Source organism: Planctomycetia bacterium, from assembly GCA_015200345.1.
In the GTDB taxonomy this organism is placed as follows: domain Bacteria; phylum Planctomycetota; class Phycisphaerae; order UBA1845; family UTPLA1; genus PLA3.
Genome location: CP054187.1, coordinates 1,095,514 through 1,326,199 on the forward strand (window position 1 = coordinate 1,095,514; position 230,686 = coordinate 1,326,199).

At 61.8% G+C, this 230,686-nt stretch carries 181 protein-coding genes, 3 tRNA genes and 5 pseudogenes (2 of these 189 running past the window's edge); 93 read left to right on the forward strand and 96 right to left on the reverse strand.

What is annotated here, in order from left to right:
• From HRU71_04635 to HRU71_04650, 4 genes are all read left to right on the forward strand, one after another.
• Positions 1 to 1,248: the 3' portion of an HAD-IIIC family phosphatase gene (locus tag HRU71_04635; GenBank protein QOJ02818.1), read on the forward strand. The gene continues 660 nt to the left of window position 1, outside the view; 1,248 of the gene's 1,908 nt are visible here — the last part of the coding sequence; the start codon falls outside the window, past its left edge; the stop codon is at positions 1,246 to 1,248.
• Positions 1,245 to 1,490, forward strand: a complete 246-nt coding sequence (locus HRU71_04640) for an acyl carrier protein (GenBank protein ID QOJ02819.1) — start codon at positions 1,245 to 1,247, stop codon at positions 1,488 to 1,490. The genes HRU71_04635 and HRU71_04640 overlap by 4 nt, the downstream gene beginning before the upstream one ends.
• Before the next feature lies 1 nt (position 1,491).
• Positions 1,492 to 3,027, forward strand: coding sequence for a DUF2723 domain-containing protein (locus HRU71_04645; GenBank protein ID QOJ02820.1), 1,536 nt, complete (start codon positions 1,492 to 1,494; stop codon positions 3,025 to 3,027).
• Between the two features lie 154 nt (positions 3,028 to 3,181).
• Complete coding sequence (locus tag HRU71_04650; GenBank protein ID QOJ04919.1) at positions 3,182 to 3,454, forward strand: DUF167 domain-containing protein; 273 nt, start codon at positions 3,182 to 3,184, stop codon at positions 3,452 to 3,454.
• Positions 3,455 to 3,586: 132 nt separating this feature from the next.
• On the opposite strand, the gene HRU71_04655 is transcribed toward HRU71_04650, so the two are convergent.
• Positions 3,587 to 4,105 carry a hypothetical protein gene (locus HRU71_04655; protein ID QOJ02821.1) on the reverse strand — a complete coding sequence of 173 codons (519 nt, stop codon included), beginning with the start codon at positions 4,103 to 4,105 and terminating at the stop codon, positions 3,587 to 3,589.
• A gap of 144 nt (positions 4,106 to 4,249) precedes the next feature.
• Between HRU71_04655 and hslV the strand changes: the two genes are divergently transcribed.
• Both hslV and HRU71_04665 read left to right on the forward strand, forming a co-directional pair.
• Positions 4,250 to 4,780, forward strand: a complete 531-nt coding sequence (hslV, locus tag HRU71_04660; GenBank protein QOJ04920.1) for an ATP-dependent protease subunit HslV — start codon at positions 4,250 to 4,252, stop codon at positions 4,778 to 4,780.
• Positions 4,781 to 4,834: 54 nt separating this feature from the next.
• Positions 4,835 to 5,140 carry a tetratricopeptide repeat protein gene (locus HRU71_04665; GenBank protein ID QOJ02822.1) on the forward strand — a complete coding sequence of 102 codons (306 nt, stop codon included), beginning with the start codon at positions 4,835 to 4,837 and terminating at the stop codon, positions 5,138 to 5,140.
• Positions 5,141 to 5,164: 24 nt separating this feature from the next.
• On the opposite strand, the gene HRU71_04670 is transcribed toward HRU71_04665, so the two are convergent.
• Positions 5,165 to 6,442 (reverse strand): hypothetical protein, encoded by a 1,278-nt coding sequence (locus tag HRU71_04670; protein ID QOJ02823.1) that lies wholly within the window; start codon positions 6,440 to 6,442, stop codon positions 5,165 to 5,167.
• A 140-nt stretch (positions 6,443 to 6,582) separates the two neighbouring features.
• Positions 6,583 to 7,395, reverse strand: coding sequence for a hypothetical protein (locus tag HRU71_04675; GenBank protein ID QOJ02824.1), 813 nt, complete (start codon positions 7,393 to 7,395; stop codon positions 6,583 to 6,585).
• A gap of 92 nt (positions 7,396 to 7,487) precedes the next feature.
• Here HRU71_04675 and HRU71_04680 point away from each other — a divergent pair, with 92 nt between their 5' ends.
• Together HRU71_04680 and HRU71_04685 are read left to right on the forward strand one after the other, a co-directional pair.
• Positions 7,488 to 7,748 (forward strand): hypothetical protein, encoded by a 261-nt coding sequence (locus tag HRU71_04680; GenBank protein ID QOJ02825.1) that lies wholly within the window; start codon positions 7,488 to 7,490, stop codon positions 7,746 to 7,748.
• 201 nt (positions 7,749 to 7,949) lie between these two features.
• On the forward strand, positions 7,950 to 8,561 hold the full coding sequence (locus HRU71_04685) for a superoxide dismutase (GenBank protein ID QOJ02826.1): 612 nt from the start codon (positions 7,950 to 7,952) through the stop codon (positions 8,559 to 8,561).
• 169 nt (positions 8,562 to 8,730) lie between these two features.
• Here HRU71_04685 and HRU71_04690 read toward each other — a convergent pair whose 3' ends face one another.
• Positions 8,731 to 9,516, reverse strand: a complete 786-nt coding sequence (locus HRU71_04690) for an SAM-dependent chlorinase/fluorinase (GenBank protein QOJ02827.1) — start codon at positions 9,514 to 9,516, stop codon at positions 8,731 to 8,733.
• A 125-nt stretch (positions 9,517 to 9,641) separates the two neighbouring features.
• Between HRU71_04690 and HRU71_04695 the strand changes: the two genes are divergently transcribed.
• From HRU71_04695 to HRU71_04710, 4 genes are all read left to right on the forward strand, one after another.
• Positions 9,642 to 10,697 (forward strand): ATP-binding cassette domain-containing protein, encoded by a 1,056-nt coding sequence (locus HRU71_04695; GenBank protein ID QOJ02828.1) that lies wholly within the window; start codon positions 9,642 to 9,644, stop codon positions 10,695 to 10,697.
• Positions 10,694 to 11,503 carry an ABC-2 family transporter protein gene (locus tag HRU71_04700; GenBank protein QOJ02829.1) on the forward strand — a complete coding sequence of 270 codons (810 nt, stop codon included), beginning with the start codon at positions 10,694 to 10,696 and terminating at the stop codon, positions 11,501 to 11,503. The genes HRU71_04695 and HRU71_04700 overlap by 4 nt, the downstream gene beginning before the upstream one ends.
• Positions 11,500 to 12,303 carry an ABC-2 family transporter protein gene (locus tag HRU71_04705; protein ID QOJ02830.1) on the forward strand — a complete coding sequence of 268 codons (804 nt, stop codon included), beginning with the start codon at positions 11,500 to 11,502 and terminating at the stop codon, positions 12,301 to 12,303. The genes HRU71_04700 and HRU71_04705 overlap by 4 nt, the downstream gene beginning before the upstream one ends.
• A 294-nt stretch (positions 12,304 to 12,597) precedes the next feature.
• Positions 12,598 to 14,208, forward strand: coding sequence for a SpoIIE family protein phosphatase (locus HRU71_04710; GenBank protein QOJ02831.1), 1,611 nt, complete (start codon positions 12,598 to 12,600; stop codon positions 14,206 to 14,208).
• Positions 14,209 to 14,291: 83 nt separating this feature from the next.
• On the opposite strand, the gene HRU71_04715 is transcribed toward HRU71_04710, so the two are convergent.
• The gene (locus HRU71_04715; GenBank protein QOJ02832.1) at positions 14,292 to 16,526 is read right to left on the reverse strand and encodes an ABC transporter ATP-binding protein; all 2,235 of its coding nucleotides are present in this window, start codon (positions 16,524 to 16,526) and stop codon (positions 14,292 to 14,294) included.
• A gap of 422 nt (positions 16,527 to 16,948) precedes the next feature.
• Here HRU71_04715 and glmM point away from each other — a divergent pair, with 422 nt between their 5' ends.
• From glmM to HRU71_04760, 9 genes are all read left to right on the forward strand, one after another.
• On the forward strand, positions 16,949 to 18,289 hold the full coding sequence (gene glmM, locus HRU71_04720) for a phosphoglucosamine mutase (GenBank protein ID QOJ02833.1): 1,341 nt from the start codon (positions 16,949 to 16,951) through the stop codon (positions 18,287 to 18,289).
• Positions 18,290 to 18,322: 33 nt separating this feature from the next.
• Positions 18,323 to 20,575 (forward strand): apolipoprotein N-acyltransferase, encoded by a 2,253-nt coding sequence (gene lnt / locus HRU71_04725; protein QOJ02834.1) that lies wholly within the window; start codon positions 18,323 to 18,325, stop codon positions 20,573 to 20,575.
• A gap of 26 nt (positions 20,576 to 20,601) precedes the next feature.
• Positions 20,602 to 21,747, forward strand: a complete 1,146-nt coding sequence (locus HRU71_04730) for a HEAT repeat domain-containing protein (GenBank protein QOJ02835.1) — start codon at positions 20,602 to 20,604, stop codon at positions 21,745 to 21,747.
• A 23-nt stretch (positions 21,748 to 21,770) separates the two neighbouring features.
• Entirely contained in the window at positions 21,771 to 22,298 is a 528-nt protein-coding gene (gene mreD / locus HRU71_04735; GenBank protein ID QOJ02836.1) for a rod shape-determining protein MreD, read from the forward strand.
• A 128-nt stretch (positions 22,299 to 22,426) separates the two neighbouring features.
• Entirely contained in the window at positions 22,427 to 24,661 is a 2,235-nt protein-coding gene (locus HRU71_04740) for a hypothetical protein (GenBank protein QOJ02837.1), read from the forward strand.
• Positions 24,658 to 25,875, forward strand: a complete 1,218-nt coding sequence (locus HRU71_04745) for a rod shape-determining protein RodA (protein ID QOJ02838.1) — start codon at positions 24,658 to 24,660, stop codon at positions 25,873 to 25,875. Before HRU71_04740 ends, HRU71_04745 begins: the two co-directional genes overlap by 4 nt.
• A complete protein-coding gene (gene moaC, locus HRU71_04750) occupies positions 25,872 to 26,420 on the forward strand; it encodes a cyclic pyranopterin monophosphate synthase MoaC (protein ID QOJ02839.1) in 549 nt (182 codons plus the stop codon). The genes HRU71_04745 and moaC overlap by 4 nt, the downstream gene beginning before the upstream one ends.
• Before the next feature lie 28 nt (positions 26,421 to 26,448).
• Complete coding sequence (locus tag HRU71_04755) at positions 26,449 to 28,578, forward strand: tetratricopeptide repeat protein (GenBank protein QOJ02840.1); 2,130 nt, start codon at positions 26,449 to 26,451, stop codon at positions 28,576 to 28,578.
• 109 nt (positions 28,579 to 28,687) lie between these two features.
• Complete coding sequence (locus HRU71_04760; GenBank protein QOJ02841.1) at positions 28,688 to 29,737, forward strand: polyprenyl synthetase family protein; 1,050 nt, start codon at positions 28,688 to 28,690, stop codon at positions 29,735 to 29,737.
• Here HRU71_04760 and recO read toward each other — a convergent pair.
• Positions 29,721 to 30,470: a DNA repair protein RecO gene (recO, locus tag HRU71_04765; protein QOJ02842.1), complete on the reverse strand. Its 750-nt coding sequence runs from the start codon at positions 30,468 to 30,470 to the stop codon at positions 29,721 to 29,723. The two genes, HRU71_04760 and recO, sit on opposite strands and share 17 nt — an antisense overlap.
• Positions 30,471 to 30,663: 193 nt before the next feature.
• Between recO and HRU71_04770 the strand changes: the two genes are divergently transcribed.
• Positions 30,664 to 31,005 (forward strand): hypothetical protein, encoded by a 342-nt coding sequence (locus tag HRU71_04770; GenBank protein ID QOJ01967.1) that lies wholly within the window; start codon positions 30,664 to 30,666, stop codon positions 31,003 to 31,005.
• Between the two features lie 71 nt (positions 31,006 to 31,076).
• On the opposite strand, the gene HRU71_04775 is transcribed toward HRU71_04770, so the two are convergent.
• A complete protein-coding gene (locus tag HRU71_04775) occupies positions 31,077 to 33,281 on the reverse strand; it encodes an HDIG domain-containing protein (protein ID QOJ02843.1) in 2,205 nt (734 codons plus the stop codon).
• 324 nt (positions 33,282 to 33,605) lie between these two features.
• Positions 33,606 to 34,181 (reverse strand): DUF309 domain-containing protein, encoded by a 576-nt coding sequence (locus HRU71_04780; GenBank protein ID QOJ02844.1) that lies wholly within the window; start codon positions 34,179 to 34,181, stop codon positions 33,606 to 33,608.
• A gap of 90 nt (positions 34,182 to 34,271) precedes the next feature.
• Between HRU71_04780 and HRU71_04785 the strand changes: the two genes are divergently transcribed.
• The 7 genes from HRU71_04785 (at position 34,272) to HRU71_04815 (ending at position 42,433) form a co-directional block, all read left to right on the forward strand.
• A complete protein-coding gene (locus tag HRU71_04785) occupies positions 34,272 to 35,120 on the forward strand; it encodes an LpxI family protein (protein QOJ02845.1) in 849 nt (282 codons plus the stop codon).
• A 52-nt stretch (positions 35,121 to 35,172) separates the two neighbouring features.
• Positions 35,173 to 36,108 (forward strand): SDR family oxidoreductase, encoded by a 936-nt coding sequence (locus tag HRU71_04790; GenBank protein ID QOJ02846.1) that lies wholly within the window; start codon positions 35,173 to 35,175, stop codon positions 36,106 to 36,108.
• 375 nt (positions 36,109 to 36,483) lie between these two features.
• The gene (glgP, locus tag HRU71_04795) at positions 36,484 to 39,039 is read left to right on the forward strand and encodes an alpha-glucan family phosphorylase (GenBank protein ID QOJ02847.1); all 2,556 of its coding nucleotides are present in this window, start codon (positions 36,484 to 36,486) and stop codon (positions 39,037 to 39,039) included.
• Positions 39,040 to 39,294: 255 nt separating this feature from the next.
• Positions 39,295 to 39,368 (forward strand) — tRNA-Asp (locus HRU71_04800).
• A 95-nt stretch (positions 39,369 to 39,463) separates the two neighbouring features.
• Positions 39,464 to 40,519 (forward strand): N-acetylneuraminate synthase family protein, encoded by a 1,056-nt coding sequence (locus HRU71_04805; GenBank protein QOJ02848.1) that lies wholly within the window; start codon positions 39,464 to 39,466, stop codon positions 40,517 to 40,519.
• A 129-nt stretch (positions 40,520 to 40,648) separates the two neighbouring features.
• Positions 40,649 to 41,530 (forward strand): HDOD domain-containing protein, encoded by an 882-nt coding sequence (locus HRU71_04810; GenBank protein QOJ02849.1) that lies wholly within the window; start codon positions 40,649 to 40,651, stop codon positions 41,528 to 41,530.
• Positions 41,531 to 41,689: 159 nt separating this feature from the next.
• Complete coding sequence (locus HRU71_04815) at positions 41,690 to 42,433, forward strand: hypothetical protein (GenBank protein ID QOJ02850.1); 744 nt, start codon at positions 41,690 to 41,692, stop codon at positions 42,431 to 42,433.
• Here HRU71_04815 and HRU71_04820 read toward each other — a convergent pair.
• Positions 42,419 to 42,964, reverse strand: a complete 546-nt coding sequence (locus tag HRU71_04820; protein ID QOJ02851.1) for a hypothetical protein — start codon at positions 42,962 to 42,964, stop codon at positions 42,419 to 42,421. The two genes, HRU71_04815 and HRU71_04820, sit on opposite strands and share 15 nt — an antisense overlap.
• Entirely contained in the window at positions 42,961 to 43,137 is a 177-nt protein-coding gene (locus HRU71_04825; protein ID QOJ02852.1) for a hypothetical protein, read from the reverse strand. The genes HRU71_04820 and HRU71_04825 overlap by 4 nt, the downstream gene beginning before the upstream one ends.
• 501 nt (positions 43,138 to 43,638) lie before the next feature.
• Between HRU71_04825 and HRU71_04830 the strand changes: the two genes are divergently transcribed.
• Complete coding sequence (locus HRU71_04830; GenBank protein QOJ02853.1) at positions 43,639 to 44,214, forward strand: PEP-CTERM sorting domain-containing protein; 576 nt, start codon at positions 43,639 to 43,641, stop codon at positions 44,212 to 44,214.
• 437 nt (positions 44,215 to 44,651) lie between these two features.
• Here the strand turns inward: HRU71_04830 and HRU71_04835 are convergent, their stop codons facing one another.
• The 4 genes from HRU71_04835 to HRU71_04850 all read right to left on the reverse strand — a co-directional run bounded on the left by HRU71_04835 (position 44,652) and on the right by HRU71_04850 (position 47,862).
• Positions 44,652 to 45,494, reverse strand: coding sequence for a metal ABC transporter permease (locus tag HRU71_04835; protein ID QOJ02854.1), 843 nt, complete (start codon positions 45,492 to 45,494; stop codon positions 44,652 to 44,654).
• A 21-nt stretch (positions 45,495 to 45,515) separates the two neighbouring features.
• The gene (locus tag HRU71_04840) at positions 45,516 to 46,250 is read right to left on the reverse strand and encodes an ABC transporter ATP-binding protein (protein ID QOJ02855.1); all 735 of its coding nucleotides are present in this window, start codon (positions 46,248 to 46,250) and stop codon (positions 45,516 to 45,518) included.
• A gap of 11 nt (positions 46,251 to 46,261) precedes the next feature.
• The gene (locus HRU71_04845; GenBank protein QOJ02856.1) at positions 46,262 to 47,287 is read right to left on the reverse strand and encodes a zinc ABC transporter substrate-binding protein; all 1,026 of its coding nucleotides are present in this window, start codon (positions 47,285 to 47,287) and stop codon (positions 46,262 to 46,264) included.
• A 296-nt stretch (positions 47,288 to 47,583) separates the two neighbouring features.
• Positions 47,584 to 47,862: a flagellar biosynthesis anti-sigma factor FlgM gene (locus tag HRU71_04850; GenBank protein ID QOJ02857.1), complete on the reverse strand. Its 279-nt coding sequence runs from the start codon at positions 47,860 to 47,862 to the stop codon at positions 47,584 to 47,586.
• Between the two features lie 545 nt (positions 47,863 to 48,407).
• Here HRU71_04850 and HRU71_04855 point away from each other — a divergent pair.
• Together HRU71_04855 and HRU71_04860 are read left to right on the forward strand one after the other, a co-directional pair.
• On the forward strand, positions 48,408 to 49,778 hold the full coding sequence (locus tag HRU71_04855; GenBank protein ID QOJ02858.1) for an NAD(P)-dependent oxidoreductase: 1,371 nt from the start codon (positions 48,408 to 48,410) through the stop codon (positions 49,776 to 49,778).
• Between the two features lie 266 nt (positions 49,779 to 50,044).
• Positions 50,045 to 50,117: transfer RNA gene (locus HRU71_04860), tRNA-Met, on the forward strand.
• Between the two features lie 82 nt (positions 50,118 to 50,199).
• Here HRU71_04860 and HRU71_04865 read toward each other — a convergent pair.
• On the reverse strand, positions 50,200 to 51,633 hold the full coding sequence (locus tag HRU71_04865; protein ID QOJ02859.1) for a heavy metal sensor histidine kinase: 1,434 nt from the start codon (positions 51,631 to 51,633) through the stop codon (positions 50,200 to 50,202).
• A 9-nt stretch (positions 51,634 to 51,642) separates the two neighbouring features.
• A complete protein-coding gene (locus tag HRU71_04870) occupies positions 51,643 to 52,314 on the reverse strand; it encodes a response regulator transcription factor (GenBank protein ID QOJ02860.1) in 672 nt (223 codons plus the stop codon).
• Positions 52,315 to 52,541: 227 nt separating this feature from the next.
• Between HRU71_04870 and HRU71_04875 the strand changes: the two genes are divergently transcribed.
• The 15 genes and pseudogenes from HRU71_04875 to HRU71_04945 all read left to right on the forward strand — a co-directional run bounded on the left by HRU71_04875 (position 52,542) and on the right by HRU71_04945 (position 70,874).
• Positions 52,542 to 53,060, forward strand: coding sequence for a hypothetical protein (locus HRU71_04875; protein QOJ02861.1), 519 nt, complete (start codon positions 52,542 to 52,544; stop codon positions 53,058 to 53,060).
• A 42-nt stretch (positions 53,061 to 53,102) separates the two neighbouring features.
• Positions 53,103 to 54,161 carry a hypothetical protein gene (locus HRU71_04880; GenBank protein QOJ02862.1) on the forward strand — a complete coding sequence of 353 codons (1,059 nt, stop codon included), beginning with the start codon at positions 53,103 to 53,105 and terminating at the stop codon, positions 54,159 to 54,161.
• A 113-nt stretch (positions 54,162 to 54,274) separates the two neighbouring features.
• Positions 54,275 to 55,795, forward strand: a complete 1,521-nt coding sequence (locus tag HRU71_04885) for a TolC family protein (protein QOJ02863.1) — start codon at positions 54,275 to 54,277, stop codon at positions 55,793 to 55,795.
• Positions 55,796 to 55,947: 152 nt separating this feature from the next.
• Positions 55,948 to 57,246: an efflux RND transporter periplasmic adaptor subunit gene (locus HRU71_04890; GenBank protein QOJ02864.1), complete on the forward strand. Its 1,299-nt coding sequence runs from the start codon at positions 55,948 to 55,950 to the stop codon at positions 57,244 to 57,246.
• Between the two features lie 30 nt (positions 57,247 to 57,276).
• Positions 57,277 to 60,372 carry an efflux RND transporter permease subunit gene (locus tag HRU71_04895; GenBank protein QOJ02865.1) on the forward strand — a complete coding sequence of 1,032 codons (3,096 nt, stop codon included), beginning with the start codon at positions 57,277 to 57,279 and terminating at the stop codon, positions 60,370 to 60,372.
• Between the two features lie 719 nt (positions 60,373 to 61,091).
• On the forward strand, positions 61,092 to 61,286 hold the full coding sequence (locus HRU71_04900; protein ID QOJ02866.1) for a hypothetical protein: 195 nt from the start codon (positions 61,092 to 61,094) through the stop codon (positions 61,284 to 61,286).
• 66 nt (positions 61,287 to 61,352) lie between these two features.
• Positions 61,353 to 62,443 (forward strand): annotated as a pseudogene (locus HRU71_04905) (IS3 family transposase).
• A gap of 208 nt (positions 62,444 to 62,651) precedes the next feature.
• Positions 62,652 to 63,182: a hypothetical protein gene (locus HRU71_04910; GenBank protein QOJ02867.1), complete on the forward strand. Its 531-nt coding sequence runs from the start codon at positions 62,652 to 62,654 to the stop codon at positions 63,180 to 63,182.
• Between the two features lie 301 nt (positions 63,183 to 63,483).
• The gene (locus tag HRU71_04915) at positions 63,484 to 64,302 is read left to right on the forward strand and encodes a phage Gp37/Gp68 family protein (GenBank protein QOJ02868.1); all 819 of its coding nucleotides are present in this window, start codon (positions 63,484 to 63,486) and stop codon (positions 64,300 to 64,302) included.
• Between the two features lie 150 nt (positions 64,303 to 64,452).
• Positions 64,453 to 64,692, forward strand: a complete 240-nt coding sequence (locus tag HRU71_04920) for a hypothetical protein (protein ID QOJ02869.1) — start codon at positions 64,453 to 64,455, stop codon at positions 64,690 to 64,692.
• Between the two features lie 412 nt (positions 64,693 to 65,104).
• Positions 65,105 to 66,331, forward strand: coding sequence for an ATP-binding protein (locus HRU71_04925; protein ID QOJ02870.1), 1,227 nt, complete (start codon positions 65,105 to 65,107; stop codon positions 66,329 to 66,331).
• Between the two features lie 114 nt (positions 66,332 to 66,445).
• Positions 66,446 to 66,829 carry a winged helix-turn-helix transcriptional regulator gene (locus HRU71_04930; protein ID QOJ02871.1) on the forward strand — a complete coding sequence of 128 codons (384 nt, stop codon included), beginning with the start codon at positions 66,446 to 66,448 and terminating at the stop codon, positions 66,827 to 66,829.
• Between the two features lie 46 nt (positions 66,830 to 66,875).
• A complete protein-coding gene (gene arsM / locus HRU71_04935) occupies positions 66,876 to 67,748 on the forward strand; it encodes an arsenite methyltransferase (protein ID QOJ02872.1) in 873 nt (290 codons plus the stop codon).
• A 99-nt stretch (positions 67,749 to 67,847) separates the two neighbouring features.
• Positions 67,848 to 68,474 carry a protein-tyrosine-phosphatase gene (locus HRU71_04940; protein ID QOJ04921.1) on the forward strand — a complete coding sequence of 209 codons (627 nt, stop codon included), beginning with the start codon at positions 67,848 to 67,850 and terminating at the stop codon, positions 68,472 to 68,474.
• 486 nt (positions 68,475 to 68,960) lie between these two features.
• Positions 68,961 to 70,874, forward strand: coding sequence for a DUF1929 domain-containing protein (locus HRU71_04945; GenBank protein QOJ02873.1), 1,914 nt, complete (start codon positions 68,961 to 68,963; stop codon positions 70,872 to 70,874).
• Positions 70,875 to 70,933: 59 nt separating this feature from the next.
• On the opposite strand, the gene HRU71_04950 is transcribed toward HRU71_04945, so the two are convergent.
• Together HRU71_04950 and HRU71_04955 are read right to left on the reverse strand one after the other, a co-directional pair.
• Positions 70,934 to 71,800, reverse strand: coding sequence for a zf-HC2 domain-containing protein (locus HRU71_04950; GenBank protein ID QOJ02874.1), 867 nt, complete (start codon positions 71,798 to 71,800; stop codon positions 70,934 to 70,936).
• Positions 71,801 to 71,807: 7 nt separating this feature from the next.
• Positions 71,808 to 72,434 (reverse strand): sigma-70 family RNA polymerase sigma factor, encoded by a 627-nt coding sequence (locus HRU71_04955; GenBank protein QOJ02875.1) that lies wholly within the window; start codon positions 72,432 to 72,434, stop codon positions 71,808 to 71,810.
• 240 nt (positions 72,435 to 72,674) lie between these two features.
• On the opposite strand from HRU71_04955, the gene HRU71_04960 reads away from it, so the two are divergent.
• The 11 genes from HRU71_04960 to HRU71_05010 all read left to right on the forward strand — a co-directional run bounded on the left by HRU71_04960 (position 72,675) and on the right by HRU71_05010 (position 90,077).
• Positions 72,675 to 73,985 (forward strand): efflux RND transporter periplasmic adaptor subunit, encoded by a 1,311-nt coding sequence (locus tag HRU71_04960; protein QOJ02876.1) that lies wholly within the window; start codon positions 72,675 to 72,677, stop codon positions 73,983 to 73,985.
• A gap of 58 nt (positions 73,986 to 74,043) precedes the next feature.
• On the forward strand, positions 74,044 to 74,733 hold the full coding sequence (locus tag HRU71_04965; GenBank protein QOJ02877.1) for a heavy metal translocating P-type ATPase: 690 nt from the start codon (positions 74,044 to 74,046) through the stop codon (positions 74,731 to 74,733).
• A 22-nt stretch (positions 74,734 to 74,755) separates the two neighbouring features.
• Positions 74,756 to 78,088, forward strand: a complete 3,333-nt coding sequence (locus HRU71_04970) for an efflux RND transporter permease subunit (GenBank protein ID QOJ02878.1) — start codon at positions 74,756 to 74,758, stop codon at positions 78,086 to 78,088.
• A 159-nt stretch (positions 78,089 to 78,247) separates the two neighbouring features.
• Entirely contained in the window at positions 78,248 to 79,069 is an 822-nt protein-coding gene (locus HRU71_04975; protein QOJ02879.1) for a hypothetical protein, read from the forward strand.
• Between the two features lie 541 nt (positions 79,070 to 79,610).
• Positions 79,611 to 80,102: a four-helix bundle copper-binding protein gene (locus tag HRU71_04980; GenBank protein QOJ02880.1), complete on the forward strand. Its 492-nt coding sequence runs from the start codon at positions 79,611 to 79,613 to the stop codon at positions 80,100 to 80,102.
• Positions 80,103 to 80,784: 682 nt separating this feature from the next.
• Positions 80,785 to 82,287, forward strand: coding sequence for a TolC family protein (locus tag HRU71_04985; GenBank protein QOJ02881.1), 1,503 nt, complete (start codon positions 80,785 to 80,787; stop codon positions 82,285 to 82,287).
• A gap of 280 nt (positions 82,288 to 82,567) precedes the next feature.
• A complete protein-coding gene (locus tag HRU71_04990) occupies positions 82,568 to 83,713 on the forward strand; it encodes an efflux RND transporter periplasmic adaptor subunit (protein QOJ02882.1) in 1,146 nt (381 codons plus the stop codon).
• A gap of 2 nt (positions 83,714 to 83,715) precedes the next feature.
• The gene (locus HRU71_04995; protein QOJ02883.1) at positions 83,716 to 86,814 is read left to right on the forward strand and encodes an efflux RND transporter permease subunit; all 3,099 of its coding nucleotides are present in this window, start codon (positions 83,716 to 83,718) and stop codon (positions 86,812 to 86,814) included.
• A 4-nt stretch (positions 86,815 to 86,818) separates the two neighbouring features.
• A complete protein-coding gene (locus HRU71_05000) occupies positions 86,819 to 87,631 on the forward strand; it encodes a hypothetical protein (GenBank protein QOJ02884.1) in 813 nt (270 codons plus the stop codon).
• Entirely contained in the window at positions 87,628 to 89,823 is a 2,196-nt protein-coding gene (locus tag HRU71_05005; protein ID QOJ02885.1) for a heavy metal translocating P-type ATPase, read from the forward strand. The genes HRU71_05000 and HRU71_05005 overlap by 4 nt, the downstream gene beginning before the upstream one ends.
• A complete protein-coding gene (locus tag HRU71_05010; protein ID QOJ02886.1) occupies positions 89,820 to 90,077 on the forward strand; it encodes a hypothetical protein in 258 nt (85 codons plus the stop codon). The genes HRU71_05005 and HRU71_05010 overlap by 4 nt, the downstream gene beginning before the upstream one ends.
• Positions 90,078 to 90,101: 24 nt before the next feature.
• Here the strand turns inward: HRU71_05010 and HRU71_05015 are convergent, their stop codons facing one another.
• The 12 genes from HRU71_05015 to HRU71_05070 form a co-directional block, all read right to left on the reverse strand.
• The gene (locus HRU71_05015) at positions 90,102 to 90,947 is read right to left on the reverse strand and encodes an ATP-binding protein (protein ID QOJ02887.1); all 846 of its coding nucleotides are present in this window, start codon (positions 90,945 to 90,947) and stop codon (positions 90,102 to 90,104) included.
• Positions 90,944 to 91,528 (reverse strand): hypothetical protein, encoded by a 585-nt coding sequence (locus HRU71_05020; protein QOJ02888.1) that lies wholly within the window; start codon positions 91,526 to 91,528, stop codon positions 90,944 to 90,946. Before HRU71_05020 ends, HRU71_05015 begins: the two co-directional genes overlap by 4 nt.
• Positions 91,529 to 91,867: 339 nt before the next feature.
• On the reverse strand, positions 91,868 to 92,263 hold the full coding sequence (locus HRU71_05025; protein QOJ02889.1) for a transposase: 396 nt from the start codon (positions 92,261 to 92,263) through the stop codon (positions 91,868 to 91,870).
• A 95-nt stretch (positions 92,264 to 92,358) separates the two neighbouring features.
• Positions 92,359 to 93,216 carry an ImmA/IrrE family metallo-endopeptidase gene (locus HRU71_05030; protein QOJ02890.1) on the reverse strand — a complete coding sequence of 286 codons (858 nt, stop codon included), beginning with the start codon at positions 93,214 to 93,216 and terminating at the stop codon, positions 92,359 to 92,361.
• Positions 93,217 to 93,254: 38 nt separating this feature from the next.
• Positions 93,255 to 93,617 carry a helix-turn-helix transcriptional regulator gene (locus HRU71_05035; GenBank protein QOJ02891.1) on the reverse strand — a complete coding sequence of 121 codons (363 nt, stop codon included), beginning with the start codon at positions 93,615 to 93,617 and terminating at the stop codon, positions 93,255 to 93,257.
• 27 nt (positions 93,618 to 93,644) lie between these two features.
• A complete protein-coding gene (locus tag HRU71_05040; GenBank protein QOJ02892.1) occupies positions 93,645 to 96,749 on the reverse strand; it encodes a type I restriction endonuclease subunit R in 3,105 nt (1,034 codons plus the stop codon).
• 3 nt (positions 96,750 to 96,752) lie between these two features.
• The gene (locus HRU71_05045) at positions 96,753 to 98,234 is read right to left on the reverse strand and encodes a restriction endonuclease subunit S (GenBank protein ID QOJ02893.1); all 1,482 of its coding nucleotides are present in this window, start codon (positions 98,232 to 98,234) and stop codon (positions 96,753 to 96,755) included.
• A gap of 1,364 nt (positions 98,235 to 99,598) precedes the next feature.
• Positions 99,599 to 101,239, reverse strand: coding sequence for an SAM-dependent DNA methyltransferase (locus HRU71_05050; GenBank protein ID QOJ04922.1), 1,641 nt, complete (start codon positions 101,237 to 101,239; stop codon positions 99,599 to 99,601).
• Between the two features lie 343 nt (positions 101,240 to 101,582).
• Positions 101,583 to 101,978 (reverse strand): hypothetical protein, encoded by a 396-nt coding sequence (locus HRU71_05055; GenBank protein ID QOJ02894.1) that lies wholly within the window; start codon positions 101,976 to 101,978, stop codon positions 101,583 to 101,585.
• A complete protein-coding gene (locus HRU71_05060) occupies positions 101,975 to 103,564 on the reverse strand; it encodes a recombinase family protein (GenBank protein QOJ02895.1) in 1,590 nt (529 codons plus the stop codon). The genes HRU71_05055 and HRU71_05060 overlap by 4 nt, the downstream gene beginning before the upstream one ends.
• Positions 103,561 to 104,049 carry a DUF2924 domain-containing protein gene (locus HRU71_05065; GenBank protein QOJ02896.1) on the reverse strand — a complete coding sequence of 163 codons (489 nt, stop codon included), beginning with the start codon at positions 104,047 to 104,049 and terminating at the stop codon, positions 103,561 to 103,563. The genes HRU71_05060 and HRU71_05065 overlap by 4 nt, the downstream gene beginning before the upstream one ends.
• A 26-nt stretch (positions 104,050 to 104,075) precedes the next feature.
• Complete coding sequence (locus HRU71_05070) at positions 104,076 to 104,315, reverse strand: hypothetical protein (GenBank protein QOJ02897.1); 240 nt, start codon at positions 104,313 to 104,315, stop codon at positions 104,076 to 104,078.
• Positions 104,316 to 104,954: 639 nt separating this feature from the next.
• Between HRU71_05070 and HRU71_05075 the strand changes: the two genes are divergently transcribed.
• Positions 104,955 to 105,416, forward strand: coding sequence for a hypothetical protein (locus HRU71_05075; GenBank protein QOJ02898.1), 462 nt, complete (start codon positions 104,955 to 104,957; stop codon positions 105,414 to 105,416).
• Between the two features lie 136 nt (positions 105,417 to 105,552).
• Here the strand turns inward: HRU71_05075 and HRU71_05080 are convergent, their stop codons facing one another.
• On the reverse strand, positions 105,553 to 106,134 hold the full coding sequence (locus tag HRU71_05080) for a hypothetical protein (protein ID QOJ02899.1): 582 nt from the start codon (positions 106,132 to 106,134) through the stop codon (positions 105,553 to 105,555).
• Between the two features lie 93 nt (positions 106,135 to 106,227).
• On the reverse strand, positions 106,228 to 106,569 hold the full coding sequence (locus tag HRU71_05085) for a peroxidase (protein ID QOJ02900.1): 342 nt from the start codon (positions 106,567 to 106,569) through the stop codon (positions 106,228 to 106,230).
• A gap of 131 nt (positions 106,570 to 106,700) precedes the next feature.
• On the opposite strand from HRU71_05085, the gene HRU71_05090 reads away from it, so the two are divergent.
• The 4 genes and pseudogenes from HRU71_05090 to HRU71_05105 all read left to right on the forward strand — a co-directional run bounded on the left by HRU71_05090 (position 106,701) and on the right by HRU71_05105 (position 111,904).
• Positions 106,701 to 108,209, forward strand: coding sequence for an IS21 family transposase (locus tag HRU71_05090; protein ID QOJ02901.1), 1,509 nt, complete (start codon positions 106,701 to 106,703; stop codon positions 108,207 to 108,209).
• Between the two features lie 130 nt (positions 108,210 to 108,339).
• A pseudogene (locus HRU71_05095) lies at positions 108,340 to 109,184 on the forward strand (ATP-binding protein).
• A 287-nt stretch (positions 109,185 to 109,471) separates the two neighbouring features.
• Positions 109,472 to 110,553, forward strand: a pseudogene (locus tag HRU71_05100) (IS3 family transposase).
• Positions 110,554 to 111,442: 889 nt separating this feature from the next.
• Complete coding sequence (locus HRU71_05105; GenBank protein QOJ02902.1) at positions 111,443 to 111,904, forward strand: hypothetical protein; 462 nt, start codon at positions 111,443 to 111,445, stop codon at positions 111,902 to 111,904.
• 226 nt (positions 111,905 to 112,130) lie between these two features.
• Here HRU71_05105 and HRU71_05110 read toward each other — a convergent pair whose 3' ends face one another.
• From HRU71_05110 to HRU71_05120, 3 genes are all read right to left on the reverse strand, one after another.
• Positions 112,131 to 112,799 (reverse strand): transposase, encoded by a 669-nt coding sequence (locus tag HRU71_05110; GenBank protein QOJ02903.1) that lies wholly within the window; start codon positions 112,797 to 112,799, stop codon positions 112,131 to 112,133.
• A 201-nt stretch (positions 112,800 to 113,000) separates the two neighbouring features.
• A complete protein-coding gene (locus tag HRU71_05115; protein QOJ02904.1) occupies positions 113,001 to 115,250 on the reverse strand; it encodes a right-handed parallel beta-helix repeat-containing protein in 2,250 nt (749 codons plus the stop codon).
• A gap of 497 nt (positions 115,251 to 115,747) precedes the next feature.
• Positions 115,748 to 116,122 carry a transposase gene (locus tag HRU71_05120; GenBank protein ID QOJ02905.1) on the reverse strand — a complete coding sequence of 125 codons (375 nt, stop codon included), beginning with the start codon at positions 116,120 to 116,122 and terminating at the stop codon, positions 115,748 to 115,750.
• 22 nt (positions 116,123 to 116,144) lie between these two features.
• On the opposite strand from HRU71_05120, the pseudogene HRU71_05125 reads away from it, so the two are divergent.
• A pseudogene (locus HRU71_05125) lies at positions 116,145 to 116,348 on the forward strand (transposase).
• Between the two features lie 114 nt (positions 116,349 to 116,462).
• On the opposite strand, the gene HRU71_05130 reads toward HRU71_05125, so the two are convergent.
• The 5 genes from HRU71_05130 to HRU71_05150 form a co-directional block, all read right to left on the reverse strand.
• Positions 116,463 to 117,134 carry a hypothetical protein gene (locus HRU71_05130; protein QOJ02906.1) on the reverse strand — a complete coding sequence of 224 codons (672 nt, stop codon included), beginning with the start codon at positions 117,132 to 117,134 and terminating at the stop codon, positions 116,463 to 116,465.
• A 111-nt stretch (positions 117,135 to 117,245) separates the two neighbouring features.
• Positions 117,246 to 117,830 (reverse strand): hypothetical protein, encoded by a 585-nt coding sequence (locus HRU71_05135; GenBank protein QOJ02907.1) that lies wholly within the window; start codon positions 117,828 to 117,830, stop codon positions 117,246 to 117,248.
• A 322-nt stretch (positions 117,831 to 118,152) separates the two neighbouring features.
• A complete protein-coding gene (locus HRU71_05140) occupies positions 118,153 to 121,623 on the reverse strand; it encodes an HYR domain-containing protein (protein QOJ02908.1) in 3,471 nt (1,156 codons plus the stop codon).
• A 159-nt stretch (positions 121,624 to 121,782) separates the two neighbouring features.
• Positions 121,783 to 127,011, reverse strand: coding sequence for an HYR domain-containing protein (locus HRU71_05145; GenBank protein QOJ02909.1), 5,229 nt, complete (start codon positions 127,009 to 127,011; stop codon positions 121,783 to 121,785).
• Between the two features lie 148 nt (positions 127,012 to 127,159).
• Positions 127,160 to 134,089 carry a proprotein convertase P-domain-containing protein gene (locus HRU71_05150; protein ID QOJ02910.1) on the reverse strand — a complete coding sequence of 2,310 codons (6,930 nt, stop codon included), beginning with the start codon at positions 134,087 to 134,089 and terminating at the stop codon, positions 127,160 to 127,162.
• Positions 134,090 to 134,685: 596 nt separating this feature from the next.
• On the opposite strand from HRU71_05150, the gene HRU71_05155 reads away from it, so the two are divergent.
• On the forward strand, positions 134,686 to 134,751 hold the full coding sequence (locus tag HRU71_05155; protein ID QOJ04923.1) for a hypothetical protein: 66 nt from the start codon (positions 134,686 to 134,688) through the stop codon (positions 134,749 to 134,751).
• 229 nt (positions 134,752 to 134,980) lie between these two features.
• On the opposite strand, the gene HRU71_05160 is transcribed toward HRU71_05155, so the two are convergent.
• Together HRU71_05160 and HRU71_05165 are read right to left on the reverse strand one after the other, a co-directional pair.
• The gene (locus HRU71_05160; GenBank protein QOJ02911.1) at positions 134,981 to 135,937 is read right to left on the reverse strand and encodes a hypothetical protein; all 957 of its coding nucleotides are present in this window, start codon (positions 135,935 to 135,937) and stop codon (positions 134,981 to 134,983) included.
• A 359-nt stretch (positions 135,938 to 136,296) separates the two neighbouring features.
• Positions 136,297 to 137,328 (reverse strand): transcriptional regulator, encoded by a 1,032-nt coding sequence (locus tag HRU71_05165; GenBank protein QOJ02912.1) that lies wholly within the window; start codon positions 137,326 to 137,328, stop codon positions 136,297 to 136,299.
• A 302-nt stretch (positions 137,329 to 137,630) separates the two neighbouring features.
• Here HRU71_05165 and HRU71_05170 point away from each other — a divergent pair, with 302 nt between their 5' ends.
• The 4 genes from HRU71_05170 to HRU71_05185 all read left to right on the forward strand — a co-directional run bounded on the left by HRU71_05170 (position 137,631) and on the right by HRU71_05185 (position 139,662).
• The gene (locus tag HRU71_05170) at positions 137,631 to 138,269 is read left to right on the forward strand and encodes a hypothetical protein (protein ID QOJ02913.1); all 639 of its coding nucleotides are present in this window, start codon (positions 137,631 to 137,633) and stop codon (positions 138,267 to 138,269) included.
• On the forward strand, positions 138,259 to 138,717 hold the full coding sequence (locus HRU71_05175; GenBank protein QOJ02914.1) for a prepilin-type N-terminal cleavage/methylation domain-containing protein: 459 nt from the start codon (positions 138,259 to 138,261) through the stop codon (positions 138,715 to 138,717). The genes HRU71_05170 and HRU71_05175 overlap by 11 nt, the downstream gene beginning before the upstream one ends.
• A 347-nt stretch (positions 138,718 to 139,064) precedes the next feature.
• A complete protein-coding gene (locus tag HRU71_05180; protein QOJ02915.1) occupies positions 139,065 to 139,247 on the forward strand; it encodes a hypothetical protein in 183 nt (60 codons plus the stop codon).
• 76 nt (positions 139,248 to 139,323) lie between these two features.
• On the forward strand, positions 139,324 to 139,662 hold the full coding sequence (locus tag HRU71_05185) for a hypothetical protein (protein ID QOJ02916.1): 339 nt from the start codon (positions 139,324 to 139,326) through the stop codon (positions 139,660 to 139,662).
• 19 nt (positions 139,663 to 139,681) lie between these two features.
• Here the strand turns inward: HRU71_05185 and HRU71_05190 are convergent, their stop codons facing one another.
• The 6 genes from HRU71_05190 to HRU71_05215 all read right to left on the reverse strand — a co-directional run bounded on the left by HRU71_05190 (position 139,682) and on the right by HRU71_05215 (position 143,992).
• Positions 139,682 to 140,656: a hypothetical protein gene (locus HRU71_05190; GenBank protein ID QOJ02917.1), complete on the reverse strand. Its 975-nt coding sequence runs from the start codon at positions 140,654 to 140,656 to the stop codon at positions 139,682 to 139,684.
• Positions 140,657 to 140,768: 112 nt separating this feature from the next.
• A complete protein-coding gene (groL, locus tag HRU71_05195; GenBank protein ID QOJ02918.1) occupies positions 140,769 to 142,397 on the reverse strand; it encodes a chaperonin GroEL in 1,629 nt (542 codons plus the stop codon).
• Positions 142,398 to 142,598: 201 nt separating this feature from the next.
• Complete coding sequence (locus HRU71_05200) at positions 142,599 to 142,865, reverse strand: hypothetical protein (GenBank protein QOJ02919.1); 267 nt, start codon at positions 142,863 to 142,865, stop codon at positions 142,599 to 142,601.
• On the reverse strand, positions 142,865 to 143,173 hold the full coding sequence (locus HRU71_05205) for a hypothetical protein (GenBank protein QOJ02920.1): 309 nt from the start codon (positions 143,171 to 143,173) through the stop codon (positions 142,865 to 142,867). Before HRU71_05205 ends, HRU71_05200 begins: the two co-directional genes overlap by 1 nt.
• A 39-nt stretch (positions 143,174 to 143,212) precedes the next feature.
• Positions 143,213 to 143,515, reverse strand: a complete 303-nt coding sequence (gene groES, locus HRU71_05210; GenBank protein QOJ02921.1) for a co-chaperone GroES — start codon at positions 143,513 to 143,515, stop codon at positions 143,213 to 143,215.
• Positions 143,516 to 143,599: 84 nt separating this feature from the next.
• On the reverse strand, positions 143,600 to 143,992 hold the full coding sequence (locus tag HRU71_05215; GenBank protein ID QOJ02922.1) for a response regulator: 393 nt from the start codon (positions 143,990 to 143,992) through the stop codon (positions 143,600 to 143,602).
• A gap of 586 nt (positions 143,993 to 144,578) precedes the next feature.
• On the opposite strand from HRU71_05215, the gene HRU71_05220 reads away from it, so the two are divergent.
• From HRU71_05220 to HRU71_05230, 3 genes are all read left to right on the forward strand, one after another.
• On the forward strand, positions 144,579 to 145,748 hold the full coding sequence (locus HRU71_05220) for an FIST C-terminal domain-containing protein (GenBank protein QOJ02923.1): 1,170 nt from the start codon (positions 144,579 to 144,581) through the stop codon (positions 145,746 to 145,748).
• A gap of 149 nt (positions 145,749 to 145,897) precedes the next feature.
• On the forward strand, positions 145,898 to 146,890 hold the full coding sequence (locus HRU71_05225) for a hypothetical protein (protein QOJ02924.1): 993 nt from the start codon (positions 145,898 to 145,900) through the stop codon (positions 146,888 to 146,890).
• 11 nt (positions 146,891 to 146,901) lie between these two features.
• Positions 146,902 to 147,516, forward strand: coding sequence for a TetR/AcrR family transcriptional regulator (locus tag HRU71_05230; protein ID QOJ02925.1), 615 nt, complete (start codon positions 146,902 to 146,904; stop codon positions 147,514 to 147,516).
• A gap of 72 nt (positions 147,517 to 147,588) precedes the next feature.
• Here HRU71_05230 and cysK read toward each other — a convergent pair whose 3' ends face one another.
• On the reverse strand, positions 147,589 to 148,533 hold the full coding sequence (gene cysK, locus HRU71_05235; GenBank protein ID QOJ02926.1) for a cysteine synthase A: 945 nt from the start codon (positions 148,531 to 148,533) through the stop codon (positions 147,589 to 147,591).
• Positions 148,534 to 148,717: 184 nt separating this feature from the next.
• On the opposite strand from cysK, the gene HRU71_05240 reads away from it, so the two are divergent.
• The 3 genes from HRU71_05240 (at position 148,718) to HRU71_05250 (ending at position 152,191) form a co-directional block, all read left to right on the forward strand.
• Entirely contained in the window at positions 148,718 to 149,368 is a 651-nt protein-coding gene (locus HRU71_05240) for a hypothetical protein (protein ID QOJ02927.1), read from the forward strand.
• 158 nt (positions 149,369 to 149,526) lie between these two features.
• On the forward strand, positions 149,527 to 149,757 hold the full coding sequence (locus HRU71_05245; protein ID QOJ02928.1) for a hypothetical protein: 231 nt from the start codon (positions 149,527 to 149,529) through the stop codon (positions 149,755 to 149,757).
• A gap of 181 nt (positions 149,758 to 149,938) precedes the next feature.
• Complete coding sequence (locus tag HRU71_05250) at positions 149,939 to 152,191, forward strand: DPP IV N-terminal domain-containing protein (protein ID QOJ02929.1); 2,253 nt, start codon at positions 149,939 to 149,941, stop codon at positions 152,189 to 152,191.
• A gap of 152 nt (positions 152,192 to 152,343) precedes the next feature.
• On the opposite strand, the gene HRU71_05255 is transcribed toward HRU71_05250, so the two are convergent.
• Positions 152,344 to 153,687 carry an L-lysine 6-transaminase gene (locus HRU71_05255; protein ID QOJ02930.1) on the reverse strand — a complete coding sequence of 448 codons (1,344 nt, stop codon included), beginning with the start codon at positions 153,685 to 153,687 and terminating at the stop codon, positions 152,344 to 152,346.
• Positions 153,688 to 153,855: 168 nt separating this feature from the next.
• Positions 153,856 to 153,993, reverse strand: coding sequence for a hypothetical protein (locus HRU71_05260; protein ID QOJ02931.1), 138 nt, complete (start codon positions 153,991 to 153,993; stop codon positions 153,856 to 153,858).
• 123 nt (positions 153,994 to 154,116) lie between these two features.
• On the opposite strand from HRU71_05260, the gene acpS reads away from it, so the two are divergent.
• Positions 154,117 to 154,500 (forward strand): holo-ACP synthase, encoded by a 384-nt coding sequence (gene acpS / locus HRU71_05265; protein ID QOJ02932.1) that lies wholly within the window; start codon positions 154,117 to 154,119, stop codon positions 154,498 to 154,500.
• A 100-nt stretch (positions 154,501 to 154,600) separates the two neighbouring features.
• On the opposite strand, the gene HRU71_05270 is transcribed toward acpS, so the two are convergent.
• The 4 genes from HRU71_05270 to pilM form a co-directional block, all read right to left on the reverse strand.
• A complete protein-coding gene (locus HRU71_05270) occupies positions 154,601 to 155,593 on the reverse strand; it encodes a carbamate kinase (protein QOJ02933.1) in 993 nt (330 codons plus the stop codon).
• 157 nt (positions 155,594 to 155,750) lie between these two features.
• Complete coding sequence (locus tag HRU71_05275) at positions 155,751 to 157,436, reverse strand: hypothetical protein (protein ID QOJ02934.1); 1,686 nt, start codon at positions 157,434 to 157,436, stop codon at positions 155,751 to 155,753.
• A gap of 57 nt (positions 157,437 to 157,493) precedes the next feature.
• Positions 157,494 to 158,750, reverse strand: coding sequence for a hypothetical protein (locus HRU71_05280; protein QOJ02935.1), 1,257 nt, complete (start codon positions 158,748 to 158,750; stop codon positions 157,494 to 157,496).
• Positions 158,751 to 158,827: 77 nt separating this feature from the next.
• Positions 158,828 to 161,011, reverse strand: coding sequence for a type IV pilus assembly protein PilM (pilM, locus tag HRU71_05285; protein ID QOJ02936.1), 2,184 nt, complete (start codon positions 161,009 to 161,011; stop codon positions 158,828 to 158,830).
• Positions 161,012 to 161,311: 300 nt separating this feature from the next.
• Between pilM and HRU71_05290 the strand changes: the two genes are divergently transcribed.
• Positions 161,312 to 163,504 carry a sulfatase-like hydrolase/transferase gene (locus HRU71_05290; protein QOJ02937.1) on the forward strand — a complete coding sequence of 731 codons (2,193 nt, stop codon included), beginning with the start codon at positions 161,312 to 161,314 and terminating at the stop codon, positions 163,502 to 163,504.
• Between the two features lie 131 nt (positions 163,505 to 163,635).
• Here the strand turns inward: HRU71_05290 and HRU71_05295 are convergent, their stop codons facing one another.
• Both HRU71_05295 and HRU71_05300 read right to left on the reverse strand, forming a co-directional pair.
• Positions 163,636 to 163,821, reverse strand: a complete 186-nt coding sequence (locus HRU71_05295; protein ID QOJ02938.1) for a hypothetical protein — start codon at positions 163,819 to 163,821, stop codon at positions 163,636 to 163,638.
• 426 nt (positions 163,822 to 164,247) lie between these two features.
• On the reverse strand, positions 164,248 to 164,853 hold the full coding sequence (locus tag HRU71_05300; protein QOJ04924.1) for a DNA-3-methyladenine glycosylase I: 606 nt from the start codon (positions 164,851 to 164,853) through the stop codon (positions 164,248 to 164,250).
• 30 nt (positions 164,854 to 164,883) lie between these two features.
• Here HRU71_05300 and HRU71_05305 point away from each other — a divergent pair, with 30 nt between their 5' ends.
• From HRU71_05305 to HRU71_05315, 3 genes are all read left to right on the forward strand, one after another.
• A complete protein-coding gene (locus HRU71_05305; GenBank protein QOJ02939.1) occupies positions 164,884 to 166,161 on the forward strand; it encodes an aminotransferase class V-fold PLP-dependent enzyme in 1,278 nt (425 codons plus the stop codon).
• 85 nt (positions 166,162 to 166,246) lie between these two features.
• Positions 166,247 to 166,975 carry a hypothetical protein gene (locus HRU71_05310; GenBank protein QOJ02940.1) on the forward strand — a complete coding sequence of 243 codons (729 nt, stop codon included), beginning with the start codon at positions 166,247 to 166,249 and terminating at the stop codon, positions 166,973 to 166,975.
• A 287-nt stretch (positions 166,976 to 167,262) separates the two neighbouring features.
• Positions 167,263 to 168,660: a flagellin gene (locus HRU71_05315; GenBank protein ID QOJ02941.1), complete on the forward strand. Its 1,398-nt coding sequence runs from the start codon at positions 167,263 to 167,265 to the stop codon at positions 168,658 to 168,660.
• Between the two features lie 92 nt (positions 168,661 to 168,752).
• On the opposite strand, the gene HRU71_05320 is transcribed toward HRU71_05315, so the two are convergent.
• The 6 genes and pseudogenes from HRU71_05320 to rpiB form a co-directional block, all read right to left on the reverse strand.
• Positions 168,753 to 169,964 (reverse strand): hypothetical protein, encoded by a 1,212-nt coding sequence (locus tag HRU71_05320; GenBank protein QOJ02942.1) that lies wholly within the window; start codon positions 169,962 to 169,964, stop codon positions 168,753 to 168,755.
• 56 nt (positions 169,965 to 170,020) lie between these two features.
• Positions 170,021 to 170,176, reverse strand: a complete 156-nt coding sequence (locus tag HRU71_05325; protein ID QOJ02943.1) for a hypothetical protein — start codon at positions 170,174 to 170,176, stop codon at positions 170,021 to 170,023.
• Entirely contained in the window at positions 170,173 to 171,804 is a 1,632-nt protein-coding gene (locus HRU71_05330; GenBank protein QOJ02944.1) for a sodium-dependent transporter, read from the reverse strand. The genes HRU71_05325 and HRU71_05330 overlap by 4 nt, the downstream gene beginning before the upstream one ends.
• A 132-nt stretch (positions 171,805 to 171,936) precedes the next feature.
• Positions 171,937 to 173,823, reverse strand: coding sequence for a hypothetical protein (locus tag HRU71_05335; GenBank protein QOJ02945.1), 1,887 nt, complete (start codon positions 173,821 to 173,823; stop codon positions 171,937 to 171,939).
• Positions 173,824 to 173,876: 53 nt separating this feature from the next.
• Entirely contained in the window at positions 173,877 to 174,593 is a 717-nt protein-coding gene (gene deoC, locus HRU71_05340) for a deoxyribose-phosphate aldolase (protein ID QOJ04925.1), read from the reverse strand.
• Positions 174,594 to 174,953: 360 nt separating this feature from the next.
• Positions 174,954 to 175,388: pseudogene (gene rpiB / locus HRU71_05345) on the reverse strand (ribose 5-phosphate isomerase B).
• A 162-nt stretch (positions 175,389 to 175,550) separates the two neighbouring features.
• Between rpiB and HRU71_05350 the strand changes: the two are divergent.
• The 6 genes from HRU71_05350 to gatB all read left to right on the forward strand — a co-directional run bounded on the left by HRU71_05350 (position 175,551) and on the right by gatB (position 182,884).
• Entirely contained in the window at positions 175,551 to 176,681 is a 1,131-nt protein-coding gene (locus HRU71_05350) for a glycosyltransferase family 4 protein (protein ID QOJ02946.1), read from the forward strand.
• 209 nt (positions 176,682 to 176,890) lie between these two features.
• Positions 176,891 to 177,700 carry a hypothetical protein gene (locus HRU71_05355; GenBank protein ID QOJ02947.1) on the forward strand — a complete coding sequence of 270 codons (810 nt, stop codon included), beginning with the start codon at positions 176,891 to 176,893 and terminating at the stop codon, positions 177,698 to 177,700.
• Between the two features lie 58 nt (positions 177,701 to 177,758).
• A complete protein-coding gene (locus tag HRU71_05360; GenBank protein ID QOJ02948.1) occupies positions 177,759 to 179,489 on the forward strand; it encodes a hypothetical protein in 1,731 nt (576 codons plus the stop codon).
• Entirely contained in the window at positions 179,486 to 180,907 is a 1,422-nt protein-coding gene (locus HRU71_05365; protein ID QOJ02949.1) for a competence/damage-inducible protein A, read from the forward strand. The genes HRU71_05360 and HRU71_05365 overlap by 4 nt, the downstream gene beginning before the upstream one ends.
• Positions 180,908 to 181,049: 142 nt before the next feature.
• Entirely contained in the window at positions 181,050 to 181,238 is a 189-nt protein-coding gene (locus tag HRU71_05370; protein QOJ02950.1) for a hypothetical protein, read from the forward strand.
• Between the two features lie 17 nt (positions 181,239 to 181,255).
• Positions 181,256 to 182,884: an Asp-tRNA(Asn)/Glu-tRNA(Gln) amidotransferase subunit GatB gene (gatB, locus tag HRU71_05375; GenBank protein QOJ02951.1), complete on the forward strand. Its 1,629-nt coding sequence runs from the start codon at positions 181,256 to 181,258 to the stop codon at positions 182,882 to 182,884.
• Between the two features lie 167 nt (positions 182,885 to 183,051).
• Here the strand turns inward: gatB and HRU71_05380 are convergent, their stop codons facing one another.
• The 11 genes from HRU71_05380 to HRU71_05430 all read right to left on the reverse strand — a co-directional run bounded on the left by HRU71_05380 (position 183,052) and on the right by HRU71_05430 (position 197,330).
• Positions 183,052 to 184,680, reverse strand: coding sequence for a trypsin-like peptidase domain-containing protein (locus HRU71_05380; GenBank protein QOJ02952.1), 1,629 nt, complete (start codon positions 184,678 to 184,680; stop codon positions 183,052 to 183,054).
• Between the two features lie 411 nt (positions 184,681 to 185,091).
• On the reverse strand, positions 185,092 to 186,513 hold the full coding sequence (dnaA, locus tag HRU71_05385) for a chromosomal replication initiator protein DnaA (protein ID QOJ02953.1): 1,422 nt from the start codon (positions 186,511 to 186,513) through the stop codon (positions 185,092 to 185,094).
• Between the two features lie 314 nt (positions 186,514 to 186,827).
• Complete coding sequence (locus HRU71_05390; protein QOJ02954.1) at positions 186,828 to 187,805, reverse strand: GNAT family N-acetyltransferase; 978 nt, start codon at positions 187,803 to 187,805, stop codon at positions 186,828 to 186,830.
• A 42-nt stretch (positions 187,806 to 187,847) separates the two neighbouring features.
• Positions 187,848 to 189,044 (reverse strand): CofH family radical SAM protein, encoded by a 1,197-nt coding sequence (locus tag HRU71_05395; GenBank protein ID QOJ02955.1) that lies wholly within the window; start codon positions 189,042 to 189,044, stop codon positions 187,848 to 187,850.
• 49 nt (positions 189,045 to 189,093) lie between these two features.
• Positions 189,094 to 189,167, reverse strand: a tRNA-Arg gene (locus tag HRU71_05400).
• 135 nt (positions 189,168 to 189,302) lie between these two features.
• The gene (locus HRU71_05405) at positions 189,303 to 189,554 is read right to left on the reverse strand and encodes a hypothetical protein (GenBank protein QOJ02956.1); all 252 of its coding nucleotides are present in this window, start codon (positions 189,552 to 189,554) and stop codon (positions 189,303 to 189,305) included.
• 321 nt (positions 189,555 to 189,875) lie between these two features.
• Positions 189,876 to 191,672, reverse strand: coding sequence for a hypothetical protein (locus HRU71_05410; GenBank protein QOJ02957.1), 1,797 nt, complete (start codon positions 191,670 to 191,672; stop codon positions 189,876 to 189,878).
• A gap of 206 nt (positions 191,673 to 191,878) precedes the next feature.
• A complete protein-coding gene (locus tag HRU71_05415; GenBank protein ID QOJ02958.1) occupies positions 191,879 to 193,162 on the reverse strand; it encodes a hypothetical protein in 1,284 nt (427 codons plus the stop codon).
• 202 nt (positions 193,163 to 193,364) lie between these two features.
• On the reverse strand, positions 193,365 to 194,036 hold the full coding sequence (locus HRU71_05420) for a PEP-CTERM sorting domain-containing protein (GenBank protein QOJ02959.1): 672 nt from the start codon (positions 194,034 to 194,036) through the stop codon (positions 193,365 to 193,367).
• A 204-nt stretch (positions 194,037 to 194,240) separates the two neighbouring features.
• Positions 194,241 to 195,413 (reverse strand): hypothetical protein, encoded by a 1,173-nt coding sequence (locus HRU71_05425; protein ID QOJ02960.1) that lies wholly within the window; start codon positions 195,411 to 195,413, stop codon positions 194,241 to 194,243.
• An 804-nt stretch (positions 195,414 to 196,217) separates the two neighbouring features.
• Complete coding sequence (locus HRU71_05430) at positions 196,218 to 197,330, reverse strand: 4-phosphoerythronate dehydrogenase (GenBank protein ID QOJ02961.1); 1,113 nt, start codon at positions 197,328 to 197,330, stop codon at positions 196,218 to 196,220.
• A gap of 97 nt (positions 197,331 to 197,427) precedes the next feature.
• On the opposite strand from HRU71_05430, the gene HRU71_05435 reads away from it, so the two are divergent.
• Positions 197,428 to 197,958, forward strand: coding sequence for a DUF1572 family protein (locus HRU71_05435; protein ID QOJ02962.1), 531 nt, complete (start codon positions 197,428 to 197,430; stop codon positions 197,956 to 197,958).
• Between the two features lie 99 nt (positions 197,959 to 198,057).
• On the opposite strand, the gene HRU71_05440 is transcribed toward HRU71_05435, so the two are convergent.
• From HRU71_05440 to HRU71_05470, 7 genes are all read right to left on the reverse strand, one after another.
• Positions 198,058 to 199,641, reverse strand: a complete 1,584-nt coding sequence (locus HRU71_05440; protein ID QOJ02963.1) for a TlpA family protein disulfide reductase — start codon at positions 199,639 to 199,641, stop codon at positions 198,058 to 198,060.
• A gap of 19 nt (positions 199,642 to 199,660) precedes the next feature.
• On the reverse strand, positions 199,661 to 200,005 hold the full coding sequence (locus HRU71_05445) for a hypothetical protein (GenBank protein QOJ02964.1): 345 nt from the start codon (positions 200,003 to 200,005) through the stop codon (positions 199,661 to 199,663).
• 68 nt (positions 200,006 to 200,073) lie between these two features.
• Positions 200,074 to 201,630, reverse strand: coding sequence for a TlpA family protein disulfide reductase (locus HRU71_05450; protein QOJ02965.1), 1,557 nt, complete (start codon positions 201,628 to 201,630; stop codon positions 200,074 to 200,076).
• A gap of 10 nt (positions 201,631 to 201,640) precedes the next feature.
• Complete coding sequence (locus HRU71_05455; protein ID QOJ02966.1) at positions 201,641 to 202,387, reverse strand: hypothetical protein; 747 nt, start codon at positions 202,385 to 202,387, stop codon at positions 201,641 to 201,643.
• A 168-nt stretch (positions 202,388 to 202,555) separates the two neighbouring features.
• On the reverse strand, positions 202,556 to 203,158 hold the full coding sequence (locus tag HRU71_05460) for a dual specificity protein phosphatase family protein (GenBank protein QOJ02967.1): 603 nt from the start codon (positions 203,156 to 203,158) through the stop codon (positions 202,556 to 202,558).
• A gap of 70 nt (positions 203,159 to 203,228) precedes the next feature.
• On the reverse strand, positions 203,229 to 204,941 hold the full coding sequence (locus HRU71_05465; protein QOJ02968.1) for an alkaline phosphatase family protein: 1,713 nt from the start codon (positions 204,939 to 204,941) through the stop codon (positions 203,229 to 203,231).
• 61 nt (positions 204,942 to 205,002) lie between these two features.
• Positions 205,003 to 205,341 carry a hypothetical protein gene (locus HRU71_05470; GenBank protein ID QOJ02969.1) on the reverse strand — a complete coding sequence of 113 codons (339 nt, stop codon included), beginning with the start codon at positions 205,339 to 205,341 and terminating at the stop codon, positions 205,003 to 205,005.
• 186 nt (positions 205,342 to 205,527) lie between these two features.
• On the opposite strand from HRU71_05470, the gene HRU71_05475 reads away from it, so the two are divergent.
• Complete coding sequence (locus HRU71_05475) at positions 205,528 to 206,511, forward strand: type II secretion system protein (protein ID QOJ02970.1); 984 nt, start codon at positions 205,528 to 205,530, stop codon at positions 206,509 to 206,511.
• Positions 206,512 to 206,520: 9 nt separating this feature from the next.
• On the opposite strand, the gene HRU71_05480 is transcribed toward HRU71_05475, so the two are convergent.
• Positions 206,521 to 208,146 (reverse strand): hypothetical protein, encoded by a 1,626-nt coding sequence (locus HRU71_05480; GenBank protein ID QOJ02971.1) that lies wholly within the window; start codon positions 208,144 to 208,146, stop codon positions 206,521 to 206,523.
• Positions 208,147 to 208,898: 752 nt separating this feature from the next.
• Positions 208,899 to 209,150, reverse strand: a complete 252-nt coding sequence (locus HRU71_05485) for a hypothetical protein (GenBank protein ID QOJ02972.1) — start codon at positions 209,148 to 209,150, stop codon at positions 208,899 to 208,901.
• Between the two features lie 75 nt (positions 209,151 to 209,225).
• Here HRU71_05485 and HRU71_05490 point away from each other — a divergent pair, with 75 nt between their 5' ends.
• From HRU71_05490 to HRU71_05505, 4 genes are all read left to right on the forward strand, one after another.
• On the forward strand, positions 209,226 to 210,092 hold the full coding sequence (locus HRU71_05490; GenBank protein QOJ02973.1) for a hypothetical protein: 867 nt from the start codon (positions 209,226 to 209,228) through the stop codon (positions 210,090 to 210,092).
• A gap of 89 nt (positions 210,093 to 210,181) precedes the next feature.
• The gene (locus HRU71_05495) at positions 210,182 to 211,306 is read left to right on the forward strand and encodes a CofH family radical SAM protein (GenBank protein ID QOJ04926.1); all 1,125 of its coding nucleotides are present in this window, start codon (positions 210,182 to 210,184) and stop codon (positions 211,304 to 211,306) included.
• A 581-nt stretch (positions 211,307 to 211,887) separates the two neighbouring features.
• Complete coding sequence (locus tag HRU71_05500) at positions 211,888 to 212,517, forward strand: lamin tail domain-containing protein (protein ID QOJ02974.1); 630 nt, start codon at positions 211,888 to 211,890, stop codon at positions 212,515 to 212,517.
• 198 nt (positions 212,518 to 212,715) lie between these two features.
• On the forward strand, positions 212,716 to 213,213 hold the full coding sequence (locus tag HRU71_05505; GenBank protein QOJ02975.1) for a hypothetical protein: 498 nt from the start codon (positions 212,716 to 212,718) through the stop codon (positions 213,211 to 213,213).
• Here HRU71_05505 and asnB read toward each other — a convergent pair.
• The 10 genes from asnB to speA all read right to left on the reverse strand — a co-directional run bounded on the left by asnB (position 213,210) and on the right by speA (position 226,579).
• Positions 213,210 to 215,144 carry an asparagine synthase (glutamine-hydrolyzing) gene (asnB, locus tag HRU71_05510; protein QOJ02976.1) on the reverse strand — a complete coding sequence of 645 codons (1,935 nt, stop codon included), beginning with the start codon at positions 215,142 to 215,144 and terminating at the stop codon, positions 213,210 to 213,212. The two genes, HRU71_05505 and asnB, sit on opposite strands and share 4 nt — an antisense overlap.
• A 39-nt stretch (positions 215,145 to 215,183) precedes the next feature.
• On the reverse strand, positions 215,184 to 215,831 hold the full coding sequence (gene fsa, locus HRU71_05515) for a fructose-6-phosphate aldolase (protein QOJ02977.1): 648 nt from the start codon (positions 215,829 to 215,831) through the stop codon (positions 215,184 to 215,186).
• Positions 215,832 to 215,995: 164 nt separating this feature from the next.
• A complete protein-coding gene (locus tag HRU71_05520; protein ID QOJ02978.1) occupies positions 215,996 to 217,972 on the reverse strand; it encodes a fibronectin type III domain-containing protein in 1,977 nt (658 codons plus the stop codon).
• Between the two features lie 45 nt (positions 217,973 to 218,017).
• A complete protein-coding gene (locus HRU71_05525) occupies positions 218,018 to 220,918 on the reverse strand; it encodes a fibronectin type III domain-containing protein (protein ID QOJ02979.1) in 2,901 nt (966 codons plus the stop codon).
• 259 nt (positions 220,919 to 221,177) lie between these two features.
• On the reverse strand, positions 221,178 to 221,426 hold the full coding sequence (locus HRU71_05530; GenBank protein QOJ02980.1) for a hypothetical protein: 249 nt from the start codon (positions 221,424 to 221,426) through the stop codon (positions 221,178 to 221,180).
• A gap of 36 nt (positions 221,427 to 221,462) precedes the next feature.
• The gene (locus HRU71_05535; GenBank protein ID QOJ02981.1) at positions 221,463 to 222,050 is read right to left on the reverse strand and encodes a 2-oxoacid:acceptor oxidoreductase family protein; all 588 of its coding nucleotides are present in this window, start codon (positions 222,048 to 222,050) and stop codon (positions 221,463 to 221,465) included.
• Entirely contained in the window at positions 222,047 to 222,889 is an 843-nt protein-coding gene (locus HRU71_05540; protein QOJ04927.1) for a 2-oxoglutarate oxidoreductase, read from the reverse strand. The genes HRU71_05535 and HRU71_05540 overlap by 4 nt, the downstream gene beginning before the upstream one ends.
• Positions 222,890 to 222,914: 25 nt before the next feature.
• A complete protein-coding gene (vorB, locus tag HRU71_05545) occupies positions 222,915 to 224,096 on the reverse strand; it encodes a 3-methyl-2-oxobutanoate dehydrogenase subunit VorB (protein QOJ02982.1) in 1,182 nt (393 codons plus the stop codon).
• 22 nt (positions 224,097 to 224,118) lie between these two features.
• Positions 224,119 to 224,340 (reverse strand): ferredoxin family protein, encoded by a 222-nt coding sequence (locus tag HRU71_05550; GenBank protein QOJ02983.1) that lies wholly within the window; start codon positions 224,338 to 224,340, stop codon positions 224,119 to 224,121.
• Between the two features lie 298 nt (positions 224,341 to 224,638).
• Entirely contained in the window at positions 224,639 to 226,579 is a 1,941-nt protein-coding gene (speA, locus tag HRU71_05555; GenBank protein ID QOJ02984.1) for a biosynthetic arginine decarboxylase, read from the reverse strand.
• A 396-nt stretch (positions 226,580 to 226,975) separates the two neighbouring features.
• Between speA and HRU71_05560 the strand changes: the two genes are divergently transcribed.
• On the forward strand, positions 226,976 to 228,661 hold the full coding sequence (locus HRU71_05560) for an LptF/LptG family permease (protein QOJ02985.1): 1,686 nt from the start codon (positions 226,976 to 226,978) through the stop codon (positions 228,659 to 228,661).
• 40 nt (positions 228,662 to 228,701) lie between these two features.
• Here the strand turns inward: HRU71_05560 and rho are convergent, their stop codons facing one another.
• The 3 genes from rho to HRU71_05575 all read right to left on the reverse strand — a co-directional run.
• A complete protein-coding gene (gene rho / locus HRU71_05565) occupies positions 228,702 to 229,847 on the reverse strand; it encodes a transcription termination factor Rho (protein QOJ02986.1) in 1,146 nt (381 codons plus the stop codon).
• A gap of 159 nt (positions 229,848 to 230,006) precedes the next feature.
• A complete protein-coding gene (locus tag HRU71_05570; protein QOJ02987.1) occupies positions 230,007 to 230,276 on the reverse strand; it encodes an acylphosphatase in 270 nt (89 codons plus the stop codon).
• Between the two features lie 347 nt (positions 230,277 to 230,623).
• Positions 230,624 to 230,686, reverse strand: partial view of an Hsp20/alpha crystallin family protein gene (locus tag HRU71_05575; protein ID QOJ02988.1) — the final stretch only. It continues 429 nt past the right edge of the window; the window shows 63 of its 492 coding nt (coding positions 430-492); the start codon falls outside the window, past its right edge — the gene reads right to left on this strand; it ends in the stop codon at positions 230,624 to 230,626.

The following is a 230,686-nucleotide window of genomic DNA, read 5'->3' on the forward strand; positions in this document are numbered from 1 at the left end:
GTCGGCCGCGACGGATGGACCGACCCGCGCACGGCCTACTTGGCGAGAATTCCCGTGGCGCCGGCGCACTACTGGACCCTGGCGGGGTTTTACATCGCGCAGTTGCGTCCGCTGCTGGGCCTGTCAAAAAAAGTATTATGTCTGGATGCAGACAACACGCTCTGGGGGGGCGTCGTGGGCGACGTCGGACTCGAAGGCATCGCCCTGGGGCCGGATTATCCCGGCAATGCCTACGTCGCGTTTCAGCAGCGCGTGCTCGATCTGCACCGGCGCGGCGTCGTCCTGGCCCTGTGCAGCAAGAACGAGCCGGCGTCCGTGCTGGACGTCCTGGACCGCCACCCGAACATGGTGCTGCGACGCGAGCATTTCGCCGCCCTGCGCATCAACTGGGATCCGAAGCCCGCGAACCTTCAGGCCATCGCCGCCGAGCTGAACCTCGGCCTGGACAGTTTCGTCTTTCTTGACGACAGCCCCGTCGAGTGCGAACTGGTGCGCGCAACGCTCCCGCAGGTGACGGCGATCGCGCTGCCCGCCGAGCCGGCCTCTTACCCCGGCGTGATCGATGCCCTGGACTGCTTCGATCAATGGACGCTTTCGGAGGAAGATCGGCGGCGCGGGGAACTCTATCGCGCCGAATCGCAGCGGCGCGAGCTGCAATTGGTGGCGGTCGATCTGCCGACGTTTTACCGGCAACTTCAGATGACGCTGACCATCGCGGTCGATCAGCCGATGCATGCGGCGCGCGCGGCGCAGCTTGCCGCGCGCACCAACCAGTTCAACATGAACACCATCCGCTGCTCGGAGGACGACGTCCGGCGCTGGATGGCCTCCCCGGATCATCACGTCGTCACGGCGGCATTGGCCGATCGCTTCGGCGACAGCGGCATCATCGGCTTGGCCGTCCTTCGGCGCGCCCCGACCGAATGGACGCTGGACATGCTGCTGATGAGCTGCCGCATCCTGGGTCGAACCGTTGAGCAGTCGTTCGTGCGATGGCTGGCGGCGCAGGCCCGCGAGGCAGGCGCCGCGACGCTCGCGGCGCGATTCGTGCCCACGGCGAAGAACCAGCCGTTCGCCACGTTTTACGAGTCGTGCGGTTTCATCCGCACCGGCGAAGCCGACGGCGCGATCCGCTGGAGCCTTCCGCTGGCATCGGCCGATACAACTACACCCGACTGGATGACGATTGCGCGGGAGCCATGCGGTTCGACCGGCACGCCGACCCCATCCGCGGGAGCAAAGGCATGAGCGAATCGAACCTGACCCGGTTTCAGCGCGTCGTCGCAGCCGTGCTGGGAATTGAGCCGGCCGAAATCACCGATGCCCTGACCAATGACAAGGTCGATACCTGGGATTCGCTCAATCACATCAACATCGTTTCCGCGCTCGAGCAGGAATTCAGCATCATGCTTCCGACCGGCAGCATGGCCAGCCACCAATCGGTCCGCGGCCTGAAGGCGCTGCTGCGCGAACACGGCGTCGAGGTCTGATATGCGGCGCTCCTCCGACGCCCGCCGAGCCTGGTGCGGCGCGTTTGGCGCGGCGATGCTGCTGTTCGCCTTCACCGCTTCGCCCTACCCGCAATGGCAGGACTCCGGCTGGCAGCAGGTACGCATTCTCACGCATCAACTTCATCACCCGCTCGGACTGGCGCTGGTTCATCCGCTGCACCATTTTCTCGGCCGAGCCGCGGTCGCGTTCCTGCCGTTCCTGGAGCCGGCGTACGCCATCACGCTCGTCAGCGCCGTCGCCGCGGCGGTCGCGGTCGCCAATATTGCTACGCTTGTCTTATTACTAACCGGATCGGGCGGCGCCGCGCTGATCTCCGCCGCTTCCCTGGCGGTGGCGCACACGTTCTGGCAGCTTGCCACCCACACCGAGTCGTACACCCTCTTCGCCGCCCTGCTCACCGCCGAATGGCTCTGCCTGGCACGCTATGTGCGCACAAGACGCACCGACTCCCTGATGGCCATGGCTTGTTTCAACGGTTTGGGTTTCGCCAATCACGTCCTGGCGACGCTGGCCCTGCCGATCAACGCCGCGATCCTGTATTTCGCCACCGCCGGCCGACGCGACGCGCGGCGAACCTGGACGGCCGCCGCGTGCTGGTGGACGCTTGGCGCGATGCCCTATCTGGCGATCATCGGCGCGCGGGTGGCGCAAACAGGCGACGTCGCCACCGCGCTGCGGTCCGCGTTCTTCGGAGAGTTCCGCGAGCAGGTTCTCAACACGCGCGTTAGTGTCTCAATGATGACACGAGCCGGCGGGTTCGTCTTATACAACTTTCCGAATCTGACGCTCCCCCTCGCCGCCGCCGTATTCTTCACCGGCCGCGCGACCGCTTCGTCTGCCGATCCGGCCGAACGGCGCGCCCTGGCCTACTTCGTCCGATTCCTCGCCGTGGAGTTACTCGTCTATGGCCTGTTCGTGATTCGATACGCGATTGCCGATCAATATACGTTTTTCATCCCTGTCTATTGCATCGTGGCCGCCCTCGCGGGCCTGGGACTGGCAAACCTCACGCCAAGACTGCGCGCGCGGGCGCCGGCTTTCGGCCTGGTCCTGATTCTGGTCACACCGGCTTGGTATTGGGCAACGGCGAAGGTTCTCTCTTCACGCCACACACTCGACGCGATGCTTCAAGGAAAGCCGTTTCGCGATGGCTATCGCTCGCTGCTCGTGCCCTGGGGCATCGGCGACGATCACACGGTACGCCTGAATCGCGCTGCCCTGGACTTGGCCGGGCAAAACGGCGTTATCCTTTTTGTCGACCCGATGATCGGCTTTAGCCTGCAATACGATCACCTAATCGGAAGATGGCCGAAGCACGTCCGACTGGTGGACATCGCAACGCCCACGCCGGCTCGTCAGACTTTCCTGCGAAACCTGATCCGATCGGCCAAGACCGCCGGTCAAGCCGTTGTACTTGTTCCGGCATACCGCGATCGAGCGGAGACCTTTCTGCACGAAGCGCGTTGGCGGCGCGAGGGCGAATTGTTCATGCTTGAAGCGCTGGACGGACCTTGACCCATCCAGGGTACTCGCATCGGTTCAGGCTCGCACGGATACGATCGCATCGAACGTGTACCGGGCGTCGCCCACGCGGGCACTCCGGCCGGCAAAGGACGGCAAACCAATGGCCTCGACTCATCCTGACCCCATTGCACGCTGCTGCCGGACCATGCCGGGCGGCGTCGAAATATGCGTCAAGGTTGTGCCCGGTGCATCACGCAGCCGCATCGTCGGGCCGCTGGGTGATTGTCTGAAGATCCAGATCGCTGCGCCGCCGGAAAAGGGCAAAGCCAACGAGGCCGTGATCGCGCTGCTCGCCCAAACACTTCAATGCCCGCGATCGGATGTTACGCTCATCGCCGGAGCGGCCTCACCGCGAAAATCATTTCTCGTGCGAGGGATGTCACTTGCAGCAGTCATCGGCGCGCTTGCTTCGCCCTGATCCAGGCTCCGAGCGGGAGTCGAAGAATCGCCTGGACGAACAAGTGGGGAAATACGGCGGCAAACAAGCCGCCGTGGAAATGAGTGCATCGATTGCTTGCGCAATCGGCTTTTTGGTCTGGCGTTTCGGCGTTTACTTCTTATCCACCTTCCACACACCTCCCGTGCTTCGCACCAGGTCCAGCACCTTCCCCCGCGCGCCGGTGATCTGAATCCCCTGCTCATCGATTTGCAGATTCCACGGCCCCTTTTGTGGCGCGCCCTCGGGCAACTTCGTCAGATCCAGCGTCACGCGCGATACGTTATGCGTGAGCACCTCGATGCGATTCGCACCGGTCCACTTTGCCTCGATCGTCGCGTCGGCCGCATCGTCGAACGCCGTGCGGAAGACCACCCACGAATCCTTCGGCCGTTTCGGCGGAGAAGGCGGTTTGGGTGGTTCGACCTTCGTCGCGGGCGGCACCTGCGGTACGGCGGTCCCATCGCCCGATGCAGCTTGCGGCGGTGGAGACGGTTCAACGGACTTCGCCGTGGAGGGCGCGCTGGTCGCGCGACTGCCCTGCTCGCAGCCGACCGGCCCCGTCACCAGCGACGTAAGCAGCATTCCACACGTCAACAGTCCCGAAACGCGGCGGTTTCCGTTGGATGCCATAGCCCTTTCCTCGATCGCGCGGTCACGATGGACCATCCGCGATATGATACCCGCGAACGTTCACAAGGATTCACTATGTCACGCCTCACGCATTTCCGTTCCGAACCACAGAATCAACGCCGACCGGCCGCAGCAGCCGACCCGATGCGCATCCGATCGACGACGATCTTAAGTGTGCGGCGCGACGGCCGCGTCGCGATGGGCGGCGATGGCCAGGTCACGCTGGGCGACAGCATTCTCAAGTCCGACGCGGTGAAAGTCCGGCGGCTGCACAAGGACAGCGTGTTGGCGGGGTTCGCCGGCGCGGCAGCCGATGCCTTCGCGCTAATCGAGCGATTCGAAGGCAAGCTCGAACAGTTCAAAGGCAACACGAAGCGCGCGGCGATTGAGCTGGCCAAGGATTGGCGCACCGATCGCGCCCTGCGCCGGCTGGAGAGCCTGCTCGCCGTGGCGGATCGCGAATGCAGCCTGATCATCGGCGGCAACGGCGATGTCATCGAGCCGTCCGATGGGATCCTCGCAATCGGCAGCGGATCCACCTGCGCGCTGGCGGCGGCCCGGGCGCTCGTGGCGCACACGGCGCTACCGGCCGCGCAGATCGTCGAGGCTGGGCTGACGATTGCCGGCGAGATTAACATTTATTCGAATCAACATATCACGGTGGAGTCGCTGTAAGCGGCGCAGCGCAAAGCCGCAACGAATCGATCCCCAGTGAAGGAGTCGCCCCACGTGTCACGACTGGAAAAGCTGCAAGCCCTCCTGGAAAAAGAACCGAACGATGCGTTCCTGAACTTCGGCCTCGCGATGGAGCTGGCCAAGGCCGGGCGATTCGAGGAGAGCCTCGCCCAGTTCGACCGCACGATCGCCAATGATCCTAATTATATTGCCGCCTATTTCCAAAAGGGCCGCACGTATGTCAATCTGGGCGAAATCGACCGCGCCAAGGAAACGCTGCAAAAGGGCATCGCACAGGCCAACGCATGCGGCGAGACGCACGCGGCCGGCGAAATGTCGGAACTCCTCGCGACGCTGTAGCGTTGATCGCCGCCGGCCGCACCGCTACGGCAGCCAGAAATCGAGAATCGCGTAGGTGATTTCAAACAGCGCCGTCCGCACCGGCAGCGAGACCAGCTCCCACACCGCCTGCGCCGCCGCCAGCGGAACGCCGTAGAAGTTCAGCCCGTACAACGTGAGCGCGGCCAGCGGCGTCGTCGTGCCCCCCTCCTGCGGAATGCCGAAGATCACGCGCAGCACGTTTCGCAGGCACGTGCGATCCACGAGTTTGCGCGGACCATTGGATTGTTCGTTGTTGCCGGCCTGGCTGCCGTCGATCGCCGGCGGAATCGGCAACGGCGGCGCCGGCTCGCATTCGTCGGGTGTACCGTTCGTATTGGCATCGGCGCTCGCGCCACTCATGATGTCGCAATGGTCGGGCACGTTGTTGCCATTGCAGTCGGCGGCCGACCCGCTGGCGATTTCGCAGGCATCAAGCGTGTCATTGGCGTTGCAGTCCAGTATGGGGTTCGCAACGATCTCGCACGAATCGAGGATGCCGTTGCCGTTGCAATCCAAGGCGGCGTTCCCGGTGATCTCGCAGGAATCGAGTACGCCGTTGGTGTTGCAGTCGAATGCCGCGTCGGCGGCGATCTCGTCCTCGTCCGGTGTCTGGTTGTTGTTGCAATCGACCGGCTCGCCGCCTCCGCCCCGCGTGATGACGATGCTGGGCGTGTTCGACTCAATCGGCCAGCCACTGTTGCCCATCAATGGATCGGCATCCGCAAACCGGATAATCGGCGGAAGATCGTCCCACGCCGCCCACTCGGCCGGGCCGATGCCGGAATAGATGAGAATGTCTTCATTAATCGGCGGCGTGATCTCCAGCTCAAACTCAAAGAGCGTCGCCTTGCCGGTCAATTCCCCGCTAAGGGTCATTTCCGTCGCATTCTCAATCAGCTTGCCCGGCCCCGCAGCCAAGGTCGGCGGAAACTCAATATCAAAGGGGGAGAGAAAGGTCAGCGAGTTGGCCGCAACGTTCGCCGCGTCCGGCGCGATCAGGTCCATTGAGTATGCAAAGAATGCGTCCTCAACCGGCACTACCACTTTGAGCTGGACCGTGACCAGAATCGGCTCGGTCGTGTCTTCAACGCGAATCGTCAGCCGCTGGCCCGCGGCGCCCTGCTCCACGCTTGCCACGCCCGTGCCCGCGCCGGTCGCGCTGGTCACCTCGTACCACGCGTCGATTTCGGCCCGCGCCGGCAGCGGCAACCCGCCCGCCATGGATTGACCGATCAAACAAAGCAGCAGTCCCCGCAGAAAACCAACGGGCGCGCAAGGCATGGAACAACCTCTCTTGGGGGGGAGATGCTGATTCTATGCCCGCATTCACCGCCAAGTCGACCGCCGGACCGCATCCAATGCAGGTGCTGTTATGAGGACTTTTGTGCTTATCGGGCGGCCTTGGAATGCATTCGCGTCACTCACGCCGCCGGTAAGTTCAGCATAAACGTCGTGCCCTGGCCCGGGGCGCTGGCGACCTCAATTCTGCCGCCCATGTCTTCCATCAGACGCTTGCAGACGTGCAGCCCGAGGCCCAGGCCGCCCTTGTCGGTGCGGCCGCCGGCGGACGGATCTGAATCGGGGCCGCCCTTCGTCGTAAAGAACGGCTCGAAGATGTGGCTGATGTGTTCGTGCGCGATGCCCGGGCCGGTGTCGGTCACTTCCACGGCCACGCGGTCGCCCTCGCGCCGACCGCGGATCATCAGCCGCCCGCCCGTCTCCAGCATCGCCTGCCGCGCGTTGAGAATGATGTTGAACAACACCTGCTGCAGCGCGCCCGACGCAGCGCGGACGGCCAATCCGGCCGGCGCTTCGATCGACAGCGCGATGCCGTCGCGCGACAGCTCGCGCCCGAGGCACTCCACCGCCTCGCGGGCCGCCTGCTCGACATTGACAGGTGTCAATTCATCCGGTGAGCCGGATGCCATGCCCATGATCCGGCCGCACAACCCGCCCATCCGCTGCGCCGAGCGCAGGGTGCGCTCGACCGCTGCGCGAAGCTCGTCGGGCTTGTTGCGCGACAGGGCATACTGCGAGTAACTCACCAGCGGCGTGAGCAGATTGTTGAACTCGTGCGCCAGCATGGCCGACATTGTGCCGAGCGACGCCAGTCGCTGAAGGCTGCCAACCTGGCGGTCCAGCAGTGCCAGCTTGTGCTCCAGCTCCGCCAGCACACGCGGCAGATCAGCCGGGGACGAGAGCGCCAGAGGCTCGGGGCGTTCGGCGTCACTCATCTGAACAGGATCCTTTCCATGCGTGTCTTATCGACCGGAACGACCGCGTCTCCTTGACCCCTGCGCCATTCCCGCGAGAATCGCCGACCAAGATGGACCTGCACGACCGGCTTGACGCACTGCTGACCTTGGCCGAGCAACTCGGCCTGTCCATCCGGCGCGAATCGCTCGGCGGCGAGGGCGGCGGGTTATGCAGGATCAAGGGGCAGGCCGTGCTGTTTCTCGACACGGCGGCCGATCTGGAAACGCGCTACGAGCGCACGCTTTCGGCGCTCGCCTCGCATCCCGGAATCGACCGGCACTACCTCCCGCCCGAAGTGCGCGAGGACCTCGACCGCCAGCGCGGCGCTTAGCGATTGAAATTCGCTCCATGTCACATCGGCACTTCTGACGGTGAGCCACCGCTTTAAGCCGTGGCACCGGGCAACCAGTCCCGCTGGGTCGCAGACTCAAGAACCTTGACCAGCCACGTCACCGCTGCTAGATTTCCTCGTTGTCACCGTTACTCAATTGAACCCACGAGATCGACCCCCTGATCCGGAAGGAGTTGACCCATGGCATTTTCGCTTGCCCCGCTGCCCTACCCGTTTGACGCACTCGCCCCGCACATCGACGCGAAGACAATGGAGATTCACCACGGCAAGCATCACAACGCCTACGTCACGAACCTGAACAAGGCGCTGGAGGCCCACGCCGACCTCGCCGCCAAGCCGATTGAAGACATTTTGCGAAACATCACCCAGGTGCCCGAGGCCGTGCGACAGGCCGTCATCAACAACGGCGGCGGGCACGCCAATCACACGCTGTTCTGGAACATCATGGGTCCCAACTGCGGCGGCACGCCGTCGGGCGAGATCGGCGCGGCGATCAACAGCACCTTCGGCAGCTTCGACGCCTTCAAGGAAAAAGTCTCCACCGCCGGCGCGACGCGCTTCGGCAGCGGCTGGGCCTGGCTCGCCATCAAGGACGGCAAGCTCGAAGTCTTCAGCACCGCCAATCAGGATTCGCCCTACATGACCGGCCACACGCCGCTGCTGGGCATCGACGTGTGGGAGCACGCGTACTACCTGAACTACCAGAACCGCCGGCCCGATTACATCGCCGCCTGGTGGAACACGGTCAACTGGCGCAAGGTGGACGAACTGTACAAGGCCGCGAAAAAGTAAAGCCTGTTTCAAATCTCCTCTCTCCCTTGGGGGAGAGGTCGGGTGAGGGGGAAAAGCATCTCAAGGAACACGTGCCTCCCTCACCCCAGCCCTCTCCCTGGAGGGAGAGGGGGTTTTGGAACAGCATGTAGTCTGCAGCGTAGGGTGCGTCCTCGACGCACCAATGCATCTATCGCACCACCACCACCGTCCCCGGTCCGGCGCGGAGTTGTTCCGCCGCGTTGCCCTGATTGATGGCCACTTCCAACATGCCCGTCGAGCCGATCAGGGCAACGATCTCACCCGGTGCGACATCGCCATAGGTCCCGCGCAGCGGACCGACGCGCAGCGGTCCCACGTGCACATTCAGCCCGTCGAATGTCGTGAACGCGACACTCAATTCCTCCGCGCTGATGTTGGAAATGAGGTTGCCGAATCGGTCGACGTACAGCACCTGCCCCTCGATCCCCCCGCCGGCCAGCGGCGCCGCCTTCTCCAGATTCAAAATCTCCAACTGGTCAATCGCCGGACCGACGGCATCCAGCGACAGACCGCGCGCCAGGTTCCCCGCCACCGGCGCAAGGATGTCCCGCCCGTGAAAGGTCGTGCTCACTTCGGGTCGAAACAACCGCGTGTTCTCAATCGACCGCAATTCTTCCAACACGAAATCGCGCTGCACCAGCGACACCAGCCCGTTGTCGGGCGCAAGAATCACGTGCCCTTCGTACCGCGCCGCGATCATTCGCCGCGTCGTGCCGACGCCGGGGTCCACCACCGCGACGTGAATCGTGCCGGCCGGGAAATGCTCCACGACCTGCCGCAGCACAAACGCCCCATGCACGACATCGTGCGGCCCGATGGCGTGCGTCACGTCCACGATCTGCGCGCGCGGCTCAATCTGAAACAGGACGCCCTTCATGCAGGCGACGTAGTGGTCGGCCTGTCCAAAGTCCGTCGTCAGCGTGATCAGCGCCATGGCAATTCCGCGAACCGTCGCTTTCAGTCAACAAGCGGGCATCGTGCCACGGCGCGACGGTTTCGTCCACGGCCCGGACGATTGGACGCGGCGGCTCGACGCACGCTACACTTTCCGGCGACACCATGGCGCAAATCGACGTGCGGCAACTCGGCAAGACCTTTCGCGTGCCCGAGCGGGAGGGGGGATTCCAGGCGGCGATGCGAAGCTTCTTCCGCCGCACGTACAAGCAGGTCCGCGCCGTCGATGCCGTCAGCTTCTCGGTGGAACCAGGCGAAATCGTCGGTTTCCTCGGCCCCAACGGCGCGGGCAAGACCACAACGCTCAAGATGCTCTCCGGCCTGCTCCACCCCACTGACGGCGAGGCCCGCGTGCTGGGTTTCACGCCGTGGGAACGCAAGACCGACTACCTCCGTCGAATCAGCATGCTCATGGGCCAGCGCTCCCAGATGCAATGGGATCTCCCCGCGATGGATTCCTTCCTCGTCCATCAGGCGATCTACGGTCTGGACCCGGCTCAATACAAAGCCACGCTCGATGAACTGATCGAGCTGCTGGACCTCACGCCGATCCTCAAGAAGCAGGTGCGCACGCTCTCGCTCGGCGAGCGCATGAAATGCGAAATCTGCGTCTCGCTGCTGCATCGGCCGTCGGTTCTCTTTCTCGACGAGCCGACGATCGGCGTGGACATCACCATGCAGGCGAGGATTCGCGAGTTCATTCGAAATTACAACCGCCGTCACGGCGCGACGATCATCCTCACGAGCCATTACATGGCCGACGTCGCCGCCCTGTGCAAGCGCATCATCGTCATTGACCACGGGCGCATTCTTTTCGACGGCGCGCTGGCGGACCTCTCTCGAAAAATGGCCCCCTACAAAGTCATCAAGATCGACCTCGAGCGCGACGCGAACGGCTACGACTTCGCCGCCGTCGGCGAGGTGCTCTCCCTCGAATCCCGCAAGGCAATCGTGAAAGTGCCCAAGGAGCGCGCCGCCGAACTGACCAGCCGCCTGCTCACCGATCTGCCGGTGCTGGACGTGACGATTGAAGATCCGCCGATTGAGGACGTCATTGCCCGCGCGTTCGGCCAATCCAAAGATTCGCCCGCGCAAGCAGCCGATTCCAAAGAGCCGATTGCGCAAGCAATCGAAAATCCATCGGAACCCTCCCGCCCATGACGCGCATCCTGCAAACCCTCTGGGCCTTTCTCAAAGTACATTGTGCCACGATGCTCCAGTATCGCGGCGAAATCTTCCTCTGGGCCGTCTGGGGACTCGTCAATCCCGCCGTGCTCTACTCCATGTGGTCCGCCGCCGCCGAGAGCCGGCCCGGCGGCGTGGTCGCCGGATTCTCACAGAGCCAACTCGCCGCCTACTACCTCGTCGTCATGATGATCGGTCACTTCGCCACCGCGTGGGACGCATACGACATGGGTTACCAGGTGCGCTCCGGGCGGATGAGCGGGCAGCTCCTTCGGCCGATCCTTCCGATCTGGCAGGCCATCGCCGCGAACCTGTCGTACAAGATCACGACGCTGCCCTTTCTCGTGCCAATGTGGTGCTTCTTCGCATGGTGGGTGAAACCCGGATTTGAGTCACAAACATGGCACCTCGCGCTGGGCGCCGTCGCCGTCGCGCTGGGCTGCGCCATCAACTTCATGCTGGGCTACCTGATCGCCCTGATCGCCTTCTGGTCGCCCAAGCTCGACGCCGCGGGTGAAATCTATTTCGGTCTCGGCATGTTCCTCGGCGGTCGGTTCAGCCCGCTGGCGGCGCTGCCGCCGGTGATCTTCGCCGTCGCGACGTGGCTGCCGTTTCGATGGATGTTCGCCTTTCCCGCCGAACTGCTGATCGGCAAGGTGCCGACGCTCAACGGCGCACTGGCCGGCGTGGCGATTCAGGCAGCATGGCTGACCGGGTTGATTGCGGCGTTCCGAATGGCCTGGGTCGCCGCGGTGAAACGCTATACGGCGGTGAGCGGATGAACCTGCGACGCGCGATCCATCTCGTCCGTCTGTTCATTCAGGTCAGCGTCCAGAACCTGTCCGCCTATCGGTTCGACATGTACGTCCGCATCGGGGTGTCGCTCATGCACCTCGTCTCCGAGCTGCTCGTCGTCTGGACCATCTTCCACAACACGCAATCCATCGGCGGCTGGCGCTGGCAGCACATGCTCGTCCTCATGGGCGTCTATCGCATGATTGCCGGCGGCATCCGCATGTCCATCGTCCCCAACATGCGCCGCGTGCTCGAAGAGATCATGGACGGCACGCTCGATTTCGTGCTCATGCGCCCCGTCAACGCCCAGTTCCTCGTCAGCATCCGGGAGTTCGTCGTCTGGCGCGCGGTGGATGTCTTCCTCGGCTTGAGCATCGCGCTCTTTGGCGCCATCAAGCTCACCGGCGTCATCCCACTGCGCGAAGCGCTCATCTTCTGCGCCATGCTCGCCGCCGGATTCGTCATCGTGTATTCCATCTGGCTCGCACTCGCCACGCTCTGCTTCTGGTTCGTGCGCATTCAGAACATCGAGATGATCTTCTGGAACGTCTTCGAGGCCGGCCGTTTCCCAATCACCATCTACCCCCCCGGCGTGCAGTGGACCCTGACCTACATCCTCCCGATCGCTTTCATCATCATGTTCCCCGCTGCCGCCCTTACCGGCGACGACGACAAGCTCCCGGCTGCCATGCCGATCATCGCCGCCCTCCTCGCCGCCGCCGCCTTCGTCGCGTCGGGATGGTTCTGGCGTTTCGGCCTGCGGCGCTACAGCGGCGCCTCGGCCTAGGGCGGGCACTCAATCGTAGTACCGGTTTCAATACGGTGACACAGGCGTCTCGCCTGTGTTGAATATTGTGGATTCTCACGGTTTGGAGAGACGCCGGCTTGGGTGCCCCATCCTCGCGCAGCGAGGGTGGGATCACGATGATTCGATTCAGTATCTGTAATCGGCTGGTACATGCTATCGACCACTTTGCCCGACGATTGTCGGGGTGATACGATGCCCCGGAACAGACGCGGTTCGTGCAAGGCGAATCGTTCCGGTTAGAATGTCGGTCGCGGCCCGTCGGGAGCGATTCCCATGCGACTGCTGATTCTCGAAAACAGCCAGCTTCGCCGGACGCTCAAAGCCGGCCCCGGCGAGGTTTACATCGGCTCCAGCGCCGACTGCCAGGTGCATCTTCCCGATGCGCGGATCAGCCCGCGGCAGGTGGCGCTGTCGCAGGATGAAGACGGCGCGTGGTGGCTCGACGTGCTGGACAGCGGCGGCTTGCCGACCAGCCTCAACCGGGCGGTGCAGAAGGGCCGCGCCAAGCTGCGCCATGCTGATGAAATTGCCGTGGGGAACTGGTGCATCCGCCTGATGATGGAGTCCGAGGCGTCGCGCGAGGAGATGCTTCGCCAGCGCATGCTGGCCATCACGAAGCAGCACGGCGAAGGACTGCCTTTATCTACAATCGTCTATCGTGGCGAACACCCCCTTACCCTGCCGCGCGAGCAGATCGAGCAGATGGCGATTCTCGCCCTGCGCCTCTCCGGCATGGAAACCGTCAAGGACATGCTCACGCCCATCCTGCGGGCCGTGCTGCGTGATTTCTCCGGTCGCCGCGCTTGGATCGGCGTCCGCGCGCCCGATCAGCGCGAGTTCCAGTGGATGAGCGGCCTCGCCGCCGGTGGGCAAGTCTGTGATCGGCCGGCCTTCTCCGCCGGAATGCAGACTCGTGTCTTGAAAAACGGCCATTCCCTCTGCTGCCCCGACGCCCCGCAGCACGGCATCCGCTCGGCGATGGCCGCGCCGCTCGCATCGGCCTCGGGCACGATCGGCATGCTTTACGTCGAGAACGACGCAGGGGACTTGCCGTTTGGCGAGTCCCACCTGCACGGGCTGATCGCGACGGCGTCGTGCGTGGCCATTCCGCTGGAGAACGCCATTCGCCGTACGATGGCCCGTCGCCAGACCGCTGCCAGCGTGGAAAGCACGCTCACGCGCGTGACGCAGGACCTGCTCACGCCCAAAGCCCTGCCTCGCTGGCCCGAGCTGCACGTTGCGGCCTATCGCCACATGGGCACGGCGCGCTGCTGCGATCTGTGGGACGTCGTGCAACTGCCGGACAAAACCGCCGCGCTTCTGGTGGCGCGCGTCGGAATGAGCGGTTTGAGCGTGCCGCGCTTCCTGACCGAGGTGCGCAGCGCGTTTCGCATCGCCGCCCTGCACAGTGAGCCGCCCAACATCCTCTGCCGCGCTCTGAACTGGCTCGTGCACGATGGGGAAGAGAAGTATTGCATCGACGTGGCCTGTGCGTGGATCGCGCCGGCCACCGGGCTGGTGCAGTTCTGCGCGGCCGGTCCCGGCGCGTTCGTCGGTCGACTCGACGACGACGGCAGCGTGACTTGGATCGGGCTCTCGCATGGCGAACCAATTGGTCGGCAGCGCGGCAGTGCTTACGAGGTGGAGAAGTTCATGCTCGAGCCGCAGCAGTCGCTGCTGCTGGCGACGGACGGCGTAAGCCTGGCAAAGAATCAGGACGGCGCGGCGCTGGGACGGACCGGTTTGCAGGAGATCATTGAGGACTGTGCGGGCAACGCGCCGGGGCAGGTGCTTAGTGAGTTCGCGAGCGAACTGACGGACTACGTGAACGGCGGAAGCTGCCCGGACGACGTGACGGTGCTGCTGGCGAAGCGGCTGGGGTGAAGGACGCGCGCCGTGCTCGCGCACCGGGGTGCCCGCTCGCCGGCGCGTCGAACGGGGATTGATCCCGATGACGGGAACCCTGCTTACGCAGTCGGGGCGGTCGCCGGAACGTCGGTCACCGGGGCATCTTCGATGATCTGCGTGCCGTAGAGCGATTGATACAATCGGCAGCGGCGGATCAGTTCTTCGTGCCGGCCGCTGTCCACGATGCGCCCGCGATCCATGACGACGATCCGATCGGCCTGAAGAATGGTCGAAAAGCGGTGGGCAATGATGAGCGCGGTGCGCCCTTCGAGAAAGCGCTCAACGGCGTCGTGAATCTTCTGCTCGCTTTCGGAATCGACCTGGCTGGTCGCTTCGTCAAAGATGAAGATCGGTGCGTTGCGCAGGATGGCGCGGGCGATGGCGATGCGCTGCTTCTGCCCGCCGGAGAGCGTGACGCCGTGCTCGCCGACGTAGGTATCGTAGCCCTGCGGTTTCTCTCGGATGAACTCGTCGGCGTAGGCCGCTTTGGCCGCGGCGACGATTCGTTCCTCCTGCCCGGCGAGATCGTACCGGCGTTCGGGATGGCGCTGACGCAGGATCAGCTTGCGAAGCAGACGCCCGTCTCCATAGGCGATGTTGTTGCCGATCGTATCGGCGAAAATCACCGTATCCTGCGTCAGCAGGCTCATCTGACGGCGCAAGGACGCGATGGACAAATCGCGCAGATCACGCCCGTCGATCAGAATCACGCCTTCCTGCTGCTCGAAGAACCGCATGAGCAGGCTTAGCAGCGTCGTCTTGCCCGAGCCGTTCGGCCCGACAAACGCCACCCGCTCGCCCCGTCGAATCGTCAGGTTAACGGCGTTCAGCGCGGGCGACGTCGCGCCGGGGTAGGTGTACGTCACGTCGCGAAACTCGATGCGATCGCTGAACGGCGGCGCGGGAATCGGCCGGGCCGGCCCCGGCGTCACCTCGTCGGGCATGTCGATGATCTCGAACACGCGATCCATCGCGGCGTTGGCCGTCTGGAAACGGTTGTAGAATGAAGACATTTTGCGAACAGGATCGAACATGCCCGCCATGCAGGCCGCCAGCGTGGCGAACTTGGAAAACTCCATCAGCCCGTTGAGCATCTGGTTGGCGAAGTAAAGAATCGCCAGCGCCGCCACGATCTGCCCGACGAACTCAAACAGCGGGCTGGAGAGCGCGTCGATCCGCTCGATCTTCATCTGCTGGCGAAGCATCTGCTTGTCGAGCTGGTGAAGCCGCTGCCGCTCGAACGTCTCCATCGTGTAGCCCTTCACGACGCGGATGCCCGTCAGCGTCCCCTGAAGGGCCGACAGCATGCGGCCGTAATTCTCCAGCAGCCGCTTGTTGGCCTTGCGGATCATCTTGCCGAGACGGCGGATGAGGTACCCGCCGACGGGCGCGGCGACCGCGGTGATCAGTGTCAGCCGCCAATCGATGACCAGCGCGACGCAGAACACGAAGATCGCCTTGAGCGGCTCGCGCAGGCTCTTGGCGAAGAGGAAATTCAGCCCGCGATAGATGTCCTGGCTGTCCTGCACGAACCGGCTGACCAGATCGCTCACGCCGTGCGTCGCGAACTTCGATACCGGCAGACGCAGCACGCGATAATACATCCGCTTGCGCAACATCAGCACGACGCAGGCCGCCGTCAGCGCGATGAGATACTCCGCGAAGAAGCGTGACACACCGCCGACCACGGAAATCAGCACGACGATCACGACGATGATCTTCAGCGTGTCAAGACGATCTTCCGCGGACGAGCCTTGCGGCAGCAGCGCCGCCCCCCGCCGCAACCACCAATCCGAAAACTTCAGCGGCTCGGGCGTAACACGAATCGGCACCAGCTGCTGGTCCCGATCGAGAAAGGTCAGGGCGACTTCGTGCCCGTCTTCCAGATACGCCAGCACACGAAACAACTCGCCCGGTTTCAGGGCGGCACCGTCGATCTGCGTGAGCACGAAATTTCGCTTGATCGTTGGCGGCAGCAGCGCGTTGGAGGACCGTTTCGCCACGCGCACCTCGCCGGCGGCGGCGTCAACATCAAACACCGCGTTGAGCCGGCGCTCGGCGATGCCCTGGTGAATCCACGACGGCACGCCCTGCTGACCGGCGATCAGATGAATCGTCGGCAGCAACGCCATTATGTTGATGGAGTAGGTCGCCGCGACGATCACAACGCACAGACACCCCGGAACGAGGTAGCGCTTCTGCGACCAGGCGTATCGCCAGATTCGGAGCAACCGCTGGGCAGTCCCCTGGCCAGCGGTCGCCGCTCTCGTCGCAGAAGGTCCGGCCAGTGCCATCGTGCAGGGGGCTCCGAAGAAGTACGCGGTCAATCGTTCGTGGCCAGTGGTCAGTCGCCTGCGAACATGGGTTGCCGGCCGCGATCGACGTTTCCGTATGCGCCGCAGTTTACTGAACCATCCTCGGGCTTGCAGGTTCGTGCAAACTCGTCAGCAGGACCATTGTAGGTCAGAATCACACCGTGCGGAATGGCATGAGATCGCGTTGAAAAGCGCCTCAAGCCGGGGGACACGGTGGACCAGCGTTGCGTTCGCGCAATGGACGCTGCACGCCAAGAGCCTACAATGCATCCGGCCTACAGGCTGGATACGGTTGTCGGGCGACGAACCTTGGGCAGCCCACTTCTTGCCGACAACCACGGAATCGAGGCGCGCTGAAACCAACCACGAACCACTGACAACCAACCGCTTACCAATCCCCCATGACCCTCATGATGAGCGTTTCAGGTGTACGCGGCATCGTCGGCCGGACGATGACGCCGACGCTGGCGACCGAGTTGGCGTGTGCCTTCGGCGCCGATCTCGGCGGCGGGCGCGTCGTACTGGCGCGCGATTCGCGGCCCAGCGGCGAGATGATCCGCGCGGCCGTCGCAGCTGGCTTGCTCGCGTCGGGCTGCACCGTCATCGATCTCGGCGTCGTCACCACTCCCAGCGCCGCCCTGATGATCGGCGAGCTGGGCGCCGTCGCCGGCGTCGTCATCACCGCCAGCCACAATCCCATTGAATGGAACGGCATCAAGCTCCTCTGCCAGCGCGGCCACGCCCTGCCCGCCGCCGACGCCCAGCGCGTCTATGACCGCTATCACGCAAAGGACTTCGCCCTGCGTGATGCGACCGGCTGCGGCCGAATGGAGCGCGACGGGTCGACGAATGAACGGCACGTGGCAAAAATCCTGACGCTTCTCAACGTCGATGCGATCCGCTCGTGCCAGTATCATGTCGTCCTGGACAGCGTCAACGGCGCCGGCGGCGAAGGCGGTCGTCGACTGCTGGAAGCGCTCGGCTGCAAGGTCACGCACCTGAACGCCGAACCGACTGGCCGCTTTGCCCACACACCCGAGCCGACGGCCGAGAACTTGACCGGCCTGTGCGATGCGGTGAAGCAGGCCGGGGCCGACCTCGGTTTCGCGCAGGATCCGGACGCCGACCGGCTGGCGGTGGTTGACGACAAAAGTCGCTATATCGGCGAGGAATACACCTTCGCGCTCGCGGCGAAGGAAGTCTTCTCAATGCGGCCAGGCCCCGCGGCGGCCAACCTGTCCACCTCGCGCATGATCGACGATCTCGCGGCGCAAGCCGGCGGCGGCGCGATCGTGCATCGCACGGCCGTCGGCGAGGCCAACGTCGCCAGCGCGGTCCTGGACAAACAATGCGTCATCGGCGGGGAAGGCAACGGCGGCGTGATAGACCCGCGCGTCGTCGCCGTGCGTGACAGCTTCACCGGAATGGGGCTGGTGCTGAATCTGCTCGCGCGCACCGGCCAGCGGCTGTCGTCCATTGTTGATGCCATGCCGCGCTATGTGATGGTCAAGAGGAAACTGGAGATGCCCGCCGCGCAGATCGCTCCGTGGCTGGAGCGCGTGCGCAGCGCGGCGGCGAACGACGCCCGGGTCGATACGTGCGACGGCGTGCGCATCGACTGGCCGCAGGGCTGGGTGCATGTTCGACCCAGCAACACCGAACCGATCGCCCGCGTCATCGCCGAAGCGTCCGACGAAGCCACGGCGAACGAACTGGCACGGCGCGTGATGGCGCTCCGGTGAGCCACGCATCGTGTTAGACAGGAAACCGACCCCTTGAAAACAGCCGGCAAGCCAGCTTCGCGTGAGACCAGCCCCTCGAAACGAAACGATGCCGCCGCGCCGCGCGCTCCGGGCGAACGCTTCCGCACCCCGACGCGACTCGTCGGCGCGATCGCCAAGATCGAAAGCCGGACGTCGCTCCTCATCTTGAGCGGCCTGTCTCTGCTGATGTGCTGCCTCATGTTCCCCCGACCGGGCTGGTGGTGGCTTTCGTACATCTGCCTCACGCCGTGGCTCGTGGCCGTGTGCGCCGCCCGGCGGGCGCGGTCCATGTACTTCGCGAGCTGGCTCCTCGGACTGGGCTTCTTCTTCATCAACATCAACTGGATGTACCCGGTGACGCGGGAGGGCTACATCGCCCTGGGCGCGTTCTTCTCGCTGACCTTCCCGCTGGTCGCCTGGCCCGTGCGGCATTTATACATTCGTCACAATGTCTCGCTCGCCTTGAGCGTGCCCGTCGTGTGGACGGCGCTGGAATACGCCCGTTCCCTCGGACCCACCGGTTTTCCCTGGGTGCTCCTGGGCCATACGCATTACGAGCAACTCACCTTCATACAAATCAGCGATCTCGCCGGGGCTTATGCCGTCAGCTTTGTCCTCGCCATGATCAACGGCTGGATCACCGACCTGCTCATTCAGCCCATTCTCATCTGGCGATCCCAGCAGGGCACACGACTGCCCATCGGATCGCTCACCACCCTCCTTGTCGTCGCCGGCACGCTGATCTACGGCAGCACGCAAAAATCAACGCGTCACCTGCAACGCGGACCCCGCGTCGCGGTGGTGCAGCACGACTTTCCCATGTACGTCGACGCACGACGAGCACGATCTTCGGCCGAGACGATCTTTGATTGCCACCTCGAACTCGCCAGGCAGGCCGCACTCGGCGGGCCGGACGGCCGCGACAAACCCGATCTGATTGTCCTGCCCGAAACCGTCATGAGCGGCTGGATCAACGACGAGTTTCTCGATGCACCGCCGACCGCGCTGGAAGAAATCCTTCGCCGCCGCTACCCGAAATCGCAAGTCGCCATGCTGCGCTACTACCAGGATTTCGGAAAGCGCGTCCGCGAAGCCTTTCAAACACTGGCCGATCAGTCCGGCATTCCCATTGTGCTGGGTTCGTCGGCCATGGAATGGAAGCCCACGGCCATTCCCCCGCGCGCGGACTCGTTCAACTCGGCTTACCTCTTGCTTCCCGGGCGAACATCGCCGGCCGCACGCTATGACAAAATTCACCTCGTCTTGTTCGGCGAGTACGTCCCGTTTCGTTTCACTCACCGCTGGCTCTATGACTGGCTCAACGGTATCACACCCTGGGGCCGCGGCGGTGTTGAGTATTCGCTTTCGCCGGGCGAACAATTCAACGCGTTTGAAATTCCCGCGGTTCGCCCCGCCGTGCGCACGCCGGTCAACGGCGCTGACCCCGCACCCGCCTCGGCGCCGATCAGGCCCGAATCGCCGATTCAAACCTATCGCGCCGGCACACCCATCTGCTACGAGGAGATCATGCCCTACGTCCCCCGCGCCTTCGTCCGGGGGAGCGGCGCCGGCGAAAAAAACATTGACATGCTCCTCTCCATCAGCAACGACGGCTGGTTCCTGCACTCGGCCGAACTGGAGCAGCATTTGGCGGCTGCCGTCTTCCGCGCGGTGGAGAACCGCATCGCCGTGGCGCGAAGCGTGAACACCGGCGCCAGCGCGACGATCCACCCGAACGGACGCATTCACCTGCGCGCGCGCATCAGCGATGAAAAGCTTGCTCGATTGGATCAAATCGACCGCGCGCTGATCGCCCTGGGTGAGCAGCTCGACCGCATGGAAGCGCTCTCCAGCGGATCGACCGGCGCAGCCGAACCGAAGGAGTACACCGCCGCGTGGTCCCAGATGAATGCCCTGCTGACCAAAGATCTGCGCGCGGCCTGTTTGAACGTGGGGCCGGAAATGAAATCCTTCCACGCCCGACTGGCGTCGATGCTGCCTGACTTGATCACGCGCGACCCGGCGGCGCGGGCCGAGGCGTATGAAGACTGGCGCGACCAGCTCGCACTCGACCGCGAGACGATCGCGCGGTGGAAACGCCATCCGGACCAGGCCCCGGCCATCGGCGTCGGTGAGCTGAAGCTCGACAACCGCCTTACGCTTTACTCGCAATGGGGCGACTGGCTGGGCCAAGGCGCCTTGGCGCTGTATGGTATGATCGTGCTCGACTGGCTGCTGCGAAGACTGCGGCGGCAGCGCGGCTAGCGTCAAAACGCACGGAGGCGTATGACATGCGTCACAGCTATGAACGAGTCGCCATTCTGATCGGCTGCATTGGCTTCTGCTGCTCCGGCTGCGTTCGACCACCAGAACCCGCTCCGCTTGATGCGCAGGATCAATCGCGCTTCCGAGCGTTAAGCGTCCAAACCCTGCGCGAGGCTGCGTTCGGTGACGACCCTGTCTTGCGGATGCAGGCCATGGAGGCGATTCAGGAAGTCGCGCCGGCCGATGCCGCCTCCTGCATCGCCGAAAACGTCGACAACGGCTACGCCGGCGTAAGCTTCGCGGCCCTGATGGCCCTGGGCGATCTGCGCCGGTCAACCGCAGAAAGTTCGGCACGGCTGGCCGTTGCGAATCAAAATCGCCTTTTGCAGCGCGTGCGGACGCTTGCCGAGGACCGCGATCCCAATGTGCGCATCGCATCGCTGTATGCCCTCCATGCGATGGGTGACGCGACCCGTACCAAAGAGCTGGCCGATTTTCTCCTGCGCAACGCCGACGCACGGGTGCGGGCCAATGCCGCGCTGGCCGTCGGCCGGCTGCGCGATCCATCGTCCGTCCCCCTGCTTCACCAAGCCCTCAAACGGGAAAAAAAAGACGCCGTGAAGATGCAGATTCTTGAGGCGCTCGCCTCGCTCGGTGATTCGCACGGCATCGAACGGCTCAAGTTCTACGGCTTCAGCGCCGTGCCCGATCAGGCCGCACTGGCCCTGATGTGCCTCGCGAATGCGCGCACGATCGAGGCCGAGGAGATGTTCCGCATTCGGCTTCGGGACACCGATTATCCGGAGATTCGCCTGCAAGCGGCACGCGGACTAGGCCGATTGGGATTCGAAGACGGATTGGAAACCGCCGTCCGCGACCTGTTCTTCGATCGGCCCCGCCGAAACATTGCCAACGATCCTCCGCAGCAGCAAATCGCACGCATCCGCGCTTTGGCAGCGCTGGCGCTGGAGGCCATCGGCAACCCCACCGCACTTGGGCCGCTTTGGAATGCCTTCAACGAACCGGGGCAGTCGCCTTATGTCCGGCTGGCAATCGCACGCGCGGCGTTACGGCTGATCGACGCCCGAACGCCGGATGCGGTTCGCCCCGCCGGGTTCGAATCCCACCGCGCGCCGACAAACCGAATCGCCGGCACAAACGTACAGGATTAGACCTTCACGGGCGGAGTCGATTGATGCGCTGGATTCCTTTCGCCATCCTCCTTTACTTCACCGCCGTCCTTCAATCCACGTTGGCCCCATTCCTCGCCGTACACGGCATTCGACCCGATTTTCTCGTCATTATCGCCGTGCACTACGCGCTGGCGGCTCGCGCGGCCGACGCCCTCATCGCCTGCTGGATCATCGGCTTCGTGACCGATCTGACAAGCTTGAGTTTTGGAGATCATGGCAACGTGGGCGTGCACGCGCTTGCGTTCGGGCTGGCCGCGCTCGCCATGGTCGCGCTGCGCGAGATTGCTTTTCGTGAAAGCGTCATCACACAGATCGTGTGCACTTTCCTGGCGCGGGTCATTGTCGCAGGGATTGCGGGCCTGCACCTGCTCTGGGCGGCTGATGCCTGGAGTCGAACAGGCGAAGTCCTTCTCGCCGCAATCTACAGCGCCGTGTACACCGCGGCCATCGCTCCCTACGGCCACTGGTTGCTGCGCCGAGGCCGCAGCCTGCTTGGAATTGGTATCACGCATCGCCTGCGCGTAGGATAACTGATCGTTCGGCTGTCGGCGGGTAACTGCCGCACCATTGGAACGACGTCGTGCTTCCGGTCTGCGTGCGCCAGCCGCGGGCGACCCCGCAGCGCCAGGAATGACAACGGACCACTGAACACCGCCCCATGTTTGAACGCCGCCTGCGAATCATCCTGATCCTGCCGATCCTGATCGGCGTCGTGATCGTCGCCCGGCTGGCGCACCTGCAACTGATTCGAGGTGATTATTACGCGCAACAACAGGAGGCCGCCCTGGTCGCGCCGCGGCAATACCTCCCCGCCTTGCGCGGAAGCATCCTCGATCGCGAAGGACGCCTGCTCGTCTCCGATGAGCCGGCGCACGACGTCACGGTGCACTACGGCGCGCTTTCCATGAGCGACCGTTACCTGGCCTTGCTCGCCGACCGGCTACGCCGAACCCGGCCCGATCTGCGCGGGGCCGACAACGCCACGCTCGCCGAAGAAGCGGCCCGCCAGATCGCGCGAATGTGGGTCCGGCTCGAGGCCATTACCGGTACCCCCATTGCCGAGCTGCGCCGCCGCCGTGACGCCGTCTGTCGATCCGTCGAGGGGCTGCGCCATTATCTCGCCGGTGCGCGTTCGGAGGCCGCGCGCCGCGCCGAGTCCGATGCGGCGACGTCGCGCTCGTTTTCATTCGGGCGATCGCCGCGCGCGGACAAACCGGCGAGCACGATCCACCTTCGCGAAGATGAACTGTTTCATCCCATTCTTCGCGACATTTCACCGCAGGTGCGCACCGCCGTCGAAGTCGAACTGGCCGATCTCCCCTTTGTCCGCGTCGAACCATCCGTCCGGCGCGTCGCCCAGCCGAACACGCAATCGTTCTGCCATCTCCTCGGCCGACTCGGACAGGTTTCGCCCGAATTGCTGCGCGACGATCCGCACGCCGAAGACCCGCTCGCCGCTTACCGCGCCGACGACGAAGCCGGCGTCAGCGGCGTCGAGCGCCTGTGCGAGACCATGCTCCGCGGCAAACGAGGCTACGAGGAACTTTTTCTCGACAAAACACTCAAAGAACGCGTCGCAGCACAAGACGGCCTCGATGTCCAGCTCACGATCGACCTCGACGTGCAGCGGCGCATCGCGGACCTGCTGACGGCCGCCGTCGCCGAGAACCCACCCTCGACCGGTGCCGCCTGCGTCGTCCTCGACGTGCAAACCCGCGAGATCATCGCCCTGGTCAGCGTCCCGACTTACGACCTGGCCGACCTGCGTAAAAACTACGCCGCCCTCCGCGATGACACGTGCACCGTCCCGCTGCGATTCCGTGCCGTCGCCGAAGAATACCAGCCCGGCTCGATTCTCAAACCGGCCTCCCTGCTCGCAGGCCTCGCGCTGGGCGCCGTCAAATCCGACACGCGCATCTTTTGCAGCGGCGCGCTCATCCCCGGTGCCGCACGCTGGCACTGCTGGACCCACTGGCGCGGCATGGCCGGCCACGGGGACGTCGACGCGGTGCAAGCCATCCAGCACAGTTGCAACATCTACTTCTACACACTCGGGCAGAAGCTCGGCGCCGACGCCCTCACGCGATTCTACGAACGGTTCTTCGGACTCACGTTTGCTCCGCGCGGCACCGGTCTCGTTGAAGAGCGCATCGGCATCATTCCCACACGCGACTGGCTCCGCGAACATCGAAAGCGGGACGTGACCCTCGCCGACGGCCGCAACTTCGCCATCGGCCAGGGCGAGCTGCAAATCACGCCGCTTCAGGCCGCCAACCTCTTCGCCACGCTCGCCATGGGCGCCTTCCGCGAACCGACGCTGATCGCCAACGACGCCCGGCCGCGACCGACGTTTCACTTTGACGAAATCTCTCCGCAGGCCTGGGAGACGGTCCGCCGCGGCGTCTACGAATGCGTCAACACCGAAGGCGGCACGGCATACAAGTACGCACGCATGGACGCGGTCGAACTCTGCGGCAAGACCGGCAGCGCCGAATGCGTCGCGCGCGTGACCCTGTGGCGGTTCCACTTTGCCCTGCCCGCTGACGGCCGCACTGCGACCATCGTCGCTCCCACGATTGAATCGGCGCGCGAGCAACTTGGGCTGACGGACGATGTGCCTTGCACGAAGCGCGAAATCGTCGAGCGGTATCCTCCGCCCGTGGTGTCCGGCAACAGCGCAGCGAACGTCAAGAACGCCGCGCCAACCCACGCGTGGTTTGCCGGCTATGCGCCGTACCGCCAGCCGCGCATCGCTTTGGCCGTCATCCTCGAGTACGGCGGCGGCGGAGGCCATGCCGCCGGACCGGTCGCGCGGCAGATCGTCGAAGTGCTCATGAACGCCCCGAAGCCCTACTTGAGCGGCCGATCCGTGGTGATGACCGACCAGCCATGACTACCTCCACCGCGGCGATGCGAAGCACCTTCTCGATCGTGAGCGCGCTGACGCGCGTTCTGCCTCCGCTGGGATGGGTCATTCTCCTGACCTCGCTGGTGCTCACCGGACTGGGCCTGCTCGCCGTCTGGGCCGGCGGATCGGCGCAAGGTGAGGACGCCACCCTCGCGACACGTCAGCTCGGGCATCTGCTCGTCGGGCTGATCGGCCTGGGCGTCGTGCAGGTCGTCGGCTATCGCCGGATCGGCCAGTACGCCTATCTCCTGTTCGGCTTCGTGCTCGTGCTGCTCACGCTGCTGCTCGTCGCGCAGAAAGTCAATCTCGCGCCGATTATCCCGGAGCGGCGCAGCACCTACCGCTGGATCGTCCTCGGTCCGATCAACATCCAGGTGTCCGAATATGCCAAGGTTGTCTATATTCTGGCGCTCGCCTGGTACCTGCGCTTTCGCACGAACTATCGTACGCTCGCCGGCCTGCTTGGTCCTTTCATCCTCACGCTTATCCCCGTCGCGCTGATTCTCAAGGAGCCGGACCTGGGCACGAGCCTGCTGCTGCTGCCCACGCTGCTGGTGATGCTCTTTGTCGCCGGTGCGAAGATTCGCCACCTCGCCCTGGTCGTCCTGCTCGGCGCGATCGCCGCGCCGGCGTTCTATTTCTCCCCCTTTATGAATCCCTACCAGCGCGAGCGGATCAACTCCCTCTTCCAACAGGACGAAACCAACGACCGATGGCGACTCGGCGCGGGCTATCAGCTTCACCAATCCAAAGTCGCATTGGGCAGCGGCCGGCTCGCCGGTCAAGGCCTCTCCGAAGGCGGCTTCTTCCGGCACAACCTTCTGCCCGAGGAGCACAACGATTTCATCTTCGCCGTGCTCGGGCATCAGTGGGGCTTCATCGGCGGGCTGGCGATCCTCTCGCTCTACATGCTCATCATTGCGATGGGTCTCACCGTGGCATCGTCCACTACCGACCCCTTCGGCCGACTGCTCGCCGTCGGCGTCTGCGCGCTCATCTGCGCGCAGACCATCATCAACGTCGGCATGACCATCGGCCTCATGCCCGTCACAGGCATGACACTGCCCTTCGTCAGCATGGGAGGCAGCGGCCTGATCACCAATTACCTCGCCATCGGACTGCTCATCGACGTCGCCCGCCCGCGGCCGGCCGATCTCGCGCCGCGACCGTTCGAGTTTGACCACGAGGCCTACGCATGAAACGTCGATCAAGTTCCCGTCGCCCGGCATCGAAGCGCCCCGCCTCCCCCCGCGCGCCACGAGACGCAGAATTAACACACCTCGACCGCCGCGGTGCGGCCCGCATGGTCGACGTCTCGCGGAAGAAGGTCACGCGCCGCCGCGCCATGGCGTCGGCCTGGGTCCACCTGGCCCCCGCCACGCTGCGACGCATCGTGACTGGCAAGATGCCCAAGGGTGATGTCTTCGCCGTGGCACGGCTCGCCGGCATCGCCGCCGCCAAGCGCACGCCCGACGTCATCCCGCTTTGCCATGTCCTGCCGCTCGATGCCGTCGAGATCACCCTCGAGCCGATCTCCGCCAAGACCGTCTGCATCCGCGCGACGGCCGTCGCCCGCGCCCGCACCGGCGTGGAAATGGAAGCGCTCGTCGCCGTGTCCGCCGCCGCCCTCGCGCTCTACGACATGTGCAAGGCCGTCGACCGCGGCATCGTCATCGGCCCGATCCGCCTCGACGAAAAATCCGGCGGCCAATCCGGCAACTGGAAGAGACCACGAATCACCTGACCACGCAACGACCGAACGCGAGACCGAAATGCCGCAATCGCGACATCCACCCGAATCCGCCTGCGACGCCGCGCCGCGTTGGGTATGGGTTGCAGCGGGTCTGATCGCCATCGCGACGCTCGCCGCCTACCTCCCCGCGATGCACGGCGGCTTCATCTGGGATGATGACGCCCACGTCACCCGTCCCGAACTCCGCTCGGCCGGCGGGCTGCTGCGAATCTGGTTCGACGTCGGCGCGACCCAGCAATACTACCCCCTGCTTCACAGCGCCTTCTGGATTCAACACAAGCTCTGGGGCGACTGGCCAGTCGGCTATCACCTCGTCAACACGCTCCTGCACGCATTCTCCGCGGTGCTCGTGCTGTTCATCGTGCGACGCTTGTTGCGCGCTGCGCAGGCCCCGTGGGCCGACTCGGCCTCCGCGATGGCCGCCGCCGTGTTCGCTCTGCACCCGGTTCACGTCGAATCGGTCGCGTGGATCACCGAACTAAAAAACACCCTCTCCGGCGTCTTCTATCTTTCGGCGATGGCGATCTATCTGCGCTTCGACGATTCGCGCCGGGCAAAATGGTACGCACTCGCATTTCTGCTTTTTGTTTGCGGCCTGCTCACCAAGACCGTCACCGCGACGCTCCCCGCCGCGCTGCTTGTGATCTTCTGGTGGCAGCGCGGACGTCTCACGCTGCGCCGAGACGTCGCGCCGCTTTTACCGTGGTTCGCGATCGGCGCCGCGGCCGGTCTCTTCACCGCCTGGGTCGAACACGACCTGATCGGCGCGAAGGGCGAGGAATTTGAGTTCACCGCATTGCAGCGCGGCCTGCTCGCCGGACGAGTCGTCTGGTTCTACCTCGGCAAGCTGGTCTGGCCCGCGAACCTGATCTTCATCTATCCCCGATGGGACGTGAATCCCTCCGCGCCGGCGCAGTGGTTGTATCCCTTCGCACTGATTGCGCTTCTCGCCGTGTTGTTCGTACTCCGCCGGCGCCACCGCGCCCCGCTGGCCGCAATGCTGTTCTTCATCGGAACGCTTTTTCCCGTCCTCGGCTTCTTCAACGTTTACCCCTTTCTGTTCTCGTTCGTCGCCGATCACTTCCAGTACCTCGCCAGCCTCGGTGTCATCGTCTTCGTCTGCGCGGCGATCCTGCGCGCGATGCCCGCCCGTACCGGCCGCGCCGCGCTCGCTCTGCCAATTGCCATTCCTATGGCACTCGCCGTCCTGACCTTCCGCCAATGCGGCCTCTACGCCGACGTGCAGACCCTCTACCGGACCACGATCGACCGAAACCCCGCTTGCTGGATGGCGCACAACAACCTCGGCGTGGAATACAAGAACGCCGGCCGCATCGACGACGCCCTCGCCTTGCGCCCGGACTATCCCGAAGCCTGGAACAACCTCGGCCTCGCCCTCACGGAGATCGGCAACCTGCGCGGCGCCGCCGATGCGTACCAGCAGGCCCTCAAACTCCGGCCCGCCAACCCCGGCGTCTTGAGCAATCTCGGCACGCTCCTGACCCGCATGGGCCGGCACGCCGATGCCATCGCGCAACACGAAGCCGCGCTGCGGCTCGATCCGAACGACGCGCAATTGCACGGCAACCTCGCCGTTTCGCTTCAGGCCGCCGGTCGCTACGCCGATGCGGTGACGCACTATCGCCGCTCCCTCGAATTGAACCCGGATCAACCGGGCATTCGATTGCAAATCGCGCTGTGCGACGCCGCGATGAAGCCTCCGCCGCAGGCCATCGAAGCCTACACCACGATCATCCGCACCCACCCGAACAACTCGCAAGCCTACTTCGCGCGGGCAGTGCTGCTTGCCCAAATCGGCCAGCCCGACGCCGCCATCAAGGACTATCTCCGCACGCTTGATATCAACCCCGACCACTTCGAAGCACACAACAATCTCGCCACGCTTCACGCGATGGCCGGCCGGCACGTGGAAGCGATCCCCCACTTCGAACAGGCTGTTCGCCTGCGGCCGGACTTTGTCGAGATCCGCATGAACCTCGCCGTGGCCTACGCAGCGGTCCGTCAGGTGGATCGCGCCCGCGAGACGGCGCGAATCGCCCTCGATCAGGCCCGGGCCGGCGGTCGAACCGAACTCGTGCAGAAAATCGAAGACTGGATTCGAGCCAACTCCGGCACCTCGTCGCCGTAAGGCGGAACCGCCTTGGGACCTGCCATGCACGATTCGTCGGGCGACTCAATCGCGGTTACAATCTCGTGCCGCGGCGTGGTCCTGACCGCCGCGCCCGGCGGACGGATACATGGAACACGCCACCGCTTTTCAACCCGCAACCGCTGCGCCGCGTCCGGCGGAAGGCCCGGACGGCACGTCCACGGACGATCTTTTCGCCCCGATCGCGCCGGCGCTCGATCAGGCGCTCGCGATCTTTGACGAAGAATTGCGCAGCGATCTGCCGTTTGTTCGCGAGCTGATCGCCCAGGTTCGTCGTTACCGCGGCAAGCTGCTTCGTCCTCGGCTCGCCCTGTTGGCGGCGCAGGCCTGCGGCGGCATTCGACGTGAGCACCTGACCCTCGCCGCCGTCGTCGAGATGGTCCACCTCGCCACGCTCGTTCACGACGATGTCCTCGATGAGGCCGACGTGCGACGCGACGGGCCGACCGTCAACGCCCTCGCCGGCAACGAAGCCGCCGTCATGCTCGGCGATTGCCTCATCTCGCACGCTTACCACCTCTGTTGCAGCCTCGATTCCACACGCATCGCCCGGCGCATCGCCGCCGTCACCAATACCCTCTGCGAAGGCGAGTTGATGCAGATTCATCATCGCGGAAACTTCGCCCTGACCGAGATCGAGTATTTCGAAATCATCACGCGCAAAACCGCCGCCCTGACCAGCGCGGCCACCGAATTGGCCGCCGAGCTTTGCGCCGCCGATTCGCAGACCGTTCGCTGCCTGGCCGGCTACGGCCGCGAGCTGGGGATCGCGTTTCAGATTGTCGACGACCTGTTGGATTTGACCGGTTCGCAGCGGGACGTGGGAAAGTCCGTCGGGCGCGATGCGCAACTCGGAAAGCTGACGCTCCCCGCGATTCGGTTCCGCGAGCAACATCCCGCGCGCCGGGCCGAACTGGAGGCCGCCTTGACCGACGCGAGCGCCGGCCGAGCCACCCGATTGTTGCAATTGATCGAGGGGACCGACGCCGTCGAGTATTCCCTCGCATCGGCCCGGTCGTGTGTCGAGTCGGCCCACGCCCATCTCGAAAAACTACCGCCCGCAACCACGCCGGAATCGCTCGACGCGCGACGCGCGCTGGACGCCGCAGCCGCCGCCGTCCTCACCCGCCGCCGCTGACCGACTTCACCACCGTTGCGTGCATCGAGCGCGCCGCACGCAGCGGCCGGCCCAGAATCTCCGTGATGTGATAATCCAGCATCGTCAGCGCCGCACGCACCCCGCGCGCGTCCGTTGGCCCCCCCCGGGTGATTTTCGTCGCTCCCACGCTCAACTGAAACTTCTCGATCGAGGCCGGCTCGCAATCCCGGCAGATCGCACCCCCCGATCGCGAACTGAAGTACAGAACCCTATCTTCCGTCACCAATCGCCGGCAGCTTGTGCACACCGACAACTCGGGCTGCAAGCCGATCTCCGTCAGCAGCAGCCACAGGAACCGCGCCAGCAGCAGCCCCGGCTCGTCCGAAGACAGATCCGCCAGATATTTTCGCAGCCCGTCAAACAGCCCCACATGCGGATCGTGCGCCTCGGTGAGCATGGCCACCGCCTCACCCGCGTACAGCCCGGCGTAATACCGCGCGAGGTCCGCGCGCAGATGCGGATAATGATCCAATTGTCGCCATTCTGTCAGCGGCGAAAGCCGCTCCTCCCCCCCCGGTCGCTGCGAGAAAACAATATCCCCCCGCTCAAGCAGATCGATGCCGACGCTGGCGCGCTGCCGCGTCGCGCGCTTCACGCCTTTGGCGATCACGCGCTGCTGGCCGTGCGCGCGGGTGAACACCGCGAGCACCTGCGACGACTCGCTGAAGTCCAGCCTGCGAAGCACGACGGCCTCGTCCTTGATCAGCGCCATGCCCTGCTCCACTCCGAATCGTTCGAGTCGCTTTCCGAATGGTCGCCGGGCGCTGCTTTCCACGCGGTGACGATTCCGCCGCCGCGAAGACGCGACCCCAGCCCAGCCTGGCAAGCAAGTCGTCCTCGCGCCGATGCATCCGCGCGAAATCCCCCGCCCGATGATCATCATACCCGCACAAATGAAGGCATCCATGCACCGCGTACAACACCAGCTCGCCCAGCCAGTCTCCCCCGCGCGACCGAGCCTCGCGACGGGCAACGTCCACACAAACCACCACTTGCCCCTCAACCCGCGCCGCCGTCTCCTTTTCGCGCAGATCAAACGTCAGCACGTCCGTCGCTCCGGACTTGCCCAGCCACCGCTCGTGCAATCGCGCCATCGCTGCCGCGCCGACCACGCTGATCTCCAGACGGCCCGATGCGATCCGCTCGGCGCGCAGCACAAACCGCGCCGCGCGCTGCAACGCACGTCGAACCACCGGCTCCCTCGCATCAACATGAATCTTCAAACGGCTAGATCGCTGGCGATCTAGCGAATCCCCACGACGTCGGACCCGCGGCGAAGCGATTCCTCTCGCTCCCTCGCGCCCGGACCGCCCCCTGCTCATGCGCGGCGAACCTGCGGCTGCGGCGCCGGTCTCGGCTCGAACGACTCGCCCTTGGGATAAGCAATGCGACCATGGTGAATCGCCCGCAGGCTGCGCACGATGCTCTCTTCGATCCGGGCCAGTTCCTTCAACGTGATATCGCAATCGTCAAACTGTCCGTCCATCAGCCGGTCCATGATGATCTCGTGGACCACCGTCTCGATCCGGCCGGCCGTCGGATCTTGCAAGCTGCGCACCGCGCCTTCGACGCCATCACAGATCATCAGAATCGCTGACTCGCGCGACCGCGGCTTGGGGCCGGGGTAGCGGAACTCCGTCTCGTCGGCCTCGCGCTCGTCGCGCCGGCCGCTGCGAGCCTCCTTCGCCGCCATCGCATGAAAATACCTCACGACCGTCGTGCCATGATGCTCGGCGATGAACTGATGCAGCACCGGCGGCAAACCGTGCTCCTTCGCCAGCGCCAGGCCGTCCTTCACGTGCGCCAGGATCACCAGTAGGCTCATCGTCGGCGCGAGGTTGCGATGGGCGTTCTCGCGCGTTTCCTGATTCTCGACATAATACGCCGGCTTGCACATCTTCCCGATATCGTGGTAGTACGCCCCGACGCGCACCAGCAGGCCGTTCGCGTCGATCTCCTCGGCGGCCGACTCGGCAATGCTGCCGATCAGGTGGCTGTGCTGCCACGTCCCCGGCGCGCGCTCGATCAACTGCCGCAACAACGGATTGCTCGTGTCGGCCCATTCCAACAGCGTCAGGTTTGTCGTGATGCGGAATACCTTCTCAATGATCGGCAGCAGCACCAGCACGACGCTCGCGCCGATCAACGCCGCCAGCGCCGCCCGCGCCGCCTCGCTCGCAATCAGCGCCATCGAGTCGCCCATCACCAGACCCAGAAACGTCGTGCTGATCGCGGCAACCAGCGCCGTCACCCCGCCGATCTCGACCATCCGAAGCCGCGTGCGTATCTCGCCCAACAGCAGGATCACCACGGCCGCCACACTCAAGAACACCACCAGCAGCCCGTCGGGCACTTCCTCCGTCACCGCCAGCAGCAACGCCAGACCGGCCGTCATGCCGATCGCATAGATTTGAGAATAGGCAATCGTCAAGATCGCAGCGGTCATCGTCACCGCCGCCACGCTCCAGATCGGACTGGTCCCCAGACTCGTCAGCAGCAGCCGATCGGCGAACAACATCAGCAAGAGCAGGCCCGCCAGCGCCAGCGCGCGCGTCGGCTTCTGCGCGATGCGAGGCTGACAGCGATACGTATAAACCGACAGCCCCGCCGTCAGCAGCGCGATCATCCCGAAGATGCCCGCCTTCTTCTTGCGCCAGCCGGCCAGCAGGCGCGGTTCGACGCTACGCTGCTTCAGGTACTCCTCGTGTTCCGCCTTCAGCAAGGCCAGCGTCTCGCCATCGAGCACGCCCGGTTTCACGAGGCGATCTCCCATCTGGAAACTGTCCTTCACCGGCGGCAGCGCCGCGGCCTCTTCCAGCTTCGCTTTGGTCTGATCCACGTCGTATACGAAGAGCGGTTCGGGCTTGCCTTCCGGCGGATTGATCACGTTCTTGACAATCGCCACCAGCGTCGGACGCACCGCCGGCGGGAACAAATCGCGCACCAAATCCTGCGCCAGTCGATCCACGTGGTCGCTGTTCACCGCGTAGGTCAACCGCTCCTTGGCCACCGGCACGAACACGCCGTCGCCGCGATCCAGTTGCACGACCCCCGCCGTGCTGCGGATCTCTCGCTCGATGTCCACTCGCTCGATCATGTTCCGCTGCGCCAACCGCTGCGACACCTGATCCACATCACGCTGAAACGCCGCGATCCCCGCGTCGTCCCCCATCGCGTTCAGCGCGTCGTAGCCCGCGCGATCCAACGACCAGCGCTTGCCGTGGGATTCCTGAAACTGCTCAAAACTCTCGACCGCCTTAACCGCCGCGAACAAATCCCGGAAGCCCGACGCCACCCCATCCACCACGCGATGGTTCAGCCGAAAGTAATCCGGCACTTCCTGTTGCGCCGTCTTGCGCGCTTCGGCCGTACGGCTTTGGTTGACCCGCTCGAAGTTGATTCGGGAGAGTATCGGCTGCTCGATCTCCTGCCCGAGGTAATAGGGCAGCCGCTCATCCCCGGATAGCACGATCAGCGACGCCCCGCCCCAGAAGCAGACCGCGATCACAATCGGCCAACTCAACAAACGACGAACCCGGTCCCGCAGCGGGATTTCACGTTCGCCCGATCGTCGCCGAGCTTCGTCCTGTCGTAACAATGGAGCGGTTCCTTCGATCCACCGGCTGCTGCCGGCTTCTGGCGGCGATGGACGCCACCCGCCCGACTAGCTTGCGCCGAGCGGCACCACCGTTTTCCCCTTCGAGATTCTAATCACCCGAGGGGCCAATACCCGGTTAAGCCTATCGCCCGACCGGGGTTTCGTCATCACCTAACTGTGGATTCCATGCATAAAACATCTCGCAACGATACAACGTAAGCATATTACCGGACTTATGCCCGCTCCTGCTCAACTTTTCACAGGCAGCTCAATATACGGAAAGCCATGCGGAGAATGGACCGGATCCGCGGAAGAAACCGCTCGCTCGAAATAGCCGGAGACTCCCCGGACCCACGTCGCGAGACCCAACCCCATGTACGGCACCGCACCGGTCGCGTTCAACACAATCGAAAGGTGCGCGGCCCAGGACGTGCGCAAGCGATCGACGCCCGCCAGATGACCCGCCCGGCGCGACGAATCACCGGCTGCCAACTCCGCGAGGCAGAGCTTCAAGTGGCATGCAGACACCTGTATCAATCCCTGAAGAAAATGCCGCTGGACCGATTCGCCGGGTACCACGCGCCACAAATCCTCCCACGCCTCGTGGGCCTCCCACCAATAGCCGTGGTTGTACAGGTCGCATCCATATAGATATTCGTCGCTGGTTTGCCAGGCTTCCGCCGGACGATACACGGCGACCGGTCGCGCATGCCCCGGCGGCTCGTAACTATGCCCGCTCGGATCAGCCGCCGGATGCGGATCCCGTCCCGGCGTGAAGCGGTACGGCGGGAAGGGCCGCTCTGTGTATCGCGGGTGAGCGATCAAGTTACGCGGATCAGGAGGGGGCATCGTGCTGCAACTATACCATGATCACGGGCGAGCCTTTCGCACGCACGCCGCGATTCGGATAAACTATTGATCGCGATGCAACAGACGCTGGGACTGATTGCCGGCGAGGGCGAATTCCCCCTCCTCGTGCTGCGCGGCGCGAAAGCCGCCGGCCTGCGCGTGGCCGTCGTCGGCCTGCGCGAATGTTACCTGCCCGCCGTGCGCGACGAGGCCGATCTCTTCCACGAAGCGGGCATCGCTCGGCTGGGTCGCTGGATTCGTCTGCTTCGCCGAGCCGGCGCCACGCAGGCCGTCATGGCGGGCCGCGTCGCCAAGACGCGCATCGTCGCCCTCCCGTGGTGGCGGCAGTTGCTGGTCTACTGGCCGGACTGGACGAGCCTTCGCGTGTATTATTTCGGCGCGGCGGATCGACGGAATGACTCGCTGCTCGGCGCAGTCGCCGATGAGATGATGCGAAAGGGCGTGACCTTGATCGACTCGACGGCCTATTGTCGCGACGCACTGGCGGGCGAGGGTCTGCTCACGCGCGGCACGCTCACCGAGGCGCAAACCGCCGACGTCGAACTCGGCTGGCGCATGGCGAAGGAGATGGGCCGGCTCGATATCGGCCAGTCGGTCGCTGTCTTCTGCAAGGACATCATCGCGGTGGAGGCGATCGAAGGCACCGACGCGATGATCGCCCGGGCCGGCCAGCTCTGTAAGGCCGGCGGCTGGACCCTGGTGAAGACGGCCAAGCCCAATCAGGACATGCGCTTCGATGTGCCGACGATCGGCGCGACCACGGTGCAGCGCGTCGCCGACGCGCGCGGAAAGGTCATCGTCGTCGAGGCCGATAAGACGCTGATCCTCGAACGCGATAAAACCATCGACTTGGCGAACAAGCTGGGCATCGTGATCGTCGGACACAGGGAATAGCCGAGCCTGCTTCGCACATGGACCGATGAACCGGCCGGAGAGCCAATACGCTATGGATTACCTCGTCACCGGCGGCGCCGGATTCATCGGATCGCATCTTGTCGAACGGCTCATCGGCCTGGGCGCCTCGGTGCGCGTGGCGGACAGCTTCATCACCGGCAAGAAGAAGAACCTCGCGCCGTTTGAAGGCAAATACGAACTCCTCGAGGGTGATCTGGCCGACCCGGCGATCTGCGCCCGCGCCGTCGCCGGTGTGCGCGTCGTGCTGCATCAGGCGGCGCTGGGTTCGGTGCCCAAGAGCGTAGCCGACCCGGCGACGAGCCATCGCAACAACGTGCAGGCGACGTTCAACCTGCTGAACGCGGCGCGCGAGGCCGGCGTCAAGCGATTCATCTACGCCGCCAGCAGCTCGGCCTACGGCGAATCGCCGACGCTGCCCAAGGTTGAATCGATGCCGACCAGTCCGCTGTCGCCCTACGCCGTGCAAAAGCTGATGGGCGAATACTACCTGTCCGTCTTTCATCGCTGCTACGGCATGGAGACGATCTCGCTGCGCTACTTCAACGTCTTCGGCCCGCGGCAGGATCCGCACGGCCAGTACGCCGCCGTCATCCCCGCCTTCGTCAGCGCCATGCTCAAGGGCAAATCGCCGACCATCTACGGCGACGGAGAACAGTCACGCGATTTCACCTACGTCGAGAACGTCGTCAATGCGAACCTGGCGGCCGTCGATGCGAAGGCGCTGCACGGCGAGGTTGTGAACATCGCGTGTCACGATCGAGTCACGCTCAACGAGATGATCCGGCACCTGAACACGCTGCTCGGCACCACCATCACCCCGACCTACGCCCCGCCCCGCCCCGGCGACATCAAGCACTCCTACGCCGACATCCGTCTCGCCGAGCAGGTCATCGGTTACAAGCCGACCGTCACGTTCGCCGACGGCCTCTCAAGGGCGATTGAGTGGTACCGCAGGAATCTGGATTGATTGAATCAACGCCGCGCCGTCCGTTCATACGGGACGCCATGCCGTCATGTCCGAGCCGGGCCGGTCACGGCTCGGTGAACGCGCGCAACCAATCTGCCAGCGCCGCCGTGTTGCGATCGAACATGGTTGCTGTACCACTGCTTCAAGCAGTGGCACCCCTTCGCCCGAACGGCGCACGAACGTTGAGCTTCGTCCGGAGGGCGCGCACGTTGCCAGCGGCTTCCGCCGCCGGACAGAGGCCCCCAAATTAGACCCTCTCGTCCGGAGGACGAACGAGCCTTGATTCGGCGCGTGATTCCAAACCGCATTCCCCGCCCTGTCCAAGCCTGATAAATCGTTATACGATGACCCGTCGGAAAGGAATCCGCATCGGCTATGTTTCGACTTCGCACTTTCAACGTCGTCCCCGCCCTGCCGCAGGCCCTCGCACGCCTCCAGGAGCTTGCCTACAACCTCTGGTGGAGCTGGAACAGCGAGGCCACCGAGCTGTTCCGCCGGCTTGATCCCGACCTGTGGAACGACACCGGCCAGAACCCCGTCGTCTTCCTCTCTCACATCGCCCAGAAGCGCCTCGATCACGCCGCGAATGACAAAGCTTACCTCGGCCACTACGGCCGGGTGATGACCGCGCTCGACGCGTACCTTAGCCGCGAGGGCTGGTTCGCCAAGACGTATCCCGATCTCAAAGACACGACAATTGCCTATTTTTCGATGGAATTCGGCCTGCACGAATCGCTGCCGGTCTACTCCGGAGGCCTGGGCATCCTCGCCGGCGACCACCTCAAGAGCGCCAGCGATCTGGGTCTGCCGCTCGTCGGCGTCGGACTCATGTACCGCCAGGGCTACTTCCAGCAACGCATCACCCACGAGGGCTGGCAGCTCGAGGAATACCCCTCGCTCGATTTTTACCAGTTGCCCGTTACGCTCGTACGCGCACAGGACGGCCAGCCCGTCAAGTTCAAACTCCCGATCGGTGAACACGATGCGACCGTGCAGGCGTGGCGCGTGCAGGTTGGCCGTGTGCGCCTCTTCCTGCTTGACACCGATCTGCCCGAGAACCCGCACGCCGTTCGCGACGTCACGCATCGGCTCTATGGCGGCGACGACACCATGCGCATCCGACAGGAAGTGCTCCTGGGCATCGGCGGACTGCGTCTGCTCGATCTGCTCGGCATCCGGCCCGACGTCTGCCACATGAACGAAGGCCATGCGGCCTTTCTCACCATTGAGCGACTGCGCCAGCATCGAGAGTATCACAAGCTGGACCTGCCCTCGGCGCGCGAGGCCGTCACGGCGGGGCTGATCTTCACGACGCACACGCCGGTGCCCGCGGGCATCGACCGCTTTGATGACAAACTCCTGACGCAATATGTTCAGCCGTATCTCCCGGCGATCGGCTTGAGCTTTGAAGACTTCCTGGCCCTGGGTCGCATCGATGCGAAAAACCCGGACGAACTCTTCTCGATGGCGGTGCTGGCCCTGCGACTGGCCGGCTCGGCCAACGGCGTCTCGGCGCTGCACGGCTACGTCTCACGCGACATGTGGCACACGGTCTGGCCCGGCGCGCCGCGCGACGAAGTGCCGATCACGTCGATCACCAACGGCATTCACGCGCTGACATGGATCGCGCCGGAAATCTCCGACCTGCTCACGCGCTACCTCGGCCCGGACTGGATCGAGAACCCCGTCGATCACGACATCTGGCGAATGGTAGCGGACATCCCCGATCTGGAGCTTTGGCGGGCGCACGAGCGGCGACGCGTTGCATTCGTGGCATTCGCACGCAAGCGCCTCCGCGAGCAGCTCCGTCGCGGCGGCGCCCCGCCCACCGAGGTCAAGAGCGCCGACGAAGTGCTCGACCCGGAGGCTCTCACAATCGGTTTCGCCCGGCGATTCGCACCCTACAAACGCGGATCGCTCATCTTCCGCCAGCCCGAGCGCCTCGCGCGGATTCTCTCCGACGCCGACCGCCCGGTGCAGATCGTCTTCGGCGGCAAGGCCCACCCGCGCGATGACAACGGCAAGGAGATCATCAAGCAGATCATTGCACACCTGCGCAAGCCGGAGTTCGCCCGGCGCGTCGTCTTCCTGGAAAACTATGACATCACGGTCGCACGCATGTTCGTTCAGGGTTGCGACGTCTGGCTGAACAACCCCATCAAACCCCGCGAAGCCTCCGGAACCAGCGGCATGAAGGCCGCCGTCAACGGAAGCCTCAACTTCTCCACCCTCGACGGCTGGTGGCCCGAAGCCTACGACGGCGAGAACGGCTGGGCCATCGACGAGGGCAAAATCTACGACGACCCGGCCTTTCAGGATCAGATTGAGGGCGAAGCCATTTACGAAATCCTGGAAAAAGAGATCGTCCCGCTCTTCTTCGATCGCGGCGCCGACGGCCTGCCGCGCGGTTGGATCGCGCGAATGAAACACTGCATGCGCACCATCTGTCCGATGTTCAACACCAATCGCATGCTGGAAGAGTATTCCAACATGCTCTACGCACCGGCGGCCCGCCGCTATCGCCAACGCGCGGCCAACGATTTCGGCGGGGCAAAGTCCCTTGCCGATTGGAAGGGACGACTGGCCTCTACCTGGCCTAAATTGCGCATCGAGCAGGTCGATTCCAACGGCGCGCCCGAATTGCCCGTCGGGTCAAAGGTGCAGGTTCGCGCTCGCGTTCATCTCGATTCCGTCAAGCCCGACGACGTCGCTGTGGAACTCTACTACGGTCACGTCGATGCGCACGGGCAACTGGTTGAAGGGATCAACCAGCCGATGAAACTGGTCGAGCCAATCGAAAACGGCTCGTTCTGGTTCCACGGTGAGATCCCTTGTCAGCGGAGCGGCCAGCACGGATTTGCGGTGCGCGTCCTGCCCCGACACCCCGATCTGGCCCACCCGCATGACACGGGGTTGATCCTCTGGGCGTGAGTGCCCCAATTGATACGTGCCGTTTATTGCCGGACCTTCCGGAACTGGAAACGTTTGAACCGAGCCGCGCGTCAGCATGCGGGTTCTTCATCATTGACCGTTACCAAACCCGCCCTCATGCTGCCGTTCGGTTCGATATGCGAACGCTGCCCGGACCGACCGACACGCGATTCACCTTGACAGGATCGGCGGCCTAAACTACCGTACGCAGCTTCATGGCCGCCACGATCCGGACGGCAAGATCGGGCTGCACAAGGGGCTGTAGCTCAATTGGTCAGAGCGCCGGCCTGTCACGCCGGAGGTTGCGGGTTCGAGCCCCGTCAGCCTCGTTTGCCCCCCAAACGAGAAGGCCCTTTCCGCCCCGCGGAGAGGGCCTCTTTCTTTGCGCTGAAACCCGCCCCGCCCGCTGACCGATGACCTTCTCATGGACGCAGCCTCCCAGCCCTCGAAACGATCGGCCTGCCTTGGTCGACCCGACGGCGTGTACATCATCGCCGAAGCCGGTGTAAATCACGACGGATGTCTAGAAAAAGCCCGCGCCCTGATCGACGCCGCCCGATCGGCCGGCGCCGACGCCGTGAAGTTTCAGGCCTTCTCCGCCGCGCGGATTGCCGCGGCCGACGCACCCACGTGCGCCTACCAGGCGACGGAGGCCGGCGAATCCCAGGCCCGGATGCTCGCACGGCTGGAGTTGTCGCCCGCGGATTTCGCCGTACTCAAACGCTACGCCGAGCAGCGCGGCATCGCGTTCCTCTGCACGCCCTTTTCAATACCTGATCTGGAAATGCTCGTCGCGCTCGGTGTCTCCGCACTCAAGATCGCCTCGCCGGACATCGTGAATGTCCCCTTGCTTCGCGCAGCGGCTGCCACCGGGCTCCCGCTGATCGCCTCCACCGGCGCGGCCACGCTCGACGAAATCGACGCCGCCGTCGCGCTGCTGACCGTCGCTGGCGCGCGCGATCGCTTGAGCCTGTTGCACTGCGTGTCGGCGTATCCGACCCGACCCGCCGAGGCGCGGCTCGGTTGCATTCGCACGCTCGCCGACCGATTCGGCTGCCCGGTCGGTTTCAGCGATCACACCGACGATGCAGCGTTCGCAGCACTGGCCGTCGCCGCCGGCGCGCGCATCCTCGAAAAGCATCTCACGTTGGATCGCTCGGCGAACGGTCCCGATCATTTCTTTTCGCTGGAGCCGGACGCCATGGCACGATACGTCGCCACGGCGCGCGCCGCGCTGACAGCGCTTGGCGATGGCCGCGTGGCGCCGAGCGAATCCGAACTGGAAGTGCGCCGCCTGGCTCGCGGCAGCCTCGTTACCCAAAGGCCCCTCCGCGCTGGCGAAGCCCTCGCAGCCGAACACCTCCTGGTGCAGCGACCTGCCGGCGGAATTCCACCGGATGCCTTCGACTCGGTTATCGGGCGCGTGATGCGCGTCGATGTCCCTGCTCAAACCCGCATCGAATGGTCGATGCTGGCCTGACAGGCGCCAGCGGAAATCTCCCAATCAATCGTCAACCCCGCGCGCCCGCTAACCGATAGCCCAACTGGGTACGCACCCGGATGGGGCCGCCGAACGCATCATTCGTACTCTTTTGAGAAGGGATCGCACATGACTGCCGCCACCGTCGCATCGCCGGATACATCCAAGCTGGTCGCATACGCCATCGCCAACGTCGGCGATATCGCCACGCTGCCCGAAGTCACGGTGCGCATCATTCAGATCGTCGAGAACCCCAAGTCCACCGCGCGCGACATGCACGACGTCATCAAGAATGACCCCGTCCTCGCTTCGCGCATCCTGAAAGTCGTCAACTCCGCTTTCTACGGCCTGCCCGGACAAATCGGCAGCTTCGAACGCGCCGTCGTCCTGCTAGGCCTTTCGGCGGTCAAAAACATCGCCATCGCCGCGTCGATGACCCACATGTTCAATGGCGGCCAATCCGTCGAAGGCTTCAGCGGCAAGGCCGGATGGGAGCACGCCGTCGCCGTCGCAGTCGGTTGTCGGCTGCTGTCGGCCGCGCAGGGCAAGCCGAACGTCGAGGAAAGCTTCCTCGCCGGACTGCTGCACGATCTCGGCTTGCTCGTCGAACGCCAGCTCTTCGCCGCGAAATTGACGGAAGTCATCAATCGAAGCAAAACCCCGGGCGCCTCGTTCTGCCAGCTGGAAACCGAAATCATTGGTGCCGATCACCAGGCCTTCGGCATGGCCCTGGCCACCAAGTGGCGATTCCCCGCCCACCTTTGCACGGCGATCGGATACCACCACAAACCGCTCGATCTGGCCCCCGCGAACCGCGAGCTGCCCGCCCTCGTGCGAATCGCCGACGTCCTCGCCTGCAACGCCGGAATCGGCTTCTGCGGAACGGCCAGCAACCAGCAGATCGAGCCGGAACTGCTCCAGATCACCGATCTCAACGAGTCGGATCTGGAAGAAGCCGTCGCCAAGCTGCCGGAGCAGGTCGCCCTGACCCAGTCGCTCTTCGGCGAGTGATTCCTCCATTCAGCGGTCAATCCGTTGAGCTGTCCAAGCACCGTTTCCATTCATCCACTATGATCCCTGCGAGTTGCGCGGCCTCGCCGAGTCAGCGCCGGCTAATCGTATGCCGCTGGTTCGTAGTCAACCGGCGGACAGCCAAATCGTACCCCACGCATGTCCGACGGCACGCTTGCCCTTTCCGCTACAGCAGTCTCAATCGCCCTGATCCACACCCTCGCCGGCCCCGACCATTACCTGCCGTTCGTCGCCATGGCCCGCGCCGGCCGCTGGCCGCTTCGCAAGACGCTGCGCGTGACGTTTCTGTGCGGGATCGGGCATGTCGGTAGTTCGGTGGCCCTGGGCCTGATCGGCGTGGCCATGGGGATCGGGGTTGAAAAACTCGAATGGATCGAATCCGCTCGCGGCGATTGGGCCGCGTGGCTGCTCATCGCGTTCGGAATCACTTACCTGACTTGGGGCATCTGGCGCGCCGTCCGCAACAAGCCGCACACGCACCTTCACCTTCACGCGGACGGAACCCTCCATTCCCACCCCCATGTTCATTCAGCCGATCATGCCCATCTACACGAACCGGGATTCAACGAAGCACCTGCGACGCTGGGAACCGCGAAGCCCGCGCGCTGGTCGCCGATGGCCCTGTTTATCGTCTTTGTGTTTGGGCCTTGCGAGCCGCTCATCCCGCTCATCATCTACCCAGCCGCCCGGCACAACCTGGGCGGGTTGATCCTCGTAACGACCCTCTTTTCAATCGTCACGATCGGGACCATGCTCGCCCTGGTCGCGGGCATGACGATGGGAGTCACCCGCCTGCGATGGGCGGGCTTGGAACGGTTCAGCCACGCCATGGCCGGGGGGATCGTGACGGCTTGTGGCGTGGCGATTCTAGCGGGGCTGTGAACGCGTCTGCGCCGGTTCGCCGCGCTGCGATGACTCAACGGGGCCGATGAACTTCCCGGGTGAGGGCGGGCCGTCCAACACAACCCACGACCGCTGGTCACGCTTGGCCACGGCCAAAGGGGAAATCGCCATGACCCAATCAATCCAGATCAAGCTGACATAACGTGCCCACGAAGCCGCGGACGCAAAAAATTCCGCGGGGGCCGCGATCAATTCATTGTAAGTCGATGCGATTCCGCCGACGTCGTGCGGGCGATCCAATTTGACGAATCGACACGCACCCGCCCGGGCCATCGCCCGGATCGGCCGCGACGGCGGCTTGAACCAAAGGATGTCGCCGGAACGCACGGTCTCGTACGGCGCGCGGCGGACCAACGACAGCCGGCATTCGATCTGCTTGCGGCCATCAAGCATTTTGTCAATATATTCATCGTACAGGACGACGAGATGGTGCCGGGGACCTTCGACCGGCAGGGGCGACCTGGCCGTTTCAGAGTCGATCGGTGTAAGCGGGAGCGCACCGGTTTTCATTCTCGTTTCTGATTCACTTCTTCAAGGTACTTCTGAAACTCGCCCATTTTGTAGGAAATGAAACAAAAAGCGTGATGAAGGGCGAGCCATTCAAGGTCCGTCTCATCGCCTTCGGCCTCGTGCCGCAGCTCGTTGAGCTTGGCCAGGAGCGGTTCCGCACGGAGTGGCGTCATTTGTAACCTCGCGAAAAACTGAAGCAACCCAAGTCCCGTACATGCCAAGACCCATGATTCCGAAGCGATGCCCGGAATTCAGGGTGGCGGATTAGACTATCTCCAATCCAAACTGGAATCGACAGGGAAAAGCCACTTGGGATGCGGATATCGCTTCCAGGTCTATGTAATCGTATTGGAACCCGTCCGGGGTTACTTCGAGAAGCTTGCGCAGAATACCCCACGATCCGGGCGGAGACACCCTCGCCGTCAAAGCCGTATCTCATTATTTTATAGTGAGTTACGACGACCAGACGATGCGACCTTGCGTCTGTAGTTCGGTATTCAAACGGTTCGAAAATTCCTCAAAAAACTTATTTTCAAAGCCCAAAAAGTATTGACACGAAGGGTCCGGATGTGTTACGCTACGGACTAGTTGCCCGAAGAAGGGCAGGGTTAGAAGCAGTCGAAAGAACGCACGCCCTGCGTGCGACAAGGTCAACGAGTACGGAGGAGAGGATCATGCGATTTACGAAGTTTGCTCTGGCAGTGGCGCTTCTGGTTGCCGCCCCCGCGTTTGGCGGTTTCTTTGAAGTCGAAGGTAACAACACACCGGCGACCGCCCAGTTCATTCCGTTGCCCTGCAACGCGAGCGCTGATGTCGGCATCGCTTCGCTGGCAGCCGGCGGCGGCGACGTGGACTACTACGCCGTCTTCGTTCCCGAAGGTTGCACCCTGACTGCCATCACCACCCCGATGGCCAGCCTGCCCGGCAGCTTCTCCACTCCGGACACCCTCTTGGGCGTCTTCACTGCTGGCGGAGCGGTGATCGTGGGTAATGATGATGCTGGCGACGATGCCGCGGACGGCAGCGTCGTCGGCCCTGTTCGTGGTTCGGCTGTTCGCTATCATGTTTCGCCCGGCAGCGGACTCGGCGGCATCTATCTGCTCGGCGTTACTGGTTTCCCTGACTTCAACTTCGGTGGTGCTCACCCCGAGGTCGGTCAGTACCTGCTCACGTTGAGCCTCGTTCCCGAGCCGAGCACCCTCGCTCTGCTGGGTCTGGGCGCGTTGAGCCTGATTCGCCGCCGCAAGTAATTCGGCGACTCGTTTGAACCTTAAAGGCGTCGCGAAGCCTGCTTCGCGACGCCTTTTTTTGCGCGCGCCAAACACTTGGATGGTCCTCCGCGCAGTACTGCCTCGAATTGCAGTGTTCACTGGACACGCCGAGCAGGTTCGGCACTTGGCAAGTACCATCCCGGTGTCGTCCCAAGGAGACTACAAGCTGTTTCAAAACCCCTTTCCATTTCAGGGAGTGGGTCGGGGTGAGGGTGAATGATTTCGTTTGAACTACTTTTTTCCCCTCACCGAACCTCTCCCCGAAGGGGGGAGGAGTTTTGAAACCAGTTCTGATCGGGGATTCAAGCCCACTTGGTGCAAATCGTTATGCGAGCGGCTTGAAGCTGTGGGGCCGCAACGAATGGGGGATCGGTCTTCGTTGCTGGCACGAATCGCTTGTCAGCGCGAGCACTCAATCACGCCGAACGGTTCACCAGCGACCGCACCATCATCACTGCCAGGTACAGCCCTCCCGCCAGGACAATTGTCGTCGCTCCAGCCGGCAGGCTCGGCGAATAGCTGATCGCCATACCCGCCAGATTCAGCCCGACGCACAGCAAACTCGCCAGGACCATCATCTGCCACAGGCGGCCGGAGAAGAATCCCGCCACGGCGGCCGGAAGCGTCAGCATGGCGATCACCATGATGATGCCGACGACTTTAAGAAGCACCACCACCGTCAGCGCCGTGAGGCAAAGCAGCGTCAGGTAGTAGAACTCGACCTTCACGCCGCGCAGCCGGGCGAACTCTTCATCAAAACAGACTGCCAGGAACTTGTTGTAGAACACAACGGCCAGCACGAGCACCAGCACATCGAGCAGCAGCATCAGCCGCAAATCCTCCGGCGAGACGAGCAGGATGTTGCCGAAGAGGTAGCTCATCAGCTCTTCGTTGTAGCCCGGTGTGCGAGAAATGAAGAGCACGCCGACGGCCATGCCCACGGCCCAGATCGCGCCGATGACCGTGTCCTCGCGTTGGCGAGCGCGCTGGCTGACCCAGCCGATCAGCAGCGCCGACACGATCGCCGCGACCACGGCGCCGAGCAGAGGGCTGCACCACACCAGGCCGTGGACGACCTGCATGTACTTCGCCGCGCCCATGCCACCCAGCACGGAGTGCGACACGGCACCGGCGATGTAACTGATCCGCCGCGTGACGACATAAGTTCCCACGACGCCGCACGCCACGCCAGCCAGGACCCCCATGGCCAGCGCGCTTTGCAGAAACGGATTGCCCAGGACCGCCTGGAAAAACTCCATGATTCAGCCGCCTGTCGCCGCTTAACTGTGATCGTGGCGGACCATGCAAACGTCCGGCCCGTACAGGTCCAGCAGATCTTTTCCGCGAAGCTCACTCGTTGTATGAACCGTCGCGCCGCGATTCACGCAAATCACGCGATTGACGAGCTTGGACACAAACGCCACATCGTGCGAAACGAGAATGACCGTGTGCCGCGCGCTTAACCGGCGCAGCAGTTCATAAAAATCATCCTGCACGCGCAGGTCCAGATTCGACGTCGGCTCGTCCAGCAACAACAGCTCCGGCTCGCACGCCAGCGCCCGCGCGATCAGCACGCGCTGCCGCTGACCGCCCGACAACGCCGCGAACGGTCGCCTCGCAAGATCGGCCAGCCCCACGTCACCCAGCGACCGAACCGCCGTTTCCCGATCCGACCGGCTGAATCGAAACCCTCCGCCGCTTGTCCCATGCCGCCCCATCAGCACCACATCCAGCACGTTGACGGGAAACTCCAGATCATGCCGCGTGTGCTGCGGCATGTAACCAATGCGCGGGCGGGCCTTCTCGGGCGAAACGCCGAACACGCGTATCTCGCCCCGCGTCGGTCGAAGCAAACCCAGAAACAGCTTCAGCAGCGTCGTCTTCCCGCCGCCGTTCGGACCAACTATCGAGATGAAATCGCGATTACCTATCGTGAGATCGACGCCGTCCAGCACCGCGTGGCGGTCATACGAAAACGACAAACCGCGTGCCTCGATGATCGTCCGGTCATCCATGGTACGCCGCCCTACTCCCGCGCCGCCGCGACGGGTGAATGCCCCTGCGCCGCAAATCCCTCGCCAAGGCGCTCGGCCATCGTCCACAGATCACGCTCGTAATCAATTGTCATCGGGTCCAGCGGGACAACGCGTGCCCCGATCGCATCGGCCACGGCTTTCGCCCCGCCGACGGCGAATTGCGGCTGGACGAACACACGCTTGATTCCCAGCGCTTTCGCGCGCGCCACAAGCTCCACCAGTCGCCGCGCCGAAGGCTCCTTCCCGTCCTCTTCGACCGACACCTGCACCAATCCGTATTCATCGGCGAAATAGCCATACGCCGGATGGAACACGAGAAACGCCCGCCCGGCGTAAGGCTTGAGCCGATCGCGAATGCGCGCGTCCAATTCGTCAAGGTCCTGTTCAAACCGGGCCAGGCCGGCGCCGTAGTTCGCTGTTCCGGCCGGGTCAATCTCCACCAACGCGTCCCGAATGTTGCGCGCCAGGACTTTCACCAGCCGCGGCGAAAGCCAGATATGCGGATCGCGCCCAGCGTGCGAATGGGAAGACTGGGATTCGTCATGCTCGCCGCGGCGCGACGGCTCATCGTGTGCGGCGCAGCAACCGGTCATTTCCCGATACCTCACGCTTCGCGTCGTATCGATCAATCGAACCGACGGCGCGATCTTCGCGATCCGATCACACACCATACGCTCGAAGGGCAGTCCGATCTGGAAATAGGCACATGACTCGGCCAGCCTGCTGATCTGCCGCGGCGTCGGCTCGTAAGTATGGTGAGATTGACCCGGGCCGACCATGACTTCAACCTCGGCGCGGTCCCCGGCGATGCGCTTCACGAAATCTGCCTGTGGAACGATGCTCACGAAGACGCGCAGCGGACCGGCCGATTCGACGCGATCACGGGCATTCACCGCGGCGTTTTCACGCTTTGAATCGCACGCGCCGGTGAACAAGAACAACAGGGCGCAGGCGATCCGGGCGGTGACCTTGCGCGGACACGGCGCGTCGAAACTTCTTTGACCGTGCATCGTCATGGCGTCCGCCGTAGCCCCCGCTCCGCCGCGCGACGCACGGCAAGTCCGCCGCCGCGCGCAGGCGACACAGGAGTATTACATTGTAATACGGCGGCGTCAATGGCCGGCTTCGCGTCGCGGACGCCCCGGAACGTCCGATAAACGTACCGCACCGGCATGGCATGGAGGCTCCCACGACCAAGTGGTGCCTCCGCAACGCAGATTCTGCGGGATGGACTGGATCACTGAATTGGTGTCGAACCGCAATCAATCATCCCAGTGGCCCGATCATGCAACAAGCGAAGAGTTGATCGCTTTTAAAGATCACTAAGCAAGCCGTCGATCGCTCCGTCGAGCTTGTCGGCGGTGAGATAGGTGCCGGACTGAATCTCGCGGCGGATTTCCACAATTCGGCGGGCGTTGGCTTCGGGCAGCTCCGCCAGGCGGCTCAAGATCGTTGCGATCTCGGAAATTTCGACGCGATCGTCTACGACCGCCGAACCAGCGTTGTCACTGCGTGATCGAAACGACTGGTTGAAGTAGTCCCGCACCGTCGCAGGCGAAGCGGTGTTGCCAATTGTCGAGACATCCATCATCTAACACGTACCTCCCGTCTTTCCCGCGAGTCGAGGTCTGTCCCCTCGCCCTTCGCGGGCCGACCGATCCCGGCGATGGTTATGGCCCGGCGTTACGACGATGAAGCAAGACTTGCGCGGTGGGCCACGGCGAACCAGGTCAATCCTTCACTTCCAGTATTATCGTCCAGGCATGGATTCGTTCTCCACAGAATCACTGGCAAAACACAAGATGTTGTTTGCCATAACGCGCTTTGATTGCGGACCTTAACGCGGGTAATACTGCACAGTTATGGGCCTGGCGCCCGTAAAAAAAGACTTTCCAGCACAGCCCTAACGAGGCCCTCACCCTGTGATTTACACAGAATTCACAAACACGAATTATCGAAATCCACAAGATGTTGTGGCTGACAGTACCTCGTAATACCTGCTCCGCCAACGCCTTGCCGACTCACTTGAGATCTGAACCGCGCAAAAACAGCCCGTCCCCCGCGATTGCGGCCTCACTTCATCCTGATCGAGCTGCCCCCGATCGCGTAAATTCCCATCGCGTTATAATCGCCCCAATGAGCCAACCCTTTGCCCAGGACCGTGCGCTGCGACTCGCCAATAACTTCGCCGATCTCGAACCGCGATACTCGCCCTCCGAAGCCCTCGCCGAGGCCGCCCGCTGCCTGTTCTGCTTCGACGCCCCCTGCACCCGGGCCTGTCCCACGCACATTGACGTCCCCAAGTTCATTCGCCAGATCCTTCACAAAAACGAAATCGGAGCGGCCGAAACGATCCTCTCCGCCAACATTTTCGGCGGCTCCTGCGCGCGGGCCTGCCCCACCGAAGTCCTCTGCGAAGGCGCCTGCGTCGACGGCACGATGTTGAAGGAACCAGTCAAGATCGGTCGCCTGCAACGATTCGCCTGCGACGCCGCGGCCGACCAGGGCGTCGAGTTCTTCGAAGCCGCTCCGGACACCGGACGCCGCGTCGCCATCGTCGGCGGCGGACCGGCGGGACTCACCTGCGCCCACGAACTTCGCAAGCACGGCCATGCGGTGACCGTCTTCGAGGCGCGCGAGATGCCCGGCGGCATCAACACCTACGGGATCGCGCGATACAAATACGACACCGCCTTCGCACTCTCCGAGGTGCAGCGCGTCCTGGCCATTGGAGGAATCGACCTTCGTCTGAATAGCCCGATGAACGGGGCCGACGTGGCGCAGCTTCTCGCCGACTACGACGCCGTCTTCCTCGCGATCGGCCTGGGGCGCACGGCGCCGCTGGGCATCCCGGGTGAAGACCTCTCCGGTGTCTGGGAGGCGCTGGATTTTGTCTTTCAAACGCACACCAAGCCGCTGGAACAATGCGAAGTCGGCCAGCGCGTCGTCGTCATCGGCGGCGGAAATACAGCCGTCGATGTCGCGACGGCCGCGGTGCGACTGGGGGCGGAACACGTCACGATCGCCTATCGACGGACGGCCGCGGACATGCCGGCCTTCGCCTACGAGTACGAACTGGCGAAGGCCGACGGAATCGCGTGGGAGTTTTCGGCCGCGCCGGTGCGGGTCGTCGGGCAGGGTGGTAAAGCGACAGCAGTAGAATTCATGCGAACGCGCGCGGCAGGGGGCGGTGGTGCCGCCGCGGGCCCGTCGGGCGGCCGATCCGCGAAGCTGGAGACGATTCCGGGATCAAACTTCACGCTCGAATGCGACATGGTGGTAAAGGCGCTGGGCCAGGAACCACTGATCGATCTGCTGCAAGCGATTCCCGGTTTGAAAACCGACAAGGGTCGCGTACTGATCGACGACGCCGGACGCACCAGCGTGCCGAAGCTGTTCGCCGGCGGCGACTGCACCAGCCGCGGGGCCGAGGTCGTTGACGCCGTGCAGGCGGGCAAGGTGGCTGCGGCGGGGATCGATGCGATGTTCGCGGCGGCCAAGCCTTGATGGCGATTGTTCGCGGCGCAGGTGGTTTCGACGTGCCGTCGCGCGCCGATCCTTATTGGGCATCCTCATCGTACGGTTCGCGGCGCAGGTGGTTTCGACGTGCCGTCGCGCGGCCTGGTTCAAGTGTTACCACCAGTGCCCGTCATTGACAGGCTGCACCGGCCGCTCTATAGTCCGGCCGTTCCAGCCGGATCGGATGGACAGCCGTTCGGGGTCGCCGCTAGCGGCCCGGTCCGGTGTTGTCGGTCAGATGTGTGGAACATGGCTGCGGGGTAGAGCAGTTGGTAGCTCGTCGGGCTCATAACCCGGAGGTCGCTGGTTCGAGTCCAGCCCCCGCTATCGAAAATCGGCCTTGGCGCTATCGCCAGGGCCGATTTCATTGATTGACCCCGCTACGAACCAGCGACTTTACGCTCTCACTTCAATTCTCGCTGCCGTGATTCTCCAAGGGCAGGTGAATTGCCACGACCGTACCTTGGTCAGTTTGACATTCGAGCGAGATTTCACCCCCATGGGCATGGACAATCGACCGACAGATTGCCAAGCCCAGCCCGGCGCTCCGCATGGCCGCGTCTCGACGTGCGGATCGCGCCCGGTCGCTTCGGTAAAAGCGCTCAAACACGTGCGGCAGGTCCTCCGGCGAAATGCCCGGTCCTGTATCGCACACTGTGAGCAAGACCACGCTCTTTTCTTGAACCAGCGCCACTTCCACCGTGCCGGCGCCGCCCATGTACTTGATCGAGTTGTCCAACAGATTGTTCAGTACGCGGCGAATTTTGCCCGAGTCCCCCACTACGAACACTTCGCCGTTCTCGCGGCGGCAATTCAACTGGATACCGTGTTCGTCGGCGAGGGGCCGGTAGAGATCCACCACGTCGTCAACCGCTCTCGACAAGCTGAATTGTTCAAAACGAAGCGGTTCCTTGCCGGCATCGAGCCGCGCAAGCAATAGGAGATCATCCGTCACTCGGCCCAGCAAATGATAGTATTCGAGGCTCTTTTCGATCACTGCCCGCAGCTCGGATTCGGTTCGCGGTTGTGCAAGCACGTGTTCGGCCGAGCCTCTTAAGGCGGTCAAGGGCGTACGCAACTCGTGAGCGGCGTCGGCGGTGAACTGCTGAATCTGGCGGAAACTGCGTTCCACGCGATTGAGCATGTCATTGAGCGTCTGCGCCAGCGCATCCAGCTCGTCATGGGAGCCGGCCAGAGGAACGCGCGTCGACAACCGTTGCGCGCTGATCTGCCGTGCCGCTTTTGTAATTCGAACAACTGGGGCCATGCTGCCTCGGGCGACAGCGCGCCCGCCGATGATCGCCAGCGCCGTCGCGATCACGAGTGCGGCGATGCAAAACACCATGCACATTGCGAGCGAGCGTTGAACGCGGTCCAGCCGATACGCTGCCTGAATGATGACGTCGCCGTGAACGGGCAGTTGCTCAATCTGCGCGGAGATTCGATAGGGTGGGTCTGAGGGCTGCTCGATCGTCTCGAACCAGGCCGCTGAGGCTTTCGGAGTTTTACTCGCCGAATCCTTCCAAGGGTTGGGAAAGCGATCGTTCGGGTCGCTCGTGATAAGCAGGTAGCCATCTGTACGCAAGAGACGAAACACAAGGTCGCTGTTGCTCCGGGAACCGAGTTCGGCACGAATTTCCCGTTCGACTTCTTTCAAGTCATCATCTTGCTCGTGGGTCAAGATGGCTCGGAACTCGTGCACCTCGCCTTCAAGAAAGCTGTCCACCTCGCGATACAGTGCAAAGTGAAGCGCGAGATACACGCCGACGCAGACCAATGTCGAAACACCGAGCGTCACTCCGGTGGCGAGAAGGGTGATTCGCGTTCGTACACTTCTTGCCACCGGAGTTCCTTAATTCTCTCGCAGAACGAATCCGACGCCTCGAATCGTGTGGATGAGCATGGAGCCGAACCCGTGATCGACTTTTTTCCGTAGCCGGGTCATCTGCACGTCAACGGCATTGGTCAGCGGATCCTGGTTCATGTCCCACACTTTTTCGAGGATCATGGATCGAGTCAGCACGTGCCCGGCGTTGCGCGCGAGGTACTCCAACAAAGCAAATTCGCGCGACGAGAGGTCAATACGGCGACCCGCCCGTTCAACATGTCGAGCGACCACGTCGATCATGAGGTCGCCCACGCGTATTGGGTTTGTGGAGACGGTGGAGGTCCGACGGACCAGGGCGCGAATTCGCGCCAGCAGTTCCGACGGGCTGAACGGCTTAACGAGATAATCATCCGCCCCGCAGTCAAGACCCCTGACGCGATCATCAACCGCATCGCGCGCCGTCAGGCAGATGACGGGGGACTTCACACCTTCGGATCGAAGCCCGCGAACGACGCTGAACCCATCCCGGATGGGAAGCATCAGGTCGAGAACGATCACGTCGTACGGATTCTGAATCGCGAGCCTGAAGCCCTCGTCGCCATCGGACGCCACGTCCACGGCCATGGATGCCTCGCGGAGGCAGCCCTCCACGAAAGCAGCAACGACCGGTTCATCCTCCACAACCAATGCGCGCACCTCAGAACTCCTTCTGTTTAGCGACATCATAGCCGCAGCGACACGCCGGGAGAATCGCCAACCAGCCGCGCAACCGCCGCAATCCGGAAATCCTTTCAGTTTTGTAACGATTGCGACACGGCCCGGAAAAGGGCCATCAGTACGATTCTGGCCCATAGGGAGCCTGATTCGGGAGATGGAATCTGGAAGGTTTCAACGTGTCTGAATGACGAATGGAGGATCCACAAATGGCTACAAAATCTGTGATTCGAATCACGGCTGGCGTTTGCGCAGTTTCGATCTGCGCTGGAATCGCCATTGTCTACGCCAAGGGACCGCCGAAGCATGAGGAGCAGGAGCGCCAGGTCAAGGAAGCGGAGGTGCCCAAGGCGGCGCTGGACGCGCTGAAGAAGGTGGCCGGAGGTAAGACGCTGACCGATTTCTCTGAGGAGGTGGAGCATGGCATTACCTATTACGAAGGTTCTTGGAAGGGGCCGAATGGAAACGTCGATGCCCTGGTGACGGCGAGCGGCGACCTCGTCGAGATTGAAGAAGCGATTCCCGAGGCCAGCGCCCCCAAGGCCGTTCTGGACAAGGCGCGTTCCGCGGCAGGCAAGGACGAGAAACTCTTTGTCGAGAAGAAGACAGTCATTCTCTACGAAGTGAAATATCGCAAGGACAACCGTCGGCACGAAGTCGTCTATTCGCCGGACGGTCGTGAACATGAGCACGAGGAGGAACTGGGGACCGCCGCGGATGACGATTGAAGGTCGCTGGTGACAGATGTGGCGATATGAAAGGCATCAGACATGAGAACAAACTTCCCGCTTGTTAGTTCCCTTTGGTTCACGCTCTCATTCGGCATTCAAGTTAGCGTTTGTCATTCGCTGACGGTGCCGACGATCGCAAATGCGAAGCCGACCGACATGCGAGATAACAAGACCGTCAACGGGGCAGCCCCGTCAAACCAGACGCATGGCCTCAGCTTCGCCAGGCCGACTGAGCAGGTCGTCGCTATTGGCCCGTTTTCGAGCGACCAGTCCGAGCAGGAACCGGGAAGCGAGCAGGCTGGCGCGACGAAGAAGGATTCCGAACCGCTTTCGCTCGATACTACGAATACCGCGAATACGCACGACGCTGACTACTTCGCGGAACGGGCCTACGGTATCGGAGGCCCATGGCGGCTTCGCAGCGCCGATGCGCTGAAACCCGGCACGCTTTCCATCCGCAATGAGTTAAATTGGGGCACCGGCTATCGCAGCGGTGACGACGAAGCGGCCTACGCTCTCAGCATCGATTACGGTATCGCTCCGATGCACCATCTGACTCTTGAGACGACCTCCATCGACATTGGAGACGGGCTTGGCACCGGCACAGGTGATGTCCGGCTCGGCTGGCATTGGCAGCTACTGAAGGAAGACGATTGCCTGCCGTCTTTCGCACTTCGTAACTATATCCGCGTGCCCACGGGCTACGAATCCAGCGGCGTTGACTATGAACTTCGTGGTCTGTTCAGCAAGTCCGTCGCGGATCATGTCCGGATTCACTTTGCGCCGTTTTTGAAGTCCGTGAACGGCGACAACATCGAAGACGTTCGCTATTTCCAATGGGGCGCGGCTATCGGATCGGATTGGAAGCTATCAGACAAACTTGATTTGGTAGTCGATTATGTCCACGAAACCTCTCAAACAGAGGGGCTTCGCAACCAGCACAGTCTCGACGCCGGATTCATTTACGAGATCGCCAAGGGTCACAAGATCGGTGTGAATGGCCGTGTCGGCTTGGACGGTGACGGCGTCAATGGCGACTGGGGCGCTGGCGTGTTCTACACCATCGCATTGGATGGTTTGCCGAGCCTGGCCAAGTAGATGGAGCATTTCACACAGCGAGAACTTAACACACCGTTACGTGGAAACGCAATTGCTGACTCACAAGGCAATCCCCGCGCACACTTGTCCTGAAGGTCCCACGGCCCATCACCATGATTCATCGCTCCGTCATTGCTCAGGCCATGCTATTGATTACGCTTTACTGCGCTGGCTGCATACAAGTAGACGCCAATCGTGATTTTGGTGACGCCTCCGCCCGCACGGCGGAACGCAACAGCGCATCCGATTCCTATAACCCTTCGGACGAATTACTTTGCAAGGAAAAGGCTCGCACTCTTCTCGACGGTGGATTGACGATTGATGAGGCTGTCAGTGTCGCGCTGCTCAACAACCCGGCATTCCAGGCAGAGTTCATGACCATCGGCGCCTCGCGCGCGGATGTCGTGCAATCGGGTCTGCTCACGAATCCGTCGCTCTTTTTTAGTGTTCGATTTCCCGATGCAGGCGGCCGGTCGAGCCTCAATTTCAGCTTTGCCCAACAGATCGTGGACCTTTGGCAGATTCCGGTGCGCAAGCAGATTGCGGAAGCCGATCTCGAACGAAGCGTTTCCAATGTCCTCGATCGGGGCGTTCAACTGGCGGCGGAAGTACGTGCGCAGTGCATTCAGGTGCTTGCGCTCGAACGCACCGAGCAGATTGCCGCCGACAATCTAGAGCTGACCCACGAATTGCTGAAGCTCTCGCAGGCACGCCTGGACGCCGGGGAGACCGATCCGACCGACGTGAATCTCGTGAACAGTCACGTCTATTTGGCCGAGCAAGTGCTGATCGCCGTCCGTCGTGACCGCCGGACCGCCGAACTGACGCTCGCATCGCTGCTTGGACTGATACGCTGGCCTGAGCCCTGGGAACTGCATGGGAGTCTGGAGGCGGGTGCTGGGTCCACAACAAACCCCAACGACTTGGTGCTTTGGGCGCGGGATGAACGTTTCGACGTGCGTGTGGTGACCAGCCAGATCGATTCGGCGGAAGCCCAATTGGAACGCGAGTATCTGGAGACCTTTCCCAACCTGACGTTGGGGCTGGAGGCTGAGCGAACGGATCGCCGAGCGTTGCCGGGTCGAAAGATCCTGGCGGACACGGCCCGGGCTTCGATCGCTGCCGGCGCACCGACCGCGCCAACGATCGAATCACGCGGACAGCGCGATCTGATTCGCCGGCAGATTGTCGATTCACTGCTGGGTCCCAGCATTCAACTGACGATCCCGATCTGGGACCAGAATCAGGCGCAGATCGCCAAGACGCGCTTTGTGGTCCTGCAACTCAGGAAGCAGTACGAAAGCCTGCTGGATCGGGTAACACGAGAAGTTCATCAGGCGTGCATCACAGCGTCGGCTGCCCGCGAGCTTGTCGATTTGTTGGGTGCAAAGGCTCTCCCGCGCGCCCGCGACAACGTTGAAATCATTCGCAAGCAATATGAGAACGGTGAACAGGGAATTCTGTTTCTGCTCGAAGCGCAAGAAGCGCTCTTGCAGCAAAGTCGCGCTTACGTGGATGCGCTTCGCGACAACGCCCTGGCATCCGCGGAATTGGTTCGAGCTGTCGGAGGCCGACGACCGACAGGAGGCGTTGACCAGCCAACCACGACTCAACCTGCATCAAGCCAACCCTGAAAGAGATCGGAGTTCAAGCATGCAACCGACTGAAATGAATGACCTCCTAAATTTGATCATGAGCATCCTCCAGTCCCTGTTGGCCATTTTCCTGGACTTCTTTCGGCAGGGACTGGCTGCATTCCTATTTTGACATTTGCAAGGAATTGTCCATGAAAAAAAGTGCATTGAATATGTTGGCGAAGCCTCTCGCTGCAACGACTACGACGATTGCAGTGGTTTGTATCGCTTGCCTGTCGGCCGTAGCGGGCCCGGAAGGCGGTCCATCCAAGCCCGGAGCCGCTGGTCCCGCGACGGTTGAGAACCGAGTGACCGAGGCCGATCTAACGACCATCTCGCTGACGCCCAAAGCCGCCGAACGGTTGGCGATCAAGACGATAGCGTCTCGTGAAGGCAGTCTCGCTAGGCAGCGATTCTACGGCGGCGAAACGATGGTTCCACCAGGTCGGGCCATTCAACTTGCGTCCCCATTTGCTGGCACCATTGCGTCCATTGAAGGAAATCAGATACCAACAGCGGGATCGATGTTGAAAAAGGGCGATGTGATACTCCGCCTGCACCCATCCGTCATGGCCGACCGCGAAATCTTGACGCCATCGGAACGCATTGCATTGGCCCGTGCGGCCGCCGATTTCGAGACGGCGCAGGCACAAGCCGAGGGCGACGTGAACGCGGCAATTGTGCAATTGGAGGCAGCCAAACTGCGGCTGGAGCGTGCTCAGCGATTGCGTGAACAGAATGCCACAAGCGTGAAACTACTGGATGAGGCCAAGTCGGAACACGAACTCGCCCGAACGAGGCTTGACGCGGCCAAGTCCAGAGCCTCGGCTTGGAGAACAGCATCGCAAGGCATACTTGCGGATCCGCAACTCGCGCTCGAACTCGTCGCACCATTCGACGGCGTCTTGATGGACTTGGCTGTCGCCCCAGGCGAAATCATCGCGGCGAATGCTCAGGTCGCCCGCATCGTCAGTGCAAGCCCGCTATGGATTCGCGTACGCGCGTATGTGGGCGAATTAGACGAACTTGACTTGCAAGGCGTGGTGCGGCTTGGCGCGCTTAGCGGCTGGCCTGAACCTGAAATGCAAGTCGTCGATCACATCGCCGGTCCGCCAACGGCCGATCCGGTTTCCTCCAGCGTCGATTTGTATTTCCAGGTGAAAAACGAAAAGGGAACCATTCGACCCGGTCAGCGAGTCGGCGTCTGGATACCGCTTCGCGAATCCACCAGCGGCGTGATCGTCCCCTGGTCTGCCATCCTGTACGACTATCACGGCGGGGCTTGGGTGTATGAGGCGTTACAACCGCGCCAGTTTACTCGGCGCCGGATTCAATTGGAGTCGATTGAAGGCGGCAATGCGCTTCTTTCGCGCGGGCTGCGATCCGGTGCAAGCGTCGTCACGGATGGGGCGGCGGAATTGTTCGGCGTGGAATTCGGTGCGGGGAAATAGGAACGAACCAGTCGGTTTCAATATTGCCACATGCTCACCTGGCTTGTCTCAACATCACTGCGCTTTCGCGTGCCCGTTATCGTGCTGGCGCTTTGCCTAATGGTCGTCGGAGTCCAGACCGCGCGTGTGACACCGATGGACGTCTTCCCGGAGTTTGCTCCACCGCTGGTCGAAATCCAGACCGAGGCGCCGGGGCTTTCGACCGACGAAGTCGAGAGTTTGATAACGGTCCCGCTTGAGAATGCGCTCAATGGCACCGCCTGGCTGCGGACAATCCGGTCCAAGTCCGTTCAGGGTCTGTCGTCGATTGTCCTTTTGTTCGAGGAAGGAACCGACTTACTCAAGGCTCGACAGATCGTCCAGGAACGTCTCGCGGTCGAAGCGGCGCGATTGCCCACACTCGCCCGGCCGCCTGTCCTGCTGTCCCCGCTGTCGTCGCTCAGCCGCATCCTTAAGATCGGCATGTCGTCTCCCACGCTGTCGCAGATGGACCTGACGCTGCTGGCCAAGTGGACCCTACGGCCCAAACTCATGGCCATTCCCGGTGTCGCGAATGTCGCCATATGGGGCCAGCGGGATCGACAGTTCCAGGTCCTGGTCGATCCAGCCATTCTTCGCGCGCACGGCGTAACGCTCGATGAAGTCATCAAAGCCGCCGGTGACGCGACTGTGGTCAGTGCCGGCGGGTTTGTCGACATGCCGAATCAGCGACTGGCCGTACGACATGCATCATGGATCCTCGAACCCGCCGACCTGGCCCGATCCATCGTCGCCTTTCGCAACAATGTGCCGATTCGACTGGGTGACGTGGCCCAGGTCGCCGAAGGGCATCCGCCGCCGATTGGCGATGCCGTCATTAACGACGGCCCCGGATTGTTGCTCATTGTTGAGAAACAACCGTGGGGCAATACGTTGTCGGTGACGAAGCAGGTCGAGGCGGCCATCAAGGCGCTGAAACCCGGATTAAAGGATGTCAGCCTGGACTCGACGATCTTTCGGCCTGCAACGTTCATCGAGAGATCAATCGACAATCTCTCGCACGCGATGCTTGTAGGCTGCATTCTTGTCGCCATTGTGCTGATTGCGTTCCTGTTTGACTGGCGGACTGCCGCCATCAGCTTGACGGCCATTCCACTCTCCGTGCTCGGCGCAGCCGTCGTTCTGTATTTGAAGGGAGGGACGCTGAACGTGATGGTGCTGGCTGGACTGGTCATCGCCGTCGGAGAGGTCGTGGACGACGCAATCATCGATGTCGAGAACATTGCCCGTCGCCTGCGTTTGAATCGCGAGTCGGCCGCCCCGCTATCCGCATTTCAGGTCGTATTGAATGCATCCCTTGAAGTACGAAGTGCGGTCGTCTATGCCAGTATGATCGTCATACTTGTCTTCGTGCCGGTGTTTTTTCTGCCAGGCCTGGCCGGTACCTTCTTCAGGCCATTGGCAGTTTCGTACATCTTCGCCATTCTGGCATCACTCGGTGTTGCACTCACCGTTACGCCCGCGATGTGCCTCATTCTCTTGCCGCACGGGCGAACACACCGTCAAGACGCTCCGCTGGTGCGATTTCTGAAGCAAGCTTACCGACGCATTCTTCCGGGCATTGTGCTCCGCCCGCGCCGGGCCGTGGCGGCTTTACTGTTGATGTTCGCTATCGCCGGGTGCGCCCTGCCGTTTCTGAAAGAGGAGTTTCTCCCATCCTTCAAAGAGACCGACTTTCTCATGCACTGGGTGGAGAAGCCGGGAACATCCCTGGATGCCATGCGACGTATCACCATTCTGGCCAGCAAGGAACTTCGATCCATTCCCGGCGTTCGTAATTTCGGTGCGCACATCGGTCGTGCCGAAGTGGCGGACGAAGTGGTTGGCCCTAATTTCACCGAGTTGTGGATCAGCATTGATCCCGACGTGGACTACGACGCCACTGTTGCTCGCATTCAAGCAGTCGTCGACGGCTACCCCGGCCTCTATCGCGACGTGCTGACATATCTCAAGGAGCGCATCAAGGAAGTTCTCACTGGTGCGAGCGCCAGTATTGTCGTACGCGTCTTCGGTCCGGACCTCGACACGCTGCGTGCCAAGGCACAGGAAATCGGCGCCGCGATCAAGGATGTTGACGGCATCGCTGACTTGAAAGTGGAGCCGCAGGTGCTTGTGCCGCAAATTCAAATCGCCTTGCGGCCGGAAGCGGCGGCACAGTTTGGGCTCACGGCGGGGTCCATTCGGCGAGTCGCTATGACAGTCGTCAAGGGAATGAAGGTGGGAGAAGTGTATGATCGACAGATGGTTTTCGATGTGTCGGTATGGGGCGAATCCAGCGCTCGTTCGGATATTGGCGCGATCCGCGAGTTATTGATTGATACACCCGGCGGTGGGCATGTACCCTTGAAGGATGTCGCCGACGTTTCCATCGTCGCTACCCCAAATGAAATCAAGCGCGAAGGGGCATCGCGACGTATTGACGTGACCTGCAATGTCCGCGGCCGAGATCTTGGCAGCGTTGCCAATGAAATCGAGGATCGTGTTCGCAAACTCAGCTTTGAGCGCGGATACCATCCTGAATTCCTCGGCGAGTACGCCGCGCGCGTCGAATCCCGAAACAAACTGTTGCTGCTTTCCGCATTCGCCTTGGTGGGAATATTCTTGCTCCTGCACATGGATTTTCAATCCGCCCGTCTTGCAGGCCTCGTCTTTGCCACACTCCCATTCGCGCTGATTGGTGGCGTCATTGGCGCGGTGCTCAGCGGAGGCGTACTTTCACTTGGGTCGCTCGTCGGGTTCGTGACTGTGCTGGGAATCGCCGCGCGGAATGGGATCATGCTGGTGAGCCACTATCGACACTTGCAGGAAGAGGGTATGCAGGCTGGGCTGAAGTTGATCATGCAGGGTGCCGAGGAACGCCTTGCACCGATCCTGATGACCGCCCTCTGCGCCGGACTGGGTCTGCTCCCGCTGGTGATGGCCGGTGCGCGCCCCGGACATGAGATCGAACACCCCATGGCCATCGTCATTCTCGGCGGACTGATCACTTCAACCATCTTGAATCTGATTCTTCTGCCTGCGCTTTATTGGCTGACGTTTCGAGACAGCTCAGCGAGGTCGCTGAGCAAGCCCCAAAGTCCGCCGTGATACAGATCAACGTCCGTGGAACCAGCGTTCCACTTTCACCGTGAAAGAGCGCACTAGGCCGCGAACTGCAACCAGAAAAGCGCCCGTATCGATCGAATAATGAAGTTGTTCTCATGGCAAGGACTATGTCGATGGCGGGCATAGCGAGCCCCCGCTAGTTGACGGGTCGTAGCGAAATCGTGCGACCCGTGGGTTAACGGTGAACGCCGAGGATGAGACGCCTCGGCGTTTGGCGTTTTAGCGCCCGGATTCGCAAGCGTTTAGCGATACGGCCCGTCGCGGTCGAGTTCTCCGAGACGCCGCCGCGAACCACCCCTGAGGCCTCCCCGCCCGCGCCGGCGCTTGCGTTCCGCCGAAAGTCTCAAAGTCTCTCGCTCCGACCGACCCGCGGGTTATGAGGGCCTTTCGCGTTCCCCCGACCCTCCGGGTTATGAGCACGACAGGGCGTGTTTACCCGAAGTAGAGTTCCGGCAATAAGTTACTGACAGACAAGAAAGTTACCGCGATTTGGCTCAGCTCTACATGTTCGCCAAATGGCACGATTTTCACGCGCCAACGCCACAATTACGCCACAATTATGGCGTGTGGTCAAGGCCCGGTTGGTAGTCCTCGATTCGATCGCCGTCACCGGCGGTTGTTTGTGCGCCAGCGCGGGTCCAAAATGTTGAGGGCACTTCACTGTTGCGTTTCTGCTGGTCTTCAATCGAGGTTCAATTGCCATGTTTCGCTGGCTCTACATCCTCCCGCATCTCCTGCTTGAAGCCGGTGCCGCTCGCCGCGACGCCCGCATCCGGTTTTTGAAAGCCCAGGTCGAGATCCTCCGCCGCAAGCTCGGCGGCAATCGGGTCATTCCCAGTCCCGACGACCGCGCCCGGCTGTTGGCCCTCGGCGCTGAATTGAACCACAACGTGTGACCTTCCCCCCAGAAACGGATCCAGGTCTTGAGTTAGGATCGGGGTCTGGATCATGGAGGAAAGGTGATGAGCAGGAAGCGGTTCAAGCCGGAGGAGATCGTCAACAAGCTTCGAGAGGCGGATGTGCTGATCGCGCAGGGGCGGACGGTGGCCCAGGCGTGCAAGCAGATCGGCGTGACGGAGCAGACGTACTATCGTTGGCGGAAGGAATACGGCGGACTCAAGACCGATCAGGCCAGGCGGCTGAAGGAGTTGGAGCGTGAGAACGCCCGGCTCAAGCGGTTGGTGGCCGATGCGGAATTAGACAAGGCGATTCTTCGGGAGGCCGCCCGCCCAAACTTCTGAGCCCGCAACGGAGGCGACGAGCGGTCCAGGAAGCCGTGGACCAGCTGGGCGTATCCGAGAGGCGGGCCTGCAAGGCGCTGGGGCAGTCTCGGGCGACGCAGCGTTTTCTTCCATCGGTTCGTGAGGATGAGGACCGGCTGACGCAGCGGATCATCGAACTGGCGGCAGTGTACGGACGCTACGGGACGCCGCGGATCACGGGATTGATTCGCAACGAAGGGATGCTGGTGAATCACAAGCGGGTCGAGCGAATCTGGAAGGCCGAGGGGTTGAAGGTGCCGAAGAAGCAGCCGCGACGCGGTCGATTGTGGCTCAACGACGGCTCGTGCATTCGGCTTCGGCCGGAGCACAAGGATCATGTCTGGGCGTATGACTTTGTGCAGGCGAATACCCACGACGGCCGGCCGTTCCGGATGCTGACGCTGGTGGATGAGTACACTCGGGAGTGTTTGGCGATCGACGTGGCCAGGAATCTGAGATCGGATGATGTGCTGGAGCGGCTGTCGTGGTTGTTTGCGACGCGCGGCGTGCCGGAGCATCTGCGGAGTGATAACGGCCCGGAGTTCACGGCGAAGGTGGTGCGGCAGTGGCTGGCCCGGGTCGGCGTGAAGACGCTGTTCATCGAGCCGGGCAGCCCGTGGGAGAACGGCTACGTGGAGAGTTTTAACGGGAAGCTGGGCGATGAGCTGCTGAGCGGCGAGATCTTCTACACGCTCAACGAGGCGAAGGTGCTGATCGAGCGGTGGCGGATTCATTACAACACGGTGCGGCCGCACAGCGCGTTGGGGTATCGGCCACCGGCGCCGGAGGCGTGGTCGATCAGGCCGGATGCGAGGGAGGGTGAACCGGTCGCGCCGCCGTGGGCAGGCTGCGCTCCGCTCGGTTCCCTCGCTCCGCTCCGCCCGCCCACGGCGTGTGCTTCGAACGGTGTTGGACTAACATAACAGGTGGACTAAAGGCAGGGGGAAGGTCACCATCATCATCGATGACCTGGACCACCTGTACCGCGACCAGGCAAGTGTGCGCCTGCTCAAGAGCCTGTGCAATACAGATCGGGTCAAGCGGCTATGCTGGCCGAGCAGGCATCCTGACATCGTCAGCGGCGAAGTGCCGGCATCTTTCACGACCACCTCACCGGTCTGCCTTATCGCCAATGAGTGGAAGACGGCGAACGCAAACGTCCAGGCCATCGAGGATCGTGCGATCATTGTTCACTTCACGCCCAGCGCCGGCGAGATACATATGAGGGTTCGCGCGTGGTTTGATGACCAGGAGGTCTATGATTTTATCGAAGAGCACCTTCCCTACATCACGCGCCATAGCATGAGGCACTATCTGAGGGGCACACAACTTCGGCAGGCCAGCCCCGACAGATGGAAGGAACAGCTTCTGAAAATCATGGGTCTGGATGAGAAGGTGAAGGCAATTCAACACCTCATTACCGCGCCAGAATATGCGAACGATGCCGAACGCGTCGTGGCATTTGAGGCCGGCGGATTCGGCAGTCGAGCCACTTTTTATCGGTGGAAGAAGAGATTCGGGGTAACGTGATTGGATGCGATCGTTGTAGGGCGTTCGGCGAGTCTGTTTCCGTTGAGACTCTGCGACTCGGGGCCCGATCCACTGCTCAAGCCGTGCCTCAGGCCGAGAGTCAAGGCAAAGCAGTCCTATCCGCCGATCAAAGTGATCACCGGGAGATTTCTTGGTCGGCACCCGCAGAGCCACAGGTAGGCCGATGCCGCCCGCGGCGTTTCCCAGGAAACCTTCTGGACCATCAATCTTGAGATGGGCTCGCGGTCGGGGCTGGTGCCTTAACTCCGTCGTGAAAGAATCATTCGTGGAAGGAATATGAATGGCCCAGAAATCACAGATTGAATGGACGCAGGCCACCTGGAACTGCATCCGTGGCTGCTCGATGTGTTCACCGGGCTGCCTCTTCTGCTACGCAATGATGATCGCGGCGCGGTTCAGCGGCTTGGGTCGCCCTTTTCATGGCTTTGCTGTCATGACGAGGAAGGGGCCAAAATGGACGGGTAAGGTGGCCCTGATCGAGCATCTCCTGAATGAGCCGCTGCGCTGGAAAAAGCCTCGCGTCATTTTCGTCAACTCGATGAGCGACCTCTTCCATGAGGATTTGTCCGCTGCCGACATCCTTCGCGTGTTCGAAGTAATGAACCGGGCGGATTGGCATGTTTATCAGATTCTCACGAAACGCTCGGAACGCCTGCGTGAGATGAGCCCGAGCTTACCTTGGGGGAAGCACATCTGGATGGGCGTAAGCGTTGAAAATGCCGACTATGCGCACCGCATCGACAACCTCCGGTGCTCAGGCGCCCACGTCAAGTTCCTCTCCATCGAGCCGCTGCTGGGCCCCATGCCCAACCTGAATCTTGCCGGAATCGACTGGGTCATTTGCGGCGGCGAGTCGGGACCAAAAGCGCGGCCGATGAATCCGGATTGGGCACGAAGCGTGCGTGACCAATGCCAAAGGGCGGGCGTGGCGTTCTTCTTCAAGCAATGGGGCGGCGTCAACAAGAAGAAATCCGGACGCCTGTTGGATGGGCGGACATGGGACGAGATGCCGACAGGAATCCAGCTTTCAAATCTTCATGCGGACGTTGAAGACGCAAAACCGGCCGGAAGTCTCCTCTCACTTCCTGTTCTCGAGTAATCGCAAACCAGTCGACCACGCAAGCGTCACATCGTCAATGCCGAGAATGCACGGGCGGCAACTTCGGCTGCGTTTCCGCGAAAACATTCCCACCCCTAAATCTTATGAGGAGACCTGATTGGGGACCGCGTGTGATGGCGAGTTCCAGTCATGCCCTCGATCGATGGAGACGTCGTGGCGACAGAAACTGAAACCAAGAATCAAAGCGGTGAGCTGTTTGTGAGCATGAAGTCACTGGCCGCTCAGTGGAACTGCTCCAAGACCACGGTCTCGCGCCTCCTCGATAAGGCCGGCGTCCCGGCGTTCTATTTCGGCCGCGGTCGCAATGGCTTGAAGCGCTACAAGAAGGAGGACATCGATCGCTTTCTGCAGAACCTCGAATCGGCTTAGCTCCTGATCCTGCCCGACTGCCTACCCCGCAGCTCCTAGGTGCAGGTGACCCGAGGCCCTCTCAGTTACATGGGAGGGCCTCACTTTTTCTCCCGCCAAATACCTGGGGTGACCAAAATGAGGCCCACGTGGCGCTAGCGCCAAGGCGGTTTTCGGCGAAGTGGGCGCTTATCGGAGCGAAAGGGCGGAGCATAGTCATGTATACAGGCGCCCGTTCCCAACAACCTGCCCGATCAGCTGTTAGCTAGGTGTGGTCAGAGCCAACGCCGGCGGTCGCAGCCCGATTTCGATGGCGAAGCGGCGGTCCCAGGTCGTCGGGGTCTAACACCGGAGGTAAACGCAGAATCACGGCTGTTGACAAGCATCCCAGTATTCGGCTACTTTGCAGTACTGTTGCAAACTGGTCGGTATCATGTTCTACGCCCGTGCCCTCAGTGACGCCTGTTCTGCTGCCTCCGGGCAGTTCCCTGTTCTCTTGCTCACCGGCCCGCGACAGGTCGGCAAGACAACCCTTCTCCAGCGACTGGCCAAGAAGGACCGTCGCTATGTCACGCTCGATGATCCTGCCGTCCGTGCGCTCGCCCAGAGCGACCCGGCTCTGTTCCTGGAACGATTCGAGCCGCCCGTGCTCATCGACGAAATTCAGTACGCCCCGCAACTTCTTCCTCTTATCAAGATGGCCGTCGACCGCCGCGGACGGAAGAAGGCCTCCTTCTGGCTCACCGGCTCGCAGCAGTTTCATTTGATGAAGGGTATCTCCGAAACGCTCGCCGGCCGCGTGGCGATTCTGAATCTGCTGGGATTCTCGAACCGCGAGCGTCGTCGACAGGAGCTGGACGTCCCCCCGTTCGTGCCAACAACTTCCGTTCTAAAGGAACGCGAGAAAACCGCGTCGCCATTGACGCTCAAGCGACTTTATGCCGACATCTGGCTAGGCTCCTATCCAGCGCTCGCGACCCGGGCAGTGCGCGACCGTGACTTGTTCTACAACTCGTACCTTCAGACCTACCTGCAGCGCGACGTGAGGGATCTTGCCCAGGTGGGCAACGAAGGCGCCTTCATTCGGTTTCTGAAGGCCTGCGCGGCGAGAACCGGTCAATTGCTCAATCTCTCCGACTTGGCCCGGGACGCCGACATCGCCGTGAACACGGCCAAGAACTGGCTGTCGATATTGCAGGCGAGTTTCCAGATCGCGCTGCTGCAGCCCTATCACACCAACCTGACCAAGCGGTTGGTCAAGATGCCCAAGCTGTATTTCCTCGACACCGGCATGTGCGCCTATCTCGCTGAATGGTCCACCGCGGAGACGCTCGAAGCCGGCGCGATGAGCGGTGCGATTCTTGAGACCCACGTGTTCGCCGAGGTGCTCAAGAGTTGGTGGAATCGCGGCAAGCAGCCGCAGCTCTACTACTATCGCGACAAGGATGGCAAAGAGATCGACCTGCTGCTCGTGCAAGATCGGGCGATGTATCCGATCGAGATCAAGAAATCGGCCAGCCCGAAGTCCGATTGGGTGCGACACTTCAGTGTGCTGGACCGGCTCCATCCCGCGTGGACACAGGGCGGAGTCATCTGCCTCTGCCGAGAACTCCTCCCTCTCGACCAGAAGGCGACAGCAATTCCTGTGGGGTTGGTTTAAGCTAGCGCCAGGGGTGTTTTCGCTGACCGCCCCGATACAACCTGCGACATTCGATGATCACGGCATGATTCAACGACAGCTTGACGCGGGTGTGCAAGCGACTATACTTGCATTATGACGCAAACACGCAAAAAGCGACCGGCAACCCCTAAGCAGGCTGCTCAATTCTGTGGACGCATCGATGAGCTTCTGAACCCTGAACTTTTCAAGGCGTTTTCCGATCCAACTCGCGTATCCCTGATTGCGTGCATTGCCAAGTGCGGACGCGATTGTTCCGTCGGCGAAGTCGCAGAGTGCTGTTCTGTTGATTTTTCCGTCGTGTCCAGACACTTGGCGTTGCTGGCTCGGTCAGGCGTTTTGGCCGCAAGCAAACAGGGCAGGACTGTGTTCTACGGCGTCCGCTACGCAGAACTCGCCCGGTCCCTCCGCTCACTCGCAGATGCCTTTGATGAATGTTGTCCGATCAGGGACAGAGTGCGAAATCAGAAATGCTGCTAGGAGTTCGCCTGCAGGCGAATGGGCGCAATACCTCAGGAGATTGACCATGGAAAGCAAATGGTGTGACGACACATGTAGCCCACCCGCAAGCGATGGCGACACGTTGCGGGACAGGGTCCGCGAAGGATACGCCAAAATTGCCCAAGGCGGTTCCGTGAGCTCGGGAGGTGGATGCTGCGGCCCAGGTGCATGCAGCCCCGAGGCGCTTACGCGCGAAATCGGCTACACCAGCGAAGAACTCGCAACAACGCCCGATGGCGCGAACATGGGACTGTCGTGCGGCAACCCAACGGCGCTGGCATCGCTTCGAGCCGGTGAGGTTGTCCTAGACTTGGGTGCCGGAGGCGGATTCGACTGCTTCATCGCCGGCCCGAAAGTTGGCCCTACCGGCCAGGTAATCGGAGTGGACATGACGCCTGAAATGCTCGCGAAGGCTCGGCGCAACGTTGCGTCCTACCGTGATCGCACGGGCCTGAGCAACGTGGAATTTCGCTTGGGCGAAATCGAGAATCTTCCCGTCGCTGATCGCAGCATCGATGTCGTCGTTTCCAATTGCGTCCTCAATCTCTCGCCGGACAAGCCTCGCGTATGGAAGGAGATCGCCCGCGTGCTGAAGCCCGGAGGTCGCGTGGCCGTTTCCGATCTTGCGCTGCTTCGCCCGCTCCCGGAATCTGTCCGTCAAAGCATGGAAGCCCTCATCGGATGCATTGCGGGAGCGGTCCTCGTCGAGGAGACCAGAGGGATGGCCACCGCCGCAGGACTCACCGATATCACCCTGACCGCAAAGAGCAGCTACATCGACAAGATGACTGATTGGCAGGATCCCCTGTACCGAGAGATCATTTCAAGACTTCCATCCGGATCGAAACCCGGCGAATTCATCACGAGCCTTGATATCTCGGCTCGAAAGGCACCTTGAATACAGGAGGGAGAGATGCGCGTCGTGCTCGGGATCGCCTGTTTTGCGGCGCTCTTCTGTGCAACAGTTTTCGCACAGTCGCCGAAAGGCTCCGACAAAATGTTTGAGAAAGTTCACGCCTATCTGGTTGAGAGAGAAAGGGAGTTCAGCCTGATCCCGCCGGAACGGAGAGTCTTGCTGAAATCAATCGCCGATTACGCCATCGAGCGACAGCGAGGCAAGCAGCCCGTCCGCTTGCTGTTCGTCTGCACGCACAACTCACGCCGAAGCCAACTCGGGCAAGTCTGGTCGGCGACCGCAGCCGCCTACTACGGGCTATCGGTGCCCTGGACGTACTCCGGCGGAACCGAATCGACGGCATTCAATCCGCGCGCTGTTGCCGCACTGGAGCGGGCCGGACTTAAGCTGGAAAAAACAACTGAAGACGAAAACCCGATCTATCACGTTCGCTTCGGCGACAAAGGGCCCGTCATTACCGCGTTCTCCAAGACGATAGGCAATGCTCCGAACCCGATAAGGGACTTCTGCGCGATCATGGTGTGCGCAACCGCTGATCGGTCGTGTCCCGTAGTGCCGGGCGCGGCTGTGCGTTTCGCCGTTCCTTACGATGACCCCAAGCAGTCTGACGGTACACCGATTGAGACGAAGACCTATGACGAGCGCTGCCGCCAGATTGCGAGAGAGATGCTGTACGTAATGTCCTTGCTCAAAACTCCGGCTCGCTAGTGCCGAGAAGCGGCAAGCAGGCCGCGTTCTCGAACCCCGACCAGAAAATCGCTCGAATCGATCCCAAAACGAGGTTTTTGATCGTCGGATTTGGCGCGATGGCGGGCCCCCGCTAATGAAAGCAGCGACGTGCCGTTGGGGCGAGCGTCGGCAATTGCAGCCCGATTGCGACGCCCGGGCCGCGGTCCCGGGTCGTCGGGGTCTAACACCGACGGTCGCATTACATCCCGACGCGTCTGCTGTTCTGGTCCCGGACGGATTCTGTGGACATGCCGATTGGGCCGATTACAGCGTCGGATCAGCCTCATTGCCTCACAACCTGGGCGTTTTCAGCATATTGGGGTCAACCAAGCGAGCGCTTGCGGTGTCGCACGACATCGTGTTTTTCCGCGTTCCATGAAAGTCGCCTTATCTTGCATGTTGACCGCGATGAAATCGGCAGCAAATTGAGGTCATGGGCTATAATGGGCCTTCGAGGGGAGCATCATGCCAAGGCGGTTCAGTGTCTCAACAGGCCTCGTTGTCGTTCTGAGTTTGCCTCTCATTCCTTTCGGGAAGGCGAGGGCGGCTGTTGTCTCAGGCATCGTGAATCGTCAAGGCAATCCTCTGATTCCTGTCTCGAACGCTCGGGTCACGCTTTTTAATCTATCCTTGAGCGTCTTTCTGGAAACTCGTACGAATGCGCAGGGTCAATACAGCATCTCCGACGCTCCAGAAGGCACTTGGCGGCTCGGAGCATCGCAACGTGGATTTGCTTATTCGGAGATCACAGCGGTCGTGCCCGCTGCGGGACTTCAGCAGGACTTTCTCCTGACCACGGAGTCCAACCAGGGACAATGGGACATCATCGGTAATACGCTGCCTGAGTTCTTCGATGCGACGGACATCGCGATTCTCCGGCCGGATGGACAGATCATGTTCTGTCACGACACGATGGACCCGGTCGTCTTTAATCCTGGAACGGGCCTGAAGTCGTTTCCTGCCGGTTCGGGCACGCCACAGGGGTGCATGAATTCAACTGTCCTACAAGACGGACGAATCATCATGGTGGGCGGGCAGACACCCGACGATCCGGGAAGCTTTACCAATGCCGTCCCGTGGGTAAAGACATATTCATCTCAATCCAATTCCTGGCAGCAGTTGCCCGACATGCAGTTGTCCGTTGGACGTTGGTATCCTGGCCTGGCTCGTCTCGCAGACAGTTCCTTGTTGATGATGGGCGGTGGCACCTGTTGCTCTGCGGTGCGGACGAATACTTGTGAACGGTTCAATCTGGTGACCCAGACGTGGAGTTTCACCGGATCGATGCTCAATCCCTGCGAATTCTCGCCGAGCGCCCTGCTCTTCAATGGGAAGGTGCTTGCGACTTGGTCACCGCCTCAACTCTACGACGTGAACTCGGGCCAATGGACCGCGACCGGGAATTTCAACCAGCCAAATCGCGGTTGGCCGGACCATTCCGATCACTCCCTCGTGGTCATGGCGGATGGAAGAGCATTGGCGATGGGAACCCGGCGTCCGAACGGCACGACTAATTCGGTCATGGGGGAAATCTATGATCCAAGCACGGGCGCCTGGAGCCTAATCTCCAATCCTGGCCTCGTCCGATTTCAAACAGAGGTAACTCAGCTTCCAGACGGGCGGGTGCTTGCTGCGGGTGGAGAGTCGCAAGTCAATCCGCCGCCGGTTTCAAATGTGCTTGGCATAGTGAAGTGGTCCGACCTATATGATCCCTCGGACAATACTTGGAGACACATGGCGGACATGAACTGGTTTCGCGAGTATCACGCAGTGACCGTTCTTGTCCCAGATGGACGTGTGGTGATGACTGGCGGCACGCGGATCAAGTTTCAGTTTGGCCCCACAAGCGCGGACATTGAAGCATTCTCGCCGCCGTATCTTTTCCGTGGTGTCCGACCACAGATCACGCAGATTTCAACAACACAACCTCGCCGTGGCCAGACCATTTCGTTCACGGTGTTTCCGAGCACGGTGCTGACGAACGTCGTATTGATGGGCTGCGAGACTCACACGCATTGGGTCAACGGAGGAATCCCCCGCCGCCTGGTTCTTGCAGTCGTCCAAACCGGCTCGACGGTCTGCGTCACATTGCCGTCGGACACAAATGTATTACCCCTCGGCCACTACATGCTTTTTGCAATGGTCGATGATATTCCGTCTGTCGCGAGGATTATTCGTGTTAACACTGATGCGGCTTCGACTCCCGGCGATTTTGATGCGAGCGGTCGCGTCGACTCGCCCGATGTTAATCCGTTCGTCAGCGTTCTCTTGGGACTCGACACGGCTTGCGAACGCATCTCAATTGCCGATGTTAACACGGATGGTAGTGCAGACGGCCGTGACGTGAGGCCTTTCGTCGCGGCATTCCTGGCTCCGTGAGTTCAAGCTCTATCTCGGTCTCATTCTAGTCTTTCTCCCAACTCTCACCGCAGCCCCTCTTACGGCTCGTGATCGTGTGGGTGCTCTTCTGATAATGGCTGTGACAAAGAGTCTGGCGCGATCTTCGATAACACCAAAGGCAGTTCGCTTTTTTCATCCAGTTTGCTCAGGACACAATGGCAAGTCGTGGCGTCGGTCAAATGCACGAGCTTCCAATCTCCAACGGCAACCGCGTGACCACGGTGCTGGCCGATGACGCAACCATAGTCTTTGTGCGTGCCAAAATGTTCGCGTTGCACCGGACGATGAAAGATGGCCCCAAGGAATTCTCCGTTTTTCGTATAGCGTGCTGCGGCCCCCGGTTCATCGCCAAAGCGAAGGGTATACGCTTTCTCCAGCCGAAAACCGCCCGGCAGCATTTCGGGAATCTCGAAATTCAGCTGCGATGCCGTCCGCTTTGCCTCAGCGCTCGATACGTGCCGTGCCTGGTATTGATCCAAGAACTTATCAAAGGCGGCTGTTGGATCAACGGAGATCGAATCGAGCAGGGCGCCAAAATCGAGCGTTGAAGCCTTGGCCGTCGAAGCTACCTCCCCGGTCCAAAGGATCCAAACGGCACCAAGTCCCAGCGCCAGAAAAACGCTGGCGGCGATGGCGAATCGTCGTGAGGTCGCAAACGGAATCGAGCGAGCAGGTGACTTCTCGGCCGCATGATCCAACTTACGCTCGATTTCTCCCCAGAGACGCTCCGGAACGGGTACCACCGGCGGGTTGGCCAATGCGGTCGCAACGCCTCGCAACGACTCCAATTCAGCGGTGCATATTGGACATCCAGACAAGTGGGCGCTAACCGCAAGACGGACTGGCGAAGGCAACTCGCCGTCCAGGTACGCACCCAATGATTCTCTGGCCGTTTGGCAGTTCATGACGGCTTCACTCCGATTCTGACCGTGAGGAGACCCTCGACTCCTCCTGCACGGCCCGAACAGAACCATCCTTACAAGTTGGATGCTCGGCATCCGACCTTTCTTCCTGTGCGCAATAACCATTCCCAAGAATCTGCCGCAGCCGGTCGCGAGCGCGGTTCAAGCGTGATGCAACCGTGCCGCCTGCGCAATCGAGCGCTTCGGCAATGGCGTGATAATCCAACCCTTCTTGATAGCGGAGCAGCAGAATCGCCTGGTCCGCCGGGTCGAGGCGGTTCAAGGCATACTCAAGGTCAATTGATGTGATCGTTCGATCGATTTCGTGGTCGTTAGAGGCTAGTTCCTGCACCGAGTCCGAGGAAAGCCGCAATGGCTCTTTCCGCCGCAGAAACTGCAGCGCCTCGTTTACCGCAATGCGGTAGAGCCACGTCTCAATCGAAGAATCTCCCTTAAACTGGGCAATCCGTGTGAAGGCTCGCAGGTATACATCCTGCGCCAGGTCCGTGGCCGTTTCGGCGCGTCGCGTCATGCGGAGCAGGAGACGATAAATCCGATCGCAGGTCAGCGTGTACAGGATACGCTGGGCCTCCCGGTCGCCCTTGCGGCATTGGGCTATCAAATCGGCTTCCGTCACGCTAAACCCTGAAAACCTCGCTTGGAATCATGCTCGACACGGCATTCTGGGACATGGCATGACCGGGGAGTATATCCGGTCATGGACTCGCAGTCCCTTCGGTCCACCCAGCCCAGGGCAATCTGAAAAGCTGCTTGGTCGGGAAGAACTGATCACACCAACGCATCCAATTCATGAACCCGAGGCGGTCGCGCCATGCGCGAGACCTGCCTTTCGGCCGGATGTTGTCTGGAGAAACGCATGAAACGGATCAAGATCTCCCGCCTTATCATGTTGGTACCCGGCATTATCGCGGCACCGTTGCTGCTCTATGCGCATGAAGGTCACGGCGGCAAGGAAATCGGGCCGTACGACTTGGATGCTCCGCGCCAAGTCTCTCCCGAGACAGCGGCACACATCGGGCTGAAAACCGCCGAGATTGATTTCGGTCCTGTGGAGGACACCTTGCCGCTTTCAGGGGTCGTCCGTGCGGTACCGGACCGGCACTGGATCATCTCAACTGTAACGGCCGGTAAGGTGCTCGCAGTGCATGTCCAGGTGGGGAGCGTGGTGCGCCGGGGCGATCTTCTGGTCGAAATAGACTCGCCGGAGCTGGCCAGACTGATGCTCGATGTCGTTCGCGGCGAGGGGCGAGTCCAACAGCTTCGCGTCGAAGCCCAAAACGCCGACGAGACCGCCACCCTGGCCGAAGAGGAATTGCGTCGCGTCGCGTCGTCCGGCGAAGGCGTGATACCGATCAATGAGGTCTCCGAGCGGCGCGTGGTCGCGCTTCGAGCAAGAGGCGAGGCCAAGCTTAAAGCCGTTGATTTAGATGTGACCACTAAGGAAGTCGCGGTCCTCAGGCAGCAGTCCCTACGATGGTCTCGTGACAGTGTTGGTGCACAGGCGGATTCCGGAGCAACGGAGCGGTCCGACGGCCAACCGATCAATCTGCTGCGCCTTGTCGCACCGGCAGACGGCGTTGTCGTGGAGCGTTCGGCGCGGCCCGGTCAATGGGCGACTGCTGGCGGGCCTCTGCTCGCGGTTGCGGACCACTCGGTCATGCAGATCGAGGGCGAGTTGCCGGAATCGCTGATCTCCAGGGTTGTCAACCGGTCCTCCGACATGGTGCGCGTCCGGACGCCGGCGGATCCGAGCTACCTGGGGACAGGAAAGATCAAGTTCATCTCCCCCTCCCTTGATCAAGTGAAGCGAACGGCGCACGTGTTTGTTGAAACACCGAACGAAAAAGGTGTCCTTCGCGATGGCATGTTCGTGGACCTCGCCATCGTACTTCGCGAGGCAAAGACCGCAGTAGTCGTGCCGACGTCCGCCGTGGTTCAGAGCGGCCCAATGCACTTCGTCTTCTTGAAGAGCGGAGATGCTTACAAGAAACAGGACATCACACCTGGACTCTCAAACGATCAGGTCGTGGAAGTGCTTGGCGGGCTCGCGCCTGGCGACATCGTCGTTACCCAGGGTGCGTATTCCCTGACACAGTTAAGACCCAAGACCGGCGCGGCCGTTGCGGCATCGCCGCCAAAGCCAGAATTGCCCAACAAGCATGGATAGTTGCAATGGTTGAAAGCGAAATGACGCAACAATGATGACCTCATACGAAATAGAAGGCATGCACTGTGAAAGCTGCGTTGCGAAGATTACGGCGGCGCTACAACGAGTCGCCGGCGTGGTTTCGGCGAGCGTGTCACTATCGCCGCCACAAGCCCAAGTGGACGCAAACCGGCCGATTTCTTTCTCAGACCTCAATGATGCCGTTCGGACAGTCGGCACATATGCGCTGAAGGAGCCGAGCAACGAAGCTCGTTCATCGGAACGCACTGGTTCAGTTAAACGTCTTTATCCGCTTGGCTTGATTGTGGGCTATCTGGTGGGAATGGTAATTCTCATTGCGGTAGTCACGAATGACTGGTCTCTTCATCGGCTCATGAATGATTTCATGGGCGGATTTTTTCTCGTGTTCTCGTTCTTCAAACTGTTGGATTTGGACGGTTTTGCCGGTGCCTACCGTTCATACGACCTGATCACACAACGTGTGCCGGCATGGGGGTTTATCTACCCTTTTGTGGAGTTAATCCTCGGCGTCGCTTACATCGCAGAATGGAAGCCGCTCTTTGTCAACTCCGCGACACTTATATTGATGATTTCCGGAGCAGTCAGCGTATTGAAGGCGTTGCTGAAAAAGCAAGCCATCCAATGCGCCTGCCTTGGAACGGTGCTGAATCTCCCTATGACCACGGTCACCCTCATCGAAGACTTAGGCATGGCGTTCATGGCCGGGGCCATGCTGTTCACTCTGTAGTTCAGGCAGGAAGGCGAACGATTTGCTTAACGCGATCATCAAATTCTCGCTGCACAATCGCGTGCTCGTCCTCGCCGCCGCGGCGTTGTTGGCCGCATACGGCCTCTTTACTGCCACTCGGCTGCCGACGGACGTGCTCCCCGATTTGAATCGTCCGACCGTCACCGTGTTGACCGAGGCCCCCGGACTTGCACCGGAAGAAGTCGAAACGCAGGTCACGTTCCACCTTGAGACCGCCCTTAATGGCGCCGTCGGCGTCGAACGGGTTCGAAGCGTGTCGGGCTTGGGCCTGTCCGTCGTGTATGTCGAGTTCGCCTGGGGCACGGACATCCGCTACGACCGGCAAGTCGTTCAGGAGCGGTTGAATCAAGTCGCCGAAAAGCTGCCCCCGAGCGTGATTCCCTTGATGGGGCCGATCAGTTCCATCATGGGCGAGATCATGCTCGTGGGCCTGCGAAGCGACTCTCTGCCGCCGATGGAGGTGCGCTCGCTCGCCGATTGGGTCATTCGGCCGTCGCTGCTCTCGGTCGCCGGCGTGGCACAAGTCACGGTCATGGGCGGGCAGGTGAAGCAGTTTCAGGTGCTGGCCGATCCTGAAAAGCTGCGACGATACGACCTGACCTTGACGGACTTGCAGGAGGCCCTGGAGAAGGCTAACGAAAACTCCGGCGGCGGCTTTATCGTTGGCAGCAGCCAGGAATTCGTCGTACGCAATCTGGGCCGGGTCGCCAACGTCTCTGACATCGAGTCCTCGCTGGTTGCATCGCGCACGAGTGAAGGAACGACACGCCCGATCCTTGTCCGCGATGTCGCGATGGTGCGCGAAGGCGGCGCGCCGATCAAGCGCGGCGAAGGATCCATGAATGCCCGGCCCGCGGTAATCATGGCGATCCAGAAGCAGCCGGGGGCCGACACGCGCGAACTTACAACCCGCATCGACAGCGCGCTAAACCAGATTCGGCCAACTTTGCCCAAGGATATGATCATCAACGCCGACCTGTTCCGGCAATCCCACTTCATTCAGACGGCGATTGAAAATGTGATAGAGGCCCTGCGCGATGGTTCGATCCTTGTCGTGATCGTGCTCATTCTGTTTCTGATGAACGTCCGCACGACGCTCATCACGCTCACGGCGTTGCCGCTGTCCCTGCTTGTCACGGCGCTCGTATTCAAATTCTTCGGCGAGACGATCAACACCATGACGCTCGGCGGCATCGCGGTCGCCATCGGTGAACTTGTGGACGACGCCGTTGTCGATGTTGAGAACGTCTTCCGCCGTTTGCGCGAAAACCGGCATCTGCCCCATCCTCGCCCGGCGATGGATGTCGTGTTTGACGCGTCGAGTGAAGTGCGAAACTCCATCGTGTATGGCACGGCAGTTGTGCTGCTCGTCTTCCTGCCTCTCTTTGCAATGTCCGGAGTTGAAGGAAGGTTGTTTCAGCCGCTTGCGGTCGCCTACATCGTCAGCATTCTGGCCTCGCTGGTCGTCTCGCTCACCGTGACGCCAGCGATGGCGTTCTACCTGCTTCCCACCATGAAGCGAATGGCGGATGAGAAGGACGGCCTTGTGCTGCGGGCGTGCAAGCGGTTTGCCCGCATGTTGTACGACCTCACGATGCCGAGGCCGTGGACTGTGATCGGCGTTGCTCTGGGCTTTGTCGCGCTGGGGGCGATTCTTGTTTCACGGCTTGGCAGCGAGTTCCTGCCCGCGTTCAACGAAGGAACGGCGACGATAAACATCGTGGCCGATCCCGGCATATCGTTGGCCGAATCAGATCGACTTGGGAGCAAGGCCGAGGAATTGATCCTCTCCGTACCTGAAGTGAAGTCCACTGGCCGGCGGACCGGCCGAGCCGAGCAGGACGAGCATGCCGAGGGTGTCCACTACTCAGAATTGGACGTAGATTTCTGGACGCGCGACGAGGCCCGCGAGCCGGATAAACACATCACGGTCGATGGCCGAAAGCCGCCTGCAACGGTACGGCCCAAACAGATCGTGCTTGCCGAGATTCGACAGAAACTTGAAACCGTTCCCGGTGTGGCGGTCGGACTCGGGCAACCGATCAGTCACCGGATCGACCATCTCTTATCCGGCGTCCGGGCACAAATTGCAGTCAAGATCACCGGGCAGGATCTCAACACGTTGCGCACGCTGGCAGACCAGGTTCAGGGGGCCATGACTGGAATCCCCGGCGTCGTCGATCTTCAAATCGAAAAACAGGTGCTGATTCCTCAGGTGCGAATTCGTGTGAACCGGGAGGCGGCTGCACGGGTCGGCTTCAAGCCGGCGGAATTGGTGCGCACGCTCGAAACCGCGATGAAGGGAAAGATCGTCTCGCAAGTCCTCGACGGATTGAAATCGTATGACTTGGTTCTAATGCTCGAAGAGTCGGTGCGTAACGATGTGCGGCGGCTCAACGACGTCAGGCTGATCTCGCCGACGGGCGCCGTTGTGTTGCTCTCAGACGTTGCTGGAATCACTGAGACACCGGGGCCGAATCAGATCAGCCGCGAGAACGTCCAGCGCAGAATCGTCGTCTCGTCCAACGTTCAGGGCCGTGATCTGGGCCGCACGGTTGCGGAAATTGAGAAGTCACTGGCGATGGACCTGCCGCCGGAAAAGATACCGGCCGGTTACACCCTCAGCATCGGCGGCCAATTCGAGGCGCAGCAAGCCGCCACACGTCTGCTTCTGCTGCTTGGTACGTTGTCACTCGTAGCGATGTTCGCCGTTCTGTATTCGCATTTCCGATCAGTGGAAATGGTTGTGCAGGTCATGCTGAACATTCCGTTCGCGTTCATCGGCAGCGCCTTCGCGCTGTGGTTGGCGAGTGAAAATTTCAGCGTCGCCAGCCTGGTGGGGTTCATCAGCCTGTGCGGCATCGCCAGCCGCAACGGCATTCTGATGATCACACACTACATCCACCTCATGACGCATGAGGGGATGGAGTTCGGCCGCGAGATGGTTGTGCGCGGCAGCCAGGAGCGCGTTGCGCCCGTATTGATGACGGCGCTGACAGCGGGACTGGCACTCATACCGCTGGTTCTTGCGGCCGGTCAGCCCGGCAAGGAAATACTGTACCCCGTCGCGCTCGTTGTGCTGGGTGGTCTGGCCACGAGCACGTTCCTGGACTTTTGTATCACGCCGACGATCTTCCTGCGATTTGGCCGCAGGGCGTCGCAGCATGTCGTGGCTCAATGGCGAGCGACGCACGTACAACCTGAATTGACGCCTGGTTCCGACCACCGTCCCGTCGGAACTGCGGATCAAGTTCTTGCAAGGGACGCAGTCGTTCAAACCGCCAGTGAAACCGGCGGGGCGAGCGAGCCGCCTGATTCTCGGCTTCCTCGCTAAAACTATGAAGGAGTGTCGAAAATGTCCGGACGAGCAATGATTGTTCTGGCGACCTTGCTATTGGGACCCACGGCGCCGATGGCGCTCGCGCAGCACGAACACGGCGGCGGGCACGGAAAACCTGCCGAATTCAAGACGCCGACGACGTACAAAGCGGCTGTGGAGGAGATTCAGCACCGGCTCCACGAGATCAGCGAACTCATCGAGTCCAAGAAGCTCGATGACGTGCATAGCGAGGCGGAGGTCATCCAGAAAATCGGAAACGTCATCGGCCAACTGGCGCTCAAGGCCGATTCCGGCGTGCCTAAGAGCGCCATCAAGGAGATCAACAAGGCGGGACGCGAATTGGCCGGCAAGTTTGACGCCATTGACAAGGCGGGCGACTCCGGCGACGCGGCGGGAACGCAGAAAGTTTACGACGAAATGGCCAAGCTCGCCGCCACGCTGGAGAAGTATGTGCCCAAGGAATATGCCTGCCCGATGAAATGTGAAGGCGATAAGACCTATTCGCAGCCGGGCAATTGCCCGAAGTGCGGCATGGCATTGGTCGAGATCAAGCCGCACATAGACCATCATCCCAAACATGGCGGCGTCTTTTTCATGGCGCCGGACCAGAAGCATCACCTGGAAGGAGCGATTTCGGATAAGGGCGAGTTTCACATCCACTTCTACGACGAATACACGAAGCCCATATTGGCGGAAAAGTTCACAGCGGAGGGCAAAGTTCGAGCAAAAGGACTCGACAAGGAACTGCCCCTCAAAATGACACTCGAACCGCGCAAGTCATTTCTGAAGGGAAATGTGGACAAATCGATCAAGTTTCCCCTCTCAATAAAGATATTCATTGACTTCAAAGACGGCGAGAAGCCGCAGGTCTTTGACTTCGACTTCGACGGTCCCAGTAAGCCACCCGCCGGCCACGACGACGAAACGAACGGTAAGCACGAAGGCAAAGGACACGGGCACGCCGATGAACCGTGACACCGTTGGAAGTCCGGGGATGGATTCTACGCCCCCAAATGCCAGGGAGATGCTGGTTCAAGACATCACATAACAGTCATGGATTTACGTTACAAACACTACAATCAGGAATTAGGAGATCACATGATACGAAAACTGTTTGCCGCGACCGTCCTAAGTGCTGCAACGATCTTTCTCGTAGCGGCTTGCTCCCAAAATGATGGCAGTTGTTGCGGACACTGCGGAAACAAAGGAAACGCCAGAGCCGACCGGCCGCCATTGAGCACCACGGAAGTCGTGTACGTGTGTTCGATGCACCCGGAGGTGAGACAGGCAGCGCCCGGCAACTGCCCAAAATGCGGAATGGAGCTTAAGCGGCAGTAGTAAATCGCAATCGCAATGCACTTGCTGTCCCGCGTAGAGGCCTGTCGAACGCGCCTTCTGAAGTATGGCTCGGCTTCGTGCTCATCCTTTGTTTTGGCCTGTTTCTGATCACCGACGTCGAGATGGCGATTTCCGTCGCTGGCGTCGAGATGACAGTTTTTTATGAAAGGAGTGTTCTATGAACGCTCGGAAATTCGGTGGAATCGTTGTGGTGGTGTTGGCCCTTGTCGCTGTGGCGGGGTTCGCCCAGCAGGACGAAATGAAGGGCATGAAGATGGGGGGACAGAAGAAGGACATGAAGATGGAGGATCACATGGAACACAATGCGATGATGCAGGAATGCGCCAAAGCCTGCTCGGACTGCCAGCGGGCCTGTGACAGCTGTGCGACCCACTGTGCGCATATGCTGTCCGACGGCATGAAGGAACACCTGACAACCCTGATGACCTGTCGAGACTGTGCGACTATCTGTTCCGCCTGTGCAGAGGTTTGTTCGAGAGGCGGGCCGTTCTCCGTACTCATCGTTGAAGCATGTGCGAAAGCTTGTGCCGACTGTGCGACGGCGTGCGATAAATTCCCCGCCGACACGTACATGAAGGCGTGTGCCGAGGAATGCCGCAGGTGCGAGAAGGCGTGCCGGGCGATGATGAAGCAAATGCCGGGCAAGTAGGTTCCCGGTCCCGACCAAGCGAGATTTTTGTGATCGACACCACGCCTCGTTTCAATGGCGGGGCGTGGTGTTGTGCTCGCGGCAAATTATGGCCAAGGAGCGGTCTCTGGAGTGCCGGTAATCCTCTATCGACGAATACTCGTCGCGCTGCTAGCATCATGAGAATGTACTTGAGGCTGATTCTGGTTTCGTCGCTTTCGTTGGCGGCCATTGCTTGTCCGGTACTATGCGCCGACTCGTCCGCACCGCATGGCTCCCATAACACGCCATGTTCGCCCGACGGTCATAATCGGCCCTGCGATAACTCGTGTTTCTGTTCCTCAGCAGCTACCCAGCAGTCTTCGTGGCGCCTCGTGCTGGAGACCGGGTTTACATTCGCGCCAATCGCCACGAACGTTTGTTCGCCGATTGCCCCGGTCCCCGATGGCGCTTCAATTCTGCCGCTTCTCGTGATCATCCAACTTGGATCTTCGGCCGGACCGTCACTTCCCCTTCTGATCTGATTATCTGCCCTGTTTGCGCCTGAAGACTGCGAGCGTTTCAGTCGACGCCGGCGCGCCGCTAACACACTTGATGTTGCGTTTTTCCCGAATACCCGGAGTTAAATCGAATGACTTCAACCCATCGATGCGGGACCCTTGCCGCTGCCACGTCCGCGCTCCTCGTCATGAGCGGCTGCGCGATGGTCAACCCCAAACCTGATTACGAACGGGCCGGCAAGACCATCTCGGATGCAACCGGTTCCGATTCTTTCTTCCAACCCGGCGAGGATGATGTCGGAACGAAAAGAGTCCGCGGACTGCTACAGGCGGGAATCACATGCGACGAGGCTGTGCAAATCTGCCTGATCAACAACCCAACGCTACAAGCGGCCTTCTTCGAGATCGGTTTCGCCCGGGCCGATGTAGTGCAATCGGGCCTGTTCTCCAATCCGTCGCTTGCCTTGTCGGTTGCCTTTCCGGAGGGCGGTGGTCGATCCAACATTCAGGCGACCTTCGCACAGAATATTGTAGACCTTTGGCAGATTCCAATTCGGAAGCGATCGTCGCAACGGTTGCTGGACGCTGCGATACTCGACGTGGCGCGTCAGGCTTCACAGCTCGCAGTGGACACACGCTCCGCATACTTCACGGCCGTTGCCGCCGACCAAGCACTACTGATTGCAAAAGAAAACGTCGGCATCGCCGAGCAGTTGCTCGAAGCAGCGAAGGCAAGGCAGCAAGCCGGTGCGGTGGGCGAACTCGATGTAAACCTGGCCCGCGGCGCTGTATACAGCGCAGAACTGGAGATGCAGAGGGCGCGGCTTGACGACGGCACCGCTCGACGCCGCCTAGCCATATTGCTTGGACTGACAGAGGCCGCCGAGGAGCTGCAACTCACAACGAATGCTTTGCTTCCACCGATGGTCGACCTGGACGCCGAGCAGATCGTGCAGATTGCATTGGGCAGTCGATTGGACGTTCAGTCCGCGAGGATGGAGTCCGAGGCCAAACGCCAACGCATTAACTTGGAAATCGCCAAGATTCTTCCGGAATTCTCGATTGGTTTTTACGAGGAGCGGAGCGAGCGGCGGGCCTTGCCGGGTCGAAAAATCCCCGCCGACACAGCGAGAGCCTCCATCGCAGCAGGCGCGCTCACGGCCCCCGAAATCCAGTCACGGGGCCAGAGAAATCGAGAGCGTTCGCAAATCATCGACAACATCTTTGGTCCTGCGTTCAATTTGACGCTTCCTATCTTTGACCAAAATCAAGCCCAGATCGCCAAGGCTCGATTTGCTTACGAGCAAAGCGCGTTGCAATTGGACGCGTTGGAAAAAACGGTCATCCAAGCGGTTCGGCAAGGCGTGGACGCGGCCCAGACTTCCCGAAAGGTCGCGGCGTACTTCCATGAAAAAATGCTTCCCCAGGCGCAGGCCAACCTCGACCTCTCGCGGCAGTCTTATCAGGCGGGCCGGGCGTCCCTGATCGTGCTCCTCGATGCACAGCGAATCCTCCTGGCCACTCGTCGTGATGCCGTCATTGCCGATCGCGAGAGCGCCATCACATGGGCCGAGCTTGAGCGCTTGACGGCGCGACCCCTGCCCACATTGCTCGAATCGAGCAGTCCGACCTCCCGGCCGGTCGCTGAGGCGGCGCCGCCCATTTTCGAGCCGCCTACGTTAACGCGACAGGGAGCACAGCCATGAATGTGCGGGGGAAAAAACTGATGGCTCCACTCACCACTGCCTTTGTACTTGCGTTCCTGAGTGTGGGATGTATCCCGGCGGACCAGACATCTAGCACCTCGTCGGGGGACCCGATCTCAACGTTGATCGGGTTTGCGATTGATTTTGGTCGGCAGATTCTTGCCGCGTTTCTGTTTTGAAGGAGTCCTGCGTGTCTAATCTAATCACGGGATTACAGGGTCGCTTAATGGGCCGGCTAGGTGTCGGACTTCTGACAGGTCTTCTGTGCGGTGCATTCGGCATGCGCCTCTGGATGACGCGAGAAACTGCTCATGGCAGGCAATCGACTCAGGGCGACCATTCGCATGAAAAAGGTAAGCCCGGCGAGCGCGAACAGGGCGTTGTCAAGCTGTCTCCGGAGACATTGAAGATAAACGGCATCGAAGTCGCCGAAGCCGGGCCCGGCACTCTGGAGCGGACGATCACGCTGCCGGGCGAAGTGCATCTCGATGCTGACCGAGTCGCACACATCGTGCCCCGTGTGTCTGGAATGGTTCGTGAGGTGCTGAAGAAGCTCGGCGAGCCCGTCAAGCCCGGCGAAGTCATCGCCATCCTCGACAGCAGGGAACTCGCCGACGCGAAGGCGGCGGACCTTGCCGCGGCTTCACGACATGAGTTGGCCAAAGCCAACCTCGAACGAATCCAGAAGTTATTTGAAAAGAAGATCGCCCCTGAGGAGGAGCTGCTAAAGGCTCGACAGGCTCTCGCGGAAACCGACATCGACCATCGAACGGCCGAGGCGAAGCTTCACGCCCTGGGACTCACCGAGCAGCAGGTTGAAAGCTTGCATTCGGAAAAGGATACGGACTATTCGCGCTACGAAATCAAGGCTCCCTTCTCAGGCACGGTGATCGAAAAGCACATCACTCTTGGAGAGGTGGTCAACCCGGACACGACCTGTTTCGTGCTCGCGGATCTGTCGAATGTCTGGATCGATGTCACGGTCTATGGTCAGGACATCATCCATGTACATGTGGGCCAGACCGCGCATGTGAAAGCCGAAGGAATCGACGGCGATACAACCGGCAAGCTGTTCTATGTCAGTTCGGTCATTGATGAGGCCACGCGCACGGCAACGGCCCGGCTTGTGCTGGACAACGTCGAGGGACGTTGGAAGCCCGGCCTCTTTGTGCGGGCAACGGTCAGCGTTGCATCCCAAGCTGTCGCCATTCTTCTACCTCTCGGGGCCGTCCAGACAGTGGAAGGTCAACCCACCGTGTACGTAGAGAAGTCCGGCGCGTTCGAGCCGCGCAAAGTGACAGTCGGCGACAAAAACGCAACGCACATCGAAATCACATCGGGCCTCAAGCCGGGCGAGCGAGTCGTCGTCAAAAACGCATTCATCGTGAAGTCTCAAGGCATGAAGAGTGAACTGGGCGAGGAATAGGCATGATCCAGGCGATTGTCAGATTCTCCATCCAGCAGCGGATCTTCATCCTGATTCTGGCGGCCGTTCTAATCGGCGTAGGGGTTTGGTGCGCCTCGCTCCTTCCCATCGACGCCGTGCCAGACATCACCAATAAGCAGGTCCAGATCAACGTGGCTGTTCCAGCGCTTGGACCGGAGGAGATAGAGCGCCAGATCACATTTCCTCTTGAAGTCGCTTTGGCTGGCGTGCCGCACCTGAAGGAGACCCGCTCGATCTCGCAGTTCGGTCTTTCACAGGTGACGGTGATCTTCGAAGACGACACCGACCTTTATTTCGCGCGCCAGCTCGTCAATCAGCGGATTCAGGAAGCCCAGGAACAGCTCCCGTCCGGCGTCCGCGCGGAAATGTCCCCGGTCAGCACAGGTCTTGGAGAAATCTACTACATCAAGCTGCAAGGTGAAAAGCATTCGCTCATGGAAAGGCGCACGATGATCGACTGGATTGTGCGCCCCCAGCTTCGCACCGTCACCGGCCTCGCTGAGGTGAACACGTGGGGCGGATTGTTGCGTCAGTACCAGGTCCTCATGGACCCGCAGAAGCTCCTGGCTCGCGGCCTGACGATCCGAGACGTTGTCAACGCAGTGGCGGCGAACAATCAGAACGCCGGAGGCGCCTACATCACGCGCGGATCGGAGCAGCAACTTGTTCGCAGCGTCGGCGTTATACAAACGCCGGACGATATCCGAAACATCGTGGTCGGCGCGCGAGGCGGAGTTCCCATCACCATTGGACAGGTCGCTGTCGTGACCGAAGGCGGCGCGGTTCGCCAGGGAGCCATTACAGAAGACGGGCAAGGCGAACAGGTCTATGCGATCACGATGCTCCTGGTCGGCGAGAATGGCCGCATCGTCGTCGAAAGGGTTAAGGACAAGGTCCGCCAGATTCAGAAGATGCTGCCCGAGGGCACGCAGTTGATGGGATTCCTGGATCGGGCCGCCTTGATCAACCGCACGTTGCAGACTGCACTGCGCAACCTCGTTGAGGGCGGCCTCCTAGTCATTGTTGTGCTGTTCCTTTTCCTCCTTCAGCTTCGAGCCGGACTGATCGTCAGCAGCATGATTCCGCTCTCGATGCTTGTGGCCATCATTGGCATGAAATACTACGGCGTGTCCGCCAATCTGATGAGCCTCGGAGCAATCGACTTCGGGATGATCGTGGACGGCGGCGTCATCATCGTGGAAAACACTGTTCGCAGGCTAGTCGAGCGGCGGCAAGAGCACGGCCAGGCGATTTCCGAGCCGGACCGCCTCAAGGTTATCTATGAGAGCGCGGTCGAGGTTTTGAAACCCAGCCTCTACGGCGTCATCATCATCATCGCCGCATACCTGCCCATCCTGACGCTCGTTGGCATCGAAGGCAAGATGTTTCGGCCGATGGGGCTGACTGTCATTTTCGCTCTTCTAGGCGCTTTGGTCCTGTCGTTCACGCTCATTCCAGCCCTGTGCGCCTTCTTCCTGAAAGCAAGTCGGGAACGCGAAAACTTCGTACTCGGTCTGATTGCGCGTCTGTATCGGCCGGCGCTCGAATGGCACTTTCGGCATCGGTTCCTGACGATCGGGATCGCGACTGCCTTGTTTGCCTTTTGTGCATGGCTCTTTCCGCGGTTAGGCAGTGAGTTCATCCCTGAGCTGGACGAAGGATCGCTCGCCGTGGAGGCCATCTACGCGCCCAGTATTTCACTAGAACAGGTCATCGAGCGGGCTGGACTGTTGGAGCGAACCCTTCGAGAGAAGTTCCCCGATGAGGTGAAACAGATAGTCACGCGTATCGGCCGGCCCGAGATCGCCACTGATCCCATGTTGATTTCCCAGACCGACGTGCTCATCGACCTCAATCCCATGACCTCGTGGAAGAGGGCGCATGGCAAAGAGGAATTGGTCGCCCAAATGGCAGAGGCGCTGGACGAGATTCCCGGTTTGGCGACAAGCTTCACCCAGCCCATCAAGATGCGAATGATGGAGTTGATTGAGGGCGTGGGCGTGAGGGCAGATTTGGGAATCAAACTCTTCGGTCCCGACCCCGAAGTCTTGGCCCGCGAGGGCGCTCGAATCGCACAGATTGTCTCGCGCGTCCAGGGCGTGGCGGACGTGAAGGTCGAAACGACGCAGGGTTTGCCGCAGCTTCAAATCAAGATTCGTCGTCCCGACATCGCCCGCTACGGGATAAACGTGGCCGACGTGAATGAGATCATCGAGGCGGCCGTGGGCGGCAAGAATGTGACCGTCGTAACCGATGGAACGCAGCGAATCGACGTGGCGGTGCGACTCATCGAGGATTATCGCAATGACCCCGAGAAGATTGGCCGCATCCTGATCCCCGCGCCCAAAGGAATTCAGATCCCACTCACGCAGCTTGCAGACGTTGAGAGCATCGAGGGTCCCGTGCAGATCAGCCGCGAGAACGGCCAGCGGCGGATTGTGGTCCAGGCGAATGTACGCGGACGCGACTTGGGCAGCTTTACAGAGGAAGTACAGCGGCGGATGGACAACGAGTTCAAGCCACCACCAGGGTATCACGTCGAGTATGGGGGAACCTACGAGCAGTTGCAGTCCGGTCGAGCGCGACTGGCGTTGGTGACGCCGCTTGCTTTTGGACTGGTTTTCCTCCTCCTGTTCACAACCTTTGGAAGCCTCAAACAATCAGCCATTGTCTTCACGGGCATTCCGCTCTCGATCACTGGTGGCGTCCTGTCGCTGTTCTTGCGTGGAATGCCGTTTTCGATCTCCGCCGGGATCGGGTTCATTGCACTGGCCGGCATCGCTGTGTTGAATGGAGTCGTGATGGTCACGTTCATCAATCAGCTGCGTCAACAGGGGCTGCCCGTCAGGGATGCGACGATCCAGGGGGCCTTGGCCCGCCTGCGGCCGGTGTTGATGACCGCATCCGTGGCGAGCATTGGATTCATCCCGATGGCCATGTCGCACGGATCGGGCGCAGAAGTTCAGCGACCGCTTGCAACGGTCGTAATCGGCGGCCTGATCACCGCGACGTTTCTGACGCTGGTCGTACTTCCCACCTTGTACGCGTGGTTTGAAAAAGACAAGCCGATGGCTGAGTGATTACATGGCCGCAACGAATGGGGTTTTCTTCACGGTCGCGGCCACGGGCTTCACCGTCGCATTCTTCCACGCGGCCATTCCCACGCATTGGTTGCCGTTTGTGCTCGCATCGCGCGCCCAGCGGTGGAGCCGGGCCAAAACCTTGGCCATCACGGCAATTGCCGGTGGCGGACACGTGCTGTTCACCACACTGCTAGGCGTCTTCATCGCCTGGCTTGGCATCGCCATCAATGAAAGGATTGGAGACCTGTTCCCTTGGATCGCGGGCGGCGCGTTGATCGTCTTTGGACTGTACTATGTTTTTGGCCAACTGAGTGGAAAAGGACACGGACATAGCCATGCATCTGGCGGACACAGCCATGCCGCCCGCAAGCATTCCCACCATGACCACGGCCATGAGCATAGCGATCATGGTCACGATCATTCTCACCCGCATCCGCACGAGCGACCGGATCACGCCCACGACGGTGAGACGACCGTCGCAGATGAAATGAAAGACTTTCGCGCCCTGGAGCAACCAAAGCCCACCTCCGATTGGGTCGCAATCGGCAGCCTGTTCGCCTTGTTGACCTTCTCCCCTTGTGAAGGGTTTTTGCCAGTTTATCTCTCCGGCATCCGCTACGGATGGATGGGCTTCGCACTCCTCAGCGCCATCCTTGCAGGAGCAACGCTTTCGGGAATGGTGATCTTTACTTGGTTGACGCTCATCGGGCTGGAGAAGCTCAAGCTCCAACTCCTGGAAAAGTACGAGAGCGGAATCTTAGGCGGCGCGCTGTGCCTGCTGGGGGTTCTTGTCATTTTGTTCGAGCACCAATGAAGACTGCTGAGTTCAAAATCGCCGGGATGGACTGCGCCGAGGAAGTGGCGACGCTCAAGAAGGAGCTTGGCCCCATGCCCGGTGTACAGGAACTACGTTTCGATATCCTCAACGCGAAGATGATCGTTGGCTACGCTGAAGACAAGGTCAATCCTGACGACCTCCAAGCCGCGGTAAGGCGTACAGGGATGAGAGCCGAGCCGTGGAGCGAAAAGACTGATAACCATCAGCCGACAACATTCTGGACGCGGCGGAGTCGAACACTTCTTACCACGGCGAGCGGCGTCTTGACGGCGATTGGGTTTGTGATCCACGGACTTACGGCCGGTCTGCGGGCGGCGATAAGCGAAGGCGAAGGACCCATCCCCCTGATAGTCAAAGTGCTGTACGCCGCGGCGGTTGTTGCGGGCGTTTGGTTCGTCTTGCCCAAAGCATGGCTGGCGTTTCGCGGGTTGCGGCCAGACATGAACCTATTGATGGTCGTCGCCGTGGTTGGGGCCATCGTCATCGGCCAGTGGCTTGAAGCGGCGACCGTAGCCTTCCTCTTTGCTCTTTCGATTTTGCTGGAGGCCTGGAGTGTCTCCCGCGCGCGCCGCGCTGTCGCCGCCCTCATGGCCCTAACCCCACCGAAGGCGCGAATGATTCACGACGCCGCAGAGCATGGCGAGCACGAACACATGATGGACGTGGCTGACGTGGTTGTCGGTTCGACGGTTCTGGTAAAACCCGGCGAAAAGTTCCCCCTCGACGGCAAGATCATCAAGGGACAAACGAGCGTCAATCAAGCACCCATCACTGGCGAATCCATGCCGGTGCCGAAGTCTGCAGGCGATGACGTGTTTGCCGGCACGATTAACTGCGACGGAACCGTCGAGTTTGCCACAACAAAAGTTGCCAGCGACACCACAGTCGCCCATATCGTCAAGATGGTCGGTGAGGCTCAGAGCCGTCGCTCGCCCAGCGAGCAGTGGGTCGAAAAGTTCGCTCGCTATTACACGCCGGCTGTAATGGTGTTGGCCATCGCGGTGATTGTCGGCCCACCGTTGCTGTTCGATGAAACCTGGTCGAAATGGTTCTACGAGGGGTTAGTGTTGTTGGTCATCGCCTGCCCGTGCGCACTCGTCATCTCAACGCCGGTCAGCATCGTCGCGGCGCTGGCATCGGCGGCGAAAAACGGAGTGCTCATTAAGGGTGGACTCTTTGTCGAACTCCCGGCTCGACTGCGGGCGGTCGCGATGGATAAGACTGGCACCTTGACGGAGGGCAAGCCTTCCGTGCGCGAGATTGTCCCGCTCTCCGGCCATACCGAAGCGGAACTCATTGCAATTGCCGCAGCCATTGAATCAAGGTCTGAGCACCCGTTGGCACGAGCCGTGATGGCCCACGCTTTGGCGCTTGGCGTGCGACCAACGCATGCGGACGACTTTCAAGTGATCAAGGGGAAGGGTGCGAGTGCCGTGCTTAACGGACAGCCCGTTTGGATCGGGTCGCACCGTTATCTGGAAGAGCGCGGACAGGAAACCCCTGAAATGCACGAGAAATTGGAGGCGCTGTCTTCGGCTGGGTCCAGCGTCGTGGTCATCGGAAACAATGAGCACATATGCGGGTTCATCGCCGTGGCCGATCGAATGCGGAGTGACGCCACGGCGTCTATCGTCGACCTCCGCGCCGCGGGCATCCAACATATCGTCATGCTTACCGGCGACAACAAGGGAACGGCGGAGGCGATCGGTCGCGAAGCTGGAGTGGACGAGGTAAGAGCAGAACTATTACCCGAGGACAAGGTCAAGGCCGTGGAAGAACTCGTCGGCCGCTATCATCAAGTGGCGATGATTGGTGACGGCGTGAACGACGCACCGGCGATGGCCCGCTCTTCCCTGGGCATCGCAATGGGCGTTGTCGGAACGGACGCCGCCATCGAGACTGCGGATATCGCGCTGATGAGCGACGATCTTTCAAAGCTGGCGTGGCTCGTCCGTCATTCGCGCCGTACTCTCAATACCATCCGCGTCAATATCACCGCTTCGTTAGTCGTAAAGGCGATCTTCGTTGTGCTCACGCTGCTGGCCAAGGCCACCTTGTGGGGAGCCATCGCGGCTGACACTGGTGTGTCGCTGCTGGTGGTGCTTAACGCGCTTCGCCTGTTGACGACTGAAGGATCACCTGTTCTTGGAATGGAGAAATTCGAATGAGCTGGGTACGAACAGTCAATGAAAAGGATGCGAACGGCGTGCTGGCCACGATCTATGAGGAGTGCCGTGCAAAGTTCGGCGCTGTAATCAATCTGGTGAGAATTCAGGGGCTACGACCGGAGACGATGGCGATTGGACGCCAGTTTTATCGTCACTTGATGGACGCCCCCGGCGGCCTCTCGAAGCTTCAGTGTCATCTATCACTTGAAAACCGGCCACGGGTTATCGAATCAAAACCGGCCAGTGGTTGCTGATATACCTCACTTCAGGGGCTTTGATCAAGCCGTGTTATTTTCTTCATCCTTCTTTTTCGAACGGTTCAGGCTCCGTCCTCGGTCGCCTTCACTGTCGGCGCCGTCCTTCGGGGCGGGCTCGCCATCGGCCTTTTCATCCTTCACGGCCCGGTCTTTGAGGCGGTAACTGCGGCCGGTGATGGTGATGATCTCGGCGTGGTGCAGGAAGCGGTCGAGGATGGCGGTAGCAGAGGGAACATCCCCGATCAGCTTACCCCAATCCTCCAGCGGCCGGTTGGATGTCATGATGGTGGAGTGGTTTTCGTATCGGCGCATGATGATCTCGAACAGATATTCCCCGCTTCGCTTGGGGAGTTGCTTCATGCCCATGTCGTCGACGATGAGCAGGTCCGGTTTCAAGTATTTCGCCAGGGTCTTGTCCTCGGCGGCGAAGGCCTCGTCGTGGAGGAAGTCACGGACCACGTCGAAGATGGAGTGGTACAGGACGTAGAAGCCGGCCTTGATGGCCTGATAGCCGATGGCCTGCACCAGATGACTTTTTCCCGTACCCGGCGGACCGAGGATGAGGACGTCCTTGGCCTCGCGGATGAACTTGCACGCGGCCAGGTCGAAGATCTGCTTCTTCCTAATGGCGGGATTGAATTGCCAATCAAAGTCTTCCAGGGTCTTGGGCTCGCGGAAGGCGGCGGCCTTGGTGCGGCGCTTGATGAGGCGATCCTGTCGGACAGCCAGTTCATCCTGAAGGACCAGTTCGAGGAATTCGGCGTGAGACAGGTGGTTCGCCATCGCTTCTTGGAGGCGGACGTCCAGGGAGGGCGTCAAGCCCGAGAGGCGTAACTTCTTCAATGCGGTTTGCAACGCTTCATTCATGGGCAAAGTTCCTTGATCAGAGGTTGATGTTGAAGACAGGCGTGCACGATCCGGCCGTATTCGCTGATGCTGCGGATGATCGGGTGACGGTCGATGAACTCGAATTGTTCCTGCTTGGGCGCCGCGCGCTTAATCAACTCGCGCAGGGCTCGCAGGCGATAGGCCCCGTGAGTCTGGGCGATCTCACAAGCTTGTTCGATGGCGTCGTAGGAATGTCGGTTGGCCAGGGCCGTGACGCCGACCAGGACGCGTATACCCTGGATGCCGCGCTCGGCCAGCATGGATTCGGCCCACCGCGCTGCATGCGGGCCGATGCGTCCAATCTTTTTCAGGAGCCACTCCGCGCCGCGTTCTACTCCGGCGATCTTCTCGGTGACGATGTGCTTGGACTGCGTACTGAACCGGCCCGCTTCATGCCGGGCATGAATGGCGATCTGCTGGAGTCGGTCATTGAAGATACGGACCACCCGGCCATCCCAACGCGCCCAGACCGTGCGGCTGACGTACTCCGGCGGCGCCGAGTAGTAGGCCTTGTCGACTTCGACATGGCCGTCGCGGTGAACTTGGGCGCTGGGCCTCATGGAAGAAGGGGAATCTCTCAACAGGCAATGGCAACAGCGCCGATCGTTCGACTTCTTCGAAGAGCCTGCCCACCTGCTTCTTCGTCGTGCCGTGGATGCGGGTGTCGGCGACGCCGGCCTCCCACTCCAACAGGTATTCGTTCTGTTCCTCGGAGGCTGGTGAAGGTGCGCCCTTTGAGGCCGTTGTCCTTCACATAGCCGATTCCCCGCTCGGTCTTGCCCTTGTGCCGCGGGGTGTAGGGGCTTGGTGGGCAGGATCACCGAGCCGTAGTGCCGGCAGAAGGCCTCGATCTTGGGGTTGATCTCCGGTCGAACCAGTCGGTTGGTTTACGGCGGCCTTCAAGTTGTCGATGACCAACGTCTTGGGCGCGCGCCGAAGTGATGAAAGGCGTTCTCGATGCAGCGGATGAACTCTTCGGTGGTCTGTCGATAGACGACCTCGCTGTAGGCCTTTCGGGAGTGGCTCAGCAGGACGCGGAGGACATGGGTCTTGCGACGCCGTGTCTTGCCATTCGGCTGACTCAGATCGACCGGCACGATCACCGCGCCGGTGCCGAAGTCGATCTGGGCCTCGGCGCCCGGCTCGCACTCCATCCGCCGGAACGGCAACGGCCGCGCTGTCCGCAGGCGACGCACAAACCGCTGAACCGACTGGTAGCTCTCGGCGAAGCCATGATCAGTTCGAAGGTCCTGCCAGATCCGCTGCGCCGTCAGGCCCCGCTTCAGGGCCTCCATGATCGCGGCGCGATAGGGTCACAATGACTGCGGCGTCCCCGCCGACCCGGCAATCGAAATGGCCGGTTTTGCCGGATCACACCCGGGGATCGAAATCAGGGAATCCGCCGCGCCCTCCGGCGGCGCCGGTCCCGATGCCGGCCCGCCCCCGCGCCAGGCCCACATACCGGGCGACGGTCTCGCGGTGGACACCCATCTCCCGGGCGATCCGCCGATACGACCAGCCGTGCTCGGCCAGCCTGATGATTGCGTGCTGTTCGGCCATCTTGAGTTGGTTCGCCATCAATGCTCTCCTGCAGCCAGACCCCGGCTGGGAGAACTTCAAGACGAACCGACAACTCCTCAAAGTGGCCGGTTTTCAAGTGATAATCACTGGACGGTTTTGACTGATAGCTGACAGCAGCGTCCTGCTGTGCCTTCACACCTCCGGAGGACGTTGGCGCGTCAAGGTCAAGCACACACACCACGTCATCGGCGCGACGCCACTTGATCCACGCACGGCGAACGAGGTCACGCGGCATGAGCAGGTACGCCGCGAACATGTTCGCCTGCACCTCTTCACGCGCTTGATCGGTCGAGCGGCACACGAAAGCGGGCGCATCCGATGCGGATGTCAGAGACATCTGTGTCTCGTCGCGGAGAAAGACCTTCCGGTGAAGCTGCCAGTGGCCGATCTCATGGGCGAGCGTGAACCGGTAGCGTCCCAGCATGCGCGGATGCTCGACGGGATCAAGGCTCCGGTCAACTCGGATGAGCTGCTCCTTGAACCAGATCGCACCCAGCACATCGCTGTGACCGAATCGCTTCTGCAGGTCATCTAGTTCATACCGCAGGTTGAGCTGCAGCTTGATCATCTCATCGACGGGAACCGGGGGTTCAGAGACCTCGCCGTGGTCCTTCTGCCACAGCGCAAAGAGCGTCTCGGCCTCGGCCTCGATGTTCTCATCGCGCAACCACGGCACGCGTTCGGTCTTGGCAGGCGGTCGCCCCATCATTGCTCCTCTTTCTGCATCCTCTTGGCCTGCGCCGACAGCGCCTTCAACTGGTCTGCCGTCAAACCCTTTGCCGCCCGCAACAACTGAGGCATCTCTTCCGGCTCGCTCTGGATGATTCCGCGAAGATCCTCAGGCATCCGGCCGGCCAATGACATCAGCTCATCTGGGTTCTCTCCGAGGACCTCCGCCATCCGACGCACCCGCTCGGCGGTCGGAGGGCTTTCCACCTTTCCCTGCTCGACGAGCGAGAGATAGGTTGGACTCACGTCGATGAGCTCCGCGAACTTCCGCAGGCTGTGACCCTTCGCGAGCCGCTTCTCGCGGATGAGCTCGCCAAAGGCTGGTTGTTTCTTGCTCATGTCTGGCGTCCGTTCACAAATCACTCCTCAGGCCGCGATCGGCCACTCCGCGTACAACGCCTCCGCCTGTGCCATCAGCACGGGCATCAGCCGATCAAAGTCTTCAGCCTTCACGCCCTGTTTCGTCAGAACACGCCGCACCGCCGCTCTCACTGCGGCCTTCACGTCCTCCCGATGCGGCTCGGTCCAATCCACCTTCAGGTTTCGCTTGATGCTCTGCACAACGTCGTGGATCAGGCCCTTCAGGAAGTCCACGCCGTAGACGTTCTCGTAGTTGATGGCGACCGCGTCATAGAAGGCAAGCTCATCCTCCGCCAAGCCCAACTGCCCGGCCCGCTGATCCGAGGCCTCCATGTCCTTCTTGATCTCGATCATGGCGCGGATGACCGCCGCCGCGTCGATGAGCCGGTTGTGGTACTTCTGGAGCGTCGCTTCGAGTAGTTCACGGAACGTCTTCGCCTTGGCCAAGTTCTTCTTGGCCCGCATGTGGATCTCGTCAGCGAGCAGTTTTTCGAGCAACTTGAGCCGAAGATCCGGCAGCGGCCGGTCCTTAAACGTCTGAAGGAAGTTGTCGTCGAGGATCGAGATGTCGGCCCGCGTGATCCCCGCGGCCTTAAAGATGTCAACCACGTCCTCGCTCTCGACGGTGTCATCCACCAGGTCCCGCACCGCCTTCTCGATGTCTCTGGTAGGGCCACGCCCGCGGATCGTCTTGAGGAGTTGCTTGCGCACCCGCTGATAGAAGATAACCTCGTCGGCACTGGCGCGGCAGTCATCCAGGTGTTTAACGAGCAGGAATGCGCTCGTCAGCCTCAGCTCGGCGTCCAAGAAGTGGTCCCGCAGGTCATCGTCGCTGGTCAGATGCCCGTAGACCGCCGCGTAGCGGTCCTCTAGCGCGATCGGCGAGAGCCGCCGCCAGTCGCCGTAGTTCACGCCTTCGGGGAGGAAAGACCGCACCTCGGCCAGCGACGCCACGAACAGCGGCCGGGCGTCTTCATCCAGCCCGCCTGCGGGCTTCCCGTGATCTTCTCCACCCGCTGAGTACTTCGCGGTCGCCGCCCGCAACTCATCGCCGATGCCGATGTAGTCCACGATCAGCCCGTGCGGCTTGTCGCTGAACACGCGGTTCACACGCGAAATCGCCTGAATCATCGTGTGCCCCTTCATGGGCTTGTCCACGTACAGCGTGTGCAGGCATGGGATATCCGTGCCCGTCAACCACATATCGCAGACGATCACCATTGACAGCGGATCGTCCGCGTCGATCATCCGCTTCTTGATTGCTTCGCGCTGCTGTTTGGTCGTCAGGTGCCCGGCCTTGCTCCACGCCTCCGGGTCCTTGCCCAGGTCGCCGGTCATCACGACCTTGATCTCGGGGCACCCCGGCAGCGCCTTGAGCGCATCGTACAGCCGCACGCAGTTCTCGCGGGTCATGCAGACGACCATCGCCTTGCCCTTGAGCGTGGCCGTCCGGTCCTTGAAGTGTGCGAGCAAATCCGCCGCGAGTTGGTCGATGCGGTCCTTTGCGCCCGCCGCCTTGGCCAGCGCGGCCCATTGGCCCTTCTTTCTCTCCAACTCGTCAATCGCCCCCCCCTCCGCATCTTCGACAATCTCCGCCAGTGCCCCATCCACATCCGTCTTGTTCAAATGAAGCTTGATCTGCCGTGGCTCGTAGAAGATCGGCACCGTCGCCTTGTCATCCTGGCTCTGGCGGATGTCGTAGACGTGGACCAGGTCACCGAAGACCTCAACGGTGTCGGCCCCGCTGAAGGAGACAGGCGTGCCGGTGAACCCCAGCCGCCGCGCATTGGGCAGCGCCGCCCCGAGCCAGCGTGCAAAGCCCTTGGTGAACCCGTACTGGCTCCGGTGCGCCTCATCGGCGATCACGATCACGTTGTCTCGCGTCGAGAGCACCGGATGCTCGGCCTCGCCCTCACGCAGCGCGAACTTCTCGATGGTGGTGAAGATCACCTCGCCGCCCTGTGTCTGGAGCAGCCCGCGAAGATCTTCGACGCTCTTGGCGTGCTTGACGTCGCCCACCAGCGAGCGGGCCGAAACGAACTGGTCGTGCAGTTGCTGGTCCAGGTCCGTCCGATCGACCTGAATCACGAAGGTCGGGTTGTTCAGCACGGCCTCCCGCCGCAGCATCCCCACCAGGAAGCACATCGACAGCGACTTCCCCGAGCCGGTGGTGTGCCAGATGACGCCCAGCCGCTTGTCCGCGCTGCCCGCCGCGACCGACTCCAGGATCTTCCTCGCCCCGATCCGCACCGCGAAGAACTGGTGATACTTGCCGCCCTTCTTGATGATCTTGCCCCCGGCGGCTCCAACAGTTTCGAAGACGATGAAGTCGCGGATGTACGCCAAGAGCCGGTCCTTGGGCAGCAGCCCCTCGACCAGCGTCTTCATGCTCCCGGTGGTGCCGCGCTCGACGCTTGTGCCATCAATGCTCTTCCACGGCGCGTACCACTCTTCGCTGGCGGTCCACATCCCGTGCAGCGTGGTCACGCCGTCAGAGGCGATGCACAGCGCGTTGTGGTCAAAGAGTTGCGGGATCTCGTGGCGGTAGTGTCCGATCTGGTTAATCGCGTCCGCCACCGTGGGCTGGTCGTCGTACGGGTTCTTGAGCTCGAACAGGACCAGCGGCAGCCCGTTCACGTACACGATGACATCGGGCCGACGATCGTTCCCACTTGGCCCGTGGACGGGCAACTGGTTCACGACCAGGAACTCGTTGTTCTCCGGTGTCTCCCAGTCCACCGCGTAGACGTGCGCGATGCGTTTACCCGCGGGCTTCCCGTCTGCCGCCGGTTCTTCGACGGCAATCTCCACGCCACCGCGCAGCATGGCGTGCAGCGCGGCGTTGCGGCGGAGTGTGTCCACACCCTCGGGCCGGGCGAACTTGGCGATGGCCAACTCGATGGCCGCCTCCGGCAGCCCATCGGGGCGGGTGATTGTCCGCCCGTACCGTCGCGTCAGGAACGCGCGCAGATGGTCCTTGAGCACCACCTCGGCCTCATCGCCCCCGCGTGCAGCGAGCAGTTCGGAGCCGTGCACATGGACATAGCCCAGGGCCTTGAGCCGCTCGATGGTGGTGTACTCGAACTCGGATTCGGAGCCGTGCCAGCCCATGCGTCACGCCCTTCCTTTCACGGTGCCCGCGACCTTCCCGCTGCGCGGCGAACCGTTCCCACCCGCGCGGGGCGGCGGACTGGTGGTTTGGAGCGCATCATCCACGGCCCGCTCGGCCTCACGCAAACGAATCTCGCCCGAGAGCAGTTGCGGCAGGAGCGCATCGCGCAGCGCGGCGAGCGCGCGTGACTCGTGCGCCTGGATGCGCAGCATGTCAGCCACCTGCCGCATCCACACCGAGTAAGAAGCCGCGACCGGCTCCGGCGGGATCACGATCTGATAGCGGGCCATGTCGCCCCAACTCGTCCGGGGCATCCGCGTGCCACCCGATGCGCCGTCCACGTAGTCGATGAACTCATCGGAGGAGAGGTGGCCGAGCAGCACGCCGAACCAGCATTCCTTCTTCGGAGCCGCGACGATCACGTCCGTCGAGCACACGCCGTCGATCAGGGCCACGCCGACCTTGTGGAAGTACGGACGCAACTTGCCGAAGAGGATTTCACCGCGCGCGAAGCGGGACTTGCCGCTCGACACGTCCGCCGCCGTTCCCCAATCGTCCAGCGCGATGCTCCGGCGGGGCATGTGTTCCAGCCCGACGTAGGGCGTGGTCGCGGCCACCTCGGAAGGCAACACGCCGCGGCGCGGGTTGGTACCGATCTCGCCCACCGTCCCCACCCTCCACCCCTCCGGGATCGGGCCGAGGGGGGAATCGGTGAGGCGGGTGGGCCAGAGGGCGGGGTGATGGGGGAGGCCGCCGGCGTGGGGCGTCCCGGCGCCCGGCGTGCCCGCCGCCCCGCCCTTGAGGCCCCGCCCGCCCGCGCCGCCCGCCCGCCGCAGGACCGGGTCAAAGTCGATGAACCACGACCGGAAGACCCCGCGCGCCAACTCCTCCAGCGTCCGGTTCATCCGCCGATTCAACTCGATCTTGTCATCCAGCCCCCCCAGCACCCGCGCGATGGCGCGTTGCTCGGGGAGAGGGGGAAGGGTGATCCACATGCGCCGTTGATCGGTCAGACTGACGTAGTCCGCCATGTCGGTCTGGCCCTTGACCGAATCGGCTTGCTCCCAGAACTCCGAGCCGTGCATCCAGTAAAGCAGGAAGCGAGAGTCGATGACGTTCGGGTCGAGCGAACGCCAATAGCAGAGTTGGGGCGCGAACACAAATCGGGGTGTTTCGGGCAGCACATAGGCGAATCTGCCGACCGTGCCTTTCGACGTAAACACCACGTCACCGGGGCGGCTGATCTTGTCTCCAACCTTGTGCAAGTCGGCCTCGGGGAAACGGTCGGCGTCGTTGAACAGGAAACCGCCGTCAATGTTTCCGGCTCTTGCGAACGGGATGCCGTGCGACGCCAACTCGGCGTTCTTTGCGCGGTATCCGTCGCCGACCGCGAGAACGCCCGCGTCGATCAACTGCTGAATCCGGAAGGTCCCGACAAAGGCTTCGCCCGTTGATGCCTTTCCGTTGTTCGTTCGCTCACCCACGCCGCACCTCCGATCCGCAGGTGCGCTGATGCCCGAGGGGCGTGTGTGGGGGCCGCCCCGCCGGCACCTCCCCGGCTCGGAATAGAACATCACCCGCGCGGGCGCGAGCGCCGATCGCGCGGGCCGCAGCAAACACCCGCCGCGCGTCTCCGCGCCTCTCGACCCCGGAGGGGTCAAGGGCTGTCGCCACGGGTGGAGCGACGGTGCTTTGACCGTCGCGCAACCCGTGGAGAGCGTCGTGCGTGGGGCCGCCCCGGCAGGGGCGGAGGAATCGTCCGTTCACAGGATCGCGCCCCTCCCGCGCGGGCGAACATCCCTCTGCCCCTCCGGGGCAGAACCCATCCGCGCGCGTCCCGTCCACGGGTTCCGCATCGCTGCGCGATGCTCCACCCGTGGCTACACCCCATCGTCCCTCCGGGACGAAGACCGCGCGGGCGGTTCCGTCGTCTTCGACCCCGGAGGGGTCAGGGCTGTCGCCACGGGTGGAGCGACGGTGCTTTGACCGTCGCGCAACCCGTGGAGAGCGTCGTGTGTGCGGGGGCCGCCCCGGCAGGGGCGGAGGAATCGTCCGTTCACGGGATCGCGCCCCTCCCGCGCGGGCGAACATCCCTCTGCCCCTCCGGGGCAGGAGATATCTCCGCGCGTCCCGTCCACGGGTTCCGCATCGCTGCGCGATGCTCCACCCGTGGCTACATCCCGTCGTCCCTCCGGGACGAAGACCGCGCGGGCGATGCTCCACCCGTGGCGTGGGGGGGCACCCCGTCGTCCCTCCGGGACGAAGACCGCGCGGGCCAGTGCGCAAAGCCCGTGCTCCCGTGGGCCGTCCAATCCCCTCCGGGGACCGTCCAATCCCTTCCCGCGCGCCGCCCCGGGCCTCCGTGCGCCGTGCATTCCCTCCCGGCGTGCCGCCGTGGGGGGGCGGCGCGCCGCGCCGGGACCGTCCGGCTCACTCGGACGACCGTCCGACTCACCCGGACGACGCGACAGGCGGCCCGGACGACCCGCCAACTCACCCGGCGGCCCCGCCGGATGGCCCGGACGACCCGCCGACTCATCCGTCAGCCCCGCCAGCCCGCCCGGACGACGCGACAACTGACTCGGACGACGCGACAACTGACCCGGCGGACGCGACAACTCGTCCGTCGCGTCCGCCGACTGCCTTGTCGCGTGGCGGGGATGACCCCCACGAGGCAGAACCTGCGCGGCGGGGGCCAGTGGCGGGTATCCGGAGATACCGGAGAACTGCCGGGAGGCCGGCGCGAACCATCCGGTGTTTCCGGAGAGTTCGATTCCGACCCGCGCGAACTGTTCGGAGTTTCCGAAGCGTTGCTCGCCAGCCCAACTTGTAAGTATTCCTTTCACGTTCATTTGGCCGTGGCCCCCATAGCCGCCGCCACCTCGGCCAGGCTCGCCCGGATCTGCTTCTCCAGCGCGGCCGACTGCTTGAACTGCTCATCCAGCGTCGCCGCCAGGTGCGGAAAGCGGTCCTCGAACGGCTCATCCGGATCATCGCTCTCGGCCGCGCCGACGTAGCGCCCCGGCGTCAGCGCGTAGTTGTGCTCGCGGATTTCCTCCAGCGTCGCGGCCTTGCAGAAGCCCGCAACCTCCGCGGGCGTGCCCTTCCGCTTGAACTCGCGGTAGACGGATGCGATCTTCTCGACCTCCTCCGCCGACAGTTGCTTCTGCTTGCGCGAGCCGGGGATGAGCGTGCCGAGTTTGCGGCCGTCGATGAAGAGGACTTCGTTGGTGCGGGCGCGGAAGCCAAGGCCCCCGCCCCGGTTCTTGGACAGGAACCAGAGGCAGCACGGGATCTGCGTGTTGGCGAAGAGTTGGCCTGTGAGCTGCACGATGCAGTCCACGTAGCCGTGCTCGACGAGGGCCTTGCGGACTTCGAGGCGCGCGGTCTCGCTGTTGGAGAGTTCGCCCGTGGCCATCACGAATCCGGCGGTGCCGCCGGCGTGCTTCTTTCCATCAGGGTCGCGGAGGTGATGCAGGAAGTGCATCATCCACATGGTGTTGGCGTTGCGCGGCGAGAGAGGCATGGGCTGGCCCGCCCCTTGGGCGCTGGGGGGGTGGCCGTTCGCGCCGGCACGCTTGGCGAAGTCCAGCCGTGGGTCCTTGCTCGTGATGCGGTGAGCGCCCCAGCCATCCTCGCCCTTCGCGCCGTCGTTGAAGGGGGGATTGGCGATGACGTAGTCGGCCTTCGTATCGGCGTGCAGATCGTTGAAGTACGAACTGCCGAGTTGGATGTTGCCGTCGATGCCGTGGATGAAGAGGTTCATCCGGCACAGCCGGTACGTGAAGTCCTTGCTTTCCTGGCCGATGAACGACAGGCGGCCCGAGTGCTTCGTGAACACGTCCGACTGCACGAACATGCCGCCCGCGCCGCAGCAGGGGTCGTACACGACGCCGTCGGTCGGCTCGAGCATGGCGACGAGCGTGCGGACAATCGAGACGGGCGTGAAGTACTCGCCGCCGCGCTTGCCCTCGCTGTTGGCGAACTCGCCGATGAAGTACTCGTAGACGCGGCCGACCAGGTCTTCGCCGCCGTGGTCCTGCTTGAAGATGTCCTTCGAAAACAGGTTGATCAGGCCGGTGACACCCTCGCGGTCGAGGTTCGAGCCGGCGTAGATGCGGGGTAGCAGGCCGCGGAGTTTGTCGGGGTAGGTCTTCTCCAGAAGTTCGAGGGCGTCGTCGAGGATGCTCTTGATTGTGTCCGCCTGGGCGTGCTGGAGGATGTAAGACCAGCGGGATTTTTCGGGGACGATAAAAGCACCCGCGGCGCGATACTCGTCCGCGTCGGCCAGAATGCGGGCGCGGGCCTTCGCGTCCTTGGTGAAGTAATCGCTCTTCGGGTCCGCGAGCAATCCCTCGAGTTCCTCGCGGCGGCGCTCATAGCGCAGCGAGAGGAACCGGAGAAAGATGATGGGCAAGACGTACCGCTTATAGTCGGCGGGCTCGATCGAGCCGCGCAGGTTGACGGCGGCCTGCCACAGTTCCTTCATGAGCTGTGCCGTCCCGTTCTGCGGGGCTTCGTCCTTCGGCTTCTTCGCGGTCCGCTTGGCCATTGTGTACTCCGTCCATGTTCAGTGAACGTGGACAGAGTATCATAACCGGCGGGTCAATGCCAGCGGATCAGGGTCGATCCGACAGCCCGCGTCGGTCTGGCGTAGACGCCATGTCGAAGTTGGGGGGGCCAAGGGATTCAAGATCGGTCGGGACAACGAGACGGGCCGCCTGAAGTCTGTCGAACAGGCCAAGGCCAACCCCCGAGGGTCGTCAGTCGAGGTCATGCCCAAGAAGGGGAACGGCGACACGGGTCGCTACGACAACAAGAAGAAGTAGTTGTCAGCGGCGCGGCAGCGATCCCCATCGCCGCCGTTGCTCCATCCAGTCCATCACGCAGGCCACGTCGCGCAGCATGTGCTCGTGGATGGGATCGCGCCCACTCATCACCAGCGGCAGGAACAGAATCTCCTCCTGAATGTCCGGCGCGAGGTGGCAGAGATTCATCAACTGCGTGATCCGCGGCTGGGTGACGTGCGTCAGGCGGGCGATCTCGGAGATGTTGGCGACCTTCCCGGCGCGGATCATCTCGTCGAAGTGGATCGCCAGCGCCATCAGGCGCGAGATACGCGGCACGCGGCCGGGGTCCACGGCTACTCGCGCGGCGGGCTTCGTGTCAATCGTCTTGCGCCCGTGGGCGGCGCGGTTGAAGAAGACCTTCGTCTTGACGGTGATCATGCCTGGGCCTCCGGTCCTTCTGCTGCCCCGCCCGCCAGCGCCTTCACGCCCGACGGGTAGAACGACACCTCGATGCTGCTGTCGAGGGCGTCGAAGACGACCTTGTTGATCAGCAACTGGAGCATCCTGACCTGCTCTCGGGGCGCGAGCGCGGTCCAGACGTTGTCGAAGTCGGCAAACGCCGCGTGGAGGTCTTCGGCTGAGAGCACTTCCGCTCGGTGGCGTTCTACGGCGGCCCCAATCTCGCTGGCCCGCCGCTCCGCCTCGCGGATCTGGTCGTTGAGGTCGGTGATGCGGCCCGCGGACGCGGAGGACGCTGGCTCGGTGGTTGCCAGGTGGCGGATCTCGGCGTGATTGCGCCCCAGACCACGGTTGACGATGCGCAGCTCGGCGTCCAACTGCTCGATGGCCGCGTCTGCTTGAGCCCGCGATGCCGAGAGCGTCTCCTCCAGAACGCTCTGGTCCTGGCCGACGCACCGGATCTGTTCGACGACCGCCTTCTCGATCTCAAGGGCGGGCAGCGAACCACTCTGGCAACGAGCGCGGCCCTTCTTGATGGCGTTGCAGCAGACGTAGTACCGATACGCCTTGTTCCCACGCCGGGTAAAGGTGTGGACCATCGCGCTGCCGCACCCCTTGCAGTACAGCAGTTTGCGCAGCAGCGCCCCGAACTGGTTTCTCAGTTCGTTGCCGCGGGTCCGTGAGTTCTTCTGCATCAGCACGTGCGCACGCCGGAACGTCTCCTCCTCAACTATGGCCTCGTGCTGCCCCTGGTACGTCTCGCCCTTGTGGACCACCTTGCCCATGTAGATCGGATTCGTCAGCGTGCAGTACACCGAGTGCCGGTCCCATTCCACGCCGCCACGAATCACCCCAGCCTTCGTTCGCCACGATTTGGTCTTCCAGCCGCGTTTGCAGAGATCTTCACCGACCGACAGCAACGACCCGAGTTCAAGGTACCGCTCAAAGATGTGGCGAACCCGCGACGCCTCAGCCGGGTTGACGACGAGGCGTGGGCTTCCGTTCGAGCGGTCGACGTCGTACCCGAACGGCGGCGGACCGCCGCCCCATTTGCCCCGCTTCTTCGCCGCCGCGATCTTGTCCCGGATGCGCTCGCCGATGATCTCACGCTCGAACTGGGCGAACGACAGGAGGATGTTGAGCGTGAGCCGGCCCATCGAGTGGGTCGTGTTGAAGTGCTGGGTAACCGAGACGAACGAAACCTTGTGGCGATCAAAGACCTCCATGAGGCGCGCGAAGTCCATCAGCGACCGGGACAGACGGTCCACCTTGTAGACCACCACGCAGTCGATCTTGCCCGCCTCGATGTCGGCCATCAGGCTCTTGAGGCCGGGCCGATCGACGTTACCGCCGGAGAATCCGCCGTCGTCGTATCGATCGGGAAGCGCCGACCATCCCTCGTTCCGCTGGCTGGCGATGTACGCCTCCGCCGCCTCACGCTGGGCGTCGAGGGAGTTGAACTCCTGCTTGAGCCCCTCCTCGCTCGACTTTCGGGTGTAGATCGCGCAGCGACATTGCGGAGGCGGAGTGGCGGCGTGCTTTCCGTTCTGGGTGCCTCTGCTCATCGACGGCCCTCCAGGTTGAAGAACCGGAATCCGTTGATGTGCGATCCGGTGACCGCTTTGGCGATCGCCGACAGGGAGCGGTAGAGCTCACCCTCGAACTCGAACCCGTCCGTCAGCACCACGACCCGCACCGTCCGGCCCCGGTAGTCCCGGACGATCGCCGTTCCCGCGGGTGGTAGCCGTGGGTCCGCCGTGGCGGCGAGGGCGACCTTCTTGGCGTCCTTGGGGGCCTCCCCGAGCGTGGCCCACTTGGGTGGCGTACGCCGCACGTCGGTCGGGTTGGCGAGTTGGGCCGCTCGGACACGGGCTCGTTCGGACAAGCCACCTTCGGCGTTGGCCTGGATGCGCCACGCGATGCGGCGGACGAGGTAGATGCGATGGCGGCTCTGAATCCGCTCGCCGAAGAGCTCGGCGTAGCGATCGTGCAGTTCGCCGATCGTCATCTTTTCCAGCGCCGCGAGGTCCTTCGAAACGGTGGTCGTCATGGGCAAGTCTCCAGATGCCCGCACCGCTAACGCGCGGTACGGTCAGACACACTGAGGCCGGCTTCCTCGCCCAGTTCAAGTTCGATGTCCGCTTCTTCTTGATGCTCCGACTTCGGGGTGTCGGGGGTCGCCGCAACCGCGCCAACAACAAGGCCAGTCGCCTTGGCGCGGCGGTGCCATCGCATCGCGCCCGTCGCGAGGATGGAGATCACTTCGCGGCGGCGCTGGTCGGCGGAAAGATTGGCGTCGTCGTCATTGGCAACCATCTGCGGTGCTCCCGGCTCGTCGTCGGACGATTGAGGTGGCGTGGGGGCGAGAAGGCAAGGCATGTCTTCTCCCCGGCTACATACGCCACGCGGAGGCGGGCTGTCCGCACTGGGCATGTGAACGCACAACTGTTTTCGATTCGTGTGGCACCTTCGCCAGCACGCTCGCTGGAACGCCCACGCGAAGCGAGCCGAGGCGTCGGCATCACACCAACCGCGTTTGCGTTCGAAATCGCCGTCGCCCCTGCCGAACTCGCCATGTGTTGCCGACCCACGAGCTGTCGGGTCACGGCTATAACGGCGTGCCGGGTGAGACGCAGAGACTCTGAGAGTTTTTGGGTTTGGACGCGTCCCCGCTGGCCAGATGCCGCGCCCCGTGAGTCTCACGGCGCAAGTCGGTGAGACTTCGCGCGGTGGGGCATGTCGAGAGACTCGGCAAAACGCGGCCCGGAAACGCAAACGCCCCGACCTTGCGGTCGGGGCGTTCACTTCTAACGGGTGGGTCGTCCAGTTTCTAGACGACCCGGGCAATAGCGGGGGCTGGACTCGAACCAGCGACCTCCGGGTTATGAGAGAGATATGCTGCGAAATCGCTAACTCACGAATCCGCCGCAACCTATAGCAAAATCAAGACGTTGCATGGTGTTCTACATTCGATGCATGCACTGCACGCAGCACATGTTTCGCATCGATTTGGGCCTCATTTTGGTCACCCCTGATTACGCCGTCAAGCCCACTGTTGCAGTATCGCCATTGCGCTTCGTGCTCTGCAATCGTATACTTTTCCTATGCTTCAGCCGCGTGCGACGATTCGATTCCTTGGACCGCGGCGTTTTCAACATCCAGGAGCGCGTCATGCCGAACGCACGGGTTCATCAGCAGACTATTAGCACCGATGGCGGCGACGTCAAGTCGAGATTTCAACTGGTGAGCGCAAAGACTCTGGCGAAAGAGTGGGATGCGAGCAGTACGTCTGTTCGTCGTTGGCTTCAGGCAGCGGGGATCGAGCCCGTCGCTGTTGGACGCGGACGCAACGGAGCTGTCAGGTATTTTCGGAGCGATGTTCAGCGATGGATGGACTCGTTGGAACGGTTGGGGTGAGCCGCCCCCCTGATCCATCCATCGGTCCGCCTAGTTGCTCAATGCCTTGCGCGAATCTGATGCAGACCGGGCATCATTTCGAGTTAACCGCGATACCCTTTGGGATACGCCTCGGCCTGAGCACTTCGAGCGCGGTCTAGCGCTGCTGGGCTTCTTTAAGGGTTGGGCAATCCAACGCAGCGCGCATCGCGTCGGTCACGCCCGGCCGATCGATTGGAACCAGATGCATCATCTCGCCGTTAGCGGATTGGAACTGTGTTCCGAATCGCTGATATCGCCCAAGGTCCATCATCAGGCGATCGTAGCTGGCCGCCGCGAGCCACCTTGCTTCCCGGTTGCCTAACACTGCTGCAATGATAGCAAGCTCGTGAGCGAGTTGGATTCCTTCGACGTCATCGGCGTGCTGAAACACCAGCGCCGCATGGTAATAATCCGCACCTGTGCGTACTGCGCCCTCATCCAGCAGTTTACGCACACTCACCCGACGTTGTACGTCGCGCTGGTACATGGTGACCCCGTCGGTCGGGTTTCCCGTTCGATCGGCCTGGTCCTGCTCGTATAGCATCAAGAGATCGGCTGAATCGGGTGATGCCGGGGAGGAGGTTTCGACTTGCGTTTGCTCGGCTTCGCGCGAGGCCGGAGTGTTCCGAGCGACGCCAACGCAACCGACCACTTGGATGTAAAGCAGCAACGCAATGGCGAAGAATGCTGTTCGCATGTGGTTTCTCCGTGGGCGGAAAAAAGTAGAAGCGTTAGCCGTTCAAAACCTCTTCGAAGCTCTGTTCTACAGGGCCAAGCGGGCTGAAGAGTGTTAGCGCTCGCTGGCGCTTTCCCGTCGCGTTCCGGCCTTTGGGAGAAAGCGCATCCCGGGATCCGGCTCGGCGCCAAGACCATCCAGTACACGATTGATGTAGTTGAAATAGGAAGCCATCTGAACGATGTCGACCACATCTTCATCCCGGAATCCAACACGGAGCAACGCTTCAATATCATCTGAACACATGTCGTTGGGCGTCTTCGTCAGCTTCACGGCGTAATCAAGCATTGCACGCGTCGCGGGGGCGAGTTTCGCCTGGCGATAATCCTCTTGAATCGTGCTCACCACTTTGCCATCTTGGACCTCGGCACGGAGGTCCGCCTCGTGGCTCTCCATTCAGTACAAGCAGCCATTCACCTTCGATACAACAGTGGCGATCAGAACTCGCTGAAGTGTCAGCTATCAGTCAAAACCGTCCAGTGATTATCACTTGAAAACCGGCCACTTTGAGGAGTTGTCGGTTCGTCTTGAAGTTCTCCCAGCCAGGGTCTGGCTGCAGGAGAGCATTGATGGCGAACCAACTCAAGATGGCCGAACAGCACGCAATCATCAGGCTGGCCGAGCACGGCTGGTCGTATCGGCGGATCGCCCGGGAGATGGGTGTCCACCGCGAGACCGTCGCCCGGTATGTGGGCCTGGCGCGGGGCGGGCCGGCATCGGGACCGGCGCCGCCGGAGGGCGCGGCGGATTCCCTGATTTCGATCCCCGGGTGTGATCCGGCAAAACCGGCCATTTCGATTGCCGGGTCGGCGGGGCGCCGCAGTCATTGTGACCCCTATCGCGCCGCGATCATGGAGGCCCTGAAGCGGGGCCTGACGGCGCAGCGGATCTGGCAGGACCTTCGAACTGATCATGGCTTCGCCGAGAGCTACCAGTCGGTTCAGCGGTTTGTGCGTCGCCTGCGGACAGCGCGGCCGTTGCCGTTCCGGCGGATGGAGTGCGAGCCGGGCGCCGAGGCCCAGATCGACTTCGGCACCGGCGCGCCGGTGATCGTGCCGGTCGATCTGAGTCAGCCGAATGGCAAGACACGGCGTCGCAAGACCCATGTCCTCCGCGTCCTGCTGAGCCACTCCCGAAAGGCCTACAGCGAGGTCGTCTATCGACAGACCACCGAAGAGTTCATCCGCTGCATCGAGAACGCCTTTCATCACTTCGGCGGCGCGCCCAAGACGTTGGTCATCGACAACTTGAAGGCCGCCGTAAACCAAGCCGACTGGTTCGACCCGGAGATCAACCCCAAGATCGAGGCCTTCTGCCGGCACTACGGCTCGGTGATCCTGCCCACCAAGCCCTACACCCCGCGGCACAAGGGCAAGACCGAGCGGGGAATCGGCTATGTGAAGGACAACGGCCTCAAAGGGCGCACCTTCACCAGCCTCCAGGAACAGAACGAATACCTGTTGGAGTGGGAGGCCGGCGTCGCCGACACCCGCATCCACGGCACGACGAAGAAGCAGGTGGGCAGGCTCTTCGAAGAAGTCGAACGATCGGCGCTGTTGCCATTGCCTGTTGAGAGATTCCCCTTCTTCCATGAGGCCCAGCGCCAAGTTCACCGCGACGGCCATGTCGAAGTCGACAAGGCCTACTACTCGGCGCCGCCGGAGTACGTCGGCCGCACGGTCTGGGCGCGTTGGGATGGCCGGGTGGTCCGTATCTTCAATGACCGACTCCAGCAGATCGCCATTCATGCCCGGCATGAAGCGGGCCGGTTCAGTACGCAGTCCAAGCACATCGTCACCGAGAAGATCGCCGGAGTAGAACGCGGCGCGGAGTGGCTCCTGAAAAAGATTGGACGCATCGGCCCGCATGCAGCGCGGTGGGCCGAATCCATGCTGGCCGAGCGCGGCATCCAGGGTATACGCGTCCTGGTCGGCGTCACGGCCCTGGCCAACCGACATTCCTACGACGCCATCGAACAAGCTTGTGAGATCGCCCAGACTCACGGGGCCTATCGCCCGCGGTTTCGCGCGAGTTGATTAAGCGCGCGCGCCCTGGCAGGAACAATTCGAGTTCATCGACCGTCACCCGATCATCCGCAGCATCAGCGAATACGGCCGGATCGCACGCCTGTCTTCAACATCAACCTCTGATCAAGGAACTTTGCCCATGAATGAAGCGTTGCAAACCGCATTGAAGAAGTTACGCCTCTCGGGCTTGACGCCCTCCCTGGACGTCCGCCTCCAAGAAGCGATGGCGAACCACCTGTCTCACGCCGAATTCCTCGAACTGGTCCTTCAGGATGAACTGGCTGTCCGACAGGATCGCCTCATCAAGCGCCGCACCAAGGCCGCCGCCTTCCGCGAGCCCAAGACCCTGGAAGACTTTGATTGGCAATTCAATCCCGCCATTAGGAAGAAGCAGATCTTCGACCTGGCCGCGTGCAAGTTCATCCGCGAGGCCAAGGACGTCCTCATCCTCGGTCCGCCGGGTACGGGAAAAAGTCATCTGGTGCAGGCCATCGGCTATCAGGCCATCAAGGCCGGCTTCTACGTCCTGTACCACTCCATCTTCGACGTGGTCCGTGACTTCCTCCACGACGAGGCCTTCGCCGCCGAGGACAAGACCGGCGAAATACTTGAAACCGGACCTGCTCATCGTCGACGACATGGGCATGAAGCAACTCCCCAAGCGAAGCGGGGAATATCTGTTCGAGATCATCATGCGCCGATACGAAAACCACTCCACCATCATGACATCCAACCGGCCGCTGGAGGATTGGGGTAAGCTGATCGGGGATGTTCCCTCTGCTACCGCCATCCTCGACCGCTTCCCTGCACCACGCCGAGATCATCACCATCACCGGCCGCAGTTACCGCCTCAAAGACCGGGCCGTGAAGGATGAAAAGGCCGATGGCGAGCCCGCCCCGAAGGACGGCGCCGACAGTGAAGGCGACCGAGGACGGAGCCTGAACCGTTCGAAAAAGAAGGATGAAGAAAATAACACGGCTTGATCAAAGCCCCTGAAGTGAGGTATATCAGCAACCACTGGCCGGTTTTGATTCGATAACCCGTGGCCGGTTTTCAAGTGATAGATGACAGCGCCTGTGAACGGCACTAACATCACGGCGGAGTTACGTTCACAGGAGGTTCGCTCATGGCAGGTCAGCTTATCGGTGTTTACGAAATCGCGGAACTCGCAAACGTCAGTGCTTCGGCCGTCGCAAACTGGTGACCTTCCCCCCAGAAACGGATCCAGGTCTTGAGTTAGGATCGGGGTCTGGATCATGGAGGAAAGGTGATGAGCAGGAAGCGGTTCAAGCCGGAGGAGATCGTCAACAAGCTTCGAGAGGCGGATGTGCTGATCGCGCAGGGCGGACGGTGGCCCGAGCGTGCAAGCAGATCGGCGTGACGGAGCAGACGTACTATCGTTGGCGGAAGGAATACGGCGGACTCAAGACCGATCAGGCGGGCGGCTGAAGGAGTTGAGCGTGAGAACGCCCGGCTCAAGCGGTTGGTGGCCGATGCGGAATTAGACAAGGCGATTCTTCGGGAGGCCGCCCGCCCAAACTTGATTCCGCAACGGAGGCGACGAGCGGTCCAGAAGCCGTGGACCAGCTGGGCGTATCCGAGAGGCGGGCCTGCAAGGCGCTGGGGCAGTCTCGGGCGACGCAGCGTTTTCTTCCATCGGTTCGTGAGGATGAGGACCGGCTGACGCAGCGGATCATCGAACTGGCGGCAGTGTACGGACGCTACGGGACGCCGCGGATCACGGGATTGATTCGCAACGAAGGGATGCTGGTGAATCACAAGCGGGTCGAGCGAATCTGGAAGGCCGAGGGTTGAAGGTGCCGAAGAAGCAGCCGCGACGCGGTCGATTGTGGCTCAACGACGGCTCGTGCATTCGGCTTCGGCCGGAGCACAAGGATCATGTCTGGGCGTATGACTTTGTGCAGGCGAATACCCACGACGGCCGGCCGTCCGGATGCTGACGCTGGTGGATGAGTACACTCAGGAGTGTTTGGCGATCGACGTGGCGGGAATCTGAGATCGGATGATGTGCTGGAGCGGCTGTCGTGGTTGTTTGCGACGCGCGGCGTGCCGGAGCATCTGCGGAGTGATAACGGCCCGGAGTTCACGGCGAAGGTGGTGTGGCAGTGGCTGGCCCGGGTCGGCGTGAAGACGCTGTTCATCGAGCCGGGCAGCCCGTGGGAGAACGGCTACGTGGAGAGTTTTAACGGGAAGCTGGGCGATGAGCTGCTGAGCGGCGAGATCTTCTACACGCTCAACGAGGCGAAGGTGCTGATCGAGCGGTGGCGGATTCATTACAACACGGTGCGGCCGCACGGCGCGTTGGGGTATCGGCCACCGGCGCCGGAGGCGTGGTCGATCAGGCCGGATGCGAGGGAGGGTGAACCGGTCGCGCCGCCGTGGGCAGGCTGCGCTCCGCTCGGTTCCCTCGCTCCGCTCCGCCCGCCCACGGCGTGTGCTTCGAACGGTGTTGGACTAACATAACAGGTGGACTAAAGGCAGGGGGAAGGTCAGGGTGACTGCACATCATTCCTAGGAAAAGCAAAGAAAACACCTGAGAACAACCCTGAGTGCCCGTGCAAATGCGATGGATTTGTTATTTGCAACATGACTTACCGATTAACGGACACTTACAATTTCAATGGGCTGAACAATATCATGCTCAGTTGGATGCCGGGGACACAGTTCACAATACAAAACGTATGGCAGAATACCGAGACTGTATTCGTTAGCGCTTGTGCGAAGTAGAGCTAAAACGACGCTGGGCAGTAGAGTCACGGAGCGATGTCTTGAATAGCCAACAGGCGTCATTAGCCATTCAGTTGATCGGGCTGCTATGCGCCGTCGGACTCGGAGCAATCTTAGGCAGGAAATGGGCACCATGGATCGGCATATTGCTTGGAGCAACGATCAATATAGTGGGACAAATATTTGTAGCAGGTGGCGGCCCTGGTGCTTGCGTTGGGTTTGTTTTTTTCCCACTCATAGGCATTGTGGCCAGTTACACAGGCTTGGCAATTCGCTACTTGATAGCAGGCACTACGGACCCGCCACATGACATGCATGAAGATGATGGGCTGCAATGCAAGAAGTGTGGCTATTCCCTAAAAGGGCTAGTTTCTCGAGTTTGCCCTGAATGCGGAACTACGATTAATGACAAATAGGGGGATCAGAGGGTTGGCCAATAGTGAAGATGTGGATCATCTGCGTGACAATGAGCCGCATGCACTGAGTAATGCAAATGCCTAAAAAATGGCGCATGACTGTGATTGTGCTGTTTGCTTTGTGTGTTGGAGTCGTGATCAATGGGCAGATTGGGCGACATTTTGCCAAGAATGCAACGGTTGATACGGACATACGACGTCTTACTCGATTGCTCGCAGATTATGCGAAGGCCCACGACGGCAGACTTTCGTCGTCGTGGGAGGAGCTTGTGGAAATGAAATTGCTCGTACTCGGCGAGAAGGCCGCAAAGTCAACGACGCGACCAAGTACCGCCAACGCAATCATGAACCCTGATCGTTGCCATTGGAAACACGGCGCGTTGGTAAAGGAGTACGTAGGCCGACTCTCCGGCGAGCCAGTCAAGTCAGTGGATTCGCTCCTGGTTTACTCGGATGATCTCAATTGGGAAGACAACATGGTCTACAATCGTCGCCTGCTGGAGAATTGCGGCTACTCTCTTACCACGGGCAGTCCGTAGGTAATGACCCTGTCACGATCAAAGATTTTTGTTATGTTGTTTATTGCAACGGCCGGAGGAGGCACGACCAGCATGTTAGACGCCGCCAGCTACGGCTGCTTGTACAATAGCAATTGCCCGACGCAATTCTATTGATTTTGATTTCGGTAGCTTGCCGCCCTCAAACTGCCCTTAAAACGCATCACGGGATGGTAAGAAACCGTGGAGGGGCTTTAAAGGGGACATTCTACTTTTCCGTCTCCGTTCTGGGGCGGCCGCGGGGGCGAAGGCTGGATTCCAGGCCCAGCCGCGACGCGGTGCGCTGTGTCCAGGTCGTGCCGCCGAACGGCGATCCGCGCCGGATGCACCGTCGCAACGCCTCCAACTCCGCCGCCGACTCCGGGCGATTCACGCGCGCCAGCCAGTCGCGCGGGCGATCGACCGGCCCGCGATGCAGCCACGCCGGCCCCATGTTATTGAGTCTAACCGCTAAACTCGACCACGGCCACTTCTCCGCCGCGCGAACCAATCCGGCCCGCAGCGGATTCCGCTCGACGTATCGCAGCACCGCGAGCAAGTGGCCGTCCTGCTGAATCGGAAACGCCTTGAATCGCCCCTGCCAGACGTGGCCGCTGCTGTGGTGGCTCTGGTGATAGCGCCGGACCTGCGCGGTCATCAGCCATTGCATCCAGCGCGACAAATCGCCGTCGTGGCGCGGCCAGAGCACCAGGTGAAAATGATTCGGAAGGAGACAATACGCCAAGATTCGCATCGGCAGCCGCTCGCAGGCCGGGGCGAACAACTCGACAAACGCCTGAAAATCCCGATCCTTGTGAAAGACACGGGCGCGGCCGTTGCCGCGATTGATCACGTGATAACAAACACCGCCGACCGAGGCGCGAGCAGTTCGAGGCATGAAGGCACTGTAGCGGAAGAGCCAGCCCCCGTCAATAATTCAGAATGTCCCCTTTAATTCCCCAGAACGAAGCCCTCCGACATTTTGGATCCGCTCTGGCGGACCCGCGCGGTCCACATCTACTGGGGAACTCCAATCATCAGGAGTGACGACCTGCACGGTATCGCCCTAAACGGTTTGGGGACGTTGCACCCTGGAACGTCATGGAGCGAGGATCGTCTCGGTGAACGACCGCACATCGAGCCCGTTGACGAAGCCGTCGTTGTTCATATCGGCGATACAAAGATCGGGCGGCGCGCCGAGCAGGGCGGATACGAACAAAGGAACATCCGAAAGGGTGAAGAGGCCGTCGCCACTCAGATCACCGGATTGACACTGCGCGGGCGTGAATTCATACGCGCCGCGATCGACGATCGGCGCGGGACCTGCGCCGGCATCCGCGATTGCGGGAATATCGATCCGGCGCGGCCCCCCCGCGTAGTCGCTCATCAATGCGAAGGGCACGGCCGCGCTGTCGCCGGAATCAATCGCAGCGGAACCGGGGCGGAGGCGGACGTCATCATCGAGTGTGCCGATCGTCTGATCGCGCCCTGCGGGGTCGAGTAGCTTTGGATCCGAGCCGTTATTCCCGATACCGCCCAGCGCGCCGGTCCATCCCTGAAGCGTACAATAGCGCAGCATCGTCTGGCCGGCGAAGTTCCAGACTTGCTGCTCCTCGACATTGCCGAAATCGGCCGTGTTCTCCCAGAGGAGGCAGTTGTGCAGCGTCGGCCCGTTGGAATCATTGGCGATCGCACCGCCCAACGCTCCGCCGTTGTTGCCGACCATCGTGCAATTGACGATCGTGGGACTGCTGTTCGCAAAGGTGGTCATCGCGCCGCCGTAATTGTTTACGGCGGTGTTGGCCGTGAAGACACAACCGGCCAGCAGCGGACCGCTGCCGATGATATCAAAGGCGCCCCCGTGGAACTCGGCCACGTTGGCATGGAACCCACAGTTGAGGAAAGCACTATCACTGCCTGCGCCGTTTTCGACCGCGCCGCCGTATTGGCTGGTGTTGCCGACGAATCGACAACCGGTGAACACGGCGGGGCTGTTGTAATTCGTGACCGCGCCGCCGACATAATCGGCATGGTTGTTGATGAAAAGGCAGTCGATGACAACCGGTGCGCTGGCGTTTTCATTGGCCATGGCGCCGCCTCCGGGAAAATCTTCGGACGACGCGGAGTTCTGCTCGAATGTACATTCGGCGATCGTCGGAGAGGACGCGTCGCAATAGAGTCCGCCACCGTTCTGGCCTGCGGAATTGTCCTCAAAACGGCAATCTGTAATGGACGGCGAGGCGTTCAAGACGCGCATGCCGCCGCCGCGATTGAAGAAGAAGACGGACTGCGTGTCCGCGATGCCGTCACGAACGATGACCCCATCCAGCACGGCGGTCGCGTTGACGTCTTCCGCGACGATCACGTGCATGGTGTTGTCCCCCGTGTCACCCGGCAAGCCGATATTGCCGGTCAGGATCGTCAGGTGAGCGCCGGGGTCGCGCTGATCCCGCTGCGACTCGTTTCCGACAAAGCCACCGTACAAGGCGAGGTTGTTTTGCAATCGAAATGAGAGCTGTCTCAGGGTCGTGCCGAGGTCCGGCGTGTACTGACCCTCGGCGATCCAGATTTCCTGAACGTCGCCACGCGAACGGACGGCCTGACAGATGGCCTGTTGCAGATCATTGAAGGCCGTGGCCCAGGTGAGTCCGTCGCCGCCGGGGGATGCGGTAGCACGAACGAGGAGAACGCTGGGCAGCCCGGCAACGGCACGCAGACGATAATTGGCGACGATGTGTCGCGTCAGGTTGATGGTCTCGGCGTTGTTGGCCGATGCGTCGCCCGTAGGGCGTCCCTGGTAGTTTACGGCGGGATTGGAAAAGTGAGGGATGGTCGGGTTGGGTTGAAAGACGGCCATGATGGTGTGCCACTGATTGAGCGAGTCGACGTAGCCGTAAGACCAGGGAAAGTAGGCATCGTCAAAAGCATTGGGAGGATCGTGGGCGCAACCCAAGTTATGGCCGATTTCGTGCGCCAGTGTAAAAAGATTCCAGTTGTCCCAGCGCATTTCGAAGAAACCTGATTTGCCGGAAGGATTCGTCGGCGCGAAGACGCGGCCGCCGACTTCCAGCGTATCGACCCACAACCCGACGAGGTCAGCGGCATGTGTTTCACGTAACGTGTGTGCCAGAGCCAAGGCACCACTGCCGGCCAGAAGGGCCGGCCCGTCCTGGCTGCTTTGGCCGGTTTCTGAATAGGCGACCTCGGCCGTGTGGACCAGTTGAAGCTGGGTATCGATCAGGCTGTTGGTAAACGAGAGGTTTGCGTCACTCACGGCGGCGGCAATATAGTTTTCGATGATTGACGATCCCCCAGCCGCGATTCGCGCCTGGGTCGTATAGAGAATCAAGAGATCAATGACGCTGCCATCATCACAGCCTGTGGGAATCGTTCCCGATTCGTTTGATTCATCGTGCCGACATTGCGATGAGGTGTGGGTGTGACGGTTGACCGGCTTAGGGATCCCTTGAGGGATGGCTTCGGCTCGGGTGCCGCAGTGAACAACAGGGTTGATGTGCGGCGTAGGCGTTTGCATCGCCAGACCCGCCGCAGGTGCGAGCCAACCGAAGATGATGACGATGGCTGACGCTGGGCGATGTGCGTGCCGAGATGGTCCAATGAAGTGTCTCATGCGTCTTTTCCGCTCCTGCATGAATTATACACAATTCAGGCTTTGGATCCGTCCTCCCGAAATATTCTGTTGAGCGAATTCATCGCCGATGAAATGTTTCACTCAAAGTGAGACCGTTCGCCTTTGAGAATTAAGGATGGTTTGGGCTGCCGGGTAGGGCAGCAGGCGTTGGCGGAGGTTCAAGTTCTCCTGCTTTTGCAGTTGTCTAGCCGTGGTCAGTTTCCGGCGGCGCTCGGCCAGCAGCGCCTCCGGGTTTCCTCGATAATAATCCACACCGGCCGCAGGAAGTTCAAACTGCTGTGCAGCCGATCATGGTTGTAGTGGTCGATCACGCCGGCGATGACGCCTGTGGCGACGGCGAAGTCTCCTGCCGCGTCCTCGCCCGCCTCTCGCAGGGCCGCCAACTGGTCATCGATCTTCTCGCCGATCGTCCGATTGCAGCGCTCGATCTCGGCGTTGTCGGTCGGCGTGTGCGGGCGGATGAGGGTGTGACCGACGGCCATCGCATCCAGGGTCTGGGCAAACTCGCGGGCGATGAAGCACGAGCCGTGGTCGCTCTGAATGGTCGGGCGGACACCGAAGGGCAGCATGCCGACGGCCGCCGGTCTGACCAGGGATCGCGATGTGCTGCTGACGTTCTACGACTTCCCGGCCGAACACTGGCGACACCTGCGGACGACGAATCCGATCGAGAGCACGTTCGCAACGGTGCGGCTGCGCCATCGACGAACCAAGGGCAACGGCAGCCGCGTGGCCTGCCTGGCGATGGTGTTCAAGCTGTGCGAGTCAGCCGCCAACCACTGGCGACTGCTCAACGGCGCGACGCTGCTCCAGGAGGTCATCGCCGGCATGAAGTTTATCAATGTGGAAAAGGCCGAGAAAAACGCCGCCTGATCACGAAGCCATCAAGGACATTTGACAACAACTCACTCAAAGCCAAAGCAAGATGTAATTGACTAATGGCTGGATATCCAATCCATTTGCAAATCCATCGCAGTTCGCATCCGCCGCGACGATGTGAGCCGGTGTGGTATCAAACCCCAGGTAAACATCCACCGCGGAAGAGATGTCCGCAAACGTAATAAACATGTCCCCATTAACGTCGCCGACCGTCGGCGAACACGGCGCGACAATCGTCACATTCGCCATGGATGCAATGTTCCCCGTAATGTCGCTTCCGGCCGTTGGACCAAGCACGCGCGTGCGCCCGAAAACGCCGAACGTTGGAAGCAACTGTACGGCCGTTGACGCCGTTCCGGAAAGCGTCTGGAAATGGAACCTTGCGATCGTAATTGATCCGGGCGCCGCGGGGGCTGTGGCCGGTGATCCGGGGTTGGCCAGTGCCGTAAAGAGCCCGTTGCCGTCAGCGAGCGAGGCGTTGATTCCGTCCGGGTCATTAAGGAAGTCGGCAATAAACCATGGATACCCCGCAGTGCTCGTATCGAACCCGGTGAATTGCAGGTGAGCCGGATCCCAACTAAGAATGGCATCCACAGCAGAAAACTGTTGTCCGGGCGATCCATTCCACTGGGCTTTGAGCGTAACCTCGACGGTTTGCCCGGCAGCCTTGATCTGCAATTCGGGTGTCAGCAGCAGGTCCACTGCTGCGTTCGTGCTGGGCGCAACCGCGCAACAGAATCCAAGTATGAGAGCGATCCATGTAGCACGCGGAGGCAACTGAATCATGTTCCTGTACTCCATTACCCTTGTGCGTTAGACGGTCTTTGTGCAGGTACGCTGGTGCGCCGAAATCCGTCCCCACCTGACAATCGCCAACTGAAAGGCAAGCAACAAGCACGCAACGCTTGCCGGCTCGGGAATGATCGTTACCAACGCCGTGCTGCTGATGTCGCCCGTGATCGGCGTATTGGGAACAAAACCCGCATAGATCTGGGTGCTGCCAAACATACCCATGTTCGGAACAAATCGGACGAGGGTACCAGCCGTCTCCGCAAGCGCTGTGAACTCGAGGGTCGTGACGACCAACGATCCCGGCGGCGGCGGTGCAAATGCCGGCGATGCAAGTTGCCCGAGCGCGGTATAGATCGCGTTGCCATCTGTCAGGCTTGCGTTGATGCCATCCGGGTCGGGCAGGAACCCCTCGGCTAACCATGCGTAACCGGCTGCGGCGTTGTTCACGCCGTTGAGCTGCAACAGAGTTGGGTCCCAGTCCAGAATCGCGTCCAGAGCTGAAACCGACTCCGCTGCGATGCCGTCCGCCTGGAGCAGGATGTCGATGGAAACCGTCGCGCCGACGTTAACAACCTGCGCCGAAGGCAGGAAGTTCATGTTGACCATTCCGGCCCTTGCAGGCACCGCCGCAAAGACCGCTGCCGCTGCTATTGCAATCTGTCTCATTTTCATAGTCGAATGCCTCAATCCAAGCCAACCCGGTTTAAGGGTCACGCCAACCCTCACGTGAGCCGGAAAGACCATCGCCATTGTACATGATCCCGCATGCGTGCGCGCATTGGAGATCGCCGGTTTTCTTTATTAATACACCGTTGTCGCAATGATTCTGCGTCAGCGCGCGGACTCTCCGGAGGTACCCAAGTCGTGCTCCGGGCACGCGATGCACACTTCCATCACCGCTTCTACAGTTCTTGTCTTCCGGGTGACATCACCTCCGCATGGGCAACTCCCTCGGAACAACCGGCGTGGCGCCGATGGCTCCATCCGACCCGACGCTCGCCGAGTCCAGTGACCGGGAGAGTCGTCCGTCCAATCCGTTTGTGCGCTCAAAAATGCGAATGTCCTCAACGTCTACATAGCCGTCCTGGTTCAGGTCGGCTCGCTGCGAATCCGACTGGCTTAGCCGTGACGTTGCGATGCGCCATTCAAAGCCATGGTGGCTGCCCTGTGCGGCAAGTGCCTTGTCCGGCGAATGACTGGAGTCCTCCGGTCCGATGATCGGCCATCCGCTCCCGCTGCAGCAATTGGCGAAGAGCTGCCAGTTGTCCGACAGGAACACGTAGTCTTCCGAGAGAACCACGCCGTTGACGCTGAAATCGGCATGCCGCACACCATCCCACGGGCAGGTGTTGGGACCGGCGATGCTGCCAAACTGCACCAGCAGCAGGGTCACGTCATTGATGTCCACGTCGTTGTCGTTGTCCGTGTCGCCGCCAAGGAGCGAGAGGGTCGTTGCTGCCGCATAGGTCGGGCCAAGATCACTCAACAGTGAATCATGGCTCAAAGTATGTTGCTCATCCTTTGCGCAGATGCTGGTCCATTCGCCGCAGGGTATTTGCAGATCGGAATCGGAAACGGTTCCCTGTGCCCACGGCCCGCTCGGGCCTGTCCCACCGGAGAAGGTCACATTGACATGGGTGCTGGGGCCACAGTTGGAGCCGTTGCGAGGAATAAACCGAATGCAACGTTGAACGGGTGACGGCAAGACAACGCCCACCAACTCGATTGTGGCAGTCACCAGGTTCTTAGGCTGCACTACAACCAATTGATCGCATTCCGCGCTGTTGCCACAGGAATCGGTGGCCGTCCAGGTGATCGTGGTCGTGCCGATGGGATAGGGATCATTCAGCGGCAGCGCGTCATTGCGAGCGCCCACGACAGCGGGGCTGCCGTCACAGTTGTCCTCGACGACGGGAGCACCCAAGGCAACACCGGAAGCCTGACACTCGCCCGCATCTGCGAACACATTCACATCGGCCGGGCACTTGATCGTCGGTGGCGACGCATCTTGAACCGTGTCCGATTGGGTGCATGTTTGTGCTGCATTGCCGCAACAGTCCGCGGCGTTCACCACAACTTCAACCGTCGCCGGGCACGAGGTGAGTTCCGACACGAGTATTTCACCGCTCACGAGCACCTGGTTGGCGCCGTTCTGAACGATCTGGGTATTTGGCGTACCAAACACAGCCGCTCCCATCGTGTTGACCACGCACGTGATGTCACTTGCATTCACGCAGCAGTTGTCCTCAACAACCGCTGAATACGTGACCAGCCGCTCACAGGAGCCATCCAGGTTTCCGCCCACGACATCGCAAACAATGCTCGGCGGCGTGTCGTCGGTGACGTATGCCGTATAGTTCGTCGGGCCGGCGGAATTCCCGCAGTCGTCCATGGCCGTCAGCGTCGCGGTGACGGTTGCCGGGCATCCGGACAGATCGGACACTGGAACAGAGATTGATACTTCAACCGTCTTGGCGTCGATGGGCGTCTTGACCACAACCGGCGCGCCGTAGATTGCGTTTGATCCGGTTGCGACTCCCACGCTGACTTGCGCGGGCGTAATGCCGCAATTGTCCATCACGGTCGCTGACAGCGTCGCGGTGGCGGAACAGTTTTCATCCACGACCGTGGACGTGTCCGAGCCGACGATTGCCGGCGACGTGTTGTCATCCACGACGATGGCGTCCTTGAAGGTGCTGAAATTGCCGCATTCGTCGTAAATGCGATAGACGCGCAGAATCAGCAGTGGGCATGTACCCTGCTGAAACGTCTGATGGAGCAAGATCGTAAGATGACAGGTGTCGCTTACCTGGCCGCCATCTGCTTCAAACTCATCAATCGTTGTATAGGGGTCTGGAATCTCCTCCGGGCAATCGAGGAACTTGGTCGGTGGGACCGACGTGATGCTCGGCGGCGTGCTGTCCTGAAGCACGGTGATAGACTGAACACAAGGAGTCGTGTGACCGGCGATGTCCGTCGCCAGGTAAGTTCGCGTAATGGTGACGTCGCCCGTCATGCAATTGCCGGCGAAGTCATCACTTGCATGCGTCACCTCCCCCATGCCGCACGCGTCAGTGACCGATGCACCGGGAAGCGCGATAAACTCGTCCAGGTTCGTCGCCGGAAGAGGGACCTGTGACAGGCAATCGACGGTTACATCGCTTGGGCACGTGATAGCCGGCGGGGTCTGGTCGATGGAGAAACTCTGGGAGTTCAGCAGTGCAGTGGCAATCGGAACTCCATTCAAGCTCAACTCGGACAAGAACGACGGCACCGTTCGGAAGGCGAAGTTCGTCGATGAGCCGTCGTTACCGGAGTTGACTGTGAAGCAAAGCGTGGCCAGAAGCGAATCCAGATTGGTGCCGCCACTGCCCGGCCCGACGAACGGCGCTGCGCCATCCAGGTTAATCTGGCCTGGGGCAATCTCGGCACTTGCCATGCTTTGGATATGCACCGGAAAAGGTGACGTGGTGTAACTGCTCGCGCCCGGGTTGAAGGCCAACAACGTGTTATTGAACTGAAGAAACGCCTGAAAGCCCGTTGCATTCTGCGTCAGATTAGACATTCTTAGCTGAAAACAGATCGAGTCACCCTCTTTGTAGCAGGACTGGGGGTTGACGATTTCCAGGCTCAATGCGTTATCGCTGCTGAGCCGCGTGTTGTCGATCGCGACGGTTTCCACCTCGAGAAAGGTAAACCACATATAGCGATTGCCACCGACAACCGTTGAAATGAGATCACTCGCATCGGAGCGGGTCTCGGTCCAAAGCAGCGTCCCGCCGCTGTCTCGCAGGTTCAGGTCCACAGCCAGAACGCCGACGCCGTTGTTGCGAAACACCCATTCAAAGGTATACCAGCCGGATGCAGTAATGGCATAGTGGTTGATGCTGCCAAGATCGTTGCGCCTCGTAAAGTTCGTGTTGTTGCTTGCGCCGACCAGAATCTGACCCGGCGATCCGGCCGTATGGAAGATGAAGTCTCTCCGATGTCCGCCCGACTGATTGTTCGCGGCGCAGGACAGATCCCATCCGTACGTGTTGTTCAGCACGGCCGGATCATCCAGATTCATGTAGACATCAAGCGAGGCCTTGAATCCGGTGGCCGGGAAAGTCGAGCTATACCCTCCAAGTCGAGTAAAGGCGCCGGTGTAATCGTTTGGAGGTGCTGGCAGCAGCGTGGAATCAATGCTCGCATGATAAGCGCCCGTTTTTGAGGTGATGCCGCCAGTTCCAGATGCCACCCGCGTGAGCGAGCTGTTGAAGTTGTTCCAGTTCGGCACCGTGTTAACCGTGAAACCGGCGTTCTCGAACCCCTCAAAATGCGGAGGACCGGCTTTCGCCGGTTGATTCCCCGCCACACTCAAAACGAACACGAAAAATGGAACGAGTTTGCGACCCACGTGAGAGCCTCCTTCCAATTCACTTCCGGGCATATCATGACACCGGCCGTCTTCACTCGACTGTATTGAGGAAGGATCGACCCAAGGCGCTTTCGGTCAAGCGGAACTGGATCACGCTTGCCGAAAGCAGCCTTGAATCAACGCCCCTTCTTTTCAACGCTATTTCCCGTCAACCCGTTCCGACGTCATCGCCGCGTTCGCAGGTTGTCCGGCGCTCCGCATCCTGGTCGACAAATCGTTGGGCAGCCCCATTCGAGATTCGAAGACCTCAACGTCGTGATAATCGATCACGCGGTCGCCGTTCAGGTCAGCCAGCGCCGCAACGTCCGGAGCCAGCTGTGAAACATCAATGGTTGAGACAATCCGACTCGACGGCATGGCGATCAGGTCTGGCACCAGATCCCCATCAGACGGGGCAACCAGTCGCCAGCCGAATGGGCCACAGCAACTCTGGTACTGCAGCCAATTCGCGCTCAGCGCGGTGTAATCCGGCGATCCAATCGCACCGTTCAGGTCGAAGTCCGCACCCCGGGTGCCATCCCACGGGCACCCGCCTGACGCCTCGAGCGAACCGAATTGAACAAGCAGCAATGTGACGTCATTGATATCGACGTCATTGTCGTTGTCGGTATCGCCGGCCAGCAAGAGCAGAGGCGAGCATGTGTAGTATGGAGGCCCCCCGGCGATCGTGAGCGGCCTCTTGTCGCTCAACGTATGCTGCTCGTCCTTGGCGCAGATTTCCAGCCAGCCGGTGCTGCTGCAACTGGCCGTGAACGTCGCCAGGCCATACGCAGGCGCTGCACCGTCGAAGGACACCTGCACGTCGATGCTCACGGCGTTGCAACTCGAGGCATCCTTCAGTACGAACTGGATGCAGCGCTGCACCGGTGATCCGAGCGATACACCGTCCAGCAAGACTGGAATCTCGAATGAATTGACCGCGTTTACAGTGACCGTCTGCTCACACGTCCCCGACAGCCCGCATTCGTCAGTCGCGGTCCACGTGATCGTGGTGACGCCCTGCGGATACGGATCTGTCAATGCGGCAAGATCGTCGCGAGCGCCATTGATCGTGATCGGACCGGAACAAAGGTCGGAGCCCGTCGCCTCAACGATGGCAACGCTGGCAAAACAGCCGCCCGGATCGGCATTCACAACGATGTCATCCGGGCACACCACTGTTGGCGGTGTCGTGTCCGCGATGGTGAAGGTGCGCGATGCGGAACTGCCAATGTTCCCGCAGTCATCCGTCGCAGTCCAATGCGCCGTCACAACGCGAGTGCCGCCGCAGCCGGGGACGTTGGAATCCTCGACGTACGCCGTGGGCAGCGCGCCGGAACACACATCGCTCGCCGTCGCTCCGGTCTGCCATGCTTCAAAAGCCGCTAGATTCCCAGCGCCGTCGCATTCAACCGTCTGGTCAGCCGGCGGAGTGACGACCGGCGGCGTCGTATCCTGAACCGTGATCGTCTGCGTGCAGGTCGAAAAATTCCCACAAGCATCCGTCGCGGTCCAAACTCGTGTGATAACCTCTGGACACGAGCCGCTTGAACTGTCGGTGTATCCAACGCCAGGTGCATCGTCGCAATTGTCCAGCGCATTGGCCGTGCCCGTATTTGACGGAAGCGTCGATTCTCCGCACTCGATGGTCGTGTCAGCGGGGCAGGTAATGACTGGAGCGGTCGAATCCACGACGGTGATCATCTGCGTGCAGGTTGAGAAGTTGCCGCAGGCATCCGTCGCTTTCCAGGTTCGCTCGATCGTGCCGGTGATTGGCGGACAATCGCCGCCCGCCGTGTACTCATCTTCATACGAAATGACGGGGAACAACGTGCAATTGTCCGTCGCAAGCGCGAAGCCCAATCCGACACTGGGCGAATTCGCCGAGATCGTGATGGTGCCTTCGTAGAAGTCCTTGCGATCGCTGCCGTCGTCTCCGGTGCTGTCATACGTCAGCGTGCCCCAGAAATAGAACTCGCCATTGAGGCCGTACACGGGCATCGGCGTATCCGGCTGGCCAATCGTGTACCAATGAAGAATGTTGTCGGACTTGAGCTTGCCCGCTACCTGGGCCGTGTAGATCGGTCCGGACTGGGACACATCAAGCTGTGTGATGACGATATCCGTGAACGGATTGCCCGGAGAAGGACTGCGAATGAGGCTGTTGATATCGACATTCGCCGCATTGCTCGGACCGCTGGGAGACCCATCCTTATAGTCCGCGATCTTCCAGAGAACGGCGCCTGCAGCCAGCCGACCGGAGACACCATTATTGGTGTTCTCATACGCTGTAAGTCCTGCCGGCAGTACGCTTCCGTTGTTCGTCGGAGTGATCAATTCAAGGTCAAACCCGAATTGGCTCGGAGGACCAACCTGCCCAAAAAGAGCCGACCACGTCAAGGGGCCATAGCCCGTCAACGGCAGGCTGCTGAAGCTGAACTGCGAACCGTTGGCATTGCCGTAAGAGAACTGGCTCTTGAAGTACGCCTGGTTGTTCGGCGCTTCCGGCCCGGTCGAGTTGTAATAGATCATCACTCCACCCGTGGCAGTACCAAAAGGTATGCCGGGCACGGTGGATTCGCTGCACTCGATGGTGGTGTCTTCAGGACAGAACGTGAAGGTCGGCGCAACCGTATCCACGACGGTGATGACCTGCACGCACGGAGCGCTGACGTTGCCGCACACATCCGTGGCTATCCAAGTCCGCGTGATCGTTCCGGTTCCGTTGCAGCCGCCGAGGCTGTTGACATCGGTGAAACTGACGACGGGCGAAGGATCGCAGACGTCACTGGCCGTCGCCGGTCCTCCCGTATTGGCAGGAATCGGCGCTACATGACATTCGATCGTGACATCATCCGGACAGAACGAGATGGTTGGCACCGTCGTATCCTGCACTGTGATCAACTGAACGCATGTGCTTTCGTTGCCACACGCATCGGTTGCCTTCCAAGTGCGCGAGATCAGGCGCGGGCATGTGCCAGCGCTGGCATCGCTGTAGGAAATGACCGGCGATGGATCGCAGGCATCAATCGCCGTCGCGCTGCCGGTATCGGCCGGATCGGTTGAATCGCCGCATTCGACCGTCGTATCCGGCGGACAGGTGATGTCCGGCGCCACCGTGTCGATCACGTTGATCGTCTGAACGCACGTGCTGAAGTTTCCGCACGCGTCCGTTGCAGTCCAAGTTCGCAGAATCGTGCCGGTGCCATTGCAACCGGACAAGTCCGGCGAATCGGAATAGGTGATGGAAGGATCCGGATCGCAATTGTCGGTTGCCGTGGTTGGTTGCGTCGGCGTGATGGAGCTGAAGTTGTCCCAGTAGATGTCGTACGTCACGCCCGCCGCATTGTTATGCCCCTGAAGAATGACGTTGCCGATGTTGACACTGCCTGTCGCAGATGTGACCAGCACCAGATCACCAACCGTGTATCGCCAGTTCGTGCCCACCAGTTCGATCTTGAGCCGGTGCCAGGAGTCGTAGCTGAAGCCGGTGGGCAGGCCCATGTCGATCCAATCGCCAACCGCGTTGTTCCATCCGCGAAATCGCGGTGTGCCTCCAAGGCTTGTGAACTCAATGATTGGAAACGATGAAACCGCGGGCACTGAATCAAACCCGGTGCCCCAGAACCCTGCCATGCGGCGTCCGGTCGTTGCCCAAGCTGCCGGCACATAGAGGTCGATTGACATCATGGTCGTCCCCGCGATGTCATACTTTCGCCCCTGCGTGTCGTAAAAGGCGCTGCCAAAGCCACCCGGACGGCACGGCGAACAATCGCTTGCCGAAATGGAGTGCTTCAGTCGATTGTCTCCATCGAAGAATTCACTGATGAAGCCGGCAGGGGGATAACGGTCTGTGTACCAAACCTCCGGTGCCTGTGTGGGGCCAAGTACCGGATTGCTGTTGAACGCATTCAGAGCCTTCGTGATGATTGCGCCGGGATCAATCGAATCATTGCATTGCACGGTCGTGTCGGCCGGGCATGCGATGACCGGCGCAACCGTGTCGTACTTAATGCAGGCGGAATTCGGAAGCTGCGTCGGAATCGGCGTCCCGTTGAAACTTAGTTCACTATTGAAGGGACCATTCGAGGTGAAATTGAGGAACGTCGTTTCACATTGCGTCCACCCGCCCGAGTCGACGTCAAATACTAGAGTCGCCAGCTTGGCATCCGCATTCGTGCCGGGGTTCAGCGGCAACGTGGATCCGTCAATTCGCAGCAGGCCCGTCCCGATCTGGGCGGTCGCGAGCCCCTGGATGTGCTGGGGAAATGGCGCGGCCGTATATGAACTGGCGCCACCATTGTAATTAAACTTACTGTCGTCAAACGCGATGAATGCCTGAAAGCCGGTCGCGTTCTGGCGAAGATTGCGCATCCAGACTTCAACAATCGTTTGACTCTGGCCATTTTCGATGCACGTGTCGCTGATCTCCAGCCGCAACGCAGACTGAAAGTCAACGACCGCCATCGCATTCACAACTGCATTGACGCCATCGTCAACCGACATGCGAGCTTCGAAACGCGACAAATAACGAGACAGATCGAGAATGAGGTCGTTGAGCTCGCACTGCTCGGTGCCGGCCTGACAACTGTTGCAGCACTCCGGCACAAACGCCAGCCCGATACTTCCGACGATTTCGTCGACCGCGGCATTGCCGCTCGTAATCCTGGTGCTGCCAATGAAGCCTGTGCGACTTTGACCGTTGAAGACCGTGGCGCCACTGAAGTCAACCCCGTCACACCCCAACGTAAAAGTGCAGTAATTCACGCCGTCGTAGGTGTACTCAATCTCGATATTCTTGAGGTATTCCAGTTTGACCTGTCCGCCGTTGGCGTCGAAAAAGTGGTAGACGCAGTGCATTCGCTCGCCATATTGGCCGGGGGCGAGCGGATCGGTCGTCGAACCGTTCCAACTGTTGTAGCACGTGACACTGGCCTGGCGGGCGCTCGTCTGTCCCGAGGTGACGTTCATGTACCGCCGCGTCGTCGCGCCACAGGAAGCAAGATTGTTGCGAACTGCATGTTCAGCATTGTCCACCCAGTTCCCAGTCGAACAGGGACTCAACCCGTTGAAGTTAAACGTGCCTGCGCCAAACACGTTGGGCGCGGAAGACCAGTGCAATTCAAGTCGATAATCGGGCGCGCCGCGCAGTCCCGCATTAACACCCGCCTTGCGATCACTTCGCCCCGCTGCTGATTCGCTTGCCGTGGTCTGCTTCCCCAGTTCGTCCTGCTCAAGGCCGCTGACGAGCAGCTTCGGAGGCGTGCGGCCGGCGACGCTCCCGGACGACGCAACCGGTCGAACTTCGCCAACCTTTGGTGACGCCTGGACCAAATCGGCTGCCAGGAGCCCAATGCCGATTAATGCGAGTGAAATGCGACGAGTCATGGGGTTTCCTCCCGAAAGTCGGTACATTGCCGCCTCGAGCGGCGCGGTCAATTCAACACGCGATTCATTCAATCCTTCATGGGCCGGACGACCGGAATCGACATGTGGAGGTCCACACATGAAGATTCGGTCGAGCCGGTTCTCCTCACTAGTCCCTCGGTACAGCGCGCTGTGATGGATTCACACGCATCCGCTGCGACAGCGTGTGCGGCAATCCCCTCGCCGTCTCAAACAGTTCAACGTCCTTCACGTCCACCACGCCGTCGCGGTTGATATCCGCGGCCGCCGCGACATCGGGTTGCAGAAGCGCTGTGGAAATGCGCGTTAGCGCCGCCGGGCCCGCCGTTTGCGGAGCGACCTTTGAATCCGTCGCGCCAGCTGTCAGCGTGGTGCACGAGCATGAGGTCGCCATCAGCCAATTGGCCGACAGGAACGTGAAGTCCTCGGTTCCAACGTTGCCGTTCAGGCTGAAGTCAGCGCCGCGTGTTCCGTTCCACGGACACCCTCCGACACCCTCCGGTCCGCCGTACGTGAAGATGAAGTACGTCACGTCATTGATGTCAACGTCTCCGTCGTTGTCGGTATCGCCGCTCTTGAGCACAATGACGCTCGTTGCTTCGTACTCCGTACCAGAAACGATCAAGGAAGTTGTATTCCAAAGGCTGTGCTGTTCATCCTTGGCGCAAAGGGAAGTCCAGTTGCCACACGGAATATCGAAAGTGACATCAAGCGCCCGTAACGAACCGCCGCCGCCACCGTTGTCGCCGAACGTGATCGGCTGTGCGATCGTCGCACCACAACTGTCGGCTCGGAAGCGGATGCAGCGCGTTTGAGGCGCAGCCACCGTGACGCCTTCCAGCACAATCGTCGCTTTCACCGTATTGAACGCGTTGACCGTTACCGTCTGGTCGCACGTGACCATGTTTCCGCAGGCATCGGTCGCTTTCCAGGTGATCGTGGTCACGCCCTGCGGATAGGGCGCGCCGAGCGGCTGATTATCGCTGCGTGTCGCCGTCACGGCGGGGTCAGGATCGCAATTGTCCGTGGCCGTTGCCGTGCCTGGGTCAACGACTGCCGTGCAACTTCCCGCATCCGCATTCATCGTGATCGAAGCGGGACAGCTGATGACCGGCGCTGTCGTGTCCTGCACGGTAATCGTCTGAACACAACTATTACTGTTGCCGCAGTCATCCTCGGCTGTCCACGTTCGCTTGATCGTCGCGCTGCACAGCGTGGCGGGTTCAAAGTCGTACGTGGACCCGTTGACGACGACCTTATCGACGTTGCCGTCGTAATTGGTCCAAATGCCGCCGGAATTCTGACCGCTCACAAAGTTCATGCCCGGGGCTCCCCCCCAGTTCACGATCTTCGCGTTCGGGAAGAGGCCGATGTAGTGTGACAACGGCTTGAACTCGTTCTGTGCATTGGTAAGTGCCCCGAAGTTGGACGTGTACCACCAGCTGTTTTCTGCCGTCAGAGCGTCCCACTCCTGCCAGACGCCCTGAACCACAGGCCCCTGCAGCGTGGCATAGACGGGCTCAAAGACCATCGTCGTATCGCGCGTTCCATTGCCGTCCAGGTCAACGTAAAGGTTGATCGCAGTCGTCAAGTGCGGCGCGGCAAGCGAACTCGGACTGACGTACGTGCTGTATCTGAATGCCGTCAGCGCGCTCAACAACAGGCCCGAGTGCTGCGATGTTGCCAGCCATGTCTTCCCGCCCAGTCCGGCTCCGTTGCCGGAACCCGTGGGCATATGGAAGCTGCCGATGCCAATCGGGGGTGCTGCGGGGCCGGCCACCAGCGCGCCCGACGCGGTGTTCTGACTGAAGAAGACCCATCCTGCCGGCGACGTAATCACGCCGGCGGTTGTGACATCCGAACTCGAGACGCTCACGCCATCGTCGCAATTGTCGCTCACGGTCGGAGTACCCGTCACGCCCGGAGAAACAGACGTGTTGCATTCAACGGTCGCCGCGGGTGGACAAGTGATCAACGGCGGCGTGACGTCATTCACATCAGCCGATTCCGAGCAGGTCAGAGCGGCGTTGCCACAACAGTCATTCGCTTCCACGGTGAGCTCCACCGTGGCCGGGCAACTCGACAACGCCGATACGAGAACGGTGCCGCTGACAGCAATGTGTGTCGGATCAATCTGGGTCACCGTGATATCCGGATCGCCTAATGTGGCATTGCCGGTCGAGAGCACCACCGCCACGCTGACCGCATCCGCGAAGATGCAGCAATTGTCCGCCACAGCCGCCGAGAAACTGACGAGATACTCACAGCCCGAATCGGCACTGCCGCCGGTTATCGAGCAGGAAATGGTTGGTGCCGTCGTGTCGACCACATGAATCAACTGCTCGCATGACGACGAGTTGTTGCAGGAATCGATGGCGGTCCAAGTCCTCACGATCTCGTAGGCGGGTGTGCAGGCGCTGGGGTTGATCTGATCGCTGTAGATGATGCCCACGATGCCGGCGCAATTGTCCGTCGCAGAGGCCTGACCGGTCGCTGCGGGCAGAGTGGATGCACCGCACTCGACGGTCGTATCGGCGGGGCAGGTGATTACCGGTGCAATGGTGTCAGTCACATCGACCGTCGTAATGCACAAGTCCGCCGCATGGCCGCAGCAGTCTTCGCCGGTGACTTCGATTTGAATCGTCGCTGGACAACTGGTCAGCGCGGAGACCGGGATACTGCCGGTGATCTGCACGGTATTGCCGTCCACCTGGACCTTGTTGATGGTTGCTGCCCCGAGCATCGCATTGTTGCTTGGGTTGCTAATGGAAACGTGAACATCATCCGCACTGATGCAGCAATTGTCCGTCGCGGTAGCAGAGAACAGCACTACCGCCTCGCATTCACTGTCCACGCTCGCTCCGGTCGCCGAGCACACAATGGTCGGCGCCGTCGTATCCTGCACGGTGATGGTCTGAACGCATGTGTCCGTGTTGCCGCAGGCATCGGTCGCGATCCATGTTCGCTCGATCGTCTTGTTGGACGCGCACGCGCCGGGGGTGATCTGATCGGACCAGGTGATGTCAACAAGGCCGGGGCAATTGTCCGTCGCGCTCGCCATGCCGGTGTTGGATGGCGCAGTCGAATCGCTGCACTCGATGGTTGCGTCGGCCGGACAGGCAATGACCGGTGCAATCGCATCATTCACATTTGCCGTGGCTTCGCAGATCTTGGCGTCGTTGCCGCAGCAATCGACTGCCATGACCGACACTTTCACGGTTGCCGGGCAGCTTGTCAGGAGCGATACGGGAACGATACCCGTGACTTGCACTTCGGTCGGGCCGACTTGAGATGTCGAGTAGGTGATCGCGCCAATCATGGCGTTGCCCGTCAGCAACATGGCCGTCGCCGAGACATCCCCCTCATTAAGACAGCAATTGTCGGTAATGGTCGCACTGAAGCTCACGCTCGCCGCACAGCCGGCGTCTACGCTGGCGTCATCGGCCGAGCAAAGGATGGCAGGCGCCGTGACATCGCGAGAATACTCCGGTGATATGACGAGACTGGTCGGCGGTCCGCTGACCGGTGATCCCTGATAGCTCAATTCGGAGACGAACGGGCCAAACGTCCGGAAGATCACCGCTGTGGTCGTGCACTCCGGCCAGCCCGCATCGATCACGTCAAAGACAAGTGTCGCGAGCAGAATGTTGCCGGTCAGACCCGGCGGATTGCTTGCCAGGTTCAGCGATCCGTCCAGATTCAGGTTGCCCGGTTGCACTTCCGCGGATGCGATTGGTTGGACGTGAAGCGGGAACGAGCCGCCGTAGCTGCTGTCGGCGCCATTGTATGCGAGCTTCCCTGCCTCAAATTCCAGGAATGCCTGGAAGCCGGTGGCACCCGGAGGCACAACATTCGCCGCCCAAAGTTCGACGATGACCTGATCCTCGCCGATGCTGACGCACGTATTGGGTGTAATCGTCCGAGCGAGTTGAGAGTTCACCACGATCAGCGTATTGCCGGGACACGTCGGGCAAACATCGCCTTCACACACGTCTCCCACATTGTTGTTGTTGGAATCTTCCTGCCCGGGATTGGGCGTGGACGGGCAATTGTCACAAACGTCGCCGACTCCGTCGCGGTCGGTATCCTGCTGACCGGAGTTGGGAACCAACGCACAGTTGTCATTGCAGTCGGCAGTCCCATCCGAATCCGTATCCGTATCGGCGACGCCGCAGCCACACTGACCAGCCGTCGTCTTATCAGGATCGTTCGGACAACCGTCGTTGCAGTCGGCAGTGCCGTCGCCATCCGTGTCCGTATCCACTGCGCCACAACCGCACTGGCCGGGTGTAATCTTTTCCGGGTCGGCCGGGCAGCCGTCGTTGCAGTCAGCCGTTCCATCGCCGTCGGAATCCAAGTCGCTCACGCCGCAGCCGCAAGCACCTGGCGCAATTTTGTCGGGATCGCTCGGGCAGTTGTCGTTGCAGTCCGCGGTGCCGTCGCCGTCTGTGTCCGTGTCGGGGAACCCGCATCCGCACTGACCAGGCTCGATCTTGTCGGGATCGCTCGGGCAGTTGTCGTTGCAGTCCGCAGTGCCGTCGCCGTCGGAATCGACATCACTCACGCCGCAACCGCAAGCACCTGGCGCAATTTTGTCGGGATCGCTCGGGCAGTTGTCGTTACAGTCCGCGGTGCCGTCGCCGTCTGTGTCCGTGTCGGGGAACCCGCATCCGCACTGACCAGGCTCAATCTTGTCGGGATCGCTCGGGCAGTTGTCGTTGCAGTCCGCGGTGCCGTCGCCGTCGGAATCGACATCATTCACGCCGCAACCGCAAACGCCAGGCGCGGTCTTGTCAGGATCATTCGGGCAGCCGTCGCAACCATCGGGCGTGCTGTCCCCATCTGCGTCGGCGCTGTCGTCGTGGCCTGGGCAAACGTCGTTTGCATCACAAACGCCGTCGCCGTCGGCATCCTGGAAAACATTCAAACAGTTGCCGTTGTCGCAGGAGTCCTGCGTACATGGATCATCGTCGTTGCAATCGATCGGCGTATGAACAACATCGCCGTTCGAAGGATCGCAACTGTCTGTTGTGCAGTCATCGCCGTCATCCAGATTGGGACAAGCCTCGTCATCGCCATAATAGTAGCCGTTGGCAGCGCCACAGTCGGCTTCGGTCATGACTACGCAACCCGTGCCGGTGCAGCAGGCACCCGTCGCGGGGGCGCAGGGGTTTGGCGCGCCGTCGAGTATGATGGACCAGGAAACAAGCGTACCAGTATCACCGCTGGCATTGTCGGAGATCGTCAGCGTCCATGTGCCGCTGGAATTCTCACCGTTGAATGCGCTCAACGGATTGTTGGGCGTGTAGTTCGGGGGCGATGTCAGGTTCGCAAGGCAGATTGTCTCAATCGCACCGCCGCTTCCCTGATCGTCAAGGATCACATTGTTGTAATTCGGCTGATTGCAGCCAAAGCCGGTGCCCGTAAAGCCCGGCCGATCGACAATCGTCACCGGCGTGCCGCCGTTGTGCGAGAGCCGGACGATCAAATCGCCAACCCATGTATGGGTCACTTGCAGCCGAACATTGGCGTCTGTAATTGCAAAGGAGTCCGTGACGGTGATGGTGCTTGAGACGCCTGTCGGGTTGATGTCGGGAATAGAAACAGACGGCGAAGCGGAATACGTCTGCGGGCCGTCGCAAATCACGCCCGCCGTCCACGTGCCCGCGCAGCCGGCCTGCGTTGTCTGGGTGCAGGTTTCACCGATGCAGCAAGCTCCCACTGGCTCGGAGGTACAAGGACTGGGCTTCCCCGCAATCTCGAGGCCCCAACCATTCAGTGTCCCCGCGTCTCCGGACGCATCGTCCGCGACATACAACTCCCATGTTCCCGATGCGTTCTGGCCATGAAACGCCGAAAGCAGGTTCATCGGTCGATATCGGCCGCTCGGAATGGCGTTGGTCCCGCCTCCAGCCGCTGTCGCCGCGGCGTCGATCGTCGTCGCCGCCTGATCGTCCAACACGTACCAGTTCGCAGAGCCGAAATCGGAACTGCTACTTGAAGCACCGGGAATGACCGTAATCTGCGTCCCGGTATCGACGTGCCGCAATCGCATGATCACATCGCCATACCACGTATGGACCATTCGGAATCGCAGATTGAGGTCCGTAATCGTGAAAGAATCCGTAATCGTCAACGATCGTGTAATGCCGCCTGCCGGCACATTGTCAGGGATGCCCGCCGGAATGCCTGCCGTTCCCGCATAGCCATCGACGCACGACGTTCCCGCCGGATTCCACGCGAGCCCGCCTTGGGCGACACATGTCTTCTCGGTAACCGCATTTGCCACACAGCCGTTCGCCGAGCCGAGACAGCACCCGCGGCGAACCGAAACAAGCTCGTAACCGTGTCGAGCGGGCTGGGCGTAAGGGGCGATGAAGACCGTACCGGCCGGATTGTTGCTCACGAATGGGCTTGCAACGCCGTTTCCACCGCCCAAAGTTGTCAGAAAATCGAGATTGGCATTGACTCCGAGATCAACCGGGGAGTACAAGCCGACGCCCATGTTGTTCAGTTGGCCGCCAACAGTTGGACTGACGTTTCCGTTTGATTGAAAGATCGTTCCTACCCAGAGTTTTCCGCTTGGCGGAATAACGATTGTCTGGCTCGCATCCGGAATCGCGAAAGTAAGAATCACCAGGTTGTTCGCGGTGAATGAGATCGCATTGAAGTTGTAACCGCCAAGAAAGGTGCCTGGACTGCCGCTTTCATCCGCAAAGAATCGAAGTTGCGGCCGACACGAAAGCGTGACTGGGTTTCCATTGGCCACACTGAATCGCAATTCGGTGATCCGATCGCCCGGGCTCCCGGCGATGCACTGGACATCGTCCGCAAGGAGGCGCGTGTTGCGAAGCAGCGTGCCTGCCGTCGTTGCATCCGCCCCGCCGATCGCCACAAACGCGCCAGTGAAGTTTGTCACATTCGAGTAGATCGCATCCGGGGCCGGAGCGCGCGCGGAATCGCTGAATGGTTCGCCCAGCCGATATTCCGCCGCGATGACTGCTTCAAGACCATCCACAATGAGGCTTGGGTCGAGTTCGCCGGCCGGCAATGCCGCCACGGGTGGCTGTTTCTGCGGTCCCGATGCTTCCGGGTGTTGCGCGGGGAGAGTTGATGGGAATCCGGCGAAAAGAAATGGCGTAATCAGTGTGATGGGATGAACAATTCGTGCAATTCGGGACCGGATGCCATTACAACAGCCGACGCGATATGGATTCATGGTCTTTGACCCTCTTGGCGAACCGCATCTGCAAGACTCTGAAGACCGCCCGTTTGCGCCCTGATCGAAATGCTCCCGGAATCGCGCGCGGACTCACTACGGTCGCGGCGAACGACGATCCTCGCCCAGCTTTGCAATTAGTCCAAACAGATATGAGTTAAGAACACTACTTTACTCTCTTAGCGATTGACTCATATCGCTTGGCCCGAGCTTCTAATTTGGGAGCGTATCAGGTTCGCACGCGACAAGTCAAGTGTAAACTTGCGACAATTTGATAAATTTTCAAATTTCTTTTACGAATGGGTGAATTTCCCTAGTGCCTCGAATTTGCCATTTAGTTCGATTGACGTACTGTTGTGAAATGTTTCACTCAAAGTGACACAATCGGCTCTGGTGGATTTAGGATGGTTTCTCCAATATCCACGGGGGGGAGCTGACTGCAACGTTGCGATCGCTGTTCTGGGCCGCGAAGATTTCTCCAATATCCCCGAGGGGCACACTGACCTGCTCCCCGGCCCTCGCGAAGCGAGATGAAGCTGGACAAAAAACGCTTGCGGCCGCACCGCCGGGACGGGGCACGGTGGTTACACCGCGCCGCCGACTCTTCGGCCCAAGTGCCGGTGTCCCGACGGGGTCTCTCCGCCCGCCAGAGAGCGTCTCGTGCAGAGTTCGTTGGCGCGTCTCCGATTCGTGACGCAAGGTGCCCAGCGCCGCGCGTGCGATGAACCGTGTTTATGGAAAAAACGATGGTTGCGCCGAAAAGGCGGCGTTGTTGTAGCCCGAGCCGTTGATGGTTCCCGCCCATGAGCCATCCGGGAGAATTGATGCGGTCACGGTCGCGGTAGTGAATCCGGGGGTGGCCACCGAGAAAGTCACCTGGTTCTCGCTCACGACTCCCTCAAGGTCTGCACCGTAGCTTGCGAACATCCTCCATGTTCCGCGAAGAACGCCCTCTGATACGACAATGGTCATGATGCCGTTGAAGCCGTCCAAAGCGGTTGTCCGCTGACCCGAGGCATCATCCTCAAAACCAAACAGCGTCACTGGATCTGCCATCCACGGTGAATTGGAAAAACCCGAGCCGTTAATCGTGCCGAGAAGCGAGCCGTCCGGCTGAATCGAGGCTTGAATCGATGCATTGCTGAATCCGGGGGCGGTTGATGTCAGCGACAACTGATCGCCGATCACCGTTCCTTCGATGTCGGTCCCCAGATTGCTGCTCCGAAAGTTGCCACGAACCTGTCCATTGCGGACGGCCAGCGTAATACGCCCGATGATTCCCTGAATCGTTACGGTGCGATGCCCGGCAACGGCCACGAAGACAGCCGTGACCGCTTGGTCCTGTTCAACCGTCAACGCAATCTGTGCGTCGCTTGTGCTGGCCGCGCCCTCCCATCGGACGAAGTGCCAGCCTTCTGCCGGCAACGCCCTAAGCGTCACCGTACTCCCCTCTGCGAAGTTCCCATCGGTGAATGAGACGCTGCCGTCTGCCGTCACCCGCTCGACGGTGCCCTGTCCGCTGATGGATGCTCTCAAGGAATACATGGGGACGAATGGGACGGCCGGATTGCCCTGACAGTCCATGCCCGTCAGGGCCGGCAGTGCCAAGAGCAGGAGAATAAACATGCGAGGACTCAACGGGTGCTTCATGAACATGCTCCTCGAGCGAGTCGCCTCCTTTTCCGGCACGTGCCACGGATGGGCCGGCGGAGGAGGAGGGCAACTGCACTTCAGAAATGTGCCGCGCACGCAGGAGGGGCAGGCATCGCACTTGCCGCGAAGGGGCCGCCTTCTCACGGACGCACGATCGACACGAACTCACGCGCGGCACGCAGAAGACAACAATCAGAAACCGGCCGCGTATCGGTCACGGATAAACTAGGGCACAGAGGTGACAAGGTGCGTCGGCCCTAACATCGGAGGGGGTGACAAGGCAGGTCGCACGTCCGAGAGCTTGCCTCGCGGCGAGTGCTTAAGTGCGGCAAGCGTGTACAGCACAATGAGAAAAAAATCGTTTGTTAGGGTGTTGGCGGCGACGCGAAATCTAATCAGCCGATGCCCTCGTAGCATGCGGCGGCGGCCAGCAGTTCTTCGCGTATCTCGGCGCGGAGCCAGTCCGGCCTCAAGACCTCGGCCTGCTTGCCGAACCCCAGCAGCCACCGCTTGAACTCGACGAGGTCACCCAGTTGAAACGTCGCCACGAGGCTGCCCGCCTCTCCGGCGACCGGCTCGAACAGCGTCGCGTCTTCTTCGAGCCAGGACAATTGTTGACTCTCATGCCAGACGCGCTCTTCAATAAGGGCGGCCCCTGCGCCGGTGAACCGCACGGCGATCTCGATCGGCGATGCAGAAGATTGAATAATGCCAAAACTGCTGCGGAACTGGTCCTCCAGCCGGAAGTCGTCCGCGCGTTCAAAATGGCCGCTCATGATCTGCGCCGAGCGCATGCGCGCTAACTTGAAAACACGCAAGGCTCCGGCCCGGTGAGAATGCGCCACGAGGAAGATGTCGCCGTCATACAGCACGAGCCCATACGGGTCGCAGGTGGTGACGTATTCCTCGCCTCGCCACAGCGCTCGATAGCCGATCTGTACCGTGCGGCATTCACGGGCAGCCTGCTCCAGCGTGCGAAGGATGCCTGCCTTCTCAGCATATCGGGTCTGGCCGGTTCGCCGTACGTGGACAATGCCATCAAGGTTCGTAAAGTAATTCAGCGCGGAGGCTGGCAAAGCCTGTCTGACCTTTTCCATGATGTCCGTCAGCCCTTGCGCCAGATGGGTTCCCTGGAGTGGAGCGAGAAGCCCGCCGGCCAAGTGCAGCGCCATCGCCTCGGTCAAGCTGATAACAAGCGGGCCGTGGCGAAAGAAGTCATGCGGGATGCGCCAATAGCGCTTCCCGTTCACGTCGACGTCGTGCTCCAGCGGAAATCCCAGCTCCTGGAGCATCTCGAAATCCCGTTGAATGGTGCGCTCGCTGACCCCGAATCGCTCGGTCAGTTCTCGCAGGGGAATTCCCGCTCCTCTCGTTTGAAGCGTGCGAAGCAGTTCCCATTGCCGCAGCAATTGGTCTCCGCGTGACATGCATAGCGCCCAGTGCCGAGGTAATATCCCACCCGATGACGGTATCAGTATACCAAATGGCGATTAACAAGCCTGCTGACGAGGATCGGCCCGCCGCTGACCCGCTTCCGCGAGAATCGCACCGGCTGGTGCTTCGGCAGCACAACGAGACCATCCGCGCCGTGGCGCAAATTTATGCGCAATGGCGTTTTGCAAATGGCTTCTAAGCCCTTGTCGCGTCGCAACTTGGCTACAGTTCACAGGCTGACTCCAGTCGAATGTCCAACCGACCGATGATCGGGGGCGTCGGAGATGCTATCTACATGGTCTCTCTACGTCTATATCTTGCACGATTTCTTCGACTCACGCTGATCACACTCTTGGCGTTGCCGCTGATCGGCGCGTCGCTGTGGTTTCTCTTTCTGCGACTTTATGGTCCGCCGGTCGCCCAGGCGTTGGCGCGAGAAGCCGTCGTCGATCGGGTCTTACCGGACGGGACCATCTTGGATGACGCCGGGCGATCGTGTCCGCGTGAGGCGGTCTCGTTCATCGAGCTGCGCGTGTTGAGCGATGGAAAGGATTACATCGGCCACGCGTTTCTTCACTGGCCCCGCGCCACGATCGGCTTCTGTACGGACGAGGAGAACATCGGCCTGATCGACTACCTGCTGCCCTGGTCTGGCACGTCGCCGGGCTACCTGCGCGACGACACCGAGCAGTGTTTCGATTACGTTCGTCGATATTGCGCGTGCCCGAGCACCATCGAGCAATTGGAAATTGCTGTGATTGCGCACGCCGACGATCCGTATCAGGTCGGCAACTGGCGGGGAGGAATGAACTGCGCCACGTGGGCGACCCATCGTCTCCGCGATGCGGGGCTATCACCGCCGGAGGGCGATTGTCCGAATCGACTGGCGCGGCAGATGACACCATGGGTCTCGGAGATCAAGAATGGCCATTGATGCACCAACCGGCGACGTCGGCATTCGACGCGCGTTCACGCTCATCGAATTGGTGACGGTCATTGTCATCCTCGGTGTGCTTTCGGCGACGGCCATACCCGTCTATCTCGATTACGCGCTCGATGCGAAGAAATCGGCCTGCCGAGGCGCGCTCGGCGGACTGCGCTCTGCCATCGCTTCGTATTACGCCCGGACGGCGACGCCCTCCGGGGGAGGCTCGGCCCGTTTCCCGACGCTGAGCGAGCTGACCACGATCGGCACGGTCATGGGCAACGAAATACCGCCTAATCCTTTCGACTCGGACGCGACGCCGAACAACGTAGTCGATGGCACCGGCGTGGCGAAGGGCACGGTGATCGGCACCGCCAAGGGATGGTGCTACAACCCGACGAACGGACAAATCTGGGCGAATTCATATACCAAGAGCGCCGGAGAAAACTCGTATTGATTGGGCAAGTTGGTGCTGCGGATGTCCGAGGGCAGCGGGATTTCAATAATCGCCACGGCAACTCGAATGGGCGTGACCTGCTCTCCAAGACTTATCCAGTCTTTACGAGGGTCTTGACTGCCTGGATGGGCAAGGTGATTCTCAATGAAGCGCAAGCGACATCGCCCGGAGCAGATCATCGCCGATCGGCACGCGGCGGTAAATGTCTCATCCCTGTCAAAGAAAGCACTGTGAGTTCCCGCGGCTGATCAGCCACGGCCCCATTGAAGCGACAGCGCTGCGGCAGGCGGCGGTCGTTTGCTTCCCAGGCCGCGATGACCTGATGGTACCGTTCGCGGCTTTCGCGCGTGCCGGCCACGACCGACGACGGCAACTACCTGTACTTCCACGACGGCTCCGGCAATGTGATGCACGTGCTTGATGTCACGCACGGCCTCGGCCAGTCCGCCACGCTCGACGCGGCCTGCGACTATACCGACCCGTTCGGGGCACACACGGCCGCCGGTCCGCAGATTCCAGTTGAACTGTGAGCTAAGACAATCCCTATGACGCAAATTCAGCGCCTCTTGAACATGGGGAGTTGTTGATGGTAGGATCTTTCGGGCCATGAACGCGCAATTGTACGAGAGACTCAAGAAGGTGGCGATCGCACAAGACGTCATCGCTTATGGTGATCTTGCTCCCATGTTCGGCTTGGATATGAGCCAAGCCAAGGATAGGGCCGAAATAGGCCGACTTGTCGGCGCTATTTCAGAATTTGAGCACGCGAACGGCAGGCCTCTTCTATCAGCCGTGGTGATTTCCAAAGAACACAATCGCCCTGGTGACGGGTTTTTTACACTCGCACGGACTTTGGGACTGCTTGGATCGCAAAGTGAGGACATCTTCTGGACCGGCGAACTCGCGCGGGTCCACGCATACTGGAAGCGTTATCGTAACGTCTAACTTGGCGTGATCGTGCCGTTCAGATACCAGCGAGGTATATGGCGAAGTTCAACTCGCTAATCGACAGTTCCCAATTTGGGACATGACGGCGAATCTCATTGTTCAGCGCGAGAAGAATGCACCGGGCGTTTTCGTTCGTTTGGCACCGACTCGAATAGCCCAAGCTCCACAGGTCGTACGCATCTAAGAATCGGGCGTTGCGGTTGTCAAGTTTGACAAAGTCTCGCTGCTTAATGCCGAAGTCGATGTCACGCAAGATGTAAAAGAAAATATCTGGCCCGACTCCGAACAAATCCTTCCAAGGGTTAGGTCGGATGCGCTCCCAATCTTCCGGTCTAGCCCTACCAATGTCCTCCCAGGCAACTTGGTCTGGACATCCGGCTGACAACTTTGCCCGCAGGTATCGCTCAAAGCTCCCGTCGTATTTGTTCTTGAGAAGGTTAGCATTTCTTAGGATGCCATAATAGAATTTCCCACGATACCTAGGGAGATGGCACCCGTACTTTTCAACATCTTGCATTGCCTCCGAAAACGCGCGGCCCAGATGACCCCCTTTTCCATTGGCGAGTTCATCCAGAAATGCGGGCATTTGCCATTTTCGGTAGCTCTGCATTTTCAGGGGCGAATGAAGGATGCTGGTATCATCCAGAATTGAGCCAATTGAAGCGATACTCACAAAACCGTGTTTTGCGAGAATTGCCCAAAATGAGAAATCCCCCGCAAAGTTCTTCCTGTATCCAGCAAGCGAAGGGAACTCCTGCTCCACCAGATAGGCCAGACCAGCCAAGCCATCTTGGATCAGAGCCTCTTCCGTTCGTTGTCGGTTTTCGCCCCATTTGTAGGAATAGCCTGATTCAACAGAGCGAATGAGGAAGTGGGAATCAAGCGTACGCCGCTTGATCATCGTCAAGGTTCTCGTGATCTCTTCCCTGTTCGTCTCAACAACTTGCCGTATCACATGAACCGCGTCTTGAATGGACTTCGAGTTTGGCATCTGTAGCTCCTTTCATGGAAACACCTTCAATGCAAGCAAAACGGCACGGTTTGAGCCTTGCTCAAACCGTGCCGTTGCAAGTCACCTCGCTATTCGCAATTCGCTATTCGACTTACATCCCCATTCCGCCGGGCCCCGGCTTCTTGGTCTCCTTCTCCTTGATCTCGCTGACCACCGCGTCGGTCGTCAGCAGGAGCGAGGCGACGCTGGCGGCGTTCTGGAGCGCCACGCGTTCGACCTTGGCCGGGACGATCACGCCCATCTCAAGCATGTTGCCGTATTCACCGGTCAGGGCGTTGTATCCGAAGTTGGGGTCCTTGGCCTCGAAGACCTTCTGCGCGACGATCGAACCGTCGACGCCGGCGTTCTCGGCGATGGCCTTGATGGGGGCCCACAGGGCGCGGCGTACGATATCGACGCCCGTCTTCTGATCGCCCTTGAGCTTCTTCTCCTCCTTGTCCAGTACGGCCGCCAGCGCCCGCAGGGGAGCCACGCCGCCGCCGGGGAGGATGCCCTCTTCCACCGCCGCCCGACAGGCGTGCAGGGCGTCCTCGACGCGGGCCTTCTTCTCCTTCATCTCCACTTCCGTGGCCGCACCGACCTTGATCTGCGCCACGCCGCCGGCCAGCTTCGCCAGACGCTCTTCGAGCTTTTCGCGGTCGTAGTCGCTGGTCGTCTTGCTCGCCTCGTTCTTGATCTGCTCGATGCGGCCCTTGATGTCGGCCGACGTGCCCGCGCCCTCGATGATCGTCGTGTTGTCCTTGTCGATCACCACGCGCTTGGCCTGGCCCAGGTCCTTCAACTCGAGCGACTCGAGCGTGATGCCGAGGTCTTCAAACACGGCGCGGCCACCGGTCATCACGGCGATGTCCTCCAGCATGGCCTTTCGGCGATCGCCGAAGCCCGGTGCCTTCACGGCGGCGCATTGCAGGACGCCGCGCAGCTTGTTCACCACCAGCGTCGCCAGCGCCTCGCCCTCAACATCCTCGGCGATGACCAAGAGCGAGCGGCCGGCCCGCGCCACTTTCTCCAGCAGCGGGATCAGGTCCTTGACGCTGGAGATCTTCTTCTCGCAGATGAGGATGTACGGCTTGTCAAGCCTGCACTCCATCTCGCCCGGGTCGGTCACAAAGTGCGGCGAGAGGTATCCCTTGTCGAACTGCATGCCCTCGACCAATTCGACGACCGTCTCGATCGACTGGCCCTCTTCGACGGTGATGACGCCGTCCTTGCCGACCTTGTCCATCGCCTCGGCGATCTTCTTGCCGATCTCGGCGTCCTGGTTCGCGGCGCAGGTGCCGACCTGGGCGATCTGCTTGGTCTCTTTGGCCGGGCGGCTCATGCGGGCGTATTCCTCGACGATGGCGGCGACGCCCAAGTCGATGCCGCGCTTCAGCTCCATCGCGTTCGCGCCGGCGGCGATGTTCTTCAAGCCTTCGTTGAAAATGGACTCGACGTACACGGTGGCCGTCGTTGTGCCGTCGCCGGCGTCGGTTGAGGTCTTGCTGGCGACTTCCTTGACCATCTGGGCGCCCATGTTCTCATACGGGTCGTCCAGTTCGATCTCCTTGGCGACCGTGACGCCGTCCTTGGTGACGGTCGGCGTGCCGAAGCTCTTCTCCAGCACGACGTTTCGGCCGCAGGGGCCGAGCGTGACCTTGACCGCGCGGGCCAGTTGTGTGACACCACTGCGAATGGCCTCGCGGGCTTCCATGTCGAATGCAATCTTCTTGGCTGCCATGGTTGGATTCCTCTCTCGATGTATGGTTTCGTGGTTGTTGGTTCGTTTGTCAGGCTACTGCGTCGTGTTCATCGGCGAAGGCGAATTGCGAGGAAAGAACGCGAAAGGCATCGTCGGGAGTCGTCGACCTCCGATCCGTATCGCGCCGGTGGTTCGCTCTTCGCAATTCGCCGCGGGGCCTCCGCTTTGTACCAGGAGTCACTATTCAAGGATGAACCGCTGCGGCTCGAAACCCGCGGCTCGCGCAGCCTCCTGCGCCTTGTCGCGAATCACCGCCAGCGGGTCATCCAATCCCGTCTCGATGCGCCCGGCCGTCAGCTCCGCCCGCGTGTCCAGCGCCAGCACCCGCCAGCGCCGCGTCGCCATCAGCGTCGCCTCGGCGCCCGACAGCGATACGTCGTTGCTCACCGCGAGGTAACACGGCGTCGGTCGAACGCCACCGGGCATCGGGTTCGGCCGCGAAGCCATCAATTTCCTTCCTCGTCGCCGATGTCCTGAAACGGCTCGTCCTGCCAGATGCCGCCTTTTTGCTTCACCTGAAGTTCGACCGTTTCGATCGCCTCGGCGTCGACGAAGATGACGTCGTCCACGACCTCGGCGTCGTCATACTTGGATACGCGAATCTCGATGCGAAACCCGCCATCCTCGACCTTGTTGTACGCCAGCGGATGCAGATGCATCGCGTCGGCATTTCCCGGGAACGTCAGCACCAGTCTCGCCGCAGGGCCGAACTTGATCGCTTCGTCCAGGGCCGTTTCGAACAGCTTGGCTCGCATCAATATCGCTTTCTGTTGATGGGCGCGATCCGCAGCCCGCTACTCGAGAATCGCCAGGATGTCCGACTCGTCCATGATGACGAACTCCTCGCCGTCCACCTTGATTTCCGTGCCGGCGTAGCTCGTGAACAGGACTTCGTCGCCCTTCTTCACCGTCAGCTTCGCGCGCTCCCCTGTGTCCAGCAACTTTCCGTCGCCCACCGCTTGCACCCGGCCGCGCCGCGGCTTTTCCTTGGCCGTGTCCGGCAGCACGATGCCGCCGGCCGTCATGGCCTCGGCTTCGATCCGCTTGAGCAGCACCTTGTCACCAAGGGGTCGAATCTTCGTCTTCGTTACCGACATCTTGCGTTGCTCCTTTTTCCTGTTTTAAATGCGGTGCGGCGGATCCGATTCCGCGCCGAACCGTCATGCCTCTAACTTGTCTCTTCAATTCACCGGCAGCGTCCAATTGACGCGGTATTTCTGCTGTGCGAGGCGGACCACGTAGGGCGCGATCACGTCATGCCGCTCATCCGCCTGCAAGACGCTGTACACATCCAGTGCGATGGCATCGCTAAGCAGCTGCTGCGTCGCGCCTGTGCAAACCAGTACGCAGGGTACCGTGAAACCCATTTGGCGAAGCCGACGCACCAATTCCAGCCCGGATGTCGCTGGAAGATCGTGATCCACGACGCCGATGTGAACGCCGTCGCGGGCAATGATCTCCATCGCCTCATAGTCCGACCGAGACCACTGCACGTCCACCTGCCACGGCGCCAAGACCTCCGCCAACCGCGGTGCCCAACGGCTCTGCGGTGCGGCCGCAATCATCAGTCGCATGCGTTCCAACGAAGGCTTGCTGGAATGGGTATCCGTAAACATGCCTGATCAGAGGGTAGATTCGCATTTAGCCGCCGCGACGATCCGCAGCAATATCGCGATCGGGGCGCACACTCGCCCGCCTCGGAGGATTGCAAGGAGCGTACCGCGCCGCGCAGGAAGCCGCTAAATCAGGTGAAATTGCCATAAACAGCTTCTGCACATATGGTTATGCCAACCATTTGTGCCGCGTGTCCCGATTAGATTCGGGTCTGGCCTACTTTTTTGGCAGTCTGCGAACAGAGTTGCGAAGGGGGTACTGTCATTCTGGCATAGACCCGTTCGTTCTTCCCATGCCGGTAGGCGGAGAAACTGGCGTGGGGACGAGTTCAAGCAAGGTAACAGGGTGCTCCCGTACCGGAAACAGAGGAGAGCCAACATGCCGCCTCTTCAGGGAGCGGGCAGGGGCAGGGCAGGGCATGGCTGCATCGCGATGAGCGAATGCAAACCACCATTTCGAAGATGCGTCGAGTCATCAATCGAAAGCGGCCCGACCGCGTATAATCACCAGGGGTTTTCACCGGGGGTTTTCATCGCAGGGTGATCCATGGAATTTCAATCCGCGATCAGCACGTTGTCCGACGCGAGCCAGGCGGTCGACGAACTCACGCGCGCGACGAACGGCGCCGCGTGTGATTTGGCCGTCGTTTTCGCCACGCACCATTACGGCCCGGAATTTGACGACGTGCTGGGCGAGTTGTCGCGCAAGCTCGGCGCGCGGAATCTCATCGGTTGCACCGGCGACGGGATCATCGGTCCGGACCGCGAGATCGAGCGCGCCCCGGCGATGGCGTTGTGGACCGCGCGGCTGCCGGGCGTGCGAATTCTTCCATTTGTCTTGGACCAGGACGACGTCAGCGCCTTCGAGACCGCCGACGACTGGATCGAGCGGCTCGGGGTTCGCCCCGAGGACAAACCCGCGTTCGTCATTCTGCCCGAACCCTTTTCCATCAACGTCGAAGCCTGCCTCGCCGCGCTCGATCAGATCTACCCCGGGTCGATCGTTGTCGGCGGCATGGCCAGCGGCGCGAGCGAACCCGGGCAGAATCGCCTGTTCCTCAATGACCAGCCGCTGCGGCAGGGGCTGGTCGGCCTCTCGCTCACCGGTCCGATCCGCGTTCACAGCGTGGTCTCGCAGGGTTGCCGGCCGATCGGCGAATCGTTCGTTGTGACGCGCGCCGAAGAGAACGTGATCTACGAACTGCGCGGCCGGCCGGCTCTGGATGTCTTGCGCGGCGTGTTCACCGACGCTCCGGCGCACGATCAGGAGTTGATGCAAAAGGGGCTCCACGTCGGCCGGGTGGTCGATGAGCGGCTTGGAAAGTTCAGCCGCGGCGATTTTCTGATTCGAAACGTGATGGGCGTCGTCGACGAATCGGCCCTGGCCGTCAATACACTCATGCGGCCGGGCCAGACCATTCAGTTCCACGTGCGCGACTCCCAGACGGCGGAAGAAGACATGAATAGACTTTTGTCCGACGCCATGGCGCGCATGAGCGCCCCGCCACGCGGCGGACTGCTCTTCTCCTGCAACGGGCGAGGCACCCACCTGTTCGGCAAACCCCATCACGACATCGGCGTCGTCAATCGCCTCGCTCCCTCGTGTCAAGTCGCCGGTTTTTTCGCCGCCGGTGAAATCGGCCCCGTCGGCCATCGTACCTTCATTCACGGCTTCACCAGCAGCCTCGTGTTGTTCGAGCCGGCCGCATCGAGCTGACGCACGCGGCATTGGGGCGTTGCACCGCATTGCATTCGACAGACCCGGTCGCGTGCCTATAATCCGATTCGCCGTCGCACACCTCGCCGCGACGCGCGGTGATTTCCCCAGTGAGAGGACGGTCCCGTTTGCCTCGATCATCCTGCATCATGTCCGGCCCGCTCCACGGGTGGATTGCGGCGCTCGCGCTGGCCTTTCTTTCCGCATGCAACCCCGTCGCGCCCGTGGTGAACATCATCGCCCAAGCCGGCACCACCGGTAACAAGGACAAAGGGATCACCTATTACGTCGGCGGCGCCGGGCCGATCGGAAACGTCGGCTCGTGGGATGTGCCGCAGGGGCTGGCCGAGGCGGGTTACGAGGGGTATGTCGGCGTCTTCACCTGGCAGGGGCTCACGCACGCCGGCGATCAGATCAACCTCTCGCGCAACAAGGCCAAGGGCGCCGAACTGGCCTACGAAATCCGCCGCTATCGACGGCTCCACCCCCATCAGCAGATCAATCTCATCGCGCTCTCCGCGGGAACCGGCATCGTCACGTTCGCCCTGGAGTATCTTTCCGACGACATTCGCGTGGAGAATGTTGTCTATCTCGGTTGCAGCATGTCCAGCAGCTACGACCTCACGCGCGCGTTGCGACGCATCAACGGCGGGCTGTACGTCATCCATTCCACGCGCGATCCCATCCTCGACAAGCTCGTCTCGCGCATCGGAACCGTCGATCGCGCCTCCGGCGAAGAGGGCATCGCCGGCATGATCGGTTTCCGCTATCCCGAGAACCCATCGCCCCAGACCGAACGCGAATACCAAAAGCTGCACAACGTCGCTTGGCGATACGACTTCGCCGACGCCGGCTACGAAGGCGGCCACACCGACGCCACCAAGCGGGATTTCGTCCGCCGGTACATCGCGCCCGTCCTGCTGGGCCACCCCGAAGTGCTGATCGGCAAGCCGCCCGATGGCTACCGCCGCGGCGACACCTCACCCGGTGCGGAGCGACCAGCGCCGGCCACCCGACCCGCCGCCGAGACGCAGGCAGATCGCATCCGGACCGTTTCCTCACCGTCCCCTTCGGACTCGCCCCGCACCGTCAAGCCCGCCGCCCGAACCGCTCGCTCGCGGCGACCGGCCACCAGCGAGTAGAATCGGCTCCCATGTCCCGCCGAATGAAGGCCGTTCATCGTCGAGATCAACTCCTCGAATCAGCCATCGCCTGCTTCGCCGAGTTCGGCTACCAAGGCACCACGACCGCACGCCTCGCCCGCGCGGCCAACGTCAGCGAGCCGGTGCTCTACAAGCATTTCAAGAGCAAGCATGATCTCTTCGTCGCGCTGATCGACCGCATCGGCCGCGAGGTCATTCGTTCGTGGCGGCGGGCCATTGCCCCGCTCAAATCGCCCATCGATCAGCTGCGCGTGCTCCTGCGGCTGAACCCCGCGACCACCGAACCGCGCACGCGCCAGTTCTACCGCGTGCTCTTCGCGGCCCAGGTCGAGTTCAACGAGCCGGTCATCCAGGCGGCCCTGCGACGGCACTACGGGCAGTATGCCACGTTCCTGTCAAACATTCTCCGCCGCGCCCAACGCGCCGGACTGGTCCGCAGCGACGTCTCCGCCAGCGGCCTCGCCTGGCAGCTCATCCACTCCGGCATCGGCTTCGCCCTGCTCAAGCCGCTGGAGATCCCCGGCCACGCCACGCCCGCCAGCGTCGAGCAAGCCATCGGCCTGCTGCTCGAGCAACTGGCCAGCACGCGCACCGCGGGAACCTGATGCGTTCCACCATCCGGCGCGCAGGCCCCGGAGAGCGGGTCCGTCATGCCCTCGATCCCAAGCCGCCGCAGATCATTCCTGCTGATACAGCGGCGTGCTCAAGTACCGCTCCCCGCTGCTGGGCAGGATCACCACGATCAGCTTGCCGGCCATGTCCGGCCGGCGCGCCACCTGGTCGGCCGCGCACAGCGCCGAGCCGGACGAGATGCCGCAGAGGATGCCTTCTTCCTTTGCTGCTCGGCGTGCCCACGCCATCGAGTCGGCCGAGTTCACGCGCACAATCTCATCATAGATATCTGTATTTAATATCCCCGGCACGAATCCCGCGCCGATGCCCTGGATCATGTGCTTGCCGCGCTGAAGCGGCTGACCCGCGCGATGCTGCGTCAGAATCGGGCTTTCCTCCGGCTCGACGGCGATGCACTGGAACGACGGCTTCTTCTTCTTCAACACTTCGCCGACGCCCGTGATCGTCCCCCCGGTGCCGATGCCCGCCACCAGCACATCGGCCCGCCCGTCGGTGTCTTCCCATATCTCTACCGCAGTAGTTCTACGATGAATCTCCGGGTTCGCCGGATTGTCAAACTGCTGCGGCATGAAACTGCCCGGCGTCTGGGCCGCCAGCTCCTGCGCCTTGGCGATCGCCCCGGGCATCCCGTCGGCCGGCGGCGTCAGCACGAGGTTCGCCCCCAGCGCGCGGAGCAACTGCCGCCGCTCCATGCTCATCGACTCGGGCATCACCAGCGTCAGCTTGTAGCCCTTCGCGGCGCAGACGAACGCCAGCGCGATGCCGGTGTTGCCGCTGGTCGGCTCGATGATGTGCGTCCGCGGCGTGATCTTCCCCGCCGCCTCGCCCGCCTCGATCATCGACACCCCGATGCGGTCCTTCACGCTCGAAAGCGGATTGAAGAACTCCAGCTTGGCGTAGACTTCGGCCTTCGATTGGATGATCTTGTTGATCCGCACGAGCGGCGTGCGGCCGATGGTCTCGGTGATGTTCTGGTAGAGCCGTGCCATGTGAAGGGTTCCCTGTGAATCGCCCTGCCCTGCGGCAGGATGCGGTGAGTACACTTTTTGCGATAGAGAACGGGAAATCCGCCGTTCATAATAGGAAAGCGGGTGATCGGGCGTCAATGCTTCCCATACACGGGCATCCATCGCTTTGCGCCTCGCGCCGTGCGTGCGACCGGGAGCCATCCCTATGGAAGATGCCGAGCAAATAAAACAAGAGCTGGCGATGCTGGAGCGCGAAAACGCCCGGTTGCGAGCGCGGTTGCGGAACACACCCTTTGCCAGCGAGTCCACCAACCCGACGTTCAACGCCTTGGAATTTCGCAAGGCGCTCTATTACTACGTTCGCATCAGCCTGCTTGGATTGGTTCCGGTTCAACTGGCGGCGGTCCTGCTCTGGCTCCGCGGCGGCGTGCCCAAGGGGCTACCCAGCCTCGGACCAATCCCCTTTTTCGATTTCGCCGGACTACAAAGCGGCATCATGCCGGGCATCGGAATCGGCTTGGTCGCCATCGGGGGCTTGGCCGTAGGTCTGATCGCGTTCGGCGGCATGGCGGTCGGCGTCTTCGCCTTCGGCGGCGGATCCCTGGGCGTGTTTGCGTTTGGCGGCGGAGCAATTGGGGTGATCGCCGTCGGCGGCGGAGCCGTGGGACTCGTTTCGCTGGGCGGCGGCGGCGCGGGGATCTACGTTTGTGCGGAGCGCGGAGCGGGGCGGTACGTTTTTTCCGTCCAACGACAGGACGACCGGGCCGTGGAATTCTTTACCCGCTGGTTGCCCCGACTGAAGAAAGCCCTGGTCCAGCCGCTGCCCGTCGTTCGGATCGACTGCCCCAGGATTTGATTTTCGATCGTAACGGTCTTATTAACAGACGGTTAAGATTATCGTTGACAGGCCCGTCCGGCGGCGATACACCTTATCCCGGCGTGGTCAAAGGGTGTGAATGGACTCGTGCACGACGTGGCAGGAGTGTTTCGGCACCACGCAAAGGAGTTTGAATCATGTCTCGCCGGATGATTCAACGGTTGAAACTGGTATCGGCTGCACTGGGGTTTGGTATTGCTTTCGGGCCGCTGACTTGCGTGCGCTCGATGGGCGAGTTCGGCATGCCGGGATTGGCGGCAGTCGGGGCTGTTGGCTTGGCTACGACGTCCATTCAAAACGCCGAGCAACCCAGCCCGAACCTCGCATGGCCCGCCCTGCCGATCGAGCATCGGTCTACCGGCGGGTGACCAGGCGACCCGCAAGCATCGTCAACCCGGTCCATCGCTCGCCGCGTGATAATCTGGTGTGGCGGGCACAATCCCCCTATCACCATTCAAGATCGGCACCGTCAGCCAATTGCTCGGGTACCCCTTCCGCGCGCTTCGCGCTCGCGGATCGCCGGTCAATCAGTTCGGAGGAAACTGCGTGATGCGAAACGGGCGTTTGTACGGATGGTTCAGTTATGTCCTTTTCACGTTGGCTGGTTGCGCGGGACCGAAACCGACCGAGCCGGCTGGGATCGACACCCAGTTCCTGCGCGACTTCGCCGAGACGCGCGGCTACTCCTGCGGCCAGCCAACCGGTTTCGCACTCACGCCGAGCGGCGATGCGATGCTCTTTCTGCGGAGCGGCCCGCGTGACGTGGTTCGCAATCTGTTCGAGATCAGCACGGCCGACGGGTTGATGAAGATTCGCGCGACGGCGGACGATCTGCTTGGCGGCAAGGAAGAGGTGCTGACGGTCGAAGAGAAGGCGCGGCGCGAGCGGCAGCGCGTGACGGCGCGCGGGCTGGCGTCGTTCTCGCTGTCCGAAGACGGCAAGCTGATTCTCACGAGCTTGAGCGGCAAGCTGTACGTCATCCAACGGGAGGACGGCAAGATTCTCACACTCCCCGACGACGCGGCCGGCGCGCCGATCGACCCGAAGTTCTCGCCCGATGGTCGGTTTGTCTCGTGCGTGCGCGGGCACGATCTGTACGTGATCGAGCTGGCGACCATGTCGCAACGGCGTCTCACCGAGGGCGGCACGGCCGATGTCTCGCACGGCTTGGCGGAGTTCGTGGCGCAGGAGGAGATGGGCCGTTCGAGCGGGTATTGGTGGAGCGGTGATTCGCAGTGGATCGCGTTCGAAGAAGCAGACGTGCGCGAGGTGGAGACGCTGTACATCGCCGACGCGCGCCATCCCGAGCAGCCGCCACAAGGCTGGCGCTACCCGCGTGCCGGGACGGCCAATGCAAAAGTCCGATTGGGGATTGTTTCGGTGACCGGAGGCGAGCCTCGCTGGGTCGCCTGGGATTGGAACGCGTATCCGTACCTGGCGACCGTGCATTGGGGGAAGGATTCGCCGCTGACGATGTACGTCCAGACGCGCGATCAGAGAACATGCCAATTGTTGATGGTGGATGAAAGGACGGGTCGAGCGACGACGCTGTTGACGGAGACGGACGACGCGTGGATCAACATCGACTCGGACATGCCGCGGTGGTTGCCAGGCGGCGAGCAGTTTTTGTGGACGAGCGAGCGCAGCGGCGAGTGGGAGCTGGAGCTTCGGCGGCGCGACGGCTCGGTGGTGAAGACCTACCGTCCCGGTTCGGCGAAGCTGTACGGCGTCGTGGCGGTGGACGGCGCACGGCGCGAGGTCGTGGTGAGCGGTAGCGTCGATCCGACGCAGACGCACTTGTATCGCATCGCGCTGGACGGCGGCGAAGTCGTCGCGCTGACGCGCGAACCGGGCAGCCATTCGGGCAAGTTTTCGCGCGATGGCAACGTCTGGGTGCACACGGCTTCGCTGGCCGACGGCACGATCAGCCACGTTGTCCGCTGGCGCGATGCGACCCTGCGCGGCGAACTGCCGAGCGGCGCCGAGCAGCCGCCCTTTACACCGAAGCCCGAGCTGACGACCGTCGAGACAAGCGGGCGAACGTATCACGCCTCCATCCTGCGGCCGCGCAACTTTGACAAGAGTCGTAAATACCCCGTCATCAACTACGTCTACGGCGGGCCGCACAGCAACATGGTCCATGCCGCGGCGCGCGGCTACCTCCGCCAGCAGTGGATTGCCGATCAGGGATTCATCATCGTGTCCATCGACGGGCGCGGCACCGAGCGGCGCGGTCGTGAATGGGAGCGAGCCATCGCCCGGAATGTGATCGACGGACCGCTCGCCGATCAGGCCGATGCGATGCTCGCCCTCGGCGAGAAGTATCGCGAGCTGGACCTGTCGCGCGTCGGCATCTACGGCTGGTCCTTCGGCGGGTACTTCGCCACGATGGCGGTGTTGAAGCGGCCGGATGTGTTCCATGCGGCGGTGGCCGGCGCGCCGGTGATCGACTGGGCCGATTACGACACGCACTACACCGAGCGGTACATGGGCACGCCGAAGGACAACGCAGCCGGGTACGAAGCGTGCAGCGCGCTGACGTATGCTGCCGATCTGCGACGCCCGTTGCTGCTGATTCACGGCACGACGGACGACAATGTCTACTTTACGCACACACTGAAGATGGCCGAGGCGCTGTTCCGCGCGGGGCGCGATTACGATCTGCTGGCCCTGGCGGGTTTCACGCACATGGTGCCCGATCCGAACGTGAACGTGCGGTTGTATGAACGGATCGTGCGGTACTTCCGCAAGCATCTGATCGAAACGACGCCCCAGTCGGTCGCAGCCGAGTCAGCGCCGTAGCACGGCCGCTTCATCCAAGCAGCGCGCCTTCGCCGCGAACAACTCGATTGCTTGCGCGGTCGGCATTCTTCTCCGATTGCTTGCGCAATCGGCGCCTCGGAACGGATGCTTCGCGCAGTTCGCTCATTGAAACCGCGCCGGGCTTCCCATGATCAGCGCATCGCTCGCAGCGCTTCGCGCATCTTGCCGACGACTTCGTCCACCAGTTCGGCCTTCACATCCAGCACCGGCCGCAGGCGAATCGACTTCTCGCCGCAGCGAATCACCAGCAGCCCCACCTGCCAGCAGGCCTTCCAGAAACGATTGCGCGTCTCGGTGTCGGGCAGATCGAAAGCCAGCATCAGACCGCGACCGCGCACGGCCGTGATGCACGGCTCCTCGGCGGCGAGGTTCTGCAACTGTTGCAGGAAGCGCTCGCCCATGCGCCGGGCGTTGTCGGCGAGATTCTCGCGCTCGTAGATCGTGAGTAAATGCGTCGAGCGCACCATGTCCACGAGGTTGCCGCCCCAGGTGCTGTTGATGCGGCTGCTCTTGCGGAAGACGTTCTCGGGCACTTCGTCCAGCCGCGGACCGGCCATGATCCCCGCGAGCTGCACCTTCTTGGCGAAGGCGAAGATGTCGGGCCGCACGCCGAAATGCTCGAAGCACCAGTTGCGCCCGGTGACGCCCATTCCGCACTGCACTTCGTCGAAGATGAGCAGCATGTCATGTTGATCGCAGAGCCGTCGCAGGGTCTGGAAAAACTCCGGGCGGAAATGGCGATCACCGCCCTCGCCCTGGATTGGCTCGATGATGACGCAGCAGATTCTGTTCGGCCGCGCGGCGAGGGCGGCGAGGATCTCCGACTCGGTCTGCTTCTCGTCGGCGACGACGCGCTGGCTGCGCTGCGGCTCGGGCAGAGCGAAATCAATCGGCGGCGCGCTGACGCGCGGCCAGTCGAACTTCGCGAAATAGCGTACCTTGTTCGGATCGGTGTTCGTGAGCGACATCGTGTAACCGGTGCGTCCGTGGAAGCAGTTCTTGAAATGCAAAACGTCGGTGCCGATCTCGCCTCGGCCGGCGGCGATGTTCTTCTGCACTTTCCAGTCCATGGCGGCCTTCAGCGCGTTCTCGACGCCCAGCGCGCCGCCTTCGATGAAGAAGTACCGCTCCATGCCCTCGACGCCTAGCACGCGGGAGAAGGTGTTCACAAACCGGGCGTAGGCCGCGGTGTACACGTCGCTGTTGGCGACTTTCACCATGGCCGCGTCGAGCAGATCCTCGCGCACATCGGGCCGGTCGAAGTGCGGATGATTGAACCCGATCGGCAGCGAGGCGTAGAAGCCGTACATGTCGATCATCGTGCGATTCGTGGAGGCATCGAAGAAGTAGCAGCCTCGGCTGCGCGACCGGTCGAAGACCATCTCGAACCCGTCCACGAGGATGTGCTTCTTCAGGTCCGTCAGGACATCGCGGGCTGTGATTTCGTTGCGAAATCCGTGCGTGCTTGTGTTCATGGGGTGACTCGATTCGATCATGACCGGACGACGGCGTCCGGGATTCCCGGCCGGCGAACCGGGAGGCGTTCAGCTTGGTTCAACGCGGTCTCCGCGCAATTGCCGCGCGGGACCATACGATCATTCCATCGGTTACAGGAAAAGGAGCGACGCAGCCGGCCGGCGGCGTCACTCGTTGAAGACGGTGGACATGAAGACCGAGACGCCGGTTGTGGGCCGGCGGCAGCGCAGGCCGCGGTGCTCGAGGAACCAGTAGCGCGAACCGTCGATGCGGCCTTCGGAGATGGCGGTCAGATCAGGGTGCATGACAACTTCGCCGAAAAACAACGTTTGTCCCAATCATAGCCCGCGGGACGGCCCTCTGCAATGGTGGCACGGTTGACCGAGTCCGCTTTGACGCCGCCCGGCGCGTCGGGATACTGTAATGCCATGAGAATCATCGGCCACGGGATGGACTTGATTGAAACGCAGCGGATCGACCGCATTCGGCAGGAGCACCCCGATCGGTTTCTGGAGCGCATCCTGACGCCAAGTGAACGGGGCTACTGCGAGCGGCGGAAGTTTCCGCTGCCGCACATCGCGGGGAGGTTTGCCGCGAAGGAGGCGATTCTCAAGGCGCTGGGCACAGGCTGGCGCGGGCAGATCGCCTGGACCGACATGGAGATTCTCAACGACGAGGCGGGCAAGCCGCAGGTCGCATTGAGCGGGCACACGGAAGTGATCGCGCGGGGGCTGGGCGTGTCGCGCATTCTGCTAAGCATCACGCACACGGAGCACTACGCGGCCGCCAGCGCGATCGCCGTCGGCGAATAGATCGTTCCGATCGGTCTCCCACCGCGCACAGCGAGCCAATCGCGCGAACGATCGAAGGCGCAAACGCGGCGTCCGGCCGCATCGGCCTGAAGCATTTGCGTCAAATACTTGTCACCATGCGGTTCTGCGTGGACGCGGCAGACGGTTCTTCGCGTGTGATCGTCGTGCCGCAGCGGCCCTCCAGCGCCGCGGGCAGGTCCGACCAGTCGGTGATGATCGCGCGGGCATTGGGATTGGTCGACCGGCGCAGGAAATCGACCGCGGCGCGAATCTTCGGAAGCATCGAGCCGGCGGCGAAGTGACCGTCCGACTCGAGTTGCTGGAGCCGCGCGAGGCCGATCCGCCGCACCGGCTGCTGTGCGGGCTTGCGATAGTTGATGTACACCGCATCGACGCCCGTCAGAATCGCCAGAACGTCGGCATCGACCTCGGCCGCCAGGATCGCGCTGGTCAGATCTTTGTCGATGACGGCTTCGACGCCTTCGTAGCGGCCGTCCGGCAGTTGCACAACAGGGATTCCGCCGCCGCCGGCGGCGATGAGCAACCGGCCCTGGGCAACAAGCTCCTTCAGTACGTCGATTTCCACGATCCGAACGGGGCGCGGGCTGGCGACGACGCGGCGATATCCTCGACCGCTGTCTTCGACAACGTGCCAGCCGTCGCGTTGTTCGTGCAGTTTCGCGGCCGCTTCATCGAGGAACGGGCCGATCGGTTTGGTCGGGTTGGTGAACGCCGGATCGGCGCGATCCACCAGCACGCTCGTCACGAGGGCCGCCGGCAGACGCGGCAGGCCTCGCACGATCAGCTCGTTGCCCCACGTTTGCGCGATCATGTAGCCCATGCCGGCCTGTGTGTCCGCGACGGCCAGCCCCAGGTCAATCGGGTAAACGCTATTCGACGCGATCTCGACGCGCCGCATGATCGACCCGACCTGCGGACCGTTGCCGTGCGTGACGGTGACCTGCCATCCACGCTCGACCAGATCAGCCAGCGGGACGGCCATCTCTCGACTGTGACGGAATTGATCGGCGATGTCGCCCGTGCCTCCGGGCGTGACCAGCGCGTTGCCGCCGATGGCGACGACTATTTTCATGGCAGACAGGCTCCGTCCGTCGGAACCGCGCCATGCCGATGGCAGGCGGCCGGTTCCGTCTACAGATTCTAACATCGACCGACGGGATCGGCCGGGATGAGCAGGCGGCGGGAGGAACGCGCCGAAGGCGGCGTCAACACCGGCAGCGGCGGAGGGTTCATGGCCGGGCGTTTCGGGCGAGATCCGACAGGCGCTTGTAAATGGGGTCCTTCAAATCGCGCGCCAGCGATCGCTCGAACAGGACGCCGTCCGACGCGTTGGCGTAGACGAGCGTCGCGTCGTTCTTGCCGCCGCCGCGGTCGAAGTCGATGTCCACGCATACGGTTCCGGTGGAAAAATCGGGTCGCCCGGGGCGCTTGTCTTTCTTGCCGATCTCTTCGCCGGCGCTGATCTTGAACTCCTGCCGCGACGCACCGGCGCGGGTCACCTTGAACACCGCGACGGTGACTTCGTTCTTCGCTTTGTCGGCCTTGGTCAGGTAGAAGTAGGTATCGCTTTTGATCTCGACCGGGCGCGACTCGGGCGACCAGTCGCTGAAGACCGTCAGCCGCTGCGCGTCGCGCGGGTTGCGCAGCTCGCCCGTGTTGCCCGCGAAGATATTCAAGACTTCGTAGCGGATGCGATAGACGTAAGTATGGCCGGGGACCGGCGTGAGGTCGTGCGCCAGGATCGGCATCAGCCTGCGCGGGTCGCGCGGCGACGATTTGGCGAACGGGCGCAGCTCGCGCGGCAGCTTCTCGGGCAAGCGATCCAGGATCGCCTGTGCCGCCGCAACGTCCTTCTCCGGCACACCGGGCAACCCCACGACGCCTCGCGTCAAAACCAGGGCCGCATACGGATCGACGTCTTTGAACGGCTTGCGCCCCTTCAGCGCCGCGTTTGCCCAATCGAGCCACCGTTTGCTAAAGCGGCCCGGATTCGGCGCCGTCGGCGAATTGGCCGCCTCGCGATCGGGCGGTTCGTCGAGGTACGGCACCGCCGGAAGCTCCACTTTGTCTCCCGATGCCTGGTACTGACCGAACGGCGTCAAGACAATCGCCTCGCGCATCTCATCGAGCAGGCTGCGATAGGCCTCCATCCCTTGCACGCGCATGCGACCATCGGGCAACACCGTCAGAATCGGCCGCCGGGGTTCCTTAAACGGGAGGAACGTCTCGACGTCCTCCCACGCGCCGCCGGGGTCGTTCACATCGCGGCGCTGAAGATGAACCTTCGCGATTTGCAGGGTTGTGCCTTCGGGATACCGTTCGGCCAGAAACTTGCTCTGCTGCTCAACCAAGTCCACCTGCGCGGCGACGGAGACCCAGTTGGCGGTCACCACCTTTCCCGTGGTCTGGTCTTCGCGTTGACGCGGGTCGAAGGATTCAAGTTCGGGCTTCGAGCGCAGGAACCGAAACGTGGAGCGACCGGAACTCAACACGGGAAGATCCGGCGAGACAAATCGCGCGAGATTGCGGCGATCTTCCGGCGCGGTCCGCATGATCGACACGAGCGGCGGGCCGAACGCGCCCGCACGGGGAAGCGACTTCGGCAGCTCCGCCATGCCCAGCAGCCCCTTTGCCTCGGGGCCGAACCACTCCGCAAGCTGCGCCACGGGGTCGTTCTTCGGATCGGACTCGGTCTCCTTGCGCGGCGGGTTGTACCGGGCCGACTGCACGGCCTGCCGCGCCTGCTCCGCCGCATCCGCGGCGGCCTGAATCAATTCCGCCGCGCTGCGATCGTTGACACTGAAACGCCCGCCGGCGAAACCGTAATACACCGCGCCGAGAAATCCGGCCGCGCAGACACCCAGGATGACCTTCTCCAGGTGCTTGTCGACAAAACTCACGTCTTTCTTGGCCATGACTGCTCCCGAGCAACTCCCTGACGCCTGTGGCACCCATTCTGCGCGGCGTCGCGGTCAACCGCCTCCGCGACTGAAGTCCGATGGGTCCCCGGCCGTGCCCGATTTCAGCACCTGCTTGAGTGATTCCGGTATCCACTCCTCGAACACGCTGCGGATGTAGTACCCTTCGAGATTGATCGTCGCCAGGACAACCGGCGCTTCGCCATAGAGGTAGTCCTCCTGGAGCGGGTTTTGATCGACAGATGTATAAGACACACTGGTCGGCGTGTAGAACCCGACGCGGCAGAGGCTGTCCAGCACCTGATTCAACGCTGCCGTTTCGACGATCACTTCCAACTGCAATGGAACAACAAACAGCTTGTCATTGTTCGTCACACCGGTGAAGGACGCAGGCCAGTCCTTGTTGGCGTTCGAACCTCCGCCGTTGCCCAATCGCGCGGCGATGCGAAGCATGAGCAGGTGCTTGACCGGCATGAAGGCCACCCAGGCGTCGTCGGCACGATTCGCCCTCGCCAGCTCGGCGGCCCGTGATTCGTTGCAGCGCGCCAGCGCCGTCACCATGTCCTGCTGAATCCACAACGTCATCTGGGCATGCCAGATTTCGTCGGGCTTGGGCACCTCGTCGCTTCGTGCCATCGGGTGACGCCCCAGGGCATTGGGCGACAGGTACATGTAGATTCGCCGGGCCACGTCCTCCGCTGCACGCGCGGCCGGATACTCCCGCAGAAACTCGCTCAACTCGCGCTCGCGCGCCTGACCCAGATCGCCTTTCAAGTCCGTGAGACCGGCGCTGCCCCACGGGTTGTTCAGCGAATCGGCCGGTGGGCGAACCTTCATGGCGGCGACCAAACGCTCCTGGTCGGCCACTTCCGCCGCCGTGGCCTTGTCGCGCGCTCGGAGCCGCTCCGCCAATTGCGCGTGCGCCCGGATGTAAGCGTTCCTGAATTCGATCGCGTCGGCATTGCTGGCCGGCTTCGGGAGCACGTTCGGAACCAGCGTCGTCCGAGGTTTGCGAACGACGCTGCCGTCAGGACCGACCGATTCCTCAAACGCGTTATACTTCTGCACCGCCAGGGCCGCATCCATCGAGCGGGCGAACTCCGCGTTGCGCGCCTCGATGTCCTCGGCCTTCGCTTTGATCGTATCCTTGTTCGCGGCGGTGCGCTTGTACTTCTCGGTCTCGCTGACCAGCGACGCGACGCCGTTGAGTTGCTCGATCACCGCATCCCCGCCGGCGTAGGCGAAATAGCCCATGCCCAGCGACGCCAGCGCCACGACGCCGACCGCGATCAGTTTCCATTGTTGCTTCACGAAATCCATCGATCCATTACTCCGGCGATGCGTTTGTGCGGCTTAGCGCGTTAGCGTTTGTACGTTGCGACGTTTCATCACCCGCCGCCATCGGGCTTTTCCTTCTTGTCGCCTTCCGCCGGCTTGGGTTTGTATCGCTCGGGGATCATCTTTTCCGGCGTGTCGCCCTTCCGCGCGCAGACAAGAATGATGAACCGCTTGTCGCCGGAGTCGTCCTCGCCGGTCACCGGGTCCGCCTTGACGAACTTGTTCCGCCAGCGTATCGCCTCTTCGAGGATGTTCGTCCCGCCCACGACGCGACCCAACCCGGCGCCGGTTGACCCGGTCGGTTGACCGGCGCCGCGGCCGCCACGCGGCATCATGCCGCTTGTTCCACCCCGTTCTTCGATTCGCGCGCCGCCCCGGCCAGGTCGACCACCCGGCGCCGTCGGCTCGGCGTTCGGCGTCACCGGTGAGGAAACCGGGTTGGATTTCTGCCGATTGATCACTTTGTCGAGCTTGATGTTGTCAAAATAAAATCCGCGGCCCGGCTTTTTGCCGACTTCATCGAGCGATTTGATCAGCGTTTGCTCCAGCCATTTGGCCGGGTTGGGATCGGTCGCGCCGCCGACGATGCGAAGATACCAGCCGGGGCTGCGAAGCGAGGACCCGGATTTCGCATCACCGCCGTACAGCTGGGCCGGATCCTTGGGATCGTAGATCATGTCGATTCGCTCGATCCAGACATCCTTCCGCTGGGCGCGCGGGGTCTGACGCGCAGCCTCGGCCAGCGCTCGCGGGTCGGTGATCGTCGTCAATTGCGGGGACGCCTCGGCAAACGCCTCATGCACCGTCTCCAGGATGCGCGGTACCAGGACGTTGTTCTGCGGCAATTTTGCAAGCGTATTCAGGAAACCCATGTCGCCGGCGGACTTTCGGTCCAACTCGGAAAACGCCGATTGCAGCTTCTGTGCCGCGCCGGCCACCTTCGCTGCTTTCTCCAGCGGCGGTTCGCTCCCAATGCTGTTCAGCCTCGCCATCGCATCGTCGACGCTGCTCGCCGGGATCGGCGACGGCGCCGTCAGGCTGCCCATGGCCGACGCAATCTGATTCGTTGCCATGACGTTGCTGACCCACAGCGAACCGGCCGCCAGCGCCAGGGACGCCGCCGATGCGTAGAACCACGGCTGCTTCTTTTTCCACAAAAGACTCTTTTTCACTTCCAGCGGAATCAGGTTGGAGCCGACCGGCGCCAGACCCAGCCCCTGAAGGGCCAGACCGTACGCCACGGTGAAGCTCATGATCTGCTCTTTGAACTGCGGCGCGCGGTCGTTCTCGGCGATCGTCATCTTCTTGAACTGGGACAGCCGATCCACCTGAATCTGGAGATTCTGCTGAAGAAATTTCTGCAAACCCGGCAGCAGGAAGGCGTTGCCCATCCCCACGACGCGCGTCACATGCGCATCGCGCCGCGTACTCGTGTACGAACCGATCGACCGCTGAATCTCCGACACCAGATCGGCAAACGCCGGTCGCATCGCCTGAAACACCTGCCGCGCGTACTTGGACGTCGCCGCGGTGCGCTTCAGCTTCTCCGCCTTGCGGAAACTCGTCTTGAACGCCGTCACCAGCGCCTTGGTGAACTGGTTGCCGCCGATACGCAGCTGCCGCGACCAGATGCGCTCCCCCTCCATCACGATCAAATCCGTGCCCAGCGCTCCCATGTCCAGCAGCACGGCCGCCTTGCCCGGCTCGGCCACTTCCTCATACCGCGCCGCGTTGTACGACGCCATCGGGCTGGTCTGAACGATGAACGGCTCGATGCCGTGATCGGTGAAGTAGCCGATGTAGTTACGAATCAGCTCCTTGCGAATCGCAAAAATGCCCACTTCCACGTCGGGCGAGTCCTTCTCCTGAAAGACCTGGTAATCCCACACGACTTCATCGAGATCGAAGGGAATCTGCTGGCTCGCCTCGTATTGCACCATGTCGGGGATCTTCTTCACGTCCACCGGCGGCAGCTTCGTGAAGCGCGTCAGCGTCTGCTGGCCCGGCACCGACACGACGATCCTCGCACCCTTCAGGTCGTTTCGAGAGGCAAATGTCTCGATTGACTTGATGACCATCGCCGTCGCGTCGGCCTCGGCCTCCGACAGAATCGAAGGATGCTCCACCACGTCGCAGGTGACCATCTCCACCCCGTCGCCGGCCGCCTGAAGCTTGATCGCCTTCAACGAGCACTGACCAACGTCGATGCCCCAGACCGGCTGTTTCGCTGCCATGGAACTTGCTCCGTCCTGCGCTCGTCAGCGCCGCTCCACCCATCACATTCCGCCCGGACGCTTCATGATAACGCCGATTCGCCCCGCGTCGGGTCTTGGACTATCCTGTCTTACTGCTCGATTTCGTCGGTACGTCAGGTAGGCTGTCGCCCGTCGCGTGGGACCGCCGGAACCGGTTCGCTCCGGTCTTGGGGGCGGGGGCGTGCAACGGCACACTAGATCGTATCCGGGCCAATAAAATGAGTCAACCGGCGATGCGTCCGATACGGGTGTTTCGCGCACAGGATCACTGGCCGCAGCGTGTCCACCTCCCCCACATCAATCCGTCTCCGCGCGAGCCGGCTCTTCCGATTCGCTGAACGCCCGGCGGAAACCTTCCTCGCGCTGCTCATTCCTTTTACGCTGCTGCGCGATTTGACCCTCCCGCGCGCCCTCGTCTTCAATCCAAGCCTGCGACGCGAGATGATCTGGCCCGCTATGCCCGCCTATCTCCTTTGTGACGCGCTTGCCGCCGCCGCGGTCACGTTACTACTTTGGCCGCTTGGGCGGCTCCTCACCCCTCCGCACCGCCGATTCCGATGGCTTGCGCTGGTCGCACAAAGCGTACTGCTCACGACCGTCGTCTTTGTGACAGCCATTCAGTATCGCGTCTGGCGAGAGGTCGGGTTCTACCCCAATTTCGAAACGTTGCGGCGCTTCGCCGGACCGAGCAGTCCGTTCCTGCAATCGGCACGATCGTTCACCGACGCCGCGACCATCGGTGAACTGGCCCTCGTTCTGATTCTCCCGTCACTGATCGCCGTCGCCGCTCGCAGGCTGCCACGCACCGCCACAGCCATCTCGCTGTCTGTCTGTTTGGTCGCCACCGCGTCACCGCTCATCGAAGTGGAACCACCGGCAATGGCACTGGCGACCCACCCCGGCCTTCGGTTGTTCAAATCCTCCTCACCACCGGCCGACTGGCGCGATCACGACGTCACCGACGAACCGCCCTCGCTGGACTCCGTGGCGGGACACGCGCCGCATCCCCCCTGTTCGCTGCCGCAACTCCTCGCCGCGCCGACTCACCGATCGATCGTCCTCGTCGTCCTCGAATCCACCGCCGATCAATACCTCTTCCCCGGCGGTCGTGCACGCTTCCCCAATCTGGCGCGCATCGCCCGGCACGCGATCCGGCTGACCCGCTATTACGCGCCGTCGGGTACCAGCAACCCCGCGATGTTCAACCTGCTCACCGGTCGTCACGCCGTCCCCGCCGAAGAATGGTGGGACACGCCGCGCGACCGCGCCGCCAACGCCCTGCCCCATCTGCTCGCCGCAGTAGGATACGAATCCGCCTTCTTCATGAGCGGCTGCTTTCGATACTTTTTCGACGAGCCGCTCTATCGCGGCATGGGCTGGACCCGCTGCCTCGACGGCGACGATCTCGCGCGCGAGCACGACATCCCCAACGCCCTGCGCGACCCCTCCGGCCATTGCGTGGACGACGCCGTCTCGCTCCTGGACGCATTGCACTTCATCGACGAACGTCTTGAAAAAAACACGCCGACGTTTACGGTGCTCTACACCGGCCTGCCGCATATGCCCTACGACTTTCTCACGGACTCGCCGCACGCCCTTCATCGCGGCGAGGGACTCACCGCCTTCCAGCGATACGAGAACCAGCTCGCTTACGTCGATGCCCTGATCGGCCGCCTCCACGAACACCTGATCGAACGCCGCTTCTTCGAACGCGGCCTGCTCATCCTCACCGCCGACCACGGCGAAGCCTTCGGCCAGCACGCGGGCAATTACGTCCACGGCGCGCACCTCTTCGACGAGAACACGCGCGTGCCGCTGCTCATCGCCCACCCGGCGCTGACCGAACAGCCCTGCGACACGCCGGCGTCGCACATCGACTTCGCACCCACGCTGTTGCAACTGACCGGCGTCGAGACCTCCGCACGCATGGACGGCCGTTCGATCTTCGCCGACGAGCGGTCCGCGATGATCTTCCTCTCGGCCGCGCACAACGAACTCAAGCTCGGCGCGATCGATTGGCCCTACAAGGCGATTCATTTGCTGGCGGCGGATCGGACGATGCTGTTCAACCTCGCTGACGACCCGGACGAATCGCGCGATCTGGCCGCCGCGCAGCCCGAGTTGGCGAGACGCTATCGACGCTGGATCAAATCATTTCGCTATCACTATCTCACGCCTGACCGCTTGAAGAATCTCCCTCCTGCCGAACAGCACTACTGGAACGGCCGGCAGGCGATGGCCACGGGCGCGTCGCCGTCGCTCGCCGTGGGCTGCTTCCGTGAGGCGCTGGCGCTGCGACCGGACTACACCGAGGCGCGGCTGGCGCTGGCAGAGTGCTATTACCGTCTGGGCGAACATTGCCTGCGATCGAAGCGCCCGGACGAAGCGGCGTTGCAATTCAGCGAAGCGCTTCGGCTGAACCCCGAACACAAAGAAGCCCGCGCGGCGCTGGAGACGCTCCAGGCGGAATAAGCGATCGCTTGCCCGCGCAAGCGGCATTCCTGCGCTCGCCTGCCACGGGGCCGCGCGCACCATCGCCGCCACGGCGACACGATGTTCGCCGCTTCGATCCCGAGCAAGGATTCATCAACGTGAATCGGGCCTTAGAAGATCCGCGGTGCCGCCGCCAGTGCATACTGCTCGCACTCGGCGTCAGTCATCGTCGGAAGGCCGATCTCCCGCAACTCGCGATCGATCCAGGCGCGCATCGACATGTTCGTCTTCTGCTCAAAGTAACTGATCTTGGCGCGCTGGATGATCTCGTGACGGGACTTCTCTTCCTGAAACATACATCTTTCCTTGGGGATGATCGGGAGAACGGTCCCATGGCGCAAGGCAGCCGTCACGCTTGCCTGCGCGCTGGTCCCGGACCGTCCTGGTCGACACTTACCACGATCCCTCGCTGGTCGATACCGCCTTGAAACAACGAATGTGATGTATCAAAGCCCCATGAGAGCAGGGACATCCAATCCCCCTGCTCCCGGATACTATCCCATACATCGGCACGGAACGCAATCCCTCACCGCAAATTTTGCCGGAGGCCTCCAGGATGGCATTGGGGGCAGCGCTCCGGAACGATCTTTCGGAGCGGCCCGCTCGACGAGTTTATTCACAAGCCCAAGCCGCCGCAGCCATGCGGCGGAATCACGAAAGCTCGATTTCGATTACGAAAGGATCCGCACGGCGAGCCCTTCGCTCCATTTCAGGAAACACGCCTACTCCCGCCAGCAGCCTTGGTCATGCGACGCGGCAATCTTCCCCATGCCCATCAGATAGCACTTCGTCGTCTCCGGCCCCATGAATTTGAAGGTCGTGCGAAACAACGGATACAACGCCGCGATCGCACGCGGCGTCGATGCGTCCAGCCCCTTGAGCCATTTCACATACGAGCCGTGCCGCTCCGCCAACTCGATAAACACCCGTGCGTTGGACACCGTCGCCTCGATCTTCGCGCGATTGCGAATGATCGCCGCGTCGCTGCACAACCGCTTGATGCGCCGCTGGTCGAACCGCGCCACGCGCTGCACATCGAATCCGTCGAACCGATCGCGCAACGCGTCGCGCTTCACCAGCACGATTTTCCACGACAGCCCGCACTGGAACACCTCCAGCGCCATTCGTTCCAGATGGCCCGAGTCCGTCTTGATCGGCACGCCCCACTCGTGGTCGTGATAAGACGCCAGCAGCGGATCGGTCGCCGCCCAATTGCACCGCCGGCGGCCGTCGCCGGGGTCCACCGGCTTCAGACGCTTCACCCGTGCCGCCGCTTGCGACGGGTTCGACGAATTCGCCCGCGTTATCGCCGTGCCCTTCTCATTCATTGCCATTACAATTCTTGATGAAGTGCCGCCTTGGGGAGAATCCTGTGGCACTTCATGGAGTACCATAGCGTTCAGGCGCTGACGGTGGCAACCATTTCGACCCGTCGGCCGCAACGCAAGAACACACGCACCCACATGGACCGCCTCTACGCCGACAACGCCGCGACGAGTTTCCCCAAGCCGCCCGAGGTCGCCCGCGCGATGCAAGACTACGCCGAGCAACTCGGGGCGTCGGCCGGTCGCGGGGCTTATCGCGAGGCGTTGGAGACCGGAGAGATTCTCGCCGAGACGCGCCGCCGCCTGGCGCGATTGATCCACGCCGCCGCGCCCGAGCAGGTGGTTTTCACCTTCAATTGCTCCGGCGCGCTGAACCTGGCGATCAAGGGCCTGCTGAACCCGGGCGATCACGTTGTCGCCACGCGCATGGAGCACAATTCCGTGCTGCGACCGCTGCACGCGCTCGCCGATGCGGGAATCATTACGGTGGACTACGTCTCGGCCGACCCGGCGACGGGGCTGGTCGATCCGGCCGGCGTGCTGGCGGCGGTAACGCCTCGAACGCGACTCGTGTGCGTCGTGCATGCGAGCAACGTGACGGGAGCGTTGAACGATCTCGGCGCGATCGGGCCGATCCTGAATAAGAAAGGCGTCGTTTTTCTCGTGGACGCCGCGCAGACCGCCGGGCACGTGCCCATTGATGTTCAGCGCGACGGCATCGATCTGCTCGCGATGCCGGGGCACAAGGGACTGCTCGGTCCGCTGGGAACCGGCGCCCTCTACATGCGCCCCGGTCTGGAACAGCAAATTCGCCCGATCCTCGAAGGCGGCACCGGCTCGGTCAGCGAGCTGCCGCGTCAGCCCGATCACCTGCCCGACAAATACGAAGCCGGCAGCCACAACGCGATCGGACTCGCGGGCCTTGGCGCGGCCCTGGCATGGATCGAAGCTCGCACGGTGGCGGCCCTGCACAAGCACGGCGCGGCGTTGTCGGCGCAATTCCTGGAACAAATAGACGATGTAAAAGGATTGTCGCTTCTCGGCCCGCGCGACCCCGCCCGGCGCGTCCCGGTCTTTAGCATTCGCGTCGAGGGCATGGATCCCGCCGAGGTCGCCGCTGTGCTGGAGGCGGAGTTCGGCATCCTCGCGCGAAGCGGGCTGCACTGCGCCCCCTTCGCCCATGAGACGATCGGCACCCATCGCGACGGCGGCACGACACGCTTGAGCCTGGGGCCGTTCAACACCCCCGCCGACGTCGATCGCATCGCCGCGGCCCTGCGAGAAATCGCCGCTGCGATCGCCCCGGTCTAGAATCCGCCACGCGCTCGATCGGCGGGCGACGCCGTTCCTGCGCCGGCATCGTCCAGTCGGCCGTTCCTCGCTATAATTTTATCCTGTGACGACGCCCGTACGAACCACCCCCGCCCTTCGCCGGCTAAGCCTCTATGCGCTGATCATGCTGGCGTTGCTGCTGACCAGCGCCGCCGTGTTCGTGGTCATGACCGATGATCCGATTCTCGCGGTGGACGATGTCTTCCCCGAGCCGGTCATCCTCGACCCCGAGCGGCATCCGAATTTTATCTTCCCCGAAGCCGCGCGAACGTCGGACCTGGCGGTGAACCGTTTTGTCGATCGCTTCGCGCGGGTCTGCACGACCGGCAAATACTCCGAGTTTCGCCTGATGCTTAGCCGCAAGCATCCGCCGATCCTTCCGCCGCGCTTTGAATCCAACTTCAACGCGGTCAAACAGGTCCGCGTTCTGTCGGTGGATCGCTTGCCCCCGCTGCCCGGAGCGAACGTCCCGCTGGCGGTCCTGAACGTGGAATATGAGCTGGAGGAGTTCGCCGCCAAAAGCGGCGTCACGACCAAGCAGGTGCGCGTCGCCATCGTCCGCGAAGACGGCGAGCTGCGAATCGGCCCCATCCCCAGCGACGCGCTGGCCAAGCTCCGGGCGTACCAGGCGCACCTGGCGGGTCAATCGGACTCGGCGCGCATCGAACCCGCCCCATCCGACAACAATAAGACGAATGTCGAGATTCCAGCGAGCCAGCCGGCGCAGGCGCCCGGGCGACCGGACGATGGTGGTGGAGCGGTAACAAACCGTCCGCTTCGCATCGGGTCCTGAAACTCGCCCTATCTCCTGGCAATATTGAAAAGCGGCTAGAATCCGGACCTTGCGCCGCTCGAATTCGCAATTCATAACCCCTTATCAAATCGAAGCTTGGGGCTGCCCTCGCCCCGTCTCGCCCGCTCCCAATACTGATATTTCTTATTTTTAAGGTCGGGAGTCCCCCCATACGAAGGTGGGGTCAACAACATTGAAACCGGGGACGGCAAGGGGCACACGCCGCGGATCAATGTTGGAAACAACGTCCGCGCCAAGTAAGACGCGCGGAGAAGGGGAAATGAAGCATGGGACTCACCGTAACGAACTCAAACACCTTGTCGTTGTTGAACATCCTCAACAAGACGTCGTCGGCGCAATCCGACACCCTGGCCAAGCTCTCCACGGGCTTCCGGGTCAACAAAGGCTCCGATGATCCCGCCGGGCTCATCGCCATCCAGAGCCTCAACTCCGAACTCGTTTCGGTCGACGCCGCGCTGTCCAACAGCGCTCGCGCCAAGTCGATGATGGACGTGGCCGATGGCTCGCTGAAGGAAATCTCCAGCCTGCTGACCCAGATCCAGTCGCTCGCCGCCGCCAGCGTCAGCTCGGGCGGTTTGTCCGGCGCCGAACTGGCCGCCAACCAGGCCCAGATCGACAACGCGATCACGGCCATTGACCGAATCGTCCGCACCGCATCGTTTAACGGCAAGAACCTGCTCGACGGCGCACAGTCGATCCGCGCGACCGCCAGCGATCCGACCAAGGTCTCGGACGTGCGCGTCTACTCCCGCCCGTCGGAGGATTCGACCCAGAGCTTCGCCGTCAACGTCCAGGCGGCCGGCACCGTCGCCTCGGCCACGCTGACCACCGTCAGCGCCGCGTCGCTGGGCGATGCGCAGTTCACCATCACCGGCGCGCTGGGCACGGCGACGATCACCGTGTCCGATTCCGACACCTTCACGGAAATCCGCGACAAGATCATCGCGGCGGCTTCGGAGACCGGCGTCTCGGCGTCGATCTCGGGCAGCGAGCTGCATCTCCAGAGCCGTGATTTCGGCTCGAGCAAGTTCGTCAGCGCCTCACTCATCAGCGGCGATACGGACTTTGCGAACATCGCCCGCACGACCGGCACCAACGCCACGGTGACGGTCAACGGCCAGCAGGCGTTCGTGGACGGCCTGAAGGTCTCGTTCAACAGCAACGGCACCAGCGGTGAGTTCACCCTGACGACCGCCGGCAACGTCGCCGGCAGCGCGGGCACTGTGGACATCGACGGTGGTGGCGCGACGTTCCAGCTCGGCACGACCAGCAACACGCGGTCGACCATCGGCCTGAACTCGCTCTACTCGCACGATCTGGGTGACAGCATCAGCGGCTACCTGAACACGATCAAGAGCGGCGGCAGCAACGATCTGTCCACCGACGCCAACAAGGCGCTTGAGATCGTCAAGAAGGCGATCAGCCAGGTCGCCACGGCGCAGGGCCGCATCGGCGGATTCACCAAGTTCCAGGTGGAATCGTCGGTCAACAGCCTCAACGCCACGAAGGAAGGTCTCACGGCCGCTCGAAGCACCGTCCGAGACATCGACTTCGCGGTCGAGACGGCCGAGTTGAGTCGTCAGAACGTGCTGCTGCAATCGGCGCTCTCCCTGTTGGGCGTCGCCAATCAGCAGTCCGGTCAAATCCTGGCGCTGCTCCGGTAAGGCTGAGGCAGCTCCAGGTCTGGTGGGTCCCAACCGGCGGGGTGGAGGCAATCCTCCATCCCGCCGTCTTTTTTACGAAGCACCGGGATGACTTATTGCGATTCGCGCCGCGCGAATCGGATTGCCTGACGCACCCAATCCAGACAGGCGTCCGGTGATGTGGCATAATCCTGAAAGACAATCGTCTCACAGCCCGTTTGTGCCGCCTCATGGGTCAGGCTCACGAGATGCGGCCCGTCGCGAACATCCGGCGGCCGACTTGGCATCAAGAGATCGATTTTCAGTTCCCCGGGCATGGGGGGTGATTCGTTCCGGACAGCCGCCAGCGCCGATCCCAGCTTGCGAACGGGTCTCGGCTCGTCAGGCAGCCCACCTCGCACGGCTCGCAGCGACATTCTCTCGCTGATTCCCTCCCACGTTCGAAGCGCGTGCCGCGCGGCGAACTCAACTGGATAACGGGATTCTTCCAATCGCAGCGACAACGACTTCCTGCATCGCTCGCGTAGCTGGCGAACCAGTGTGCGGGCGGATTCGTCCTGCCATCGCTCATAACCCGCCAGCGCGGCGACCTCCGCCACAACATCCTTCCATTCACGCGGCGCCGCATCCATCGCCGGCAGCGACGAGATCAGGTCTGTGATCTTTTTCTGCACCAGCGCGATGTCAACACCCGCGGCCTGCGCCTGTTGCCGGCACGACGGACAAAAACACCACGCCAGGCATTCACTGAACGGCTCACCGTCCGACGACGGCGAAGGAAACGTCAGGACGTCATACGCTGCCTGCGCCCTCGGACGGCGCGGCGCAGCGATCTCCACCACGTCGATCGGATAGTTGGATGACAAGTCCTCAATCAGCGCCGCGTGCAGCTCCTGCGTGTCGGGATGTGCAAAGCAAAGCGAATGAGGACTCACATCGCCCAGCGCGTTGATGATCGTCGCGACCGTCGATCGCTCCGGCATGGGGATCGATACCGGCAGCGCGGCGCGCACCTTCAACCGATGACGCTCCGCCAGCTTGCAAACGGCCTCCAGGGGATTACGAGACTTCATCCACGCCGCGATGCGCGGTCGCACGCGAACACTCGCATATTTTGACGCATCGAGCTGAAATTGAAGCCCCTTGTCGCAGGAATCAATCCGCGGCCCCATTGGCCCGCGCGGGTAAAGCGCCGCACCGCCGCTGCTGCTGACGTGTAGATGGATGCCGTCGACGCCGATCTCGCCGGCCAGACGCGCCAGCGCCTCCTCCGCGCCCTCCCGCTCGAGTTCCCACGGCTGACACTCGAAAAAAAATTGCTTCATCGCGCAACAGCCCCCGGCCGCGGACCTGGCGTGGTCCGTCGAGACAGGCTCGCCGGCTAATCGGATTCGCGATCCTTCGTGTCGATTTCGATCGGGGCATGCATGTGATTGGCCACGCTGGGTTTGCACAACACCTTATAAAAGCAAAACGTGACCAGCCCCAGCACGAAGCCGATCGAACCAATCATGAAGATCCAGCCTGCTGAAGTCATGATCGTGGCTCTCCTCCCTTCGTCCGCACCGGTCCCGCGCCCGAACCGCGCGAATCCGCCGACTCCGCCTTCCATCGCTTGCCGCCGATGCCGATCATGATCAGCAGGAATACCGTGACGACGACGATCAGGATAAAGCTAAGCATATTGACGTTGTCATCGCGGACCATTCGAACGAAACGCATCAGATCGCTCCTGAAGAATGAGCCGATCATGATGAGCAGGTAGAGCGGCGTCACGTACTTAATGACAAACGGGAAAAACCGCGGCAGCTTCATCTCCGCGCCTTCGTGCGCGAACTGCACCGCCCGCTTCACGCCGAAGACCCAGCCAAACAGCACCGTCTGCACCGCCGCCAGCATTACAATCGTCGTCGTTCCGATCGTCTCATCGAGGAAGTTCAACGCCTTGAGATCCTTGCTGAAGAAAATCACGAACAACGACCCCATGCCGGTGATCAGCCCCAGCAGCGCCACCGATCCGCGACGGCCGATCCCCAGCGCTTCTTCCAGAAACGCGATCGCCGGCTGCAACATGGACAGCGAACTGGTGATCGCGGCGAGGAAGAGCATGAAGAACCACAGGAAACCGAAGAATCGCCCGCCGGGCATGTACTCGAAGACAATCGGCAGGGTGTGAAAGCCCAGGCTGAACGTCCCCGTCGCTTGCGCGCCGGCGATGCCAAGAAACACAAACGCCGCCGGGATGGTAATCAATCCGCCCAGACACACCTCGAAAAACTCGTTGGTCGAACTGGCGGTCAACCCCGACAGCACGATGTCATCCTTGCGCTTCAGATAACTCGCATAGTTCACGATCACGCCGAATCCGACCGACAAGCTGAAAAAGATCTGCCCGGCCGCCGCCATCCAGACTTTCGGCTGCGCCAGCGCGGCGATCCAGCTTCCGCCGCCGTCCACCGGCTTGGGATTCCACATGAAGCCCAGGCCGTTCACCACGTTCAGGTCGGGCTGGTCAGGATTCGGCGTGCCCAGCGTCAGCACGCGCCCCAGCACAATGAACGCGCACAAGGCCATCAACGGCATGGCGTACGTGCAGAACTTCTCAATCCCCTTCGAAATACCACGGAAGATGATCAGAAAATTGACGGTAAACACGGCCAGCCAGACCACCACGCTGATATGCAGCTTGCCGTCAAGCATCAAGCCGTCCTGCTTGGCTCCTACGAAACTGTTGAAGTACTCCACGCTCCGGGCGGCATGTTGACTCTTGTCGTCTCCCAAGTCGATCCAATTAAACAAATAGCTGATGGCATAACCCAGGCACCACGACTCGATCAGGACGTAGTACATGTAGATGATGACCGGGATCAGCAATCCCAGCACACCGAGATAACGCCAGATCGGCCGCTTCCCCAGCACGCCGAAAATCGCCGGCGCGGAATTGAATCCGAACTGCCCGCCGTACTTGCCCATCGTCCACTCGGCCCAGCAGATCGGGATCCCCAGGAAAATCAGCGCGCAGAAATACGGAATCATGAACGCGCCGCCACCGTTGGCCGCCGCGTTGCCGGGGAAGCGAAGAAAATTGCCCAGCCCCACGGCCGACCCCGCAACCGCGAGAATGATCCCCAGCCGGCTGCCCCATTGCTCCTTTGGCTTGCTCATGCGTCGCGCGCTCCGTGATGTCGGATGGGCGTTGATCGAACCCGATCAGATCCGGATGAATCGAGGGAGCATACTCGGAACCCGAGGGATTGCAATCCGACGGCTTCGAACGCTCCTACCGGCTCGCACGAGTCACACCACAGCCGATGCGGAAGACTGCTCCGGCACGCGACCGATGGCGAACACAATGACCACCAACAGCACCGTGCCGATCACCAGCCCGACCCACACCGACAGGCCGAAATAGCCACACAGCAAATCGCCCGCCAGAATCTCCATTCCGGCCGCGACCAGTGCATACGGGATCTGCGTCCAGACGTGTTTCTCCAACGGGCACTCCGACGCCAGCGCCGACAACACCGTCGTGTCGCTGATCGGCGAGCAATGATCGCCGAAGACCGCGCCGGCCAGCACGCTGCCGACCGAGCCGTAGAACAGGCCCAGCGCCTGATCGTGCGGCATGTCGGCTGCAAGATGGCCGGCCAGCAGCACGGCCACGGGGCAGATGATGCCCATCGTCCCCCACGATGTGCCCGTCGCAAACGACACGACACACGAACTGACAAAGATCAAGAGCGGCAGCAGGGTCGGCGCGAAATCATGGGAGCGCAGCTCATGCACCGCGACCTTGCCGATGTGCAACTCCTTCATCGCGTCCGACAGCGTCCACGCCAGCACAAGAATCGCCACGGCGGGGAAGACCCGTTGTATGCCGGTCATCATCGACTCAAAAGCCGCAGCAAGCGTCTGGGCGCGCGAGGCCACGGAGATCGACAGCGCCGTGATCAGCGCGATCATCGCGCCATACAGAATGGAGATGTACGCGTTGGCCTCGCTAAGAATGCCGGCGATGTCTCGCGGCTGTTTGGGAGAATAAAAACCGGTCAGGAAGAGAATCGTCATGGTGGCGAAGATCAACACGCCGACCGGAATACCGGCATACCACCATCGCGCGGATTCGGCCGTGACGTTTCCCTTGACGAGGTCCTCCTCGGGTTGATTCCGCACGCGCCGTTCCGCCGCGCGCATCGGACCGAAATCGCGGTTCGTCACGGCAATCAGGAAAACCAGCACAAGCGTGAAGATCGCATAATATCGATACGGCAAACTCGCCAAAAAGGCCTGATACGCCGTAATCCCCTGCAAGAACGCGGGGCGGCTGCCCTCCGCATCGAGTTGGGCGAATCCGGCCCCGATGAAACCGACTTCCGTCGCGATCCACGTGCCGAACGGCGCGAGGGACGCAACCGGCGCCGCCGTGGCGTCAAGAATAAAGGACAATTTTTCGCGGCTGACCCGCAGGCGATCGAGGAGCGGCCGCATCGTCGGCCCAATAATGAGACAATTGGAATAATCATCGAAAAACACGGCCATGCCGGCGAGGTAGGTCGCCACCATTCCGCGAATGCGCGTCGTCGCAAGCCGTGCGATCTGCGCGACGAATGCCGACGTGCCGCCGTTGAGATTGATCACCCCCACGACGCCCGCGATGGTGAGCGTCGCCAGCACCGTCTGCACGCGCGACGGATCCGCCTCGCCGCTGTGCGACGGATCGGTCAGCGCGCCGACGAGATAGCGCTCGACCGCAAGGCGAAAAACCGCAATGAAGCCCGGCCCGCCGAACGCCTCGCCCGGCGGCAGGCAATGCATCATCAACGTGCAGGCCGTGAGAATCCCCAGAATCAGCGCGGGGAGAACCTGCCGCAGCAGGATCGCCACGGCAATCGCAACCGCCGCCGGCGTAACAACCCACAAACCGTAACGATCCTCCGGCGGGATCAGCGTCGGCGCCGTGGCAGCAGCCCCGGCGGGCTGCGTGGCCTGCGATGCGACGGTCGTCTCAAATCCAAACGCCGACGGGATGATACCCGCATGGAAGAGCCACGCAGCGCCCAGCGCGATCGCCGCCGCACAGGCAACGTGAGCCCGCCGCCGAGTCGATGCGGCGTCCGACACCGCGCCATGCCGATCCGGCAGGCCTTGCATCGAACGAGAAGCGTGTCGCCGCCATCGAAACATGGCCGCGAACGTTAGCGGCACACCACGCGCCGGTCAATCGCACTCGCGATTCTTCAGTATTTCTCTTTAGCCGACGAACTCGCACTCGACGCCGGCGCCGCGGTTTCGCCCCTGGCCTCTTTCAGAATCGCCACGCCCGCGCTGGCACCGATCCGCGTCGCACCCGCCTGCACCATCGCGCGCAGATCTTCGTAGCTGCGAATGCCCCCCGCCGCCTTCACGCCCATGCGCGTGCCGCGAACTGCCTCGGCCATCAGCGCCACGTCCGCCGCCGTCGCGCCGCCGCTGGAGAATCCCGTACTCGTCTTCACGAAATCCGCCCGCGCCCGCCGCGCCGCAACACAAGCCCGCACCTTCTCCTCGTCGGTCAGCAGCGCACACTCAATGATCACCTTGCAAATCGCGCGGCCGTCCACGCACGCATCGACGACCGCCTTGATATCGCGGAAGACCAGCTCGTCGTCGCCGCTCTTGAGCGCGCCGATGTTGATCACCATGTCGATCTCACGCGCCCCGTCACGAATCGCCCGCCGCGTCTCAAACGCTTTCACATCCGGCGTGTGCGCCCCCAGCGGAAAGCCAACAACGGTGCAGACCTTTACATCTGTGCCGCGCAGCATCGACGCGCACAGACTCACCCACGTCGGATTGATGCACACCGACGCGAAATGGTGAGCCGCCGCCTCACGGCAAAGCTGCTCCACCTGACTGCGCGTCGCCTCGGGCTTCAGCAAGGTATGATCAATAAACTTCGCCACGTCCTGCGCGATCGGGCCGCCGCCCAGGCCGAATGCGATCCGACCCGCCCCCATGTCGATCAAATTCCGCACCGCCGACGGATTCTTCTCCGCGCAGTGCCCATGACAATCGGCCCCGCAGCACGCACACGGCGCGCCAGCCGGCCAGTGCCCGCGCCCGGCCATCTCCGCGATTCGCTGTGCGATCCGGTCCAGGTCTTCGCTCGATAGATTCATGCCGCCGCTATCACCGCTCACGTTGCCGCTCCCGCCCCCAACGGTCCGTTGCTCCGATCCGGCTCCCTTGTCCGCAGAATGCCCGCCGCAAGGACACGTCGCTCCGCCGCCGCACTCGCACCCGCAAACTCCAGCAGCTCCCACAGCCGCCACGCCCCGTTCCAGCTCACCGATCATCGCCACGCGCTTCTTGTGCCGCTCCTCCGTGCACTCCGTCGTCAGAAATACATCGACGATCTGCTCCGCCAGCCCCGTGCCGATCAGCCGCGCGCCAAGCGTCAGCACGTTTGCATCATTATGCTCGCGGCTGTTCCGCGCGCTGGAGACATCGTAACACAGCGCCGCGCGGACCCCGCGAATCTTGTTCGCCGCCATCGACGAACCAATCCCCGCGCCATCAATCATGATCCCTCGCGCGCACGAACCGCTCGCCACCTGCCGCGCCACTTCGGCTGCGATCACCGGGTAATCCGCCGTCGCACCGTCGAACGTGCCGCAGTCCTGCACCGCCAACCCGCGGCCGCCCAGCCATTTAGCCAGATGGGTCTTTAGCTCGTAGCCGCCGTGATCCGATCCGATCGCGATCCGCATGGGTGTTCCAGTCGCCGAACACAGGTGCTCGGTGCCTCGACCGATCCAAAAATCCAATCGATTTCCCTAACGCTATCCGCGCGACCCATCTTATACTTGATAGTCGGGCGGCCCAAGTCACCTCACCCGCCGGCCCACGACGCGACGCCAGCAGGATTTATCATGCCGGAGTCAACGCCATCCGAGCCGCGCCTCTGCGTCTGCCACATCTTCGACGAAGAATGGGCCCATGCCTGCATTCATAGCCTGCGCTACCTCCTACTGGGGCTCGTCGACGCCGCCGTCGAAACGCTCCTCGTCATGCCCGCAGGCCGCACGCTTCCCACACCGCCGGCCGGTCCCATCGCGCTTTTGACCTGTGAGCAAGGCAACTGGCTCACGCGCCGCGCGCAGGCCCGGCGGATCGTCGCCCGAATCCGCGAGAAACTGGCAGCCATGAAATCCACCGGCCCGGTCATCGCGCACGGCTTCGGGCCGCGGTCTCTCCCCATTGCGGCCGAGATCATCGCCGGACGCGACGGCGCGGTCGTGCTGACGCTCGACGGCGCCGAATCTCATGCCTTGCCGCACCTGGGAATCAAACTCGAGCACCCGCCAACGATTCTCGCGCCGACGCCGCCCATCGCCCGAAGATTAAGCACGGTTCACGTCGCGCCCCGCGTCGAGATCGCGCCCCTCGGCGTCCCGGCCGCCGATCGCGTCGCCGCCTTTGACGACGAATCGGCCGAAATCGCCCTGATCTTCGCCGGTCGCCTGACCCCGGCGGCCCGGATCGACTTGCTCCTCCGCGCGCTGAAGCGCCTGCTTGCAACGCTGCCACACGCCATGCTTTTCCTCGCGGGCAAAGGTCCCGCCGAACCGGCCCTGCGACAGCTCGCCGACGCCCTCGGAATCGCCTCAAATGTCATCTTTGTCGGACGCGTCGAGCCGATTCGATCCGTCCTGCGATCCGCCGATGTCTTCTGCATCCCGCACTGGGACGGCCGATGGTGTGAAGAAGTCATCGAGGCCATGGCGGCGGGACTGGCCATCGTCGCACCGGAAAACGGACCCATCGAGTCGCTTCGCCACGGCCAATCTGCCCTCTTGTTCCCCGAGAGTGATGAGTTTCGACTGGCCGAATACCTGGAGCGAATGACGCAGGATCGCGCGACGGCCCGCCGGCTCGCGGCCGAAGCACAGAACGCCTGCCGGGCCGAGCATCAGGTCAGCCGGATGGTGCAACAACATCTCGCCGTGTACCGATCGCTGGCATCGCGCGGGAAGACGCTCAAGCTGGACACCAACCGATAACTCATTCCCGCAATCGCCGGACGTCGCCAAAGGGCAGTGCCGATTCGGACGTTCCACCCGTTCCGACGCAAACGGCGACGATTATCGAACCGTTGCGATCGCAAATCGTTGATTCGCTCCGCGCCGGCGGCATACAATCGACACGGGCGTCTTGAAGTCGCGTCGTGTTGACGTTTCGACGTGTTGACGTTTCCAAAGGGGGGAGACACATGCTGGGGATCCATCGCCTGCATCACTACACTTGTCTGGCTGTCCTCGCGCTCGGCGTGACGACCGCCGTCGGCTGCCACAAGCCCGAGAAGTGGTCGTACACCGGACCGCGCGTCTATCTCATCGAAGGCACGCCCGATGAGGAATCCGACGGCCTCGAATACGTCCGCAATCAGCTCGTCGCGCAGGAAATCAACGCAAAAATGTACACGCCCGACGACTGGCTCCGCATCGTCGTCGACATCGACGCCAAGCCCGATGAAGAAGTCATCCTCGTCGGCCACGGCCACGGCGCATTCCTGGCGACACAAGTCGTCCGCCACTACGCGCAGCACCACAAGACAAAGCACATCGAAGCCGTCTACACGCTCGATGCCTTCAACAAGGACTGGCCGCACAACGCACAGGAACGCGGCGACGCGGACGAGCATTGCAAGCCCATGCAGACGCCCATCGGCCACAACGCCCTGCGCGTCCGCAATTACAACCAGACCAATCCCGACTCCAAGCGCTGGGGCAGCGATCTCGTCTCCACGCGCGGCTCGAACATCGCCGAAGAGCATCCCTACTACTGGTACGACGATTACTGGGATCGCCGCGAAGTCACCGGCCAAACGCTGCGCGAAGAAGTCACCAGCCAGGGCGTGACCCACGAAACGATTGACAACGCCCCCAGATTGGTCCAACGTATCGTCCGGCAGTGCCGCAGGTCGGCCCTCTCGCCGTTCCACTACACGCCGCCCGAGCATCACCCGGATGTCAAGCCGAAGAAAGCACCGCAAAGCCGATCGCAGCGAAAAGCGGGCTAATTCCGGCGAATCATGTAACGTCCGAGCCGGATCCGAAGCAGTCCGAACCGGGTCAGTCATGACCCGGAATGGTCGAAGCGCGGCGAACGCTTCCGTTCCCGCGTGGCTCGGCTGGAAACGAAACATCCTCTACGCGGCGCTGGCGGCCCTCGTCAGCGCCGGTTTTATTTATCAACTCACGCGGCCGCACAGCCTGCTCGGCGGCATCCTCGGATGGGAACTCGAACGCATCGACGATGCCTCGCGCGACGGAGCTGCCACCCGGACCGGCGCGATCACCTGGGCCGGCCTCTTCGCGCAGCTCGAACGAAAAATGCCCACGCTGCCCGACGCCCGTCCGCGCGCCGGCACCGCCCAACTCATCGCCGCCGTCGAGGCCGTTCAGCGCGGGAAAATTTTGGCCGCAGTCGCCGCCGAGCGATTCGCGCCCGCCGAAGACGCTGCGACGTTCAATCTGGTCGCACGACTCGCCTATGCCTGGATCCGCGATCGCGCCACGCCTCCTCACTCGCCCGATCCCATTGCACGCTTCCATGCCATGGCGGCCGTCCTCGACGCCCAGCCGCCGGCCACGACCTCGACGCTTTACAACGACCCGCTGCACGACGCCTGGCGCGACGTGCTGCAAACCGCGATCCGACGGCAGGACGTCATCGCCTCCTGCGTGCGGAACTACCGCCACTTCGACATCCGCGAACACTACGCCGCCCTGCCGACGATTCACGCCACGCTCACCGCGCTGGCCCGCGATCTGCACTCCGCCGGCCACACCCCGCAAGCCGAAACCACCCGCCAATGGCTCGACCGCGCCTACATGGGCCTGATCGACAACGAACGCGACTACGCCACCCGCCTCCTCGCCGCCGAGCTGCTCGCCGATGTCCGCGCGGCCGACTTCTACACCGCCGCGCCGAACCACCACCGTCCGAGCAAGCTGCGCGAGGCGTTTCACGAGCAGGCAAAGGAGTGCAAGTCGGACCTCGTAGACTTATATAAAGCCCCCAGGGCTACGCCTTCGTCAGGTCACATGAGCGATAGTGCCCTCGCATATTGTATGGGCCTTGCTGCCGCAACGATTGGGGCTGTGGTAGCTCTCGTCTGCCAAGTGTTGGCATATTCGCTGCGTTTTGTTTCCCATCGGCTTGGCTCCGAGCGAAGTGTTAACTCTGCAACCATTATGCCAGAGAAAGCGCACTTGTGGATTTCAATGTTGGGTCCGATTTTGGTATTTGGCTTCTTTGGAAGAGCAACCCCCTTCTTGTTGGGTCAGTCCGGTTCGATTGAAGGATATGTCGTTCGCCTTGCCGTTATTGCAACCATCGCTGCAATAAGCATGAGCCTTGTATCCGCCAGAGTAACGAAATTAAACGCGCCGGCGGCAAACATGCTTGGCCTCGCGGCGATCGTTTGTCTGACATTGGTGCTTTTTCTCGAACCTGAAGGTGGTCTTTGGCCAGCCTTGCGAGTACTGGATATTGGCTTTGGCGCATTGCCAGTGATTGGTTCAGTGTTGCTCCTGGCGGTAATCACAACAACAGTTGCAATAGGCGATTCGCTTCGCAACGTTTTCTCTGTTTTTGTCCGCACGTGGATCATAGGTGGGATTTGTTGTTACGGGTCTTACCAATTGCTTTACAATCTGGATGAACAGTATCGAAACACGGTATCCGTCCATCGTTACGACGAAATTGCCGCGCGGCTTGGCTCCGATTGGAAATCGCTGCTGCCGCCAGCCGTGAACAGCACGTCGAGTGTTCCAGCACCTGCCTCGACGAGACCCTCCCCATGAACGCCCAACTCATCAGCATCGGCACCGAACTCACGATGGGCCAGACCATCGACACCAACGCCGCGTGGCTGGCGCAGCAGCTCGCCGCCGTCGGCATCGAGTGCGATCGTCACGTCACGGTCCCAGACGACCTCGCGCCGATCACGCGCGCCATCCGCGAAGCCGCCGGCGAGGCCGACCTGCTGCTCATCACCGGCGGACTCGGCCCCACCGTGGACGACCTCACGCGCCAGGCCCTCGCCGACGCCGCCGGCGTGCCGCTTGAGTTTCGCCCCGAATGCCTCGCCGCCATCGAGGCCTTCTTCGCCCACCGCAATCGCCCCATGCATCCGCAGAACCGCGTGCAGGCCATGATCCCCGCCGGCTTCAGCCCCATCGACAACACCTGCGGCACCGCCCCCGGCATGACCGGACGTCTAAAAAAGTCTATCGTCTTTGTCATGCCCGGCGTCCCGCGCGAGATGAAAACCATGTTCGCACGCGACGTCCTCCCCGCCATTCACGCCGCATCCCCCTCTCCCTCCCAGGGAGAGGGCCGGAGTGAGGGTCCAACGCCTGCGCGACATGCCACCGTCATCCTCCAGCGCGTCATACGCACCTTCGGCATGCCCGAGGCCGAGGTCGGCGAAAAAATCGCCGATCTCATGGCCCGCGGCCGAAACCCCACCGTCGGCACCAGCGCAGCCGACCTGATCATCTCCATCCGCATCAACGCCCGCGCCGAATCCGAACTTGCCGCCCGAGCGCTGATCGACCACGACGCCGATGAAATCCACCGACGACTCGGCATCGCCGTCTTCGGCGAGGGCGACGACACCATCTCCGACGCTGCCGCGCGGCTGCTCATCGCACAGAAGAAAACCATCGCCACGGCGGAATCCTGCACCGGAGGCCTCATCGCCAAGCGCCTCACCGACGTGCCCGGCAGCAGCGCCTACTTCATCCAATCGTTCGTCACGTATTCAAACGACGCCAAGCAGCGGCTGCTCGAGATCCCCGCCGAACTCCTCGCCGCGCACGGCGCGGTCAGCCCCGAGATCGCGCAGGCCATGGCCGCCAACTGCCGCCGACTGGCCGGCACCGATTTCGCCCTCTCTGCCACCGGCATCGCCGGCCCCACCGGCGGCACGACCGACAAACCCGTCGGGCTGGTGTACATTGCGCTTGCCCAATCTGGCTCATCAACGAGCCATGCGAACGCGACAAACTCTGAACTGCCAATGAGCCGCGGGACATCATCGAGCCGCGGGCTTCAGCCCGCGCGGCCGATCCAACACGAGCGAACGCCCGATTCCGATTGCAGCGTCTGCGTCAAGGAACTTCGTTTCGGCGAATCGCTCACCCGCGACGAAATCCGCGATCGCACCGCCAAAGCGGCGATCAATTTGCTGCGCTTGGCGTTGTTACAAGCGCCATGAGTTTGCATCGCCGCGCGGGCTGAAGCCCGCGGCTCGTTATGGTAACGCGGCTCATTGCCGGCTGCCGCGTTACAAACCACGGCGTTGCAGGAGTTGCCGCACGCGGCTGCAACTCGTCCGGCCCATCGATCTTGTCCATCCGATGATCGCGCCGTTTGTTATGATCGCGCCGCTTGTTAAGCTCGTGCCGTTTCTGCGTGACCTCGTGCTTGTTGAATGCTCGCCCGCATCTTGCGCCGCCTGCCACCACAACCTCACCGGCAACGTCAACGGCATCTGTTCGGAGCGTGGAACTCCGCTGCCGGCGAACCATCCAAATCGCGACCAGTAACCGTTAGAATCCTCACCATGCAAATCCGCCCCATCATCGGCATGGAGATTCACGTCCAGCTCGCCACGCGCACCAAGCTGTTCTGCCCATGCCCCCTGGAATTCGCTGCCGAACCGAACTCACGCGTCTGCCCCGTGTGCCTCGGCCTGCCCGGCTCGCTGCCGGTGATGAATCGTCGTGCGTACGAATTGGCCGTGCGCGCGGCCCTTGCCCTGGGCTGCCGCATCGCGCCGTTCACCAAGTGGGATCGCAAAAGCTACTTCTACCCCGACCTGCCCAAGAACTATCAGATCAGCCAGTATGACTTGCCCCTCTCGTTTGATGGCGTGTTTGAAATGCCGATGACGGCGGAGGTTCCACCGGTTCAAAGCCGGAACCACCGCCAGGATGGCCATTCCGTGCGCCGCATCGGCATCATTCGCGCGCACCTCGAAGAAGACGCCGGCAAGAATCTGCACGAAGGCGTCGACTACTCGCGCGTCGACCTCAACCGCGCCGGCACGCCCCTGCTCGAAATCGTCACCCGGCCCGACCTTGCATCCGCCGATGAGTGCTACACCTTCGCCGTCGAATTGCAGCGACTCGTCAAATTCCTCGGCGTCTCCGAAGCCAACATGCAGAAAGGGCAGATGCGCTTCGAGCCGAACGTCAACCTCGCCATCACCCACGACGGCCGCGAATACCGAACGCCGATCAGCGAGATCAAGAACCTCAACAGCTTCCGCTCGGTGCGATTGGCCGTGGAATACGAAATCAAGCGACAGACCGCCGCGTGGCAGGACGACCACGACTACACGCTCGAGCGGCTCGGCAAGATGAACTTCGGCTGGGACGACGAGCGCGAGGTGACAGAGTTTCAGCGCGGCAAGGAGGAGTCGCACGACTATCGCTATTTCCCCGACCCCGATCTGGTGCCCGTCACGCCCGACCCGGCGTGGGTCGAGCAGCAGCGCAGCGAAATCGGCGAGCTGCCGCTGGCCCGCAGGGCCCGGCTGATCCGAGATTACGGCGTGACGGAAAAAGACTGCGAAATTCTGCTCGCCGATCGCGCGACAGCCGAACTGTTCGACACCGTCGTGACGACCGGTGTGGACGCGCGAACCGTTATCAAGCAATTTGTCGGTATATGGAACAACCTGGCGTCAGCCGCGAACAACACCATTGCCGGCCTCGGCGTTCCCGCTAAACACGTCGCCGATCTGGCCCGTGCCGTGCAGGACGGCGCCATCAGCCCGTCTGCCGCCGCAACCATCGCAGAGCAACTCGCCGCTCCGACGCGCTGGGACGCCGATCCGAGCCGCGACCGCGAGGCAGCGGGTTCAACCCCCTCTCCCTCCCGGGGAGAGGGCCGGGATGCGGGCGTCCCGGGCAATCTCGACAAGACTCAATCCGTCCTCGACCTCGCCCGCGAACTCGGCCTCCTGCAAGTCCGCGACGAATCCGCCACGCAGGCCTGGGTTGACGAAGCCTTCGCGACCAATCCGCAAGCCGTCGCCGACGCCCTCGGCGACAACGAACGCAAAGCCAAAGCCGCCCCGGGCTTCCTCCGCGGCCAGGTCATGAAGCTCTCCGGCGGCAAGGCCGACCCGAAACTGACGGGGGAGTTGATTGAGCGAAAGCTGGCGGCGTTGAAGCAGCAGAAATGACTTGTTGCCTCGATGTGCTGCAACGTCTCAAGATTCCGGTGATATCAGCTTGGTAGGGATATCAAACAAGATCGGCTTCGCATGACGACCACATCCCGAAGGGCGTCAATCGACGTGGTCGCGCCGGGTTAAGAAAATCACGACCAAGAACGCTGGAAGTCGCTCTGCTATCGAACCCGCAACACGAGATAGTATTCGTCCGACCGGTCGCGAAGCTTCAACCGCACGCCGCGGGCCAGTGCCTCCGGCGTCAGCACAGCCGCGAGGTCGTCCAGCAACCGCACCGGCTTGTCGTTCGCCCGGACGATCACCATGCCGCGGCGCAGCCGGCAGGCCCACGCTTCCGACGCCGGATCGACCGACGTGATCAGCACGCCGTCCTCAATTGACGACGGCAGTCGATACTTCCGCCCAAGCTCCGGCGTCAGCGTCGCGCCCTCAAACCCCCAGGTCGACTCGGTCCCCTCTCGACCCCGGGACGCTTCTGCCGGCGCGCCGTCCCCTGACGGTTCAGCCGAATCGCCTTCCAACTCGTCCGATACGCCGTCCTCTTCCGCCGATCCCGCGCTGCCGGGTTCTCCCTCGGATGGCGCCGAATCACCCGACGGGCCTGACCCACCCTGTCGATACAGTTCTTCCAATTTGATCGTCGTTCGGAAATTCCGCGGCTGTTCCATCACCTTCACGTGCAGCGTCTGCTCACGGCTCTTGCGCCAAACCTTCAACGCCACGTCCGAGCCGGGCTGCGTCTCTGCGATGATCTGCTGCAACTGTTCGCGCGAACGAACCGGCAGCCCGTTGATCGACAGCACGATGTCCTCGGATCGCAATCCCCCACGCGCCGCCGGAGAATCCTCCCCGACCCGTCGGATCAACACCCCGGCCACTTCCGACAGGCCGTAACCCGACGCCGTCTGCTCATCGACCGGGTCGATCTCGACACCAAGGTAGCCGCGCACCACCTTCTCCCCCGTCTTCAGCACGTTGGCAATCCGCCGCACGGTGTTCGACGGTATCGCAAAGCCCACGCCCTGATGCCCGCCGCTGTCGGTCGCAATGGCGACGTTGATGCCGACAATCTCACCCCGCGCGCTGATCAGCGGACCGCCCGAATTCCCCGGATTGATCGGCGCGTCCGTCTGAATCCAGTTCTTGTAATCAATATCGACGTCGATGTCGTCGTTCCGACCGATCGCCGACACGATCCCATGCGACACGCTGTGACCCAGGCGGAACGGACTGCCGATCGCCAGCACGATGTGGCCGACGCGCACGGCGTCGCTGTCGCCGAACCGCGCCGCCTTCAGCCCTTTCGCGTTGATCCGAATCACCGCAAGATCCGTCTTCGGATCCGTCGCCACCACCTCGGCACGCAGCTTCCGACCGTCGGCCAGCGTCACCCGCACCGCATCGGCCCCGGCCACGACGTGATTGTTCGTCACGATGAATCCGTCGGCGTCGAAGATCACGCCGCTGCCGGTGCCGGTCACGGGAGAGAATTGATACGCCCCATCGGGAAACGCCTCGCGCAGCTCGCGATTCAGCCGCCGATTCGTCGCGACCGACGATATGTTGACAACCGTCGGCTTGACCGCCGCCGCGATCGACGCGAACGACTCCGACAACTGCTCCAGCCGCGACACCGCCTGGGCATCCGGACCGCCGTCCGACCCGACGCGATCCTGCGACCACGCCGCCGTCGACCATGCTGAACCGACCATCACCAAGCAGACCCCCCACGCTCGGAACGTGGCGAGAGGAATACCGATCTTCCGGCAAGTTGAACTTCGCTTCATGGGTTGCCTCTCCAGGTCAACGGCGATGGGAACGCGAATTCTGAACGCCCCGCTTCGCCGCGACAAGCCCGCTCCCGCCCCGCCACCAAACGCGAGGCCGCCACCTCTACCCATTCTAGGCCGCTTCTCGCCTCTCCTATCGGGCGATCGGACAACGCGCGTCATCTTGAATCCATGAGGAGATAAGGCCCGCGAGCTCGCTGTCCGCGGACGCAGACGTTTCGACCGCGTTAACGGACGCAACCCCCCGTCGCTCCACGGTTCTCCGGCGTCGAGAAACAGCCGGGAACCGCTTGGCACGGCCCAATCGAGCGCCGCATGGTCCGCGATGCCTGGGCAGCATCGCCGAAATGAGTGGGTGGAATCGCCACAGCCGCTGGCGGCCATGATCGCAAAGGCAGGCGCGGCGGCCTATCGCAGCAACTGCTCTTCAAGCGATTGCACGATTTCCCGGAGCTTGCGCGTTTGCGGACCGGCGGCCCCGATCCAATAACCTTCGCCGTCATCGCGAAGCATGGCCCCGATCCGCCGGCACGCCAGCAGCACCGTCGTGTGATTCTTGTTGCCCATCAGCCGGGCGATCTCCGGGAATGACAAATCGGTGTGCTGCCGGGCAAGGTGCATCGCGATGTTCCGCGCCAGCGCGATGGTGCGATTCTTCCGCGACGTGTGCAGGTCCGCCGGAGTGAGTCCGAAGTACGTCGATACGAGCCGCTCGATGTCGCTGACGGTGATGATCTTTCCGGTTTGTCGCAAATGATCGTCCAGCGTCTGCCGCGCCAGGTCCAGCGTGATCGGCGTCTTCACCAGCGTGGCGAACGCCAGCAGCTTGAGCAGGCAGCCTTCCAGCTCGCGGATGTTCGCCGTGATCTTCTCGGCGATGTACTGGATCACCGGTTCAGGCACCGCCTGCGACGTCTGCCGCGCGCGACGGCGCAGAATCTCACAGCGCATCTCGTAGTCCGGCTTGTCGATCCGCACCACCATGCCCGCGATCAGTCGGCTGACCAGCGGCTCGGACAAGTCCCCGATCAGCTTCGGATGCGCGTCCGACGCCAACACCACGCGCTTGCCGCTGCCGTCAATCGCGTTGAACGTGTGGAAAAACTCCTCCTGCGTCGCCCGCTTGTTGGCGATGAACTGCATGTCGTCAATCAGCAATACGTCAATAGCCCGGTAGCGATGGCGAAACGCGTCCAGCTTCTTCTCGCGCAACGCGAACAGGAACTGATTCGTGAACTCCTCCCCCGACACGTACGCCCAACGCACCTGCGGCTGTCGCTCCGCCAGGGCGTTGGCGATCCCTTGCAGCAGGTGCGTCTTGCCCAAACCGCACCCGCTGTAGAAAAACACCGATCCCCCGTCACGCCGCGGGTCTTCCACCAGCGCCGTCGCCACGCCGTGTGCCAGCCGATTGCCCGGACCCACCACGAAATCGTCCATGCGATACTTCAGCCGCCGCAGCGAGACCGCCTCACCGGCCGGCATCGCTTTGCCGTCGCGCAGAACGCGCTCGGCGTTTTTCTCGATGAACGCCGCCTGCGAATTGAGCTGACTCTGTCGAAGATTGCGAAACAGAACCGGATCAATGGCAAAGGTGATTTGCACGTCCTGGTTCAGAACGTCGCGGGCCGCCTGGGCGATGGCCTCGGAAAAATGATCTTCGATCCAACCCCCGAGAAAAAGATTGGGCACGCCGACCTTCACGAACCCGTCGCAGCAGGTGAACTGCGTCGAGTTGCGAAACCACACTTTGAACCGCTGCGGACCGACGATCTGCTCTAGACGCGTTCGAATCTTTCGGGAGTTTTCCTGCTGAAGGTCGACGAGCACGGCGCGCTCCTTTTCCCTTGCCGCGGGGTCATGCGGTGCCAACATGTTAAATTAGACAAAGCGAAACGCTAAGAGGCCCGGAACATCTATGGCCACGCGCCGCAGGCTCGCTCGCCGCGACGCTGTTGTTGTCAACTTCGGTTCGGCATAGTAAGGATCGCCCTTCGGCGCGTCAATGAAGAATTCGTGAAGCAAACTTTCGCACGCGCGATTTACGACGACGCGCACGAAACTTACGACTGAAAAATTTTTTTGCCTCCACAGCTTTCCCACACGAGACCGCGATTTCTGAATAGCCGGTGGATCAACCGCCTTTATGGATCGTATCTCCTCTGGCTGATTGAGTTTGAAACGCGACGATGCAGCATCGCGCGACGACGCAAAAACTCCGTGAACCCCGCGCGGCCGTACATCCGCAACGCCGGTGCGTTGCGCGCGTCCGCCGCGAGTGTAACTCGTTGAAACTGCTCGCGATGCGCCAGCCCAAACGCCTCCGCGAGCAACTGCGACCCCAGCCCGCGACCGCGAAACCGCGGCGTCACACCCATGTACGCGATCTCCAGAACCGGTTGTAAGGGATGCTCCGCCAACAAGATACAACCCGCCGGCTCCTCGCCTTTCAGCAACAGCAGCCAGCGGTGCGCCGCGAATCGCCCCGCCCCCCGATGGCTCGCCAGAACGTCATCCAACTCTCGCAACCCCGCCAGCCCGGGGCAGTCCAGACTGCCCTCGTACGTCGCCAGGATCGTCGCTCCGAACAATTCCCGAACGGTTTCGTCATACGTCACCCAGCGCATCGCATGATCGAGCCGCCGCGCAGCCGGTGCCGCCAAACCCACCGCGCGCTCCATGTAGATTAACATCGCGATTTCACCAAACCCCGCCCGCTCCAGCTCCCGACGGCCCGGCTCGTCTCCCTCCGCCAGCAATGCCTGAAAAAGACGAACGTCGCTTACCGTCGGATCGGCCATCGCTCGCCCGACCAGCGACACCCACTCGTCGCCCCGCGGCGGATGCACCCGCCCATCGGGCAGCACCAGCATCGCCGAACGACCCGCCGACGGAATGCACAGCACCGCCGCTCCTGCACCGGTCCGGACCCCACCCCCCCTTTCCGGCTCACGCACCCACAACCGCGACAGGTCCAGACCCATCGCCCGCGCGTAGTCCAGAAACACCGTGACCTGCTGCTCACACTCGCCCGCGGTCTGGTGCGGCGACGCCAACAGATAACGCAGCCATCCACGCAAGGCCTGCGCGCCGGCCCGACGAATGGTACTGGTGCCTGTCATCTCCATCGCCAGCCTGCCGCCGCTCGCACCGCCTCGACCACGCTACTCCGTCGAGCGTACCACCGGCCGATACAACGAATCGCGCTCCACCGGCTCAAAACCCGCTTCGCGGATCAACCGCCGAATCTGCGGAACTGTCATCTCCTGATGCCGATTCCCCGCGCCCCCCTCGCGCTTCGTGATGTCGTAATACACCACCGTGCCGTCCAGATCGTCCACCCCCCAGTTCAACGACACCTGGCTCAATTTCGCCGTCTGCATGATCCAGAACGCCTTCAAGTGCGGGATGTTGTCCAGCATCAGACGCGACACCGCCAGCGTACGCAAATCGTCCAGCCCCGTCGGACCCGGCAGGTGCGCAAACTCACTGCCGTCCGGAATGAACGACAGCGGAATGAAACAATTGAACGCCGCCCGACGCCCCTGCAACGACTCCTCCTGAAGCGCCCGCAACTTCACCATGTGCGTCACGCGCTCCTCCGGCCGCTCTACATGCCCGTACAGCATCGTCGCATTCGTCGGAATCCCCAGCTCGTGCGCCGTGCGATGCACGTCGAACCAGCCGGCCTCCCCGACCTTCGCGCGATAGGCCTCCTCGTGCACGCGATCGTCAAAAATCTCCGCGCCGCCGCCGGGAAGCGTGTCCAGCCCCGCCTCCCGCAGCCGCTCCAGAACCTCCCGAATGCTCATTCTCGGCTTGGTGATGCGCGTGAAATGAATGATCTCGATCGCCGTGAACGCCTTGATGAACAGCCCGGGGCAGGCCGTTCGAATCGCTCGACACATGTCTAGATAGTACTCAAACGGCAGCTTCGGATGCAGCCCGCCGACGATGTGCACCTCCGTCGCGCCGTGCGCCTGCGCCGAACGCGCCCGCTCCACGATCTGCTCGACCGACAGCTCGTACGAATCCCCCTCGATCCACGCGCCGCCGACCGCGCCGCCCGACACCGGCAGCGACACCGTCCGCGGCAACTCCCCTCCCACCGGATACGGCCGGTAAAACGAACAGAACTTGCACCGCAATACACAGTAATTTGTATAATTGATGTGCCGATTGACGTTGTAATACGCCACGTCGCCGTGCAGCCGCCGCCGAACCAGATCCGCCAGCCGACCCAGCTCATGAAGATCGCGCGCGGCGAACAGCCTCACGCCGTCCTCGTGCGACAACCGCTCGCCCGACTCCACCTTGCGCGCGATCTCTCCGAGGTCCGGGTTGACTTCCTTCAACGGCATCGCGTGATCTTAGTCGAACGACGCGCCCGGCGCGACGCACAGCGATGAACGACTCCGAGTGGATTCGAACCACCGACCTCAGCCTTCGCAGGGCTGCGCTCTATCCAGCTGAGCTACGGAGTCAGTTTCGAGCCGGCTTTCCTCGCCCGCCCCCTCCCGCGAGGCCGACTGGGTCTGGGATATGCGTTCGGCTCCTCGCAGTCTACGTCACACCCGTCCCATGTCAACCGCAACGACCTCCCAACCGTCTTTCTGGCCTCAATCAACCAGCCAGAACCAGACCTCAAAGCCTACCCCGGATTCGTTTTGCGGGTTCCCGACGCCCTTGCCGCGTTTCTCTGCATGCCACATTCGAAATTCTCGGCACAAGCAGTGGAACTCCTCTTTTTCCGGGCGTATAAAGAATTGGCGGGCCTGAAAGGGCCTGCCTCCACGCCAGGGACCGGGGGACAGGCCGACATTATCGGCCACCAAAAACCTCTTGTATTTGGCCAGAAATGGCCGATACATGCAGTAAGCTCCGAAAACCGCGGATATAATATTTCGGAGACGTTGAGGAACGGATTCATAACCGGAGGCTGACGGCCGCCTGAAGCGTGAAAAAGCGGCAATTTCTGAAGGCTTCTTTCCCCTCCGGAAAGCACCGGGCATGCCCTTGAGGCACTCGGTGCTTTCTTTTTGCGCGAGGGCTGTCAAGAAAAAAATGTTGAAATCGGTAAAATTTTTCGTTTAACCGATCCCTGACGAGCAGCCTGTTAATTCCTGTCCTGACGGTTCCCGTCGTGACGATCTTCCGCCCTCGCCCGCCGCCTGCTGGTTCGTACGATCAGCCTACTCCGGCAACGCGGGAGGCGACCCACGGTCATTCAGCATGTCATGGAATCGAACGATCACGCTTTCCGCCGGAGCCTGGGCCGCGGCCTTCTCGATATCGGCCAACCCTTCCACTGACAGCCCCGAATAAAGCTCCAGATAGCCAAGGAGGAACCGAAGCTCGTAATCCTCCCGCTGCTCCAGCTTCTTCGCCAAATCAGCCCGACGCCGATCAAAAACATCCCGGCCCCCCACCAATGCCGGCAGGTCCAGCCGAAACGCCGCGATCTGCGGAAACCGCTCAATCCCGGCCAGGATCGATGATAACCCCGACGAATAATCACCCGCGGCAATCCACGCATGGCCGCGACCCAGAAGCGGCAACGGATTTCGCGGGTCGATCACCCGGGCCAGGTCGAACTTGCCCGCCGCACGGTAGTACTCCCCTTTGTGCATCAGCGTCTCGCCTTCGACGATCAACCGGTTCAGGTCGTTTTCATAATGCCCGGCAAAGGTCGTGATCGGATCCTCAATCACGTCGCTGGCCCATTTCGCCTTGCTCGACAGCAGCGAGATCGACTCCGCCGCTCGGCGACGCAGGCCGAGCGTCCGGCGGCCCTCCGCGTCTCTGTCCGACAACATCTGGTTTCCGGCCTGCTGCAAGTCCGTCTTGCCCGCTTCCGATTCCGAATTGGAAACCAAACCGCTGTCCGACGTGTTTCTCTCACCTGACACAGCGCGGGACACCACTGCGTCGAACCCGAACTGCGACACCCCGATTTGCGATGCCGTGCGATAGGCGTTGTACAAATCCGCGAACCGATCGGCCCCCAGATTCGGCGGCGCATCGGAACCGTACTTCGCCGCCGTCGGAATCCCCAGCCGATCCGCCAGGCTTTGGCCCCCCGTCAAATCGCGCTGACGCGTACCGGCCACAAACGCCGGCGTATCGGCCTGCTTGCCGCTCATCCCAGCCGCCAGCACGTCCTTCTCAAAGGGCTTGTTCAGCCCCTTTCCGACCTTGGCCGCGTCCTCGGGGGAGAGATCCATTCCCGTGTACCCAAGCTCCGCCAGCACATCGCGCGGCTTTTGAATCGCCAGCGGATTCTCCATCAACAGGCTGCCCCCCACCGCTCCGCGGCCCGTCGCGCCGAAGATCGGCGACGTCGCCGCAAGATCAAACGGATTGCGAATCGCCGACGCCGTTCGGCCCGCCGTCTCTGGATCAAACGTCCGACCGCCGATCGGCCTCTGACGAAGACCGATGGCATCGACCTGCGCCGGACCTTGAATCCGCCGATCCGTCGGTTCCGGCAGCGTCGCAGGACGCGCGCCATACATCGGAACAGCCGTCGTCGGCGGAGCGAGGTTCTGCGAGAGCGTCCCGGCTGATGCCGCCACGTTGAATCCGCTCCGAACAAATCCGCCGTCGGTCACCGTCTCCTGGCGACCGAGGAACAGCGTCGGTGTCGGCACATAGCCCGGCGAGGCATCATTCGCCGAGACCGACCGCGAAACGAAGCCGCTCAATCCGGCCGACGGAAGCGCGTCCCGAAATTGATTCGTATTGTAAATCGGCGAATCACCGCGGAAGCCGGCCAGGCCGGTGACGTTCCCGCTGATGATGGCGTTGGAAAAGAATCCCGGATCGTTCATGCCGGGGCGGGACAGATTCAACCCGCCCGATCCGACCATCGGGTTCGCGTCCCGCGCATAACCCGCGTTCACATTTCCAGTATTGACGCGCTTGTCGATCTGGCCGAAAGCCGAGCCAACCGACACAAGCACCGCAAGAATAAATGTGGCAACGCGCATCGGCCTACCTCCCGTTGAGAGGATCGTTCGAGGCTCCGCCCGCGGGGATTATAAGCGCGCGGACCAAGCCGCCCGCCCGCCGGCGACAGGATTCTTCAAGGATTATCGACAGAATCGACTCCGCTGGACGGGTACCGCCCACCGGGATCGCCGGACTTGACGAAAACTGGCAACGCCCGCCCGAAACGGTGCGTCGAGGACGATTCCTACTTCTTGCCGGCGGCGGCCTTCTGGCGCTGTTCCAGCGTCATCAGGCTGTCGATGCGCTGCTTCAGCTCTTCAAACATCGCGTCAATCGGCTTATTCAGTTCCTTCATCATCGCGTCGCGATCTTTCGCGTCCGTCTTCAACGCGGCCGCCGCGAACTGATCCGATCGGCTCATGCGATACTGATTCGCACGGCGTTTCATGTCCTTCAACACCGCCTGGGCACGCGTTATCTGTGCTTCGTCGAAGCCGACCTGCTTCGCGTGCTCCTGGACGTACTTGTCCCAGTCGTCCAGCGGCGGCGCCTTCGCGTACACCACTTCCTTCGCGGTGGGCACGGCCGGGGCGGCGCGGCCCGTCGGCTGACCGGACGGTGTCGTCGGCGCGACCTGCACCGTCACCTGCGGCGCCGGCGGCTGCTCCACGACGATCGACTCGTGCGCCGGTCTTTCGGTCATCTCGTGTGACGGCGAGACCAGCCCCGCTGGACCAGGTTTGCGACGGCCTTCGCGCTCGGCCGCCTCAATCTCGGCCTGGCGCAACCGCTCGGCCTTGGTCAGCTCGCCCGGCATGGGCGCCTCACTCACAGGACTGCCCTTGCGCCCCGGCGCGACAATCACCTCGCCGCCGGCATCGCGAACCCGAATCTCGGTGTAGTACCGATCGTTCACCGGGTCGTTCGGCAGAGGCGTGACACCATCGGCGGAGATTAGGACGCTACCTTGAACGATTGCTTCGCCCAGATCGCGCTTCGCGGCGGACTCCGCTTGAAACGCGTATTCCGATTCCAAATGCTTTTGCAAACGCAAGTCGCGAATTTCGCGAAGGCGCTGGCGACCTTCCGTCGCGACGGCGGCGGGCAATCGCTGCTCCAGCCAGTCCGCCACGCGCTCCTCGTTCAGCGGTGCATTGAAAGACTGTGCCGCCATCTGGGCATTGAGCGCCTTGACTTCCGGAGCTTCTTCATTCTCAAGAAGACCGGCCGCTTCAAGTTCCTGGGTCTTCTTGAGGATCGCTTCCGTGGTCTGTCGATCATACGCCACCTGGGCGATCAGACGGGCTTGCAGCTCAGTCTGAAGAAGAGTCTGCAATTGTGGATCGAGTCCGTAGGCGCTGGAGAACGCCTGCATCTGATGCTGAATCTCAAACTCCCAACCCTCTCGGGATGCCTGATCAAAGCCGGGTGCCAGGAGATCGCTCCCGTCGTTCTGTCCGGACACGGTGGTCGCGCTGACGAGCATCATCAGGATTGCAACGCAGACCCGATTGAAGAACCTCGACATGTGACTCCCCTCGAAAAAAGCGGTATCGAACGAAAGCCGCTTTAAGGATTGTATGCCCGTCGCGGCCCAACGCACAAGCACGAGGCGTAACCTTCACGTAACCCAACGTTCACCTGTAAACGGCGTATGAAAAAAAAGCGGTCGAGCCGCGGGAATCCCGCCAGCTCGACCGCCCTTAGTTGCTGTAATCAGCTACCGCGTATTACTTGCGGCGGCGGATCAAAGACAGACCGCTCAACGCCAGCAGAGCCAGCGTGCTCGGCTCCGGCGTGATCGTAATTACCGGATTAGGCTCGGTGGCATCAGGATGACCCTCACCGAACGAGTAGCCGGGGCGAGGAGTGTTGGGACCAATGGCGACCAGTTCCCAAAATTCATCTCCAGTCGGATCGTTTCCACCGAACTCCAGGCTGCCGATGCCAGCCCAGACATTGCCGTTGCAATTAGTCGATGTCAAGGTGAAGGTCTCCAACACGAAGCTACCAGGGCCAGTGCCGCCCGGCGCGCTTTGACCGCCCGCTTGACCGAGGGCCAGCACACCCCCTGAGTTAGGCGTAGTCCCAAGATTAATCGGCGCCGGGAAACCGGCCGAGACAACATTCATGTTGCTCACGCTCATGAAATTGGTGTCGCCGTAATGGTCCACCGCCCAACCGGTAGCACCGCCGTCGTACAAATCATAGGTCACGGTGATGTCCCAGCTTGTAGGACCCGTACAGGACAGCAGAAGTGCCGCGCCCGACGGACCGCCGCCCGCCACCGCACCCGGACCCGACGCGACGGTCGCCGAGTACCAGACCTGACCGACACCGTAGGTGTTCGCTGCGAGCAGCGCCACGATGCCCATTGACAAGAAAGTTCGCTTCATCATCATCTCCTTCTTCCTAAAAGGACCTCCGAGAATTCTTGTTCCCGCCCTCACTTCGCCTCTTGGCCCCTCCCCTCGACCCTTTGGGGAAGAAATCCAATCGTTCCTCACAAAGCAAGTTTTATCATAGCAGGACTGTCTTACTTATGCAAGCCTTTGCGGGCGCCCCGTCGCCGGGGCACCCGGTCAGGCGATTAGCCAGCACAAATGCTACGGGCAAATGGTACCCGACCAGCCAGCCAGGGCCGCATTGTAGCCCGTGGTATCGGCCGATGTCACCAAGTTTCCAATCGTTCCGACGACGGCTTGTACAGTGTAGTCACCGTTGTAAGCCTGCAGGATGTTGTCCGTACCATCAGCAACCGCCGCATTGTATCCCGTCGTATCTGCCGACGTGATTCGACCGTCACCGGTAAAGTCGCCCTTCTCGCGGATCTGGATCTGGGCATCAGCCACGGCCGACGAGACGTTCGGGACATTGCCGCTCTGGGGCGCATCGGGCGAGCCGCCGGCGTTGATGCCGAACGAGACGTTCTCAACCGCGTCACCACCCGTCCCATAGACGCGAGTGATGAGCAGGCTGTCCACCTGCATGAAGACGCTGTACGTCGAATTATTGGCATGGTTTGCATCCGGAGCGCCGGTCATACCACCGCCGGGCGTGCCGCCACAGACGCGGTTTGCAGCCGTCGCTCGCAGGCGACCGAGCCGATATGGAACAACCGTGCTGGTCGCGCTCCATGCGCCGACGTTGGCGAAGCGAGGCGTCAACCGGTTCGTCGAGCTGTAGACCGGGCCGGTCGTGACCGGGACGGCGACCGCGCGGGCATCGTTCCAGTCGACGCCGGAGGCCGAACCGTTTGCAACACCGTTCCACGGCGTCGCCGCCGGGTTCGCGATGCTGTCCAGAACGCGACCGTCGTTGTTCATCGTGTAGCTGACCGACTCGAGGACGAATCGCGTGGTCGTTCCTGTGAGAACCAAGTCAAAATCCAAGCCGACCGAGCTGATGACGTCGTCGGTACCGCTCGCGTCATCGATGACGTCCATGTACACCCACAGGTCGCCCGTGGCTCGGTTTCCGTCGCCGTCGAGGTTCGGGAACGAAGTCGGCGCTCCGTTGTGGTAACCATTGTTTCGCTTCGGGTTGAGGCGCAGCATCTGGCCGCCGCCACGCTTGCCACCGGTGCCAGCCGGGGCATCGTTGAGGAACGGTCCATTCATCGTAGCCGGCGCCGAAATAGCATTGTAGTTGCTTGCGGTGTTCGCCGCGATCTCATTGTTTCGAACATCCATGAAGATGATCGAGTCCTGGGCGACGGCGGCGGCCGCGAAGGCCGAGACGACGCACAAGGCCACTGCTGTGCAGAAACTGCGATTCATTTCTTTGCTCCTCACTCCACTCTCTTGAGCGGAGGATCCACAACCCGGCCTCTGCCGGGGGGACCCAAAGCCTACCGGGGCTGCGGGTCAATCAGACCGTTGTCCCGTTTTACTTCTTCGCCCGGGCCACCCGGACGCCGAAGTCAGCCGGCCCGCTCCACCGTTCGAGCCAAGCCGCTGATGACAGGTTCCGCCGAACACTTACCGGGCGTTCGACCTCGCCTGCGCCGTGCGGTCCGTTCGATGTTATTCCGCGCGGTCGCGGCCGGTCAACTTCAAGGCGATCGCTTACTTGCCACTCTTGCCGGCAAGCCGCTTCATCGCCCGCGTCCGCATTGCCGCGTCTCTTGCAAAAACGCAGCAGATATCGAACGAACCGAGCCAACCACGCGGCATCACGAAGGATGCACGCACGATGTAGAGACGGGCGCGTTTTGCGCTCCGGCTGCTACATACGGCCATAATACCGCAAAAGGGCTGGAAAAATCAATGGTTCGAGGAGGTGAAAAAGATGAATTTTTGCGCTGCCTTAAGTCATTTAATTGCAATAGGTTATTGCTGCCGTGGGAGGCGTCTTCGGGAGGGAATCCGGGGGTTTTACGCGGCGTTAACACGGGTTCAGGCGCGAAATAGAGGTAAATCCGGGGGTGTCAGGAATTGTCAGAGTGAAACTCGTGTGGATGCGGTCCCGGCTTGTGTGAAGTGACACATTTGAAGGGATGGAACGATGTCCGGCGCCGCAACGCCGACGGGCGGGCCGTGTATGTTGACGATTGTATATATGCGCAGGCGGCGGCGCCCGCCCTACGGCGTGAGTTCCTCGCGGGCGCGGGCCTCGCGGCGCAGGGCGTCGAAGGCGGCGGCCTGCCGCCCGATCGCGGCGGCGGATTTGAAGCGGTCGCTCCAATCGGAGAGTTTTTTTACAAGCGTCGCGATTTGACCGGTCGCGGGCGGTCGCGGCGGGATCGAGTCGGACTCGCCCGGCTCGGATCGCGAGAAAACCCCTGATTTTGCGGGCGAATTCATCCATTGCGCGAAGGCATCGCGAACGCGCCGCACCGCGCGACGCCGCGCCGGAGCGCTGTACCCCGCGATATGCGGCGTGGCCAGCGCGGCGGCCGCGACCAGATCGGCTCGCACGTTCGGCTCGCCGCGCCAGACGTCGAGCGCCGCGGCGGCGAGCCGGCCGCTTTGCAGGGCGGCGAGCAGCGCAGGTTCATCCATGACGTCGCCACGCGACGTGTTGATGAGCCGCGCGCCGGGCCGAAGCCGCGCGAGCCAGGAAGCGTTGACGAGTTCCACCGTGGCGTCGGGGCCTTCGCGCGTGAGCGGGACGTGCAGCGAGACGAGATCGGCACGGGCGGCGAGTTCATCGAATGAAACAAGGTCTTTGACGCCGGCCCGCGCGAGCGGCGGATCGCAGGCCAGGACCGTCAAGCCCAGCCGGGCGGACCAGGCGGCGACGATCGAGCCGATGCGGCCGCGACCGAGGATGCCGAGGGTGACGCCGCGAAAGGGCAAGCCAGTTTCGGAGCGGGGCGCGGGAGAGGAAGGTCCGTTCGCGTCCATCTCCGTGTTGAGGAGGAGGTTGATAGCGGCGAGGACGTATTCGGCGACGGGGAGGGCATTGCACCCGGCGGCGTCGGCGAGGGCGATTCCTCGTTCCCGGACGGCGGCGGCGTCAATGTGGTCGGTGCCGGTGGTGACGGTGCCGAGGAAGGCCAGGCGTGGGCATCGGTCGAGCAGGGTTCGGTCGATGCGGGTGACGGATCGGATGATGAGGGCATCGGCTGCGGCGAGATCGGCGAGGAGAGCCTGGGTTGGGTCGTTGAGCGTTCGGCCGGAGAAGGCTCGGACGTCGCCGAAGGGGCTGAAAAGAACATCGTGGCTGATGTCTTCGTCGATGAGGATTCGCATGTGGGGAGTATAAAGGGGCTTTGGGGCTTGAGGAGTGAGCGGGCGGGAGGCGGTAGGATTCGCGGCGGGGCGAGCGCGTTTGGAATGCGGGTGCGACATGAACGACAAGCGGCTGTCTGCGGAGTTGCTGACGGAATATGCGGCGACGAAGCTGGAGGATCATTTCGCGCAGGTCAGTCGGTGCGCGCGGATGTTAAGCGTGGAGCAGCTCTGGCACCGGATCAACGGGCACAGCAACAGCGTGGCGAATTTGCTGCTGCATTTGAACGGGAACATCCGTCAGTGGGTGCTGGGCGGGCTGGCGGGTCGGGAGATCGAGCGCGATCGGCAGGCGGAGTTTGACACGCGGGGCGGTGCGGAGGTCGAGGCGCTGCTGTCGGAGTTGCATGAGACGGTGCGCGAGGCGTGCGGGGTGATCCGCGGGATGGAGGAGGAGCATCTGGCGTGGGAGTTTTCGATTCAATCGTATCGCGTGAGCGGTGCGGCGGCGGTGATGCACGTGGTGGAGCATTTCGCGTTTCATACAGGGCAGATCGTGACGATGACGAAGGCGATGCTGGATGTGGACGTGAGCCTGTATGACGAGAAGGGGCATCGGCGCGACGGGCGGAGCGACGAAGTGCCGTGAACGGCGGGCGCGTTGTCGAAGCACGAATCTGAAAAGAGGAATGGCTGCCACCGGCTGGTTTGATTCGGAGGCGGGCGAGACGCGTGTTCGTCGAAGAAGCTATTCGAGCTTGGCCGGATCGGTCATCTGGAGTTTCCAGACTTCGAGCAGCGATCGAGGATGGCCCGATTGCTCACTTCGAATCAATCGATCAAGAACAAGCAGAACTCGATCCCTTTCGAGCGAGTCATACCCGACTTGCATTTGCAGTTTGATCGCGCGGTTCCGCAGGGGATACTCGAGGTCGGCCATTTGAACAATCTCAAATACCGTTTCCTGGAGGGCACGACGAACCGACGGGTCCGCATGATCCGCGAGACGGGAATCGCCCAACGTGTCGAGCACGCGTTGTCGAATGAGCAAGTCACTGACGCTGGACGAGCCGTGCGCGCGGTAATCCGCGAGAAACGCGCGGACCGATTCGGCGTTGGGGGCGCCGGACACTCTCCGCGCCGCTGTCTGGCAATAGGCATCGAATTTGCGTAGCTCGGCCGGCGGTCCGAACCAGCGCGTTATCCACTTGGAACGAGTCACGCGCTCGTATTCTTCGGCATCGTTGATCTTGGTCGACTCCGAAGGTCTGCGCCCTTCGCGGTTCAGCCGTTCGTGAGCTTCGCGCCTGCGCCGGCTATCAAATCGTTCCAGTGTTTCCTCGATGTCGTATCGCACAACGGGATGAGGCTCGGCTTTCAGACGAGACTCGAGCAATCGGATCAAATCCGAATCGTCTGGTTCACACGTGTACCTCGTCATATACATAATCATCGCACTTCGAATCAGTGAATCCGGTTCAGGTCCGGCGATCCGGGCAAAACACTCCCTTCGCATGCTCTCCATCGCTGCTGAATTGCCCGTCGATTTCAATGCCTTCGTCAGAATGCACGCATAACGAATCGATTCATAGCGAGCAGAAGAATCGCCCTTCCAGTCAGTTCGCGGCAGGTTCCTCCAGTAGAACTCATAAAGCGGTCCAATGTCCTTTGGTGAAATGGAGTCCGCCTTGGCAACCAATTTCTCGGTTAATTCGATCAGGCGCGCGGTATCAAACGCCGCGGCGCCACGTGGACGACTGACGGGTTTCCACGTTCGCGCCTCGGGTACGATTAACGAATCGGCATTGCGCACGCCCGACGTTTTCATCCACGTTCGGACTCGATTCTCCAAGTCATCCGGAAACCCCTGCCAAACCACCTCTCCGGATGGGTTGACGAACATGGCATAGGGGATCGACCGGACGAATGAATTGTGCGTTTCGGGCTGCCCGGCGCAGATCGCATAATTTGCGTTGCGGCGTTGAAGCGTTGTCTCCAAGCGCTCGGGGGGTTCATGGGTAATGCCGATGATGACCAGACCCTGTTCCCGGCAGGTATCCTGCAACTTACACAACACTGGAATGTTCGCCACGCACGGCGCGCACCACGTCGCCCAGAACTCGACGAGCACCGGGCGACCGCGCAAGCGCTCCCACGTGAGCGGTTTGTCAACATTAAACCAACCGGTTCCGGAGAGGCTCGGTAACCCGGTCGTGACGGCAGGCGCGGCGCGGCTTGAATCCTGTGCCTGTGCTCCGACACGGACAAGCCCGATTCCGAGCAAGAGCGCGATGCAGGTCGCAGCCCGCCAATAAGGTCGTCGCGCGTACAACAAGACTCGGCTCCTTTGATCAACTCCTGCCGTTATACCGTTCCCTCTCCCCTTCAACGGCATAGTTCGGTCCGGACTGAACCACTCGATCATACCAAATTTCACCGACAAGCTGATTCAATTCACTTCGAAAAGCTTCTTCACCCTGTTTGCCTTCAGCCTCCATTCGATCGAGTACTTCGGCGACAACCTGATTATGAATCTCCTCAAACTGCGACGGTGTAACCTCAAGAATCCGGTCGTTCCATCGAATGACGTCCGCGAGCAGTGCCGCGCGTTCACACGGTGACAGCGCTGCAGCGAAATCCCTCGTCTCCGCCGTGTCCATAAATGCCGGCAATTGGCTAAACATGGCGTCCGCCAAGAATGACTCATTCGCTTCTTTCTGAGTTAGCGGCGAGCAAGGTGCCTTGAGAGATTGCGGACCGATGGTCAGGGTGAGCCTGCAAAGGCTTTTTTGGCCTTGTTGTTCAATTCCATTTTGCCAAGTTCGAGGTACGCGCGAACATCAGGTACCTGCTCGCTTTGAATTCTGGCTTCGAGGACGCGCCTGACTTGATCCTGATCCAACCATTCGACGCCGGCAGCGTCAAGCGCAAGCCATGTTTTCAGTCGGAGCCTCCAATCCTGCTCGTCCTTCTGAAACAGTTGAAACAGCCATTCTTGGAATAGCTGCTTTTCAGAACTGGACAGTTTTCGAATGGCGGTGAGCATTCCCGCACGTTCGAGAATGTGGTTGCGCAGGAGCAGGTCTTGCCGACTGTCCGTGCGATGGCGCGATAATTCACCCGCAAAAGATTCTATTACGGCCTCGATGGCCTCCTCGTGCATGATCTTATCCAGACGGTCGGCAGTTGCCTCGAACTGCTTGATATCGCGGGGCATTCCAAGAAACTTCGCGCTCCATTTGTCGCGCGCTTCCTGGTATTGCCGGATTGCCGTATCGCAACGTGAAATCTGACGCTGCGGATAAGTCCGTGATGTGTCGAGTCGCTGAAGGGAGTTCGTCAAGTGCAACTGAACAACGGGGTTGTTCTCACGCTTTAATTCATCCTGTAGAAACGTGATGGCGCTCTGGTCGCCTGCGAGATAAACACTGCCCACTTGCCTGGCCAGAGTCGCACGATTCGGCCAGTCCGGATCGTGCAATGCGATTGCCTGCTTCAGTTCATGTCTCAATTGCAGTAGGCCAGATTGCTTAGCATATTTGCCTAACACCGCATGTAGTTCAAAAACACAGTCCAATACTTCCGAACGACATTCGCGGTCGCCCTGCCAGTCCCCGACCGGAAGGTTTCTCGAAAAATACTCAAAAAGACCTGCAATTGCCAAAGCCGCATCCGAATCGCCAGCCTCAACCTTGTTGATGATCCGATGAATTTCGTCCTGCAGGGCGGCTTGATCATACCCGCGGCTACGCGGGGGACGATTCTCGGTATATCCGACGATGTGACCAGCGCGAAGCAAGCTCGGTAAATTGACTTTTGGACACTTTTCCAGCCGAGCGGCTAACTGGTCCATCGGAATATCGCCGGTTGCCTCAAGCACGATGACGCCGTTCGGATCAATTAAGATGCTTGTCGGCAGCATCGATACGCCGGGTGTTCGCTGATTCGCGCAGACGGCGTATCCCATACCCAGTTTTTTCGCGTATGCGAATGCCCGCGAAGGAGCTTCTTCCGTCACGCCGATGATAATCAGCCCTCGATCCTCAAATCGCTTTTGAAGTGTATTCAGGCGAGGAATCTGACGAATACAGGATGGGCACCACGACGCCCAGAACTCGAGCAAGACCGGCCGGTTTTTCAATTCACTCCAATTTAACTTGTGCGCTACGTTCAACCAGGCACCCGAATCAAATGCGCACAATTTCTCCTGATCGCTGACGGATACTGTCGGTGACTGCGCTGTTGCCCTCGAAACAGCAATGCCGATGAATACAGCAACCATGCATAGACAGGCCGCGTGATGGCGGAATGGATCTTTCATGAAACACGCTTCATTCATGACCCGGATTCGGCACCGGATTACCGATGTCTGTTATAACTTCTCCGACAAACCCATAGTACCCCCAGAGTCCATACAGGAGATTGTTCCTATAGAAGACGTAATGAGCATCGCCTTCGACTTCATTATTCTGCATGATTTCGACTACAGTGCCGTTTAAATCCTGCATGTAGACATTGAAGTCTTCTTCAGTAATCTCGAAGATAGAGTTATGCATCTCCATAACATCCGCCAGTAATTGGACGCGCTCTTCGGCTGTGAGTGAACAGATGAAATCGCCGATTGCGTTCGTTCGCCAGAAAGTCGGCAATTGCGAAAAGATCGGATCAAGGATCGCCGCATCGCAAGGAGCAATTCTTTCGCAACGACACGGAGTGGTATCACTGATCTCAGACGTTTGAGACTGCGTTGGTGACTGAACACTGATTGACATTACCTCTGACCGTTGCCCCGGTTCAAGCAGTGGATTGATGTCAACCTCTTCATTATCGGCGGTGAGCTGCGGCACATATTGTTCTTCACATGCTGCCTTACATGCATCACGCTGGGCCGGAGTCTGCGAAGGCTTTGAGTTACAGCAGGAACCACAGGCCACGAGGCGATTCCCAGCATTAGCACAAGCAGTCACACAATTAGTAGTAGCTGATGGATTCACGCACTCGTTGCATCCCATCATGGAGAGAACGAAAACGACAAGAGTACCCAAAAGTATACATTTCAACAGGTACACCTTCATCATGGAGTAATCTCCTTCACCAAAAGGTTCCACCGACATTGCCACCACTGCAACGAGGGTACCCCCCCTCTGATGAAAGTCAAGACTTTTTTAGGAATCGCACTGCGGAATTTTCGCCAAGCGACAGATTGTGTCACTCATCGGATTCGTACTCATCTTATTGCCTATTTTTTACTTTCCGTGTCGCCATTTCGCCCGCTTTTCCCGCCAGCCCGCCTCGAACGCTCGAATAGGCCCCTGCTCGTGAATCCCCCGCCGCACGGCCGGGCGGAGCTGCTTGAGCAATTTCGCGGCGTCGGCGGCAGTCAGGCCGCGCGAGGCCATCAAGTAACACAGCGCGACGGCGGCGCTGCGGCCGCGGCCGGCCTTGCAATGGATATAGATTCTTTCGAACGGATTCGCCGCGGAAGGACGTTTGCCGCCGGAACCCGTGTGCGTTCGGATGAAATCGAGTGCCTTGTTAATGTCATCGAGCGAGGGGCAGTGATAATCGAGCGTCGGCAGGTGAAGTTGCGTCATGCCGAGGGCGGCCAGCTTTTGCCGTTCGCCGGGGAACTCCTCGCAGAGGTTGATGATCGCGGTGACGCCGAGCGCGCGCAAGCGCTTCAAATCACCGCCGACGGGAATCGCGCCGAGAATGACATGCTCGTCAAGGATGTCCCACTGCCGCCAGAGGCCCAGCCGGTACATCAACCGTCCCGCCAGCAGTGACGGCCAGTAGCCAACGCGAACGAACGCTTGAAGCAGCAGCCGTTTGATTCCTTGCAGTGCCATCCGTCATCCATCGCCAACAACGATCCAACGGCATCGGCGGTCCCCGCGAAATCGGCGGGTCTCGACGCTTTCAACGGTCCACAGCGGTCTGAAGCTGCGGCAGCAGGCCGACGCCGTCGATCGGCGGCAGGTCTTCCAGTCGATCGTCGCGACCGAGCATCTGAAGAATCGTCGGCACGACATCGACGATGCGGGCGCAGGGGATTTCGGCGTCGCCCTTCAGCCCCGGACCGGCGAAGAACATCGGGATGCGCAGGTCACGCCGGACGGCCGAGCCGTGATTGCCGGCGTGGTGGCCGGTGAAGGCATAGTCCCCGGAGGTGAAGACGACGACGTCGCCCGCTCGCACCGAATCGAAATACTCGACGATCTGCGGAACGAAATCGGGGAACTCGGTGTCGGCCGTCGCCGCGAGCCAGTCGCGCGAGCCGTGCCAGCCGGCAGTGAGAAAATCGGCCAGGCCGTGACGGCGATAGCGCAGGGGGTCGGGGACGCGGCCGGCGGCGTCCGGAGCGATGCGGTACTCGGCGAGCGTCGCGTGTTCGGGCTTGTCGGGGTCCGATGCGGGAAGGCGTCGTTCGATGACGGCGGACTCGCGGCGGGAGTAAATACGCACGCGATCCGGTCCGTCGGCATGGCACAGGAGCGCGATGCCCCGAATTCGGCACAAGTCCGGTGGCCCGGAGAACTCGCCGCCGGGGAAGAGCACGTGCTGGATTCGATCCAGCGCGGGTCGTCTCCCCCAGCCGTCATGATCGCGGAGATGGATCACGCCATGCCGATGCGAGGCGTCCACCAGGAAAGCATCGAACGGCTCCAGCGCAGCGCGGCGCGCCTCCCGCGACGCGGCGGTGATGACCGCGGGCGCATCGGCCGTGGTGGCTACGCGGAGCCTGCAACGATCCTTAAGAAAAGCCGTCAGGTCGATTACACGCTCGGGGTCGGCCGGGACATGCCCGTGATCGCTGGTCAGAATGAAATACACGCGATCGGCGACTTTCTCGCGCTGCACGGCGCGCACCACGCGGCCGATCTGCCGGTCGATGTTGCGCAGTGCCTCGCGGTATTCGTGACTGTTAGCGCCGTAGGTATGGCCGATTTCATCGACGCCGGGGAAGTAGTGCACGAGCAGCTCGGGCCAGCGTTTCTCGTACCAGGCGACCCAGCCGACTTCCTCGATCGTGCCGCCGACCAGTTCGTCGACGTTGGCGTAGCGCTGGACGGCGAAGGCGGCGCCCTTGAGCACGGGATTATCCAGTGTGACGGCCGCGCCGCGTCGCGTGGGGCAGTGAACGTTAAAGGTCAGCCGGTCGTCGAGCATTTCATAGATGGTCTTGTGCGTAAAATCCTGGTTCACGGTGAGATAATCGCGCAGGGTGATGTAATCGACGGCACGCAGATCGCGCGGGTCAAACCAGGTGTTGCCGACGATGCCGTGTGTGCCGGGGAAGCACCCGGTGAAGAGTGACACGGTGTTGGCATACGTAACCGCCGGGATGGACGTGACGGCGTGTTGCACTTCGATGCCGTTGTCCTCAAACAGGTGATCGATATTGGGAAGCTGCCCCGTCGTGCGCAGCAGTTCCATGGTCTGGAGATCCATCCCGTCAACAAAGAAAAGCACAACGGCGGCGGGCGGTCTGCGAACCGTCGGTCCGAGGTTCAAATGGATTTCGCGCTGGGGGTTGCAACCCGCCCCGAGCAGCGCGCTCCAGAGCAGCGCCCCGACGCAGGCCACGTGCACAGGACATAACGAGTTGATTCGAACCGTTCGCGGCGTCATGTTGAGCCGCGGATTGTAGGGGGACGGCGCGGAAAGCGTACGAATCGGCAATGGTGAGCCATTACGGCTCGATCGTGCAACCGACCATCACGAGGTCGCGGCTGGGCGTGAGCTGCGTGCGCGCAATGCGGACGGTCCGCTCCATCGGTTGCCATTCGCCGTGAATCCGGAAGCGAACATGGAGCGTGTCGCCGACCTGCGGTGCGGCCTGCACGTCAGTCAGGAACCCCATGCTGGTCGGCGATTTGTCCACGGCCCAAGCCTTGTGATCTTCGATCCTGCCGGGGCGCTTCCAGCGGATGATGTCGTGCGATTCGATTCGCATGTCTTTGCGCATGGCGGGAAAGCGGCTGGGCGTGTGGTTGAATCGTGCGGTGAAATTCGCGTGTGCGGGATTCATGGCAGGTTGCTCCGTCAACAGCCCGTCGTCCGCGACATCGGTGGACGACCTTCGATTCTTCGGCATACGCCGGAGGCGATATGAGTTATCGATCTTCAACCCTCATCCGAATCACGATGTGACAGGGTATTCTAGGTTCGATAAGTTCCCCCGAACGTGGTATGGGGCACGAAACGACGTGGTATAATGCCCCTGCACGTTTCGAATCCCGCTCGGAGACGGCTAATGATCCCAGTCCAGAGTCCTAAGCAGTCGAAAGCGGAATCCTCCGCGCGCGCGCGGGCCTTCACGCTGATCGAACTGCTCGTCGCCATCTCCATCATCGCGCTGATGGTCTCGCTGCTGCTGCCCGCCATGTCCGCCGCGCGTCAGACCGGCACGGCCGCACAGTGCCTGGGTAACCTGCGCACCCTCGGGCAGGGACTTGTTATGTATACCACCGATCACGCCGACCAGCTTGTCCCGGGCCGGCTGCCGAGGATCGACGATGACAATTGGCGCACGCTGATCCTGGGCGGCTTCAAGTATCGGCCGACTTTTCTGGCGATGATGGGGACGAACGTCGGCATCCAGGCGTTCGCCGACCCGATGCCCAGCGCGACCCTGTTCGACCTGTTCGGCGAGAAGGGCGACCGGCAGAACTACAGCAGCCGCGTCTATGTCTGCCCCGCCACGCCCGAATGGACCGATGAGCGCAACGGCTCCTACGGCTACAACTACTCGTTCCTCGGCAACTCTCGATTAAAGACAACGAGCGATATCACGTCGTTCAAGAACTGGCCCGTCTCGGTCACGCGGATCAAGGACCCGTCGCGCACGGTGGCCGTCGCGGACAGCATGGGCACGGCCGCCACCGAAGGCGTGGATCATCGGATGGCGTACGCGAACAATGCGAACGAGCCGGAGCGGTTCGGCAATGAGGGCTTCAATCTCGACCCGCCGAAGATCGCGCCCGTCAACGGCGAGTCGGCCGGCTATCCATCGGAGCGCACGGCCGTCGACCCGCGCCACCTGAAAAAGAGCAGCGTCATGTTTGTCGACACGCACGTGGAGTCGATGACGCCGAGCCAGTTGGGCTACCAGTTCGGGCCGCACGGCGAGTATCTCTTCGACGGGAACAATTCGCTCTGGTCGGGCACCGGCCGCGATGAGGCGTGGGTGCAGAATTGATCGCGGGGGTCATCCGCCCGCGGCGCGCGTGGCCCTTTCAAGTTCGAGCTTTTGCTGCGGCGTCAGCTTGCCGCCCTGCGGTATGAGCTTCGATGGTCTTTTCATGATGTTTTTCGACGGGTCGCGCTGGCGGGTCGTCAGAAGTTCCTCCAGTCGCCTTTTCAATTCCGCGAAGATTTCCGCCACGCGCTGGTCCGGCGATTCCAGCCGCTTGACCGCAGCCGCGAGTTGATCAATCTTTCCCGATCCCGATGCGGCGGTTCCTTCGCGCGCCGTCGTTTGCCGCGCGCTGCCGGGCGGCGACGCATCGCGCGATTGCGCGGCCGATGCCCGCGCCGAATCCAACATGTGGCGCGCTTCGCGCAGTTCGACTAATCGCTTCTCCACCAGCGGCATGGCCCGCTTTCTGCAATCGATGAGAACAGCCTGGGCCGCCGATTTCTGTTTGTCCGTCAGCGGTTCGACCAGTTTGTAGCCGACTCCCTCGGAGTGCTTGAGAACCCAGCGGCGAACATACGCCTCCCATTCGTCCACCCGGAATTCCACCGCCTCGATTCCGAACCGGCCGTCGTCGCTGCTCCACCATTCTGGGAACGCGGTGTTTCGCTTGGACTCCATGCGCTGCCGCCAGGCTTCATAGGCGGCGAGATCGAATCCATCCTTGATCGTGGGCCATTCGGCGTCGGTCGCGATCTTGCCGCCGCCGAGATACCGCGCGGTCTTCTGGGGCCAACCCTCTATCGCCGGGCCGCCGAGAAACGTACCCGGCGGAAGCCCCAGGAGATCGCCGTCGAGCCGCCTGGGATGTTCCTGCTTGTCAAACGATGCTTCTTCCAACTGGTATAAAAAGTAAAACTTCGTCCGCGGACATTGCGATTCGACACGTACGGGCCACCAGTATCCGTCGATGAGATCGTACTCGGCCTCGGTACGCGCGAGGATCGTGGTCGCGCCCGACTGGCTGTTGCGCTCCCGGAACTCAATGTAGACGATTGAACTCCCTTTGGAGGGAGCGATGCCGCGAACCAGCTCGGTTTGAACTGCTGCATCGTCGGTCTGAACCGTACTGTGAATTTCGAGCAGCTCGCCTTTTGGCCGAATCTCGAATCGTTGACCTTGCCCGCCGACACTGGATTCAAGCTCTCGCATCATTTCGCTCGGAGTCTTGAGCGCGCTTAGGTTCCAATGGAGCCCCACAATTCGGGGATCCACATGGAAAACGAAATCTTCGCTCCGCAGCAGGCCGCAAGCCGACTCGTTCTCGCCATACCGCCAGATTCGCCCGGCCGATCGTTCAAGGATAATGGTCTCGGGCGCGCAGGATTCCATCACTCCCAACAGGGGTTGGCCATCCGGTTCACGCAAGCGGATGCCGTCGTCGTCGCCGAAGTCCTTAAGGTAAAGGTCGTCTCCGGAGAAGCGGGCCTCGATTCGATGAAGCTGCGCGGCCTGCTGCGGATATTGCGTGATCATCCGGTAACGGATATGACCCGTCTTCGGAAGCGTCCGCGCGACATAGGCCTTCATCAGCGGCACCGTCGCCGGTGAGTCGCCCGCGAACGCCACTACGCGGGTACCGGCGACGAAAACGCCGAGCGCCGCCCACCATCCAATCGCATACTTCGCATTCGTCATAGGGAATCCATGCAGCACGAGTTCACCCCGGCCCAAAGTCCGTTAACCACGTATGGCGCACCTGGGTAATAATCGCAATCGCTGGTCGTATGGCAATACGAACCGCCAGCCAAGTTAGTGCACCACATTGTGATGTAACAGGTACGCGATTCCTCATAGACACAACGGCCCCATGGGATTCTCTGGCAGCATCCTTCGGGCCGCGAACCATTCCCAATGACCAGCCAATGTAAAGTCTGGGCGGCCGCCGGATAGGTCGCAGGACCGCATGTCTGGGACCCGCACTTGCATGACGGGGGGATTGGGCTCAAGTTGCAGGGGACGTAATACTGAATATCCCAAGTGCAACTGCCTCCCCCACAGGATAAGTATACCGGAGGCTCGCAGTCATCAGAGTGCGACGAGGCGTTAAGGGCAATTACCACGACGCTCGTCAGGAGCAAACTAGAGTAGATCCGAGACGGTGAGACGGTGAGACGGTGAGACGGTGAGACGGTGAGACGGTGAGACGGTGAGACGGTGAGACGGTGAGAGACTTGGCTTTGGCACATTTGGATTCTCCTATCTCACTGTGCGTAGGGTATCACCCTATCGCGTGGATGTCAAGAGTTTCTTCTCAAGAATCCACCAATTTTACTAAACTCGTGACTAAGGGTCACCGCAGCCCTGCCACATGAGCAAACCAGCCGGTCGGGTCGTCGTGCTACCGAAGGGCACATCCCTGGCACAATACGCCTCCACATCGCGTGCGGCTACGGCGTGGTGCCGGTGAAGAGGCCGAGGATCGAGCCGAAGAAGTTGCCCAGCACGTCGCGGAACAAGAGCAGGATCAGATTGAGAAAAATCGAAAGCGCCTGAAAGCCGATATCGATCACGGCGAGTTGCACACCATTTTCCATTCCGACGCTGGGGTCCATTGAAATCTCCGGATGGTCGATTCGCCCAGGCTGGGCCTTCTCCGCTTTTCTACCCGCTCGCAGCCGCGCGGATGCGATTCCCGCCACCAGTTTATCGGCAAACCCGGTCCGCCGGGCGGTTTTCCCGCCCGGGCCGGTCGCCTCTATAATCCGCATACCGACATGGCCCCCGGCACGCAGGCACAACACAGCGACCCGGTTTCGACCGAGGGACCGCGCGACCTTTCGAACCCCACCGTCACGCTCGGCGTCGTGTCGTATCTCAACGCCCTTCCGCTTTACAGCACCTTGATCGGCCACGAGCGCGTGGCGATTCGCGCGGCGGTGCCGGCGAAGCTGGCGGCGCTGCTGGCGGCGGGCGAGTGCGACTGCGCGATGCTGCCGGTGGTGGACTACTTTCGGCGGACGGCGGAACTGGAGCCGGTCGGCGACGGGTGCATCGCCAGCGACGGCGAGACGCTGACGGTGCGCGTGTTTTCGCGCGTGCCGCCTGACAAGGTGACGCGGCTGTGCGTGGATGGCGAATCGCATACGTCGGTGATTCTGGCGCAGGTGATCTGGCGGGAGCTGTATGGCCGAGCGCTGGAATTGGTTCCGCTGCAACGCGGCGACCAATCGCCAAGCGAGACGATTCGGCCGGTCGCGGAGAGCGGAAGCGCGGCCGATGCGCCGGATTCGATCCTGCTGATCGGTGACAAGGTGATTCGCCAGGCGCCGCGCGGGTACGGGTTCGAGGTTGATCTGGGCGCGGCGTGGAAGCACCTGACCGGGTTGCCGTTTGTGTTCGCGGCGTGGTTCGGGCCGCGCGGACGCGACGATGCAGCGCTGGCGCGGTTGCTGGGCGAGGCACGGGACGCGGGGGTCGCTTCGGCCTCGCAGATCGCGGAGGCAGCGGCAGCGGAGCACGGCTGGCCGAAGGCGATCGCCGTGGAGTACCTGTGTCGCACGCTGAAGTACACGCTGACGCCGGCGATGCGCGAGGCGATGGATCGGTTTGAAATGCTCGCGCGGCGGGAGGGGTTGCTGTGAGTATCGTCTCCGCCACGGTGCCATCGCCTTCTCACGGTCACGGCGCGGATCAGGCGTCGTCGCGGCTCTCGACCGACGACCTGCGCGCGATGTACTTCGACGCGTCGATCCACGAACTGGGCCGGCGTGCCTTCGACGTGACACAGCGGTTGCATCCCGAGGACTACCGCACCTACGTTGTTGATCGCAACATCAACTACGCGAACTGGTGCACGGCCAAGTGCATCTTCTGCAACTTCAAGGCCGACGTGCCGGGGCAACCCAGCGGCCGCACCGATCTGCCCGCCGGGTACACGTTGAGTTTCGACGAGATCGGGCGAAAGATCGAGGAACTGGTCGCGATCGGCGGAACGCAGATTCTGATGCAAGGCGGTCTCGTGCCGGGCGAGGGCGAGGCGGGGCTGCCGTTCGAGTGGTATCTCGATCTGATGCGGTTCATCCGGCGGAACTTTCCGACGATTCACATTCACGCGTTCAGCCCGCCGGAGATTTTCGCGTTCTCGCAGATTTTCGGCATGAGCCTTCACGACGTGCTGGCGCGGCTGATGGAGGCGGGGCTGGACAGCGTGCCGGGCGGCGGCGGGGAGATTCTCTCCGACCGGGTGCGCGGCAAGATCGGCATCGGCAAGACGCTGACCGGCGAGTGGCTGGAGGTGATGCGGCAGTGCCATATTCTTGGCATGCGCACAAGCTGCACCATGATGTTCGGGCACATCGAGACGCTCGACGAGCGACTGGAGCACCTGCGGCTGCTGCGCGATTTGCAGGACGAGTCCCTCGCCCGCGGCAACGGCGGCGGGTTCGGGGCGTTCATCTGCTGGACGTTCCAGCCGGACCACACGCCGCTGGGGCGGATGCGGCCGCTGCCGGACGCGCCGGAATTCCGCCACGGGCGATCGGGCAGGCCGCTCAACGACGGGAAGCACCTGCTGCTGGCCGACGCGAACGAGTATCTCACGATGCTGGCCCTGTCGCGGGTTTATTTAGACAACATACCACATATTCAATCAAGCTGGGTGACGATGGGGCCGAAGATCGGGCAGCTTGCCCTGTTCTTCGGCGCGAACGACATGGGTAGCGTGATGATGGAGGAGAACGTCGTCAGCGCCGCGGGCACGACCTATCGCCTCGACGAAGCCATGATCCGCCGGTTGATCGAAGACGCCGGCTGGCGCGCCGTGAAGCGGGACTACCACTACCGGCCGATCGAGTGAAGCGACTCGTTCACCGAAGACGCGATCGGCGTCCCGCACTCGCGGCAAACGGCGGATTGAATCTGATAAAGCAGGTAGCCGCATTGACGACCGTTATCTTCCTTTATCTCGATGGCGAACTTGAGGCCGCACCGGCCGCAGCGTGACCGAGGATTGAACAAGCGCTGACGATTCCGGTGGTGGTGAGGATTTTTTCCTCGAAGGGGCCGATCTGCCTGATCACGAGGCAATAGATCCCCACCAGCTCGCAGAGCTAAACCGGGGCGATGAATCCGAGGGGCGATGGATCCGAGTAGAAGGGAGCGCTGGGTACGCGTGCGTAAAGCCATTTCGGCAAAGAGTGTAACGACGCGGCGGCGGCGGACCGACTCGCGAATTCCATGCCGGACTTTAACAGACTCTTAACCGCAGCCTCGTATGGGCTTAATCCCGATGCGATAAGGTTCCCAAGCATAGGACGAACGGATGGCGGATTCCGATGATCGTCGCCCGGTCGAACCGGAGGCAGCGAGCATCGAGGCGCTTTTCGGATGGGAAGACACGGAACAAACCGAACACATTACGGGAGGAAGGGACGAAACATGAAGAAGCAGATCGTCATCGCGGGATTGCTTGTGGGATTGATGTCAGCCGGAGCGCAGGCGTCGATCATGATCACGGAGTGGATGTACTCGGGCGCGAACGGCGAGTTCGTGGAAATCACGAACATGGGCGGCGCGCCAATCGACCTGACCGGCTGGAGCTACGACGACAACAGCGACACCTGCGGCTCGGTCGATCTTAGCTCGCTGGGTGTTCTTCAGCCGGGTCAGTCGGCCGTGTTCACCGAGGCGGTGGAGGGCGACTTCCGCACGGCGTGGAGTCTCGCGCCGACGGTGCCCGTTCTGGGCGGCGTGACCGACAACCTCGGCCGCAACGACGCGATCAACATTTTTGATGCGTCGTGCACACTTGTGGATCGCCTTCGATACGGCGATCAGGACTTTGTCGGCTCGATCCGAACGCAGAATCGCAGCGGCAACCCGATCACGCTCGCGGCCCTCGGCGCGAACGACCCCTACCAGTGGAAGCTGGCGCTGGACGGAGACGAATACGGTTCGTATTTCTCGACCGGACTGGATCAGGGCAACCCCGGCACGTTCGTCCCCGAGCCGAGCACGCTGGCGCTGCTGACGCTGTGCGGCGTGAGCCTGATTCGCCGGCGGCGATAAGCCGGGTTCTCATTGAACCCATGAGGGTTTTGGAAATCCATCGACCCGCTTCCGGTATTTCCGGCAGCGGGTCGTTTCTTTTGACGAGCCGGCGCTGCGGCGCGGTATGATGCGCCGTGCTTGGGGGGGACAAAGAAAGTCGCCCGGGTGCCAATGAACAGGATGTGCTGCCGGGCAATTCAGAAAGGTAGGTGTTCCATGACCGCGCGATGGAGAATGGTGTCGTTGGTCGGTGGTTCGCTTCTGCTGGGTGTCGGCTTTCTGGCGTTCGCCCAGGGCCCGGGCGATGAGAAAGAGCAAGAGGTCCAGGCGAGTGATCTGCCCAAAGCTGCTCTGGAAGCGCTGAAAAAGCTCGCGGCGGGTGCGGTGATCACCAAGTTCGAGATGGAAATCGAGAACGGCGTCACGCTGTACGAGGGATCGTGGAAGGGTCCGCACGGCGAAGTCGAGGCCGAGGTGACGGCGCAGGGAGACCTCGTGGAGATGAAAGAGCATATCTCGCCCGAGGTGCTGCCGAAGGCGGTTCTCGAAGCGGTGCGCAAGACCGCCGGCAGCGACGCGAAGCTTCATGCCGAGAAGCTGACAACCATCCACTACGAAGTGAAGTTCACGAAGAATGGCAAGCGCCACGAAGTGAAGTACACGCCCGACGGCCGCGCGGAAGGCAACGAGGCGGACGGCGAAGACGACGACTAAGCCACTGCTACGTCTCGCGCGTGCTCCTGCTGCCACACCAGCAGCGATACCAGCGCCCAGAGGCAATAGTTGTGATCGGCGCGGCCGCGCGTGTGTTCGTCGAGCATGGCCAATGCGCCGCCGCGATCGAGAATCGTGCCGAAGAAGCAGCGGTCGGCGGCGATAAGCTCGCGCACCATGCCGTTGAGCGGACCGCGCATCCACGGGCCGACGGGCACCTCGAACCCGCGCTTGGGGCGGTGGTGCAGGATCGGCGGCAGCAGATCGCGATACGCGTCGATGAGCATGAACTTCTTTCGCCAGCCGTTGAGCTTCCATCGCCACGGCAGCCCGGCGACAAAATCCGCCACGCGATGATCCATGAACGGCGAACGCACCTCCAGCCCGTGGGCCATGGACATCAGATCGATCTTGGTGAGCATGTCGTCGGGCAATGACGTCTGCCATTCGACGCGCAGATGATGATTCAAGTCGGGCGAGTCTTTCGGCTCGCCGCGAAAGCTCCAGAGCATCTGCGCGATATCGTCGATGATCGCGGGTGAATCCTCGGGCCTGTGCAAGAGGCGCGAGAACGCGGCCGCGTCCGAAGTACGCATCCAGTTGGCGTAACGATGGGGCCCGCGCGGGTCCATGCCTCGCATCGCGCGCTTGAGCTGGCTGGCGACTTTGCCGAAAAACGTTTCGCGTTTGGCGGGCAGACCTTCAACCATCCGCCTTGCCGGGCCGTACAGCGGCGTGCGCGCGAACCAGCCGAAGCGCTCGATCAGCGTGGCCGCGGCGTAGCGTGCGTAGCCGGCGAACTGCTCATCGGCCCCGTCGCCGGAGAGTGCCACCGTCACGTGCTGACGCGTCATGCGACTAAGCAGATAGGTCGGCAGCGCGCTGCTGTCGGCGAACGGCTCGCCCAGGTGCGACTGCACCGTGGGGATGATCTCGCGCACGTCGTCGAGGCGCAGCGGGATTTCCGTGTGATCGGTGCGGTGCATGGCCGCCACGGCCCGCGCATAGCGACTTTCATCAAAATACGCGAACCCCGGAAACGTCACCGAGAACGTCTTCACCCGCCCCGCTGCCACCCGCGCGGCGACGGCCGTGACGATCGCCGAGTCAATGCCGCCCGAGAGGAACACCCCCACCGGCACGTCGGCGATAAGGCGATGTTCGACCGCGTCGGCGACGAGCTCTCGCAATTCCTCGCAGGCGGCCGTGTAGGCCGGACCGTGCGGCTGCGCCGGGAGCGACGCATCCGGCCGGCGCAGCGGGCGAGACCATCGTTCGATGGTCACCGCGCCGTCGCGCCAACGAAGCAGATGGCCCGGACGGAGTTTGAACACCTGCCGAAAGATGGTGCGCGGTGCGGTGATGAAGCCCAGCGAGAGCAATTCGTAAACGGCCCGCGGGTCGATCGATAGACCCCGCAACGGCGGGCGGATCGCCGCCAGCTCGGACGCGAAGGCCAGGCCGCCGTCGAGCTCGGCGTACAGGAGCGGCTTCACGCCGGCGTGATCGCGCGCGAGGGTGAGCGTGTGCGTCGGCGCGTGCCAGACGGCGAAGGCGAACATGCCGTTGAGCCGCGGCAGAAACCCCAGCGCCGGATCGCGCCGGCAGAGTTCCAGCAGGACTTCCGTATCGCCGGTGGAATGAAAGGTCGCGCCGTCGGCACGCAGCGCCTCGCGCAATTCACGAAAATTGTATATTTCTCCGTTGTAGACGAGGCTCGTCGAGCCGTCGGCGCTGTGCATCGGCTGATCGGCCGCGGGCGTGAGGTCCTGCACTTTCAGCCGGCTGTGCGCGAAGGCCAGACCGACGTCGGGCCGCTTCCACGTGCCCGTGCCGTCCGGTCCGCGATGGGCGATTCGCTCGAGCATGCGCGCGAGAACCGCGTCGTCGAACAACCCCTTCGGGCGAATGTAACCGGCGATGCCGCACATGGGCGTGATCTTAGGGTGACGCGGCGGCAGCGGCCAACGCTATTTCGCCTGCAACTTTTTGAAATCGTTGAGAAATCGTTCGAGACCGATATCGGTGAGCGGGTGGTTGAGCAATTGCTTGAAGACGCCGTAGGGCATGGTGCCGATGTCGGCGCCGGCCTTGGCCGCCTGGACGACGTGCAGCGGATGGCGCAGGCTGGCGGCGAGAATCTCGGTGCGGAATCCGTAGTTGTCGTAGATAAGACGAATGTCATCAATCAACGCCATGCCGTCCTGGCCGATGTCGTCCAGCCGGCCCAGGAACGGCGAGCAATACGTCGCCCCGGCCTTGGCGACGATCAGGGCCTGGATCGGCTGGAACACCAGCGTGAGATTGGTCTTGACGCCTTCCGCCGCGAGAATTTTCAGCGCTTTCACGCCTTCGGGAATGGTCGGCAGCTTGACGATCACGTTCTCGGCGATCTTCGACAACTCGCGGCCTTCCTTGACCATCGCATCGCACGTGGTGGAGACGACCTCGGCCGAAACGGGGCCGGGGATGATCTCGCAGATTTGTCCGACGAGCGTCTTGAAATCCTTGCCCTCCTTGGCGACGAGGCTCGGATTGGTCGTGACGCCGTCGACGATTCCGAGCGCCGCGCCGGCGCGAATCTCATCAAGGTTGGCGGTGTCGAGGAAGAACTTCATGCGCTGCTCCCGTGGGTGACCGTGCGAGGGTGCGATTCAACGTGCGGCATTTTACGGGCAAGGTGCGTCCGAGCCAACGCACGGCGCGCAGGCCCCCCGCGCGGCGTTCTGCGCTGCTCGGAAAGCCTGTGAATTGTCGCGAAAGCGGCGGGCACGCCGGCGGATTACAACCCCAGCAGGTCGGCCACGAATGCGTCGATGTCCTGTTCCAGCGTTCCGCCATATTCGGCGCACATCGGATTGGTGCCGCCGACCGGGCTGCCGAGCTTCGCGCCGACGAAACCGGCGATGTCGCCGCCCTCGACCAAGCCGTTCAGATTCAGATCGCCCAGCAGGGAACACTCGGCGCAGCCCGTCGTCAGCGTAACGGTACCCGATATGCTGTTAAAGGGCGTCTCGAAGGCCTCGAAGTTCCGCGCCTTGACGCGGAAACTGTATTGCGTGCAGGGCGTCAGGCCAGTGACGGTGATGGTGTTCGCGCCGGCCCCGGTGACCCAGACGTTCGCGCCGGTCCCCGCGGGCGGCGTCATCTCGAAGAAGAAGCCGGTCTGGAGGAAACCGATGTTGGTGAACGTGCCGGTGGCGGTGACCTGAATCGTCGTGTCGGTGATCGTGCCGAACGAGATGCCGGTGGGCGTCTGGATGCCCGAGCCGGTGCCGATGTTCGCCGAGTAGCTCGTCTGGTTGATGTTCGGCGAGCTGTCCCGCGCGGCCACGCGATAGGTGTAGGCGCTGTTGGCTTGTGGGAGCGCCACGTCGGTGTAGTCACGGCTGGGCTGCCAGCCGCTGTCGTGCCCGCCCGCGCCGGAGACGTAGTCAAAGTTATAAAATGCCGGCGGGCTTTCATTGTCGGTCGCCTCGGTCGCCTGCATCGCAATCGACTGGTGATCGACCGGGTTCGGGTTGATGGAGAAGCTCATCGGGTTGGGCGTCGGCGGATCGACGTCGCCCGGGTCCTGCGGCGGATAATCCCAGCCGATGGCGTCAAAGGCGCGCAGGTCGGCCGTGCGAAAGTAATTCGGGAAGAACGTCTCGCCGCCGCCGAGCGTCGGGTCCATGATGCCGATGTTGAAATTATCGCGGAAGTGCGACGCCTGATTCGGACTGCCGTCCTCCATGCGGTATTCCGCCTGGATGTTGTCGAAAATATGCGAGTCGTTCGGGTTGTTGTTGTGGACCAGTCGCGGTCGCGACGTGAATTCAGCCGTCGTGTCGGGGTTGTAATCGAAGGCGCCGTCGGTCAATTGGAATCGGAACAGGTCCAGGCCTTCCATGTCGCCGGGATTGAAGTCCGTCGCCGACACAAAGCCCATGGCGTGACCGACTTCATGCACCGCAACCGAGCGGAAACACGTCAATCCGCCCACGCCGTTGGATGGATCATAATCAAAGGTGAAGTTCGTATTGAACGTCGTCGAACCGTTCGTGCCGGCGGTGGTGATGTTGCGCATCGCGGCCCAATTGGCCTCGGTGATGTCCATGCTCGCTTGATTGGTCACCGTATCCGAATTGGCGTCGTAGCGCACCGGGCAGGTCGGCGCCGGCGGAAGGAATGTCTGGATCGTGTCATCGAAGTCCAGCGTCTGAAGATTGGACCGGATGGTTGAATACGAGATGTTGTTGACGTAGTCCGAGCTGGTTGCGCCGAGGACGCCTCCCCCCATTGCCTGAAAACCAATGTTAATGGTGACGGTAATGGGATCGCTGAACTGGCTCTCGATGTAAACAGCCACCGCTTCCAGCGCCTCAACCGCGCCGGCCGGCGGACTGCCGCTGACGTTGAAAACAATGTTCAGCCCGCCCGGGCCGCGCAACGCTCCCTGGCTGACCTGAAGCACCGGCCCCTGCTCAAACAGGCGCTTGGATTCTTCGGCAATGCGTGCCAGGTCTTCCACCGTCTTGCCATCCACGCTGGAGCCGCAAATGTATCGCCAGCGCCGTTCGGTCGTGTATTCGACCGGGCGACCGGTCTCGTCGTCGAACGTGATCGGATCCTGCGGCTCGATGTACTGAAGGTGTGTGTGATCTGAAGAATCGTCCCCGGTCGCGCGACGGACGCTCCCGTCGTCCGCCGATTGGGCCTGAACCACCGCAGCCGATACGAGGCTCGCTACAACGGATAACCAGATTGTTCTGTACATGAATGTTGCTCCACCTTTCGGTTGATTCTTGCCGCGCGAGAGTAATCAGGAAGTCGCCAGCAGGTCGGCCACGAATGCGTCGATGTCCTGTTCCAGCGTTCCGCCATATTCGGCGCATTGCGGATTCGTGCCGCCGACCGGGCTGCCGAGCTTCGCGCCGACGAAACCGGCGATGTCGCCGCCCTCGACCGCTCCGTTCAAGTTGAGATCACCCAGCAGTGCGCAATCGCCGCAACCGGTCGTGAGTACGAGCGTGGGAGATGCGCTGTCGAAACCGGTCTCAATGCCCTGGAAGTTACGCGCCTTCACGCGAAAACCGTATTGCGTGCAGGGCGCCAGCCCCGTGACGGTGATGCTGTTGGCCCCGGCCCCGGTCACCCAGACGTTGGCCCCGCTGCCCGCAGCCGGCGTCATCTCGTAGAACATGCCCGTTTGAAGGAAGCCGAGGTTGGAGAACGAGCCGGTCGCGTTCACGACGACCGATGTATCGGTAATCGTCCCGAACGACACGCCCGTGGGCGTCTCGATGGCCGTGGACACCGCGGCATTCACCGAGAAGCCGGTCTGGTTGAAGTTCGGCGTCGCGCTGTCTCGCGCGGCCACGCGATAGGTGTAGTTGCTGTTGGCCAGCGGCAGAGCCGTATCGGTGTAGTCGCGCGAGGCCTGGATGCTGTCGTGGCCGCCGGCGCCGGAGACATAATCGAAGTAATAATTCACCGGTGGCGAATCCGTGTCGGTCGCTTCGGTCGCCTGCATGTACACCGATGAGGTGCTGACCGTCGTTGGCGCGATGGAGAACGACATCGGATCGGGTAACGGCGGTGTCAGATCGACCGGCGCGAACGTGAACTTGCCCAGCCACGTCCCCCAGGTGTTGCCGGCGTGGACGTACTCCTGAACCGTCCAGAGCGTGTCGTTGTCACTGGGATCAACCGAGGTGAGACTGTAGTCGCCCCATCGGTTTCGCCCCACACCGTCCAGCACCTGGTACGAAGCGTTGCCGGACTTCAGCAGCGCCGGCGCCGTGGTCTGCCCGGCGGGATCGTTCACGAGGCGGCCGCAGTAATACGCGCCGGCGAACTGGCTCGGGCTGGAACCCGAAAAGCCCAGGACCATGTGTCCGTTGTCGTTGACGGAGACCGACGGGAAGAAGTAACTCAACGTCGCATCGGAGACATTGCCCTGCTGGTTCAGCGTGATGAAAGGCGACGACGCGTTCAGCTGGAACTTGTACCAGCGCACGGCGGCGCGCCCGCCGACGTTGATGCAGTGGGTGGCATAGAAGAACCCATTGCGAAAGAGGGCATTCATGATGCGCGAGCCGACGGTGTCCAGCGGCGTGGAACTGCCGCTCGCCGGCGCATCGGGCGGACTGGAATAAGAGTTGACCGCCACGGTGGCGACGGTCGTCAGGGTCGGCGACGAGATCGGCGGATTCACGCGGCGAAATCGAATGCTGGACGAGCTGGCCGAGGGGGTCGAAATAATGTATCCGCCCGGTGTCACGGGGGTGCCATAAACCTGCGCCGCTTGCAGCGTCACTTCACCCGTGGAGATGCCGCGGAAGGCCGTGACCGTGCCCATTCCCGTGCCCGCGACCAGCGGCGCCTTGTCGATGGCGAAGATCGTCAAACCGCATCCGACCATGTATGCGCCGATGTAAATACCGTTCGCATCGACGCCGAGCGTGGGATAGTCCACCCAGCAGGCCGCGTCCGTGCCCGCGGCGGCGACAAAGAAAGTTTTGAAATAGCTGCCGGTCGCGCTGCTCGTCGTCGAGACGGCGATGTGAATCGTCGCCGGGCTTACCCCGTTGAAGTTCGTTCCGATCACGATCCAGCGCCCGGAATGCGTGTCGTAGATCACGCGCGGATCGCCGCCGGTAAAGCCCTGACCGCTGCCGTTGAAGAAGCTGGTCAGACTCATGCTTTGCACCTTCGCCCCGTTCGACTTGTTGAACACGACGTAGCTGGTGTTGATGACTTCTACGAAGTGGCTGGGGCCGATCGCGCCGCAGGTGTCGGGCGGAATGGAGTTCGCCCCGGGATCGCTGCCGGAAAAGACGCCCTGGTACCCGGCCAGCAGCGTCGGACCACTGCCGCCGCCCCGCAGCAGGAACTCGCCGGCGCTTTCGTTGTCGGTGTTCGAGGACGCATCCACAGGCTGCCGATCGACGGGGGCCGCCGGCGCCGGAAGGATGTTCGCATCGACCGGATCGGCTTCCGGAATCGGTCCACTGCCCTCTTCCCAGGTCAGGCCGCGGTATCCCGAGCCGGTGAGCTTATAGTTGTAGCGCAGATCGTCAAAATCGATGATGGTCGCCTGGCCAAACGCCTCGCCCGGCGCCGGTATATCGACATACGTCAAATCGTCCAGCGTGAACCATCCGGCGTCGGCCTGGGCCGCCTCGGCCTCAAACACGATGCGATCGACGTTGTCCATGTTGAAATCGAACCACTGGGGTGCCAGGGTCAGTCCGCGAATCAATTCCGTTCGTCCGACTTCCTTGCCCTGCAAATAGCCGACCACGCGCAAACCGGGAGTCGTGACGGAAAGGTTCGTCTGGCCTCCCAGGTGCGCGCCGAGCAGGCGCACCGGGCGAGGAAAGCCGATGCCCATGCGCGTGTCGCCCCACTTGTTCGTGATGTTGTAATTGCCCGATCCGGTCGGACTGACCGCGCGCGGCGTCGGAACAATCCACTGACCGTGCTCGCCGTTCCGTGCCTTGGGATTCCGCATCGACGGCGGCATGGCCTGATCGCGTGCGATGACTTCTTCGTTGGATTCAATAATCCAGGGACCAATCAGCGTTTCATCCAGCCGCTCACCCGTGACGGTGTAACCATCCGACTCATCCACCGGCGGGTTCGGGTTTGCCTGAATGGCGCCAGAGAATGCGGAAACAACAAAAATGAATGCGACCACGGCCGGAAGTGGCTTGCGCATCAGCTCGCTCCTGTATCCACCCTTATGACGCTCTCACCGTCGGGAGTCGCTCTATCTTATCTCATTGTGGTGGCGGGAAACTAGAAAAAACTGGCAGGCACCCGCAAATCGGACGTTGGCGATGCCCGAATTGGCGGCTTCCAGGGCACTTTTTGGTGGAAGGTACACACTCGGCTCAACGCCGGGCGCAGGCGCGCGGAACTCACCTGCGCGGCGGTGAGAATGCGAATCCGGACCGCATGCTGCGGCTGAATCCCATCTACAAGGTCGACGTGATAAACGCGCGGGTGCGAGCCTCCCACGCGCCGGGATCGGTCAGAAACGCGTAGAGATCGTCGGCCGTGTTGGCGTCGGTGCAGATGCCGGCGCGCTCGACCGCGGCGGCGTACTCCAGGCCGCGTTCCAGCAGCTTCTTGTAGCGAAGGTCGTGGCAGTTGTGCAGCAGCCAGTCGTGCGCATCGTCGTAGCGGGTTCGATGCGAGGTCGGATGAGGTTCAGTTGTCATCATGATGGCACCTCTGGACGAGCCGATAGTTATTTGCCATTAACCGCTGGCCAGAATCGGGTTGCCGCGTGACGGCGCCCTCTGGTCGGTCGACTCCTGATACGCCGCCCCGGCGCGGATCGCGGCGAGGTTGGCCTCGATCAATTCGGCGTGCTTCTTGCCGACCACCGCCGCCACGGCGCGCTCCAGCCATTCCTGCTTCAAATCGTCCTGCACCGCCAGCAGCGTCCCGAGCATGACCATGTTCGCGACGCGCTCGCTGCCGGCCTGCCGCGCCAAGTCGGAGGCCGGAACGTGCAATGCGGTGACATCGGCTCGGTCGCAGCGGATCGGCACCATCGACGAATTGACCAGCACCGCGCCGCCAAGCCGCACGGACGAAATAAATCGCTCCAGCGAAGGCTGGTTCATCGCGATGAGAACGTCATACGTCGAGGAAATCGGCGATCCGATTTCCTCGTCGGAGAAGATCGTCGTGCAATTGGCCGTGCCGCCGCGCATCTCCGGTCCGTACGACGGGAACCACGTCGTGTGATAGCCCTGTTTCATGGCGGCGTCGGCAAGAATCTGACCGATGAGCAGGATGCCCTGCCCGCCGAAGCCCGCGATGAGAACGCGCTGGATCATGGCGCCACCGCCGTCCTTTCGACCGCCGGCGCAGTCGTCTCCTTCGGGGGCGTCACGCGGTCGATAAAGACACCCGGCTTGAACGTCTGCACGACCGTCTTGTCGATGTGCTCCATGGCCTTGATCGGCGTCATGCCCCATTGCACCGGGCAGGTGCTCAAGAACTCGACCAGCGCGAAGCCTTTGCGTTCGAGCTGCGCGCGAATCGCCGTGCGCATGTACTTCCGCGCCGTGTGAATGTTCTTCGGACTGGTGATCGGCACGCGCGCCAGGTACGCCACGGCCGGCAGCGACGAGAGCATTTCGCACACGCCGATCGGCGGCCCGGCGATCCCGGGATCGCGCCCGCGCGGCGAGGTCGTCGTCTTTTGTCCGATCAGCGACGTGGGCGCCATCTGACCGCCGGTCATGCCGTAGATGCCGTTGTTCACGAAGAACACGCAGATGTTCTCGCCGCGCGCCGCCGCGTGGACCGACTCCGCGAGTCCGATCGCCGCGAGATCGCCGTCGCCCTGATAAGTGAACACGAACCGATTCGGATCGGCCCGCTTCACGGCCGTCGCCACCGCCGCCGCCCGCCCGTGGCTGGCTTCGATCATGTCAAAGTGGAAGTATTCGAATGCAAAGACCGAACAGCCGACCGGGCAGACGCCGACGGTGCGCTCAAACAATCCGAACTCGTCGATCATCTCGCCGACGAGCCGGTGAATAATTCCATGCGTGCAACCCGGGCAGTAGTGCATCACCTTGTCGGTCATGCACTCGGGCCGGTCGAACACGACTTCGCATTCGCCATGGCCGTTGTTGGCCGCCGCGCAGGCTTCCGGTGCCTGCCCCATTTCTTCGCAAGTCGGCCCACAGAGATCACCCATGGCAGGCCTCCTCGGTTCTTGTGGCCATCGCGCGCTTCGGCGACGAATCACCCGCGAGTTGGCGCGTCACGAACTCCGCCAATTCCTCGGGCGACGGAATCACGCCGCCCATGCGCCCAAAGAATTCAACCGGCTTCGCGCCGTTGATCGTCAGTCGAACATCCTCCACCATCTGGCCCGCGTTCAGCTCAAACACGACAAGGCGTTTCGCGCCGGCCGTCGCACGACGCAGCGCCTCCGCGGGGAACGGGAAAAGCGTCTGCGGGCGAAAGAGGCCCACGCGCTGACCGGCCGCTCGCAATTGCCGGACGCAAGAAAGCGCGACGCGCGCCGCCGCACCGAACGCGACGAGGCCCAGCTCGGCGTCGTCGGTGAATCGCGTGTCAAAGCGAATCTCCGCCTGCGCATCGAGATAGGTCCGCTGGAGCAGTAGGTTGTGCCGCTCCAGCTCGTCGGCACTTAAGAAAAGCGAGTTGACCACGTTCTTGTGGCTGCGTGCGCCGCGACCGGTGCATGCCCAGTCTGCCGGGCGATGCACCGCCGGAGGAAACTCGTCGGGGACGGTCGCCGGCTCAAGCATCGAGCCGAGCACGGCGTCGGCCAGAATCATGACCGGCATGCGATAGCGCTCGGCGATCTCAAACGCCATCCGCGGGAATTCGAACATCTCCTGCACGTTCCACGGCGCCAGCACGATGCAGCGGTAATCGCCGTGGCCGCCGCCCTTGCATGCCTGAAAGTAATCGGCCTGTGACGGAGCGATGTTGCCCAGACCCGGCCCGCCGCGCATCACGTTGATCACCACGCAGGGCAGGCGTGCCCCGGCGATGTAGCTCAAGCCCTCCATCATCAGGCTGATGCCGGGGCTGGAGCTGCTGGTCATGGCGCGATGGCCCGCGGCGGCCGCGCCGTAGACCATGTTGATCGAGGCGACTTCGCTTTCGGCCTGGAGGAACACGCGCCCGAGCCGCGGCATCAGGTCCGACAGCAGCTCTGGCACTTCGTTCTGCGGAGTGATCGGATATCCAAAGAAGCACTCGACGCCGCCGGCGATCGCGCCGAGGGCGAGGGCTTCGTTGCCTTTGACGAGCCGCCGCGAACTGGAGGAGGAAGAGGGGGTGAGGTGGTCGATCGCGGCGGCTCCCGACAGTCTGTTGTCAACTTGCACCGGCATGTTGAACCGCATCCTGTTGCCATCAGCCCCTGGGTTTCTTCTTGCGACGCGTCACGCGGATGCCCGTCTCCGGGCACATCTCGGCACACAGGCCGCACGCCGTGCACGCGTCGAGATCATGATTCACGGCCGGGTGGTACCCCGCCCGATTCAGTCCGTCTTCGAGTTTCAGAATGTGCCGCGGGCAGAACACCACGCACAGCCCGCATCCCTTGCATCGATCACGATCAATCTGCGTACTCATGACAGCCGGATCGCTCTCCAGGGCGACACACCCTCGGTCAGCAGATAAGCAATTTCGGTGCCAGTGCAATGATTCGTCGTGAAAACGAGAAAAGTGCGAATTCAGGGTTCGCAACGCGGTTTCATGCGTATCAGGCCTGCGAGAAACCCCGCGCGGGGCGTGGAAAATGGCTTTGAAAAGCGCGTTCTTCGTTTATCCGAGCGCGACACAGACGGATTCCAGCCTGTGCGGGAATGACGTTCAAGCCTCACGCTGCTCTCAATCCTGACGCCTCACGCCTCAAGTCTGCACCTTCCCCCTACTCCGCCAGGTACGTGTACCCCTTCAGCCCCTGCTCGTAGCGTCGCAGGAACTCGGCCGACTCGTGGAAGGTGATCTGCTTGCTGCGGACGGCCTCCTCCACCGTGCGGCGGAGTTTGGCGATGAGGGTTTCGGCGGGGTACTGCACGTATTGCAGGACTTCCTGGATCGTGTCGCCGTCGACGACGTGCTCGATGAAATACTCGCCGTCGTTGCCGAGGGTGACGTGGATGGCGTTGGTGTCGCCGAAGAGGTTGTGCATATCGCCGAGGATTTCCTGGTAGGCCCCGGTCATGAAGATGCCGACGTAATACTCGTCGCCCTGCTGCACGGGGTGCAGCTCGAGCGAACTCTTGATGTCGCGCAAGTCAATAAACTTGTCTATCTTCCCGTCGCTGTCGCAGGTGATGTCGGCCAGCACGCCACGCCGCGTCGGCTCCTCGGTCAGCCGGTGAATCGGCATGATCGGGAAAAGCTGATCGACGGCCCAGCAGTCGGGCACGCTCTGAAACGCGGAGAAATTGCAGACGTACGTATCCGCCAGCATCGCCTCCAGTCCCTGCAACTCGTCCGGCACGTAGTCCTTCTCGCGCATGATGTTCGCGATCCGCCGGCAGGCCGCCCAGAAGATCACCTCCATCGTGCTGCACTGCTGAATCGTGAGGTAGCCGAGGTTGAAGGCGCTCATGGCCTCGTCGCGCAGGTGCAGGATGTCGTGATAGGCTTCCTGGAAATTCTTCGCGCTGATCGAGTTGTACGCCTCGAGCAAGTTCTGCAACACCTGCGGGGCGTCTTCCGGCAGGCTCGCCGGCGCCGGGTGCTCGGCCTGCTCCGTCACGCCCAGCACGTTGAAGATCAGCACGCTGTGGTGCGCCGTGATCGCCCGGCCGCACTCGGTGACGATCGTCGGATGCGGCACCTCGGCCGCGTTGCAGGCCTGCGCCACGGCCGACACCACGTCGCTCACGTATTCCTGCATGGTGTAATTGGCGCTGGACTGGAAGTTGCTGCTGCTGCCGTCGTAGTCCACGGCCATGCCGCCGCCGACGTCGAAGTATTTCAGCCCCGCGCCGAGCTTGGTCAATTCGAGATAAAGCCGGCAGCCCTCGGCCAGGGCCTGCTTGATCGATCGGATGTTGGTGATCTGGCTGCCGATGTGGAAGTGCGTGAGTTGCAGGCAGTCCAGCATGCCCTCGCTGCGGAGCAGCTCGACGCCCTTGAGCATTTCCGTGAGCGTCAGGCCGAACTTGGACTTCGAACCGCCCGACTCCTGCCAGCGACCCGAGCCGCGCGTGGCCAGCTTCATGCGAAAACCGATCTTCGGGCGGACCTTCATCGCATTGGATCGATCCAGGATGCGCACAAGCTCCTGGTACTCCTCCACGACGAGGACAATCGTCTTGCCCAGCCTCGTCGCCCAGAGGGCCATGTCGATGTATTCGTTGTCCTTGTAGCCGTTGCAGATGATCAGCGGCTCGCGGGCTTCGAGCATGGCCAGCACGGCGAGCAACTCGGGCTTGGACCCGGCTTCGAGGCCGAAGGAGAACGGCCCGCCGTATTGCACGATCTCTTCGACGACGTGGCGCTGCTGGTTCACTTTGATGGGGTACACGCCCATGTACGAACCGGTGTACTCGTGCTCGGCGATCGACTTGGCGAATGCCTCGCAAAGCTGCTGGATGCGCGAGCGGAGAATGTCCGAGAAGCGAATGAGAATCGGCGCTTCGATGCCGCGCTGGATCAGCTCGTCCACCAGTTCCTTCAAGTCGAGCGACGGGCCTCCGGCGCCGCGCGCCGAGACCGTCACGTTGCCCTTCTCGTTGATGCCGAAGAACCCCGCGCCCCATTGCAAGACGTTGTACAGGTCCAGCGAGTCCGCGATCGACCATTTGTGCAGCATGTCCGATCGCGCAGGCGCCGTTTTGAGAATGTTGGCCATCAATTGATTTCCCTGAAGGAGAATAAGTCCTTTGTCGGTTTGATTCGCCGCCAGCTCGAGTCAGGAATCGCAACGAGGGTGCGGGTGGCGGTTCGCGGCTGCTGGCTTGGTGGAATGTCCGGCGTTGATCGGGCCCGTCCATGCCCCGCGGCGCTGCCGATCCGCAACCTCGCCTGATTCCTCCGGTTGCGCGGAAACGACGCCGTGCAATGGAATATGAGAGCATTCTCCAACCGGCGAGTCAAGCCGGATGCCGCCTTCGACGCCAAAAACTTTTCAGCAGGCCGCCCCATTCACACTTTCTTGACCCGTGTCCAAGCCCCCTTAGACTCTCTCCCATCGCTCATGCGCACCCTTCACACCTACTTCGGCCGAGAACTCCTCAAGGCTTTCCTCATGACTGCGGTCGCATTGACCATTCTCATGGTCATGGGCGGGGGGGTCGCCAACATCTTCCGCGGAGAGGGCATCGGCGCCGAGGAAATGGCCAAAGTCTTCGCTTTTCTCACGCCCGTCGCCGTGACGCTCATACTTCCCGTCGCCGCACTGTTCTCCGCCACCATCACCTACGGCCGGGCATCCGCCGATAACGAAGTGCTCGCCGCCCGCGCCGCCGGCATCAACGTTCACCGCCTGCTGCTTTCCGCCGGTCTGCTCGGGGTCTTCGTCACGCTTTTCACGCTGGTCTCCTGGAACTTCATGATCCCGGGCCTGTCCGCCGCCATCGAACAAATCACACGCAAAGATCTGCCCGCCATCGTGCTGTACCAGTTTCAGAAGGCAAAGCCGCTGGCGTTCGGCAAATACCGGATTATGGCCAACGGTTTTGAGAAGCTGGACCCGGCCCAAATGATCGCTGCGCTCGCCTCGCAACCCGCCGCCAACTCGCTCTCGATCGCCTCGAACGAATCCGATGCCGTCCCCGGCTCCGATGCCCCCATTCCCATCCAGCCACACCACACCTACCTGCGACTGATCGGCGTCTCGTTCCTCGAAATTGAGGACCAGGAGGTCATGCGGTACGGAACGGCCGACGACACGATCATCGACTTCGACCCCGGCACGGCCGAAAGCCCGTCGCCCAAGATCACCGTGGATTTGCAGGGGGTGCGCACCTTCGACGCCACGCGGCGGCAGTATTACGAGTTGCGTCATCAGATCCTCGGCCCAATCGAGATCGCCCTGCCGATCAAGCGCAAGACCAAGTTTGAAGACCTGCTCACGCTGCTGAAGTTCATGGAAAAACCGATTGTGATTCCCGAACTGCAGGATCGGCTCTGGGGCCTGGCCCGCGAGATGATGACGCTGTTTCTCGCGCAGGACATCGACGCCGCCCTCTCGGCGGGAAAGCCCTTCACCCTCGTCGGCTCGGAGAAGTCAAAATTCTCCATGGAACTGACCGCCGGGACCTGGCGGATCAATCCCGATGACGGCCGACCCGAAGTGAAGCAGGTGAAGCTGATCGAACAAGCCGGCAAGGATCGGCGCATCCTCCGCGCCGACGAGGCCGTGATCGAATTGAAAAGCTCATTCAAACGCGACCGGCCGCTGGTCATCGTGACGCTCAACGGGAACGTCGAGATCCAGGACGACCCGCCCACCCCCGGCGGGCGCATTGTGCGGCGGCCGAAGGAGACGCTGACGCCCGTCGAGTACATGGATCAGCCCGGTCTTGCGGCGCGGTGGGCGAGTTTCAAACTGGAAGACATGCTTGAGCCGGACGCGGGCATCGGGCTGCCGGGGCGACAGGCCAAACTGCACGAGAAGATCTACAAGCGAATGCAGGAGTATCAATCCGAGATTCGCGGCGAGATTCACTTCCGCATGTCGTATTCGTTCAGCGCGATCGCGATTGTCCTGCTCGGCGCGGTACTGGGGATTATTGTCCGCAATGGGCAGGTGCTGACCGCGTTCGGGATCAGTTGCGTGCCGATGGCCTTCGTCGTCATCGCGTCGATCATCGGGCGGAACCTCGCGGATCGACCGCAATACGGATGGTTAAGCATCCTTGTCATGTGGTCGAGCACGGCCTTCATGTTTGGCGCGGTGTGGTTCTTCGCAACGAAAGTGCTCCGACGATGAAAAAACAGCGAAGAATCAATGGGTGCGCCGGGGACCGGGCCTACGCGAGGTTCTTGAGGAATACCTCGTTCGTCTCAAACTTCTTCAATTCGTCGATCATGCCTTCCATCTGCCGTTGCGGCGTCTGGGATAGCAATCGGCGGCGGACGCGGGACATTTTCTCGTAACCCTCGGCCCCGAGGAGCAATTCTTCCTTCCGCGTGCCGCTTTCGGACAGGTTCATCGCCGGCCAGATGCGCAGGTTCGCCAGTTCGCGGCTAAGCACCAGCTCCATGTTGCCGGTGCCCTTGAACTCCTGAAAGATGAAATCGTCCATCCGGCTGCCGGTCTCGACGAGCACCGACGCGATGATCGTCAGGCTGCCGCCGTTCTCGATCTTGCGCGCCGAGCCGAACATCTGCTTGGGCAGCTCCAGCGCCCGGATGTCCAGCCCGCCGGTCATCGTGCGACCGCTGTTTCCTACAAGTGTATTAAACGCCCGGCCCAGGCGCGTCAGCGAATCCAGCAGAATCAGCACGTCCTCGCCCATCTCCAGATGCCGCTTGGCCTTCTCGATCATCAGCTTCGCGATGCGCCCGTGGCTCTTCGCGTCGTGATCGTTGCTCGAATACACGACCTCCGGCGCGCCGTGCTGCCAGCCGCCCGGCGCTTTGACCACCGCCCGCTTCATCTCGGTCACTTCCTCCGGCCGCTCGTCGATCAGCAGCATCATCAGGAAGATTTCAGGATGATTGGCGGTAATGCCCTCGGCCATCTGCCGCAGCAGAACGGTCTTGCCGGTGCGTGGCGGCGCGACGATCAGGCCGCGCTGGCCCTTGCCGATCGGCGCCAGCAAATCGACGATGCGCGTCGACATCGGCCCGCCCGGCGTTTCGAACTTGAGGATCTCCGTGGGGTGGACAACCGGCAGCTCTTCGAAGGGCAATACCTTCGCCCAGGCCCCCGGATGCTGACCGCAAATTTCCTTGATGAACGACACCGTCAGCGGGCCGTTTCCTTTGCGACCGCGGTTGGCCGTCGCGGTGAGCGCCTCACCGCCGCGAAGCTTGAATCGCTGGATAAGGTCGCGTGGCACCTGCGGATCATTCGGTGAAACCGTGTAATTGCGCTTCGGGTCGCGAAGATACCCCGGCCCGTTGCCCGCGATTTCCAACGTGCCCTCGACGACTTGTTCATTTGGCTGCATCAATTCGATTCCCGCTGGTCCGCCCCCCCCCCAGGGCGCGGACAATTCCGATCCAAGAAACTGGTTTGAGCGCCGGCGCCTCGCGCGATAATGTCCGATCCGCCGCGCGGTGCGTCGCTTCCCCACGAACGCTTCGGCCGATCCGCCCGAAGCTTGCACTCAATAACGAACCTCAAATCCGACGAACTGACCCGTCGCCGCGCTGTCGTGCGCGATCACCTCGCGTATATGGCCAGACATCTCCTTCTGCACGTCGGCCAGAAAACGCTCGATGGCGTCGCGATCCCCTTCCACGACTGCTTCGACCCGGCCGTCCGGCAGATTCTTGACGTACCCGCAAACCGGAAACTTCCTGGCAAGGCTGTGCGCCGTGAACCGGAACCCCACACCCTGCACGCGACCGGAAAAATGGACGGTTCGACGAATCATGAAGACAGGCCGCCGGACATCCGCTCAAACGAATGACCGTTCCCACAGCCCGCCAAGGCATGATAGGGCGGCAAATCCCCGCCCGCAAGCGCGGCACCGTCTTGCCAGCCGTCGCGCCGCCGTGGTATGCTCCATGCCGATGACGTCAATACCCAGCCCGCGTGGAGCCTGAACGAATGTACAAGAAAGCCAAGAACGCCCTGAAAAAACACAAGAAACGCAAAGCCCGCCTCAAGGCCAAGGCCAAAGCCATGAAGGCCAAAGGCGCGTCGAAGTAAACGCGCTCATGTTCTCCCATCCGCGCTTCCGTACGCCGCGCTCGACCGGAGCAGCGCGACGTCCTGGCGTCATCCTGCTGACACTTTCACCGTTTTACCGAGGCTGCTCTGCGCCTTGGGGATCGTAACGTC

Excerpts from the sequence above, each read along its gene's own strand:
- HRU71_04655 (QOJ02821.1), bottom strand. The coding sequence starts at position 4,105 with ATGGCATCCAACGGAAACCGCCGCGTTTCGGGACTGTTGACGTGTGGA.
- HRU71_05060 (QOJ02895.1), bottom strand. The coding sequence starts at position 103,564 with ATGAGCAGAGGCACCCAGAACGGAAAGCACGCCGCCACTCCGCCTCCG.
- HRU71_05050 (QOJ04922.1), bottom strand. The coding sequence starts at position 101,239 with ATGAAGGAACTGTGGCAGGCCGCCGTCAACCTGCGCGGCTCGATCGAG.
- HRU71_04850 (QOJ02857.1), bottom strand. The coding sequence starts at position 47,862 with ATGATGGATGTCTCGACAATTGGCAACACCGCTTCGCCTGCGACGGTG.
- HRU71_04650 (QOJ04919.1), top strand. The coding sequence starts at position 3,182 with ATGCCGGGCGGCGTCGAAATATGCGTCAAGGTTGTGCCCGGTGCATCA.
- cysK (QOJ02926.1), bottom strand. The coding sequence starts at position 148,533 with ATGGCACGGCTCTACCAGAACATCACCGAGACCATCGGCCGCACGCCG.
- HRU71_05035 (QOJ02891.1), bottom strand. The coding sequence starts at position 93,617 with ATGAGCAAGAAACAACCAGCCTTTGGCGAGCTCATCCGCGAGAAGCGG.
- HRU71_04810 (QOJ02849.1), top strand. The coding sequence starts at position 40,649 with ATGACTGCCGCCACCGTCGCATCGCCGGATACATCCAAGCTGGTCGCA.
- HRU71_05110 (QOJ02903.1), bottom strand. The coding sequence starts at position 112,799 with ATGCCTCGAACTGCTCGCGCCTCGGTCGGCGGTGTTTGTTATCACGTG.
- HRU71_05470 (QOJ02969.1), bottom strand. The coding sequence starts at position 205,341 with ATGAATCCCGCACACGCGAATTTCACCGCACGATTCAACCACACGCCC.
- HRU71_05170 (QOJ02913.1), top strand. The coding sequence starts at position 137,631 with ATGGTCTCTCTACGTCTATATCTTGCACGATTTCTTCGACTCACGCTG.
- HRU71_04995 (QOJ02883.1), top strand. The coding sequence starts at position 83,716 with ATGATCCAGGCGATTGTCAGATTCTCCATCCAGCAGCGGATCTTCATC.
- vorB (QOJ02982.1), bottom strand. The coding sequence starts at position 224,096 with ATGCCGGTGCAAGTTGACAACAGACTGTCGGGAGCCGCCGCGATCGAC.
- HRU71_04880 (QOJ02862.1), top strand. The coding sequence starts at position 53,103 with ATGAGAACAAACTTCCCGCTTGTTAGTTCCCTTTGGTTCACGCTCTCA.
- HRU71_05535 (QOJ02981.1), bottom strand. The coding sequence starts at position 222,050 with ATGATCCAGCGCGTTCTCATCGCGGGCTTCGGCGGGCAGGGCATCCTG.
- recO (QOJ02842.1), bottom strand. The coding sequence starts at position 30,470 with ATGGCGCTGATCAAGGACGAGGCCGTCGTGCTTCGCAGGCTGGACTTC.
- hslV (QOJ04920.1), top strand. The coding sequence starts at position 4,250 with ATGCGCATCCGATCGACGACGATCTTAAGTGTGCGGCGCGACGGCCGC.
- HRU71_05450 (QOJ02965.1), bottom strand. The coding sequence starts at position 201,630 with ATGAAAGATCCATTCCGCCATCACGCGGCCTGTCTATGCATGGTTGCT.
- HRU71_05350 (QOJ02946.1), top strand. The coding sequence starts at position 175,551 with ATGCCGGAGTCAACGCCATCCGAGCCGCGCCTCTGCGTCTGCCACATC.
- HRU71_05085 (QOJ02900.1), bottom strand. The coding sequence starts at position 106,569 with ATGGAGAGCCACGAGGCGGACCTCCGTGCCGAGGTCCAAGATGGCAAA.
- pilM (QOJ02936.1), bottom strand. The coding sequence starts at position 161,011 with ATGGCAGCGAAACAGCCGGTCTGGGGCATCGACGTTGGTCAGTGCTCG.
- gatB (QOJ02951.1), top strand. The coding sequence starts at position 181,256 with ATGCAAATCCGCCCCATCATCGGCATGGAGATTCACGTCCAGCTCGCC.
- HRU71_05490 (QOJ02973.1), top strand. The coding sequence starts at position 209,226 with ATGGCCCCCGGCACGCAGGCACAACACAGCGACCCGGTTTCGACCGAG.
- HRU71_04645 (QOJ02820.1), top strand. The coding sequence starts at position 1,492 with ATGCGGCGCTCCTCCGACGCCCGCCGAGCCTGGTGCGGCGCGTTTGGC.
- HRU71_04670 (QOJ02823.1), bottom strand. The coding sequence starts at position 6,442 with ATGCCTTGCGCGCCCGTTGGTTTTCTGCGGGGACTGCTGCTTTGTTTG.
- HRU71_05420 (QOJ02959.1), bottom strand. The coding sequence starts at position 194,036 with ATGATGATGAAGCGAACTTTCTTGTCAATGGGCATCGTGGCGCTGCTC.
- HRU71_04790 (QOJ02846.1), top strand. The coding sequence starts at position 35,173 with ATGGATTACCTCGTCACCGGCGGCGCCGGATTCATCGGATCGCATCTT.
- HRU71_05145 (QOJ02909.1), bottom strand. The coding sequence starts at position 127,011 with ATGACTCGTCGCATTTCACTCGCATTAATCGGCATTGGGCTCCTGGCA.
- HRU71_05475 (QOJ02970.1), top strand. The coding sequence starts at position 205,528 with ATGCCCCTGCACGTTTCGAATCCCGCTCGGAGACGGCTAATGATCCCA.
- HRU71_05480 (QOJ02971.1), bottom strand. The coding sequence starts at position 208,146 with ATGACGAATGCGAAGTATGCGATTGGATGGTGGGCGGCGCTCGGCGTT.
- HRU71_04760 (QOJ02841.1), top strand. The coding sequence starts at position 28,688 with ATGGAACACGCCACCGCTTTTCAACCCGCAACCGCTGCGCCGCGTCCG.
- HRU71_05415 (QOJ02958.1), bottom strand. The coding sequence starts at position 193,162 with ATGTCGAGGTTCTTCAATCGGGTCTGCGTTGCAATCCTGATGATGCTC.
- HRU71_05005 (QOJ02885.1), top strand. The coding sequence starts at position 87,628 with ATGAAGACTGCTGAGTTCAAAATCGCCGGGATGGACTGCGCCGAGGAA.
- HRU71_05190 (QOJ02917.1), bottom strand. The coding sequence starts at position 140,656 with ATGCCAAACTCGAAGTCCATTCAAGACGCGGTTCATGTGATACGGCAA.
- HRU71_04835 (QOJ02854.1), bottom strand. The coding sequence starts at position 45,494 with ATGGAGTTTTTCCAGGCGGTCCTGGGCAATCCGTTTCTGCAAAGCGCG.
- HRU71_05240 (QOJ02927.1), top strand. The coding sequence starts at position 148,718 with ATGGAAGATGCCGAGCAAATAAAACAAGAGCTGGCGATGCTGGAGCGC.
- HRU71_04770 (QOJ01967.1), top strand. The coding sequence starts at position 30,664 with ATGCACCGCGTACAACACCAGCTCGCCCAGCCAGTCTCCCCCGCGCGA.
- HRU71_04830 (QOJ02853.1), top strand. The coding sequence starts at position 43,639 with ATGCGATTTACGAAGTTTGCTCTGGCAGTGGCGCTTCTGGTTGCCGCC.
- HRU71_05330 (QOJ02944.1), bottom strand. The coding sequence starts at position 171,804 with ATGAGCAAGCCAAAGGAGCAATGGGGCAGCCGGCTGGGGATCATTCTC.
- HRU71_05430 (QOJ02961.1), bottom strand. The coding sequence starts at position 197,330 with ATGCGAATCCTCATCGACGAAGACATCAGCCACGATGTTCTTTTCAGC.
- HRU71_05370 (QOJ02950.1), top strand. The coding sequence starts at position 181,050 with ATGATCGCGCCGTTTGTTATGATCGCGCCGCTTGTTAAGCTCGTGCCG.
- HRU71_04675 (QOJ02824.1), bottom strand. The coding sequence starts at position 7,395 with ATGAGTGACGCCGAACGCCCCGAGCCTCTGGCGCTCTCGTCCCCGGCT.
- HRU71_04930 (QOJ02871.1), top strand. The coding sequence starts at position 66,446 with ATGACGCAAACACGCAAAAAGCGACCGGCAACCCCTAAGCAGGCTGCT.
- HRU71_04990 (QOJ02882.1), top strand. The coding sequence starts at position 82,568 with ATGCGCCTCTGGATGACGCGAGAAACTGCTCATGGCAGGCAATCGACT.
- glgP (QOJ02847.1), top strand. The coding sequence starts at position 36,484 with ATGTTTCGACTTCGCACTTTCAACGTCGTCCCCGCCCTGCCGCAGGCC.
- HRU71_05435 (QOJ02962.1), top strand. The coding sequence starts at position 197,428 with ATGAACGACAAGCGGCTGTCTGCGGAGTTGCTGACGGAATATGCGGCG.
- HRU71_05325 (QOJ02943.1), bottom strand. The coding sequence starts at position 170,176 with ATGACTTCAGCAGGCTGGATCTTCATGATTGGTTCGATCGGCTTCGTG.
- glmM (QOJ02833.1), top strand. The coding sequence starts at position 16,949 with ATGACCCTCATGATGAGCGTTTCAGGTGTACGCGGCATCGTCGGCCGG.
- HRU71_04700 (QOJ02829.1), top strand. The coding sequence starts at position 10,694 with ATGACGCGCATCCTGCAAACCCTCTGGGCCTTTCTCAAAGTACATTGT.
- HRU71_04820 (QOJ02851.1), bottom strand. The coding sequence starts at position 42,964 with ATGAAAACCGGTGCGCTCCCGCTTACACCGATCGACTCTGAAACGGCC.
- HRU71_04755 (QOJ02840.1), top strand. The coding sequence starts at position 26,449 with ATGCCGCAATCGCGACATCCACCCGAATCCGCCTGCGACGCCGCGCCG.
- HRU71_05215 (QOJ02922.1), bottom strand. The coding sequence starts at position 143,992 with ATGCGACTGATGATTGCGGCCGCACCGCAGAGCCGTTGGGCACCGCGG.
- HRU71_04640 (QOJ02819.1), top strand. The coding sequence starts at position 1,245 with ATGAGCGAATCGAACCTGACCCGGTTTCAGCGCGTCGTCGCAGCCGTG.
- HRU71_05500 (QOJ02974.1), top strand. The coding sequence starts at position 211,888 with ATGAAGAAGCAGATCGTCATCGCGGGATTGCTTGTGGGATTGATGTCA.
- HRU71_04840 (QOJ02855.1), bottom strand. The coding sequence starts at position 46,250 with ATGGATGACCGGACGATCATCGAGGCACGCGGTTTGTCGTTTTCGTAT.
- HRU71_05040 (QOJ02892.1), bottom strand. The coding sequence starts at position 96,749 with ATGGGCTGGCACGGCTCCGAATCCGAGTTCGAGTACACCACCATCGAG.
- HRU71_05530 (QOJ02980.1), bottom strand. The coding sequence starts at position 221,426 with ATGATGACAACTGAACCTCATCCGACCTCGCATCGAACCCGCTACGAC.
- HRU71_05245 (QOJ02928.1), top strand. The coding sequence starts at position 149,527 with ATGTCTCGCCGGATGATTCAACGGTTGAAACTGGTATCGGCTGCACTG.
- HRU71_05010 (QOJ02886.1), top strand. The coding sequence starts at position 89,820 with ATGAGCTGGGTACGAACAGTCAATGAAAAGGATGCGAACGGCGTGCTG.
- HRU71_04730 (QOJ02835.1), top strand. The coding sequence starts at position 20,602 with ATGCGTCACAGCTATGAACGAGTCGCCATTCTGATCGGCTGCATTGGC.
- fsa (QOJ02977.1), bottom strand. The coding sequence starts at position 215,831 with ATGAAGTTCTTCCTCGACACCGCCAACCTTGATGAGATTCGCGCCGGC.
- HRU71_05080 (QOJ02899.1), bottom strand. The coding sequence starts at position 106,134 with ATGCGAACAGCATTCTTCGCCATTGCGTTGCTGCTTTACATCCAAGTG.
- HRU71_04980 (QOJ02880.1), top strand. The coding sequence starts at position 79,611 with ATGAACGCTCGGAAATTCGGTGGAATCGTTGTGGTGGTGTTGGCCCTT.
- HRU71_05425 (QOJ02960.1), bottom strand. The coding sequence starts at position 195,413 with ATGAATCGCAGTTTCTGCACAGCAGTGGCCTTGTGCGTCGTCTCGGCC.
- HRU71_04705 (QOJ02830.1), top strand. The coding sequence starts at position 11,500 with ATGAACCTGCGACGCGCGATCCATCTCGTCCGTCTGTTCATTCAGGTC.
- HRU71_04960 (QOJ02876.1), top strand. The coding sequence starts at position 72,675 with ATGAAACGGATCAAGATCTCCCGCCTTATCATGTTGGTACCCGGCATT.
- HRU71_04815 (QOJ02850.1), top strand. The coding sequence starts at position 41,690 with ATGTCCGACGGCACGCTTGCCCTTTCCGCTACAGCAGTCTCAATCGCC.
- HRU71_05105 (QOJ02902.1), top strand. The coding sequence starts at position 111,443 with ATGCCTAAAAAATGGCGCATGACTGTGATTGTGCTGTTTGCTTTGTGT.
- HRU71_05550 (QOJ02983.1), bottom strand. The coding sequence starts at position 224,340 with ATGAGTACGCAGATTGATCGTGATCGATGCAAGGGATGCGGGCTGTGC.
- HRU71_05365 (QOJ02949.1), top strand. The coding sequence starts at position 179,486 with ATGAACGCCCAACTCATCAGCATCGGCACCGAACTCACGATGGGCCAG.
- HRU71_05540 (QOJ04927.1), bottom strand. The coding sequence starts at position 222,889 with ATGGGGCAGGCACCGGAAGCCTGCGCGGCGGCCAACAACGGCCATGGC.
- HRU71_05225 (QOJ02924.1), top strand. The coding sequence starts at position 145,898 with ATGTCCGGCCCGCTCCACGGGTGGATTGCGGCGCTCGCGCTGGCCTTT.
- HRU71_05255 (QOJ02930.1), bottom strand. The coding sequence starts at position 153,687 with ATGAACACAAGCACGCACGGATTTCGCAACGAAATCACAGCCCGCGAT.
- HRU71_05505 (QOJ02975.1), top strand. The coding sequence starts at position 212,716 with ATGACCGCGCGATGGAGAATGGTGTCGTTGGTCGGTGGTTCGCTTCTG.
- HRU71_05320 (QOJ02942.1), bottom strand. The coding sequence starts at position 169,964 with ATGAAGCAATTTTTTTTCGAGTGTCAGCCGTGGGAACTCGAGCGGGAG.
- HRU71_05250 (QOJ02929.1), top strand. The coding sequence starts at position 149,939 with ATGCGAAACGGGCGTTTGTACGGATGGTTCAGTTATGTCCTTTTCACG.
- HRU71_04920 (QOJ02869.1), top strand. The coding sequence starts at position 64,453 with ATGCCCTCGATCGATGGAGACGTCGTGGCGACAGAAACTGAAACCAAG.
- HRU71_04695 (QOJ02828.1), top strand. The coding sequence starts at position 9,642 with ATGGCGCAAATCGACGTGCGGCAACTCGGCAAGACCTTTCGCGTGCCC.
- HRU71_05295 (QOJ02938.1), bottom strand. The coding sequence starts at position 163,821 with ATGTTTCAGGAAGAGAAGTCCCGTCACGAGATCATCCAGCGCGCCAAG.
- HRU71_05380 (QOJ02952.1), bottom strand. The coding sequence starts at position 184,680 with ATGAAGCGAAGTTCAACTTGCCGGAAGATCGGTATTCCTCTCGCCACG.
- HRU71_04855 (QOJ02858.1), top strand. The coding sequence starts at position 48,408 with ATGAGCCAACCCTTTGCCCAGGACCGTGCGCTGCGACTCGCCAATAAC.
- HRU71_05410 (QOJ02957.1), bottom strand. The coding sequence starts at position 191,672 with ATGCGCGTTGCCACATTTATTCTTGCGGTGCTTGTGTCGGTTGGCTCG.
- HRU71_05455 (QOJ02966.1), bottom strand. The coding sequence starts at position 202,387 with ATGATGAAGGTGTACCTGTTGAAATGTATACTTTTGGGTACTCTTGTC.
- HRU71_05300 (QOJ04924.1), bottom strand. The coding sequence starts at position 164,853 with ATGAATGAGAAGGGCACGGCGATAACGCGGGCGAATTCGTCGAACCCG.
- HRU71_05335 (QOJ02945.1), bottom strand. The coding sequence starts at position 173,823 with ATGTTTCGATGGCGGCGACACGCTTCTCGTTCGATGCAAGGCCTGCCG.
- HRU71_05525 (QOJ02979.1), bottom strand. The coding sequence starts at position 220,918 with ATGCGCAAGCCACTTCCGGCCGTGGTCGCATTCATTTTTGTTGTTTCC.
- HRU71_05135 (QOJ02907.1), bottom strand. The coding sequence starts at position 117,830 with ATGGTCAACATGAACTTCCTGCCTTCGGCGCAGGTTGTTAACGTCGGC.
- HRU71_05230 (QOJ02925.1), top strand. The coding sequence starts at position 146,902 with ATGTCCCGCCGAATGAAGGCCGTTCATCGTCGAGATCAACTCCTCGAA.
- HRU71_05025 (QOJ02889.1), bottom strand. The coding sequence starts at position 92,263 with ATGGAGGCCCTGAAGCGGGGCCTGACGGCGCAGCGGATCTGGCAGGAC.
- HRU71_05520 (QOJ02978.1), bottom strand. The coding sequence starts at position 217,972 with ATGTACAGAACAATCTGGTTATCCGTTGTAGCGAGCCTCGTATCGGCT.
- HRU71_05020 (QOJ02888.1), bottom strand. The coding sequence starts at position 91,528 with ATGAGGCCCAGCGCCCAAGTTCACCGCGACGGCCATGTCGAAGTCGAC.
- HRU71_04940 (QOJ04921.1), top strand. The coding sequence starts at position 67,848 with ATGTTTGAGAAAGTTCACGCCTATCTGGTTGAGAGAGAAAGGGAGTTC.
- HRU71_05015 (QOJ02887.1), bottom strand. The coding sequence starts at position 90,947 with ATGAATGAAGCGTTGCAAACCGCATTGAAGAAGTTACGCCTCTCGGGC.
- HRU71_04685 (QOJ02826.1), top strand. The coding sequence starts at position 7,950 with ATGGCATTTTCGCTTGCCCCGCTGCCCTACCCGTTTGACGCACTCGCC.
- HRU71_05055 (QOJ02894.1), bottom strand. The coding sequence starts at position 101,978 with ATGATCACCGTCAAGACGAAGGTCTTCTTCAACCGCGCCGCCCACGGG.
- HRU71_04900 (QOJ02866.1), top strand. The coding sequence starts at position 61,092 with ATGTTTCGCTGGCTCTACATCCTCCCGCATCTCCTGCTTGAAGCCGGT.
- HRU71_04690 (QOJ02827.1), bottom strand. The coding sequence starts at position 9,516 with ATGGCGCTGATCACGCTGACGACGGACTTTGGACAGGCCGACCACTAC.
- HRU71_05315 (QOJ02941.1), top strand. The coding sequence starts at position 167,263 with ATGGGACTCACCGTAACGAACTCAAACACCTTGTCGTTGTTGAACATC.
- HRU71_04925 (QOJ02870.1), top strand. The coding sequence starts at position 65,105 with ATGTTCTACGCCCGTGCCCTCAGTGACGCCTGTTCTGCTGCCTCCGGG.
- HRU71_05390 (QOJ02954.1), bottom strand. The coding sequence starts at position 187,805 with ATGACAGGCACCAGTACCATTCGTCGGGCCGGCGCGCAGGCCTTGCGT.
- HRU71_05570 (QOJ02987.1), bottom strand. The coding sequence starts at position 230,276 with ATGATTCGTCGAACCGTCCATTTTTCCGGTCGCGTGCAGGGTGTGGGG.
- HRU71_05560 (QOJ02985.1), top strand. The coding sequence starts at position 226,976 with ATGACTGCGGTCGCATTGACCATTCTCATGGTCATGGGCGGGGGGGTC.
- acpS (QOJ02932.1), top strand. The coding sequence starts at position 154,117 with ATGAGAATCATCGGCCACGGGATGGACTTGATTGAAACGCAGCGGATC.
- HRU71_05395 (QOJ02955.1), bottom strand. The coding sequence starts at position 189,044 with ATGCCGTTGAAGGAAGTCAACCCGGACCTCGGAGAGATCGCGCGCAAG.
- HRU71_05000 (QOJ02884.1), top strand. The coding sequence starts at position 86,819 with ATGGCCGCAACGAATGGGGTTTTCTTCACGGTCGCGGCCACGGGCTTC.
- HRU71_05405 (QOJ02956.1), bottom strand. The coding sequence starts at position 189,554 with ATGTATCGGCCATTTCTGGCCAAATACAAGAGGTTTTTGGTGGCCGAT.
- moaC (QOJ02839.1), top strand. The coding sequence starts at position 25,872 with ATGAAACGTCGATCAAGTTCCCGTCGCCCGGCATCGAAGCGCCCCGCC.
- HRU71_05070 (QOJ02897.1), bottom strand. The coding sequence starts at position 104,315 with ATGGTTGCCAATGACGACGACGCCAATCTTTCCGCCGACCAGCGCCGC.
- groES (QOJ02921.1), bottom strand. The coding sequence starts at position 143,515 with ATGTCGGTAACGAAGACGAAGATTCGACCCCTTGGTGACAAGGTGCTG.
- HRU71_04915 (QOJ02868.1), top strand. The coding sequence starts at position 63,484 with ATGGCCCAGAAATCACAGATTGAATGGACGCAGGCCACCTGGAACTGC.
- HRU71_05460 (QOJ02967.1), bottom strand. The coding sequence starts at position 203,158 with ATGGCACTGCAAGGAATCAAACGGCTGCTGCTTCAAGCGTTCGTTCGC.
- HRU71_04950 (QOJ02874.1), bottom strand. The coding sequence starts at position 71,800 with ATGAACTGCCAAACGGCCAGAGAATCATTGGGTGCGTACCTGGACGGC.
- HRU71_05495 (QOJ04926.1), top strand. The coding sequence starts at position 210,182 with ATGTACTTCGACGCGTCGATCCACGAACTGGGCCGGCGTGCCTTCGAC.
- HRU71_05275 (QOJ02934.1), bottom strand. The coding sequence starts at position 157,436 with ATGGCCAAGAAAGACGTGAGTTTTGTCGACAAGCACCTGGAGAAGGTC.
- HRU71_04745 (QOJ02838.1), top strand. The coding sequence starts at position 24,658 with ATGACTACCTCCACCGCGGCGATGCGAAGCACCTTCTCGATCGTGAGC.
- HRU71_05270 (QOJ02933.1), bottom strand. The coding sequence starts at position 155,593 with ATGAAAATAGTCGTCGCCATCGGCGGCAACGCGCTGGTCACGCCCGGA.
- HRU71_05175 (QOJ02914.1), top strand. The coding sequence starts at position 138,259 with ATGGCCATTGATGCACCAACCGGCGACGTCGGCATTCGACGCGCGTTC.
- HRU71_04875 (QOJ02861.1), top strand. The coding sequence starts at position 52,542 with ATGGCTACAAAATCTGTGATTCGAATCACGGCTGGCGTTTGCGCAGTT.
- HRU71_05220 (QOJ02923.1), top strand. The coding sequence starts at position 144,579 with ATGGAATTTCAATCCGCGATCAGCACGTTGTCCGACGCGAGCCAGGCG.
- HRU71_04710 (QOJ02831.1), top strand. The coding sequence starts at position 12,598 with ATGCGACTGCTGATTCTCGAAAACAGCCAGCTTCGCCGGACGCTCAAA.
- HRU71_05120 (QOJ02905.1), bottom strand. The coding sequence starts at position 116,122 with ATGCTGCCCTTCGGTGTCCGCCCGACCATTCAGAGCGACCACGGCTCG.
- HRU71_05205 (QOJ02920.1), bottom strand. The coding sequence starts at position 143,173 with ATGCGAGCCAAGCTGTTCGAAACGGCCCTGGACGAAGCGATCAAGTTC.
- HRU71_04965 (QOJ02877.1), top strand. The coding sequence starts at position 74,044 with ATGCACTGTGAAAGCTGCGTTGCGAAGATTACGGCGGCGCTACAACGA.
- HRU71_05465 (QOJ02968.1), bottom strand. The coding sequence starts at position 204,941 with ATGACGCCGCGAACGGTTCGAATCAACTCGTTATGTCCTGTGCACGTG.
- HRU71_04885 (QOJ02863.1), top strand. The coding sequence starts at position 54,275 with ATGATTCATCGCTCCGTCATTGCTCAGGCCATGCTATTGATTACGCTT.
- rho (QOJ02986.1), bottom strand. The coding sequence starts at position 229,847 with ATGCAGCCAAATGAACAAGTCGTCGAGGGCACGTTGGAAATCGCGGGC.
- HRU71_05075 (QOJ02898.1), top strand. The coding sequence starts at position 104,955 with ATGGTGTTCTACATTCGATGCATGCACTGCACGCAGCACATGTTTCGC.
- HRU71_04740 (QOJ02837.1), top strand. The coding sequence starts at position 22,427 with ATGTTTGAACGCCGCCTGCGAATCATCCTGATCCTGCCGATCCTGATC.
- speA (QOJ02984.1), bottom strand. The coding sequence starts at position 226,579 with ATGGCCAACATTCTCAAAACGGCGCCTGCGCGATCGGACATGCTGCAC.
- HRU71_04825 (QOJ02852.1), bottom strand. The coding sequence starts at position 43,137 with ATGACGCCACTCCGTGCGGAACCGCTCCTGGCCAAGCTCAACGAGCTG.
- groL (QOJ02918.1), bottom strand. The coding sequence starts at position 142,397 with ATGGCAGCCAAGAAGATTGCATTCGACATGGAAGCCCGCGAGGCCATT.
- HRU71_04845 (QOJ02856.1), bottom strand. The coding sequence starts at position 47,287 with ATGACGATGCACGGTCAAAGAAGTTTCGACGCGCCGTGTCCGCGCAAG.
- HRU71_04945 (QOJ02873.1), top strand. The coding sequence starts at position 68,961 with ATGCCAAGGCGGTTCAGTGTCTCAACAGGCCTCGTTGTCGTTCTGAGT.
- HRU71_05360 (QOJ02948.1), top strand. The coding sequence starts at position 177,759 with ATGACCCGGAATGGTCGAAGCGCGGCGAACGCTTCCGTTCCCGCGTGG.
- HRU71_04895 (QOJ02865.1), top strand. The coding sequence starts at position 57,277 with ATGCTCACCTGGCTTGTCTCAACATCACTGCGCTTTCGCGTGCCCGTT.
- HRU71_05200 (QOJ02919.1), bottom strand. The coding sequence starts at position 142,865 with ATGGCTTCGCGGCCGAACCCGATGCCCGGTGGCGTTCGACCGACGCCG.
- HRU71_05185 (QOJ02916.1), top strand. The coding sequence starts at position 139,324 with ATGAACGCGCAATTGTACGAGAGACTCAAGAAGGTGGCGATCGCACAA.
- asnB (QOJ02976.1), bottom strand. The coding sequence starts at position 215,144 with ATGTGCGGCATCGCCGGTTACATTCGCCCGAAGGGGTTGTTCGACGAC.
- HRU71_04985 (QOJ02881.1), top strand. The coding sequence starts at position 80,785 with ATGGTCAACCCCAAACCTGATTACGAACGGGCCGGCAAGACCATCTCG.
- HRU71_05260 (QOJ02931.1), bottom strand. The coding sequence starts at position 153,993 with ATGCACCCTGATCTGACCGCCATCTCCGAAGGCCGCATCGACGGTTCG.
- mreD (QOJ02836.1), top strand. The coding sequence starts at position 21,771 with ATGCGCTGGATTCCTTTCGCCATCCTCCTTTACTTCACCGCCGTCCTT.
- HRU71_04890 (QOJ02864.1), top strand. The coding sequence starts at position 55,948 with ATGAAAAAAAGTGCATTGAATATGTTGGCGAAGCCTCTCGCTGCAACG.
- arsM (QOJ02872.1), top strand. The coding sequence starts at position 66,876 with ATGGAAAGCAAATGGTGTGACGACACATGTAGCCCACCCGCAAGCGAT.
- HRU71_04715 (QOJ02832.1), bottom strand. The coding sequence starts at position 16,526 with ATGGCACTGGCCGGACCTTCTGCGACGAGAGCGGCGACCGCTGGCCAG.
- HRU71_05355 (QOJ02947.1), top strand. The coding sequence starts at position 176,891 with ATGCTGGGGATCCATCGCCTGCATCACTACACTTGTCTGGCTGTCCTC.
- HRU71_05065 (QOJ02896.1), bottom strand. The coding sequence starts at position 104,049 with ATGACGACCACCGTTTCGAAGGACCTCGCGGCGCTGGAAAAGATGACG.
- HRU71_04680 (QOJ02825.1), top strand. The coding sequence starts at position 7,488 with ATGGACCTGCACGACCGGCTTGACGCACTGCTGACCTTGGCCGAGCAA.
- HRU71_05165 (QOJ02912.1), bottom strand. The coding sequence starts at position 137,328 with ATGTCACGCGGAGACCAATTGCTGCGGCAATGGGAACTGCTTCGCACG.
- HRU71_04805 (QOJ02848.1), top strand. The coding sequence starts at position 39,464 with ATGGACGCAGCCTCCCAGCCCTCGAAACGATCGGCCTGCCTTGGTCGA.